We start from the raw sequence: 230,686 nt of genomic DNA on the forward strand, positions 1-230,686 counted from the left end.
TAGACATAGCCACAAAATACGCTATTTCTTAAATTTTAAATTTCGTCACTTTGCCGATACTGATTTATGATACCTCTGAACAGTAACGGTGCCGCCTTATTTTCATCCTGATTCATTATATATCATCAGGACGGCGATTCATCCCCTCCGTATTTTATGGCATTCAGGAACGCATCCAGTGTATACTCCTTATCGAATTCATCCACGATGCTGTATTGCTGCTGATTCATCTTACTGTTGAAAAAATCCACCAGACTGGCCTCATCCCGGATAATGTGTTCTTCGACATAGGACCCCTCCCACTGGAACAGGTTCCGCTTGCCATTCCAGTGGGACACGCCGATTACCGTTTCATAGCTCTCGGATTTACCCGGCGCGCCTGAAATCCCGGATATACTCTCTCTTACTATTTCATTTCCAAACTCCGCGTTGACATAGGTTCCATTGACTTCACTGCAGTAATTCTCTATCTGCTGTTTTAATCCGGGGATGAATGTTTCTTCCCAGAACCTGTTAAATGCCTGGATTTCTTCCCTTTTTTTCCGGTTGAATAGATAATAACATGTAGACAATCGCTCTACCTCCATTGTGTCTCCAAACTCATATTGTCTTGTATATAATAAACTGTTTGCAAAAACTTTCTATATTATACCAAAATTCAGCCTGCAATGCCACTATAGATTTCATTGCCCATATGGTCCCTGTTTTATGCAATACAATCCTCTCTGTCCTAAACCTGCTTTCTGTTTTGCGCTGTCATGTTGGAACACCTTATGAATATACTGTTATAACCACTTTATCCGGGTAACAATGTGCAGACAATCACCGAACTGACTTTACATGATACTATGCTTTACGGGGACATACCGGTATTTACTTATCACATCAGGTTTCCATCCTTCTCAACCACCTGTGATTTGGCTGCCGCCCAAACAATAAACGCTTATTACAGGCATCTTGCAGGAAATATGGAACAGTATTGCCGTACCGTCCTCTATCCTCAGGCAGTTGAAAGCGCCGGGTATATCCCTGTCAACCGTCCTCCGTTTAACCCTTATACCCTGGATACGCATTATCAGATAACCTATAATTCCGGTTGTATTACCAGTCTTTATATGGATACCAGCACTTACATGGGCGGAGCCCACCAGGAGCTTAACCGGACATCGGACACATGGGATTTTAATACCGGCAGGCAACTGCAGCCGGATGATATCTTCCCTCCTGCTCCCGGCACTCAGGACCTGCTTCAGGACACAATAGAGAGGCAAATCACAGAACGGTTAAAAATAACTACAAGGAGGTAACCTGTCTTGCAATCCTGCGAATTCGCTCTTTCCGTATCCACCCTGGCCTGCTGCATCGCAGAAGGAAAGAGCCCGGAAGAAATCGCCCTTATCAGCTCCATTTTTATGCAATTGGGCGACACCCTGGCAACCATTGCCGCACATCAGGCACTGTGCTGTCCTCCAAAGGACACAGACAATCAGTCATCATCAACCGATGCCCATCGTCAAAAAAAGGACGGATGAGCCTTGCTCTCCCGTCCTTTTCCTGAATTATATGTCCGCTTTTATACTTTTACGTTCCAGGTGGGCCACAATATAGGTTCCTACCAAATCACCCAGACAGTTCATCATGGTATACACCATATCAATCAAAGCAAATATGCCGGAAATGATGCCTACCACCTCAAGAGGAAGGCCAAATGCATCTATAACAATTGCTATTGTCACAATTCCGCCACCCGGCACTCCGCCGGCTCCGGTGGTGAGGATGAGGGATATCAGTATTGCCTTAATCAGCATGTCCATGGTCACAGGCGCGCCAATGGCCTGCGCTGCAAACAGGAATGTAATTGCCAGCATCATGCCGTTTCCATCCTTATTTACCTGGGAACCAAGAGGGATGGTAAAACCGGATATGGATTTAGGTATATTCATATTGTCCGCACATTCAATTCCAACCGGCACACACGCAAGGCTGGAACTGGTTCCAAGAGCTGTCACCATTAAAGGAGACGCCTTCTTGAGAAACCAAAGCGGGTTGCATTTTCCAAAAATAGTAAGCAGGACGCCATATACTATGATTTGAATCAGCACACATACATAGGATGCTCCCAGATATTTTGCAAGAAATCCGCCCAGCTGTGCCCCATAGGTACCAACGGTACAGGCCATCAAAGCACAGATACCGATGGGAGCATAACCCATAATCATCCCAACCAGTTTATTAAACAGATTGGCAAGGCTGTCCACACCGCTCTTGAGAACCGCCCTGTCCTCTTTTTTCACAAACAGCATGGCCACTCCTACAAAGGCACTGAACACAACAATCTGGTCAAACTTGCCATTGGTAAGGGACGCAAAAATATTAGATGGAATCAGGCCTATTATGGTATCGCCAAAGGACGGTATGGTTTCAATAGCCTGGTCATATGTTCCCTGCAGCACAAATCCCCTGCCCGGCTGGAGAACGGTTCCCAGCATCAACCCTAAAACAATGGCAATAACCGTGGTAACGCAGTAATAAATCATTATTTTAATCCCTACCCTGCCGAAAATCTTCGGGTCGTCCAGGGATGAAATACCAGAAATAAGGTTCACTACAATCAGGGGCAGGGCCGCCATCTTTAAAAGATTTAAGAATACAGTGCCAAAGGGTTTAATGACATTAATGCGCTCTCCAAAAACAGCCCCCAGTATAATTCCTATCACCATAGCAACTAACAGTTTTGTCAATAACGGAATCTTCCTATACCTCTCCATCATACTCATACAGATACCCTCCTATCTGTTGATTCTGTTAACCTCATGCAACGCTGCTGATACTTTATCCATCTGTTCCTGTGTGTTGTAAAAGTCTATTCCTAACCGAATGTATCCCCCTCTCATGGTGCAGTGAATCTTATGCCTCTTTAATATGGCAATCACTTCCTCATCTGCGTGGGACGGATAGTAGACGCATACCACCCCTCCCCAATTCTTCTTGTCTGCTGCCTGGACAACGTGAAGGTCCAAATCTTCCAGCTGCCTCCGCAAATACGCCTCCAGCTGTCTGACATATTCGTCAATGTTCCCTATTCCCAGCTCCAGTATCAGTTCAATCCCCTTGTTAATTGCATTAATACAGTTGTAACTCAGGTTCCCGGATTCAAAACGTCTGGCGTTGGGGTGCCATTCCAGAAAGTCAAAATTGGTTGTTATGGCAGGCGGTGCCACATGGCTTACAACGCTTTGGTATGATGCATAGGGAGGAATGATATCCTTCACAATCCGGTGGGTGCAATACACGATTCCTGCGCCCAGTGTTCCCAGAAGACCTTTGTTGGTGCCCGCCACCATCCAGTCAATGTTCATGGCCTGAACATCTATATCCAGTCTCCCCAATGCCTGAATGCCGTCCACCATGAAAATCACGTTCTTCTCCCTGCAGGCCGCGCCCAGCTTGTGTAAATCGGCAAAAAAGCCTGTGCTGAACTGTACCGCGGATACCGTCAGTACCTTTGTATTTTCATCAATTGCTGCAATCATATCGTCTGCATTGATTTCGCCGTTCCTGCTCTTCACCACGTGCAGGTCCACCTTCTTACGCTGGTGCAGGTTTATCCACGGGAACAGATTGGCCTGATGTTCCTGGTCCGCAACTACTACATTGTCCCCTTCCTTAAAGGGGTAGCCATCTGCCAGTATGGATACGCCCTCACAGGTGTTCTTAACAAAAGCAATCTCCAGAGGGTCTGCCGCGTGAATTAACTGCGCCGCCTTTTCGCGCGTGTCCGCCACCATATCCCATGCTTTCGGTACAATGTCATCCCCATAATTGGCTATATAATCCTGCATAAAAGATTCATACGCTTTCTGAACCCTTAAGGGCGGCATCACAACCGAAGAAACATTCAAAAAAATATCCTCACCCAGAAAAGAAAACTCGCTCTCTATCAGCTCCCTGTTCAGCATCTGCCTTCCTCCTCCATCATTCGCTGGTATCATTCTGGTTTTGCCCGTCATTGATATAGTTGTAAATTGTATACCTTGATACATCATAGTATTTGGATACAATGGTGCTGGCATTTTTTATTTTAAATGCCCCCTTGTTATTTAAATACCGGATGCCCTCAATCTTCTGCTCCCGGTTCATCACTGCAACCGGTGTTCCTACATAATGAATGGATTCATTTATCAACGATACCAGCAAATCATCCACATTATTGTAAACAGTAGTCTCCACCTTTTCATCCTCTCCGGAGCCTACATAATTATTAAGAAATTTTCTGGCTATCATGGCGTCTGTTATGTCGCAGTTGACGCAGAGCGAACCTAATATTTTGCCCTGCTCGTCTTTCACATAGATGGTGCTGGATTTTAGATACCGCCCGTCCTTTGTCTGGGAAATATACCCAAACTTGCCGTCATCCGCCTCCTCCCCATGCATGATTTTTAATCCAATGGAGGTCCCGCTGTCGCCCACCTCTCTTTTTGTAACATTGCCATTGGAAATGGCCACAATGGTGTGGGAAAAATCTTTTTTATAATCATGCACAACGAACTCCACTGATTCCCCAAAATGCTTTCCTAATCCCTGGATTAAAACATCCAGTGCCGGTAATAATTCACTGATTTCCTTCAAAATTTCATCCTGCTTTCAATTTTCTATCTTTTTATTGCAATCACATCAATCTCCACCAATATGCCTCTGAGCTGGACACCAAATGTGCTTCTGGCCGGAAACGGTTCCGGTATCATGGCCCCATACACCTCATTCATATCATTAAAATAGGATATGTCTGATAAATATACGGTTGACCTGACTATGTCGGCCAAGGTGCACCCTGCTTCCCTGAGAACACTTTCTATGTTCCTGATGACCTGTTCTGTCTGGGCCTTAATCCCATCTTTCATTTCCCCGGTAATTGGGTCAACCGGCCTTTGCCCTGATACAAAGACAAATTGTCCGGTTTCAATGCCCTGGGAATACGGTCCGGCCGGCGGCGGCGCCTTCTTTGTCTGCAGTTGCGTTTTCTGTTCCATGGTAAACCCCCTTTTACATGAAAACATTGTACGTTTTGTTTCTGTTCCTATTATACACTAACTTTCAGATAATTACAATATTATTTTAAGTGTTCAACAAATATTTTATGTTTCTTTAAAATAAATGTTTAATCACAAAAAATCTGGCAGAGGACCAGCAATCCTCTGCCATAAATATGGTTATTATTTATTCATTTCCCTGCGCATCACAGCATCACCTTATACTTACAGCATCACTCTTAAAGCATAATTGTCTGCGACATCTTCTCCAGCAAAGCCAACACACTCCAGGCAGCCAGAGTTGAGGATTTGGCATTCCCCTCGCTTGGTTTTACAGCCACCTTAATCTCAATCTCCCCAAAATCCCCTTTCAGTCTGATATCATGGATATTGGTTTTAAGCCCCGGACAGCTGTTGATTTTGACTTTAGTCTCATCCACTCCAAGGGTCGCTACTGCCATTGAAACCGCAACATTTACATTCTTAGGGAATCCTTCAATGGCCTCCCTTGAACTGCCCTTAAAGACCAATTGCTCCTGATGTTCCGGCAAATCCGTTCCCCCAAGATAGGGAGCGCCATTGAGAGAATGGGGATTCTTTGTGGTTTGTATTTCAGCTTCATCCAATCCCCCGAAACGTACGGCCCTCATAAGGTCAAAACCGCCTATAGCTCCGCTTGCAACATGGAGCTTTGCCCCGGATTCAGAACCTGCCTGCTTTATATTTTCCATCAGGCCACTGTCGGCCAGCGCTCCCACAGAAAGAATAATCATATCAATGCCTGCTTTAAGAATATCACAGGCCATGCTTTCCACCACTTCTTTTGACGCCGCCTCAACCACATAGGCTGGTTTATATGCAATGATTTCTTCAGGAGACAGCGCCACACCAACCCCCAGCCGTTCTGCCAGCTTCTCCGCCCGGGACTGCTGCCCGTCAAAGACCGCAGCTATCTCATAGAATTTCCCCAGTTTATCCTTTATACCATCTGCGATAATTGACCCCAATACACCGCAGCCTATTATTACCACACTTTTTTTATCGGAACCCATAGCAACGTTTTTCCTCCCCTTCTAAGAATATTTCTTTAATCATACCGCAAATATTCGGAAAAGAAAAGTTGCTTTGTCTAAATCTGCTAAATCATACAATACACATTAAGCAGTACGGATATCACTGCGAACACACTCAATACGGAATAAAAAATCTTCATCCCCTTACTCTTCGTATTCCTGACAGAATATACCAAAAAGACAAACCATGCAGTATAGGCACAGATGGTAAACAAGGGATTTCGGATTAGGTACAATAGAATGAACAGGATATTGACTATTTTCATCCCGTCTTCTGAAAACAACTTCTTTTTTAATTTTTCCAGCATAGCTTCCTCCTTTCGGATTCCTGCCAGACAGCCGGTTCTGCTCCCTGTTTCTTTTTAATCACAATTTACCATCTGCAATATAGAGAGCCACATCATAAAATGATTTCACACTGTCTTCCGGTCCGTTCAGCAGACGTTTGTAAACCTTTGTAATGGGGGACATCTGGTTTTTGCCATCCTTCTTAAGAACTGGTATGCTGTCTTCTCCTGCCGCCCAGAAATACCCCCTAAGGGTCAAATATGTATCTAAAAGCGTCTGTCCGAGATAGACCCCGAAAATCACGGACAGATTCCACAGCTGACTGTCCGATGCCCTGTTTTCCCTGTACTCTTCATGGTAATACTGCAATATCTCCTCTAATGCCGCAATACTGTCTGCTGAAAAATCAAATGCTTTGTGAAAGGCTGCGCCATATTTAACCGCTGTATCACAAAACTTTTTATAGTCTGCTGCCGGTTTGCCGCAGTCCTCCATCGGTCATCCTCCTATCTTATTGCATAAATGTCCGAATCACCTGTATGCCTCCGGTTATATGCTGATTATATTCCTCAATCGTTTCCGCAGGTACCTATTATTCCTGGTGATAATGCATTCCTGTGTCTGGATTCTTCATTAAACTGGATTGTTTTCGTCATTCAGCCGTTTTAAAGCGCGCCTGGCAGTTCTCCGGTTCCAGCGCTTGCACTTCCTCCATCCGTTATGATTGACAGCCCAGCAGGCATATTTTCTGTCAAATTTATCTTCATATGACAATCGCTTCCAGAATCCCTTTCTCATAACATCTCCTTAATCAAATGGCTGTCCTTACAGCGCGCCGGCACAAGGAGAAAGAAGGGCTCATCATTCCCCCTTCTCCTTCAACATTTTTATAAACAATTCATCCCTGTTACTGCAAATCAATGTTCTGTTACAATCAACCAGATATACCCCTCCATTTTGAAATTCAGGATGGACTTTAATGGGGTCCGTCACGCACATCTGAAAAATGCCATTGGTTCCAAACGGCTCAATGGACTGCAGATATATCATATTATAGAGAGCTTCATCGCCATACTTCCCACCAACATAATATAAAATGGAATTCAAACCACTCCCGGCCGTGCCGTAACTGTCCACTTCCTTTTGAGTGATTTTTATCTCATGATAGTCTCCTCCATCATACCATCCTACAAACCATATATGACCATCCATATCCGCCACCTCACCCCATAATAATTATATCAGCGGATACATGGACTGTAAACAATCAATCATTATTTTATACCAGCCGCTTTCCGGGAAACGCATGAAAAAACAGCAGACATAGTCTTTCCTTTTGTTCAGCAAATCCCATCCTGCTTTTTCTTTAACTCACCATAGGCCTTTACCATGGAATTTGAATTCGATTGCAGGTCCTTAAAATACAATTGATTTAAGTTTCCCATGCCGTCATCATATGTAATCACGAATCGGACACCATCGTCTTCTTTCTTTTTGCCGGATGCGTAAATAATCCCTCCGAAGAGCGACAAAATCCCCCAAAGAAACATTTCGCCCAACGCCGACCGCTTGTACCTTAATCCTTTTACCTGGGCCTCCATGTTCCGAATCCGCTTGATGAAAAAGGTGAAGTGTACATTATATGTACCGTCAAAATTATCCTCCAGTATGTATAGATAGCGCACCGTCAATATAAGTTTACAGAAACAGTCCGGATACTGCGCGCTGGGCGGAACCAAACGCGCTGTAAGAACGGCAGCAACCTTCTCTCCCCTGTACTCTTTTATATGACCCATAGTCTCCTCTCTTTCCGTCAGCTGGTGTCCGGCATCCATAAATGCATCCGATAGAATCAGTCCCCCAGGTTAAATTCCTTCCATCTGATGTGCAAACCCATTCTTAGTAAATACTCCATTTATCTTCCCTTTAATTGCCACTATATTATACTGGTTTCCTCCAATCAGGCATATGCAAATCCGCCGTTATGGCTCTCCTTTGCCTCGTACAGGGCCTCATCGGCACATTTGACAAGAGCGGCGTAATTATCTCCGTTTTTAGCGATAACAGCTCCGGCTGATAAAGTGATGGGGGGCATGTTCCGGCGTTTGGCTTCTGTGGCAATGGTGTGGTTAATGTCATCTATGATTCTGCGGGCAACTGAATAGTCATCTGTCCTGGTGACAAATATGGCAAATTCATCCCCGTGAAGCCGTGAGGCCAGGTCAACGGTCCGGATACGTCCGACAATCATCTGCGCGCAGAGTTTGATAACCTCATCTCCTATCACATGTCCGTAATTATCATTGATTGACTTAAAATGGTCCCCGTCCAGCATGATAAGAATCCCTCGTTCATCCGAATCCATGATATCCAGATAGTCTGCAACATTCTGACGGAAGGATTTGAAATTCATCATACCGGTCAGGTCATCAATGGCAGCAGCCTTCTGGGCAGCAGCCAGGGCCAGCTCCAGACGTTTCTGGGTCTGTCCCAGTTCAACATAGGCTGCTTTCAGTTCACGGTTCTTAAGTTCCCTGGAAATACGGCTCAGAACATAGATAAGGAGCAGCTCCAGTACCAGTAACGGCAGAAGCCATACCTGAACCGTGGCTTTCAGCATGGAGAGAACCGGTACCAGCACAAGACAGTTATATTCACCGCCAGGCTGCAGATAGCCGTAGCAGGCCTTATTCCCCATGTGGACTGTGAGCACGGTTTGTTCCTGCTGCAGCAGCCGGTAAAGGCCGGCGCCCAATTGCCGGCGGAAGGAAAGAAAAGCAGACGCTGACTGTACCTGTTCTTCCAGCTTCTCACGCTCTGTATCCGTCACAGGTCCCGCATCCTGAAGGGCGGCCCGGGCCTCTTCCAAAAGGGCGCCGGCCTCTTCCAGGGAAACATAAAGGCTTCCTCCCAGATAATCCGGGTCAGCGCTTCCGATGATGGTGCCGTTGCTGTCAAAAATCATCATCTGCTCGCCGTCATAGGATGTCATGGAGGTTACCAGGCTCTGGATATCCCCCATTTTGATGTCATAGGCAAACACGGTTTCCCCGTCCGGCTGAAGCTGGGAAATCGTGGAGAGAATATAATGGTTGGCATAACTCATATAAGGCGGCGTGAAGACGATTTCTCCCCTGCCCGCCGCCGCGTCCTTATACCATGGACGTTCTGTGGCCACATAGCCGGTGTCCTCATAACTGGAATAGGGCGTGTCCCAGCTGTACAGGTAACGGCCCTGATAATACATATAAAGGCCGTCAAAGGTAGCGCCCTCAATCTCCAGCATTTTGGAATCAATGTCTTTCAGGTAGTCCCATATATCATCCGGCTCAGGATGGTCCTGGATTTCCTGAGACAGCATATGGGTGAACAGCTGAAAAGAATGAAGATAGCGGTCCATGACCTGGTCCAGCCGTTCCATGGTCTCCTGCCCGTGGGAGGCAAAGCATTCACTGATATGAAGAGTCTCCTTTCTGGCCAGCAGCAGGAGGGCTGCAAAATTGATAATCAAAAAAACCGCAGCATACCTGAATGCTTTATTCCACCTTTTAATCCCCGTTCCTGTCCCCTTCATCAACCTGTCCCCCTAATGTAAAATGACAATTTTCTGCCCTTAACACTATATTAGCACAAAAATGTGACCGTGTATATTGGCGAATCAAAGGTTTGCATATTTTTACAAATATCAGGAAAAACACTTTTTTTGAAAAAACAGTTGACACTTTCTTAAACCTGTGGTATCCTAATTGAGGTTCGGAAATGTTCCAAATCAAAGGGGAATAGTTCAATGGTAGAGCAGCGGTCTCCAAAACCGTAGATGGGGGTTCGAGCCCCTCTTCCCCTGCTGACTATTTTAACGAATAGCCCAACCCGAAGAGAGTCGAGAAATTCTTATTTTATAAGATTTCTGGGCTTTTTCTTTTTGTGTTTTTGCCGCCCTTTATACCAATCCCAATTTGAAAAAACGGGTGGCCGAGCACAGGACTCTACCACCCTTACCGTATCTTATCGCTTTATTGTACCCAGGCACCAGACCCATCAACATACCGGCCGTCCGGTGTCCATGTATCGGCATACATTGCGCCGTCTGTCCCTAAATAATACCATTTTCCATTGATGGCCTGCCAGCCGGTCAGCATGGCCCCGCTGCCATTCAGGTAATACCATACGCCGTCGAGCTTGAGCCACCCTGTCTGCATATACCCTGAACTATTAAAATGGTACCATATGCCATTAATTTGTTTCCAGCAGGATGATGGATATCCGCCAATATCGTAAGAATACCACCAACCGGTTCCATCCTGAATCCATCTTCCGCTTCCGCCGTAGTTGCCGATTTCGTCCTCGTCTATATAGAGTGAATCAGAATCGTTGGACCATTCTCCTGTTTTATTATTATAGTTCGCAATTGCACGGACACGGAACGTATAATCCCCTTCTTTGTTAATATATCCAGCAAAATTATAGGAAGTTCCGGTTGTACTGACCGTTGTCACGGTTTTCTCATCACGCAGTAACTTTACATCATAACTTTTGGCCCCTTCTATTTCATCCCATACCGCAGTAGTATCTTCCCATGTAACATTTGAGGCTCCCTCTAGCTTGCCGCCGATTCTCTTTAGTTCTGCATAGACTTCTATATAATCTCCGTTATCATAAATCTTGGCCTTTTTAAACTCCGCATTACATCCGCTCAACGAAAAATGGCTCTTAGATGTATAGGAAAACCGGTAGCCTGATTTGGCATACAATTCAATCTTTACTTCCGGCACATCGCCAACCGTCCAGGTATCCTGGTCTTCGGAATTCGTATATTCTGCAGATTCCACATAATATTCATTGCCCTCTGCGTGTACGGATATATCACCTATATCTTCACCGCTTTTTGGGGCTTCTCCATATGAAAAGGTTAGTTTTACCCTATCAATTTTTGTATCAGCCGCATAAGCTGTCATCCCCATCCCAACTGTCATAGCCGCAGCCACAATGAAACAAATAATCTTTTGTTTTTGCATTATTCTCCCCCTTATTGAACTATCTTCCATCGACTTGTTGATTTAATTATAATATGACAGTTTATATTATACTATTTAATATTTATTACAAGATTATTACAAAAAAATTGATAATACATGTGTCTCAATCCTATTGAATCCTTGTATAATACTCATACATAAATCCTGATACAATTCCGCCTTCTGTATATGAAATCATTTCATCCCCGGCCGCGTAATAATATGTGGCCTCCAAAATATTTCCATCGTAGGCAATTTGCAGGTCTTTGCCTGAAATCGGTTTTATATAATACGTTCCGTCTTCAGCCGGATACAGGTCGAATTCATATTGCAAAAACCTTTGATTTTTTTCAATCATCCACCATTCAATTTTCAAATTACCGTTTCCTTTTTTAGAAATAACTACTTCGCGTTCCGGGCTAGACCAAACACCACCCGCGGAATTGCCGTAATACTCTCTATTCCACCGGCCGATATATGTATTTTCATCCGTTTTGATTGACTCATTTCTTTTATTTCCCTGTGTTTGCACGTTCCCGTCTATAACCCATGCGCCATCCTGATTTACAGTATAACCGTCAGGTGTTATGGTATCCGTACAAAGATATCCCCTTTCATCAAAATAATATGACTCGGATACCCCATCCCCGTTGCCATCAATCCATTGCCAGCCATTTGAAGGAAAAGAACCATCATCGTTTTGGTACCACCATCCGGAAGTTTCTTGTATCCATTGTCCGGCAAAGGATGTGACGGCACTTCCGTATGTAATGGCAAATACAGTCATAAATACACAAAATATTTTTCTCATTTTTCTTCCCCCTGTGCGTTTGATAAATAAAGTATACCATTGTTTACAATCATTCACAATAAACATATATTTATAAAATGCTCCCGTTTTTATATTGTAACCTTTTTTATCGGGCTTCCCGCCTTAACAGCCTCTGGCATAGATTATAATTTAATTCTGCCCGCCTGTCTTATATAGGACTGACAGTATTCGTTTCAGGTATTTATTTTTATTATTGCTGAACCATATCATGGTAATTCCCTGCTTGTAATGATAACTGTCCGGCAGCTTATAGCTCATAATATTTTTATTATTTGCCAGATTAACATATGGACGAAGTAATGTTATATAGAGTCCTGTGGCCAGATAAATCGGTATGTCATCATAGGATTTTACGATTTCAATGCCCTTTGGGGTAAATGGCAGCAGATTAATCATTCTGTAGTCATTTTTTTCAATCAGGTATTTTGTGGTGACGATTGGATAATTTGCAAAATCCTCTATTGTCAGGCCGCTCTTATTTAGCGGACTGCTGACCGAGAAGAAAATCTGCGGTTCCGTTGAAGCGATTGTGTGAAGCTTAATATTGGGATTCGATATATTGGTATCGGATAAAATGAATCCAAGGTCAATGGAGCCGTCCAGGACTCCGTTCACAACCTCTGCGTTTTCACAGCATTGTAATTTCATGACCGCGGTGGGGATGTAATTCTCCCTTCTGAATAAGCGGAAGAATTCAGGTATAGACGAAGAAAAATCAATGCTCTGGCAAAATCCGATGCTGACCCGCTCCTGCTTGGACCGGCGGGAATCATTCAGCAGCAGCTCTATCTTGTCGTACAGTTCTGTCAGCTCCAGGTTAAGTAAGATGGCTCTCTGGGTTGGCATAATCCCCTTCTTTTGCCGCGAAAATAGTGGTTCCCCTATGATTTTCTCTAAGGCCGCTATATTTTTGCTGATGGTTGACTGGGTTGTGTAAGCCAGCTTTGCCGCCTGGGAAAAACTGGAACATTTCATGGCGATTTTAAAATACAGTATCTGCTGCAGACTAATGTTGTTCATGACTGCCGCTCCCCCTCCCTGCACCGTGATATTCGGCTGCGGTTTCCCGTATTTAACCGCAGTAATGGGTGCTGTACAATAAATCCATTCTATCAAAAACCATGTGTGCTGGCTATCGGAAAAGCATATAAAAAGCAAATAAAAATCATGTGAAAAATGAATGGTATGTATTCCGCTTTGGAATAAATAAAACCTGCATCCTGTATTATAATGTATGTAAATCAGGCCTGATTTATATAAAAATAAAAGACAAAATTACATCCGTTTTATTTGGAGATGCCTTTTTATGTATTCCAATAAAACAGAATTACAGGAGGTTATGCTGCGTATGAAAATAGTGAGTGTGGATGTATTTCTTTTGGACGGCGGTTCACCCGGGTGGAGGCCCATTGTCTGCCGTGTGAATACGGACCAGGGGGTGTCCGGTTACGGCGAGGCTTCTGTTGGTTTTGATACCGGGGCCTCAGCCTCATACAATATGATGAAAGAGGTTGCTCCGCTGGTCATAGGAATGGACCCCATGGCCACGGAGGCTGTCTGGAATAAGATGTATACACAGACCTTTTGGGCACAGGGCGGCGGCACCATTATGTTTTCTGCCATAAGCGCCATTGATATGGCATGCTGGGATATTAAAGCAAAGGCAGTGGATCTTCCGCTCTACAAGCTGCTGGGCGGCAAATGCCGTGAGAAATTACGCTCATATGCCAGCCAGCTGCAGTTTGGCTGGGGGAAAGGAATGGTGTTTGACCGGGGTTATAAAACAGAGGACTTAGTCGAACATTCCCTGAAAGCGGTTGATGAAGGCTTTGACGCCATTAAAATTAATTTTATTACATATGACGAAAAGGGAGGCCGCCTTGGATTTTTAAAGGGACCCATTATGCCCAGGACAAGGGCATTAATAGAGGAACGCGTGAAAGCGGTCCGGGATGCAGTAGGGGATTATGTGGATATCATTGTCGAAAACCATGCCAGGACCGATGGGGTGTCGGCTGTTGAAATGAGCGAAATCATTAAGCCCTACGGCATCATGTTTATGGAAGAGACCTGCACCCCCATGAATCTGCAGGTGCTTGAGACAGTCCGCAGCCGCTCTGCTGTATTGCAGGCAGGAGGCGAGCGGGTCTATGGAAAGTTTCATTATGCCAATCTGATAAAAAAAGATATATTTCAGATATACCAGCCTGATTTGGGGACATGCGGCGGTATAACGGAGGCAATGAAAATAGCAGCCATGGCAGATGCCGTTGATGCCGGTATACAGATTCATGTATGCGGAAGTCCAATTGCAATTGCAGCGTCTCTGCATGTGGAGACATCGCTTTCCAATTTTGTCATACATGAACATCATGTCACAAACAGAAGTGAAAACAATATACGCTTGGGTATTTACGATTACCAGCCGGATGACCGGGGTTTCTGCCATGTGCCTGAACTGCCCGGAATCGGCCAGGAATTATCAGGGTGGGCCATGGACCATGCATTACAAAAGGAGACAGTGAAAGGGGAATAAAGAACATGGGTGAAAGTGAAAACGGACTTAAAAGACAAATCGGTTTGTTTGGTGCAGTTGCTATCTTAGTGGGTGCTGTAATTGGTTCAGGTATCTTCATGACACCGGGAACCGTGGCTGCATCTGCAAAATCATTCGGACCATTTATGATTGCATGGATACTGGCAGGCGCCAGCGGTATTCTCTGCTCCCTGGTATATGCGGAATTGTCCCCTGCCATGCCGAAGGCAGGAGGACCCTATGTTTATATAACAGAGGCCTTTGGAAAGGGGTTTGGCTTTGTTTACGGGTGGTCCATGACCATCGGAAATTATATTCCTCTGGTTGCCATGCTGGCCACTGGCTTTGCAAGCAACCTTGCAAAATTAATACCCGGAATCACGCCCGTGGGCATTAAAATGGTTGCGTCAGCTGTTATTATTGCACTTATGATACTCAATATACGCGGGACAAAATTGGGTTCAGCCATTGCAAATATTTTTACGGTTGGAAAGCTTCTGGCCCTGCTTCTTGTAATCATAGGAGGTTTTTTCATTATATCACCAGAAAATTTCACCTCTGTGACAACAAGCTCCCAGACAGCGGAATGGAATGGGGTTCTGAGCGCTGCCTTTCCGGCCTTCCTGGCCTTTGGCGGTTATTATCAGCTGGCATATATGAGCGGGGACATTAAAGACCCCAAAAAGACACTTCCCAAAGCAATGATTATCGGCATGGTAATTGTAATTGCCATCAATATCCTGATTTCCGTTGTCTGCGTGGGAACCGTTGGTTTTGCAGAGCTGGCCGGAAGCGAGACGCCGGTTATAGATGCCGGCACCGCAATCTTCGGACCAGTGGGAACCATTATTGTTGCCATTGGCGCCAGTGTTTCGATTTTTGGGGCGCTGAACGGCGGTATTATGAGCTATCCGCGGGTATCGTATTCCATGAGCCAGAATGGGCTGATGTTTAAATCATTTGGCAAACTCCATGACAAATATAATACACCCTACATTCCTACCCTGTTTATCTGTCTGATTGCGCTGGTATTTGTCTGGACCGGTTCATTCGGCACCCTGTTGGGCATTAATGTATTTGCAGGCAGGATTCTGGAATGCATTGTCTGTTTGTCGCTTCTGGTTTTGAGAAAGAAAAAGCCGGACATGTCCCGCCCTCTTAAAATGCCGGGATATCCTGTTACTACCATCCTTGCCATTGTGATTACATTTATTATCTGTATGACATGCTCCGGGCTTCAGATGGTTAAGAGCATCGGGCTGATGGCAACCTCTGTTCCGGCTTATTTCATATTCCGGGCCTTGGATAAAAAGAAGGCTTAAAGACTCATTTACATGATTCCAATGGCCTCCCGCACATTGGACACACCAATCAGACGTATGCCCTCCGCGGGCTTGATTTTATCCGCGCATACCTTTGGCAGCACACAGGTGGTAAAGCCCAGCTTGGCAGCCTCATTTACACGCTGCCCGGCCTGGGACACGGCCCTGACCTCGCCGGACAGGCCCACCTCGCCGAATATAAGCATCTTTGAATCCACGGGCCGGTCCTTGTAGCTGGACATAAGGGCCATGATAATGGCCAGGTCCAGGGCCGGCTCGTTCATCTTCATGCCGCCTGCAATGTTCACATAGGCATCCAGCCGCGACATCTCGTAGCGGCAGCGCTTCTCCAGCACTGCCATCAGCAGGTTCACACGGTTGTAATCCGTACCGGCCGCCGTGCGCCTGGGCATACCGAAATTAGTTTCCGTCACCAGGGCCTGTACCTCTAAAAGGATGGGCCTGGTGCCCTCAAAGGAACAGGATACCACTGCGCCCGAGGCTTCCTCAGGACGGCCGTCCAGCATGTATTCGGACGGATTCTCCACCTCCGCCAGCCCCTGCTCCTGCATCTCAAACACACCTATCTCATTGGTAGAGCCGAACCGGTTCTTCACACTCCGCAGAATCCGGTAGGACGCATTCCTGTCTCCCTCAAAATAGAGCACCGTATCCACCATATGCTCCAATACCCTTGGGCCTGCCACCACGCCCTCCTTGGTCACATGTCCCACCACAAAAATGGCGATTTGGCGGCTCTTTGCAATCTGCATCAGGATTCCCGTGGACTCCCTTACCTGGCTGACGCTTCCGGGAGCCGAGGATATCTCCTCCCTGTACATGGTCTGGATGGAATCAATGACCACAATCCGGGGACTCTCAGTCTCAATCGCCCTCTCAATATGCTCCAGGCTTGTCTCGCACAGGAATTTCAGTTCCCCGGTCACGGGACCGATGCGGTTGGCCCTCATCTTAATCTGTTTCAGGGATTCCTCCCCTGAGATGTACAGGACCCGCTGTCCTGCTCCTGCCAGATGCCTGCACACCTGGAGCAGAAGGGTGGATTTTCCGATGCCGGGGTCTCCGCCCACCAACACCAGGGAACCTGCCACGATTCCGTCCCCCAGCACCCGGTCCAGTTCCCCAAAGCCGGTGGATACACGGTCCTGTTCCTCTATGTCAATCTCCGACAGCAGGGACGGCCTGGCTGCGGGAATCGCGGATTTCTGGCTTCCTGAGGCCAGGCGGCCTAACCCGCCCTGGCTGCCCGCAGACTTTGAAACCGGTTCCTCCACCATGGAATTCCATGCCTTGCAGGCAGGACACTGCCCCATCCATTTGGATGATTCATATCCGCATTCTTTACAGAAAAATGCAGTGGTTCTTGCTTTTGCCATGATAGCCTCCTAGTATTCATGTAGTTAAACATCGGAAAAAACTGACAGAAAAAGGCTGGAATCGCTTCCAGCCTGTATGATACTTTTGTTTTATGCTCTCTTTACAGCCTTAACCTGAACCGATACCCCTTCTTCCAGTTCCACGCTCACGCTGAGCTTGCCGCTCATGTTGGTCTTCATGCTGCCCACGGCCACACCGTCAACGTAAACCTCGTAATCCGTATCGTTCTCAAGCTGTATGGTAATCTGTGCATCCCTGCTGCCTTCCACCGCGAATTCCACGTCCTCATCCGTAACCTTAAAATGCTCTGCAGCTGTTCCGGGTACAGATTCATAAACAAACATGTCATTGCGCTCCAGTTTGGTAATCTCGTTGTAGGTCTTGACCTTGTACATGTCTCCCTGATATTCGAAATCGGACTTCTTAGCCTTCTGTCCTAACTTGTAATTGCCAAAACTAATGGTGCCATCCTGCTCTGTGCAGATTAACTCTTCAATGACCGGCATCTTCTTATCCTCCTGCTAATTGTGCTTAAGTATAACCTCTTCATAAAAATTATACAACAATTACCGAGAAATAACTAGTGAAAATATTCTTAATTTGTATAAACTGCCGGAGAAGCCCTTAAGCCTTGGGCGCCGCAGTATCCTTCTTCCTGCCGGAAGCGCGGCCGGCGCCGCCCTTGCCCCTGACGGCCTTGCTTTTATCCTCAGAGCCGTCCTTAGCTGCCGCGGGCTTTAAGGCCGCCTTTGCCCTGGTCCTGGCTGCCTTTTCCTTCACGGTGAAGGTAAGCTTTTCCCCGTCAAATCCCACTTCCACCTGGGAGCCGGCTTTGATGCGGCCATCCAGCATCTCCTCCGCCATCCGGTCCTCCACCAGGTTCTGTATGGTCCGTCTCAGAGGTCTTGCCCCGTATTTCTCATCATATCCCTTATCAATCAGGTGCTCCCTGGCGCTGTCCGCAACCTCCAGTCCAATGCCCAGCTGTTCCTTGCAGCGCTTGCCGATGGTGCCCAGCATAATGTCTGCGATTCCCTTGATATGTTCCCTTGTAAGCTGGTGGAACACGATGATTTCGTCAATACGGTTTAAAAACTCCGGCTTGAAGAGCCGTTTCACCTCATCCATGACACGGTCCTTCATAAAGGTATAATCCGCCTTGGCATCGCTCACCATGCCGAATCCCAGACGCTTGGGGGAAATGATGTTCTCCGCCCCTGCATTGGAGGTCATGATGATGATGGTATTCTTAAAGTCAATCTTGCGCCCCTGGGCATCTGTGATATGACCGTCGTCCAGTACCTGCAGCAGGATGTTGAACACATCCGGATGCGCCTTTTCTATCTCATCGAACAGGATGACGCAGTAGGGATTGCGGCGGACCTTTTCACTGAGCTGCCCTCCCTCATCATATCCCACATATCCTGGCGGCGACCCTATCATTTTGGACACGCTGTGCTTTTCCATGTATTCGGACATATCCACGCGAATCAGGGCGTTCTCCGTACCGAACATGGCCTCTGACAATGCCTTGGACAGCTCTGTCTTTCCCACGCCCGTGGGTCCCAGGAACAGGAAGGAGCCGATGGGGCGCTTGGGGTCCTTAAGGCCCACCCTGCCTCTGCGGATGGCCTTGGAAATGGCGGTAACCGCCTCCTCCTGGCCCACCACCCTCTGGTGCAGGATGCCTTCCAGGTTCCTAAGACGCTCTGATTCCTCCTCAGCCAGCTTCCTGACCGGGATTCTGGTCCAGCCGGATACCACGTCCGCAATCTCGTTGTCACTGACAACCAGCTTTCTGGTTTCCTTGTCCTTCTGCCATTTTTCCATGGTCTGGGTTATCTTCTCCCGTATTTTCTCCTGCTTCTTCTTTATCTCTCCCGCCTTCTCGTAGGCCTCCTTCTTGATGGCCTCCTCCTTGGCTTCCTCCAGGCCGTCAATCTCAGCCTCGTATTCCTTAATTCTGGCCGGCTTTGTGTAGTTTTGAAGGCGTACCTTGGAAGCGGCCTCGTCGATAAGGTCAATGGCCTTATCCGGCAGGAACCTGTCGTTGATATAACGGCTGGACAGCTTTACTGCCGCCTCCAGGGCGCCGTCCGTAATTTCCACCTTGTGATGCTCCTCATAGCGGCTCCTCAGCCCCTTAAGGATGGCCACGGACTCTTCCTCTGTGGGTTCATCCACGGTCACCGGCTGGAAACGGCGTTCCAGGGCAGAATCCTTTTCAATATATTTGCGGTATTCATTGATGGTGGTGGCTCCAATCAGCTGTATCTCACCTCTGGCCAGGGATGGCTTTAATATATTGGACGCATCCAGGGCGCCCTCCGCACCGCCTGCACCGATGATGGTGTGTATCTCGTCAATAAACAGCAGCACATCGCCGGATTCCACCACCTCGGCAATCACCTTCTTGATGCGCTCCTCAAACTCACCCCTGTATTTGGAGCCTGCCACCATGCCGGACAAATCCAGGGTCACCACTCTTTTATCCGCAATGGTTTCAGGCACATTGCCGGATGCAATCATCTGGGCCAGCCCCTCTACCACCGCTGTTTTGCCCACGCCGGGTTCACCAATCAGACATGGGTTATTCTTGGTGCGCCGGCTCAGAATCTGTATCACACGCTGAATCTCCTGCTCCCTTCCTATGACAGGGTCCAGTTTCCCCGCGGATGCCAGCTGGGTCAGGTTCCTGCTGTAGCTGTCCAGGGTAGGTGTTGCATTGCCCCGTTTCCCTGCCCTGGCTCCCTGCAGGTCATCCTTTGCAGCAGGGGCGTCCTCACCCATGGCTGCCAGTAGGTCGATGTATAGCTTCTGTATATTGACTCCAATGGTGTTGAGAAGACGGCTGGCCACACAATCCCCTTCCCTCAGCATGGCAATCAGGATGTGCTCTGTTCCTATCTGGGCAGCCTTAAAACGTACCGCCTCCCTGTAGCTGTTCTCTATGACCCTGCGGGCCCTGGGGGTATATGCTGTCCTGTCTGCGGTCTGTACCGTTGGATTGGGTGCAATGAGCTGGCTGACCAGTTCAATGACGCGGTCCTCCTCCACCCCGTTTTCCTCCAGTACCTTGGCCGCCACTCCGGTCCCTTCCTGCAGCAGGCCGATGAGCAGATGCTCCGTGCCCACGTATCCATGGTTCAGAGTCTCCGCCACGCCCACTGCCAGCCCAAGCGCTTCCTGGGCCTGTGGTGTATATCGTTCCATCATAATGTCATGTCCTCCTTGCAAGTGTGTTAAATCCGGCCCTGCCCGCGGCAGGGCTAGATTATCTCAGGCAGGTTCTGCCTTATATAAGCTGCCCTCACAGCGTCCATCTCATCCTTATCCAGCGGCCGTTTGGACCACAGATTTAAGTTGGCCGGCTTAATTCCTATAATCAGGCTGTAAAGGGAGTATTCTTCCTTAAACTTTAACAGGCCGTCCTCTTCCCCTGCCATGAGCTGGGAAATGAATATCCTGGCATCCTTCTCCGATATCTTCCTGGCATACTTAAGAACGCCGTAGGACTTATAAGCCTCGTCCTCCCGCTCCAGACGCTGGGTATTAAGGGTCGCGCTCCTGACCCGCATTTCCTGGTTGTTGAGCTGGGCCGCTGCCTTTGTCACCAATTCCACGATTTCCTTCTCGGACTGTCCCAGGGTACGCTGGTTGGACACCTCGTAGAGGCTTCCGTAGTTGTCGCTTCCCTCTCCGTACAGGCCGCGGATTGCAGTGCCGAACCGGCTCATATCGGCCACAATGCTCTGGAACTTGCGCACCTGGGACAAGGTGGGCAGGTGAAGCACCGCGCAGGCCCGCAGGCCCGTTCCCACATTGGTGGGGAAGGAGGTCAGGTAACCGTACTTTTCGTCAAATGCATATGAAAACCTCTCATTGACATAATCATCCAGCACATCCGCCTTCTGCCACAGTTCATCCAGCTTAAGGCCGGGGGCCAGCATCTGCATACGGATGTGGTCATCCCCGCCCAGTACAACACTTCCCGACTCATCGGCCGACAGCAGCAGGCCCGACGGCTCCTTCCGGCTGACGCAGGCCATGTTGAGAATCCGGCGCTCCCTGAGGGCCATCTTCTCCAGCTCCTGCATCTGGTCCAGCTGGCTGTAGCTCAGCTCCCGGCCATCCGGGTCCTTAAGCTCCTTAAGTCCCTCCCTGAGACGTTCCACCATCTCGCCGCACTGGGCCGAGGTCATTCTGGATGGGAACACATATTCATCCCAGTTGCGCGCCAGGCGGATGCGGCTGTATATCACATTGGAATTCCTGCTGTCTATTTCCTCAAACCATTTACTCATGGATTCCAGCCTCCTTTTTCAGTTCCTTAATCTGGTCCCGGTAACTGGCCGCCAGTTCATATTCCTCCTGACGCACTGCTTCCTTTAACTTGGTATCCAGTTCCTTAATCTGTTTTCTCGCCACGGCGGTCTGTGAATCCTGGGAACCGTCTTCTTCCGGGCTGACTGCATTCTCCTCTGCGCCTGTTCCTGCTCCTGCGGCTGCCTCCGGATGTTCTTTTTCAAATGTGCTTCTGTACTTGGGATGCTTGCCCTTATGGCTTTCGCTTCCCTGAAGCTGCTTCATCTTATCATTGATAAACAAATCAAACACGCCGTAACAGTCAGCGCATCCAAACCGGCTGTTCTCCACAAAGTCGTCGAAGCTGGTGCCGCAGGTAGGGCAGACCACACTTCCCCTCACATCGGTTTCCTCCTCGTCGTCCTCCAGACCCAGAAGGCCGGAGAGAAGCTTTCCCAATGGGAACTCCCCATCCAGGAGAGCGGAGTACTGGCCGAAATCCATCTCCTTCGCACAGTGGGAGCAAAGGTTATGTTCCGTCTTCACGCCATTGATTATCTCAGTGTATTTTATCGTGGCTTCCCGGATTTTACATCTTTCACATAACATACGAATCCTCCATTATTATACAAAACCGCACCCGGACATTGCGGACAGCGGTTCTCTGTTTTCAGGCACTTCCTAACCTTCCCCAGTCTCCTGGCCGTCTTCCGTCCCCATACACCCGCGGGTGTATTTATCATAAATCTCATCCACCAGATGATGGATTTCGTCCCGGCTGATATCCTTGCAGATGCCCCAGGCCAACACCACATCCAGGTTCCCCCGCATATCGTCAATGGCCTGAATCTTATCCACATCCAGGCTGACCACAGCGCCCTTGCGCCGGTCCAGCTTCACAAAGCCTTCCTGGCGCAGCACAGAGTATGCCTTATTAACTGTATGCATGTTAATGCCGATATAATCAGCCATTTGACGGACAGAGGGCAATGTATCCCCCTCCCGTATCATATCCGTGGCAATCCCCATGATTATCTGGTTGCGCAGCTGTATATAGATTGCTTCATCACTGTTGAAATCAATCTTCAAGAACATAAAACCACCATCTTTCGTTTTGTGTAACAAGGAAAGTTATATTTGTTCTACAAGCAATATAACACTTGTTATTATTATCATAGCAAGGGAATAGGATTTCGTCAAGCGGAAATAACCGCCTAAAAGAGCGATACGGCTGACATCACCGTATCGCTCTTCTGGTTATCTTATGAATTGTCTCTTCTGCCTCAAAAAGGCCATCTTTGAAAAAGCACTGGAAAAATATCAGAAAAACTCCTGTCCTGAAACCGCTGAAGAAACCGCCTTCAGCGCCCTGTCAACATAATTCCTGCGCATCTTAAGCTGCTCTTCCATAGGCAGGTCAATGTCGCTGCACGGGTTGTTAATGGCTATTCCCGGAATGACCCTCGGGCTTCCTATGCTCTTTGCCACAGCCGTCATATTGGTGATAAGGGCAGTGGGGATACCGGCCTTCTCAATTTCATTTACCATGGTTGCACCGCAACGCGTACAGCTGCCTCATGTGGCCACCAGGATTGCGGCCTGGATGCCGTCCATCTTAAGCTGCTCCACGATTTCACGCCCCATCTTCCTGGCTTCCTTCAAAATCGTGAGGTTTCCGGTTGTCACATAGTAATAATCATCCAGTTTACCGATTTTCCCTTCCTTTTCCGCTGCCTTTAAGGCTGCAAGGGGAACCAGCACCTCCGGGTCTTCGTTTACATTATTTGTGCTGAATCCGCCGTGGACGCTGTAAAACTCATTTTTCTTAAACGCATCCAGCCCTGTTATATCATACCGTTTCCAGACAGATGCCGAACCGGAGGGAATCCTGTCAGGATTGCCTATAGGCACAAGGCTTCCCGTGGTAATAACTGCAATTTTTGCCTTCCCCGCGTCCACGGGAGCCGCCGGAACCACCGCATCCTCCTGCTCGATGGGAAACTCTGTCTTATAAGGCTGTCCCTTTAATTTGGACAGCATCATCCTTACCGCCCTGTCGGCAGGCGCCTCCTCACATTTGACGCTGACCCTTACGCCGCGGGGATAATAACCTTCGGCGTCAGCCCAGAGGATTTCTTCCCCGGCCAGGACCTTGGCCGCCAGGCCTGCCATGGCCGATGCATCCTGTCTCATTTTTACTGCGCTTTTGCTGCCGCGCATGATATAGACATCCGGCGTTTTTGCATAGGCGGCCACGCCCGGATTTTCCTCATTCATACTGGTAATTGCGGTCACATGGTACTTTTCCGTGACGTACCTGCAGATTTCGCCGCAGCTCATGCCATAGCGCCCTGACTGGAACGCCGGACCGGCCAGGAACAGGTCAAATTCAACTCCCTCCAGAAGCTTATCAATGATTCCGATTGCCTCATCCCTGCGGCTGGTCATGAAGTTATCGCCGCATATAATGGTATGGGTTATTTCTGCATCCTTTAAACCTGCCAGAATCACGCTGCCCGGTCCCACCGGTCCCTCCTGGATGGAGGGCGCATAGTCAGCCTTGTCTTCGCCTCCTATGCCGCCGAAAAACTGGTTTATATACATGACAATTCGTTTCACAGTCCATTCCTCCTATTAATATTCTTTTACGGCCCGCTTCAGCCACGCTGCCGGATTGCCGCCGCATGCCAGCGCATATGTATTGATGATGACGGAATGGTCCGGTCTCAGGCTGGGCCCCAGGGTGGTATGGGTAGACCAGGCGCCATAGTAATAATCCCTGACCAGGGATTCATCATCGCCTATGACCTTATCCATGGGCGGAAGCTCAATGATGGTAGAGGTTTCCCCCACAGACACGATTGCATCGGCTTTTGAATCCGTATATACCTTCCCGATATGCTCATCCATAATGCCCACTGTTTTAATTCCCTTGTCTTCCAGACGGCTTAACAGGTAAAAGGTGTCCACATCTACATTGCTTCCTCCTCCCCACTCATGCACAAAGGCGCCATCCAGTTTCAGAAGCTCTGCTATCTCAGCCGTACTGATGGAATTGCGGAGCTTCATGCTGTCCGACACATCGGCAGGGGACAGAATGACTCCCGCAAAATCAATGGTCTTTCCATGTTCCTGGTAGAGCCGTTTAATCATGGGCAGATTCTGGCAGTCATATGTGGTAAGCGCCTGCCCTGCCAGTCCCATGCCTCCCAGCAGGAATCCGTCCAGAATCTCCTGGGGATGGACCAGTAGGGGCATCATGTTATTGCAGTCCTGGCCAAGGAACAAATCATTGATTCCTTTTGCCAGCTGGCTGATTACGGTCATCACATACCCCACCCTGGGAAGCTGTCTTTCTCCGGCCTGCCGTTCTCCTTCCTCCCAGTCATAACACTCCCACTGTTCCGGCTCCCTGCCGGCCAGTGTCTTCCCCAGATATTCCGCCATATAATGGGCGGATATGCGGAATTCATCCTCCTCCCTCAGGGTATAATCCAGGTCCTTTTCATTGGTCCTTTCCGCACAAATCACAAGGTTGGTGGTGGTGGAATGATAGCTGTATTCCGCCCCTGGTCCGCTCATGTCCAGAATGCCGTCTCCCATGCTGCTGTAATGACCGCTGACCAGCACGGCGATTCCCTTCATGGCATAAAGCTGCCCTTCCCCACAGCGCGTGACAGGTCCTGTATACCCCGGAAACAGAGTCCTGCCATCCGGCCTGAACCTTGGCTCCACCGCTGCCTTGACCGGGCAGATTCTCACACTGTCTCCGGGATGGACGATATGCAGTTCAATGTTCTTAAGCTTTCCCTGGGGATTGATAACCTCCTTTGCCTCATCCCGGTTCACAGTCAGGACCCCGTCTTCAAAGGCTGTTTTACCGCCGAAGACAATATCCCTGATATGAAAATTTCCGATTTCCAGTTTTTTCACAATTTTACACCTCTCTTATCTCAGCTTCATTGATTATTTGTTGCCGGCGGCAATGGCCGCCTGTATTTTATCCTTACTGCACCCCGGTTCAAAGAACACGTCCAGATGTTCCTTCTCCATTTCCGGCGTACAAAAGGACACCATAACCATCAGCAGGAAGGATACTGCGGTGCCCGGAACAAAGGAATGCACCACACTGGTAAGACCTGCAAAATACCAGATGATGGAGATGGCTGACCCCCCGATAATACCTGCCATGCATCCCTGCCTTGTGGCCCTCTTCCAGTAAAGCCCCAGGACCAGCGGAGCTGTAAAGGCCGCTCCCATGACGCCTGCTGACATGGTTGACAATGACCAGATAAAATCCGGCGGATAAATGGCTCCGATTACCACCACCACAAGAATAATGCCTGTGGCAGCCCTGGATATCCTGACCGATTTCCCGGAATCCTGTTTTGCATGGCTCCTGATGCAGTAGTAATCTTCGTATATGTCCTTTGTCACTGCGCCGGAGGATGTCAGTACCAGGGCAACCGTGGTGGAAAGTCCGGCTGCCAGTATCCCGCAGAGGAATATTCCGGATACAACCGCATTGGTATGCTCCGCCACCAGGGTGGGTACAATGGCGTCCACATTGTCAAAGGGCACTGCCCCAAAAAGCTTGAACGCCGCTGCGCCAATCATGGCAATGGAAACCATGAACACGATTTCCCATATAACTGCAACCCTCATTACAGTTCCAACGGTTCTGGAATCCTTAAGTCCCATGAACTTTGTCACAAGCTGGGGCTGTCCAAAGGCAATCAGCGCCCATACCCCTGCCCAGCTGAACAGCTGTGCAAATGTCAGGCCGGAAGACGGGCGGATGTGGGAGGGCGACACGGAACCCATGTATGTGACTGCCTCCGTCACCCCGCCGCTTTTTGTGATAACAATGACTGCAACCAGCAGACAGGATACTGCAATCGTGATTCCCTGGATGATATCCGTGGTGGAAACACCCCAGTAACCGGCAGTTACCAGGTAGCAGAATGACACCAGGGCGATAACCACCACGCCCATGACGTACGGAATCCCTACAATGGCATGCATGGCATCGGCAATGCCTTTCATGGCCGAGATTGCATAGGGAACCATCATGACCGATACAAGGGTTCCGCACAACAGCCTGAAACCATTGGACTTGTACCGGATAGCCAGAAAACCGGAGAGCGATACAACATTCAACCGTTCTGAAAGCGCCCGCATCTTTGGGGCAAATACAATGAAAATAAGAATGCAGCAGAAAAAAACGCTGACCATAATTTCAAATGCTGCATATCCAAGTCCGTAATTGTAATACATGGGCGGGTCCCCGATGATGGCAACCGTACTGACATAGGCCGCCCCATAGGAAAGCGCGGTTGCCACAGGCCCCACCTGTCTTCCCCCAATCCAGAAATCATCTGATGATTTTACTTTCCGGCTCATATAAAGACCAACGCAAATCAATATCCCCATATACACGACGGCCATAATAATCTGAACCCAACCTATTTGCATGAAATCCTCCTCTCAACCAAAACAATATCCTGTGCCTTTTTCTGTCATTCCTCCTCGTCATCTGTCTGATTAAATGACCAGTAGTAATCCGACTTCTTCTTCCACCATTTAGAGTGGAGAATCAATTCCGTTATGAGCGGGCATCCGATTACAGCTGATGCAAACATCAGAAATGTCCCCCAAGGCAGTCCCAACGGTCCCATAGTCTTCCTCCTTTCCATGTAAATAAAAAATATCTATAGACAAATTGTGTTATCGAATTTATCTATAGATATTTTACAATGATTATTATTTTATATATATGGAAAAAAACACATTAAAACAGCGCCAAAAAAGGCTTTTTTACATTCGCTTTCACATCCACTTCAGGAAGTCATTTGAATTATATATGGGCATCTGTTCTAGGATAACCAACGACACGTATAGCTTGACATAGGCATACAAATCATTGACGTCCACATGGAAAAATTCCTTTAATTTTTCAATCTTCTGGTAGACCGTATTCTTATGCATGTAAAGCGCCTCTGCTGTTCTCTTCACACTTCCGCCGGAATAGATATAAATACGCAGAAAATTCATGTAATCGCTTCCATACTTCTTATCATACTCAAAAATCTTATAAACGCTGGGATGGCACAGGCTTTCCATGGTAAATTCCCCGCAGTTCACGCTGGTGTTCACAAGATAAGTCACAATACTGTCTGCAAATGCATAATAGTGTATTCCGTTCAGGGTGTTGAGCAATACCTTGACTGCCTCCGCCGCCTGCTTATATCCAATGGAAAGATTCACGATATTAAAAAAGCCGTAACTCAGCCCCGCATAAAAATTGCGTTCTGCCAGAAACTCCTCGATTCCCAGATGGGTCCTGGAATCATACTCCTCTGCGCAGGTTCCTGTCAAAAGGCATACATAATAATTATCATGGCTGAACACCCTGGCATTTAGCTTCTGGGACAATTCCTCTGCATCATCGGCCTTCGTCTTTCCCAGGCTCACATCAATCAGCAGCACATAATATTTTTCTTTCTCCACCCATCCCGCCTTTAGCAGCTCATTCTGCATCAGTTCCGGCTGGGAGGGAATCTCATGGACCATACTCTCCAACAGCTCGTCCAGCCGTGAAATTGGCTGTACAATGCCGTTGTTGGTAAATGTATAGCACTGGAGGATATTGCAGATTTTCTTCAGAAAAACCGGGTCCGCCACACGGTCGAACCTGGTATCCCTCCCCGCCAGCACGCAATACCGCTTTTTCCCTCTTGGATTGGTATATTGTACAATCATCAGCGGATAAGGAATTTCTTCGGTAATCTCCTGATAACATATATTCAGGTTCTGCCCTTTTTTAGCCACGGTCTTAAAGTCAATCCTGGAAACCCACCAAAACTCCTCTTCCCTCTCAAATCCATTCCAGACAAGGGGCTTATAATCCTCCCGCAGCAGGATGCACGGATTATCCATGACTCCTGAAATCATATCTGTTTCCGATGAGCGGAATGCATTTAACTTATCCTGCATCCTGATGAGCAGGGACTCCTTGCGGTTATAATCCAGCAGTATCTTCTGCAAAGTCTCATACAGCTCATTTCCCCCTGCAATGACGCACATATTATTAGGCGGGTGAGGATGTGTCAGGGACGGCTGGACATACAGCATCCCCTCCATATATGGATAGGAACCATTCTGAACCTGTACCCCGTATACCTGCCCCTCTGCCGGTCCGGCATATTTGTACTGATTTTTGCCGGCATCCAGCACTTCCAATAGAATTCTGATATCCATTAGCACCTCTCCTGTCCGTGACCCGCGTGTTCTTTTATAGTAATGTTATACAATATGGAACGCCGTGTCAAGCCAGGGGCCGTGAATCCGGAGGCCGTACCCAGCGGATATAAAACCATAAAATCATTGGCAGAAACCAATATCCAGCACATCGTCAAAACTGATTTTGGTATTTACCACCTGGAGGACCCGGCTGCTGATATTGAACCGGGCAACCATCCCGGTAACCTTCAGGTATTCATCCTTGTGAAAATACACCACACTGATTATCATTCCGGGCTTAATCTGCTGCATCTTCCGGTTCAGCTCTTCAGCCATATCCTCTGTCAGTATGATTTTCGGCACCACTACCCGCTCTTTTACCGCCAGGGCCTCCGGCAGCCCCTTCAGGGCTGCAAATGGAAGGAATTGCTTTGCCCGGTCCTGGGCGGACATCTTTGCCCTTGGCTTACCTGCCATCTCTGTTTCCTCCGGTTCTGTTTTCTCTGCCTTTATACTCCCTGCCCCCGCCGTTCTTGTCTCCGCTGTTCTTGTCTTCGCTGCTCCTGTCTCCGCCGTTCTTGTCTCCGCTGTTCTTGTCTCCGCCGTTTTTGTCCCTGCCGCTATTGTAAATACCGCTTTTATGCCCGCCAATCTGCTGGTTCCGTTCCTGCATGGTGGAGGCGTCCTGCAGGTTCATCCCTTTAAGGATAGCATTTTTCCCAAACTTTTTCTTTATATCCAGCATAGCTGACTGCAGTTTACGGTTTCGTTCCAGTTCCCAGGCATCGGTAAACATGCTGTACTGCCTGTACTCCTCCTCAATCACGTGGTTTACTGAAATGTTAATGCGGTGTATGGGCAGGCCGGGATTGGCAATGTGTTCAAACAGGGCAGACACTGCCGGAACCAGGATGATATCCGCATTTGTCTCTGCATCCAGAGAAGCTGTCCCTCTGGACGGCTCGGCTGCCGTTTTCCCGGAATACCCCACCTGTAAGGTCACGGAATTGGAGACAAGGTTCTTTTCCACCATCTCCAGACACAGTAAATCCATCATTTCCTTCACAATCAGCTTCGCATCCTCAAAGCTGTAATCGCATCCCAGCACCTGCCCGCTGGTAAGGCAATTTGTTTTGGCCTTATATGACTTAATGGCAGCAATGGTGGCAGTCTCCCTTCCCCATGCATGGTCAATCAGAAGTTCTGCATCTACCCCAAACAGCTTGTACAAAAAGTCTTCATCCATTTCTGCAATGTCTCCCATGGTGTGAATCCCATACTTCTCCAGTCTGGCCGCAGTTCCTTTCCCAATACGCCAGAAATCCGTCAGCGGCTTATGGTTCCAGAGTGTCCTCCGGAAGGTTTCCTCGTCCAGCTCCCCGATAAAGTCCGGCGAATGCTTTGCCGTGATGTCCAGGGCAATTTTGGCCAGATAGAGATTGGTGCCAATACCGCAGGTAGCCCGGATTCCATATTCCCGCAGAATATCAGCCATCATAATCTGGCCCAGTTCCCTGGCCGTCTTATGGTAAAGGGGCAGATAATTGGTCACATCCATGAAACACTCGTCAATGGAATAGACATGGATATCTTCCTTGGAAATATATTTCAGATAAATACCGTAAATCCCAGCCGCATAATCAATATACAGCTGCATGCGGGGCGGGGCCATGATGTAATCCACACTCTTCGGAATCTCAAAGACACGGCAGCGGTTGCGGATTCCCAGCTCCTTCATGGCCGGGGAGATGGACAGGCAGATGGTCTTCTCCGTCCGTTCCGGGTCCGCCACCACCAGCCTGGCTGTCATGGAATCCAGCCCCCGTTTTGCACACTCCACAGATGCATAAAAGGATTTTAAATCTATCACAATGTAGGTCCGCTGCTCCACTGTCATGCCTCCCTTCCTGCCGGATAACCCTGCTTGCCTTTCTTCTCCACTTTCTTATTAGTATCTGTCATTGTATGCTATTCCCATTTATGAATCTATTATACTGCAGCTGTTTACAAACCGCAATATGCAAACCGAACATTTGTTCTGATTTCCGCCGGTTATATCCTGCTCACCAGCAGCAGCGTTTTTTGGCCGGTCCCATAATAATTAAGTAAAATTAAAAACAGGCTTCCGCTCTCTATGGCAGAAGCCCTGAAACATTGGAAAAAATATGGATTATCTGGTATATGCCCATGTTAAAAAACCTTTCATGGTATCTGCTGAGAGGTGATAGCACTCCCGGGTAATCCTCGTATGGTTATCATTATCCCATACATAGGGGTCGGTCCATATAACTGCCACTTCATCCTCCATAAAACAGGATACATACAAATCACTGAGGTCCTGGGCCGGAATGCCAAACACAAAATCCGCATCTCCTGCAGGCGGTTCCCGGTCGGGAAGATACAGCCAGTTGTCACCGCTTAAATCCGTAAATAATCCGGCTGCCACCACATCCGAAGTAAGGAAAGAGCGTTCGTTTCCCTTTATATCAGCCCAGGTTTCAAGACAGCTGTTCCCCCGCTCCTTCAGCCTGCTTATGCCCTCGGTGTTCATCCAGTTTTTCCGGACCACAAGCTTCATGCAATCCAGGGAATTCATATTCCCCGCCACATTCCATTCATCTGTCCAGAAACTGTCATCATGAAAGATAGTAATCGGGTTCTCCGGAGTGCTGTAGGACAAATTACCATTGTCTGTACTCACCAAAAGAAGGGCGCCTTCTATATAGTGCTGTACCTGCTCCAAAAATGAGACAAATGCCCCTGCATCCCCGTAAAAGCCCGTATAAAAGCCATCCTCCCGGTTCTCATGTAAGGCAAAGCCAGCCTCATATTCATGGAGATACAGAGGATTGCCGTCACTGTCCAAGGAAAACAGATGTAAAAAGTAGGAGGCGTACCCCTGGTACATCCCCGGATAATATTCCATCAGATAATCTTGTCCCGCCTCCCTGTAAAGGTACAGCATGGTCTGTCCCGCGTGAGGCGCAGCATATTCCCTTTCCCAAATGACAGGCGAATCTGCTCCATTATCCAGCCGAACCTTCAGAACGCTTCCTGCACCTCCCCGGTCTTTATATTCGTTCATGTTAAGTTCAATGCGCTCACCTTCACCGTCATGGTCCACATCTGCGAAAAAGATTATATCCCCTTTTTCATCGTATTCCATAGGGAAGTCAGCGGTTGAGGGAAACATAAGTTCCGGCAGGGCGGTGATTTCCGGCAGGGCGGTGATTTCCGGTGGAGCAGTGATTTCAGGCGGAACAGCAGATACACCCGTACCCTGGCTTTCCGTTTCCTGCACTGCTGGCTGCGGGACTTCTCCTGATGATGCATTACACCCGGTTACAGTCAGGGCAGCTGTAACAGCAGATACCATAAGGGAAGTTAAAATTGCTTTTTTTGCTCTTCTATTCATACTTTTCCCATCCCCTTTACCTTTTGCATACCAGATAAACACATCCTATCTGCTTTTTAAATATTTGATGCAGCATGCTATAATAAGTATCAGGGCAATAAACCTTAAAATCTGAAATGTGCTGGCAAAAAAAGTGATTAAATACATTTTATACATATATCCTCCTGACTGATTGCTATGGTGCTGCCGCCTTTCTTTACATTATAGCATGCTAAATCCCAATTGTAATAAAAAGGTTAAAAAAGCTTTTTTATCCCTGTCCCGGATATCTTCATATGGTAAAAACTCTGGGAAACCCACTGAATTGTCTTGAGAGGACCAGGCTGATATGATACTATAAATAAAAATGCTGCGCGTCTGCATATATTTGGATTCATTCACAAAAGGAGGCTGTCATGATTCATTATATCAACGATGATAAAAACCTGCAGCCAGACATATTTATTGGGATGGCAAGTCAGGTCTGGCCCGGTTCCTATGATACGGAATTGATGCGAAAGGCCATAAGTAAAACAATCAACATCACTGCCTGGGATAATGATAAATTGGTTGGCTGTATCCGCATCTTAAGCGACGGCTATCTGTTTGGCACCATATCAGAAATACTTGTGCTGAAGGAATACCAAAAACAGGGTATCGGCAGGGAGCTGATGAGGCGGGCCATTGATATTTCCCCCACCTCCCTGTTTTTTGGAGCCCAGCCTGAGGCAGAGGGTTTTTATGAAAAACTGAACATAGAGAAATCACTGCAGTCATTTTATATCAGTAAGACAAGGCAGGATAACGGTCCGCTGTAAGGGAGAAAAAATGACATATTTCGGCCAGGGGCAAAAAGGATGTGGCGGGTATTCTGCTTATAGCTCCTGCCCTCCGTCTCCCCGGCTGTACCTGTCCATGTACTCAATCACGATTTCCAGGATAAGGTCCTTCCGGCCGGCTGTGAGCACGGGACATTTTATATTCCGCCGGTTGTCTCCGGCACAGCTGTTTTCCCGGCTCCAGCCCTCCTCCCCGCTCCATACATAGGCCAGCACTGTCTCCGGCCTGCACACCGGAATCTCAGAAATTTCCTTTCTCAGCACCTCCAGTTTGGGATAGTCCGAATATTTCTGCCCTTCCAGGAAAATGATGTCCGCCTCCGGAAAAAAACAAAAAAAATCCTCTGCTTTCATGAAGGGCTGCTCCTTAATCACGGAAAATTTGGAGCCGGAGTACACTACGGTGCCGTATGCCCCTGCATCCTTGATTCTGCGGCTGTCGGTTCCCGGCACATCGGCCTCAAACTCATGGCCGTCGTGCTTGATGACCGCAGACCGGATTCCGGACCGGGCCAGCTCCCGGACCAGCATTTCCAGAAGGGCTGTCTTGCCTGTGTCCTTTCTGCCGCTTACGGCCAGGACAGGCGTCCGCAGCTTGTACAGACTCCTGTAAGCGGACAGTGAATTCACATTGGCAAACCAGATATCCGGTATATGGGCCTCAGCGGTGTCCACCACAACACAGCGGATAGCGTCCAGGAACTTCATCAGACGGTAATTCCCCCGGCGGATTGTATCCTCCAGCGCCTCCAGGCAGGTATCTGCATAAAAGCCGCACATGGGCTGTATCCGGCCGTTCCTGGTCCTCCACAGCACCGCATCCGTGCCCGGTTCCCAGCGCTCCATGAGAATCCGCGCCATCTCTGTTCTGAATAACGGCATATCGCAGGATATAAAGAACAGCCCCTCATGGCCTGTTCTCTGAAAGCAGGACCAGATGCCTCCCATAGGGCCAATCCACTCACCCTCAGCCCCCTTTACCGTGTCTTCAATGACCTCCAGTCCGTCCTCCCTGTCCCCGTTCCCCCCATAGCAGGCCCGGGACAGATAGCATGGGATATCCAGGGCCTGCAGCTGTCTCTGTATATGCCCCCGGAAGGATTCCCCCTTATAGTCCAGCCCTCCCTTGTCAATGCCGCCCATGCGGCGTCCCTGTCCTCCTGACAGAATCACGCTTCCCCATCCATGCCTCATGTCCTTCCTCCTGCCGTCATGATATTGTCCTGTCCTGTTTTCCTTCTTCTGCCGCTCCGCTCTTCTTCTGGTTCCTGGACTGCTCCTTGGCCTGATACATGGCCCCGTCCGCGGCCTTAAACAGCGTCCCGTAGTCTGTTCCGTCCTCCGGGCACAGGGCAGTGCCGATGCTGGCCCTGATTCCCCTGATTCCCCAGGTGGATATACGGACTGCCAGAAGGCTTTCCTGTATCTCCCCTGCCTTGCGTTCTCCTGTCTGCCGGTTAAATGCCCCCGGAAGGAACATGACAAATTCATCCCCGCCAATGCGGGCCACGATATCATTCTCCCTGCATGTCCTTTTCAGGACCTTTCCCACCTCGGTGAGTATGGCGTCCCCTGCCGCATGGCCCATGGTATCGTTGATGTTCTTAAAATGATTTAAATCCAGCATCAGGAACAGGCCCTGGCCCTTTTCCTTCAGCATCCTGTCTATCAGTCTTTCACCGGCCTTGTTGTAGATTCCCGTGAGCACGTCCCGCATGGCCTGCTCCCGGAGTGCCTGCTCCCGGCTTCTCTGCCGTGAAATATCCGCCAGCTTTCCCACCACCTTTACCACTGCACCTGTGTCCGATGGTATAGCCTTATAATGGCAGCCAAACCAGTGATATTCACCGGAGATGCTCTTAAGACGCAGTTCTGTATACTGGACCCTGTCTTCCCCTCTGCCGGGCCTGCCTCTCAGCATATCCTCCATCACCTTCCTGTCCTCCTGAAGAAACAGGTCGGTCCGGACCTTCTTTCCCGTGACATGGCTGATTACCAGCTCCTCCAGCTTCAGGATGCGTCTGGCATTGTTGGTAAATTCCAGGGTATCCTTTCTCCTGTCATATTCAAACAGGGCTGTGTCGGAAAACTCCGCCAGCAGTCCGTACTTCTTAACCTCCAAATCCATACTGCTCCTGTAACGCAGGAACAGTACAACGATCGCACCGCCCAGCACAGCCGTAAGGCCAATCAGGAGCAGACTGGCATAGATAAGCTCTTTCAGAATATTGTCGTAATGAATGGCCACATCCGGAGAGCGTACAAAGTTCACAATGTACCACTCATTGTACCCCAGGGAATCCCAGGAAAAATAGTAGGAATCCCCCTTCCCCTCAAACATGAAGCTGTCGGACCCATCCCTGTAAAAACGTTCTTCCATCTGTCCCGCTACCTTATCCGTAATACCGGCTGCCCTTACAGAGGTAAACAGGTTCCCTGTGGATATATCGCCCCGGTTATGGTTCTCACTGGCAAGGATGGTCCCGTCCCTTCTCACAATAAGGGTGCTGCTGCGCTTAAATGCGCTGGCCTCCGGCACCTGTTCCGTGATGGCCAGGGGCTCCAGCCTGGTCTGCAGCACCCCACCCACGCGCCCCCTTATCCGGACCGGCTCCGCAACCGTGAAAACAGACCGGCTTCCCTCCTTCTGCCAGTCCCAAATATCGGATACAACGCCCTTCCCCTGTTCAATCTCATGGAACAGATTCCAGTCACGCTCCGATACCTGCTGGTCCCTCAGCCTTTTCTCCAGCTCTTCCAGGGACAGGTATTCTATCATGTAATCCCTGTTCTGCAGATTAAGCTGTTCCAGATACCCGTTCAGGGTATCCTCCGTAGACTCCGGGACAATCTGTTCAGCCAGTCCTGATATCCCTTTCAGGGTATTCCAGGCATCTGTAATGGAACTGTTCAGGTAACGTTTCTGGGCCTGGGTATAAGAGGTCAGGTTAGCTGCCACCATATCCCCGAATTCTCCGGCCAGTTTCCCGCGCTGGTTATAAAAAACGCCGCCGGCCGTCAGTGCAAACACAAAGCAGACCGCTAAAAAAACAGCGACATGCCATTTTCCGATAAACCTATGCTTCATAGCTTCCTCTTGTCATAACTAAATGCCTTTGTATCTTTTATAAAGACACTTTCACATGATATCAATTTATATGATATCATTTATGACAGTCCTTGTAAACACAAGGCAGGCCGCCAATTAGGCCCACCCCCCTGCCATCTGTTTCCAGTCCTTACCATCCTTAAAAAGGCTCCGCAGCAGCGGAGCCTTCCATCCTTATAGTATGGTTACTGTTTCTAGGTTATGGATGCATCGTAAATCTCCTGAATGGACTGGGCCAGCATCCGGTCAAACTCACCCTGGGTCTGTTTAGCATTCAGGCCTTCTGACAATGCCCTGGAAAAGCTGGCAATCAGTCCCGGGCTGCGGCTCAAGCGCTCATTGGCCTCCTGGCGGGAATAGCCGCCGGACAAAGCCACCACGCGCACCACATGGGAATCCTCCATAAGGTCGCTGTAAAATCCATGCTTATCCGGAATGGACAATTTAAACATCAGCTTTGTATCCCCTGGAAGCTCCGCCAGGTGCTTCTTGATTTCATCCTTCATAATCTGCTCGGACTCAGCCTTATCCGGGCTGTAAATATCAATCTCAGGCTCCAGAATAGGAACCAGTCCTGCGGCTGCAATGCGAAGCCCGATTTCAAACTGCTGGTCCACTATCTGCTTGATTCCCGCTGGATTTGCCTGCTTAATCACGGAACGCATCTTGGTGCCGAAAATATGGCGCTCCACTGCGCGGGCAAGGAGCTCATCCAGTCCCGGTATGGGCTTCATCAGCCTGACTCCGTCCGCTTCCTCTGCCAGACCCTTATCCACCTTCAGAATGGGGATGATACCCTTCTCCTCCCACAGATAATCCGCAGTCAGCTTATCCCCTATCTTCCGCTCCATCGTATTCTCAAAGAGAATGGCTGCCAGGATATGGTCTGAGGTAAAGGAGGGACTGGTTATGATTCTGGTACGCATCTCATGGACCAGCTGAAACATCTCCTCGTCATTGCTGTACTGGTCCTCCTCAATTCCGTAATTCTTCAACGCCTTCGGTGTACTGCCGCCGCTCTGGTCTAACGCTGCAATAAACCCTTTTTTCCCGCTCATGATTCTTAGCTGTTCCTGGTTCATAAAACTACCTCTCTTTCTTGATGGAATATATGGTAAAGACCGGAAGCACCCCAGGGAAAGGGGATACCTCCATACTATAAGTTCTGCTGAAACTGGACGCGGGGACAGAAATCAAAGACTTGAAACATGTTATTAAACTTACTTCTATTATAGTAAAATCAGTTCCCCATTGTCAATAGAGGGTTCTCCGGATTTACAAATTGTGGGACCGTCACCGGAACAGGGGGTCGGAATCCTGCATGAAAACAGGCTTCCGGCCCCCTGAATATGTCTTAAATCTTAAGCAGGCTGCATGCCAGCTGAAAATAAATTATCAGACTCACAGCGTCCACAATGGTAGTGATTAGGGGCGCAGCCATAATGGCAGGGTCCAGATGAAGGACCTGTGCCACGATAGGCAGGACACAGCCAATGGTCTTGGCCAGCATAACCGTGGCCAAAAGGCTCAGTACGACTGTAAGGCAGAGCATTTCCTGGCCCGGAAAGCGGATTAACAGCTGTATATAGTTCACCAGTCCCAGCAGTACGCCCACAATCACTCCAACCCGGAGTTCCTTCCAGATAACCCTCAGTATATCCCCTGCTTCAATCTCTCCCACCGCCATGCCGCGGATAATCATGGTGCTGCTCTGGCTGCCTGCGTTTCCGCCGGTATCCGTCAGCATGGGAATGAAGGTCACCAGCAGCGGTATAACCGCAAAGGCCGCCTCGTACTTTGCCAGAATGCTTCCGGTAATCATGCTGCTGACCATGAGAATCAGAAGCCAGGCCAAACGGTTCTTGGCCAGGGCAAAGACCCCTGTCTTAAGATAGGGCTTCTCGCTGGGAAGCATGGCTGCCATCTTCTCAAAATCCTCGGTGGCCTCCTGTTCCATCACATCCACCACGTCGTCCACGGTGACTATGCCCACCAGACGGTTTTCATGGTCCACCACAGGAAGACTCAGAAGGTCGTACTTGCGGAAGCTCTCAGCCACCTCCTCCTGGTCGTCTGTGGTCACGGCCTTGATTACATGGGTATCCATGATATTGCCGATGACTTCCTCATAGGGATGCATCAGCAGGTCCTTGACCGTCACCACACCCTCCAGGGCCCTCTTGGCATCCATGACGTAACAGGTGTAAATGGTTTCCTTGTCCACGCCGTGCCTGCGGATATAGGCAAATGCCTCCTCCACGGTCATGCGTTTCTTAAGTCCCACATACTCGGCGGTCATAATGCTTCCTGCGCTGCCCTCCGGGTACTTTAAAAACTGGTTAATCAGCTTCCTGGTGTCTGGCGTGGAGTTTTTCAGCACGCGCTTGACCACATTGGCCGGCAGTTCTTCCAGCATATCCACGGCGTCGTCCACGAACAAATCATTTACAATGGTGCTGAGCTCGTAATCCGTAATGCTGTTAATGATGTGCTCCTGCTTCTCCACCGGCAGGCAGGCAAACACATCGCTGGCCAGCTCCTTTGGGAGCATACGGTAGACCACCACGGTCTTTTCCGAATCCAGCTCCTCGATGAACGCGGCAATATCCACCTCATTCATCTCAATCAGCTTTTCCTTCAATAATCTGAGCTGCATGGTGTCCAGCAGCTCCAACAGCTCTTTTAAATCAAAATTCTCCTGCATCTTATTCCTTCCATGAATGGTGACATCATGAAAGCAGCGCGCAAAATGCCGCAGCCCTGCCGCGAACAGCCGGACTGCAACTACAAAATAGCCATAATTACAGACTCCTCCTGTAATCCATGGCTATCATCATAAACGTATCTGTATCCTATCATCAACGGCAGTGAAAGCAAAGCGGAATCAAAGCCCCTGGCCCAGCTCCCACTACCACACGCTTATGATAATTGTCTGCTTCCAACGTATGACTTCGACCTTCCACTCCGGTTCACTTCCTTTCATTTTTAAATTTAAGTCCTTATCTAGCATACCAGCACCCGGCTATAAAATCAACCCCCAATTTCCTGCTTTCCTTTTCACGGCAGAGAGCATTTCCCCATATCATAGATTATATTCCATAAATACAGGAGTGACTTATCATGATAGAATCCGCAGTAGTGCTGACTCCGCTCCACTACGCTTATCTCATAGGCGTTATCGTTATCCTGGCAGTGATGGTCCTCAAGAAGGATACCCCTGCTGTCTGCATTGCCTTCCTGTTCATCCTGGGCCTCATCGGCCTTAAATCCCTTACAGGAGGCATTATCACCGTATTCTCCGCCGTCCTCTACGCGGGCAGGGAATTCATGGAAGTGCTGGCCACCATTGCCCTGGTCACCTCCCTGTCCAAATGCCTGAAGGACCTGGGAAGCGACTATCTGATGATGGTTCCCATGGCCCGAATCATGAAGACCCCGTCCCTGACCTGGTGGATTCTTGGACTCACCATGTTCCTGTTTTCCCTGTTCCTGTGGCCCAGTCCCTCAGTGGCACTGGTGGGTGCCATCATGCTTCCCTTTGCAGTGAAGGCAGGCCTGAATCCCCTGGCCGCGGCCATGGCCATGAACCTGTTCGGACATGGCTTTGCGCTGAGCTACGATGTGGTGATTCAGGGAGCCCCTGCCATCTCAGCAGGCGCGGCAGGCCTTGACACCCCGGACATTCTCCGGCAGGCATGGCCTTTATTCTGGATGATGGGCATTGTCACTGTCCTCAGCGCATATGTGTTAAACAGGAGCCGGCTGGATGCCAGAGGCCCCAGGCTCTCCATCCAGGCAGAACCCTCCAGGCCCCAGGGACACAGGAAGGCAGCCCTGTTCCTGGCGGTATTTACACCTCTGGCCTTTGCAGGGGATGTTGTGCTCATGCTGCTGTGCGGCCTTAAAGGAGGGGATGCCACCAGCATGGTTTCCGGCACCGCCCTCCTTCTCACCTGCCTGGGCGCCCTGGCGGGATTTGGAAAACAGTCCCTGGAAAAGGTCACCGGCTATGTCACCGAAGGGTTTCTCTTTGCCATCCGCATCTTTGCTCCGGTTATTATAATCGGCGCCTTTTTCTTTTTGGGCGGGGACGGAATCACCTCCATCATGGGAGAACGTTTCACCCACGGCATCATGAACGACTGGGCCCTGTGGCTGGCGCAGAATGCCCCTCTGAACAAATATATGGCTGCCTTCATCCAAATGGTGGTGGGCGGGCTGACCGGGCTGGACGGTTCCGGTTTTTCGGGCCTTCCCCTTACCGGAGCTCTGGCCAGGACCTTCGCAACTGCCACCGGTTCCTCTGTTCCGGTTATGGCTGCCCTGGGCCAGATTACAGCAATCTTCGTGGGCGGCGGCACCATCGTGCCATGGGGACTTATCCCCGTTGCTGCCATCTGCAATGTAAGCCCGCTGGAGCTGGCCAGGAAGAACCTGATACCGGTTTGTCTTGGCTTTGCCTGCACCTTTGCCCTGGCATGCTTCATGCTTTAATACCAATCACCTTTCCACATCATGACAGGAGGAATGAATTATGTGCGGAATTGCCGGTTTTTATAACCCTCATGACCATTACCTGAAAGAAAAAGAACACTATGAATCGGTGCTGGAAGCCATGGCAGAGCAGCTGCGGCACCGGGGGCCTGACGACGCCGGAACATGGCTGTGGGAACACGGCGGACTGTCCCATGCCCGCCTGTCCATCATCGACCTGTCCGGAGGCCACCAGCCCATGGTAAAATCCGGCTCCGGACAGACCTTTGCCATTGTCTACAACGGAGAACTGTACAACACCGATGAACTGCGCCAGGAGCTTATGGCCGCCGGCTGCACCTTCCAGACCTCCAGCGACACGGAGGTCATACTGGCAGGCTACATGGAATACGGCCCTGACTTTGTAAAGCGCCTGAACGGCATTTTTGCCTTTGCCATCATGGACACAGCCCATAACAGGCTGTGTCTGTTCCGGGACCGGGCCGGTGTAAAACCGCTGTTCTATACCATCAGGGACGAAGAACTAATTTTCTCCTCTGAGCTCAAAGGAATCCTGGCCTGCCCTGGCGTCAAGGCCCGGCTGGACCGGAAGGGGCTCAATGAGGTGTTCTCCATCGGGCCTGCCAGGACCTGTGGCTGCGGCGTCCTCAAGGACATGGAAGAGCTGCTTCCGGGGCATTACCTCATATGCAGCCCCGGGGGCATCCGCCAGCAAAGCTATTGGAAGCTGGTCAGCCGTCCCCATGAGGACAGCTATGAAAGAACCATTGAGAAAACGTCCTTTCTGGTGGAGGACTCCATACGCCGGCAGATGGTGTCCGATGTGCCTATCTGCACCTTTCTCTCCGGCGGCGTGGATTCCAGCCTTGTATCCGCTGTCTGCGCAAAGGAGCTGAAAAAACAAGGAAAGCGGCTCACCACCTTCTCCTTTGACTTTGTGGACAACGATAAATTCTTCCGGGCCAACTCCTTCCAGCCCTCCCAGGACCGCCCCTATGTGGACCAGATGGTAAAATTCCTGGATTCCGACCACCACTACCTGGAATGCAGCAACCTGACCCAGGCCGACCGCCTGCTGGATTCCGTCCTGGCCCATGACCTGCCTGCCATGGGAGATATTGATTCCTCCATGCTCCAGTTCTGTTCTATGGTCAAGGAGCACAATAAGGTGGCCCTGACCGGCGAATGCGCCGACGAGATATTCGGCGGTTATCCCTGGTTCCATAAAAAGGAGTGCTTCGAAGCCCGCACCTTCCCATGGACCATGGACCTGGCTCCCAGAAAGGTTCTGCTGGACGACAGCTTCTTAGAATATCTGGACATGGACCAATACGTACAGGACACCTATGAGCGCTCCGTGGCGGAGACACCTGCACTGGCTGAGGATTCCCCGGAGGAAGCCAGACGCCGTGAAATTGCCTGGCTGAACCTGCGCTGGTTCATGCAGACCCTTCTCAACCGTATGGACCGCACTAGCATGTACTCAGGTCTGGAGGCAAGGGTACCCTTTGCCGACCATCGGATTATAGAATATGTCTGGAACGTGCCCTGGGATATAAAGACCCGGGACGGACTGGTAAAGAACCTGCTCCGCCAGTCAGGAAAGGGACTTCTTCCGGATGAAATACTGTTCCGCAGAAAGTCCCCTTATCCTAAAACCTATGACACTGCCTATGAAAAGCTGCTTGTGGGCCGTGTAAAAAAAATGATGGACGACAGCCACTCCCCGGTCATGGATTTCCTGGACCGTAAAAAGCTGGAACGTTTCCTCACCAGCCCCTCTGATTATGGAAAGCCCTGGTACGGACAGCTCATGGCCGGCCCCCAGATGCTGGCCTACATCCTGCAGGTCAACTTCTGGCTGAAAACCTATCACATTGAGGTGGTGGATTAGAACCCATTTACCCTTATCAGGGCGCGGAATGGGGTTTCATCCCGGGCTGGTAAAATGCAAACTGGTTCTTGCCCCGGCGCTTGGCCTCATAGACAGCCATATCCGCTTTCATGAGAAGTGAATCGTAATCCCTTCCGTCCCTTGGACACACGGCCCCTCCAATGCTGCAGGACAGCCCGCGGTCTTTCAGTTTCAAACCCGGTATACGGCTTACGGCCTGGCACAGGCGTCCTGCGCACTCGCCAGCCTCCTCTTCGGAAGCCACACCCGGAAGGAAGGCCACAAACTCATCCCCTCCCACCCTTCCTATTATATCGGAGGTGCGGAGGACCTGGCGGAAGCAGTCCGCCACGGAGCACAGCACCTTGTCCCCGTACCGGTGACCAAGGGTATCATTTACTGTCTTAAAATTATCCAAGTCAATAAAGAGCAGGACCGAAGCAGGCATCACAGCCCAATCCCCCAGGATTCCATTGATTTTGGCGTTCACGGCCTGGCGGTTGTAAAGCCCTGTAAGCGAATCAATCCTTGCATGAAGAAGCGCATCGTTTAGGCGCTTCTTCTGCCTGCTCTGCTCCAGGTACTCCGCCGTGATATCCTGGCGCATAAGGAGGACCTTGCGTTCCTGCCTGTCAAAATATACATAGCGCAGCAATTTGCGGACATACTGACCGTCCTGACCCGTTTCCCCGTAGGATACCATCAGCTCGCCTTCCCGTTCCAGGACATCCAGCACATTGCCCATGGATGCTTTCTCCAGAAGCATGTCCCGGTCCTCCGGCGCCACGTACTTCCTGATACAGGCTTCCAGCTCCTGTTTATAATTTCCGGAAGAAGGCATCTGTCCCTGAATCCGGCTGTCATTCTTCTTAAGAATTTCATAGTAGCCCGTGTCTCCGTCCAGGCACAGGAAGAAATCACATTTCCTGTACACGTACCGGTCAATAATCTGTTCCTGCATGTACCGTTCCTGCTCCTCCTTTCCAAGGTCACGGACATAGCACAAAATGGTATTACTCCCGCTGCCGGCCGGTATGGCCACTGCCTGCACCCACACATACCCTCCCTCTGCAGTCCTTTGCCTGAATACAAGCTTATCAGGGGTTTTGCTTCCGGACAGTTCTCCCATGTGGGCGGAGCTGAAAAACGCCCGGAACTGCCTGCACTCCCGGGGATGTACATGGTTCCAGGCAAATGCCTGCAATTCCTGCGCTGTCCGGTTTTCCCGCAGCCGTTCCCTGCCCTCTGTGTAAAATATCGTGCGGATGTTCCCTGATGCCAGGTCCCAGGCCACCAGTTCGTCAAATAATGTCAGAAGCGGCTGTGCATATTCCTGTTCATGCACCGGTTCCAGCACCACACGTTTCATGCACGCCTGCATTCTGTCTTCTGTCCGTTCACCCATGCAAAAATCCTTTCCCCCTCCCGGCAATCCATCCAGGAGTTTGGTGTATTTCAATTCATTGTTTATATGTATTGCATAGTAATTCATAATATAAGAAGTGTAGTGTACACTAGTATTGAGGTGAATCGCAATGCATGATTACGTTAAAACTTTAGGTACGGTCATCCGAAAAGCCCGCGAAGAACAGGGGTTGTCCCAGGCTTCCCTGGCGGAGAAGCTGGGCATAGATGTCCGTACCATTATCAATATAGAAAATTTCCGTGGGAACCCCAAATTTGAGGTGCTCTATCCCTTGGTGACCACTTTGAGAATCCCCGCCGACCGTATTTTTTACCCAGGAACCGAATCCATGGAGGACGGCAAACAGCAGCTGTTCTGGGAACTACACAGCCTCAGCGAGAAGGAAGCCCTGGAGCTGCTTCCCGTCATACGCTGCCTGGCTGAAATGGTCCGGAAACATGGGTCTGAGTCCCCATAATCAGATATTATTTTACTACAGGGATTCTAAAAATACAATATAATATTCATTGCATTACAGAAATTTTACGTATTGCAGTACATGTTTCAGACAAAAACACAGAGCTGTCTGCCAGGAACCGGATTCCAACAACCCTTCCAAAGCAGGCAGCCCTGTCCCATGTCCGGAACAAACACGCCTCTACTGATGCCGCCTACGCCGGTACATTGATGATAAGGGCAATTATTTCCATGGTTTCATCCCCGTAACAGGCAATGCCGTGGCTGTCCCCGTCCTTGCACATGTGGTAGTCTCCCGGATTCAGCACGGATTCCACGCCGTTATCCGTAACCAGGGCCCGGCCCTTCAGCACATAATATCCTTCAAACTCTCCATGATGCTCATGTATCCCAATGGATGTACCCGGTTCAAACACAACCCTGGCAAAGGTCCTTCCTGAGCCGTAAGCCTCCTCCTTTGTCATAAAGGTATGGAAGGTCACATCCCCCATCCCCTTCTGCACCTCATGCTTGACCGAGGCTTCCATTTCGTCTTTTCTTCTAATCATGATTCCTGTCCTCCTGTGATTCCATATGGCTATTCATCATTGTACCATCCTGCTCAGGGTCCGTCAACGTCCGGAGGCTGCATTTGAGGATGGCATTACGGGTAATGGCCTTTAAGGATGGCCCATGCGGAAGAATTTTGCACATACCTTCATGAATAATACAGCTCCCGCTTCCTGCCAATAACCGGGCTGGTGCAGTCCGGGGCCAGGGAGACGCTTAACATCTCCTGGTCCAGCTCCACATGGGGCTTCACGCTGCCCTTGGCCTTTAGGAGCTGGCACAGGCTCTTGGCCCGCTTCATGCTGTCGGTTGCCTCCAACATCAGATGTTCCAGCTCCTGCTCCACATAGCAGTCCTTTGCATATTCCCTGCAGATAATATCGTAATTGCGACGGCAGCCCGTGTCCCTCCTGCATATGTCCTCCAGAAAGCTTCCTGCCACCTCTCCGGACGGAAACTGTTCGCTTAAATGGAGCATCATGAGACGGGCGTATGCCTCCAGAAACGGTCCCTCTCCTGCCCTTGCCTGCCGCCTGTCCATACGGCAGAACTGGCTCATGTCAAATACCAGGGCCGGAACGCGCAGGCTGCTGCCGGCCCCTGTCATATAGCATACATACGCCTGCTCCCGTATCTCTCCTTCGTCAAATTCCTCCCGCCCATACGTTGCCGCGCCTTCCTGTATTCTGTATATCAGATTGTGAGCAATATACCGGTTCACCCGCAGGTTCACTTCCTGTTCCAGGGCAGCCATATCGTAGGAATGTTCAGCGGACATGGGAAATAATGTCTCCAGCAGCCCCCCGGTAAAATCCAGAAACCGGTTGGTCCTGCTGTCGAAAAATAAAAAGGGGCCATTATCCGGCCCGGTTCGGTCAGGAACTGCCTCCGGCCTGCGTCTGACGCGGATTCCCCAAAAACCGTCCGGACAGGCAGGACTGTATTTCCCGGCAGCAAATAAATATTCATGCCTGCCGGAAAACACGCTGACTGTCTTCTGCGCCCTTATCCCCTCAATCAGTCTCATAATTCCCATGTTATCATATCCTCTCACATCATTTGTATTTTCCTCCGCCTCCCAATTTTCAGCACCTGAAATATGGGAACGCATTTTCTATACTACTAAATTTCACAAAATAATGCAACATTTCCGACCAAAAATACACAAAAAGTACAAAAAACGCAATAAAATACCGGACAACTCCCAACAAGCTGTCCGGCAAATCATGATTAAATACGGTTGTACCTGATTCAGTACCGCTGTTACATTGAGTCCACAATGGCATCCGCCATGGCGTCCAGTTCTTCCATCTGTGATTCCTTCAGGGATGATTTTACAGTCACCATCTGTTCCAGAATAGTCATATTCTTCATGGAGCCAATGATTTCCTTCATCTGCTTGCCTGACAGCACACCCCAGGAACCATTTTCCATCAGGGCCACAGTCCTGTTCTGCAGGTTATGGGCCTTCAGGTCCATAAGCACATGCTCCATGCTGCTGAAAATGCCTCCGTTATAGGTGGCTGACGCAAATACCAGATGGCTGCAGCGGAATGCCTCCGAGATAATGGTGGACGGATGGGTGGAGGAGGCATCGTACATGGCGATGTTCCTGAGCCCTCTCTCCGCCAGCTTGCAGGCCAGGATATTGGCTGCGTTCTCCGTGTTGCCATAGATGGAACCATAGGCAATCATCACAGCCTTTTCCTCCGGCTCATAGCTGCTCCAGGTCAGATACTTGTCCACATACCAGCTTATATCCCTGCGCCATACCGGTCCGTGAAGAGGACACAGGGTACGGATGTCCAGGCCCGACGCCTTCTTTAACAGGGTCTGGACGGAAGGACCGTACTTGCCCACAATATTGGTATAATAGCGTCTGGCATCATCCAGCCAGTCTCTCTCAAAGTTGACCTCATCTGCAAACAAATTGCCGTTCATGGCCCCGAAGGTGCCGAAGGCATCTGCGGAGAAAAGGGTCTTGTCTGTTGTATCGTAGGTCACCATGACCTCAGGCCAGTGCACCATGGGCGCCATGAGGAAGGTAAATGTATGACGTCCCGTGCAGAAGGTGTCATTTTCCTTGACCACAATGGCCCTGGAGTCAATGTCAAAATTATAGAACTGTTTGATGATTGGAATGGTCTTGGGATTGCACACCACCTGTACCCCCGGATAGCGCAGCACTATCTCTCCAAGGGTGGCGCAGTGGTCCGGCTCCATGTGGTTCACCACCACATAATCTAAGGCGCGTCCCTTTAACAGTGCGTCTATATTTTCAAAAAACTGCTCCGTGATTGCCCTGTCCACCGTGTCAAACAGAACCGTCTTCTCATCCAGCATCAGATATGCATTATAGGATACGCCACGCGGAATAGGATACGCGTTCTCAAATAAGGCCAGCCTCCGGTCTGTACCGCCAACCCAGAACAAATCATCATTGATGCGCTTTACACAGTACATATTCATTCTTCCTTTCGTCCATAATATGTTAAATATCCGTCAATTTATTTCGCTTAGAAGTATACTACATTTTCCCCAAAATGTCACTGTATAAATTAGTGTACACTAATAATTCCCTATTATCCGCATTGCCTTTCCCGCTGTCTGTATTGCCTTCTCCGCCATCCCTATTTTCGTTCCCGCTGTCTGTACTTATCATATATAGTATCCCTGTCTGTCCGCAAAATATCACGCTGACCGTATCCTTTGGCAAAAAGGTAAAAAAATGCAGAAAAACAGCAGGGTATGCCCCGGCATCCCCGCTGTTTGTAATCTTTTGCTGCTGTCTGATTATATTCCAGGATTCCTACTTTTTTGCCGGCTCCTGAGGACCTGCGTGCTTATGCTCGGACAGGGGCATCACATGCATGTTTCCTCTCTGCTCATTCTCAGCCCAGAAAATGTCATCCGCCATCTTTGCCTCAGGATTGAACTCCACGCCCTCAAAGATATGCTTTACGAATTCCTTGTAGCCCACACGGTCAATGAGGTGGCCGCCGTGGAGATACTCCGGCTTGTAATCCAGGGCCCAGGCGGAAAACTTCTGCCAGTTGGCAAACATGCCCAGAATCACATCCTCTGTAACCCAGTTAAGGAACAGCTTGCCTGCCCTTGGGTTCTGCTTGCCCGTACGTCCTCCCAGGGTTACACGGTACAGTTTTTTATCTCCTCTGGTCCAGGCGCCGGTAGGACAAATCAGGGAACATTCGCCGCAGCCCACACAGCAGCAGGTATCCTTGTCAATCTTTCCGTTCTGATTCAGGCTCAGCACGCCTGTGGCATGGTGCTTGCAGGCATCCACGCAGGAACCGCAGCCAATGCACCGGTCAATGTCATAGACCTGCTTGTTGATGCCCATGATGCCGAAATCATTAAAGTTGGCCTTGACACAGTCATTGGGACATCCTGCCACTGCCACCTTGATGTGGTAATGGGAAGGGAATACCAGACGCTCAATCTTCCTGGCCAGCTCGTATGTATTTGCATTGCCCTTGATGCAGTGGGCGTTTCCGATACAGGACATAACATTCCTGGCCCCGATGGTGGGATAACCGTAATCCGTCACATCCATGTCCACGCCGCACATTTCCACATCCACATCATGGATATATCCCTTAATGTATTTATTTACTTCCTCAATGTTTTCATATTTCACGCCCGGTATGTCAAATGTCTGTCTGGTACCCAGGTGGAAGGTGCCGTTTCCAAAGCGCTCGCACAGGTCCTGCACCAGCTTTAAGTGCTTTGCCTCTATCATGGCTCCCGGCACACGCATCTGCAGCATGAACTCTCCTGCCACCTTGGACTGTCTGAAACAGTTGATTCTTACCTTTTTTATATCAATATCATGATTCATTCCTTCGCCACCCCTCTCTTAGTCAACCAGATACTTGGCCTGGGTATAATTGAACACAGGTCCGTCCAGACAGACATACACCTCATCAATGCGGCAGTGTCCGCATTTGCCCACGGCGCATGACATCTTGCGCTCAAAGGACATCCATATCTTTTCCTCCGGAACGCCCTGTTTAAGCACTTCCAGGCCGGTAAACTTCATCATGGGCGGCGGTCCTACCACCACAACGCTGTAGTCCTCTCCAAAATCCCGGAAGGGAATCCCTGACACAAACTCTGTGACAAAACCTGTCTCCCATCCATCCTTGTGGTCTGTATCCAGAGCATAGGTGGTGGTGAACTTCTCTTTCCAGCGGTCCAAATCATTCTTGAAAATGATTCCGTCCTCGTTCTTGAATCCGCTGATAAGGTGCACGCTCTTCACAAAATCCTCCTGGTCCCAGAACATGTTTAACATGCTCTTTACAGGCGCCAGTCCGGTGCCGCCGGTAATGACAACCATATGCTTGCCCTGGAACTGTTCCACCGGCCATCCCTTGCCGTAGGCTCCTCTTAAGAAAAGAATGTCTCCCGGCTGCTTCTCAAATATCTCGTCCGTCACCTTACCCACGGAACGGATGGTAAAATCCATCCAGCCGTCTCCAAAGGAGCTGACGGATATGGGCGCTTCCCCTACCTTTGGAATGGAAAGCTGCAGGAACTGTCCATGGGAAGGCCGGATATCCGTTTCCACCCTGAATGTATATTCATGAAGGCTCTCCCGCCTTACCTCGCGTATCTTACATGCCACTGGCTTCACTATATTATTCATGACTGCATCCCCTCTCCTATGCCTGCTTTCCAGCTTTTATTTCCTCAATGGCATCCGCCATCTTGTTCACTGTGGCCACGATGGATATGTACTCCGGACACCGGTCCATACACCGTCCGCATCCCACGCACATATGGTAGTCCTTGAACCTGGCCTTGTAATCGTGGAATTTGTGGAGCACCTTATAGCGCATCCTGTCCCCGGCCCTGTTCCTGAAGCTCATGCCGCCGGCCATGTCGGTAAAATCCTTTACCTGGCAGGAGGCGGAAGTTCTCTTGCGCTCCCCTACATTGTGGTTCTCATTGTATATGATATCCGTTGTGGTGAAACAGGTGCAGGTACTGCAGGCAACGGTGCAGGCGCCGCAGGAGATGCAGCGGCCGTCAAACTGCCTCCACATGGAATGTTCCTTAAGCTTTGTCAATACCTCCTTATCCGGAATCTCCGGCACGGTAAGGGTCAGCTCATTTTTTTCCACAAACCGGGGTTCATAAGGACATTCTTCCATGCCCTCAAAATAAGAGGCAAATGCATCATCCTTTACCTGGAATTCCAGTCCGTCTTCCCCAAAGCGGACTGCCATGGAATAATCATCGGTCCTGTTGGTTCCCATGCTGACGCAGAAACAGGTATCCCAGCCTTCGCCGCACTCCATCATCACAATCTTGACCTTTTCGTTCATACGCTTATAATATATATCCTCGTAACCGCCGTTGGTCAGATAAATCTTCTCCTGATGGTGCTGTGCATGGATGTCGCAGGGCCGCATAAAAATAAGCAGCTTCTTGGAAGTCGCCTTGCTTTCAATGAATTCATCCTCTGTGAAATAGAACAGGGACTGGGTAATGGGGCTTAAAACCTCCTTGGCCGGAAAATCCGATTTTTCCCTGTACTCAATTTCCTCTGCCCGGTCCACCCTGGCGTACTTAATCAGGTCTGTGTCGGAATACCTGCCCTTACCCACAAAACGTTTTGGCGCCCATATCTCATACTCTTCCTGAAGCTTTGCAAACATCCTGTCGGCATCCTTCAAATCCATTCTGTATCCCATGAAATGCCTCCTCCTTTATTCTTTTATCCCTTATATATACTCTATATTAAAAGGCTTATGTTATTATTATAACAACCCCCAAAAATAAAGTATAATTATATATTGTGATGGTCTAATAATAAAATTTTATCATTAAGGCATATTCCTGCCATTGGGTGTACAGGCAAACAGCAGCCATGGGAATCATCCCCGATGGCTGCTGCCTTTACGTTCTGTCAGTCTGTTCTCTTATCGCATATTACAAGTCAAAAATCTCAAAATCATCATCCTGTCCTTCCGGTTCTGCAGACTGCTGCTCTGCTTCCCTTCTGACAGCCGGCCGTTCCTGCTTCACAGGGGGCTTCTGCCTGGATGCCGGCGCCTGGGACGGCGTATGAGCCGGCGCCTGGGCTGGTGTCTGGACCGGTGCAAAGGCTGCCTGTGCCGGCCTTACCGGCTTCACAGACTTCTTCACCGGAATCTCCAGCTGAGGCTCTTCTTCAGGCTCGTATGCATCTTCATCCTCATCATAGATGTCCTGGTCCCCGTCCTCAGGCAGGTAATCGTCCTCAGGAAGGTCCCTGTAATCCTCATCGTCATCGTAGACAGAATCATCCTCATATTCCCGGGATTCATCGTACTCGCCAGAGTCCTGGTATTCCTCCCCGGCATAATCCTCATATGCCTCTGAATCCCCCGGAAGTTCAGGCTCCTCCGCATGTTCCTTCCTGCTGTTTCTGCCCCGGCTGCCCCGCGGTCCGTCCTTCTTGCCGCCAGTCTCTTCCCGGCTGCCGCCCTTTTTGCCGGAACCCTTGGTAAATACAACCACCAGAAGGATGACCAGCAGAATGACAGCAATGACAATGGTCACAATCAGCAGTATCTTAAGGAGACTGTAATCATCATAAATCTTGTCGTATGTAAGGGCCAGCTCATCATACACTTCCTTGGTCACGGAACCGCTGATGGCCGGGTCCTCAAAGTAACGCTGGATGGTCCTCTCATCATCCTTCATGTCATAACGGTAGAAGCCCTTTTCTCCGGCCTCGTTCATGCCGTACACAACACAGTACTGGTGCTCTGCCTCAGAACCCCATACCCAGCCCTGAACCTTGTGGCCGTCGATGTTGATGGTGCTCTCCTTGAAGCCTTCCGGAACCTTCACCTCCGGGTCGGGAGGAAGAATGGTGATGACGCGTTCAGCAATCCGCATCCGTACCTGGGAAGAAGCATCGCCGTCCGCTGCACTGGCGCCGCCCTCTGCCTTGGTCACCACAATGACGTATTCCTTGATGGTCTCCCCATCCTGGGCCGTCACACGGCAGGTCACGCGGTTCTCGCCCATCTGCAGGCCTTCGTTTCCGCTGACCACCTTGGTAGCGTTGTCGTCGGTACAGTCCGCGCTGACAATAACCTTATCCACATCCGTGCCAACGGTCACCGCATAGGTGTCCACATCCGGCGAAAATGCCGGTGTCAGGCTTCCGGGTGAAATCTGGAGGGATTTAAGGGTTGCATCCTTGGAAGCTGACTGGAGGGCGCTGATTGTCACAGTGGAGCTCCCCTGCTGGTTTACCGTCACTATCTGCGAGCTGGTATCATAAATCTCCTGGCTGGTAACCTCAATCTTGCTGGTCCCGGCTGCTATGGCATTGAAATTAAGGGTAAATGCAAGGGTACCCGTATTGGGCGTACCTGCATCACCGTGAACCCGGACAGCTCCCGCGCCTCCGTCCGCATTGGTGCCGTCCACAAATTCCAGTATGTTGGAATCATAGGAAAGCATCACATCCGCATTGGCCAGGTTATCGCTGCTGGTTATCTTCATATTCACCTTTACCTTGCCCCCAACTGTTGCCGAGGGGTCGGAAAAGGCGATTCTCGCATTTGCTGCAAAGGCCGTCATCATCTGTGCCGGCATCATGACTGTCATCAAGCACGCCATTGCCAGAACAGCAGCCGCATGTCTCATCCGTCTAATCATTATTATTTCCCACTTTCTGATTATAATGTCTTCCCTTTATCAGGACTGCACTTCTACAATGGTAACATTGCTTCCGCCTGGTCCGCTGCCGCTTCTGGAAGAACTGCCCGGTCCGCCCGAACCGCCTGGTCCGCCTCCGCTGCCGGAACTGCCGCTGCCTGAGCTGCCGTCCGGACTGACCGTACCGCCGGAACTGCCGCCGCCATATACGGGCGAGCCTGCGCTTCCCTGGGTGGGTCCGCCGTCCTGCTTCACCACATGGATGGTATAGGTCCTTACGCTTCCGTTCTGGGCCGTCACAGCAATGGAAATGTCATTTCCGCCATTCTGCAGGGAGACATTGCCTGCGCCGTCCACACGTGCATTGGAATCCGATGCATATGCGCTGACTGTAATATTGGACACAGAAGAATCCACAATCAGATTATATTCCTGGGTATCCCTGTTAAAGCTTGGCGTCAGATTGAAGCCGTCCACTCCAAGTCCGGACAGCTTGTTGTTGGGGCTGCCGTCTCCGGTTGGCGCCACACAGGGCTGCTCAGGCATGTTGTTGAATACAGGTATATGGAACTCCAGAGCCGTCTTTTTCAAATCAGACGTATAAGCCTGGGACAGCTTGGCCGCCTCCGAGGCAGCTCCCTGGATATTGCTCATATACTGGTGCTTATAAAGGTTTGACCCCTGGACATTGAATTTCTTCAGATAAAATGTATTCTGCCCAGCTTTCACATAATTATCCCCATAGTTCTGGGCGCCGCCCCGGATGGCCTTTTCCACCGTGTTCCAGGGCCGTCCGTAGGAACCGGACTGGGACGCAAACCTGAGTCCCATCTCAATGGCGGACACTGCGCCGGACTGGTATGCCTCCACATTAAAGAAGTTATAGTATCCCTCATAACCGGAATAGGAACCGGAGATAAGAGGGCTTGTACCATTATTGCCCTGCTCCTGAAGAATCATGGCCGCCAGCACATAAGGGCTTACCCCTGACTGACCGGCCGCCCCCATGATGATGTCTGCATAGGGAGCTGCCGCACCTGTGGAGCCGCCTCCCGGCGATGTGCCGGTCTGGTCCACCACATTATCGGACCCCGGCGAAGCCACAGGGCCGCTGGAAGAGCTGCCGCCGCTCTGTCCGGAGGGCGAGGGACCATTGGTGCTGCCGGAGCTGTCCTGTCCCGGAGCCACCAGGCTTACGCTGGTAGCCACCACATTGCGCTCCCTGCGCTCAATGGATGCGTGAGGCGGCTCCAGGCTCACTTCACCGCCGCTCCCCGAAGGACTGCTTCCCCCGGAGGAACTGCTTTCGGAGGAACCGCTTCCTCCCGGAGAGACGGCTGCCGCCCCTGAGCCGCCGGAGGAACCGGAGACTCCCGGTCCATGCTGTGTATCCTCATAGGTACTGCTGCGGCCAGGCCCTTTGGAAGAACCTGAGGAGCCGCCCGATGAACCGGAACTGCCTGACCCGGGTCCTTCCGAGGAAGCCCCTGGTCCGCTGGAAAAATCACTTCCCCCTGTTCCCGTGGAATTCGTTGTCCCTGACAGGAAGGAGCCGGATATAAGACTGTTCAGTCCTTCCTTTGTCTGGGTATTTGCATCATATTCATGGTTGAGGAACTGGAACACATAGGTCTCATCCAGAAAGTTCCTGGGGTCCATGTAATACCTTATAATATCCTCGGAAGCAGCCACCCAGTTGCTGCCGTCAAATCCTGTCCAGGTGCTGTTGTCCCAGTTATAGGCTCCGTTGGCAACCGATTTCCAGGAAGAAACACTGCCTGTGGCCACAAGGTTGCGCCCCAGCACAGACTCATTTTCAATGACCGTGTTCCAGTCCAGGCCTGTGTTCTTGGCCTTGAATACCCAATTAGGGTACTGGGCGTGAAGCTGCCTGAGCCCGTTCTTATAACTCTCCGGAAATCCCTGTGAGGTGAGATATGCTTCAAAATTAGAATCCGTGGTATAGGCCACCGGAAGCCTGATGTAAAGTGACGAGACATAGCCGGTGTTCACGGCACCGCCTGTGCCTGTGTATTGAATCTGATACCATGTATTGCCGTCTGTTCCGCGCTGCTCTCCGATAACGGTAACCGCTGCTCCCGCCGCAAGCCTGCCCACCGAGGAATAACCGGTGCCGGCCCCGCTGCGTACATTCAAAGAGGTGGCCTTAACCGTGGCCGCCCCTGTATATGCATAGGAATCAAACATTTTAAAAGGCGCTGCCACAGATGCCGGAAGCTCAACTGCCAGCATCAGTCCCAGCACAATCGCCAGGCCCCTTTTTAACTTTTTTCCCTTCATTATGTAAAAATCTCCTGTATCTTCATTCATATCCAGAATTCGTATGAATTTCTATTTTATGACATTAACCCTATTATAATGACAAAAGCGTTCATATGTCAACAAGAACGGCGGAAACTTCACATAATACAAAAATTTGTAAGAAAAGATTAAATAATGTGGCAAATCCTGGCATATTCTGCCCAAAGCCCCTTAAAACACCCTTCCCATCCCCTTATCCAAAGGTCTGTTTCCCCTTTCTGCCGTACCAGGGGCTGTTTGAAAATTCATTCCCGTCATCTGCATAGAAACAAATCCAGCACGCGGTCCGCGGCACGCCTCAGATTCAGCTTCTCCACGCCCTGCAATGCATAGACAGGGTACTTTCTTACCAGCACATCTCCCAGGTAATAATCCACGCTGCCCACCTGCTGCCCCTCCCTGACCGGAGCCATTAATATAGAAGGAACCTTCTTTTTTACCTGAACCTGTTCCCCCTCTCCCATCAGCAGTGTCAGATGCATATCATCCGGCTTAAGCACCATGGAAAGCTCCACCTGGTCCGTGGCGCCTTCTCCTTCCTTCCAGCACAGTCCTCCTGCCACTGGAACTCCTGCAAAGGTTTCCTCCCGGAACACATCCTTCATCTTAAAATGCTCCAATCCGTAATTATAGAGCTTTCTTGCATCCGACCATTTGTATGTCTTATGAGGCGGCCAACCGCAGCCCAGAAGAGCAATGACATAAGTCCTTCCCTGATTTTCCATGGCCCCCACATAGGAATAACCGGCGCCTCCGGTAAATCCAGTCTTTCCTGACAGCACTCCCTCCATCATAGTCAAAAACGCATTATGATTATTGCAGTTAAAGGAGCGCTTCCCCGCTGCATCCGTAAAATAGTGGTTCTGCGTCTGTGTTATCTTTAAAAATTCATCCTTGGCAGGCGACTCCGTCACACAATACCGCATAATCCTCGCCAAATCAGAGGCAGTGGTCGAATGGATGTGCTCCTTCCCCTGCTCATCCGTCTTCACCCCGTCCAGCCCGTTGGGCGTAATAAAATACGTATCCCGGCATTCCAGCCCGGCCGCCTTCTCATTCATCATGGAAGCAAATCCCTCCACGCTGCCCCCTATGTGCTCCGCTATCATCACAGCCGCATCATTGTAGGATTCCAGCATCAGGGCATACAAAAGGTCCTCCAGCCTGTACTCCTCCCCTTCCCGCACCCCCAGATGCACCTTGGGCTGGGAAGCCGCATTGGAAGACGCCTTCACCGTCTCCTCCCCCTTCCCTGCCTCCAGCGCCAGGATGCAGGTCATAATTTTCGTGGTGCTGGCCATGGGCCGGATGATATCCTGTCCCTTCCCATACAGTATCCTGCCGGTATCTCCATCCATAAGCACAGCCGACTGGGCATACAGCTTCAGGAAATCCCCTTCCCCCGCCGTCTCCCCGGCCCCTGCGGCGCCCGCTGTTCCCTTCACCGCCGCAGCCTCCTTCAGTCCGTCCCCCTGCACCCGGACCTCCCGCACCTGGGCTCCCAGCGTCTGCACCTGCTGTTCCCGGGCCTCCCATTCCTGACCCTCCTGCACTTCTTCCCGCACAGGTACCGCTGCCCAACTGTCTGCCGCCGCATATATCTGCGTACAGGCCAGTGAAATAATCAAAATTACCGAAAAAATCCAATGCTTCATAAGCGACGCCGCCTAGTTGGCTTTATTTTAATAGTATTCCTGATGGAAAATGAATATTACTGAGAAAATGGATTGAAAGGGTATGGTTGTGGGGTGCAACCAAACGCCAATCCTCCTCCCATCCCCATCCCCGTCCCCTCTCCCGCCCCATATCCCTCTTGCCCCCGAACACATATTCTGCTATGATATCTATAAACAAACTAAAACCTGAAAGGCCGGTGTTTTATGATGGGACAGGGAGAGCGTCTTATTTTTCATATTGATGTGAATTCAGCATTTTTGAGCTGGGAATGTGTGTACCGGCTATCCCAGGACCCGGAGGCCCTGGATTTGAGGACCATTGCTTCTGCGGTTGGCGGGGATGCCAAGTCGCGTCATGGAATTGTTCTGGCCAAGTCTCCTTTGGCCAGGAAGTATGGGGTCACCACCGGGGAACCCCTGGTCCAGGCCATGCGCAAGTGCCCGGAACTGGTGGTTGTTCCCTCCCGGTTTGATTTTTATATTAAGTGCTCCCGGCGCATGATGGAGCTTCTGGAACAATACACACCGGACCATGAAAGGTTCAGCATTGACGAGATTTTCCTGGATATGACCGGCACCATCCATCTCTTTGGCAGCCCCCTGAAGGTGGCCAATGAAATTCGGGAACGCATCAAAAAGGAACTGGGATTCACGGTAAATATCGGAATCTCCACCAACAAGCTTCTGGCCAAGATGGCCTCCGACTTTGAGAAACCGGATAAATGCCATACCCTGTTTCCCCAGGAGGTGCCTGATAAGATGTGGCCCCAGCCTATACGGGAATTGTTTTTTGTGGGAGGCGCTGCCCAGCGGAAGATGGAAAACCTGGGATTACATACCATCGGGCAGCTGGCCGGCTGCAACCTGGAGGTGCTTAAGTCCCATTTGGGAGAAAAATATGCAGTCCTCATCCACCAGTATGCCAATGGAATTGACCGGGACCCTGTGGCTGAAAAAGAGCCGGTAAATAAAGCATATGGAAACAGCATCACCCTTTCCAGGGATATATCCGACTATGAAAGCGCCTGCCAGGTCCTGCTCTCCCTCTGTGAGACTGTGGGCGCCAGGCTGAGGGCGGACCATGTGCTGTGCAATAATGTCTGCGTGGAGCTGCGGGACTGGGAGTTCAGGAATCAGTCCCACCAGATGGCCATACCGGAACCAACGGACTCCACCTCTGTTATTTATGAGTATTCCTGCCGCCTGCTTAAAGAATCCTGGAACATGACGCCTCTGCGGCTTATGGGGGTGCGTGCCGGCAAGATTTCCGATGACGGGTTCTCACAGATGAGCCTCTTTGACGACCCAAGTCTCCAGAAGAAAAAGGATTTTGAAAAAGCTGTGGATGCCATACGCAGCAAATATGGAATTGACAGCGTAAAGCGGGCCAGCTTCCTGCGAAAGGATGCTATTGTGGACCATGCTGCCAGCAAGAAGAAGCATTTGAATTAATATCCTGCGCAAAAGGTGATGGGAGTATATCAGAAAAACAGAGTTGAGGAATGGACATGAGACGGAGAGTTATATGTTATACCATTGGAGAAGGGCAGAATGGAGTTGATATCGGACGGTTTTTAAGGGCAAGAGGATTTTCCCACCGGCTGTTGGTGCGCATTAAGGCAGGTCGGGGGCTTTACGTGGAGGGAACCCCGGTGTACGCAGGTTACCGGCTTAAGACCGGGGAGACATTGGAGGTGACGCTGCCTGAAGAGGAGGATTCGGAGAACATTGTGCCGGTAAAGCTTCCTCTCTCCATTGTGTATGAGGATGAGGACATACTGGTCATCAATAAGGATGCGGGCGTGCCCATCCATCCTTCCCAGGGCCACCACGACAATACCCTGGCCAATGCTGTTTCCTGGTATTTCCATGAAAGAGGGGAGCCATTTACTTACAGGGTCATCAACCGCCTGGACAGGGATACCACCGGCCTGCTGGTCCTGGCCAGACACATGCTCAGTGCCTGCATCTTATCAGAACAGATGATTGGAAGGCGAATCAGACGTGAGTACAGGGCCATTGTCCTTGGTCATGCCCCGGAGGAAGGTACCATTGACAGCCCCATCGCCAGGGTGGAGGGTTCTACCATTGAACGCAGGGTGGACCCGGAGACAGGAGAAAGGGCTGTCACCCATTACCGTACCCTTCTTTATAACAAAGAAAGGGACCTGTCCCTGGTGAGTCTCAGCCTGGAAACAGGCAGGACACACCAGATACGGGTCCATATGAGGTCCATTGGACATCCCCTTCCCGGAGACTTCCTATATTGTCCGGATTACCGCTATATCAGCCGGCAGCCACTCCACTCTTATCGTCTGATGTTTGAACATCCCATTACAGGAGAATCCATGGATTTTACGGCCGGGCTGCCTGAGGATATGGAATGTCTCCTGCCGCCCGGCATGTGTCCGTAATATGTGATGCGGTTCTTAATTCCACCGGAGCCCCTTGGGATAGTGGTTTTTCATCATTCCGCCTGCACTCTTGGCCCAGCCCAGGCTGAAACCGCCGGTACAGACCAGCGTCCAGCCTTTCAGGCAACCCTCCGGCGCTCCTGCGTCCTCACTGAGGGTTTCGCCTTTCAGATACCGGATTACACTGTCTCCGCAGGGGGGCAGCTCCCAGGAGGATAGTACCTCCTCTTTTCTCAGCGCCAGTGCCAGTGCATGGGAGGGCTCAAAGCGGTTCTTTTTAAGTGTGCCCAGATGAAGGCCCGGGCGGAGAATCTTAAGCCCTTTTATATCCGGCATGTCGGCCGGCAGAAGATACAGCTGCTCACCGAACAGAACGTATTCTTTTCTTTCCAGGAACATTTCCGGCTCTGTCAGTGTGCTTCGTATGAATGGCCCATAATCCCTGAATACCTCCTTTCTCTTTCTGCTGTCCAGATACATCCTGTCCCGGTTTCCTGCTATTGCTCCATGGTCCGCCTCCCCATCCTTTTTTAAGACAGCCATAAAATGGCCCTCTCCCTCCAGAATGTGGGGCATAATGCGCATGGTCTTCTCCAGCCCCCAGCCATCTGCCTCCGGTCCTGCCCACCAGGGCTTTCCCCCGGTAAAGCCGGGATAAGCAGACACCTGTTCCACGCGGAATTCGGGGTGGCGTTTCAGGAAGGCCAGAACCGTTCCCTCATTCTCCTCCGGGGCAAAGGTACAGGTGGAATACACCATCCTGCCTCCAAAAGCCAGCATGGATGCCCCGTGGTCCAGTATTTCCCCCTGGCGGGCAGCGCACATCTTTACATGCTCCTCACTCCACTGGGCTCTGGCCTCTTCATCCTTGCGGAACATTCCTTCCCCTGAACAGGGGGCATCCACCACAATTTTATGGAAATAATGGTTAAATACCCTGGCCAGGCCGGATGCATCCTCATTGGACACCACCGCATTGCGCACTCCCATCCGTTCCATGTTCTGGGAGAGTATCCTGGCCCTGGCCGGGTGAATCTCATTGGACAGCAGGAATCCCCTGCCTCTCAGTCTGGAGGCAATGTGGCTGGACTTTCCTCCCGGCGCCGCGCACAAATCCAGTACGCGTTCTCCCGGTCTGGGGTCCAATAGCTCCACCACGGCCATGGCGCTGGGCTCCTGGATATAGTAGAGCCCCGCCTCATGGTAAGGATGCTTTCCGGGCCTGTTGTCCCCGGAATAATAATATCCTTCCTTCACCCATGGAATCCGCTGAAGGGTGAACCCTGTTTCCTGACTGACCCGCTGTGCCAATTCAGCTGCTCCGGCCTCTTCCCAGTTTTCCCCTGCGCCCTGAATCCCATCCGGAAACTTAAGACGGTTGAACCGCAGTCCCTGGACCCGCTCCTTGTCATAGCTGGCCGCAAAGGCAGGGTATTCATCTCCTAATAATTCTCTCATCCGTTCTTCAAACCGTATCGGTAAATCTGCCATACTTTCCTGTTTCCTATTCTTTATCAATATTATGCCTGCCCACGGCACATAAAATAAATGAGCTGCTGCATCCATGATACAGCAACCCACTTCATCCTTCAATCCTTTATTCTGAATTACAGTATTATCTTGTAATCGTCTCCGCCCTCACCGTTCACCACATAGTAGGCTGCGCCCTCATTTGCAACAATGTACAAATCAATGGTCTTAATCTCAACACCCCTGTGTGATTTCTTAAATGCCTTCACAGCCTGGTCCAGCACATCCTTTGCCACAAGGTCCTTGCCGTCAAACTGGAAATGTACGGCTGCCTTTGGCTCTGCTGCCTTTTTAGCGGATGTCTTTTTTACAGTCTCTTTTTTAGCTGCTGCTTTGGGAGCTGTCTCTTTCTTGGCCGTCTCCTTGGGAGCAGCCGCCTTCTTGACTGCTGTCTTAGCGGTTGTTGTCTTCTTAGCTGCTGTCTTTTTAGCCGGAGCTTTTACTTCCTTCTCAACAGGAGCTGCTTCTGCCTTCACCGGAACTGCTGCCTCTGCCTTTGCTTCTACTTTCTCCGGAACTGCTGGTTTTGCTTCTGTCTTGGCCTCTGCCGGCTTAACCGCCTCCGCTGCCGCCTTTACAGTTGCCTTAACATCTTTCTTTTCTACCATAGTCCATATCCTCCCTAATTTTGAATAATGGCTGTACGAGTAATCCCTAGATGCATTAAGGGCATTATAAAATGGTTTTTTCCATTTGTCAATAAATTCACTTGAAAAATCGACTGTCTCCTGCAAAAAACCTCACAGCTTGACCCATTCTTAATGCGTTCCGTCAGCTGACGCCCGGCCCGGCTGATGAGCCGGACTGTGGTGTCTGAAAGGCCGGTCCGTACCCTTCTGTGGTTCCGGGTGACGGCTGCGGCTCTGCCGGCGCTGCGGTTGTCTGGTCCGCAGGCTGTATGATAACCTGAGGCTGTGATGGCTGCGGCGCTGTCTCCGGCGGTACTGCCTGGGATGGCAGTGTCCCCTCCGGAATATCCGGATTTTGGACCGGCGGTGCCTGGGTGGGCGCCGGCGCTGTCTGTGCCGGTACCGGCTGCGCAGCCGCAGTCTCCTGAGGCGCCCTGCCTGAAGACTGGCTGGATTTCCTGCTCTCTGTACCCGGAAGGTCATAGCAGATAACGGGCATCCCCGCATACACATTATCAAAAAGCTCTTTGGCCTTGTCGTAGGGCATGTTCACACAGCCATGGGACCCGCCGCTCTTATAAATGGAACCGCCAAAGCTGGACCTCCAGCTGGCGTCATGGAAACCAATACCTCCGTTAAAGGGCATCCAGAATTTAACCGGGCTGGCATATCCCTCCCCTTTCAGCACAGCGTCCCTTTGTTTGTATGTAATGGAGAAAATTCCCGGAGGCGTGGTATGTCCTCTGGAAACATTGCCGGAGACAAAATCTGACTCCAGCACCTTCTCACCATCCTTGTAAAAAATCAGATGCTGGGCCGTCAGGTTCACCTCCGCATAGGTGCCGCCATAATCCGGCCCGTCGTGGCTTGCGGCTGTCTGCAAATAGACCGGCTCCCTGGTAACATTTTCCCCTGTTTCCAGAATCCCAAGCAACTCCTTTGTCTCCTGGGACTGGTTGATTCTCCACCCGTAAAAACCGGACACCTCCACGCTCTGTCCGTAGCTGGTGGCAAAGGAGCGCTTTGTGTATGCTGTGTTATACCTGGTGCCCAGGCTCTTTACATAGGCTGCCGCCTGGTCCGGGTCAATGGATACCTGTTCCCCGTCAGCCACCAGCCATTGATGTATCTCATCCCCGTCCAGCACTTCTGTCTTGCTGCCGAAGGTATAGGTCACAGTCATATTTACATAGCGGTTCCTGGCATCTCTGGCAGCTGCCAGGGAGGAATTATCACTGCGGATGGACGGGGCCTTGTAACACCCCAGGGCATCCAGGTCCAATTCCGGGGCAAGACTGGATATGGCCTGCTCCGCCTGTTCCCTGACTTTCCCCATATCCAGGGTGGTTCCCTCTGTCTCCGGCACAATGGAATACCCCTGTCCCCTGACATAGTCGGACAGGTAAGCGTCCGAGGGCGGGACAGCCCGGCTGCTGTCAAAACAGGACAGTCCCTCCAGTGTCTGCCCCAGTGCATCGTCATCGTAGGCAATCATGGTCCGTATATCATAGGATGGTCCCTTAAGCAGGTATCTGGGCCAGCGGAAGGGATTCTGCTGGCGTATGATTTCCTCCAGGCTTCCGTCAAACACAGTATGAAGGCCGATTTCATCCCCGGTTATAATCTCATGTTCCTCCCCCCGGAGCCTGAGCACAAGCCCGTACCCGTTTACACCGGAGGCCATAAGTCCCTTCACATCCTCCACGGTCTTCCCTGATACGTCCATTCCGTTGATGACTGTATGGGGAAAGTATGTATTCCGGTATCCCAGGGCTTTGTATACATAGACTCCCATCAGCACAATACCGGCCATTAACAGAACCATGGCCCCTGCCTTCCAGCTCAGGATTTTAGGAAGGGGGCTGTTCCCCTGTACATCCGGGTTTCTTGTTTCCCGGTCCCCGGCTTCCCATCCTTCCTGTGCCTTGTTATCCTTCTCCTGGTCCGTCTGTGCCTTGTTATCCTTCTCCCGGTCTGCCTGGGCCTTACCCTCCTGCTGCCTGCGTTCCTGTGCCCTGCTCTCTGCCAGCTCCTTCTGGCGCTGCCTGAAAGCCTCCCTGCTGCGGCTGCGGCGGGGACGGCTTTCCCCGCTGCGGGCAGGTATGGATTCCACCTTGTTTTTATCTTCCCTCATGCACCTTTACCTTTCTATGTCTTCTAACAGTCTCATCACCTGGCTCTCCCCATATACTTCAATCCCATGTTCCTTCAGACATGCGGCGCAGACACCGTCTCCGCCCTTAAGCGTGCCGGTAAATGTGCCGTCATAAACCTGCCCGCTTCCGCAGGAAGGACTTCTCTCCTTTAAAATGGCTGCCTGACAGCCGTACAGCCGGGCCAGCTTAAGTACTTCCCCGGCGCCTTTTTCATACGCTGCCGTGACATCCGCTCCATCCCTTGTGATGACTCCGTCTCCCACCCGCTCCGCCGGTGTCCTGGGCGTGGCCAGACCGCCCATGATTTCCGGACAGACTGGTATCAGATGGTGTCTGCTTAACAGCTCCTCTGCCTGGGAAATCAGTACGCCGCGGCCGTCATATCTGCATTCCACTCCCAGCAAACAGGCGCTTACCAGTATATTCATATTCTTCATCCTTCCATTTATGTATGTTTCTGTCTGACAGCCCGCAAACCGTCCTGTTAAAACAGTCTCCGGTTGTCCTTCAGCACCTTCCCGCTCAGCAGGATAAATGTTGTGGATGCGGCTGCACAGGCCATGATGTCCGATATGGGCTCAGCATAGAACACAGCCTCCACACCAAAATAACGGGGCAGCAAAAGCATGCCCAGGAAATAGACCGACTTTCTGAACATGGACAGGCTGATGGCCACCTTTGCGATTCCCATGCCTGTAAAACCGTCCACCACCGTATATTCCACTGCCAGCGGAATGATACACAGGGTAAAAATCCGGATTGCCCATTCCGTAACCTGGACATAGGACATTTCCCTTGTAAATATCCTGACAAAATACCCGGGGCCTGCCTGGGCAATGATGAACATGACCGTTGTAAATGCAATGGACAATAGCAGCACATGCTTCTCTGCCTTCCGTATACGGTCAGGGCGGCCTGCACCATAATTATAACCCATGACCGTCTGTGTTCCACCGGTAATTCCTCCCAGCGGCATAGTAATAATCAGCATGAAGCTCTGCACAATGGTATTGCAGGTGAGAAGCATGTCGCTTCTCTCAGGTCCCCCATAGCTGCTTATTATCATGTTCATGACAATGATGAGCAGGCTGTCCGAGGCAATAATCAGGAATGGGGACAGGCCAACTAACAGCACCTGCTTCATGGTCTTCCACCGGTATCCCCCAAAGGTAATCCGCACCAAAGGCCGCTTACCAAACAGGAACAGCAGCACATAAATGCAGGACGCCATCTGTGACAGCACGGTTGCAATGGCTGCTCCCCGGACCCCCATATTCATCACAAAGATAAACACCGGGTCCAGAACAATATTGCTGACAGCTCCCAGCACCACGGATTTCATACCCACCGTAGCAAATCCCTGGCATATGATAAACTGGTTCATGCCCGCGGAAATGAGGGCAAATGCAGTGCCTGTCAGATACCAGCTCATATACTGGTTTGCATAGGGAAATATGGCAGGACCTGCGCCGAAAAACACCAGAAGCTGGTCCTTGAACAAATAGGACACTGTCATGATGATAAGGGCCATGCCTGTCAAAAGGGCAAAGCAGTTGGCCACCATCTGGGTGGCAGCCCTCTCATTCTTCTGTCCCAGACGAATACTCATGAGAGGCGCTCCTCCCACTCCAATCCAGCTGGCAAAGGATGATATAAGGGTGACCACAGGACCGCATATTCCCACGCCGGCCAGGGCCAGGGCGCCCACCTCCGGAATATTTCCAATGTACATACGGTCCACAATGCTGTACATCACATTCACAAATTGAGCCAGCATGGAAGGAAATGCCAGCCTCCACACCAGCCCTCTGACTTTATCTGTATCCAGATTATTCTCCACTTTCAACTCCGTCTTCTCCTGATTACATTTTATTCCTTATTTACCTCAACAGCCGGCTGTCATACCTCTTTATGCCGGAATCGTTCGATATCCTTGACAAGGATACACACGCTGTCCGTGATACCCTTAAATGCACCGTAATGGTACAGGTTCACAAACAGCAGGCCTATGGGCACGGCCAGAATCATTCCCGCGATTCCGTCCGCCTTAAATCCCAGATACAGCAAAAACAGCGTGATAAGGGGGGGCAGGCCCATACTGTCTCCCACCAGCTTCGGCTGTACAATCTGTCTGGTTACCTGGGTTAATACGTATATAAGCAGCAGCCCTGCCGCAAAGGCGTACTCGCCTCCCAGAAGCTTGATAAGCCCCCACGGAAGAAGGGCTGTTCCTGTTCCAAACACAGGCAGGAAATCCAGGAAAGCAATGAGAAAAGCCCACAAGGGACCGTATCCCACTCCCAGAACTAAAAACCCAACCGTGAGAATCAGCCACACCACTGCCATGATTTTAAACTGGGCCATAAAATAGCTCCCTATAAGATGGCGCACCTCACCCTTCAGATACAGCCCGTAGTGGCCTGCCCATTGGGGCGTATGGGCTTTTATGACTGCCAGGATGCGGTCCCTGTCCACGATAAAGAAGTACGCAGACAGGATGGTGACCACGGTATAGACCAGGATAGCCGGAAGGCTTTTCGCCACAGTCCCGGCCGCCTCCACGGTGGGGGATGCAATCTTCTCCACAACCGTTCCCATATAGCTTCCCAGATTATTACCGAACTGGGCCCAGCTCTGCTGTATGCTGTCAGGCATAAAATCAAACAGGTGCTCCAGCTGTTCCATGCTGCGGGCCACATCCCCTTCAATACCGGCATAGAGCCCGGGAAGGTCCATTATGAACTGGCGCAGCAGGACAAAGGTTCTTGACACCAGAAGATATAAAAGTCCGATGACAAGGGCCAGGGCCGCCGCCACAATGACAATGGAGCTGTGCCTGCGCACCAGCCTCATCCGGCGCTCCAGGAAACGAACCAGGGGATTGGCTATCATTGCTATCACCCAGCCTATGACAAATGGCATGAAAAACTTCAAAAGCCTTGGTCCCAGCAGGCAGATTAAAAGCCAGCCCGTCAACGGGATTACTATATTAAGTATAAGACGAAGATAATGCTTCCAGCCTGTTTCTTCCATCATATCCATCTCTCCTGCCTGCACACAGCCTTTATTCAGAATCCTCTGTTTCCTTCCACTCCCTCAGATACTGCTCCAGGAACCGGAACAGGGCGTCCATCTCCTGGTCCGTGCCAATGCTGACGCGCAGGCTGTTGTCCAGCCTGGGCGCATTGAAATAGCGCACGTAAATCCGCTCCCTTTTCAGCGCGTCGAACATGGCCCTGGCCGGAACACGCGCATGGGTAACCAGGATGAAATTCGTCATGGAATCCGGGAAGGTGAATCCAAGCTCTGCAAACCGTTTCTTGGAGCGCTCCCTGGTAGCTATGATTTTTGCCTTTGCCGCCTCAAAATATGCCCTGTCTTTTACGGCCTGGACACCTGCAATCTGGGACGGCAGGTTCATGGTATAGGAGTTATAGGAATATTTTACATCATTCAGCGCTTTAATCAATACAGGGCTTCCCAGGGCAAAGCCGATGCGCACCCCTGCCATGGAACGGGACTTGCTGAAGGTCTGGACCACCAGCAGGTTATCATACCTGGGCAGAAGCTCTCTGGCGGAGGGGCCTGCAAAGTCGATGTATGCCTCATCCACCATAACAATCACATCCTGGTTGGCCTTTAGGATTTCCTCCACCTGGTCCAGGGGCATGTAGATGCCGGTAGGCGCATTGGGGTTTGGGAATATGATTCCCCCATTTTCCCCTTTATAATCCTCAGGAAGGATGGCCAGGTTCCCGTCTAACGCCGGTGTCTCATAAGGAATCCGGTACAGGTCAGCCCATACCTTGTAAAAGGAGTAGGTGATATCCGGAAACAGCACCGGCTTTTTGGAGTTAAAAAAGGTCAGGAAGGACATGGCTATGACATCGTCAGAGCCAACCCCCACAAACACCTGGTCCTGCCCCACTCCGTAAAATTCCGCCAGGGCTTTCACAAGCTCTGCCGAGGACGGGTCGGGATATTTGCGCAGCCGGTCCGCATCCATCTCCTTTAAAGCCTTTTCCACGCCCGGTGCAGGCGGGTATGGATTTTCATTGGTATTCAGTTTTATCAGTTTATCGCCTGCCGGCTGGTCCCCGGGTACATAGGGAACCACCTGGCGTATGTTCATTTCCCATGGTTTCATGTCTGCTTTCCTCCTGAATTCTGACTCACTGCCGCTTCACGGCCCAGGTCCCTATGCCTGCTTCCCGAGTCCGTAATCTGCGGCCACCTTTGCAAAGGCGGGAAGGGAACGCTCAATCTGCTCATAGGACACGCAGTAGGAAATGCGCACATAGCCGGGGCATGCAAAGGAGGTGCCCGGAACAACCAGTACATTGTACTTCTTACAGTTCTCACAGAATTTCTTTTCATCGGCCTCCGGAGACTTGACAAAAAGGTAAAAAGCGCCCTGGGGCTTGATGCACTGGAATCCCAGGTCCTTAAGCCCGTTGTAGAGCAGGTTCCTGTTCCTGTCATATGCCTCCAGGTTTACCTGGGCGTCCAGGCAGCGCATGACAACCCTCTGCATCAGGGACGGGGCGTTGACGCAGCCCAGCACCCGGTTTGCAATGGTGGCTGCATTGAACACTTCCTCACTGTCCTTTAAGGCATTGGGAATCACCAGATAACCGATACGCTCTCCCGGCAGGGACAGGGACTTGCTGTAGGAGTAGCAGATAACGGTGTTGTCATAGACATTGGTCACGTAGGGCACTTCCACGCCGTCGTAGGCCAGTTCCCTGTAGGGCTCGTCGGACAGCAGCACGATGTCTGTGCCAAATTCCTTTTCCTTGGCCCGCATGATATCGGCCATCTTTGTAAGGGTTTCCAGGGAATACACCACGCCGGTAGGGTTGTTGGGGGTATTGATGATGACAGCCTTGGTCCTTGCGTTTATCTTCTGCTCAAATTCTGCCAGATTAGGCTCAAAATCCCTTGTATCCGGTGAAATGACCACCAGGTTTCCATCGTAATTGCGGACATAATTTCCATACTCCACAAAATAAGGTGCAAAGGCAATGACTTCATCCCCCGGATTCAGCAATGTCTTCAAAATCACATTCAGGCCGCTGGCAGCCCCCACGGTCATCAGGATGTTATTCCGGCAAAAGCTGGTGCCGAAACGTTTATTCAGTGATTCGGCCACGGCCTGTCTCACGTCCTCGTAGCCGGCATTGCTCATATAACCATGGACAAAGGTGGACTCTTCTTCCTTCAGGATATCACAGATTGCCTGGTTCACCTCTGCCGGGGCCGGCACATTGGGGTTGCCCAGACTGAAATCGTACACATTCTCCGCTCCGTGGATGGCAGCCAGACGCTTGCCCTCCTCAAACATGGCGCGGATGGCGGAATTGTTGTTGACTAATGGTTTCATTTTCTCTGATATCATACTTATGTCCTCTCTTTCTCCCTGATGGCGGACCTCACATTATTTTACATATACTGGCTGGTCCATCTGTTGATATGATTGTAGCTTTACGGCAAAGGATTGTCAATAAAAAGAAGAGGCAGAATTATCTTCTGCCCCTTTGGGAGTAGCTGTCCGGCCGGTTTGGGACGGCCTGCCGTCCCAACGGTTACCGCTGAAACTCCTCCCGTGAAAAATATTCCTTTGTAGCCTTCCTGACCTGGGGTGCCAGCGCTACCATGGCAATCAGGTTGGGGATGGTGAGAAGCCCCAGAGCCACATCCTGGATGACCCAGACCAGCTCAATCTCCGCCAATGCGCCGATAATGCAAAAGCAGGGGAATACGTATTTAAATTTGTCGGCCACCTTTGTCCCGAATATGTAGTTCAGACCCACGAAACCGAAATACCACTGGCTCATCAGGGTTGTGGAGGAAAACAGCAGGAGACAGACAGCCACCACATAGCGCAGGGGTTCCCACACGCTGGCAAATGCATTGATGGCCAGCACATTTCCCGGCGCTCCCGAATCCAGCACGCCGGTAACTCCCAGCACCAGTCCGGTAATGGTACAGATGACAAAGGTGTCTAAGAAAACCTCCGCCACGCCTGTAATGCCCTGCTGCACCGGGTGGTCTACCTGGGCGGCGGAATGGATAACCGGCGCCGAACCCTCGCCGGCTTCATTGGAATACAGGCCCCTGGCAACACCCTTTTGCATGGCAATCAGCATGGAGCCCATGGCGCCGCCCGCCATGGCCCTGAGGCCGAAGGCTCCGGCAAAGATGTCTGCGAATACGCCCGGCACCCTGGTTATATTGGCAGCAATGATGAGAAGCCCGCCCACCACATAGATGAGCGCCATAGTAGGAACCAGCTTCTGGGCCACATGGGCCAGACGTTTAAGTCCGCCCAGTGTAATAACAAAAATAATGAATACAAGGGCAACTCCCGTGGTCAGATAGGGAACGCCGAAATTCTCCTTCATGACACCGCTTATGGTGTTGGACTGGATAAAGTTGCCTCCGATAATCTGGGTCACCATAAAGAAGGCGCACAGTACAGCCAGCCAGGGCGCGTGCAGTCCCTTTTTGATATAGTACATGGGACCGCCCACATAATTTCCCTCTTCATTCTTCTCGCGGTACAGCATACCAAGAATGATTTCACCGTACTTGGTAGCCATTCCCACAAAGGCAGCCACCCACATCCAAAAGATGGCTCCCATGCCGCCTGCCAGCACGGCCGTGGACACGCCCACAATGTTGCCGCTTCCCACGCAGGACGCCACTGCCGTACACAAGGCCTGGAAGGAAGATATGGTTCCTGCTTCTTTGGACTCCTTGTTCTTTGAGAGAATGGGCTCCCAGATTGTCTTTTTTATGATGTATCCAAAACGCCGTATCTGTATGCCTCCTGTTATGATTGTATATAAAAGCCCCACTCCAAGAAGCACAAACAACAGCCAGTTGCCCCACAGCCAGTCGTCAAAAGCCGTAAGAATCTGCTGAAGCTCTTTCATTCTTCCTTTCCTCCTTTAGTACCTGATTACCATTCCAGATAGATGGGATTCGTCCACGCGGTGCGGCCGTATTTGTCCACTGCCTCCACCCGTATATAGGTCTCATGGCCCTTTAAGGCGTATTCCGCATGGTTCAGGGTATCCTTAAACCTCTCCCCCAGAACCGTGGTCCCGTCATTGATGATATTTCCGCATACAAAGTTTACATGATTCACATTGGATGTGTCAATCCATACCTTGCCGTCCCGCACACCCCAGTCATATATCTCAGGGCCGGATGAGGAATAATAATTGCCGTCCATAAAGTTCTGCACAATGCCGTCATGGCTTAAGTCAGGGGACTGGACGCAAATCCAGCCGCCGCAGGAATCCTCAAACAGCCCCTCGTTGTGATTGTCATCACTGGCAAATGCATTGATTTTCTTTCCCATGCGCAGCATCCTGTCCCAGTACGTCACATCGTAACCCGTATTGGACTCCTGCACCGTATTGAAGTTAAAAATCTCCAGGGAGCTGATTCCCTCTGTGTAGATAAACTCATCCTCTGTCACCCGGCTCCAGATGGGGTGATTGTAGGTGGTGACGCAGCCATGGTCCCTCAGCATGTCGGCCACCTCCTGGGCAGCCTTTGGACCGGTCCACTCACCGAAAAATTTCATAGGGGGGATGTACTGCATGTGCCCGTAGGTCCCCAGGGGAGCTGCGTCCTGCATGGCCTGCGTACCCAGGATACCGTGGAGGTGATGTATCTTATAGCGCTCCCCTGTGCCCTTTGCCCGGTACAGCACCACACTGCTCTCCACCGCCGGCACTATGATGAACTGTTCCGTGTTGAACTGCTCCCGGTAGTCTGTAAATATGTCATGCTCGGAAAAGCACATAAAATGGTATCCGTTGTCCCTGTAAAGCTTCACGGACTGCTCCGGGGTGAGCATGCCGTCCGACACCGTGGTATGGCTGTGGATATTGCCTTTATACCAGTTTCCGCAATTTTTAAAACCATGATATTCCTTCATATATTCATACCGCCCTTCTTTCAAAATCAATGTGCCGGCTTACTCTGCCTTGGATGCTGCCTGGCACTTCTTGATACGGTGAATCAGGAATGTGGACACTCCCACACCAATGACCGCCCATCCAATCATGACGCTGAATACAATCCGGAAGCCAGCCATACCCGGATACCTGTCAAGGAAATTGCCGTACATTACATATGCAAATGCATTGGGAAGGTAGATAACCAGGGAGGCAAGGCTCATGGCTGCTCCTGTAATCTCCTTTGGAACCTTTACTTCATCCATAGGTGCAAAGAACACAGCCCTCATGGTGAATACGATGGCTCCGAAAGCCAGTGTGCATGCTGCTCCAATTACCCAGTTCCCGCCCTGTCCAAGCGTCTCATGAGGCACCATCAGGAACAGCGCCATGGCAATGATGCATACCACGAAGCCAGCGCGGATATGCTTTGCAGAGGATTTGTGCACCTTATCGGACATGAAACCTCCGATGGGTCCGCCTACCATCTTAAGGCCGTACTGGTTGATGATTCCGTACATACCCACGGCTGTTGCCGGAAGGAAATAAATCTGGTTCAGGAAAGGAATAAAATATGTAAGTCCGCAATAAATACAGTATACCGTAAAACCGTTCAAAGAAACAGCCCAAATGTCAATACTCCTGACCGCCTGCATCATACCGCCGAAAGCAGCCTGCGCCTTATTGACTTCCTTACCCGTTTCATCCACGCGTTTTTCGTCATTGGGAACAAAAATCAGGCAGAGTACGCCGGCTGCAGCCGTGACTGCTGATAAGAACAAGAGGCCGCCCCTCAGTGCTGCCGCACCCTCTCCCATGGCCTTGAAGATAGCCAGGGCAGTGGATGCAATGATGACGTCCACAATACCGCGCCCCATTTCCAGAAAACCGAACATACGTCCCTGTGTCTTCTCATCGCCTAAAAGCCTGATGGCCTTTAACAGTACGGGCCAGTATGTAACCTCTCCCAAGATAGCCATTACGCCGAAGGCAGCCAGAAAGCCCCAGTACCCGGGGAAGGTGGAAAGATATACGCCTACGATTCCAAGGCCAATCAGGGAACCGCCAATCATATATTTCTTGCTGAACATATCGCAGATGTAAATACCTGCTATCAGACCAATGGTCTGCACAATGCCGTAAGCACTTAAGGCGCCGCCGATTTGGGTATTGGTCAGGCCCATAAACTGCTGCATGGGTACATAGAACATGTCCTTCATGGACGAAAGCTTGAATGCAATACCTCCTGATAATGTGAGGATACAGAACACCAGCCAGCGGTTGGGTGCTGCTTTTACGATTTTCGCTCTTGTTTCATTACTCATATCTATTAAATCTCCTTTCGTTGTGTGTATCCGGTACCCACTCCCTAAACGGTACCTGTCATTCCCTGCAGGACCGCTTCGCCCTGCTACAGACATAGTATATCTGTTTTTAATTGGGTTTTCAAGTTAATTCGCAATAATATCAAATTTTTTCGCAATTATACTAAATTTTTTGTTGGCTTTTTGTGCATTTCGCATCTATAAAATTGCGAATATGTTGGTTATAATGAAATCGGTCCTTTTAAACACAAGTTTTTCCCAATGTTTTTTTGCAGGGGCAAAGAGGCGATTTTGGGATTAACTTGGGAATCATTGCATTTTTTACTTTTCCATTTTGGGATTTTGGGATATAATAAGTTATGATTGACTAATTAAGAAAAGCATCAGAAGGGAGGGCTAAAACATATGCTGGCAAAACAGCGATACACTAAGATTCTGGAGCTTTTAGATAAAGACGGAATCGTACATACAGCCGAACTGGTAAAGCTGATGGGCGTTTCCTCGGAAACCATCCGCAAGGACCTGGAGTATCTGGACAGCCAGGGACGCCTGTCCAGGGTACACGGAGGCGCTGTCCCTATGGATACAGGAAAATCAGCAGATATTCCGGGGGGATACATTTCCCTGCAAATCCGTAATTCCCAGAACCTGGAGCAAAAGGCAGCCATCACCTCAAAGGCAGCGGGCATGGTAAATGAAGGCCAGGTCATTGCCCTGGATTACGGAAGCACCAGCCAGATGATGGCGCTTGTATTAAAGGAACGGTTCCGCAGCCTGACCGTTGTGACAAACTCCATTCAGAACGCTCTGATGCTGGCTGAAAATCCGGGAATTACCATCATCCTCACAGGCGGTATTCTGAACCGGGATGAGTATACCCTGGTCAATGAATTCTCCTCTACCCTGGAAAGCATCCACATCGACATCATGTTCATGACCGTAACAGGCATTGACCCTGTTATCGGATGCACGGACCAGAGGCTGAGCGAGATACGGATTCAGAACCAGATGCACCGTTCTGCCAGCCGTACCATTGTGCTGTCTGACTCCACTAAGTTCGGAAAAGCCAGCCTGCTTAAAATTTGTCCCTTTGACGAGGTGGATACCATTGTGACAGACTCAGGCATCTCGCCGCAGATGGAAAGCAGGATTCGCGGGACCGGGGTCAAGCTAATCATTGCATGACAGTGGGTATACCGGGACAGAACAGCACAAGCAGTATGGATGAACAGCACAAAAATGTACAAACAAACCAATGACAGAAAGGCGGAACATCATGAATGTATTTGATATCCTGGGGCCGGTGATGATTGGCCCTTCCAGTTCCCACACGGCCGGAGCTGCCAGAATCGGCAGGATAACCCTGGCCCTGCTGGGCGCACCTGCCGTAAAGGCGGACATTTTCCTCCACGGCTCCTTTGCAAAGACATATAAGGGCCATGGCACGGACAAGGCATTGATTGCAGGCATCATGGGAATGGCCACGGACGACAGCCGCATACGCAGGGCGCCGGAGCTGGCTAAGGAACAGGGCCTGGAGGTCAATATTGCCACAGGCGATATTGACGGAGCCCATCCCAATACGGCCAGGGTTACCCTGACCGATGGCGCGGGCAACACAGTCTCCCTTTTGGGAAGCAGTATCGGCGGCGGCAACATACTGGTAACGGAAGTAAACGGCATGGAGGTGTCCATCACAGGACAGCACACAACCCTGATTGTGCTCCACCGAGATGCACCCGGCACCATTGCGTCTGTCACCGAAGTCATGGCCGACGCAGGGGTGAATATCTGCAACTTCCGGCTGTCCAGACAGAGCCGGGGCGGCGAGGCCGTGATGACCATTGAGATTGACGGCAGTTTCGGACCGGAGCTGAACGAGAAAATCAAAGTGCTTCCCAATATTTTCTCCAGCACCATGCTTCAGCCCATATAGCTGATAAAAAACCACAATAACAGGAGGATTTATATTTATGGAACCTGAATTCAATTACTCCTCTGTGGCATCCATTGTGGCTGCCGCCGAAAAAAGCGGCCTTCCCATCTCTGCCATTGTACTGAAGCAGCAGGCAGAGCAGATGGAGCAGACAGAGGAATCCATATATGAACATATGCGGAACAATTACCAGGTCATGGCCCAGTGCATTGAACCCGGCTGCAATAAGGACCTTCGCAGCACCAGCGGTCTGACCGGAGGCAGCGCTTATAAGATGCGCAGGATATCCGAAAGCGGGAAAAGCCTGACCGGCTCCTTTCTCTCCGGCGCCCTGTACCGCGCCCTGGCTGTCTCGGAACTCAATGCTGCCATGGGTCGGATTGTGGCCGCACCCACAGCAGGCAGCTGCGGCATCCTGCCTGCTGCCCTTTTGACCATGCAGGAAGAAAAACAGATTCCGGAAAGAGACTGCGTCATGTCCCTGTTCACTGCATCTGCCGTAGGCATGGTTATTGCCAACAATGCCTCCCTGGCAGGCGCCCAGGGCGGATGCCAGGCCGAGTGCGGTTCTGCGGCAGCCATGGCTGCTGCTGCCATCGTGGAACTGGCAGGCGGTACCCCGAAGATGGTGGAGCAGGCCATTGCCATTGCCATCAAAAACATACTGGGACTTGTATGCGACCCCGTAGCGGGTCTGGTTGAGATTCCCTGTATCAAGCGCAATGCCTCCGGCGTGGCAGGCGCCTTTGTGGCAGCCGAACTGGCCCTGGCCGGTATTGAGAGCGCCATTCCTGCCGACGAAGTCATCTGGACCATGAAAAAGGTAGGCGATGCCATGTCCTCCTCCTTAAAGGAAACAGCGGAAGGCGGCCTGGCTGCCACCCCTACGGGAAGGCGGCTTCATGAACAGGTCTTCGGCACTGCCCGCGAGGCCGGAAGCGGATGCAGCGGATGCGGAGGATGTTCCTCCTGAAGCGGATGATTTCTGCTGCAAAAACAGGGAACAGACCAATGAAATGATTGGGGTCTGTTCCCTGCTTTTTTTATCCTTCTTTTATTTCCGGCTCAGCTTCTGTTTCCAGCCCTGTCCGCCCTATTTCCCGCTGTTTACAGGAATTCCGTTAAAGAGCTCTGCTATCTCAGGCGTGACCCTGTTCTTAATAAGCAATCCGCCCACTCCCACTTGGTTCTCTGTCCTTATGGTACAATAGGGGCCTCCCTCAACTGTCTCGCAAAGATAATTCATGCGGCAGCTGTCATCCTCTGCAATGGCTCCCATCAGCAGGCGGATGGATTGGGAGTCCTCAAATACAAGGGTACCGTCTTCCCGGTAGTTAGGGTTGATTTTCTGAAGTTCCTCCAACTCCTCTCCCTCCGGCAGTTCTCCCTTCCGGTCATAGAAATAATTCTGCACCTCAAATGCAATCCGCTCCACCTTTTCAGGCGCCAGGTAAGAGCCAGGCTCCATGCCCTGTTCCTTCAGAAGTCCAATGGTCCGCTTAAAGGATGGGTATACCGGCCAGTACTGGCATACATCTTCCACCTGATACTGTGCTATATTGCCAAATGCCGACCTGGCTTTCTGGCGCTGCTGCAGGAGATAGCTGTTTTCCTGGTCCGTCATAAATGCAAGGCTGCCCACAGGCATCTCCACCAGCCGTTCCTCCACGGTCAGCTCCCTCATGTCCTCCTGGTAAGCCGCAAGCACAGCCTCCTGTACCCGGCTGTCCTGGCTCACCTCCGTGACACAGTCAGCCTCCCTGTACATAACCTGGCTTACATGTCCGGGCTCCTGGTTTAAAATCCTGTACACGCCCTCCTTGTAGGCGTCCTGTCTGTACAGGGCCGCATAGGCATCCAGCACAGCTGACAAGGGCAGGGAGTAGGAGCGTCTCACCTCACGGCCGTTTGCCAGGCGGTAGCACACCGTCATACTGGTGTCGAATTTTTCCTGCTCTGAATCATCTCCTTTGCCGTTCTTCATGGCCACAAAGATGGAGGTGGGACCGTCCGCCCCGCCGATATAGCTGACGGAGCCGGCTGCACCGGGATAATAGCCGCCGGCCCCCACCGCTGCCCTGCGTATGCCCAGCCGCTCATCTCTTTGCTCCAGGGCGCGTTTCCTGCCCTCTCCCACCATGGATAACACAGCCTCTTTGTCGGTAAGCACCATGGTTTCTTCTATATATTCATAGGGGTCCGCATATCTTATCTGCAGCTTTCCCTCACTGTCTGTTTCAAAGGTCTTATCTGAGAGCCAGTTGGTGTCCACGCCGATGTCCAGGCTGGCGGACAGGATTTTTTCTCCGGACGGTATATAGGAATCGTAGCCATACCAGTCATACCGGAAGCTCAGGAATACCAGAACTCCCGCAGCCAGGCACAGCCCCAGCTGCATTTTATGGCAGAACATCTTCTTAAAATCAAAGTGATAGATGATTTCCACAATACAGTGGGTCAGCACCACCGACACCATGGTTCCGAATAATCCCCAGCGCAGCCTGCTCTGCAGCGACCAGAAGAACATGCCTCCGGCCAATCCGATTCCCAGTACCAGCAGTATACGGATGGGCGGCATGGACTTCTTAAATGCCATTGCTTTGCCTGCAGCCTCTGACGGACGTTTACGGTACAGCCCCAAATCCAGTGTGGTGACAGCCAGAAATGCCAGGACCGTACAGATGAGCTCCGGAACATGTTTTGTCAGTTCGTTCATCTTCCAGCCAAAGGAATTGATATACACGCTGAACGGGGACAGATACTTGACACCCCACATAAAGGGCGACTGTTCTGAACTCCACAGGTATCTGGCCGTGGTGACGAAAAATGTTCCGCAGTACCAGCACAGGAGCAGCATGACTCCCGGCAGCAGGAAATAGAATACGCCTGTTCCCAAAACGCCTACCACTATATTTCCGGTCATCATCATGGCTGCCACGGCTGTGGCGTACATCAGGGCGTAATACAGCATATTAAGTGCCCATCCACCGGCCATGGCTCCCAGTATCCCGCCCGCAGGCACGCCGTAGGATAAGGCCACGCCCAGGAGCAGCAGCAGATTAAGCCCATAGGCAGCGCCCACAATGAATATGCCTCCTGAAAACTGAGCCCCGAACAGGGCCTCACGTCTCACCGGGATGCTGTGGTAAAAGTCCACTTTTTTCTTGTTATGCAGATAGGCAAAGCCGGACACGCCCATAACCACTGCCGCGGTTATCATCAAAAAGGCAATCATCCCGTTTCCATACTCCACACCGCTTAACACAACCTCTGTCTTCAGTTCCAGAAGCCTTTCCTTGTACTGAAGGTCAGACATGGTGCCGTCCTGGACAAATGGCATGTAATCATTGTACCTGTAGTAATTGGTATTGGCTGCGTTCTCCATGTTCAGGGCCAGCCCAATGGGAAGGGTGAAGAAAAATGCCAGAAACACCAGCGCAATGGCCCACAGCCTTCTTCTGAAATCCTCCTTTAGCAGCTTAAAGTATAAGCTTCCTGATGTCATAACCAGCCACCTCCGTTTCACTGATGAATATTTCTTCCAGGGACAGTGGGATGCACTCAAAAAATACCGGCTCATAGGAAGCCATGACAGCCTCCACCTCGCCCCTGCTCCCCCGCACCGTGATGGTGCAGAGACTTCCTCTCTGTTCCACATTTACCATATCAAGGGCCGTCAGGTCCTCTGGCTTCATATCCGGTTTAAGGACGCACTGGACCTTGTGGATGTTAAGCTTCATGTCATCCAAATCCTTTGACAGAAGGATGCCTCCCTTGTGGAGCAGACCCACATGGTCGCAAATGTCCTCCAGCTCCCTCAGGTTATGGGATGCAATGATGGGGGTCAGGTTCCTGTCCTCCATATCCGCTGCAAAAATGCTCTTCACCGCCTGGCGCATTACCGGGTCCAGCCCGTCAAAGGTTTCATCGCAGAACAGGTAATCCGTGCCGGCGCACACGCCGCAGATGACAGAAACCTGCTTTTTCATGCCCTTGGAAAATGTGTGAATCTTCCGCTTTTCATCCAGGCCGAAATTTCCCATCAGCTTGTGGAAACGGGCCTCGTCAAATCCCTGGTACACCTTCTGGTAATAGCGCATCATCTCCGCAGGAGTGGTATTATTAAAGAAATACTGCTCATCCGATATATAGAAAAAACGCTTCTTTGCCGGGATATTCTCAAATACCTCATGCCCGTCAATGGTTATGCATCCCTCGTCTGGCTTTAACACGCCGCTGGCCAGCCTCAAAAAGGTGGACTTTCCGGCCCCGTTGGTACCGATGAGCCCGAACACGCTGCCATCCCGTATGGTGGCACTTATGTGGTCCACTGCCACGATATCGTCAAACCGCTTTGTCAGGTTCACTGCTTCAATCATTACTCTCTCCCCTTTCCATGGCATGATTCCGGCAGGCCGTATCAATCATTTCCTTCATCTCTCCTGCTGTGACGCCTACCTTTATGCCTTCCTCCACAGCGGAGTTAAAATGTCCCTTCCATTCCCTCAGGATTCCAGCCTTCATCCGGCTGTTATCCGCCACAAAGCTGCCCTTGCCTTTGATGGAATAAATATATCCCTGGCGCTCCAGCTCCGTATACGCTCTCTGGATGGTATTGGGATTGATGGACAGCTCTGTGGCCAGGCTGCGCACAGATGGAAGCTGTGCATCCTGCGGCAGGGCGCCCTTAAACATCAGTTCCCGGAGCCGCTCCGCCACCTGCTCATACAGCGGCCTGCTGTCCCTGTAATCCAGTACAATCATCCCGTCCTTCCCCCTCTCCCTTTTTGATGCCGGGATTCCCGCCCGCAGCCTGTATGGCTCTTGCGTCAGGCCGCGGGCCGGGTTTCCTGTTTTTCCTGGTGTTCTATCTGTATTAAGTATATTAATACAGTTATCTTCCCCATTAGATTACCATAGTCTTCCAAGATTTACAATTAAAGATTTTCTTAAGATTCATTTTTTGGTATACTGGTGTAAGAACGACTCAAGGAGGTCAGCCATGTCCAACACCATGTTTTTCAACCTGCTTTTAAACATAGGTCTTCTGGTACTCATAGCCACCATGCTCACCAAGCTTCCCATGGTGCGCTCCATGCTCCTGGAGGACAGCCACGCCATGGGCAGCAGAGCAGCCCTGGCAGTCATCTTCGGTCTGGTCAGCATTTTTTCCACCTACACCGGAGTACGCGCCCAGGGCGCCATTGTCAACACCAGAGTCATCGGCGTGCTGGCGGCAGGGCTTTTAGGCGGTCCCTATGTGGGAATCGGAGCCGCCGTCATAGGAGGGCTTCACCGGTACCTTTTCGACATCGGAGGTTTTACCGCGGTGAGCTGTGCTGTCTCCACCTTTGTGGAGGGCCTTATCGGTTCCGCCTTTTCCAGGCGTTTTAAGGCCGGCAAGATTGACGGGGCCGGGGTATTCCTTATTACGGCCCTGGCGGAGATTGGCCAGATGGTTATCATCCTTCTCATCTCCCGCCCCTTCCCGGCTGCCCTGGACCTGGTGCGCCTCATAGCCTTTCCCATGATTATCATGAACGCCCTGGGCATGGTTGTGTTTCTTGGCACCTTTAATATGGTATTCATGGAGGAGGACAGCCAGTTTGCAGAAAAGATACGGCTGGCCATGGGCATTGTGGACCAGAGCCTGCCCCACCTGAGAAAGGGCCTCTACAGCACCGCTGATATGGATGCCACTGCGGACATCATATACCGGTCCACTGCCTGTGCAGCCGTGATGATTACAGATACCCAGAAAATTCTGGCCATGAAGGGGGAAGCATGGTACGATGTCCTCCGGGATGAGGCTGTGCTGGCGCCTATTCTAAGCTCCATCCATGACAGAAAGCCCACCACCTTCTCCTATGCGGAAAAGTCAGACCCTCTGTACCATATTCTGAAAAACCATATCATTGTTGCCGCCCCTCTCATTGAGATGGACAAACCAGTGGGAAGCCTGACCATGATGGTGAAGAAGCATTGGCACACCTCCCAGTCCAACCTGGATTTTGCCTCGGAACTGGCCCGCCTGTTTTCCACCCAGCTGGAGCTGTCAGACCTGGATTATCAGAAGCAGCTTCGCCGCAAAGCGGAGTTTAAGGCGCTCCAGTCCCAGGTAAATCCCCACTTCCTCTATAATGCGCTGAACACCATTTCATGTGTATGCCGGGAAAATCCGGACCGGGCCAGGGAGCTGATTCTCACCCTTTCCTCCTACTACCGCCAGGCCCTGGAAAATGACCAGTACATGCTCAGTCTCCACACGGAGCTGTACCATGTGGCCAGCTATCTGGAACTGGAACAGGCGCGGTTTGAAGAAAAGCTGGCTGTGGAGCTGGATGTGGAGGACGACCTTAACTGCAAGGTCCCTTCCTTCATCCTGCAGCCCCTGGTGGAAAATGCAGTGCGCCACGGCGGGGACAGGACCGGCGCCCGCCATGTCTCCATCAGCGCCCACAGTGTGGACGGCATGGCAGAAATTGCTGTGTCCGACCACGGACAGGGCATCCCCCGGGAAGTGGTCTTAAGTCTTTACACGGGCCTTGGAAAGGGCGTGGGCCTGTCCAATGTACATAAGCGCCTGAAAAGCATATACGGAGAAGATAACGGCCTGAAGATAGAGACTTCGGAGTCCGGTTCCAGGGTCTGGTTCAGGATACCTCTGGAACCGGAGGAAAGCCCTGACCCATCCAGGAAAATCAAACAGGAGGTTTCATGCAATGAAGATAGCTGTGATTGATGACGAACGTCCCGCACGAAAGGAACTGGTCCATCAGATTCTGGACGCCATGCCGGACAGCCAGATTGAGGAAGCCGACAGCGGCGCCTCTGCCATTGAACTCATCAGCCGGCAGACATTTGACCTGCTGTTCGTGGATATCAATCTGGGGGACATGGAAGGCACCACTCTGGCGGCAGCTGCCAGACGCATTCTTCCCGACGCCCAGATTGTGTTTGCCACCGCTTACTCCCAGTATGGAGTCAGGGCCTTTGAGCTGGGCGTGAACAACTATATCCTAAAGCCCTTTGACCCGGACCGTGTGCGCCGCGTTTTGGAAAAATGCCAAAAGGACCTTCGGAAAAACCAGACCCTTACTGCTTCTGATATCCAGTCCTGCATCGAACCGTACAGGCAGACCTCATATGCTGTCTCACAGGAAACAGGAGAACCCGCTGCAGCTGCCTTTCCCTCCGGCCGCATGGCCATTAACATAAACAGGACCATTATACTGGTGGATATACAGCAGATTGTATACATAGAAACCGCGGGAAGGAGCTGCATCATCCACACCACTGAACGGGACTACACGGAAAATCTGCTTTTGGGAGAATATGAGAGGCGTCTGGCCTCCCATGGTTTCTGCCGTATACACAAGAGCTATCTGGTAAACCTTAACTATATCACCGAACTGTTCCCCTGGGCCAACAACAGCCTGGCCGTGAAGATGCAGGGGTATGAGAAGAACATTCTTCCTGTGAGCAGGGAAAAATCAAAAATGCTGCGCCAGCTCATTGGATTCTGATTCCTCTACACGCAATCCCGGGCAAACCGCCATCCGTTTATGAACCTTTTTCTACTGTTTGCGCACCCCTCCACACAGTTGGTACAAAAAATATTCACTTTTCCTCCTATTATTGTATAATTATGACAAATACAAGAAATACATAGGAGGTAGGTATATGATTAGTTTTTTTGTATGTCTGGCAATTTTAATTATCGGATTCATGTTCTACAGCAAGGTGGCTGAAAAGGTATTTGGCCCGGATGACAGAAAGCCGCCGGCATTGTCCATGACAGACGGAAGTGACTATGTGCCCATGGGAACCCCCCGTATATTCCTGATTCAGCTGCTGAACATTGCTGGTCTGGGGCCCATCTTCGGAGCACTGGCCGGCGCCTGCTGGGGCCCCAGCGTATTTCTGTGGATTACCTTCGGTACACTATTAGGCGGAGGCGTCCATGACTATATGGTAGGCATGATGTCCATGCGCCACAAGGGAGCCAGCGTGTCTGAGCTGACAGGTACATATCTGGGCAACGCCATGAAACAGGTTATGCGTGTATTTTCCGTGGTCCTTCTGGTACTGGTAGGCGTAAGCTTTTCCACCGGCCCCGCCAACCTGCTTGCCATGCTGACCCCCAATGTGCTGGATGCCAAATTCTGGCTGGCAGTGGTATTGATTTATTACTTCATAGCAACCTTTGTTCCCATTGATAAGGTTATCGGAAAGATTTATCCTGTGTTTGGAGTCTGCCTTATTGTCATGGCGCTGGGCGTGGGAGGAGCCATCATACTCGGCGGCTATCACATTCCTGAGATTACCCTGTCCAACCTGCATCCTGCAGGCACCCCTATATGGCCCACCATGTTCATCTCTGTTGCCTGCGGCGCCATCTCCGGTTTCCATGCAACCCAGTCCCCACTGATGGCGCGGTGTCTTACCAATGAAAAGGACGGCCGCAAGGTGTTCTACGGAGCCATGGTAGCGGAAGGTGTCATCGCCCTTATCTGGGCCGCTGCAGGAGTTGCATTCTATAACGGCACCGGCGGTCTGTTAGAGGCACTTGGCAACGGACAGTCCAGCGTTGTATATGAAATCTGCTTCAAGCTCCTGGGACCTGTAGGCGCTGTCATCGCCATGATTGGCGTTATCGCCTGCCCTATCTCTTCAGCAGATACTGCTTACCGCAGTGCAAGGCTGACCCTGGCGGACTGGTTTAAGATTGACCAGAAGCCCATTAAGAACCGTCTCGCCTTAACCGTTCCGCTGCTGGCCGTTGGCGCTGTCCTGACCCAGGTGGATGTACAGGTGGTGTGGAGATATTTCTCCTGGAGCAACCAGACACTGGCCATGATTGCCCTGTGGGCTGCCAGCGTGTATCTGTTCCGCAGAAAACGTTTTTACTGGCTCACCGCCCTTCCGGCCACCTTCATGTCGGCTGTTTCCTGCACCTATATCCTCATGGCAAAGGAAGGCTTCCAGCTCTCTACCGCCATTGCCTATCCAGCCGGCATCCTCTTTGCCGCCGTATGCCTGGGAACCTTTGTGTACACCTGCGTGATGAAAAAAGGAAAGAACGCAGACAGCCCTGCTGTTGAAGAGCCCTATGCAGTTTAAGAGAACCAGTATACCTTGATTCATATAAAAGAAGCGCTGTCCACGGCCGGTTCTGTCCGGCCATGGGCGGCGCCCTTTTTCTGTTATATTCTTCCCTGCTTTCTATTTATCTCCGGGCCTCTTCCGGCTGTCAAAATACACAAACCGGTCAATGGCATCCAGAATATCCTTAAAATCCTCCCTGGGAGCCAGGTCAATGTAGGCCCTCAGTATCTCCTTCTCCCGTTCCTTAAAGGGACCGTAAAATATATCATAGAGATTATGGCCCCTGAGATAGGTGCGCACCTCTTCCATGTGGTCCTTCATATCCTCCGGGGATGAGAAATCCCGTCCCAGCACTTCCATCAGCTGCTGCCCGCTGCGAATGCGGTACAGATATTCCCGCCATTTGCCGTAGAGTGTCCCATAAAAGGCATCCTCGCTTTCCACGATTCCCAGACGGACCATAACAGCCGGATTAAAGAAATAATTCTCAAAGGAATAATACTTTAAAATCAGCACATTCCTCCGGGTCACCTTGGGCAGGCGGTCCACATCCTCCCTATTGCGCTCGTCATAATACCTGCACAGCTGCGATGCCAGCTCCTCCGGGTCCCTGCCGTCCCCATCCCGTATCATCAGAAACTGGTCGCGCAGGTAGACCTGGTTCATATACTTTAAATTGGCATAGGTCTTTATGTTGGTGCAGCTGTTCGTAGTGATGATGGAAATACGGTACAGATTCCCCTCCTCATTGTATATCTCGGAATAATACTTCTCCAGAAGCAGCGGCAGGCGGCTCTTATCCTGTTTTCCCTCCACGATAAACACAAAACTGACATTTAAAAGGTCATTGGCCCCGTATCCCAGGTCGTCCAGTATCCCGCTCATATTAGTCTTGGGGCGTACCACTGAATACCGCTCCTCATCCAGCACCACCTGCCGTATCTGGCGTATACTGAAATTAAACAGCAGGTCCGGGCTGTGGGTCTTAAAAATCACCTGGTTTTTCTTGGACAGACGGTACAGAATCTCACTGCAGGTCTTCTGAAGCTGGGGATGGAGGAAAATCTCCGGGTCCTCCACCACAATAATGCTTGGAATCCTGCCCGGTTCACTGATATAGGTTTCCAGCAGGGACAGCATATAAATGCTGCGCATACCCTTTCCCATCAGCTCCACCGGCTTTACGCTGCCCCTCTGGCGGTTGTGTGCCGTTACCTCCACGGTGAAAAGCTGGTCCGCATCACAATTCAGGGTATACTGTATCTCCTCATATCCGCCGTTTTTAAAGAAATTCTCATTGACCTTCCTGGAAAACCCGCTCAGGTTCAGCTGATATATCTTAAACTCCAGCAGGCGGGCCGTCTCAAAGGCAGTAAGCTCTTCCGGCTTTTTCTGATTAACCAGGCCAATGCATTGGAAACAATGGTTGCATTTCTTTGCCCGCTCAAACATGCAGCTGCCGGAGCGCAGTCTCCGCAGTTCCTCGTCCTCCTGGAACATCAGCAGGTCGTTCTGCAGCTGGTTCAGCTCCCGCTCCGCATTGATACGGTAGATGCGCGGCATTACCATATGGATGTAGGGGTTATTCTTCCGGTACAAATCCTCGTAACGCACCCTGCCGTCCTGGTTCACGTGGAAGGTAAAGGACAATTCCCCATTCTGAAAGGAGGGCAGCCGCTCAGAAAACACCCTGCGCCACACATCATAGCGCCTGTACTGGCTGACAACACCCATATGGTGAAACAGATGCAGGTCCTCCTCCTCTATGGAAAAACAGGCGTCAATCCGTATAGCCTGGCGGTTCTCGTTAAAATCCCTGTCCTGAATCTCATAGCAGCCGCACACTGCGCAGACTGCATCCAGCACCGAGGTCTTTCCTGTATTATTTTTTCCAACGAAAATCAGCGCCCTGTCAATATCACGGATTTCCATGCTTCGGATGGATTTAAAATTATGTATATGCAGATAGGTGAGCTGCATGGGAGCCTCCTTTCTCCGGGTGTGTATTGTTACTATGAGTATACGTCATTAAAAGGCAGGGCACAAGCCCGTTTTTACCGGGTGCGCCCTGCCTTTTATTTTGTTTTCTGGCCTTTTTGTTTACATGCTACTTCTCCGCCTGTTCTTTCTCTGTCCCTTCTTTCTCTGTCCGTTCTTCCCCAGCCTGCTTTTCCCTGCTGTCTTTTTCTTTTTTCTTCCCTGTATTATCACCGCGGAAAATAAAGACACTGCTTCCCGGACGGTTCCTGCCTCCGCTCCTACGGCCCGCCCTTTTGGCGATGAGAACAGCCGCCGCAATTATGACAGCCAGCACCAGCAGGACGGGACTGTTGGAAGCCAGCCACACAATCAGGTCAACCGCGGCCTCCGTCAGGTTGTTCAGACTCCGGTTAAAGCCTTTCTGAATCCTGGTTCCAATGCTGTCAGGCGCAGTGGGGGTAAGGTCCTTTACCTCCATCATATAGATGGACACCGTACTGTAGTCCACCTGGTTGTCATAGAGACGCAGCTGTGATGTGTAGGACTCCAGCTCATAGCGTATTTCCGACAGCCGTGCTTCCAGCGCCACCACGGCATCCAGCGTGTCCGCCTTCTCCAGCAGGGCCCAAAGCCGTTCCTGTTCAATCTCCAGTGACTTCTTGCGGCTCTGTACATCTGAATACTGAAGGGTCACATCCGTCACCTGTTCCTGCTTGCTGGTCACATTTCCGGCGCCCTCCACAATCTCCACAAAGCGGTCCAGTTTGTCAGCCGGAATCCTGGCCTTGATGTCTGCATAACGCTGCTGGCTGCCGCCGTAAGAGCTGACGCTGATTCCCGACACATCAGATGATTCCACGTAACCGCCCAGCTCCCTTACTTTGCCGGTAATCTGTGAGAGGACACCGTCAAAATCCCTGGCCTCCACGTTCATGCTCACATCCCGTATCAGCTTCCTGCCTGCGTCCGCCAGACTGCCCATATCCGCTGTGGACGAAATCCCGCTTCCGCTCTCCTGCATTTCTGTGCCGGCGTCTTCTTCCGGCAGAGCCTCCATGTACTGCCCTGCCCCCGCAGTCTCCACATATCTTGCAGCCGCCGCAGTCTCCGCCCTGGCAGATGTGTTGGCCGACTTGCTTGCACAGCCTGACAGTGAAAGCAGTGAGATGACCGCCATCAGGACAACGGCCGCCCCCAGTCTTCCTGAATGTCCCATGTTCCATTTTTTCATAACCCATCCTCCTTTATGGCTTCATGTTACCATGAAAAAATCAGCCTTTCAATGGACGTAAATGAGACTTAAGAAACAGTAGGAAATATTAAGAAATACCGGCCCGCGGGCTTCCAGAACCATCTTCGCCACGCAAAAGGAACCGGGCAGCCGACCTTTGGGGTCAGCTGTCCGGTTCCCATTCTATGGCGCTATCCCTCCGCCCCAGGGCAGAGTGACGGTTTAATTGGAATTATAACTGGGGACCAGCAACAACCAGTGCCTTTCCTGCTTCATTGCCCTCATATTTTGCAAAGTTCTTTACAAAACGCTGTGCCAGGTCTTTTGCTTTTTCCTCCCACTGGGAAACCTCTGCGTATGTATCACGCGGGTCAAGAATCTTCGGGTCTACCCCTGGAAGCTCGGTAGGAATCTCAAAGTTAAAGAATGGAAGCTGCTTGGTTGGAGCCTTTGCAATGGAGCCGTCAAGAATCGCATCAATGATGCCGCGGGTGTCGCGAATGGAGATACGCTTGCCTGTTCCATTCCAGCCGGTGTTAACAAGGTATGCCTTTGCACCGCTCTTCTCCATTCTCTTAACAAGCTCCTCTGCATACTTGGTTGGATGCAGTTCCAGGAAAGCCTGTCCGAAGCATGCTGAGAATGTAGGTGTTGGCTCTGTAATTCCACGCTCTGTACCGGCAAGCTTTGCTGTAAATCCGGACAGGAAATAATACTGTGTCTGCTCAGGAGTCAGAATGGATACGGGAGGCAGTACGCCGAACGCATCTGCTGACAGGAAGATAACATCCTTTGCAGCCGGAGCAGCTGATACCGGACGAACAATCTTCTCAATATGGTCAATCGGATAGGATACACGTGTATTCTCAGTCACGCTCTTGTCATCAAAGTCAATCTTGCCGTCAGCGTCAAGTGTAACATTTTCCAAAAGGGCATCACGCTTGATTGCATTATAGATGTCAGGCTCGGAATCCTTATCCAGGTTGATTACCTTTGCATAGCATCCGCCCTCGAAGTTAAATACGCCGTTGTCATCCCAGCCATGCTCGTCATCACCGATAAGAAGACGCTTGGGGTCTGTTGAAAGAGTGGTCTTGCCTGTTCCGGAAAGTCCGAAGAAGATAGCGGTATTCTCACCGTTCATATCTGTGTTGGCAGAACAGTGCATGGAAGCAATGCCCTTCAGAGGCAGATAGTAGTTCATCATTGAGAACATACCCTTCTTCATCTCTCCGCCGTACCATGTGTTCACAATAACCTGCTCGCGGCTGGTGATGTTGAACATTGCAGCTGTCTCGGAATTCAGGCCCAACTCCTTGTAATTCTCTACTTTTGCTTTGGAAGCATTATATACAACGAAATCAGGCGTGAAGTTTTCCAGTTCCTCTGCGCTTGGCTGGATAAACATGTTTTTTACGAAATGAGCCTGCCATGCAACCTCAACAATGAAGCGGATTGCCATGCGGGTGTCTTTGTTTGCTCCACAGAATGCATCTACGACAAACAGTCTCTTATTGGAAAGTTCTTCCAGGGCAATCTTCTTTACCGTATCCCATGCTTCCTGGCTGGCTGGATGGTTATCATTCTTGTACTCATCCGTTGTCCACCATACAGTGTCCTTTGAGTTCTCATCCATAACAATGAACTTGTCCTTAGGGGAACGACCTGTGTAAATGCCAGTCATGACGTTCACTGCGCCAAGCTCGCTTACCTGGCCTTTTTCATAACCCTCCAGAGTTGGCTTTGTCTCTTCTTCGAATAACATCTCATAGGAAGGATTATAAACAATTTCTGTGGTTCCGGTAATACCATACTGACTCAAATCTACATTTGCCATCATTCATTTACCTCTCTTTCATTTTATCGAAATCTTTTTCATTATCTCATTTTGTGAATTAAAAGTCAATATTTCAATTAACAAAATATTAGCAAACATGAAAGGGGCACAAGCAGGCATAAAAAAGCGCCGGTCTGCTGATTCCAGATACAGCAGGCCGGCCTTTGTGGTGATGCCTTTAATTATCTTTTTATAATACGTCTTATGATGCGCTTTAGTCCTCTTTGATTTTTACAATCACCTTTTTAATAGGCGCAGGCTCTCCGTTGGCAGCCTTTGGCTTATGGGCATCCCATGGATTGAAAATCAGATACTGTCCGGCTCCGGTCACAACCTGAAGTCCGGGGGTGGTGTTTTCAAAGAATACCACATCCTTATCCGGATTATAGGGAACCTTAACCGTCATCTCATGTACCGGCGCATAGCTCATGATTTCGCTTCCCTCAATCACATACTGGATATCGGTATAGTGCTCATGGGCTTCATATTTGGCCTCGTCCCACGGAATGGTGGTATAGGCCGTGACATTGGCGTATACGTTCTTGCCGTCAATCTCATACTTTCCCGGCTCCAATGCCTCAAGGTCCGTATTCTTAAGGAAATCCACGGCCTTGGCATATCTGCCTTCAATCCCTAAATTTCTGTAAAAATCCAAGTTCTTCTTCTCATCAAAAATCATATTCCATTCTCCTTTGTGGCGTTTCGATTTTCAAGCATACCCTAGTATACACCTAAAGCCACAGGAAACTCAATCCTTTTTTTCATAATGCCATGTCCCGCAGATTGTTTCCGGGTAATTATCTGAAGAACTCATGGCCGTCATGGGCAAAAAGGTAGGTCAGGCGCCTGTCAAACCAGGAAGCCGCGCTGCCCGATGCCCTTCTGTTCATGAAATACAGGGCTCCATTGGAATAATCCTCGCCGGACAGGGCCCGGTCCACACATTCAATGGTTTCTGCAGTGACCTTTACCGTGTTGATGGTGCCGTTGGATACAGGCTGAAACTGGGATGGCTGGTATACAACTGCCTTTACACTGTCCGGGAATTTCCCTGACAGCACACGGTTTATGATTACATCCGCGACCAGAATCTTTCCCTTGGGGTCGCAGATGCCTGCTTCTGCCTGGACAATGCGCAGGAGCACCTGGTAGTCTTCGTCCGTATATTTAATCCGTCTGGCTGCCCGGCGTTCTTCCTCCGCCTTTTTCCTGGCTTCCTCTTCCTGTTTTTCTTTTAATATCTGTTTCTGAAGTGTCTCAATCTGGGTCTGTGCCGCTGCCTGCTTTCTCTGTTTCTCTCGGACATCCGCTTCCAGCAGCGCACCGGCCAGATGCTGGCCTTCACTGTCTGTATTTAAAAGTCCGGATTGTATTTTTGCTTCAGTAACCAGACCGCTTCCTTCTTCTTCCTCTGCCTCCGTGTCCACGGCTTCACTTTCATTTACCATGGGCGCTGCAAGGGCGTTCCTACCCCCTCCGCCAAACCCATTGGCTGAAAATGCAATAACAGCCACTACCATCATACCAGCCATTACCACGGATGAGGAACGGTACATCTGCTTTGTTACTTTCACAGTCAGTGACTTAACAAAGAGCAGTACCGAACGAAGGAATGAATGTAATGTAAGCATACATACTCCTCTTTCCTGGTTCCGCGCAGTTCTGCACGGATACCATTCTCAAAATTTTATGCAGTGGGTATCTCCCACTTTGTGCATGTTTTTCCGGGATGTATGGCTAATTATATGGGATTTGACTTTTCGCGTCAATGGAGATTTAACAATTTTGTTACATTTTTTCTCACTTTTGAAACATTTGTAATATTTTTTATATATTTACTACAGTTTTCTAGTAAATAAGCTTTATAAATTGTACATCTTGCCAGCTTTACTTTTACATTTATATTACATTATTATTAACTTTTAAACATGTTATCTGATTTCCTATTTTTGTAATTTTAATTATGTTAATCATTTTATACCATAATAATTCATTTTTTACATTTTATATCCATCTCTGGATTTTACATTTTATGTCGAAAATTGACACTCATCCCCCACTTTACCGAAAAAATGGCATTTAGCTCCCCCATTCCTTCCATATGTTTCCGTCAAAATAGCCAAAGTAAGGAAAAACAAGAAATTCCCTTTGACATTCCCCCTTTACTTTGATACATTAAAGTTCAGAAGTTTTAATTATTAAAGTGTATGCGGAGGTTATTCAAATGACTGTAAAACTGCTGATGTTGATTATCTTTTTTGCCATCATGCTGGGCGTGGGATTCTATTCCCGGCGCCATGCCACCAATGTCAACGACTTTGTACTGGGAGGAAGGGGCGTGGGTCCCTGGCTCACCGCCTTTGCTTACGGCACCTCCTACTTTTCCGCGGTTGTGTTCATTGGCTACGCCGGCCAGTTCGGATGGAAATACGGCCTGGCATCCACCTGGATTGGAATTGGAAATGCCCTGATTGGAAGCCTGCTGGCCTGGGTCATCCTGGGAAGGCGCACCAGGGTCATGAGCAAGCATCTCTCCTCGGCTACCATGCCTGAATTCTTCGGCAGCCGGTTTCACAGCCAGGGCATGAAGATTGTTGCCTCCCTGATTATATTTGTCTTCCTCATCCCCTACACAGCCTCTGTCTACAACGGACTGTCCCGGTTATTCGGCATGGCCTTTGACATTCCCTACAGTGTCTGCGTCATGGGCATGGCCATCCTGACAGCCGTATATGTGATTCTGGGCGGTTATATGGCCACAGCCATCAATGATTTTATTCAGGGTATTATCATGCTGGCCGGAATTGTTGCTGTCATCTTAAGCGTTCTGAACGGCCAGGGAGGCTTTACAGCTGCTGTCGGCAGACTTGCCCTGATTCCCAGTGAAGTTCCGGTAACCCTGGGACAGCCCGGCGCCTATACCTCCTTCTTTGGACCGGACCCCCTGAATCTTCTGGGAGTGGTGATTCTCACCTCCCTCGGAACCTGGGGCCTGCCGCAGATGATTCACAAATTTTATACCATCCGCAGCGAAAAAGCCATTGCCACAGGCACGGTGATATCCACCCTGTTCGCCATTGTTATCTCCGGGGGAAGCTATTTCCTGGGCGGCTTCGGCCGGCTCTTTGACAGCCCTGCCATTTATAATGGAAATGGGGCCGTGGCTTACGACACCATCATCCCTGCCATGCTGTCCGGCCTTCCCGACCTGCTGATTGGAATTGTGGTCATGCTGGTTCTGTCCGCGTCCATGTCCACCCTTTCCTCCCTGGTGCTGACCTCCAGCTCCACCCTGACCCTGGATTTTATCAAAGGCAGTCTGGTGAAAAATATGAAGGACAGGACTCAGCTGATACTGATGCAGTGCCTGATTGTGGTATTCATTGTCATCAGCGTTGTCCTTGCCCTGGACCCTCCGGACTTCATTGCCCAGCTCATGGGCATCTCCTGGGGCGCCCTGGCCGGAGCCTTCCTGGCCCCCTTCCTCTACGGCCTGTACTGGAAGAGGACCACACCGGCTGCTGTGTGGGCCAGCTTTGCAACAGGCATCGGCATCACTGTCTCAAATATGTTCCTGCATTATATTGCTTCTCCCATCAATGCAGGAGCTGTGTCCATGATTGTGGGGCTTATCATCGTGCCTCTGGTATCCTTCCTGACACCCAGGATGGACAGCCAGGATATAAATTCAATCTTCTCCTGTTATGATAATCTGGTGGAGGCAACCACCAGAAAGGTGCTGCCTGACGACCAGTCCTTTGACTCTCCGGCATTTAAAAAGAGGAAGAAAAAGTAGCATATGAAAACAGCGAAAAGCTGTCCTTTCCCATGGTATACGGGAAAGGACAGCTTTTTATTTCATGAAAATGCATTTATTCTATGCAGACATTTTCATCTTATCTAAAGTATAACCTTCACAGGACACTTCTCTGCGCACTTGCCGCAGTTGGTGCATTTCTCATAATCAATGACAGCCAGGTTATTCTCCATATGGATGGCATCAAACTCGCACTGCTTTGTACACAGGGTACATCCGATACATCCGGCTGCACAGACAGCCTTTACATCCTTGCCCTTGTCATGGGAACTGCACTGCACCAGATGCTCTGCCTTGTAGGGAACCAGCTCAATCAGATGGTTGGGACAGGAGGCCACGCACATGCCGCAGGCCACGCATTTTTCCTTATCCACCACTGCCACGCCGTCCACCACATGGATGGCGTCAAAGGCGCAGGCCTTCACACAGGAGCCGTAGCCCATACATCCGTAGGCACAGGCCTTTTCTCCTGCACCGGGAACCACCGACACCTTTTTGCAGTCGTCCACGCCGTAATAGTTGTACTGCACCTTTGTCTTATCACAGGTTCCCGTACACTTGACGAAAGCCACCTTCTTTTCAGCAGCTCCGCCGGCCACGCCCATGATTTCACCGATTTTCTCAGCCACAGGAGCACCGCCCACAGGGCAGGCCCCCACATCTGCCTGACCGGCCGCAATGGCCTTTGCCAGTGCGTCACAGCCCGCATAACCGCAGCCGCCGCAGTTGTTGCCGGGAAGCTCATTGCGGACCAGAATCTCTTTTTCATCTACCTGTACTTTAAACTTCTCGCTGGCAACGCCAAGGAAGATTCCTATAAGAATACCAAGGATACCTACAACTGCTGCCGCTAATATAATACCTGTAACCATTTTCCTTCTCCTCCTTCTAAATTAATCCGGAAAATCCGAAAAATGCGATTGCCATGAGACCTGAGGTAATTAAAACAATAGGTGACCCCTGGAATGAATACGGTACATCATTGTGCTCAATCTTCTCACGGATACCGGCCAGCATGATGATGGCGATGGTAAAACCTACGGAAATACCAATGCCGTTCACAACGCTCTGGATAAAGCTGTATGACTTCTGTACATTGGTAAGGGCAACACCCAGCACCGCACAGTTGGTGGTAATCAGGGGCAGGTACACGCCCAGTGCCTCATACAGTGAGGGCATGGATTTCTTGAGGAACATTTCCACGAACTGAACCAGGGCTGCGATGACCAGAATGAACACAATGGTCTGCAGGTATTCCAGGTGCATGTTCACAAGGATTCCGGTGTAAACCAGGCTGGTCACTGCCGATGCTATGGTTATAACGAAGATAACGGCCGCACCCATGCCGGCTGAGGTCTCAACCTTCTTTGAAACACCGAGGAATGGACAGAGTCCTAAGAACTGGCTTAAAACAACGTTATTAACCAGAGCGGAACCAATGGCAATTAACAATAACTCTTTCATCTATCCACCCTCCTAATTTTCTTTTTTGGAAGTAGCTGATTTAAGCTCTGCTTCCTTCTTTGCTACAGCTGCCTTCTTTGCCGCCAGCGCCTTTTCCTCAGCCTGACGCATCCTTGTCTCCAGCACCTCATGGTTCGCCATGCAGGCTGAACCGGTACAGGACATACAGTTGCCGCCGCAGGCCAGCCTGGACTGCGCAGCTGAACCATTGGTTGCGGAAGGAGCCTTGAACTTGTTCTGAAGGGCTGTCAGGATAGCCAGCACGAAGAATGCGCCCGGAGCCAGCACGAAGATGGCAACATGGTAATCCTCCGGAATCAGCACTTTCCCGAATACGGCGCCGGAACCAAGAATCTCACGGACCAGACCGATACAGGTCAGGGCCAGTGTAAAGCCAAGGCCCATGCCCAGGCCGTCAAAGGTGGATGCCAGGGGACCATTCTTGGATGCATAGGACTCTGCGCGTCCAAGGATGATACAGTTAACCACAATCAGCGGGATATAGATGCCCAGAGCTGAATACAGGCTGTCAACATATGCCTGGAGCAGCAGCTGCACCATGGTAACCAGGGATGCCACGATAACGATGTATGCCGGGATACGCACCCTGTCAGGTATAATCTTGCGCAGGGCAGAAATAATCATATTGGAAAACAGTAAAACCACGGTTGTGGAAAGTCCCATACCCAGACCGTTGATGGCGGATGTGGTGACAGCCAGTGTCGGACACATACCAAGCATCAGGACGAAGGTAGGGTTTTCTTTCACAATACCGTTATATAAACGTTCTGTACATTTATTCATGTTCCCACCTCCTATTTATTGGATGCAGTTATGCAGATAGTATAAAGCTGCATTGACTGCATTGGTTGTTGCATTTGAAGTGATGGTAGCGCCGCTGATGGCATTAATCTGGGTATCGTCTGCGCTGCCTGATTTGGTGACGGAAAGCTCAGGTGCGTTCTTTCCCACATACTGGTCCTTGAACGCCGGTTCCTTTGCCTTTAATCCCAGACCGGGAGTATCACTGATTTCCAGGAACTCAATGCCTGTGATGGTTCCGTCATCCTTCAGTCCCACCGACAGCTTTACCACGCCGCCGTAGCTGTCGTTGGACAGGGAGGTGATGACATAGCCTAACTGGTTTCCGCCTGCATCCACTGCCTTCAGTACATTCTCCACTTCCACGCCGCCAAAGTCCATACCGGACAGGGCCTCGTTGCAGGCCGGGATGGCAGCTGTGAGGGCTTCGTCGGAATCAAAGGTTTCCGCCTCTGCAAATACTGCCTTATACGCCTTGTTGTTGGCAGCTATGGTTGCCAGCTCAATTGGCTTCTTGGTCAGCTGGTATACACCGCCTAAAAGGCATCCGGACACCAGGGTGATTACAAAGAGAATCACTGCGTCTTTCATAAATCCTGATTTGCTCATGTTTACTTGCCCTCCTTTCCAAATGCTTTGGGAAGGGTTACTTTCTCAATCAGCGGAACAAGGATATTGCTGATGATGATTGCGTAGGACACGCCCTCTGCGGAGCCGCCGAAAATACGGAACAGTCCTGTAAGCACGCCTAACAGGATGCCGAACATAATCTGGCCCTTTGGCGTAATGGGGCTTGTCACATAGTCGGTTGCCATGAAGAAGGCTCCGAAAATCAGGCCGCCGCCGCACAGATGGGCTGCTATATAGTTCAAATCAAATCCATGGCCCCCGAACAGGACGGCAAATACCACAACCGTCAGTATGTAAGTGCCTGGAATCCGGATGGAGATTACCTTCTTCGCCAGAAGATAGGCAGCGCCCACTAAAAGCGCAATCACGGAAACCTCTCCGATGGTGCCTGGAATGTTTCCCACAAACATGGCCGGAACATCCACTGCGCCGCCGCTCTTAAGCACTGCCAGAGGAGTTGCGCCGGACACGCCGTCGAATCCGCTGTAGCTGAAATTGGTCATTTTTCCCGCAAAGGAAATCAGCAGAAAGCATCTGGCTGCCAGGGCCGGGTTCATAAAATTCTGTCCCAGACCGCCGTAGAGTTGCTTCACCACGATGATGGCAAAGATTCCTCCCAGAGCCGGTATCCACACCGGAATCTCCGGAGGCATGTTTAACGCCAGTATCATGCCTGTGACCAGGGCGCTGCAGTCGCTGATGGTACTTGGCTTCTTCATCAGCTTCTCATATACATACTCACTTAAAACACAGGCTGCAACCGTAACTATAAGCACCAGCAGCGCATGCATGCCGAAATGATACACACCGAAAGCAGTTGCAGGCAACATGGCAATGGCCACATCCAGCATGATGCTGTGGGTGGTCTCATGGCTTCTCACATGCGGGGATGATGATACGTTTAATAATTTACTCATGACTTATGTCCCCTCCTACCCTTTTTTCCTGCGGTTAGCCGCAACTGTCTTGCGCATTTCCTTAAATGCCTGAGTCAGAGGCCTCTTGGCCGGACATACATAGGTACAGCTTCCGCACTCCATGCATTCCATACCGTTCAGCTTCTCAAATGTCTCGCAGTCGTCCCTGAGGGCGGCCTGCATCATCATCACAGGGATGATGTGGCTTGGACATACGCTGACGCACTTTCCGCACCGTATGCATGCGGAAGGCTCCATCTCTGCCACCTGGTCCTTTGTGAAGCAGGTCAGGGCGGATGAAGTCTTGCTTACCGGAATATTCAGGTCAAATATGGCCTGGCCCATCATGGGGCCGCCTGACAGGATTTTCTCGGGCTCAGTCTTAAAACCGCCTGCTGCATCCAGCAGTTCCTGGTAATTGGTTCCAAGCTTTACGCTGAAATTCCTGGGGTCTGCCACCGCGTCTCCGGTGACCGTAATGATTTTCCTCATCAGGGGCGTGCTCTTGCACACGGCCATGTAGATGGAAATCACAGTGTCAACATTGTCCACAATACATCCTGCATCCGCTGGAAGCATGGATGAGTTGACCTTCCTGCCTGTGACGGCATAAATCAGGGAACGCTCACCTCCCTGAGGATATTTTGTCATAAGCGGGCAAACCGTGATGCGGGGCTCGTCCTTCACCATCTCGGTCAGCTTTTTGATTGCCTCAGGCTTATTGTTCTCAATGCCTATAACGCCCTTTGCATTGTCAAAAAGCTGCAGGATGACCTTTAAACCGCCTACGATTTTCTCCGGCTCCTCCAGCATCATGCGGTAGTCGCTGGTAAGATACGGCTCACACTCTGCGCCGTTGACCAATATGTACTCGATGGCATTTTCATCCTTCGGAGTCAGCTTTACATGAGTGGGGAATCCCGCCCCTCCAAGGCCGACGATACCGGCTTCCTTCACAATGTTTCGGATTTCCTCTTTTGACAGGCCGGATGGGTCCCTGTCCTCTCCCACGCCCTCAACTGTCTTATATTCTCCATCATTTTCAACGATAATGGAGGGCACCATTGCTCCGTTGGCCATACGCCTTGGTTCAATGGCCTTCACCGTACCTGACACAGAAGCAATTACATTGGCAGAGATGAAACCGCCTGCTTCTCCAATCTTCTGGCCTGCCAGTACATGGTCACCCTTGGCTACCAGCGGCTTCGCAGGTGCCCCAATGTGCTGTGACATCGGATACACCAGGTCGCCTTTTGGCATCAGGACCTGTACCGGTTTGTTCTCTGACAGCTCTTTCCCCTCATATGGATGGATGCCGCCTATAAAAGTCGCCAAACCCATGGATTCTCTCCCTCTTTTCTTTCTTTTTATTCCTTTGTGCAGCCGGACCAGTACTGGCGTCCGGTATGACCGGCGGGGCTGCCTGCCCCCACCGGAATACACCAACATAGTATAGCATAAATAAAGATTGTATACAATACAGATTTTATACGTTATTTTTTTAATTATATGTTAAATAACTGTTAATTTATTGGCAATCAATCCAGTTCTTTCATGCCTGTATACAGTTCGTAGTACCGTCCTTTCAGCTCCAAAAGCTCCTCATGGGTCCCCCGTTCAATGATTTCCCCGTGCTCCAGGACCATGATTGCATTGGCGTTTCGCACCGTGGACAGCCTGTGGGCAATGATGAAGGTGGTGCGGTCCGCCATCAGCCGGTCCATGCCGTGCTCAATGTGTTTCTCCGTCCTGGTGTCCACAGAGCTGGTGGCCTCGTCCAGAATCAGCACAGGGGCCTTGGATATGGCGGCCCTGGCAATATTGAGCAGCTGCCTCTGTCCCTGGCTCAGATTGGCTCCGTCCCCCTCCAGCATGGTATCGTATCCATGGGGAAGGCGCATGATAAAGGAATGGGCTGAGGCTGTCTTTGCAGCCTGTATGACCTCGTCGTCCGTGGCGTCCAGCCTGCCGTAGCGGATATTCTCCCGCACCGTGCCTGTAAACAGGTGGGTGTCCTGAAGGACCATGGCGATGTTGCGGCGCAGGGCGTCCCTTGAAATACGGCGTATATCCGCACCGTCAATGGTGATGGAGCCTGACTGGATGTCGTAAAACCGGTTCAGCAGGTTTGTTATGGTGGTCTTTCCCGCTCCGGTGGAGCCTACAAACGCAATCTTCTGTCCCGGCTTGGCATAGAGGCTTATGTCCTTAAGAATGGTTTTATCCGGGTCATAGCCAAAGGTGACATGGTGCAGTACCACATGGCCAATCATGGGATTGGGCGCCGCGCAGTCCTCCGTGTCAGCCGGCTCCGGCTCCTCATCCATCACCGCGAATACACGTTCAGCCCCGGCCAGGGCTGAAAATACATTGCTGACCTGCATGGATATCTCGTTGATGGGACGGCTGAACTGTCTGGAAAAATTCAAAAATACGGTCAGTCCCCCCACGTCAAAGCCCCTTAACACACAGAGCAGGCCGCCCACACAGGCGGTAAGGGAATAGTTTATCTGGCTCAGGCTGTTCATAACAGGCCCCATGATTCCGCCGAAGAACTGGGCCCGAATCTGGTTGTATCTCAGGTCCTGGTTCAGTATGCCGAATTCCTCCCTGGCCATGTCCTCATGGCAGAATACCTTTACCACCTTCTGTCCGGTGATGGTCTCCTCTATATAACCGTTTACCGCTCCCAGGGATGTCTGCTGTGCGGTGAAATATTTCTGGCTCCACCCTGCCACAGCTCCTCCCGCCTTCATCATCAGAGGAATCATCACCAGAGTGACAAGGGTCAGTATCAGGTTGGTGTACACCATGAGGAACAGGGTGCCGATAATGCTCAGTGCACCGGAAAACAGCTGCACCAGCGTGGAGCTGAGCATCTGTCCGATGGTATCCACATCATTGGTAAAACGGCTCATCAAATCACCGTTGGAATTGGTGTCATAAAACCGCACCGGCAGTTTCTGCATTCTGCCAAACAGGTCATTGCGGATTTTCTGCAGAGCGTTCTGGGCCACGGTCAGCATGACCTTTGCCTGGGCATAATTGGCAAACACTCCCACTGCGAACACAGCCGCCAGCACAGCCAGGGACCTTGCCAGTCCCGCCGGGTCCCCGGGTCCGCCTGTAAGCGGGGCAATAAAGGTATTAATGATAGGCCGCAGCATATAGGAACCTGCCAGGGTTGCCCCGGTGTTGAGGATGACGCAGAAAAATGCCAGCATCATCTTTGGCTTATCCTCATTTAAATAATGCAGGAGACGCCTGATGGTGGTGCCTGCGTTCCTGGGCAGCCGCCCCGGCCCCATGCCCATATTCCGCCCCGGCCCATGCCTTCTGCCTCCCATGGGACCTCCGGGCACAGGAGCTCCATGTCTTCCATAACGCCGTTTCAGGCTTTCCGCTTTCTGTTGTCTCGTCATGATGCAGCCGTCTCCTTTCGGTCCCTCTGGGAATAATAAATCTCCTGGTATGCCTGACATTCTTTCATGAGCTGCTCATGGGTCCCCTGGCCAATGAGTCTGCCCTCGTCCAGCACCAGAATCCGGTCAGCCTCCTCCACAGAGCCGATGCGCTGTGCTATGATGATTTTGGTGGTATCCTTAAGGCTGGTCCTGAAGCACTGCCGTATCCTGGCCTCCGTAGCCGTATCCACAGCGCTGGTGCTGTCATCCAGTATGAGGATTCTGGGCCTTTTGAGCAGGGCCCTGGCAATACACAGCCTCTGCTTCTGGCCGCCTGATACATTGACGCCTCCCTGTCCCATGTCCGTTTCATAGCCATTGGTAAAAGAAGTTACAAAGCTGTCTGCCTGGGCGCTCTGTGCCATTTCCCTGATTTCATCCAGGGAGGCGTCCTCCTTGCCCCAGCGCAGGTTCTCCTCAATGGTGCCGGAAAACAGCACATTTTTCTGGAGCACCATGCCCACGCCCTCCCGCAGGTTTTTCAGGGAATAATCCCTGACATCCACCCCGTCCACCAGCACCTGGCCTTTTGTGGCATCGTAAAGCCGCGGTATCATCTGCACCAGGGTGGTTTTGCCGCTGCCGGTGGAGCCGATGATGCCGATTATCTGCCCCGGCTCAGCCGTAAAGCTTATATCCTCCAGCACCATCTCATCCTCTTTGTCCGTGTAGCTGAAACTCACATGTTTAAACTCCACCCTGCCGTTCAATACAGCCAGGTCTTTTCTGGATGCGTCCCGGTCTGTCAGGTCAATCTCCGTATCCATTACTTCGTTGACCCTGCGGATGGATGCCACTGCCCTGGAAAGCTGCAGAAAAACCATGGAAAGCATCATAAGCGACATGAGTATCTGTACGATATAGGTGGTAAATGCAGTCAGGTCCCCCACCGGCATATCCCCTGCTATGATAATATTCCCTCCGTACCACACCACGGCCAGAGTGGTTATATTCATGGCAAGGGTCATCACAGGCATGGTCACAATGACGATTTTCATGGCATCCAGACTGCTGTTCTTTAAATCCTGGTTCAGGTCCTTAAATTTATCTTCCTCAAATTCCTCCCGCACAAAGGACTTGATGACCCGCACATTGGTCAGCACCTCCTGGATGCCGGAATTCAGCTGGTCCAGCTTTTTCTGCATGGCGGTAAACCTTGGAAATGCCGTCTTAAGTATGACTGCAATGGCTGCCGTCAGCAGAGGGATGACCACCAGTATAACCACGGCCAGCCTGGCATTCATCATAAAAGCCATAATCAGGGCCCCTATGAACATTCCGGGGGAACGCATGGCCATCCGCAGTCCCATCATAAGCACGTTCTGGACCTGCTGGATGTCATTGGTCAGACGGGTAACCAGGGACCCGGTACTGTAGGTGTCGATGTTCTTAAAGGAAAATTCCTGCACCTTTGAAAAAAGGTCGTCCCTCAAATCGCTGGTAAAGCTGACTGCCGCCTTCACCGAGAAATAGGCTCCTCCGATTCCTCCAATGGCCATAACCAGGGTGGCCAGAATCATCAGACCTCCCACTGACAGGATATACTGCACATTTCTCTGAGCCACGCCGTTGTTGATAATCATGGACATCAGCTTGGGCAGCATGATTTCTCCCGCCACCTCGGTCAGCATCAGAAGGGGCCCCAGGATAAAGGCGCTGAGATATGGTTTTATATATGCTCCGTATCGTTTCACTTATGATTCCTCTCTTTCTGCCCTGTCTGCAAACTCCCGGTTCAGGTTTCCGTAAATCCGGTCCAGAAGTCCTCCCAGCACCTTCATATCATTCTCGGAAAATCCCTCAAACATACAGCTCTCTATGTGCCTGAAAATCTTTACGCTTTCCTCCACCACTTTCCTGCCCTTGTCTGTAATGCATATCTGGTTGCACCGGTTGTCTTCCTGGTCTACCAGACGTCTTATATAGCCCCCCTTTTCCAGTTTTTTAAGGGAAACAGCTATGGTGGCCCCGGACACCCCATACATCCTTGCCAGCTCTTTCTGGGACACATTGGGGTTATCCGACACAAACATCAGAATCTGATGCTGGCTGCGGTACACTCCTGTGCCGTCCAGGCGGTGCTCCATCATACTGCGGTGCAGCCTGGCTACACGGATGTACTTCTCTATAAGAAGATGTTCCGGAGATTGAAAGGAACAACAGCACGAAGCATTATCCATGTAAATCGCCTCCTTTCTGGATATTTAACTGATAAACCATTAGCCTGTTTATTATTAGCTAGTTAACCATATCAGAGTATAACAGAATAAGTGACTGGTGGCAAGAATTATTTTTCATGGAAAACAGCGGTGGAATCCAGTGAAAATTATGGATGAAAATAATACCTTAAAATGTAAATACCATCCTAGATTTGCATGCTCCGATGTGCTATACTAAGTACACCCTGTTTCCAGGCTGAACATAAACCATTATCTGACACACTGACACAGCACACTGTTTTAGGAGGTGATAGCTTGACAGATTCTGAAAAACTCGACTTTTTGATAACTGAAATTGTTGGTATGAAGACTGATATCCAAGGTATGAAGTCCGAAATCCAGGGTATGAAGGCTGATATCCAGGGTATAAAGGCTGAAATCCAGGGTATGCAGTCCGAAATCCAGGGTATACAGTCCGAAATCCAGGGTATGCAGTCCGAAATAAAATCCATGAACACCCATATGGACAATCATGAATCCCAGCTCAAATCCACCGAGCGCATCTTAAGAAACCAAATCATGAAATCGGAATCCCTGATTCTCGGCGAAGTGGAGCGGGTCCATTTAATCCTGGACCAGCACCTGCACAATCAGGCCATGCATACCGTATTGGCATAGCTGGTACATACAGACATTTTAAAAACCCGGCACATCACTGTGCCGGGCCCTGCAATACAGTCAGGATATCTTACGTTTATGCATCGGCTTTATGTATTGATTCCGCGTATTATTTCTGCGTACCAATTCCGCGTATTATTTCCACGCCTTAATCAGCCATTTTCCTACCGTATAAAATTCGTCCTCTTTTTTTCCTCTGTCTCAGGAAGCGTGATTCCGGCTGCTTTTCCGGCCTCAATGGATTTGAGCATCCAGGCCATGTTCCTGCCCAGGACACGCATAATCTGCATGCCTTCCTCATCCTTCATCACATCCTCGGGACATTGTCCGTGAACCATATTCCAGTACTGGGAGGACACCACCGGCATCTGCGTAATCATAAAATATTTGTTCAGCTGGTCCAGGGTCGCAGTTGTGCCGGCCCTTCTGGCGGAAGCAATGGCTGCTCCCGGCTTATGGGCAGCAGCGCTGCTTCCGGAATAGAAGAAACGGTCCAGAAAGGAGGTGACGGCGCCGCTGGCAGAAGCGTAATGCACAGGCGAACCTATAATCAGTCCATGGCTCTGTCTCATCTTTTCCACTGCCTCATTGACCTTATCATCACCATAGATACATTTTCCAAGCTTACCGCATGCACCGCAGCCCATGCAGCCCCGGACAGCCCCGCCGCCCACATGCATGATTTCGGTTTCAATACCAGCCTTATTAAGCTCTCCCGCCACCTCTGCAAGGGCGGTGTAGGTACATCCCTTCTCATGAGGGCTCCCGTTTAACATCAATACTTTCATTTTTTATTCCTCCTTTATGATATTCAGTATATCATCTCTTGTCAGGCTTCCAAATGATACTGTGCCCTCAGGCACCACTGCATCCGCCAGATGGCTCTTGGCTTCCTGAAGCTTTAAGATGTTCTCTTCTATGGTATTTCTGGTTATCAGTTTATAGACCGTGACCTGCTTATCCTGGCCAATCCGGTGGGTCCTGTCCGTGGCCTGGTTCTGGGCGGCCACGTTCCACCAAGGGTCGTAATGTATGACAATGTCCGCTGCTGTCAGGTTAAGGCCGGTTCCCCCTGCTTTCAGGCTAATCAGGAATACCGGCACCTCGTCCTTCCCAAAATCCCCCACCAGCCGGATTCGTTCTTCCTTGGAAGTGGCTCCCGTAAGCACATGGCACCTGATTCCCTCCTTCTCGAACCTCTTATGGATAATGTCCAGCATAGAGGTAAACTGGGAAAACAGCAATATCTTGTGTCCTCCCGCCACGCCTCTGCGAACCAGGTCCATACAGGTCTCCAGCTTGGCGGAACTGCCCCTGTAATTGTCATAACACAGCCGCGGGTCACAGCATATCTGTCTCAGGCGCATGAGCTCCGCCAGAATCTGGAGCTTTCCTTCCCCCGCCTGGCCAAAGCCGCCTGCACTGAGTTTCTCCTTAAAGGCGGCGGCATTGGCTGTATACAATTTTTTCTGTTCCGGCTCAAAGCTGGAATATACAACCTCCTCCATTTTGTCCGGAAGCTCCTTTAACACATCCTTTTTTATACGCCTCAGCACAAAGGGACCTATCATCCGTTTCAGCCGTTTTAGGGCTGCTGCGTCACCATCCCTTACAATAGGGATTTCATATTCCTTTTTGAAAAACTGGCTGCCAAAGAGAAAGCCCGGCATGAGATAATCAAAAATACTCCACAGTTCCCCCAGACGGTTCTCAACAGGCGTTCCTGTCAGGGCAAATCTGGTCTGCACATCCAGGGATTTCACTGCCCTGGCACTCTGTGTGGATGCATTTTTGATATACTGGGCCTCGTCTATGACCTGGTACCGGAAATGAATGCCTTCATAGAATCCAATGTCCCTTCTCAGCAAGTCATAGGAGGTCACAATGGCCTGGTAATCCCGTGGGGTACTTCCCACCTTTTTTAACAGGGCCTCGCGCTCTGAACTGCTTCCCACAACCGACAGGACCTTAAGGTCCGGCGCAAAACGAACAATCTCATGCTCCCAGTTGTACACAAGGGAAGCAGGGCATATAATCAGAGACGGGGACGGTTCCCCTGAACCATAGGCATTCTCCAAAAGCGCAATAATCTGTATGGTCTTTCCCAGTCCCATGTCATCGGCCAGGATTCCCCCGAATCCGTAGCTGTCCAGGGTCCGCAGCCAGACATACCCGACTCTCTGATACTCCCTCAGTACGCCCCGCAGCCTCTCAGGCACCGTGAAATCGCTGTCTTCCACGGACTTGACCGACCTCACCATGGCCTTCAGCATCTGGTCCCTGTAATAGGTTACACCGGTACTCTCCTTGAGCAGATAATCCAGATAAAAGGCGCGGTAAGCCGGCAGGCGGACCCTGCCGCTCTGAAGCTCCTTTCTGGTCACTCCCATTTCCGATGCCATGCGGCTGATGACCGTGAGGCCGCCTTCATCCAGCCCAAGGAACTGTCCGTTTTTCAGCCTGTAGTACTTCTTTTTCTGGCTGTAGGCTGCCAGTATCCGGTTCAGCTCCTGGCTGTTCATATCTCCCATGTCCACGTCCAGCTCCAGCCAGCCGCTGACAGCAGAGGCCCCCACCGTAACCCGCGGCGGCGCCAGCACCTTCCACTGACGCAGGTTCTCCGACACATATACATCTCCCATGGAGCGGAATTCGTCCATTCCCTCCGTCATAAGACGGTATATCTCATCCTCATCATTCCTTATAACCAGCTTCCTGCCCTCAGGGTCCTTGTACTTAAAATATTTATGAATCAGCTGGCTAACCCTGAACTCGCCCGGCACATCGCGGCAGATAGTCCTGGGAAGATTCTCATCCTCCAGGGGATGGAATTCATAACTGCCGTAAGCAAGGGATGGTTCCATCACAAGTGCGCCATCCTCCCCTGTGCCGAACCGGAAGGACGCCTTTAATGGCTCCGGCTCGTAATCCTTAAAATCCACTTCCTCCAGCATAAGACGGCAGTATGGAAGAATATGCTTGACCACCCGCTCATAAAACAGGGGAATATCCCTCTGCCCCACCATCACGCTTCCATCCCGTTCCATGCACATCTGTTCCATGAACAGACCCATGACCTGGGTGCATGACTCGCTGCACCGGTACAGCCTCTGGCCTGATGCCACGTAAAGAAACCGTTCCCCACGGAAACAGGCAGCCACCCGCCTTGGGTCCTCGCTTCCTTTCATGGGCGCCACGCCCATAAGGCTGGCTTTCAGTCCGTCCCTTCCCGTCTTTTCCACCTTAAGTAAAGCCACCGGGTCCGAATCCTCCATTTCCATCATGACCCGGTTTCCTCCGGGAAGCTGGACCTCTATGGTACGGCCGGCCACCATTTCAAAAAAACGGTCCCGGTTCATGCGGTTTAAGGTCAGGCTGCGGATTGCTTTCTGGTTTTCCGCGGCTCCCATAAGCAGGGCCAGCAGTTCCCTGCTGCTGTCAGTAAAAGCTGATTTGTGATGATGAAAGGACAGGTCCTTTCCATAGGCCACATGGGCGCTGTTTTCAACGGCCTCCTTAAATGCCCCCAAATCGCGCACAGCATAAAAACGGGTAATTCCCACCTTAAACTCCAGATGAGTGTCCTTTCCGTCCAGAATCAGCACTGGTTCCAGCTTAACCTGGGCATCCACATCCTCCGCCAGAATCCTGGCCACCTCCCGGTTCGTGTACTCCCGTATCATGGTGTGGACCTGGGAGGACGTGTGAACCATTGGTTTGGACGCCTCCTCCCTCCGCTGTTTATAATACGCAAAAAGGGCCTCCCCATGGGCGCACATTCCCCTGTAAGAATTCCCTTTGCTGCAGGAACAGGAATAATCCCTTACCTTTCCGTTTCCCAGATATAAATTTACCTCAAATGTTTCCCCCTGGTCTTCAACCAGGCCTTTCACACCAGCCTCTCCTTTCCAGAAGCTGCTGGTGTCCATCCTGACAATCTTCATCTGCTTCATGCATCCTTTCAGCGGGATATCTCTGCTCCCCCTGCACCAAGGCAGGGGGCCGCAGAATATCCCGGGACATCCCCGCGGTTACATGCGCTCCGGAGCCTCGATTCCCAATAGTCCGATACAGGTTTCCAGCACCCGCCTGGTAAGGGAAATTAAACCGATATAGCTCTCCTTCCTGGCTTCATCCTCCTCTGCCAGAATCTTGGTGTCATGATAAAAGCTGTTGAAGGCATTGGCCAGCTCATAGATATACTGGCATATCTTATGAGGCGCTGTCTCAGCAAAACTGTTTTCCAGGACCTCGTTATATCTGGCCAGCATAAGCATCAGCGCCTTCTCGGAGCTGCCTGTGCAGGCAAGAATCTTCTTTTCAGAGCCATCCGGGCTGACCTGGCCCCCGTTCTCCCTGTATTTGGCAAGAATGGATTTTATCCGCACAATGGTATAGAGGATGTACGGACCTGTATTTCCCTCAAAGGATGTAAAGCGCTCAATATCAAAGACATAATCCTTGGCTGCCTGGTTGGACAAATCGCCGTACTTAAGGGCCGCCAGCCCTACTACGGCCGCCGTGCTCCTGGCCTCGTCCTCTGATACGGTCCTGTTCTCCATGATTCTCTGATATACAGCTTCATTGATTTCCTCAATAAGCGTTTCCAGACGCATGACTCCGCCCTCACGGGTCTTGAAGGGCTTTCCGTCCTTGCCGTTCATGGTGCCGAAGCCCAGGAAAATCATGGGGGTATCTTCTTTCACAATACCAGCCTTCTTAGCCGCCCTGAACACCTGCTCAAAATGCATACCCTGGCGCTTGTCCACCACATATATATACCGGTCCGGTTTAAAATCCTGCTCCCGTTCCACAATGGTTGCCAAATCAGATGTGGCATAGAGGGAAGCTCCGTCGGATTTGCGAATCAGGCAGGGGGGAATCTCCTTGGTATCCGTATCCTGTGCCACATCCACCACCAGCGCGCCCTGGCTCTCATGGGCCAGCCCCTTATCCACCAGCATCTGAATCATATCCGCAATGTATGGCTCTGCATCGCTTTCGCCCTTCCACAAATCGAATTCCACGTTCAGGTTTGCATAATTTTTCTTAAGGTCGGCCACAGAGACAGACATGATATGCTGCCAGATTGCCCGGTATGGGGCGTATCCTCGCTGAAGTTTCAGGGTTGCCTGATGGGCCCTCTCCTTAAACACCTCGTCAGCCTTGGACTTGGCGCTGGCCGCAGGATATATCTCCTCCAGCTCACTGATGGTAAAGGGCGCCTCCTGCGGAAAGGGTCCCTCAAAGGATTCGTCAAAATACACCAGCTCCGGCTTCCTGTCCCTGAGTTCCTCGATGATAAGTCCCATCTGCAGTCCCCAGTCTCCCAAGTGCACATCGCCAATCATATGGTGGCCCAGGAACCGGCCCATGCGCTTTATGCTCTCCCCGATAATGGCCGCCCGCAGGTGGCCCACATGAAGCGGTTTTGCCACATTGGCCCCGCCGTAATCCACTATAACTGTCTCAGGCTTATGAGGCGTTTCCAGTCCCAGCTTGTCTGCCTGGGCCATGGAACCTGCATACTCTGCCAGGAACTCCTCTGACAGTTTCAGGTTAATGAATCCCGGCATCACGGCAACTGCCTCTGAAAAAACAGGGTGGGCGCCGCCGGAAACCAGATGTTCCACCACCTGGCTGGCTATATCAATAGGCTTCTTCCTGTATGCTTTGGCAGCAGCCATGGCGCCGTTGCACTGATATTCACACAGGTCGGGACGGTTGGATAAAACCACCTTTGCAAAGGAATCCTCATATCCGCTGGCTGTAAACGCCTGCTTTATTTCCTGCTCCATCATATCCAGAATCTTATTCACAATGTATACTCTCCTTTACTGTGACAATAGGTCTTTCCTTTTCCCGGAAAGTTAAAAACTGCCCCGGCATCTGCCGGAGCAATTCTTACAAACCGCTTCCCAGAGCGTGTCTGACAAGTTATATTATACACGTGACAGATATTCGCCGGTCCTGGTATCAATCTTAATCTTATCGCCGATTTCTACGAATAACGGTACGTATACGGTTGCACCGGTTTCCACGGTAGCCGGCTTGTTGGCACCGGTTGCGGTATCGCCCTTGAAACCTGGCTCTGTCTCTGTAATCTCCAGCTCAACAAACAGCGGAGGCTCTACAGAGAATACGCTGCCATTGTAAGAGCAGACCTTACATACCTCATTCTCTTTCACGAACTTCAGGGCATCGCCGATGATATCCTGGTTCAGGGCTACCTGGTCATAAGTCTCCTGGTTCATAAAGTTATATAATTCTCCGTCGGCATACAGATACTGCATGTCCACTCTGTCAATCCTTGCCTGAGGGAACTTCTCTGTAGGACGGAAGGTGCGCTCTACCACGCCGCCGTTGATTACATTTTTTAATTTTGTACGCACGAATGCTGCGCCCTTGCCTGGCTTAACATGCTGGAATTCCATAATCTGGACAACCTGTCCGTCAATTTCCAGTGTAATGCCATTTCTAAAATCGCCTGCTGATATCATAAAGATATTCCTCCTTGAGTTCGTTCATGACGCTTGCCTAAGCGCCCCATAAGTCTTTAATCTTTTATATTCTATACTATGTAGGGAGCATTTTCAAGTTCTTTTTTATTGGCAGTATAAATTTCTCCCTTTTTAGCGGTTTTTATCCACTGCCCTGCGGTATATCTCTTCCACGATATCATCCACATCCCGTCCGTTCACATCCACTGTCATGTGGGAGGCTTCCAGATAGCGGGGTTTTCTTGAATCCAAAAGACTGATAATGCGTCCCATCACATCACTGCCGTGGAGCATGGGGCGGTCCGACACATCGGCTCCGATTCGTTCCATCACAGTCTCCGGCAGGACATCCAGATATACCACGGTGCCCAGCTGCTTCAGAAGCGCCCTGTTTTCCGCCCTGAGAGGCAGTCCGCCTCCCACGGAAATCACAGACCTGCCTCCCTGTTTCAGCAGTTTCTCCAGAACCCCTGTCTCCAGGCGCCGGAAGGCTTCCTCTCCCTGGTTGGCAAATATGTCGGATATAGCCATACCGGCCGCTGCCTCAATCTCCTTATCCGTATCAATCAGAGGCATGTGGTAGCGGGCTGCAAAATGCTCTCCCACGCTGGTCTTTCCCGCCCCCATGAAGCCGATGAGAATCAGGTTCTCTCCCCGGTCCTCCCCGGCCTGCTTTTTTACCAGGAAGTCTTCTATCATCTGCTTTGCCATCCTTATGGTTTCGCTGTCCACCTTTACCTGGGGATTCCACAGTTCAAAAGCGATAACGCCTTGATACAAAAGCATGTCCAGGCCGTTCACAGCCCTTCCTCCTGCCTCCTGTACCATCTTCATGAACCTTGTCCTGGCGGGGGTATAGACAATGTCCACACCGGTATGAATCATTCCGTAAAACTGCGGGTCATGGATGACAACATCCTCAACATGGGGATACATGCCCACGCTCGTGGACTGCAGAGCCAGATATCCGCCCTCCCTGGCAGGAAGATTCCTGTAGCCGTCAAGGGGCAGGGCCTCTGCCAGGCTGCGGCCAATCAGTGTGTTGATACAGCCGGCCAGCTCCCTGGCCCGTTGTTCATTCCGGTTGAGGATACAGATTCGCCGGGCCCCGCCCTTTGCCAGCACATAAGCTGCTGCCTTGGCGGCTCCTCCGGCGCCAACCAGAATGCAGTGTTCGCCTTCTGTCCTGATGCCGGATTCCGCAAGAGCACGGCTCAGGCCTGCGCCATCCGTATTATACCCCTTATACCCAGCATCTGTCCTGACCAGCGTATTAACCGCCCCAATGGCCCTGGCGTCCTCATCCAGCTCATCCAGGAATTCCATGACGCGCTGCTTATGGGGAACCGTCACATTCATCCCCTGTATATTCAGGGCATAAGCCCCCTTTACCGCATCCCCCACCCGGCTTTCCTCAACCTTAAAAGGGACATAGGTCAGGTTCATCCCTGTTCTCTGTGCAAAAAAATTATGCATCATGGGCGACATGGAATGTTCCACCGGATTTGCAATCAGTCCGCATACTCTTGTCTTTCCGTCCATTGTCTCACGTTACTCCCTGTCTTGTTTTATGTCTCTGGCATGTTTCCTGTAAAAATACAGCACCGGCTTTTCCAGGTAACGCTTCAGCACTATCTGTATTTCTTCCCTGGGGTTCATGGGCCTTACCAGAATACTGTAAATACCGGCCCGGTTGGCCCCGTACACATCCGTAAACAGCTGGTCTCCCACAAACAGGGTATGGTCCCTGTCGGTCCCCATAAGCTCCATGGCCTTCTCATATCCCCTGACTCCCGGCTTGCCTGCCTTGTGGATATAGCCGGAACCCACCAAATCCGCAAACGGCTTTACCCTGGGTTCCTTATTGTTGGATAAAAGGCAGGTCTTCATTCCCATGGCCCGGAGCCGCCCGAAGAGTTCCACTGCCTGTCCGTCTGCCGGCGCGTCGTGGGGCACCAGGGTATTATCTATATCAAAAATCACGCCCTGCATTCCCTGTGCATGATAATGGTCAAAGGGTATCACATAGGCGGAGACCTCGTAACGGCGGGGATAAAACATTTCCAGCATACTTATAAGTATTCCTTCCAATCTATTTTTTCAGCAATTTGCCAATCTCGTCTATGAATGTGTTCACATCCTTGAATTCACGGTATACAGAGGCAAAACGAACATATGCCACCTCGTCCAGGTCCTTAAGCTTTCCCATCACCAGCTCTCCGATGGCGGAGGTCGGCACTTCCTTTTCCTCCATATTGAAAATCTGGTTCTCTATCTCATCAATCATGGAATTAATCTGCTGGGGGGATACCGGCCGTTTGTGGCAGGAGTGAATGATTCCTGCTTCAATCTTGGAGCGGTCATATGTCTCCCTGGAATTATCCTTCTTTATTACCATTAACGGCATGGTCTCCAGCTTTTCGTAGGTGGTAAAGCGCTTACCGCAGCGCTCACACTGGCGGCGCCTGCGTATGGAGCTGTTGTCGTCTGCCGGGCGGGAATCTATGACCTTGGTGTCTGCTTCATTACAATAGGGGCATTTCATCTGGGTTACCCTTCCTTTCTTTTTCACGTATCGTCTTAAACGCTTCATATATTTTAACCGAAGAAAGTACGAATCGCAAGGACTTTGTTCTTTTTTCATTCCGGTATGGACGAATTCCCCTCCCTCCTTTATAATGAATCCATACAGAACCAAAAAGATTACAGGAAAGGTGCCCTTTATCATGAAAAATGTTATTATAAAACAAACTGTACTTGGTCAGGGAATGCCGAAACTATGCGCTCCTTTGGTGGAAAGGGACTATGACTCCCTGATTCGTCAGGCAGCCTCCTTCACGGAGCTGCCTGTGGATGTGGCTGAATGGCGGGCGGACTGGTTTGAGTCCATTATGGAACCAGGTACCCTGGACCAGGTTCTTCCCGGCCTGGAAGCTGCTCTGGATAACATTCCGCTTCTCTTTACCTTCCGCACACATAAGGAGGGCGGCCATCTGCCCGCCTCCCTCCCGGCTTACCGCTCCCTGGCGGAACGCGCCATCTGTTCCGGGCATATCCAGCTGGTGGATATAGAGCTCTTTTCCGGCGACGATATGGTAAGTGAGATGGCGGACCTGGCCCACAGACACCATGTAAGCGTCATCCTGTCCAATCACGATTTTACGGCTACACCGGATGAAAGCGAGATGCTCCGCCGCCTGCAGCACATGGAGGAACTGGGGGCAGACATAGCCAAAATTGCGGTCATGCCGCAGTCAGCCGGCGATGTCCTTACTCTTCTTTCAGCCACCCATAAGGCCAGCCAGTCCCTGTCCTGCCCTGTCATTACCATGTCCATGAAAGGCACCGGACTGATAAGCCGCCTGTCAGGGGAAGTGTTCGGCTCCTGCATGACCTTTGGCTCTGTAGGGGAAGCCTCTGCTCCGGGTCAGATTGAAGCAGGCAGGCTGAAAGACATCCTGGCCATCATCCACGAAAACCTGTGACTGCTGCGGCCATTTTCCGGTTCCCTTCACAGTTTTTTCACATTTCCACCATAAAACCTTCACATTTCATCTGTATAGTTAGTTTTGTAAAAAGCAAATGCTTTTCATACAACTTTTTCTCACAAACCGGCCGGCAGGGGAGACCCTGGCGGCCACTCCTCTGTCCCCGCATACACGGATAAAGCGCGAATCCCACTGGAATCCGCGCTGCCATGTTTCCTTTCAGCATTTAATGCTTTCCGTCACATCTTTTTCTTTTATGTCCACCAGTATAATATCGTTTCCCACCTGACAGATGTCGCAGAATGGAATGATATACTCCTTCTCCCGCCCCAAAAAACCGCATATGCACCCCGGACCAGGCACAATCAGGGCCAGCAGACAGCCCGTCTCCATATCAAAATCCACATCTCCCACAAATCCAAGACGCTTGCAGGTCTTTACATTAATCACTTCTTTTTGTTTAAGGTCGTAAATCCTCACGGTCCACAGCCTCCCGGCCTCTCTTGCTACCTACTATATGCCGGATACCGTCCCATTAAAACCTGATTTCCGCCTCTTATAATTATCTCTTATAATAATTCCCCATCAATCCAGCCCCGGTATCACGTAAAGCACTTCAACCGCCACAAAAAGGATAACTATGAGCACAGTGACAGCGATGCCAATAATAGAGAGTATGAGTCCTGCCTTTGCCTGGCCGTCCATCTTGCCGTCCATCCTGCCTTCCTTCTTTGACATGATGGCAAATATGATGCCAAGGGCGCCGAAAACAATACCAAACAGCAGGCAGCAGCAGATACTGCACACAGAAAGAATTCCCATGACCAGAGATGCGGTTGCCATGTTATTCTTTTCCTGGTAAACAGGCCGGCCGGACTGGTACTGGGTCTGGTATTGGGTCTGATATTGGCTCTGATACCGGCTGTTTCCCCTTCCGTCGCTTCCGTCCCTCTGAACAGAACCACTGCCCATTCCGGCACTGCCGCCCTGGGCTGGACCCGGCTGGCCCTGACCTGGCTGACCCTGTCCGGCCCCTGGCTGCCTCTGGCCATAAGAAGCCGGCGCCGGCTGATATATTGGCTGGCTGTCGTTTCCGCTGGCGCCGTTCTCTTTTCCCGGTCCATATGCTGTCCCGTATGGGGACGGCTCCCAGGGACTTCCCAGATAAGGCTTATCCCCATCGCTCCATCTGTCCTCTCTTAGGGGCGTATCTATGGGACTGCTCCATCCATCGGAACCACCCTGGCCTGGGCTTTCCCGGACCGTTCTTTCCTGGTCCGGGCATTCCCGGCCCGGCGTCCCCTTTGCCGCAGCATTCTGACCTCCAGCTTCCTGACCACCGGCTTCCCGTCCGCCGTTTTCCCGTCCGAAGGTCCCGTCCTTCACCTCCCTGGCAGGCTGTTCCGCCACTATCACCGGTTCCCTGTTATCTGTATGATAATCCGGACCCTTGCCATCTCCGGTTCCGCATCCGTTATCGTATTCATGTTCCATGGATTTTATCTCCTCTCTCAAGCCCATAGGGCTGCACCGGTATGTCCATAAAAAACAGGACGCACTTTTGGAGAAGTATAACATATTTTGTAAAATAAAACAATCCGCCGGGGTATATCCCCGGCGGACAGCCTCTTACAATTTTATGAATATGAATGCACTTTTCCCGAAGCCTGTTTGAACCTTCCTTCCCGTCATCAGCGCACCCTAGAACAACGGAACAACAGCGCCTTCGTATGTTTCCTCCATGAACTGCTTTACCTCAGGGCTGGTCAATGCTTCCACCAGCGCCTTGGTGGCATCGCTGGACTCTTCTCCCTCTCTCACTGCCACCACATTGCCGTAGGTGGTAGCTGCCAGGGACTGGGAATCCTCTGTAGCCAGGGCGTCGCTGACCTTCAGTCCTGCTTCGATTGCATAGTTGCCGTTAATGACTGCAATGTCGCCGTCAGAAATGGAACGCGGAAGCTGTGCTGCCTCTAACTCTACGATATCCAGGTTCTTGGTGTTCTCCACGATATCATTCTTGGTTGCCTCCAGGCCCACGCCGTCTTTCAGCTTTATCAGTCCCTGTGCCTCCAGTAACAGAAGGGCTCTTGCCTCATTGCTCACATCATTTGGCACCAGTACGGTTGCCTTGTCAGGAAGCTCCTCCAGGGATGTTGTCTTGCCTGCATAAATACCAAAGGGTTCATAGTGGATAGCGCCTGCACTGGCCAGCTTTGTTCCGTTCTGGGCATTAAAGGAATCCAGGTATGGCTTGTGCTGGAAATAATTGGCATCCAGGTCGCCGGAATCCAGTGCATTGTTGGGCTGTACATAATCTGTATATTCCACAATTTTCAACTCATAGCCCTTGGATGCCAGAACCTCCTTGGCTGCATTCAGAATTTCAGCATGGGGTGCAGGGCTTGCGCCTACCACGATTTCCTTAAGCTCTCCGCCGGCCTGGGTGGTTTCCTCCTCCGCGGACGTGGTATCTTCTGCCTTGGAATCAGCGGCCTGTGTCCCGGCAGCTGCCGCAGTTGTATCTGCTGCCGTGGTTTCCTTTGGACTGCCGGAGCAAGCGCTAAGCGCTCCTGATGCCAGCACGGCAGCCAGTACGGCTGCACCTAACATGTTTTTCTTCATAATTGTGTCCTCCTCGCTTTGGGGCAATGCCCCTGTTATTTTGCGCCATGAATGATACGGCATTTATCATCAGCCAAGGCCAGGCGCCGTTTTCTCTTACGCCGGTCATATACGTTTTCCGGACATTGCGGGGAAACCGGGCTGCCTCAGCAGACTCTCCTGCACGACTTTGTCAGATGATTCTTTTACATGATTTCTTTTACATGATTCCTCTTACATGATTTTCCAATGTAATTCTCTTGCCTGTTTTACCTACCGAATCCTCTTATCACTCTTCCTGGACATGCGCATGGCAACTTCCTGTATCAGCTGTACAATGATGACCAGAAGCACCACGGTCACCATCATCATGTCGGTCTGGTAACGGTGGTATCCGTAGCGGATGGCGATATCGCCCAGTCCCCCGCCGCCGGTAAAGCCTGCCATGGCAGAATATCCAAGAATTGTGGTCACGGATATGGCGGCCCCCACCAGCAGGGAAGGCTTTGCCTCCGGCAGAAGCACCTTGACAATAATCTGCCAGGTGGATGCACCCATGGATTTGGCTGCTTCAATGACGCCTGCGTCCACTTCCTTCAGGGAAGACTCCACCATACGCCCTATGTAGGGGGCTGCGGCAATAATCAGAGGCACCACCGTTGCATTGGATCCAATGGTCTTTCCCACAATGAACTTGGTAACGGGCAGCACCATGATTAACAGGATGATGAATGGCACGGAACGCAGCAGGTTGATGATAAGTCCCAGGGCCTTGTTAAACAGCGGCACCGGGCTGATGCCTTCCTTGTCCGTCACCACCAGGGCGATTCCCAGCGGAATACCGATGACATAGGATAAGGCTGAGGACAGGAATACCATGTAGATGGTCTCCCATATTCCCTTCACCAGCATATTTATGGTCGTAGAATCAAATTGCATCTCACCGCACCTCCTCGAACTTTACATTGGCTGTCTTCAGGTAGTTACAAATCCTACCGGCGTCCGTGTCATCCTCCGGAAGCTGGATAATCATCTGACCCATGGCCTTGCCTTCAATATCCCTGGTATCCGCATGCATGATATTCACCGGCACCTTGCAGGCCAGCACCATATTGGCAATGACAGGCTCAGAAGATTCCCTTCCGTCAAAAATAATACGAATCTGCCGGGAGCTGCCGAAACTCAGATTTTGTTCAGCCACATCCCCCAGAATCAGCTGGCGTCCGATATCGGATTTGGGGCCGGAGAAGATATCGGATACATTTCCCACTTCCGCAATATGGCTGTGGTCTATGATGGCCACCCTATCGCATATGGCCTCGATAACTGCCATCTCATGGGTGATAACAATGACCGTGATTCCCATTTCCCTGTTTATCTTCTTAAGCAGCTCCAGAATGGATTTGGTGGTATTGGGGTCCAGCGCGCTGGTGGCCTCGTCGCACAGAAGGACCTTTGGATTGGTTGCCATGGCCCTGGCAATGGCAACCCTCTGTTTCTGGCCGCCTGAGAGCTGTGCCGGGTAAGCCTTCATCCTGTCTTCCAGCCCCACCAGCGTCAGCAGCTCCTCGGCCCGCTTTTTGGCCTCTGCCCTGGACACCCCTGCTATCTCCAGGGGGAAGCAGACATTCTGAAGCACGTTTCTCTGGGACAGCAGATTGAACTGCTGGAAAATCATGCCCATGGACTGTCTGGCCAGACGTTTCTCCCTGTCCTTCATCACGGACAGGTTCTTTCCCTCAAATATGACCTTTCCTGAGGTCGGCACTTCCAGGTAATTAATGCACCGTACCAGGGTGCTCTTACCTGCGCCGGAGAGGCCGATGATGCCGAACACCTCTCCGTACCGGATTTCCAGATTGATATCTTCCAGGGCAGTAACCGGACCGTTCATGGTCTGGAACTGTTTCCCCAGCCCCACCAGCTGGATGATGGGATTCTCTTTATTTGCTTCCATAGGTCTAATTCCTTTCTTTTGTTCCTGCAGCACATAGTTGGCATCTCTCGCCTATTCACGCCTGGCTGCGGCATCCATGGCAGAATCACGGCAAAAAGGCCGCATGTCCTGCACGGACTTGCGGCCCTGAATCTTCCCCTGCTACCGGGATGTCTCCTGATTAATCACAATCCATACAGATGAAACTTACATTCAGTTTTTTGCCCATGCGGATACACAGCACATCATCATGTACATGCTGTTCATCATATCCATATTCATCTGCATGGCTCTTAACTGATTCATAAGTTCCTCCTATACCGATTCCTATCAAATCGCTGGGATTTATCTTAGTTAAGAAAATACATCACATGAACCTATTTGTCAAGCATTTTTTGCCGGAAGAGACATTTATGCGGCATTTTTTGCGGCAGTCCGGACAGTCCCCCAGGTAATATCCTTTATAATACTCTCTGTAACCAGCGCTGTGATATCCTATCCCCGCTGTTTTACAGGGCATCACCTGAGACAACTACATCGGCTGCCGTAAACCCGGCCTCTGACGCTCCGGCCACCCCTGCATCTCCCGAGGGCATGGCCTCAAAGAGGCCTGCCATGATTGCTTCCGGCGTTTGATACTCCCTCTTGTCCCCAGGGCCGGAAAACCGCCTGTATGCCTGAATATAGTACTCGTCTCCATGACCTTCCTTCACAAGACCGGCATCTGCCCCCAGTCTGGCTGAACGCATACGTTTCTGCTCCTGCTTAAGCCGGAAGGCCCTTCGGTCCCGGTGTTCCCTTTCCGCCTTTTTCTGCGCCCGCTGCTTAAGCTTTTCCTGCTCCAGCCTGCGCATCTTCCTGCCTCCCCGGCCCAGCAGCTTTTGCAGGGAACGAAGGGCCCTGGAGGCCTTTACCCGCTGCTGGTCATCACCATAGGCCGCTGCCGTCTTCAGGTTGGATATGGACCTGTATATGTCCCACATGGCTTCCTGTACCTGCCCCTTTGTGCGCGCCCTGGCCACACGGGAAAAATGGCTGGAAACATTGAGGGAAAGGGATACGTGCATCCCTGTACCGCTGCTGCTGGATGGTTTTTTCTCCCCGCCGGGAACCGGGACCGCAGCCGAGGCCGCCTTATCCGTCCTATCCGGCACAGACCAGTACGAAATCCCATTCTCCCCCAAAAAAGCCCCGGAAGCCATGGTCTGTCCCTTTTCCGCCCAGAGGGTTCCGGCAGCGGATAACAGCGCAGAATAGCAGCTGCCAAATTCCTCCCTGCTGCTGCCCATGCGGCGGACAAACTCCCGGGACAGATACAGATGCATACCTGTTCCTGCCCGGACAGCCAGCGCAGCCAAATCCTTTGCTTCCTCCCCGTCCGCCAGGTGAAGCTCTATGCCCGGATACTGCTTTTTCAGCTGTTCCAGCAGACGGACCGCCTGCTCCCACCAGTCCTCCCCGTCCTCCGCCGTTGTCCACACGGTCCGGTCCCGGCGGTAGCAGCCGTTGTTTCTGACAGCTGTTTCTGATAAATCATTCTTACCTGCAATTGTTGTTTTTTCCGGCCGGTCCGGTACTGCAGACCGGGCTTGCCGGATATTCTCCGCATAAGCAGCTGGCCCGCCTTGTTCCGGCCCGCCTTCCAATCCCACCATTCCATCATCCCCTCATTCACAATCAGGTCACAGAAAAACAGGGTATATTTTCACTATCAGCCGCACAGTTCAACAATAACCTGCGCAAATATCTTGGCACTTAAAACAAGCTCATCCACCACTGCAAACTCGTCTGCCCCGTGCATGCGGTTATCGGTTCCCGGCAGGGCTGCACCGTAGGCAACGCCGTTCTTAAGGGTATGGACATAGGTGCCGCCGCCTGTCGCCTGGCAGCTTCCCTCAAGGCCCGTGTAGTCCTCATATACGGACAGCAGTGTCTTTACAAAATGGGAATCTCCGTCCACATGGTGAGGCGGTATCATGGTGTCATTCTCCAACGTAAGTCCTAAGTCAGCCATGGCACTCTTTACCACTCCCAGCACAGTGTCCTCAGTTGCGCAGATTGGGCAGCGGCTGTCAAATACGCCTTCCAGGCCGTCAGCCCCAACCGTCAGCATGCTGAATGCAAGGGTCAGGGCGCCGGACAGCTCATCTTCCATACTGATGCCGGCGGCTCTTCCGCAGGTGTCGCCGTGAGGGAAAAGCTTTAACAGGTTCTTCAGCATATCCATCTGGGGGCACTCTGCCAGAGGCAGACGTGTCAGGTACACCAGCAGGCCGGTAAGGGCATTCTTTCCCTCCTGAGGCGTGGATGCATGGGCGCCTTCTCCCTGGGCGGTAACTGTGATGGCCGGTAAATCCCCCTCCAGTACAAAGGAGATTCCTGTCTCTTTCTCCACTTCCTCTGCCGCTGCCTCCAGCGTCTTAAGGTCAACGCCCTCCACTACGGCCCTGGCCTTGCCCGGAACCACATTGGCCTTTATGCCGGCTTCCACCTTCACCAGCCTCGGCATTGCCTCAGAAGCCTGGAAGGATGCGTGGAAATGACCTTCCAGGCGTCCTTTTTCAATATTGATAACCGGAAATTCCGCATCCGGCGAAAAGGTCATGGGGGCTTCCTCCTCCTTGTCGTAATAATTTACGATATCAGAGCTTCCGCACTCCTCATCCGTGCCCAGAATCAGCCTGACGTTATTATTAAGCGGGATTCCCAGCTCCTTCACCGCCCTCATTGCATAGAGCGCAGCCACAGCCGGACCCTTGTCGTCAGCCGTACCGCGGCCAAACAGCTTTCCGTCCTTTACCACCGGCTCAAAGGGCTTTGTCTCCGTCCACCCCTCGCCTGCGGGAACCACATCCAGATGGGCCAGAATGTCCAGCTGCCTCTCCTTGTCATTGAGGTCGGCTGTCCCCACATAGTTGTCGTAGTTGCGGATGGAAAATCCATACCCCTCCGCCATGCTGAGAGCTGCCTGAAGAGCCTGGAACGGGCCTTCCCCGTAAGGCTTGCCCTCCACATAAGGCATCTTCTCACTGTTAATCCTGCACAGCGTGCAGATATCCTCTATCATCTCTTCCCTGTGGGCGTCAATAAAACCTTCAATCTCTTTCCTATACATTGTTACCGTCTCCTTTTCCTGCAAAGCTTAAGCCCCGCATCCTTATATTGTCCTGCTCCAACCGGCCCGCTCTCAAAACCCAAAAACTGTCTTTACCGGAACATGGAAGCCAGGGTTTCATTGACCACCTTGCCGTCGGCCTTTCCCCTGACCCTGGGCATCAGAACCTTCATGATGGCGCCCTTATCCTTAGCCGTGGGATTCTCTATCCCCAGTTCAGACAGGACAGCGCCTATGACAGCCTGAATCTGCTCCACACTCATGTCTTCGGGTGCGAATTCCTTATATACAGCCATCCTGGCCGCTGCCTCTGACCGGATATCCTCACGGTCTGCCGGCGCCATCTCATACGTTTCCTGGGTCTGTTTGATTTCTTTCTTAACGACCGCGTTCTCCTCTTCCTCCGTCAAAGGCTCTCTCTTGTTGATTTCCGCATTCTTGAGAGCGGACAGCAGCATGGAAAGGGAATCCTTCCTGGCCTTGTCCTTAGCCTTCATGGCCTCCACCATGGCAGCCCTTACAGCATCAATCTTACTCATGACTTTACCTCCTTCTGTTGGCAGCTGATTGCATTCATTCTCGCTGAAAAAAACGTCTGCCGCCCGGCTCTGTTCTAAGCTCTTCCGAATTCCGACAGCTTCAGCGCCGGATTGCGGTCCAATACCATGCCCACGCTCCAGCTGTTGATGAACAGCAGCAGCGGATTATCCTTTAAGTCCTTAATGCGTTTCATATCAGATGTACCCTGAATCCTGGCCACATCCACCTCGCCCGGATTTTCCACCCAGCGGATGTGTTCAAAGGGCAGCTTCTCCAGGATGACCTCCACGTTATATTCATTCCGCAGACGGTAGGTCAGCACTTCAAACTGCAGTACGCCCACCACGCCCACGATAATTTCCTCCATACCGGAATTAAACTCCTGGAATATCTGGATTGCACCCTCCTGGGCTATCTGGTTTACTCCCTTTATGAACTGCTTGCGCTTCATGGTATCCACCTGGCGCACCCTGGCAAAATGCTCCGGCGCAAAGGTAGGTATGCCCTCAAACTGAAACTTCTCATTGGAAGCGCACAGGGTATCTCCGATGGCAAAAATCCCCGGGTCAAAGACGCCGATGATGTCGCCGGCATAGGCCTCCTCCACAATCTTACGGTCCTGGGCCATAAGCTGCTGGGGCTGGGTCAGGCGGATTTTCTTTCCTCCCTGCACATGGTTTACCTCCATGCCTGCCTCAAACTTGCCGGAACAGATGCGCATAAAAGCAATCCTGTCCCTGTGGGCCTTATTCATGTTGGCCTGGATTTTAAACACAAAGGCGGAAAAATCAGGGCGGAACGGGTCAATCACCCCGTCCAGGGTCTTCCTGGAAAGAGGCGGCGTTGTCATCTTAAGGAAATGCTCCAGAAAGGTCTCAACACCGAAATTGGTCAGAGCCGAGCCGAAGAATACCGGCGACAAATCCCCAATCCTGACACGCTCCATATCCAGCTCGTCGCTGGCCCCGTCAAGAAGCTCAATATCATCCCTGAGCTGCTGGTGATAGTCCTGTCCGATTATGGAATCCACATCCGCGCTGTCCACTGCAAACTCCTGGCTGTCCACTTCCCTGGCGCCGCCCATGGCAGCCGTAAAGGTGGTTATCTTCTTTGAGAACCGGTCGTATACGCCCTTAAAGCTCTTGCCGCATCCAATGGGCCAGTTCACCGGGCAGGTGCGGATTCCCAGCACCTCCTCAATCTCGTCCAGAAGCTCGTAAGGGTCCCTGGCCTCCCGGTCAAACTTATTGATAAAGGTAAAGATGGGGATATGGCGCATGACACATACCTTAAACAACTTGATGGTCTGCGCCTCCACGCCCTTTGAACCGTCGATGACCATGACCGCGGAATCCGCCGCCATCAGGGTACGGTAGGTATCCTCTGAGAAATCCTGGTGGCCCGGCGTATCCAGGATATTGATACAGAATCCGTCGTAATTAAACTGCATGGCGGAAGAAGTCACCGAGATACCCCTCTCCTTCTCAATCTCCATCCAGTCGGACACAGCATGCTTGGCAGCCTTGCGCCCCTTGACGGTTCCGGCCAGGTTGATGGCGCCGCCGTACAGCAGGAACTTTTCTGTCAGCGTGGTCTTACCTGCATCGGGGTGGGATATGATTGCAAATGTCCTCCGCTTTTTTATCTCTTCTGTCATCTGGTTATCTATCTGTGACAAGTTATTCGTCCTCCGTTTTCCATTGAGTAAAAGATGGACGTACTTTGGAAGTACGCCCAAAATCATCCAATTTTTATTCTATTATGATTGGAATCATAAGTCAAGGCCTTTGGCTTTTGAATTTACCGGCCGTTTTTCCATATGCAGCCCTGCCTGCCGTACATATCTCTCTCTCATGTATTCACAGGTATGAAATACAGGCGCCGGGTGCTAAGGACACCCCATTCTATGGAAATCTCTGTAAATTACAGGTTGCTGTGCGGAATGGTTATATAGTATACTGTATAGATACGGTCCATGCCTGTCCGTAACCAGCTGACAGGCCTGAAAGGACCACAAAGAGAGGATAAAACCATGAAATGTACAACCCCCAAAAAACTGGCCCTGACCTTCTGTCTCACAGCAGCCCTGGCATCCGCAGCGCTGCAGGGCTGCAAGGCCAAAACCCCGGAGGATATGCTGGCCCAGATGCAGGAATTCTCCACCCCGGATGACACTGCGTCCATTTATCTGGACAAGTCCTGGAAAACAGAGGAGGCGCCCATGGACGGATGGCTGATTGCTTCCAGCGCCAAGGAGGACAACGCAGTGTTCCTGCTTCAGTTTCCTAAAAGCGGTCCGGCCAGACAGGCCTCCAGTCTGGAGGACGTGCAGGACATTATAAAAACCAGCTACAATATATCCGGCGAGGCCGAAGCCCAGGCGCCGGAGGTGCCGGGCATGACCAGCCTGACCGCCATAACCGGAAAGATGTCGGTGGACGGCTCCAAGGTGGATGCCTATGTTGTCTACGGGGAAACAGATTATGCTTACTACTCCATGGCTTATGTGGCCAATAAGATGAGCGACCGCAAGATAGCCTCCTTCAAGGCATCATGTTCCAAATTCCAGGAAAATGCCCCTGAGGAGGAAGACAGGACCACCGCGGAGCTGACGGATACGGTCCGCTGGTTCAACGCCTCCTACGCGGTCCTCACCGACCTGAACGGCTGGGATTACAACCGGTTTGCCGGCCTGGCGGCCAACGATGAGGTGATGGCCATGGAGCAGAAATCACTGGAAGAATGGTGGAGCGTCACGGACCGCGAGACAGCGGACAGCACCCTGGACTGGATTCTGACAGAAGGACACCGGGCCACCTTTGCCGAGGACATGGCATACCTGGATGAATCCGGTATCAGGGACATTGCCCCGGACGAGCGAAGCGCATTCCTGCTGGACCAGTTTGAGATGACCGTGGATGAGGCCCGGAATTACGCGGATATGTTCGGCTTCTATGAGCAGTACGGCCCTGACGCCATTGCAGGCTGGGACTACTGCCGCGCCATGAACCTGATGAGCTTTTACTACCTGGCTGGCTACTATACCGAGCAGGAGGCCCTGGATAAATCCCTGGAAATCGCCACGGCCATGCAGCCTTTGTTTGAATCCTGGGATGATTTGATGGACAGCTATATGCGGGGCTATGAATACTGGGCCGAAGAAAGCGCCGACGAGCGCAGGGCTGTCTATGAGGATTTAAAGACTAGGGACGACAGCCCTTACACGGTGGACTTTAAGACAGAGCTGGTAAAGACATGGTAATATAACCGGCAGCAATGGACCCGCCATCCGGAAGTTCCGGTCTGGCGGGTCCATCTCATTTCTGCTATTTAATCAGCTCCACTTCCACCGGAATGGATTTATCCACAGTCTCACCAGCCATGATACTGACGGCTGCCTCAATGGCTGTCTCACCCATTTTATCCGGTTTCTGGGCAACCGTGGCCGCCATCTTGCCGTCTTTTACCGCCTTCTGGGCATCGTCCGTTGCATCGAATCCAACAATCTTTATGTCCTTGCCGGAAGCAGCAACTGCCTCCACTGCCCCAAGGGCCATCTCGTCATTGTGGGCAAACACACCTTTAATGGTGCCGTCGGACTGAAGGATGTTCTCCATAACCGTCATACCCTCCGCACGGTTGAAATTAGCGGTCTGGCTGGCAGCCACCTGAAGGGATTTATCCGCCACCTGGTGGAAGCCCTCTCCTCTGTCAATGGTGGCTGAGGCTCCTGGCACGCCCTGTAATTCAGCCACCTTGGCGCCCTCTCCCACAAGCTCCATCAGATACTCGGTTGCCATCCTGGCTCCCGCCACATTGTCAGATGCAATCTGGCAGTCCACATCCACTCCGTTGACTCCCCGGTCCACTGCAATCACCTTGATTCCCTGGGACATGGCGCTCTTTACTGCCGGGGCAACTGCGTCCGAATCCACCGGATTGACAATCAGCACGCCCACGTTTCTGGACACCAAATCCTCGATGTCGCTGGTCTGCTTGGCAGCGTCATCCCCTGCGTCCACGACCACCAGCTCCACCCCTTTCTCTGACGCGGCACTCCTGGCCCCTTCTGTCAGCGTTACGAAAAATGGATTGTTCAGGGTGGAGACAGAAAAACCAATCACGTTTCCGCTGCTTCCCTCCTTAACGTTTTCCTCCCCGTCAATGGTGATGGCGTTGCAGCCTCCCACTGCCGTAAGCATTGTAAATGCTGCCGCAAGGGCCAGTATTTTCTTAATCTTCACGGTCTTTTCCTCCCGAAATTTATTTTTATATTCATATCAGATACATGTACGCGGTTTTACGGTTTCCTATCTCTTACGGTCTGAGAGCACTGCAATCAGGATGACCAGGCCCTTGATGACGTCCTGATAGTAGGATGATACGCCCAGGATATTAAGGCCGTTGTTCAGCACTGCAATAATCAGCACGCCTATCAGGGTTCCGTAGATTTTTCCCCTGCCGCCGCTCATGCTGGTGCCGCCCAGGGCTACTGCCGCAATGGCGTCCAGCTCATAGCCGCTTCCCAGGGTGGGCTGCGCGGAACCCAGTCTGGAGAGCAGAATCAGGCCGGATAAGGCTGCCATGGTGCCGGATATGGCATAGGCAAGGATTTTTGTCCTGTGTATGTTCACACCTGCCAGCTTGGCAGATTTCCAGTTGCTTCCGGTTGCGTAAATTCTGCGCCCGAAGGTGGTCTTATTTAACAGGAAGTAAAAAAGCAGGAACAACAGTATCAGAAGAATGACCGGAATCGGAATACCGTAGAACTTTCCCTTTCCAACCACCTTCAGGATAAAGCTGTCGCCCAGGTTGGAGATTGGCTTACCGTTGGTGTATATCATGGTCAGGCCGCGGTACACCGTCATGGTAATCAGGGTTGCGATAAAAGGCTGGAGACGTCCCTTTGTTACCATGATGCCGCTGACAACACCCATGCCGCATCCCAGAACCAGTGCCAGAATCATGGCCAGACCAGCCGGAACCCCGGCTGTAATCATGCCTGCGCAAAGGGCTGTGCTGAGGGCCAGCACCGAACCAACGGATAAGTCAATGGCGTCCGTCAGAATGACGAAGGTCATGCCGAAGGCTATGAGCCCGTTGATGGAAGACTGACGCAGCAGGGACAGGAAATTGGCCCCGGTGCGGAAACTTGGGCTGGCAATGCTGATGCCCGCCACCAGCAGGATAAGGGCAATGAGTGCCCCGAAATCCTGGGCGTAATTGATGACTTTATTTTTATTTTCATTCATTATAAGGTACCTCCCGTAGCCAATGTCATTATCTTCTCCTGGTCAGCCTCACCCTGGTTGATGATTCCCCTGACCATGCCTTCGCGCACCACCATAATCCGGTCGCTCATTCCCAATACCTCCGGCAGTTCAGAGGACACCATGATGATGGCAACGCCCTTTTCAGCCAGCTGGTTTATAATGCTGTATATCTCTTTCTTGGCGCCGATGTCAACGCCTCTTGTGGGTTCATCCAGAATCAGGATTCTGGGTTCCGTGTAAATCCATTTTGCGAATACCACCTTCTGCTGGTTTCCGCCGCTTAGGTTTACACACTCATGTCCTGGTCCGAAACACCGGATATGAAGCTCCTCTATGGCCTTGGTGACCAGCCCTTTTTCCTTCTCCCTGCTGATTACCACCCTGCCCCTGCCTGAGATGCGCCCCAGGTTTGTCAGGGATACATTTTTCTCAATGCTCTCCTCCAGAAGAAGGCCCTCTGTTTTGCGGTCCTCTGTTATGAATCCGATTCCCTGCTCTATGGCCTGCATCGGATTCTTAATCACTGCCTGTTTTCCGTCAATAAAAATGCTGCCGCTTTCATAAGAAAGATTACCGAAAATAGCCTGCATGATTTCCGTACGCCCTGCCCCCATCAGTCCGGATACCCCCAGGACCTCTCCTGCCTTTACGGAGAAATTCACATCGTGGAACACGCCCTCCTTAGTCAGGCCCTCCACCCGGAACACTTCGTTTCCAATGGCGCAGTCACGTTTTGGATACCGTTCGCCGATTTCCCGGCCAATCATCATTTTGACGATTTCGTTCATATTGGTTTCCGGAATCTTCTTCGTGCCTATGTAGGTACCGTCCCTCAGCACGGAAATGCGGTCGCAGAGCTCAAAAATCTCCTCCATACGGTGGGATATATAGACAATGGACACTCCCTTTTTCCGCAGGGACTGCATCACCTCGAAGAGCACCTCTGTCTCGCTCTGGGTAAGGGCTGCCGTGGGCTCATCCATGATAATGACCTTTGCGTCCACCATCAGCGCCTTGCATATTTCTATCATCTGCTGCTGTCCCACGGAAAGCTCAGACATCACCTTGTCTGTGGGGATGCTGACTCCCAGACGGTTTAAGGTCTCCTCTGCCTTTGCCCTCATGGCCTTCCGGTCGCATATTCCAAAGCCCTTCTTTATTTCTTTGCCCAGGAAGAGGTTTTCCTCCACCGTCAGGTCGAACAGTACATTCAGCTCCTGCTGGATAAATACGATTCCGGCCTTTTCCGCTTCCTGCGGGCTTTTGTAGGTCACTTCTTTTCCGTCCACAATGACCGTACCCCCATCCCGGGTATAAACGCCGGTAAGGATTTTCATCAGGGTGGACTTGCCTGCGCCGTTTTCTCCCATCAGGGCGTGTACTTCCCCGTCGTCCAGCGCAAAGCCCGCATCCTTAAGGACCTGGTTCTGGCCAAAGGACTTGTTGATTCCTTTCATTTCAATTTTCATGTTGTTTCCCTCCAGATAGTTTCTGCTTTAAAAGATACAGCCGGACTGCAGGATAATGTTGGCATAGGGCGTTGTCTCGCCGGTCCGTATAACGGCCCTGCATTCCTTTGTCATCTCCTTAAAGCGGGTATGCGGGACAAATTCTACTTTTTCTATTTTGAAACCGGTTTCAAGGCTGGCAAAAAGCTCCTGGATTTCCTCCAGGATTTGTGGATTCTGTTCTTTGATTTCCTCAGCCAGAACCACTGCCTCTATTTTCATATCGTTTGAAACCGCTTTCAAGACGTCCATAAACCGGGGATTTCCAAATGTTACCGCCAAATCAATGCGCTCTGTTCCCTGCGGTACAGGCAGACCGCAGTCAGCAATTGCAAGCCGGTCCGTATGCCCCATGGATGAAAGTACCCTGGAAATATTGCTGTTAAGTATGCCGTGTCTCTTCATGTTTTCTTCCTCCATCCAACATTACGCCTGCTTCATGGCGTCCAGCACCTGGCCGCAGTCAGGCATTCCGCCCTGGGCACCGAACCGCTCCGTGGACAGGCTGGCTGCCGTATTGGCAAACCGGAGCGCTTCCTCCATGGTGCTGCCTCCTGCAATCTGCACGGTAAATGCCCCGTTCAATGTGTCTCCGGCCCCCGTGGTGTCCACTACATTGGCTTTCCTGGCCGGCACAGTAAGAATCTCTCCTGTGGGAAGGCATGTGGATACGCCTCTGGAGCCCTGGGTAATCACCAGCTTGCCTGGATGCGCCTTCAGCATCTCCTCCACCGTCATATCCCCGAACAGGATGGCTGCCTCATGTTCATTCGGCGTAAGGTAGTCCACCTTGGCCAGAACCTCCGGCTTCACCGGTCTGGCCGGACCCGGATTCAGTACCACCTTCACTCCATTTTCATGGCAGATGTCAATCACATACTCAACCGTGTCCTGGGGAATCTCATGCTGCAGCAATACGATGTCGCACGCAAACAGTGCTTCTTTTATGCTGTCCACATAGTCCCGGTCCACCCTGTCATTGGCTCCTGCCACCACCACGATGGTGTTGTCATGGTCCCCCACAGTGATGACCGCCAGTCCTGTGTTTACTCCGGGAGCAACCTTGATGTGGGAGGTTCCCACTCCCATGTCCTCCATGTTCTTAATAAGGCTTTTTCCCGCCTCATCATCGCCCACGCAGCCAAACATCTCCACATCGGCTCCCAGCTTTGCCATGGCTACTGCCTGGTTTGCGCCCTTTCCTCCCGGTATGTAGCGGATGTCCTCTCCTTTCAGCGTCTCTCCCTTTAAGGGAATACGCTCGGCTGTCACTGTCATGTCCATGTTGATGCTGCCTACCACTGCTGTCTTCATAATTCCTCCTTTTCTCCTTTACATTTTATTTTATCCCTTTGATGTCCGGGCCTGCCCGGCCAATACGCCGCCAGGCATTCCCTAAAGAGTTGTGTCCCTTTTTATCAGCTTGACATCGAATACCTTATTCCGGTTAATCTGCGCCCCGGCAACGTATTCCGTCAGCATCCGCACCGCCTCCTGCCCCATCTTCTTTATGGGCTGGGCAATGGTGGTAATCTCCGGCGTAAACAGGCTGCTGAGGGAAATGTTGTCAAACCCAATCAGCTGTATATCCTCTGGAACCCGTATGCCTCTCCTGTGAAGCTCCTTATACACCGATATGGCCACCATGTCGTTGGCTGCTATGATTCCGTCCGTATCCGGATGAAGTTCCAAAAGCCGCGCCGCCATCTCGGTTCCTGATTCAAAACTGTAATCCCCTTCTATCCAGGCAGGCGCAATTCCCCGTTCCCTGCACACATCCAGATATCCCTGGTGGCGCTTTCTGGCGCTGGACAGATGAAGCGGGCCGCTTATCTGCACAATATGCCTGCAGCCGCATTCCAGGAGATGCTCCATGGACATCCTTCCGCCCTGGTAATGGTTGGACTGGATGCAGGCAATCTCTTTTCCGCCCTCAATCTGCCGGTCAATCATAACCACCGGAATCCGGCAGTTCCCGATTTCCTTATGTATCTCATCCATGTTGGTCATCAGGATGGCCCCGTCTGCATTCATGCGCTCCAGCAGGTTCAGGTTCCGTTTCTCCTTTTCCAAATCATCGTTGGAATTGCAGAGCGTCAGGCGGTATCCCCTGCGGTCGCATTCCTCCTCCACGGCTCCTGCCAGCTCATTAAAAAACGGGTTGATGATGTTGGGCACCAGTATGCCGATGATTTTGGATGAGCGCTTATAAAGGGACCTGGCCACCTCATTTGGCTTGAAACCGGTTTCTGATATGGCCCGTTCCACCTTCTGTCTCTTCTCGTCATCCACCCTGGCCGTACCGTTCATTACCCTGGATACGGTAGAGGGGGATACGCCTGCCAGTTTTGCCACGTCCCGTATGCTCGTCATAAGCCCACCATCCTGCCCGTCTGCGGATTATGCACCTTCCGGCGCCTCCGCCCTTTGTATGTTTTATTCTTGAAACCCGTTTCAAGTATGATTTAATTATATATTCTGACAGTTTTAAAGTCAATATTCAATTTTTTCTTTCGCCATTTTAGTCTAAATCTACAATATGAAGCAGGGTTTTCCTGTGAAATACTTTGCTTTTTTAGATATATTTCACAACGACTTTGTTAAGATAATATCAACCTGTCGTTTTATAGAGTAGGGGGGATGATAATTACAACCCCCGGCCTACCCCTCTATTCTGTTCAAAATTTCAGTCAGCAGGCAGTCCGCCACCTCTTCCTTGGACATAATGGGAAGCTCCTTCTCACTGTCCCTGGTAATAAGCGTCACCACATTGGTATCCGTACCAAATCCCGCGCCTTCCACCTTCAGGTTATTGGCCACAATCATGTCAATATGCTTCTTTGCCAGCTTAGCTCTGGAATTCTCCAGCATATTCTGGGTTTCCATGGAAAATCCGCAGAGGAACTGGCCGTCACGCCGGTGCTGTCCCAGCCATCCCAGTATGTCGTCTGTACGCTCCAGGGCAATGGACAGGTCGCCGTCCGATTTCTTCATCTTTTCCGTTCCCACCACGGCCGGACGGTAGTCAGCCACTGCCGCTGCCTTGACTATGATATCCTGCTCCCCGCTCCTGGCGGTCACTGCCTCAAACATCTCCCTGGCGCTCTCCACCAAAACCGTGTCCGCAAACAGGGGAGGGGCAAGGTCCACGGGGCCGCTTACCAGGGTAACTGCAGCTCCCCTGCAGGCCGCCACCCTGGCAATGGCATACCCCATTTTGCCTGTGGAATGGTTCGTGATGTAGCGCACCGGGTCAATGGCTTCCCTGGTTGGCCCGGCTGTCACAAGTATCCGTCTGCCGGCCAAATCCCGGGGATAACCAGCTTCCCGCAGTATATACTGGTACAGCACCTCCGGTTCCGGCATCTTTCCGGCCCCGGTATCCCCGCAGGCCAGATAGCCCCAGGCCGGCGTTATGACTTCCATGCCGTATTTCCTGCAGATTTCAAGGTTGTCCTGCAGAACCGGATTTTCGTACATATTGGTATTCATGGCCGGGGCCAGTATCTTTTTGCACCTGCAGGCCATCACCGTGGTGGTCAGCATATCATCTGCAATGCCATGGGCTATCTTCCCGATGACATTTGCCGATGCAGGGGCAACCATCACCACATCCGCCTGTTTTGCCAGCGCCACATGCTCCACGCTGAATTCGAAATTCCGGTCAAAGGTATCCACCAGACATTTATTGCCTGTCAGGCTCTCAAAGGTTATGGGATTTATGAAGCGGGTGGCGTTCTCCGTCATCAGTACATGGACCTTCACGCCCTTTTTGACCAGCATGCTGGCCAGGCTGGCTATCTTATATGCTGCAATGCTTCCTGTCACTCCAAGAAGGACTGTCTTTCCTTTTAACATATGATTCCTCCGGTTGTCTTTCCTCTTTTTCTATGTTACAATCCATGTTAAAGTATAACATACATCCTATTTGATTGAAAGGAGTTCCCCCAATGATTTTAGCAATCGACATGGGCAATACCAATACCGTTATCGGCGGCATCGACGAGACGAAAACATATTTTATAGAGCGGGTCACCACGGACCAGGGCCGCACGGACACAGAGTACGCGGTGAGCTTTAAGAACATCCTGGAAATGCATCAGATTGACATTTCAAGCATAGAAGGAGCCATCCTCTCCTCCGTGGTTCCCCCTGTTAACTCCACCATTCTGAACGCAGTGGAAAAGGTAACGGGAATCCGGCCTCTCCTGGTGGGCTCCGGCATGAAGACCGGTATGAATATCATTATGGACAACCCCAAAGCAGTTGGAAGCGACCAGATTGTGGACGCGGTGGCTGCCAGCCACGAACACCCCCTTCCCCTGGTAGTCATAGATATGGGCACGGCCACCACACTGTGTACGGTTGATAAAAAGGGAAATTATATCGGCGGCGTCATCCTTCCCGGCCTCAAGGTTTCCCTTAACTCACTGAGCAGCAAAACAGCCCAGCTGCCCTACATCAGCCTGGAGGTTCCCAGCCATGTAATTGGAAAGAATACCATTGACTGTATGCGCTCAGGCATTATTTACGGCAACGTGGACATGATAGACGGGATTCTGGACCGCATGGAAAAGGAACTGGGAGAGTCTCCCACTATCATAGCCACCGGCGGACTGGCTAAGTTCATCACGCCATTGTGCCGTCATAAGATAATTGTGGACGATGCGCTGCTCCTTAAGGGACTGCTGATATTATACCGGAAGAATACGGAAGCCCATTAGAGCAGGGTACGGCATCTGCCGCGGCCCCAAATACAACACCGCCCGGATTTACTCCGGGCGGCGGCGTATGAATCATTCCTTTTTCCTGAATACTGCTGACTATCCGTATATCCTTACATCTCCTGGTGTCATTCAACATTCACATACTCATAATCACAATATCCCTCAGACTCCCTGTTTTCCCGCGAGCAGGACCAGAGGCAGAGTTTTGCTCCGGTCCATGTGGCGCGTTTCAGCGGAAATGAATGCTCTATCCGGGTAAAGGTCCTGCCGTCAGCGGAATAAGAAAAGCCATAGGTCTTATCTTCCCCCAGCGTCAGCCTGAACCATGCCCGGCCTTCCTCTGTTTCCTGTGAAAATACCAGTTTCTCACTGGCCTCTCCCTCAAACATGGGTTCCGTGACCGTTCCACGGTAACACCTTATCTGGACAGCCCTTCCCGTACAGTACAGGCCGGCATATCCGTAATCATGGCCCACCATTCCGATACCCCCGAAATCCCCTTCCTGTCTGCCGGATAGGGACAGCTTCACGGTCATGGTCAGCTTTGGTTTCTGCGGAATCTGGGTCAGCACATTGGGCGCATACCAGAGCAGGTTTTCCCTGGACGGATTCCTGTAGCAATACAGCCGCAGATATCCCGGATTTTTCTCCAGAGAATAAAAGCCTGCATCCGGATTGGCCTGCCACTGCCACTGAAGCCCCAGCGTCTTCCCCGTAAAATCATCCGACTGGGAAATGGCGTATTCCGGCATTCCTTCCGACGGCATGGCCCATTCTTCCACCGGCTCGCCAATGCCGTCCCCATTCTGGTCCTGGCCAATGAAGGGCCAGTTGTCCAGAAAGCACATGGGCTGCAGATGCACGATTCTTCCAAGCTCCGCCACATCCTGAAAATGGACAAACCAGTCCCTTCCGTCAGGCGACGATACCCAGCCCCCCTGGTGCGGACCGTTAACCGGCGAATTACCCTGGTGCATCACCACCTTATATTCATAAGGACCATAGACAGACCGGGACCTGAGGCAGGACTGCCAGCCCGTCTCCACGCCTCCTGACGGCATCAGAATATAATAGTATCCGTTCTTTTGATACATTTTGGGGCCTTCCGATGTAGGAGCAACCTGTTCTCCGTCAAATATAAGCCTTGGTGTATCCAGAAGGGACTGGCACTGCGGGTCTATTTCCACCAGCGACAGCCTGTGTTTTATCCCGGTGCGGCTCTTGGCATAGGCAAAGACCATGTAGGCCTTCCCGTCATGGTCCCAGAAAGGACAGGGGTCAATCCAGCCCTTTGACCGGCACAGCATATTCCACTCAAATTCCCCGTATGGGTCCCTGGTCCTGGCAACCAGGATTCCCTCATCCACCAAAGGAATGAACACAAAAAATGTTCCCTCATGATAACGGATGGATGGCGCCCATGTGCCGGAACCGTGGCAGGGAAGGGCGTATTTCTCAAAAGGCAGTTCCTTTACACAGTGATTAATCAGCTCCCAGTGAACCAGGTCCCTGGAATGCAGCAGCGGAACCCCCGGAATATAAGTAAAGGACGAAGATACCATATAATAATCCCCGCCCACCCGGACCACATCCGGGTCGGAATAATCCGCATACAGAATCGGATTTTTATAAGTTCCCAGACTGTCCATCTCCCTGCGCAACTTCATTTCACATAAGCAGATTGGATATCTGGACGTAATCCTGACCAATACCATCCTGTCCAACTTTAATTCTCTGACCAACAATGCCCCTTATATTGCCTCTGTGTACTATTACCTGGACGGCTATGATTCCATCCTTACCTCTGACACAGGCGGAGCCACGCGGCTGTCCCAGTTTTCAGACCTGAGCTGGAAGGATTCCTATGACCATTCCGGACAGGACGAATGGCTGGAACACAGGGAAATGCACCAGTACTCCTACACCCAGCCCGTTCCTGTCCTCACCTATTTTAAGAAACTGAGCATGTTTAAGGGCGTGGTCATGGTCAACATATATGAGGAACAGTTAAAACAGCTCATCAATACCAGTTCCCAGCTGGACCGGTTCTTTATCCTGGACGAGGACGGCAATTTCCTGCTCCAGGGAGGCGCGGAAACTGCCCGGCTGTCCCTGGAGGACAAAGATTTGCTGGTCAGCCGCCTGGAACAGTCCCAGGACAATGCCTACCGCGGATGGGTGGACTTAAGCCGCGGAAAATACTACGTGCGAATCATTCCTGCGGACTGCGGAACTTATATCGCTGCCTGTATCAGCCACTCCAACTACTATCAGGCTCTTTATACCCTGCTCCTGCAGTTTCTCATGGTCCTGGCAGCCGTGCTTTCCACCTCCCTGTGGATTGCCTATGCCATCACCAAAAAGAATTTCCAGCAGATTGACTACTTTGTGGAGGTGTTCTCGGATGCGGAGCGGGGCGTATTTAACCCTGAAAAGCCTGCCTTCATCAAGGATGAATACGACATTATCCTCAATAATATTGTCCAGCTCTTTCTGAACCAGACCTTTCTACGCAGCCAGCTTGCCCTGAAGGAGCAGGAACAGAAACTGGCGGAGATGACAGCCCTGCAGCTGCAGATTAATCCCCATTTTCTGTTCAATACCCTGCAGACCCTGGATTTCAAGGCCATGGAATATACCCGTAAGCCCACTGCGGTAAACCAGATGATTGAGGCATTGTCTGATATCCTGAAATATTCCCTTCAGAACCCTCATTCCATGGTGACCTTAAGGGATGAAATTGATTATCTGAAAAAGTATGACAGCATTCAGCGGTACCGTTATGAAGATAAATACATTCTTTATTATGAATATGAAAAAGAGCTGGAAAGCATCCCCATCATGCGCCTGATTCTCCAGCCCCTGATTGAAAACAGCCTGTACCACGGCATAAAACCATTGGACGGCTCAGGCTTCATCAAGCTGCGCATTGTGAGGAGGAAGGGACAGCTGATTTTTTCAGTCATTGACTCAGGAGTGGGAATGAAAAAGCAGATATCAGAGAATTATATGAAAAGATAGCCAATCCAGGCAGTGAGAATATCGGCCTTACCAATGTAAACAGCCGCTTAATCATGCGCTACGGGGCAGAGGCAGGCCTGAAAATACTCAGCAAAAAGGGAATGGGAACCTGCATCTCATTTTGCATACCAGGCTAGGCAGGCAGAACGGGGCCGGGAAAACACTGTACTAATTACCAGTCATATTTATGGACATGCTGAATAAAATATACTATCACCCCTGAAAGGAGCATTTACATATATGACTATCTATCCAATCTGTGCAACCATGATGAAATACAGGCTCTTCCAGACCCTGGCGGAAACTTATTACAGATACCGTGTGAAAAAACCATGCTTTGTCATGCTGCAGAATGACCGGTGGACACTTGTTACCATGGATAGATGACAAAATAAGGGCGCTGCCCTATGATGTAAGCGCAGGCATCCAACATGCTCCTGCAAGCTCCATCATAGGGCAGCGCCCTTGTGGTACATTTACCTCTATAGCCTATAATTCCTTCTTTTTCTTTCCCAGAACCATATACACTGCCATCAGCATCCCCGAAAGGATGAATGACAGTTCGTGCACACCGTTCCCCCTGTCGCCTGTCTTTGGTATGGATGCCAGAGGAATTTCCCCGTCATCTATCATGGCCATTGACTGGCTGGCTGCTGCCGATGCATCCACCGGAAGAGATGCAAGGGGCACCTCCTGCGGTTCAATCACATTTCCCCGGACGCCAGGTCCGCTCTGGTCATCAGAACCCTGGTATCTGCCTGTACTGCCGCCTGTTGTGACGGTGGTGCCTCCGCCTCCGCCGGAACTGCCGGAAGAAGAGTCATTCCTGTTTCCTGCTGATGTGTCTGCGGTATCTGCGGTGTCTGTATTATCTGTGTTATTCCCAGGTGCATTGCCGGAATCCGTTCCGGTTTCACCGCCCGGATTGTTTTCAGGTGTTTCGGATGATTCCGGCGTTTCTGGTGTTTCAGGTATTTCTGTTGTGTCGTCGTTTGATGCTCCATCAGTTTTGTATTGGTTTCTAAATAAAAGCTCAATCTGATAAGCAAATCCAATATTAGTAAAGGAGCCTTCTATCTCCGGCTGCTTTATTGGTTCTTCCGGCTGTTCAAACTCAGCTGCCATCAAAGGAATCCATTTATCCGGCTGGGCGTCTATCACATCCTGGGCTGATTTTGTGTGAAGGTCAAAACTGGCTGCTGATTTAGATAAAAACTGATACCAGCCAGCTCCTTTACTGTTATATGCTACATACGCAGTCCAGTTCGGTATGTGGTCTATGTTGTTATCGTCGGTCCGGTTCATGGACAGATATGGCACAATTTCCATTTTTCCGGGGCTGTTAAGCTCGCCGCCATTGGTACCCTCTTTCATGATGCGGAAGTAGATGTTTAAACGGCTGCTGCTTAAGTCCGCATTTATCTCTAAATCATCCAATTTACCCTGGGCCATGTCTATCACATCCTGGAATCCTTCATCTGCTGCCAAAGGCCACTCATCCAGTCCATGGTCTTCTAACAGCCGCTTTCTTAACTGGTCATTCCATGACCCCAGTCTTCCATAGCCAAGAAAGTCTCTCCGCTCATTTTGCGTCCTGCATCTGGAAAATGCGGTTAATAATGCAGTTGCCCGTTCTGTCAGAGAGCCATATGCATCCTTTTCATGATGGTACTCAAAGGAATCCTCTTCCTCCGGATGTTCTTCACTGCTTCCCTCATTGCCGTTGGTCCACCCTATTTTGGTCCGGGACTCATACACTCCCATGAAGGCATTATGGGAATCTGATATCTCCTGAACCGCCTTGTATTCAGCCAGCGGTCCCACATTCCCAATCTTCATTTTTCCGCCGGGCATCAGGTTAAACGTATAGGTATTGGTATTGCCCTCGCTGGTTTTATCAGCTTTCGTATACTCCTCTGCCCCATCCTGGCCTGTCAGAAGATAGAGCTTCTCATTTTTATTTGTCCGGCTGTCCGTGATGCTGACTTTATAGGTGTATTCAATATTCTCAGCCTCCGTACTGCCTTCCGCCAGTTCATTGGCAATAATCAGATAGGGGGAGGTTTTAAAAACTGCAGTAAACGCCGAGAAATGGTCTGTCTGAAAATCAATCTGTCCGACGGCATTTCCGCTTACGTCCAGTTCCTGACGGCCTTCGCTGTCCACAGCAATGTTGCCGGCAGAAATATTATCCAGCACAGGTACCTCGGCTATGGCGTCCGTCTCTTTGCTTCCCTCCAGCTCTGCCTTTGCAGACACCGCCTGGACCTCCTGGGTAGGTGTCTCCAGATGAAGGATTTCAATCTGATCCGCGTCCATGCTGGCCTTCTCAATTCGCTCACCGCTGAATGATACCGTCACATAATGATTTCCATCCTCAGCCCAGCTGTTATCTAATTTCACGCCGTCATACATCAGATTGATGTCATAAGCTATGATGGTGCTGACCGTTGTTCCATCATCTGATTCAGCAGCCACCATCTCTGTCAGCGCTGATTCCACCTGTTCTGTTATCTCTTCAGCCTGTATCTGTGTATCGGCCGGCAGTACTCCTTCGGATGCAGTCACCCGGATTGTGACCCCATTGACCTCCACTGATTTGTCAAAAGCAGGATGCTCCATTGTCTCCAGAGTATATACCTGTATGTCCTGTTCCTCATACACCTGGGATATGGTAAACCACGCTGTCTGTGAACCGTCTGAATTATCTGTAACGGAATCCGCTTCCATCTCCTCATCATTGGCTGTCACATTATCAATCGTGTATCCCAGCTGGGTCCTGACGCCAAAGGTCAGGCTATCGCCCTCCTTAACACCTCTGGGGCCTTCCAGAATCCGGGCACTGGCCTCAGGGAAGCTGGCGTATGTCACCTTATACCCGTCGAAATCCTCCAATGCCTTTAACTGATTCAGGCTTGTGGTATAAACCTTTGCAGTGGAACAATAACCCATTCCAACCAAATCAGAGGTGCCGGCCTTCCTGGTATCATCCTCCGGCACAGGCACTTCTGCAGTCCCCTGCACTGACTCAGCCGGAAGGGAGGCATCGGCTGACGGCGCCGCAGAGGCGTCCGATGCGTCCGAAGGCGCATCACTGCTTTCACCCGTGCTGTCCGCTGTTTCCATACTTTCAGGGATGCTTCCCTGGTCCGCAGTGTCCGTGGTCTGCCTTTCATCTGTATTTGTCACATCCGCTTCTGCTGTGGATGCACCGGACTGTCCTGCGTCAGCCTCTGAGGACGGTTCTGCATCAGCCTCTGAGGACGGTTCTGTACCGGCCTCTGCGGACGGTTCTGCACCGGACCCTCCGGACGGTTCTCCATCCTTCTCAGCTGCCGGCTCTGATGTTTCCTCTTTTTTTCCGTCTTTTGCACCGTCGTCCGCTGCCTCTGTGGTTTCCTTTTCTTCGCGGGCCTTTTCCTTCTTTGCGCCCTCTTCCTTTACATCCGGGGCCGCCTCCTGGTTGCCGTCCTCTTTCTCAGACACAACCGGCGCATCATGACGGGAGATAGCAGCTACCGGTACAGCACTGTCCTCCTGCTTATCCTTACCCTGATTTGATGCTTCTTCCTTCTCACCCTGTTCTTTTGAATCTCTGTCATCTGCTGCGTTGCCATTATCCTCTGCAGACTTTTTATATGAATCAGCCCCACTGTCTCCTTCCGGTATGTCTGCCTTTTCATCCGCAGCAGTGCCCTTTTCTTCAGCGGCTCCCAGGGTCTCATCCGGCGGCAGTGCTCCTGTGTCAGACAGGCTGCTGTCCGTGCTGCTGTCTGTAACGTGGTCCGCGCTGCCTTCAGTTTTACTGTCCGCGCTGCCTTCAGTTTTACCCTCTGTACCATTGTCCGCACTGTCAGACGTTCCATCCTCCGGCAGGGATGTCCCTTCCTGACCCGCGCTGCTGCTGCCCTCTGCGCTGCTGTCCGGCAGGGCGGTTTCCCCTGTGCTGTTTCCGGCTGAAGTCTCAGGCTCAGACACTCCGTTCTCCTCCTGGGCCGGTTTCGATATAAGGTCTATCTCTTCATCGCCAAACGCATCCTCATAGCTCCTTATGGTGACACGTTTTGTTTTCTTGACTTTTTCCGCTCCGTCATCCATCCGGGTGATTTCCGTGGTACAGCTTATGGTATCCTCTCCGTTATTCACGTAGAGCAAGATGATTTCCTCATCCCCGGTTACCATATACATGTCGTCTGCATCCTCAGGAAGGCGTACAAATACACGCAGCTCAGCTTCCATGCTGCTTCCCTCCATCTCCGGATACACTTCATACACAGCACCTTCCGCACCGAAAAATACCTTTTCAAATTCAGCCATCCTGCCGTTGGTAAAGCCCAAATCATCTGATGTTATCCCGTGACCGCCTGCTATGGCCTCCTCCACGGCTGCTACCAAATCCGACCCTTTCATCTGAAACGTAATCTGGTCCGCCGTACCGGCATAGGATACATTCAGACTTGTGCCCATATTTGTGAAAACCATGGCCGCTGTCAGTAAGAATGCCAGAATCCGCTTCTGTCTGTAATACATGGATTTCGCTATTGTACCGGAACATCTCCGTCTTTCCATAATAGTTCTCCTTTTCATAAGCTCCACCGACAATCAGGTGCAGATATATCTCACTTAAACTTATCCATATCATATCATAAACCGATACAGTTTGGTTACATTTTCCTGTTTTTTATAAAATTATTACTGTAATTTAAATTGTAACCAGAACAGCCTTTTCCTGATATGGTTACATAATAGCAGATAAAGCGTTACGTAAAGCGTTATTTTCCGCCTCATTTGGTCACTTTTTTTATTTTTATGATATTTTATTCATTTTATTATAATTTGTGAACCCGCATTTCCCCTGCATTCCCCGCAAACCAGAAAAAAATGGAAATCTTTTTCTCCCCCCAAACCGTATAAAACGCCTGGAATCCGTACATCATTTCGTTATAGCAGATTCATCCAGTACAGCCCTGCTTTTTCCATGTCAGGGCGTATGGCATTATTAACGGAGGTAAGGATTATGTCGGGCTACAAAGTTGAGATATGCGGAGTCAATACCGCCAAACTGCCTTTACTGAGCAATGAAGAGAAAGAGGAACTGTTTCAAAGAATCCTGGATGGGGATATGGAAGCCAGGGAGCAGTACATCAAAGGAAACCTGCGCCTGGTCCTCAGCGTAATCCAACGTTTTTCAAACAGCCAGGAAAACATCGACGACCTGTTCCAGATTGGATGCATCGGCCTAATCAAGGCCATCGACAATTTTGACATCACTCAGAATGTCAAATTTTCCACTTATGCAGTGCCTATGATACTGGGAGAAGTGCGCAGATACCTGCGGGACAATAATTCCATCCGTGTCAGCCGTTCCCTGAGGGATACCGCTTACAAAGCCCTTTATGCCAGGGAGCAGCTTACCAGAACCAATTCAAAGGAACCCACCCTCATGGAAATCGCACAGGAAATAGGTGTTTCAAAGGAAGATATCACCTATGCACTGGACGCCATACAGACGCCTGTAAGCCTGTATGAGCCGGTTTATACGGACGGCGGGGACCCTCTTTTTGTGATGGACCAAATTAGTGACAAAAAGAACCTGGAGGAAAACTGGGTGGAGGACCTTTCTCTGGTGGAAGCCATGAAACGGCTGCCGGAACGGGAGCGCCATATTATTGACATGCGCTTCTTTGAAGGAAAAACCCAGACCGAGGTTGCCCAGGAAATCCATATCAGCCAGGCCCAGGTAAGCCGCCTTGAAAAAAATGCGCTGAAAAGTATGAAATCCTATTTAAGCTGACCCTTGAAGCCTTTTTACAGATGTGTTAAACTATTCATGTTAGTGCTTGTTTGAAACATATGCCAACAGAAAGTGAACATATCTATGGAACAAAATGAACGCAGATTTGCAGTATTGATTGATGCAGACAATGTCTCCCCCAAGTATATCAAGTACATTTTGGATGAAGTGTCGGATGTGGGAATCGCCACCTACAAACGAATTTACGGCGACTGGACAGATAATGAAAAACGCAGCTGGAAAAATGTGCTTCTGGACTGGTCCGTAAATCCCATCCAGCAGTACAGCTACACCACCGGAAAGAATGCCACTGACTCAGCCATGATTATTGATGCCATGGACATCCTCTACTCCGGCAATGTGGATGGCTTCTGCTTGGTATCCAGCGACTCGGACTTCACCAAGCTGGCCCAGCGTCTGAGGGAGGCCGGGATGTTTGTCATGGGAATCGGGGAGCAGAAAACCCCAAAGCCCTTCCGTGCAGCCTGCGATACCTTTAAATTGCTGGAAATCATATCCTCTGACGATGCACCGGAATCATCGGTCATTGAAAACCAGAAAACCATTACAAACATCGATGAAATCCAGAAGGCCATCACCAAGCTCCTCATTGAGAATAACAGCCAGAACCAGCCCATTATCCTTGCAAAGGTGGGCAATTTCCTTACAAAACGTTTTTCAGACTTTGATGTCAGAAACTATGGCTATTCCAAACTCTCCACCTTCCTGGAGAGCCTGAACAACAACGACTTCCAGGTGGTCAAGCTCCATGGGGGTTATTTTGTCCAGGAAAAGAGCGCCAGCATTTCCAAGTCTGAGATTGAAAAGGAAATCATGCGCATTATTAAGGGGTACAATGGACATGTGGATAATCTGAGCATTATACACGATGAGCTGAAAAAGACATACCCTTCCTTTGATGTGAAACAATATGGCTTCAGCCGCATCTCCAGCTTTATACGCAGCTTTGGGACATTCCGAATTAAGGATAATATGGTTCAGCTCAAATAACATGATACGGCTCCGGCAGCATGGTTAAGTCACGGCAGTATGGTCCGGCTCCGGCAACACAAGCAACGCCCGAAGTGGGGCATCCGGCTTATGGATGCAGTCCCCTTCCGGGCGTTTTGATTTTTCTGGTTCATCCTATTTGTCTGTCCTTCATTACCTGTGATAAGGTTCCCACACGCCCTGGTTATTGACCCAGTACCCATCGGGGGTATAGCTGTCCTTCACCATGGCTCCGTCCGCTCCCAGATAATACCACCATTCTCCATCCTGGAGCCAGCGGTTTGCATACATGATGCCATCCTGACCCAGATAGTACCACTTCCCTCCGTCCGCCAGCCAGCCGTCCGACTTACAGGCGCCGTTTCCCATCCTGTATTTCCACTGGCCTTCTTCCTGGACCCAGCCGGAAGGCAGGCTCTCTGCCTCATCGGATGCAACCACGTAAAAATCACCCATGTTTACCGCTGCCCCGCTCTCCACCACCACAATGAGCTGCGCTGTGCCGGGCTCCTTTGCCGTGTATTCAATTACATTCAATCCATTATCTCCCGGAACCACCCTGGCTGTCAGGACGCTGAAATCCGTTGTCCTCAGGGAGCTCCCGGCAGCCCAGCTGCTCTCAAGCTTCGACAGAACCAGCTGTCCTGTGGTCCCTGCCTTTATTGTGGTTCCGTCAAACATAAAGGCGCCTGCTTCCTGGCAGCTTATTTCGTAGTATTCTCCCCTCATCTCAAAACCATAGGAGGAAAATGGCATCGCCCCCATAAGTGCCGCCAGCAGGACGGCTGCTGTTATCTTTCCCATTCCCCCTCTTATTCTCTTACCTGTTTTCATACCTGTATTCATCTTACGTCTCCCTTCTCCCGTTATCTCCGGATGATTTCAAAATTTTCCTTAAAATCCTTATAGTCCCTTATGCCGATAAATTCTTCCGGAACAGGCATCTTCGTCATATGGCTGACGATTTCACACCATTTGTCCATCTGAAATACCGCATCCGGGTCTGTCCATATTGCCTCTGCCTCTTCTTTGGTCAGGTCCATATATTGAAGCATGTCCTCAGGGAACTCCTGCTCCTTTCCGAAACATTGGAACTCTGATTCCAGGATTTCCTTATTAAAAGAAGCGGCCCGCCGGTACACATGCTGTTGATTTTTGTCGCTGTAGGCAACTGTCAGCAAATCCCCGTCATATTCGTCATAGAGAATAACATCCGACTTAAAAATCTTTGACACCTTTCTGGCGTTCTCACTGGTACAGTTCTCCTGAAGGCTCTGGCTGTCTATCCCCAGCCAGTGGCTGTCCTTTGAACGGGCCGCCAGCGCATCCCCGCTTTTTGCCCCCAAAAATCCTGTGTCTATCTTCTTCACCATCTCCAGACAGTCCCCGATTTCATCTGCACTTATGTCCTCTTCCAGAAGGACCAGACAATTAGTCATGACATAGTTCTTTCCATAATAACCGTGAAAAACCTCGTCCTCCATTCTCTTGCAGATTCCAGCAGAGGTATCCAGAATCCGGAAGGAATCAAGGGCTTGTCTGGCTTCTTTGATGGATTCCGGCGTTTCTTCCCTGGGGCGGACCATTACTGTGTAGAAATAATCCGGTCCCAGCACGCTGAGCTCCGCACTATACCTGTATGTCCCGGCCTCATATTCGCTGTCTCCGTAAACCTGCCCCATATTCCCATCTTCTTTATACCGTATCTCCTTTCGGACAACTTCATCTGCCTTCTCCTGTCTGTATGTATACTCCAATACCTCCGGCATGGAATCGTCCCCTGCCGGCTGCGCGCCCTGCATCCTGCGGATATACTCCTCCCTGTTCCTGGGAGTACCCCTTCCCGCCATCGCAAAAAGCCTTGTCTGCTCCCTGTATCCCCTGACCAGAATACACCCCCATGGGGAAACCAGGACATCCCCAAAATCACGGTTTCCCTGCTGGCTCCACTCTTCCTGAGGGAGCCGGATTTTATAATACAGGCCGGAGGATACAAAGGTCCCATCTGCGCCTGCCTGGTCGAAAACCGTATCATCAGGAACAGTAATCAAAAGGCCGGTTCCTTCTGTTTCTATCCCTGGGGCCTCAGTGCCAGGCGCCTCAGCCGCCGCCATTTCATTCCCCCCGCTGCCCGCTGCTGCCCCTATCCCCCACACTGCCAGTCCAAACACCATAGCAGCGCCTGCTATAGCCCATATCCTTCCGCCTCTTCTTCTGCCCTTTGGCTCTCCCGTTTCCCTGCCTCCGCCCCCGCTTTCATCTGAATTGTCTCCTTCCCCCCATGCTCTCTTTCCTGCCGGTATGCGTATCCTTTTCGGATTCAAAATCCGGGAATTTCCGGGGATTCTTTCATTGCACACCTCCAGAAGCCTCTCCATACCGCCCATTTGTTCCAGCGGTGCCATGGGTATAATGACTTCTCCGCCGCAGCCTTTTATCAGATAAACATTATCCGGCGTATAAACAGCCCGTTCAAAATCACCATAGGCATGTCTGGCCACGGACCGTTCACCGTATTCACAGATTCCATCCTCTTCCAATGCCAGCAGCTGTCCCCCAGCATAGCGGTAGGGAAACAGCGCCGCCCTCCGCAGCTTCTGCATTTTCCCACGGCCCATGCCCAGGGCCCTGCAGGCATCCGCAAACTGGTCCACTGTCCTGGTGTAACTGCAAAACAAAACCGTCCTCCTGCGGCAGCCCTCCTCCATAACTGCCAAGGGAATCCGCGCCTCCCTTCCCTCTCTGCATTTTGCCGTCAGGCAGCCGAACCACTGCTGCGCCTTCTGCTCTCCTCCCAGTACCCGTTCCGGCACGGCCCAGAACTCCTTCTGGGCGAAAAAGAAAATCAGCCCGTCCTTTCTGTGAATCTCTGTCAAAGCGGAATACAGAAGCCATAAATCCGTATTCCCCGTCCGTATGCGGATTACCTTATCATCCATGGAAATATGGCATTCTTCCTTTAAATTCGACATATCCGGCCAGACCTTTCCCCGGTCCTTTTCCTTTAAGAAGTCTTTTTTATACCATTTGAGAAATCCTTCATATTCCTGCTCACTGAGCCTGAAACAGACCTCTTCTTTTGCCTGTGCTTTGGTCACGCTGCTTCTACCCCCCTGGCCGTTTTCCCCATACGCCTCAGCGCAGGATTAACAGCCACGTTTTTTCTAATTATTCATCTGATAACAATGTATCGCATTTTTCGCTGTTAGGCAAGTATGCAGACAGCAAAAAAGCCAGCCTTTTACGCTGACTTTCCATGCTTACTCAAATCTGACGATTTCTTTTTTAAGCCGTTTCATAATTTTCTTCTCCAGCCTGGATATATAGGATTGTGAGATTCCCAACAGGTCTGCCACTTCCTTCTGGGTCATTTCCTCTCCATCCTCATTGGTAAGTCCGTATCTGAGCTCCACAATTTTCCGTTCCCTTGGATTCAGGCGGCTGATGGCGTTGTTGAGCAGGCTCTTCTCTATCTCATCCTCAATATCATGGTAAATCACATCCTCATCCGTTCCAAGAATATCTGACAGCAGAAGTTCATTTCCATCCCAATCCACATTCAGAGGTTCATCTATGGACACTTCCAGACGCGTCTTATTGTTTCGTCTGAGATACATGAGAATCTCATTCTCAATGCATCTGGACGCATAGGTGGCCAGCTTGATGTTCTTATCCGGTTTAAAGGTATTGATGGCTTTGATGAGTCCAATGGTGCCGATGGAAATCAAATCCTCCACCCCCACGCTGGTGTTGTCGAATTTCTTCGCTATGTAGACTACCAGCCTCAGGTTATGCTCAATCAGGGCTGCCCTGGCCTCCTTGTCATCCTCGCCTCCCAAAAGACTTATCATCCGGCTCTCCTCTTCCGATTCCAGAGGGGCAGGCAGGATATCAGCGCCTCCTATATAATGCACTTCCCCCTGCTTGGGCATCAGTACGGTCCTGAAGCTGGGGATGGTCTTTAACTGGAAACGGTTTGGTATGGATACTTTTATAATCATGGAAATGTCCTCCTGTACGTTGTGTGTTATTCAAGTTCCTTAGTCGCTTTTCTGTATCAGGATTTGATACTCCCCTGAGGGAGAAAGTTCCTGCTTCGTAATGGCTATCAAGGGTTTCTCCAGGCTGTACCTGCCGCCCTCCTGCTCTATCTCCATCCGGTCAATGAACACGGCCGGCAGGATTCCGCGGCTGGTTCCCACGGACTGGTACGGCACATAGACCACGCCCTTCACCGCCGGACACAGCTGCTTCATAAGACCGGCTGCCGCCACATGGACCGGCTGGTTGCTCACAGGCTCCCTCAGCCGGTTGCCCGTGTCAATAAGCCCTGTGACTGTCTCTTTCTTTTCACCGTAAATCATGGTAACCCTGCACAAATCCTTCCTGTGGGCCATGGAACGGATTAATTCCTTTATCCCCCCTGAAAATCCATAACAGGCGGCAGCCGCCCCTGCAACCATCAAAATCCAGACCAGGGCCGGAATCCTTTTTCCGTGTCCGGACTCCACCAGAAGCCATGCGTAATACCCTGCCCTGGTGTGTTCATAGAGTACCAGCATCACGCCGCCCAGAACCACAGATACAAGGTAAATGCCTGCAACGGATTTAATCACCTCTTTCGGGCTTTTCAGATGATAGGCGGCCACTGCCATCAGGCTGCTCACCGCCACATACGTTCCCAATATCTCCACTGCGGCCGGAAGACCGGGAACCAGGCTCACCACACAGGACCATATACCGCCAATGACAGCTCCGGCCAGAATACGCCGCTTTGTGGTCCTGTATGATAAAACCCTGTTTAAGATGGTCAGAACCATCATGTCCATAATGGTATTGACCGCGAATACCACATCTATGTATACTGTATAAACCACTCAGTCCGGCCTCACCTCCCTGGCAAACTTTCTGAAAGCCATTATAGCGGTTTCAAAGCGCGGATGTTGTCGAAATAACCGATAACAGGTACAATATTTATCGACAAAATTCGAGCCGCATACTAAATATGGCGTTTTTGTCCCCAAAAAGCCGGAAAGCCGCCGCCACACCATTCTCCGGTATGGCGGCAGCTTTCCGGCTGCCGGCAACACTTTTTCATGTCTTAACACTTTTTCATGTCTTATTTCATAATCCGTATACTGCCTGCTAGGTTTCCCCTGTTCCAGACATCTGCTGCGGCGTCTAAAAGAGATGCCGGGTCCTTTCAAGCAGTCTGCGGGTCCTGCTGTCCTGCTTACGCTTCATCACATCCCTGCACCGCTGTGCAATGGATTCAGGGCCATATCCGTATTTTTCCATCAGCTGTTCATAATCTCCGGACTCAGCAAAATCCACTGCGCCCATCCGTTCCATGGGAACCGGGCAATGCTCTGCCAGCACCTCTGCCACCGCGCTTCCCAGGCCGCCGTAAATACTGTGCTCCTCCACTGTCACAATGGCTCCTGTCTGTTTTGCGCATTCCTGAATCAGAGCCTGGTCAATGGGCTTTACCGTATGCATATCCACCACGGCTGCCCGGATTCCCTCTTCCTCCAAACGTGCGGCTGCCTGGATTGCGCGGTGGAGAACCGTTCCCGTGGTGATGATGGTCACATCGGAGCCATCCCTTACACGGATGCCCTTTCCAATCCGGAATTTCATATCATCCCCGTAAAAGTCCGGCGCACAAGCACGGCTCAGGCGCAGGTAGACCGGTCCCTGGTGCGCTGCAGCGGCAAACACAGCCATCCTTGTCTCCGCTGCATCTGCCGTGGAAATGACTGTCATGCCGGGTACGGACCTTACAAATGCCATATCCGTTATGGCCTGGTGGCTGGCTCCGTCGTAGGAGTCAGACAGGCCGCAGTAAGCGCCGCACAGCTTTACATTCAGATGGTCATAGGCTATCAGGCTCTGAATGGGGTCCGCCCCTCTGGTGGTCATAAACACGGCAAAGGTATTTACAAAAGGTATGAAGCCTGTCCTGGCAAGGCCGGCTGCCATGGATACCATGTTAAGCTCGCTGATTCCCACATTAAAATACCGCTCCGGAAATGCGTTTCCGAATATACCGCTTTTCGTGGATGAAGCCACGTCCGCCTCCAGTCCCACTATCCTGGAATCCTGTTCCCCTAATTCCTTAAACGCTGCTCCGTAGGCATCGCGGATTGCCGTCATCTCTCCCATTACCGGTCACCTCCCAGTTCTGCTTTTGCCTTTGCGTATTCCTGATCTCCAATGGCCTTTCCATGCCAGGTATTCCTGCCCTCCATGAAGGAGACTCCCTTTCCTTTTACTGTCTTTGCCAGTATCAGGGACGGCTTGTCCGCCGTCATCTTCGCTTCCTCCACTGCCCGGCAGATGTCCTCCACATCATGGCCGTCACAGGGAATCACATTCCATCCGAAGGCCTCCCACTTGGCCTTTATATCCCCCATGGGCATGATTTCATCCAGCGTACCGTCCAGCTGTACCCCGTTGTTATCCAGAATGCCTATCAGATGGTCTGCCCTGAATTTGGCCGCTGACATGGCTGCCTCCCATATGCACCCCTCCTGTATTTCCCCATCCCCCATAACTACGTACGTATAGGAATCATAGCCCTTAAGCCCGTCCCCCAGCGCCATTCCCAGCCCGGCGGATAATCCCAGGCCCAACGGGCCGGTGGAAAGCTCCACCCCGGGCGTCTTATGCACACAGGGATGGCCCTGGAGCATGCTTCCTGTCTGGCGCAGGTTCTTTAATTCCGCCAGAGGAAAGAAACCTTTGTGGGCCAGCACAATATAAAGCATGGGAGCGCCATGCCCCTTTGACAGAATCAGATGGTCCCTGTCCTCCTTTTCCGGGTTCATGGGGTCCACATCCATCAGTTCATAATACAGTGCTGTCAATATCTCCGTACAGGACAGGGAACCTCCCGGATGTCCTGTCTGGATGCTGTACAGCAGGTCAATCAGCTTATTGCGGAATGTCAGGCACAGCTTCTGCAGTGTCTCCTTTCGTTCCTCTCTCATACCGGCATCTCCTCCTTATGGCCTCCGCCCCAGACCCTGGCCTCTATGGCCACGTCGGGCACGGCTGCCTCATAACATACTTTCATTCCGTTCCTCCTGCTGTATCCTGGGTCTGCTGCCTTTTACTGCTGTCTGGTTCCTCCCGCCCCCATCGGTCCGTCCTTCCGGCAAATACAGGCTTCAATGCCTGGTACAGCTCCCGGTAAATCCGATACTGCCCATCATATACAGAAGCCCGGACAGCATCCGGCCAAAATACCTCACCGTCGGCTGCCAGCGCCTTGCCAAAGTCCGGCGGAATCTCAGGGATGCCTGCTGCCTGGGCAGCAATGATGATATCGCCCAGGGTCTCTGTCTCATTGGACCGGAGCCTGGCCACAGGTATCCCCAGCACATCGGCAAATATCTGGCACCACAGCGGGCTGTTGGCCGCTCCCCCTCCCAGAGGTATGATATCCGGGCCGTCTGACTGGTCCAGGACCACCTCCATGCAGTGGCGCTGGGAAAACGCCACGCCCTCCAGGACAGCCCTTACAAATGCCCGGTAATCACTTTCCAGTCCGGCTCCGTAGAACACGCCTCTGGCCCGGGTATCCCAGATAGGGCTCTGCTCTCCGGCCAGATAGGGCAGCCATATGAGTCCTCCGGCTCCTGCCGGGGCAGCGGCTGCCAGTCGGTCCAGATACGTATATATGCCGCATCCGGCTGCCAGGGCCTCTCTGGCCGCTTCCTTCCCAAATGTATCCCTGAACCAGCGCAGGGACACGCAGGCATTGTTGGTGGACTGGACAATCACATATTGCCCGTCATAGGCCCCGTATATGTTCAGCAGTCTTTGGTCCTTCATGGGCTGCGCCCCAATGCTGCACAGCCTTCCGCTGCTTCCTATGGTCAGCGCAAAATCACCTGCCTCCACAGCCCCTGCTCCTATGGTGGCTGCCACCGTGTCAATGGTGCCGCCTGTAACCGGCGTTCCCGCCGCCAGCCCTGTCACGGACGCCGCCCATTCCGTTACAGTGCCTGCGATTTCCGTGGAGCTGCAGGGCCTTGGCAGCAGTTCTGCCCTCAGACCAATCTGTTCCGCAATATCCGTATCCCACCGGCCTGTACGGATATCTGCCATAAGAGTCAGGCTCATACGGGACCGGTTCATGGTAAACTCCCCGGTGAGCTTATGTATCACATATCCGCAGGGCACCATCAGCTTATATGCCTCCCGTGTCAGCTCCGTCCGGTTTTCAGCCAGCCACCGGAGGGCCGGGAGACAGAAGGAGCCGTTGGCAATGCGGTTTGCAGCCAGACTGCGGATACGCTCCTCCCCAATATTCTCCTTCAGCCACTCCACCTGGGCACCGCTTCTCTGGTCATGGAGGCTGATGGCATTGCTTACAGGCTGTCCCTGCCGGTCCACCAGGACCACTGCGTTGGTGCTGCTGGTTCCCACTGCTGCAATCCTGTTTTTATCTATGCCCTGGCCTGTGAATATGGCCTGCAGGTTACGGCACACTGCATCCCACCACCTGGAAGGGTCCTGTTCCGTCCATCCGGGCCGGGGATGAATCATGGAATATTCCCTGTAGGCAGAAGCCACCCGTTTCCCATTCAAATCATATACGGAACATTTTGTTCCGGTAGTCCCTATATCAATTCCCAGCAGCAGGTCCTTATCCCTCATCCCTTCCCTCCGTCCCAATGAGCGCCTCTGTCTGTTCTGCATCCAGCGGAATCCCCTGGTCCCCCAGAAGCAGCGCAAGGCGGGCATTCTCCTCAATCTCCTCCGCCAGGGCCAGCGCTGCCTCCGGGCTTTGACCCGCCGCCACCATGCCGTGATTTGCCAGTAAAAGGCTGTCACGCCGCCCAATCACCTCAGAAACAGCCGCGGCCAGCTCCCTGCTGCCCGGACGGTAATAGGGAACCACGGGAATGATACCCACACGCATGGCATATCCCGGAGTGTAGGCAGGCATCCCCGCAGCCGTACGCTTATCCGTCTGCCTGCGGCAGGCAGCTGCAATGGAATAAGGGGAGTGCAGGTGAAACAGGCAGCGGATATCCGGCCGGCTCCTGTAACATGCCAGATGCATTCCGGCTTCTTTGGACGGCCGCCGGCTGCCTGCCGGGGATTCCCCATCCGCTCCCAGGGCAATCATGTCCTCAGTCCCCAAATCTCCCAGACAGATTCCGCCCGGTGATATGTATACCCTTCCCTGCACCCGTATGCTTACATTCCCTCCGCTTCCCGCGGCAAATCCTTTCATGTAAGCCCGCCGGGCTGCATGCACCAGCCGTTCCAGCATTTCCCTTGTATCTGCATCCATATGGTACTCCTTACTTTAAAATTGCCGGCAGGAACTCTGTGATTCCGGGCACCGCAAAGGTAAGCAGGGCACAGGCCGTCACGGTCAGAATAACCCACAGGGTATCCGGAAAAGCTTCGTCGTATTTTACATTCAGCACCCTGCAGGACGTAAACAGGTTCACGGACAGGGGCGGTGTCAGGGAGCCAACCATCAGGGCCATCAGCATGGCAACCCCGTAGTGGACCACTCCCATTCCCAGGGTCTGGGCAATGGGGAGAAGAATGGGCGTCACCAGAATAATAATGCACATTGTCTCCATAAAGGTACCCAGCAGCAAGAGAAGCAGGAATATGAATGCCATGATTAAAAATTTACTGGACGTGATGGACAGCAGCCAGCCGGCAAACAGCGTGGGAACATTCTGAATGGACATAATCCATCCAAAGGGCGTTGCAACCGAAATAATCAGCATGATGACGCCTGTGGTTACAACGCTTTCCGCCGCCACCTTATAGAATTCCCGCAGGGTCAGCTCCCGGTACACGAATACTGCCAGAATAAAGGAGTAGATAACAGCCACCACAGACGCCTCTGTTGCCGTACATATGCCTGAAAACACACCGCCCAGCACAAAAACCGGCATCAAAAGAGGAAGCAGGGCGTCACCTGTAATCTTTAGCCGCTCCTTTGCCGTATAATCCGCCTTTTCAACGCTCTCCTTGTTGCCCCTTTTGATAGCAAAAAAGGTATTGAGGCCTATAAGGGCCATGATACAGATAAATCCCGGTACAAAACCAGCCAGGAACATATCTCCCACCGATGCTCCGGAGGAGGATGCATAGACCACCATTACAATGCTTGGAGGAATAATGCAGGCCATGGTTCCTCCGGCCGCAATCAGACCCACGGTCAGTCCTCTCGGGTATTTCTGCTCCAGCATCTCAGGGCCTATAATTTTTCCGATGGCTGCAGCGCTTGCCACACCGGACCCTGATACTGCGCCGAAGAATCCGCAGGCTGCAAGGGCCGTGGCTCCCAGACCGCCCGGCATTTTCCGCAGCATCATATTGGCAAACCGCATGAGGCGGGGCGTGCTGCCGTATACCATCAGGGAACCGGCAAAGATGAACATGGGCATGGCCATCATATTAAACGATTTGGCGCCGCTGGCCATACGCTGGACAATAATATCCAAAGGGGGATAGCCATTGACGGTCAGCAGCGCCATACAGCTGATACCGATGGAAAAGGCCACCGGCAATCCAATCAGCAGACAGATTCCCAACACAACAAATAAAACAATCAATCCAGTATTCATTATCGATTCAGCTCCTCCTCCGCAAAATCCATATTTCTTCCCCTGAACTTCTCCACATCAATCCAGAGGCGCAGCAAATAAAAAACAATCATCAGCACACAGCCGCTCAGCACACCCGCATAGTTGACGGAAAGGGGTATCTTCATGGCCGCGGAAAGGGCATGGAGATTGGTGCCCACCAGCTTGGCTGCATAGCGGCAGATTACCAGAAGAAATGCAATGCAGATGCAGTCATCCAGAATCTCAAACCCGCGGTACACCGGTCCGGGAAGCTTGCGGATAAAAAAGTCAATCCGCGTGTTGCTGTTATTGATAGTGGCCATGGCTGCGCCGAAATAGGTAATGTAGACCATGGCCATACCTGCCAGTTCCTCCACCCACGTAAACGAAGTTCCAAACACATACCGGTTCACCACCTGTATTCCTATAATGATGGTCAGGGTACACACCGTGATGCAGCCCAGGATGCGCAGAAGGAATTTTACCTTGTCAATTAGTTTCAGGACCATTTCTTACCCTCCTCTTTTTCACACCATTCCGCGGCAGGACCAGGACATGGACGGAGCCATGCCCCGGTACCGCGGATACCTATTTATTAAAGGATACAGCCAAATCTATCCAGTACTGTCCGTCCTCATACTGGGAAGCAAACTCCTCCCAGATGCCTGACATGGCTTTCTGGAACGCTTCCTTATCCACCTCATTAATTTCCATGCCTGCCTCTTTTAATAATTCCAGGTATTTTGACTCATCATTTTCCTGCAGGTCCACTTCCCTTGCATTGTCAGCCTCCTCAAACAGTATGGTCTGGTACTCTTCCGGAAGGCTTTCAAACCATGCTGTATTGACTGCCAGCGGGGCAGCATCATACATGTGGCCGGTCAGGGACAAATAAGTCTGCACATCCTGGAGGGATGAGGTGTAGATGTTTGCCAAAGGGTTTTCCTGGCCGTCAATGGTCTTGTTCTGAAGGCCCGTATACACATCTGAAAAGGCCATGATGACAGCCGAGCCTCCAACCGCCTCATACATCTTGACCTTCATACTGTTCTCATTGGTGCGGAACTTGATGCCCCCAATATCCCCCGGAACCAGAATGGGCCTGGTGTTATTGGTCATGTGACGGTAGCCGGATTCCCATACAGACAGGATGGTCACTCCCGTAGGTTCCAGAAGTTTCCTGCAGAACTCCTGTCCGAACTCACCGGCCCAGGCATCTCTGGCATTGTCCAGGGATGTGAAGAGAAACGGCAGAAGGGCCACATTTACTTCTGAGTTATAGGGCTCCCAGTTGGCTGCGCCCATCTGCATCATCCCCTCAACCGTACCGGATGTGACCTGCTCCAAAAGGTCGGCCTCGCCTCCCAGGGCTGAATCCGTATATATGTTGACAGCCAGGTCGCCGCCGGTCCGCTCCTCCACTGCCTTCTTAAAGCTCTGCAGGGCAACGCTGGACGGGTTGGTGGAGCTCATGGCAGAACCAATATTCAGCGTATAGCCTGCCTTGCCGCCCTTTGCACCCTGGCTTTGTGTTTCCTGTCCCGCCGTGTCCTGAGTCCCGGCGCCTTCCGTTCCGGAATCCTCTTCCTTCTCCTGGGCTGCAGGAGCCTGGGTTGCCGGAGCAGAAGAACCGCCGGAGCAGGCTGTAAGCCCCCATGTCATGGTCAGCGCCAAAAACAGTGATACCAGTCTTTTTTTCATACGTTTATCTCTCCTTTTTCATTATATAGTTTTATGGTTCAGGCAGAATGCTCGTCCGGCGGCATACGCGGCTGGTCCGCAGCATTCTGCCGCATCATACAGTTTCGTGTAAACACCATTCCCCTGGCTAGTATCAGCAGCAGGTTCTGGCTTTCCACCGGAAGTTCTTTTGCGTTGTCAATGATTTCCTTTAATATCCGGTTCTGTCGTTCTTCTTCCTTTTGCATTGTCAATGTTATACCTCCTTTCTTTTTGCTCTATTAATGAATTATAACAGATAAGGAATTCACTGTCAATGAAACATGTTATATTTTTCCTCTGCCCATGCTGCCAAAAAATCATTGACAATGAATTTTGCTCATTGTATACTGATTGCGGGGGTGATGAAAATGAATACATTGGGAGAACGACTCAACTATGCACGGAAACAAAAGGGATATACCCAGGATTCCCTCGCCCGGACCATCGGCGTATCCAGAGGAGTCATTTTCAACCTGGAAAAGAACAAGACAGAACCGCAGGCCATTGTCATCAATACAATCTGTCAGGTACTGAAAATCAATAAAGAATGGCTCACTGACGGCACAGGAGGCATGGAACCTGACGGCCAGGCCCTTCAAAGTACGAAACTGCTGGCAGAACTCTATGACATTGCCAAGGAACTGTCAGAGGATGAGCAGCTATTTCTTCTGGACACGGTCAAAGCGCTGAAACTGCGCCTGGGCAAACGGCTGTAAGCTGCCACCCTGTGGCATATGGTTATACTATATTGGCGAATTGCCAATATATAATCATAATATCAGCGAAATGCCACTGTGTCAATGTCTTTCCTCAATAAATTAACGATACGCCAACCAAAGGCAGGCCCAAAAACGAGGTGTAATGATGGGATTTTCCGAACAACTGAAAAAAGCCAGGATTTCAATGGGATACACGCAGCAGCAGGTGGCAGATGCATTAGGCCTGACAGCCAGCACCTACTGCGGATATGAAACAGGCAAACGCCAGCCGGATGTGGCAAAGCTGAAGCAGCTGGCCTGGGTTCTGAATACCACCGGCAGCTTTCTTCTGGAGACAGAGCCCGTCCATAACGCAGACAGGCAGGGCCATGGGACTGCGGGTCAGGACTGCGGGACAGCCGGGACAAACCAGTCACCTGGTCATGAAATCATGGCGTCATACAGCAGACTCAGTGAACGGTCAAAAAAGGCAGTGGATGATTTGGTAGCCCTGCTGCTGGATTTGCAGGAAAAAAACGGAGAATAACAGAGAATTGAATTTATGATGAATGTTGGAACGTACTATATCAGCTACAGTCCCGGCATTCTTTTTTATTCCGGATTATTTTGGCAAATCCGGCAGACGCCTCATCTGTCTGTAAACGCAAAAATCCGGCTGTCTCGCAACAGCCGGAGCTAAAACACAATTATGGTTCCGTCTTACCTCTTATTCTTCAGGAAATCCGGAATATTAATCTGCATCTCCTTATTGGTAGCTGGCCTGAATGGCTGGCTTGGTGCAGGTGAAGGATTCGGATTGGAGTTCTGGCTGCTGCCAGCGGAGTATCCCTGGTTAGGATTATACTTAGGGGCGGTGTATCCCTGGCCGCCGCCAGCCGGGTTATAGCCATGGGTGGTATATCCCTGGGATGCAGGACGGTTGGCATAAGGCACGGATGCGGTTGCCGCTGCCTCAGGCGCCGCCGCATGTGTCTGCTGTCCGGCGGGTGCTCCCGCTGCCGGTACCTTTGTCTTAAAGCTGGTAAATCCGGTCATGGCCTTTGCCACGGAAGCATTGGCTCCATGCTCGTCCAGGCCGGTTGCAATAACAGTGATGGTAGCCTCATCCTGGGCATTCTCATCAAACATAGCGCCAAAGATAATGTTGGCCTCGTCGCCTGCCAGTTCCTGAACGTAGCTGGCAGCCTCGTTAGCCTCAATCAGGCTGATATCGCCGGAAATATTGATGATAACATGGCTTGCGCCCTCAATGGTAGTCTCTAACAGAGGACTGGATACTGCCTGCTTAACCGCCTCAATGGCCTTGTCATCGCCCTTGGCCTTGCCGATACCGATATGTGCAATACCCTTGTCAATCATGACAGTCTGTACATCCGCAAAATCCAGGTTAATCAGACCTGGAACATTAATCAAATCAGTAATACCCTGAACAGCCTGCTGAAGCACCTCATCCGCCTTCTTAAGGGCATCCGGCATGGTGGTACGCCTGTCCACAATCTCAAGAAGCCTGTCATTGGGAATCACAATTAAGGTATCGACACTGTTCTTCAGCTGCTCGATACCTGACAGGGCATTGCTCATACGTGTCTTGGCTTCAAAACGGAAGGGCTTTGTCACTACGCCAACAGTAAGAATCCCCATATCCTTTGCAATCTTAGCTACCACAGGAGCTGCACCGGTTCCGGTTCCGCCGCCCATACCGCAGGTGACAAACACCATGTCAGCACCCTTTAATGCCTGTGAAATCTCTTCTGAACTCTCCTCAGCAGCCTTCTCTCCTACCTCAGGCCTGGCTCCTGCTCCCAGTCCCTTGGTCAGCTTTTCTCCAATCTGCATGGCAGTGGGGGCTTTACAAAACTGAAGGGCCTGTTTATCAGTATTAATGCCAATAAACTCCACCCCTGCAATGTTTTCGTCAATCATGCGGTTAACTGCATTGTTTCCTGCGCCGCCCACACCTACGACTATAATCCTGGCGGCATTCTCTGACTCATTTATCTTAATCTCTAACAAGATTCATATCCTCCTTTTATTCCCTTACTACCATTTCAAGCCATGCTTTCATTCTATCATCAATATCAAATTCTCATCGATTTCTGGTCTAACTAATACTATATTTGATTTCACAAAAAATATCAACACCTTTTTTTACATTTCCTAATATTTTTAGAAACACTCATTGACATTGTACCAAATTCCAGCGTACTTTACAACACCTGTTTCATGCCACTATTTTCTATCACACAGATTCCCGCCTGAAAAAGGATTCCCTTCACCGTCAATGTCTTATTTTTTTTGACTTTCTTCCTTAATTAATGTCAGCCATTAGCCCTCCGGAACAAATCCAATGCCAAAAAAAGCAAATACAGGGAATGCCGGACCACAAACAGCAGTCTTCCATCCCCTGTATCACAAATCATTCTATATCATCCTGTCATTCCATCCCCTAAAAATCCTCATAATTCTTATCATGCTCCAGCTGGGCCAGCAGTTCCTTTGCCTGCTTTACCGTGCAGCCCTTATGAATCATATAACGCAATGCAACGACCAGGGCTGTCACATCTTCATACTCCCAGACAAACCTTCCCATTGTGACGCCGCCGACCCCGCAGTCCATTGCGTCCCTTGTCATGGTCAGGTAGTCCTCCAATGTCCTGCATTGATCGCCTCCCTGAATCACAATCCGGAAGGAGGACGGCACGCATGCCACTACCCTGGCCATGGAATCCGGGTCGCCTGTGTAGGTGGTTTTTACAATGTCCATTCCCAGCTCGCAGGCACTTCTCACGCAATAGGCAATATTTTCCCATGAAGTCTGCTTTTCCGCCGGAACCAATTCCCCTTTGGGGTACACATGCCCTATGAGAGGCATTCCCTTTGCCATACACTCCTCGGAAAATCTGCCGATGGCGGCAAACTGCTCCCCCTGGAAATCCCCCAGGGTCATGGCTCCCATGGAAACCGCATCCGCGCCCATGCGCACAGCCTCATCCACTGAACCGAATATGGTGTCCCTGGTTGGCGCTGCCGGAGAATAGTTTGAAACCTTCATCAGGAGGGATACCTGTCCGGCAAAGGGCCACATGCATTGTTCTGCTATCCCCTTTGTCATGGTCATTGCATCCGGCCTTCCCGCGATGATTTTCCGAATGGTTTCCTGAATGGGCTGTAAGCCCTTCAAAGGCGCTATGCCCCTTGAAATCGCATGGTCAACAGTAATGGCCATCATCTTTCCGCTTTCAGGATTAACCAGACGGCTCATCCTTACTGCCTTTCCTAACATTGCCATAATTCATATACTCCTCTCAATTCTCAAATTTTTACGCTGCTAAGATGTCACACCATCGGCAGTAAGGCTGCTCCTGCCAATGAAAGTATAAATGCCATGCCCGCAAGGGTTATGGTATTCCATGTATATGTCTTCAAACCGCCTGTCACACTGGCGCCTGAAAGGTTTGTAACCACCCAGAATCCGGAATCATTGACATGGCCGATGAAATTGCCTCCTGCCAGTGCGGCCAGGGCAATATACACCGGATGGCAGCCTGCGGACGGTGCCACGGACGCCATGATGGTCATTGCGGTTATGGATGCAACGGTTCCTGACCCCTGGGCCACCCGGAACAGGACTCCGATTCCAAAGGTCAGGCATAAAATAAGCATGGTGGAGGACTGGCCCTCTGTCAGCCCTGCTATGAGAACCTCGCCAATGTTGGTTGCCTGTATCACGGCGCCAAAAGCCCCGCCTGCACCTGTTATCAGCAGCACCACCCCTGCCTGTTTCAGGGACTTGCCCACTGACTCGTTAAGCCCGTTCCATCCCATCCGTTTGAGCAGTATTCCATAGGCAGCCAACAGACCCAGAAGGATTGCAATGGTTTTCTGGGAAATGAACTGTATGGCCACCGGAGCATCGCTGCCTGTCATGACCGGCCAGAAAGAGCCGACGAGAATCGTAAGTACAGGGAGACAGATAGGAATGATTGCCGCCCATGGAGAGGGCAGGTCCTCCCGGCTCACAACAGCCTCGTCCATATCCAAAAGGCCGTTCTCATCCTTTTCCGGATCCCAGAATCCCGGACGGTCCAGCATCCTGAACCATACAAACATGGAAAATACAGCTGCCGCCAGGCCCACAACCGTGCCTGCGATAATGATATAAGACAAATCAAAATTAAGTATGGTGGCCGCTGCAAGCGGATTGGGCGTGGGCGGCACAAAGGTCTGGGAGCTGACTCCTCCTATGGCGATAGCACCTGCAAAATATGCCAGCGGACGTTTTGTCTCCTTTGCCACTGCAATGCCAAGGGGAATCAATATAACAAACGTCACATCAAAAAAGACAGGAATGGATAACAGGAACGCGGTAAGTCCCAGCGCCCAGGGCGCCCTTTTTCCCGGAAAGGCCTTTAATATGGACTTTGCAAGGGATTCAGCTGCGCCGGAATCCTCCAGTATCTGGCCCATCATGATTCCAAATCCAATGGGGAAGCCGATACCTGTCATCAGATTTCCAAATCCGCTGTTGATGGATGTAATGGTGTCCATGAAGCCAAGACTGCAGGATATTCCCATGTACAGACTGGCCAGTATCATGGATATGACCGGGTTAATTTTAAACTTAAGGACTAAAAATAATATGATTGCAATTGATATGGCCAAATTCACTGCTAATGTAATCCCACTCATATGATAACCTCCTATTTTTGGCGTACTTTAATAAAAGTACCGCCTGTTTCAACTGATACCTTTCTTCTCACGTATTAAGCTGTACTCAGCGCTATGTCCGGAATACAAAAATGGAATTGACAAATCCAGGAAACAGAATTAGTATATAGATGTACGGCTGGATATCCTCTCATTGATATCCTTCAATCCCGGATATATGTTTTTGTACTCCTCAAATCTTGTTTCATACTCCTTTACCATGGCAGGATTGGGAATATATGTTTCTTTCGGGCGGACCATATGGCTGATGGCTTGTCCGAAGTCTTCAAAATATCCGGTTCCCACGGCGCCTGCGATGGCAGCTCCCAGGGATGCAGCTTCCTGGGTTTCCAGCACGGTAATGCTGCGGTTAAATATATCTGCCTTTATCTGTAACCATTTAGGTGTCTTGGCGCCGCCGCCTATCATGCGTATTTCTTCGATTGACTGTCCTGTGCTCTGCTCAATGGCCATGAGGTTTAATTTCATCTCATAGCCCAGGGAATCCAAAACAGCACGGGTTATATCTTTTTTTGTATGAGTGACTCTTAAGCCGATTATGGCTCCAAGAGATAGCGGATTGTTTACTGGTGTACCCGCGCCTTCCAAGTGAGGTAATACATATATGTCTGCAGGAGTGTTGGCGCACTCTTTAATAATATATGTATAAATATCACAGTTCTGTTCACCGCATAACTGTGATTCCTCATGGCAGAAGGTATTCTTGTACCATTTCAAAAATAATCCCCCGTTTGTATTGATTGCCATGGTAATATAATTGGTTCCGTCCGCATGTCTGTAGCAGGGCAGCTTATTTTCCAGCATGGCTCTGTCTATTATAAAACCAGGCAGAACCGAAACCATTGCGTCCACAGTGCCGCAGGCATCCATCACCATGCCCGGAGTAATCACACCGCTTCCAATTGCACCGCAGGCCTGGTCATGTCCTCCCAGGACCACACGGCAGGTCCGGCTCAGACCCAGTCCGGCCCTTATGTCCTCCCTTACCCTGCCTATAATCGCAGTGGATTTGACTGGTTCCGATAATTTGTTCTTTGATATTCCTGCCATATCCAGCACCCCGCTGTCCCATTCCGGACGTTTTGAGGACAGCATCATGGTTCTGCCGGCCATGGAATAGTCGATAAAAGGACCCTCCCCGGTCAGCTTAAATACCACATAATCCTGGACACAGCAAAACTTCCAAGCCTTTTCATAGATATCCGGCCTGTTTTCCTTAAACCACATAATCTTGTTTACAGTGTAAATGGATGCAAATCCATTGCCTGTGCGCTTATATATCTCCCACTCGTCATGGTGTTCCTTCCAAAACCGGTACTGCTGCAGCGTCCTGTTATCCATCGTAACAATGATGTTATACAGGGGATTTCCCTTATGGTCCACAGGCACCACGGCCTGCGCCTGGGAAGAAACCGCAATGGATACGATATTCCCGCGGCACTGCGCTGATACATCCGCCAATGTCTCGTACACCTTATTCAGGTAATTCTCCGGTTCCAGCTCCGCCAATCCTGTCTGTGGAAGTACCAAATCAATCTCTCTTCTGGAAAAGGCCAGCTGTCTGCCGTGTTCATCAAAGACAGATGCCTTTACACTGGAAGTCCCCAAATCGATTCCGCAAAACATTCCCTGCCCTCCTTGCTCCATTTTTTAAATGAATCGCATTGATGGATTCATCACCTCCTTTGTATGCTTTGATTTCATATCCTGTTTTATCCACCTCCTTCTTATATTTTTGTGGAATCCAATGCCTTTCTTGTCTTAAGTATATTGGCATAGGATTCATCGTATCTCTTATAAGACACCCCTATATACAGCATGTCGATGATTGTCAGCTCCGCTATTCTGGAGGACAATGCATCGCTGTTAAAAGCAGTTTCATTGGAAGACGTGTACAGGACAACGTCCGCCTTTTCCACAATGGGAGACTTTCCGTAGTTGGTAATGGCGATTGTCTTTGCTCCGGACTGCCTTGCAATCTCCATGGCCATGAGAATGTCCTTGGAAGCCCCGGAATGGGAAACAGCAACAATCACATCCTGGGATGTCAGTACGGAAGCAGCCATGGCCTGGAGATTGCTGTCCGTAAACGCCATGGCCATATAGCCTATTTTCAAAAATTTATGCTGTCCGTCCATGGCAACACAGCCGGAACCGCCTACCCCGAAAAACAGAAGGCGCCTGCATCCCAGAATCAGATTGACAGCCTCGTTTATATTTTCCCTGCTGAGCACATCGCTGGTATCCCTTAAGGACTGGATATTTGATTCGAATATCTTGTCCACAATCGTGGGGATGGTGTCTCCTTTTGCCAATTGGCTGTAAATCTGCTGCCCCGGCTCAATCACATCCTGGGCAATGCTTATTTTCATGGCCTGATAACCCTTATACCCCAGTTTCTGTGCATATCTGACAATGGCTGCCTCGCTGACCCCGCAGGCCTCTGCTGCGTCCGCCACAGACATATGTATGATTTCTTTCCTGTTTGTCTCAATGAATTCATAAATCTTCTTTTCATTCTTTTTGTTGATGGAAGGCAATATTGATTGCACTCTCAGCTGATAACTCGTATTTGGATTGTCCATTTTCTACCTCCTGGATATAATTATAGCGCATTTGAATTATAATTTCAATATATTATATTTATTTTTGAAACTTTATTTTATTTTCACCCCCCGCCACCCCTGTCCTTGCATCCCCCGCTTCCTTTGAATCCTCCGCCGCCCTTCACCCGTTACATTCCATGGCCTTTAAAAACCAATCTGAAAAAAGCACTATTCAGATTATGAATAATGCTTTGCTGTACATATATTCAGCCGGAAAAATAATCAGCCAAAGAAAATCATTTCTTTTTAAATGTAATTCCTGCCCCGCTGTTGGATTCCGAATACTTGTCCAGCTTCATGGTCCCGCTGATTTGCGTAAGCTGGGGCTGGGCCTTCAGGATATCGTTGAGGGTGGATATCTTTCCGTCAATATCCGTGTGGTCCCCCATGGTGACCTCCATTTTTCCGATGAACAGGGTAGCCTGCCCGTGGGAATCATACTGGATGCGGTCCACTGCAATATCATAGACCGACAGCTGCTGCGTCAGGTTCAGTATCTCCTCAAAAATATTCTTATCATCCACCGGAAGGGGACGGTGCAGCACTATCCTGCCGAATTCCATGCCTGTAATCCATGGGACGCCGGGCAGCCTGCTTCCTGAGCTCTCCACCACAATACCATCCTTGTCAAAATACATGAAGCTGCTCATGTAGGACACATATCCCACAATGCTCTTTTCATATATGATTACCTCCACGTCCAGCGGATTATGGAACACTATTTTATAATCCTCCACAAAGGGTATCTGGATGTGGGGGCGGAACCGGTCCGAAAAATAGGCGTGGGCTGAATTCTTCCCCCACCTTCCGGTGAACAGAAGGTCTTCCACCTGTTTGGCCGAATACCGGCCGCTTCCTGTCACCGTCACATTCTGAATCTGCACAGACAAAAGCAGGATTGCCAGAAGCAGTACCACTGCCACGGCAATACCTGCCCCTATATGATGTTTACTACCATAATTTCTCATACAGTACCTCACCTGGTAATATCATTCTCCCCTGCCATAAGTCCTTCCCCATCTGCGGGAATTACCTCCGGCCATCAGGAGTCCTTCCCCACCCAGCGGATATTGGCGCCCAATGCAGCCATATCCCTGCATATGTCCTCGTACCCCCGCTCAATGTGATGGCATTCCCCGATGAATGTGTCCCCCTCCGCTGCCAGGGCCGCCACCATCAAGGCTGCTCCGCCTCTTAAGTCGCAGGCATTGACGGCAGCGCCCTTCAGGGGATAATGCCCCTCAATCACAGCCCTCCGGTCCTCGGTCCGTATGACAGCCCCCATCTGTTCCAGGATTTTCGCCGTCGCAAACCTGCCCTCAAAGACCTGCTCCTCTATATAGCTGGTACCCCGGGCAGTTGCCAGGAATGCCAGGAAGGGCGACTGCAAATCCGTGGGAAAACCGGGATACGGCTCTGTCTTTATGAGAAGGGGAAGGGGACGGCTCCTCATGCCTATGCGAATCTGGCAGTTTTCTTCGTCCGCATCCACTGCAGCGCCTGTCTTTTCAAATTCCTCCAACGGCACCTTAAGCTCGGACGGACGTATGCCCCGCAAAAGGACCTCCCCGCCGGCGGCCACTGCCGCAGCCCCGTAGGTGCCTGCCACAATCCGGTCACCCTCCACCCGGAAGCTGCTGTCATGCAGCCCGGATACCCCCTGCACCATCAGATGGTCCGTTCCCATGCCGCAGATAACAGCCCCCATATTATTGAGGAAACGGCACAGCTGGCTGATTTCCGGTTCCCTGGCAGCCTGGTGGATAATGGTCACTCCGTCTGCCAGCACAGACGCCAGTATGGCCTGTTCCGTGGCCCCCACGCTGGGGTAGGACAGATGGATTTCTGTTCCCTTAAGGCCTCCGTTCTTTCTGCATCTGGCCTCTATGGTACCATCCCGTTCCCGGATATCGGCTCCCAGGGCCCTCAGTGCCATCAGATGCAGGTCAATGGGCCTGGCCCCTATGAGACATCCGCCCGGATAACAGCTGCTGCCCTCGCCCATGCGTCCTAACAGGGCGCTGAGCACCACGATAGAGGAACGCATGGCAGTGACATACGCTTCGGGAATGGATGTCCCCGTGACGCTGCGGGCATCCATCACAAGGCAGTCTCCCTTGTGGCAGCACCGGCAGCCCAGACTTTCCAGTATGTCCAGCATACAGGCCACATCCCGTATGACCGGGACATTGGTCAGCACTGTAATTCCTCTGTGAAGCAAAGCCGCAGCCATCATGGGCAGTACGGCGTTTTTAGAACCTTGTATGGATATCTCTCCCTGCAGGGGAGTAAGACCACAAACCTGAATGACAGACAATGGGGCACCTCCTGGTATCTATGCCTTCCGTAGAAAACACCTTCTACTTAAAGCATATGCCGGGACGTGCCCGCTTGTGCGGTATTCCTGCTGTTACTTTTCAAGTTTTATCTGATTGGACACGCTTAGGACAATTCCCATCTCCATCAGGAGGAACAGCACCGACGTTCCCCCGTAGCTGATGAAGGGAAGGGTGATTCCCGTGTTGGGAATGGTGTTGGTCACAACCGCGATATTCAGTATGACCTGGATGGCTATGTGTCCCATGACGCCCACCACCAGAAGGGCCCCGAACAAATCAGGGGCATTGTTGGCAATAATCATGAATCTGTATATCATGAACAGGAATATGAGGATGATGGATACGGCCCCGAACAGCCCCAGCTCCTCGCATATAATGGCAAATATCATATCGTTCTGGGACTCAGGCAGGAAGCCCAGCTTCTGTATGCTCTCTCCCAGCCCCTGGCCCACCAGTCCGCCGGAACCAATGGCATAGAGCCCCTGAAGGACCTGGAATCCCTTGTCCGTAGGGTCGGACTCCGGGTTCAGCCACGCCTCAATCCTGCGGTACTGATAAGGCTGAAGCAATCCCACTGTGGTCAGAAACTTGCCAATGGGCCCGGCAAAGGCCAGGGTTGTAAGACCCAGGGCCCCGATGGAGAAAAAGGGCCACTTCACCTTGCAGGACACAAAGAGCATGACAAAAGCGATTCCGCACACAATGATGCCGGAACTCAGGTTGTTCATGGCTACCAGACCCGCTATGGGCAGGGTCAGGGCCACCACGTAACCCATATTTTTCCATTTATTAATTTTCATACCCATGGTGGTAATCACCGCAGCCAGAAGCACTATCAGGGCTATTTTGACAAACTCCGTTGGCTGGAAGCTTAAAGGCCCCACTCCCAGCCAGCGCTTCTTGCCGTTTACCTCACGGCCAATCAGGCTGACTGCAATCATGAGTATGTATGACATAAGATAGGCAAACACGGAAAACCGGGCAAATATATGATAATCTATCTTGGATATGATGAGCATGGCCACCAGACCCACTGCCGCGATTCCCGCCTGCCTCTGCATGAAATATGCACCGTTTCCGTTATATGCCTTACTCAGCTGCGCTGAATAGGAACTGGCGCTGTAAATCATTACCAGCCCGAAAGCTGTCAGGAAAATGATGCAGAACAAAAGGCTGTAATCATAAAAACGCTTTGCCTTCTTTTTTTTCTTTGGCATCTGCTGTTCCATCCGCTCCCCGTTCCCGGCCGGCCGTCTCACCTGGCCGGAGGGTCCGGCTGCCGTCTGCACCTTTCCCGCCATACGCACTTACCTCCTACAAAGCCATGACGCACTCCTTAAAGACACGTCCCCGCTCTTCATAATTTTTAAACATGCCCCAGCTGGCACAGGCGGGGCTTAACAGTACATAGTCTCCGATGTCCGCATACACGGCGCATACCTGCACTGCCTCCTGCATATCTTCTGCATACATGATTTCCGTAAAACCATGCTTTTTTGCACACTCGGCAATCTTATCCCTGGTCTGTCCTATGAGCACCAGGTATCTGACCTTGCCCTCAAATTCAGCCACCCATTCATCGTACCCGCTGTTCTTGTCATAGCCTCCGGCAATGAGAAGAGTGGGACCCGGCATGGCTCTCAGGGCCTGGATAGCTGCATCCGGGTTGGTTCCCTTGGAGTCGTTGTAATACCTGACCCCGGTGCGCTCCCTGACGAACTCTATCCTGTGTTCCACGGGATGGAATGCCTCAATGACCCTTGTAATGTCCGCCATGGGAACGCCCATTTCCAGGGCAATGGCTGCGGCTGCCATGACATTCTCATAGTTATGGCGGCCCAGGAGCTGCATGTCATGGACATTGACCACAACGGTCTGGCGGCCGTTCTGGCAGTACACAATGTTATCCCCGTCCATGCAGAAACCATCCTTCAGCTTCTCCCTGCTGGAAAACCAGATGACCCTGGGCTTAAGCTCCGGATTCTGGCCGAACTCCCTGAGAACAGGGTCGCCGTAGTTGAGCACCACCGCATCCTCCTCTGTCTGGTTCAGGGTAATGCATTCCTTAATCCGGATGTAATTCTCCATGGTGCCGTGACGGTTCAGATGGTCCGGGGTGATGTTCAGGATTGCGCTGACATTGGGTCTGAAATCCATAATGGTTTCCAGCTGGAAGCTGGACACCTCTGCCACGGTCACGGAATCCTCCGTCATCTCCAGCACCTTGGCGGTATAGGGGTCGCCAATGTTTCCCACCACAAACGTCTCCTCATAGCGGGCCTTTAATATCTCTCCCGTTAGGGCTGTGGTTGTGGTCTTTCCGTTTGTTCCCGTAATAGCGGCCAGCTTTCCCAGGCCGCACTGGTAGGCCAGCTCAATCTCTCCCAGAATGGGAATCTTGGCATCGTCCACCACGGCCACAAAAGGGCTGTCTAAGGGTATGCCCGGACTGATGATGCACAGCTCCACGCCCAGCAGGTCGGAACGCTTGATATCCCCCAGCACAACAGTTATCTTTGCATCCTTGTCAAATTTTTCCTTGATATCCTCTTCCCTTAAGGCGGTATTTCCGTCATAAAGCACCACATCGCCGCCCCGTTCAAGAACCAGCTTCGCAGCAGCAATGCCGCTGATTCCCGTTCCAGCCACTAAAACTCTCTGACTTTGGTTCATTTGTCAACTAACCTCCTCGTTATGAGCACCCGGAGACCGTATTCCGGCCTCTTACGTGCGACAGATACATGTACACCAATATAATACCTACAGCCCCAGATAAGCCACCATGCAGAGGATGGCAGTCACAATGGCAAAGACAGCCACCACCCTAGTCTCCGACCACCCGCTCAGCTCAAAGTGATGGTGGATAGGCGCCATCTTAAAAATACGTTTGCCGCCGGTGCGCTTAAAATAGGTCACCTGGATGATGACGGACAGCACCTCCACCAAATAGATGAGTCCGATGATGGGAATAAACAAAGGCATGCGCATCATGTAGCAGGAAGCAGCCACAAAGCCGCCCAGGGCCAGGGAGCCTGTATCCCCCATAAACACCTTGGCCGGATATACATTGAACAGCAGGAATCCCAGAAGGCTTCCCACCACAGCTCCCGTCATGGGGCTGATGCCCATGTCCTCGCCGATTGCCACAATGGTAAGAAAGGTGGCGACCAGTATGGTAACACTTGTACAGAGGCCGTCTAAGCCGTCTGTAAAATTCACCCCGTTGTCCGTACCCAGCATGATGAAGAACAGCGCAGGTACAAAGAAGATTCCCAGGGACAGGAAGCTGCCCCCGTCAAAGCCGCCTGTAAAGGGAATCAGCATATCCGTCCCTACCTCCCCGCTGTTAAGCAGGTACCAGGCAAAGATGCCGGTGATGATGAACTGGCCCACTAACTTCTGCATGGGCTTCAGCCCCTCGGAGCGCTTCATCACAATCTTGATATAATCGTCCAGAAAACCGATGATTCCAAATCCCACCGTGACAAACAGCACGGGAATGATTTTGGGATAGCTGGGAATATAAAAGATAGATGTAATGATGATGCTGCAGAGTATAATCAGGCCGCCCATGGTAGGCGTTCCCTGCTTTTTCAGATGGCTCTGTGGTCCGTCGTCCCTGACCTGCTGCCCGAATTTAAGCTTGTGCAGGAAGGGGATGATAATGGGGCAAAGCAATGCGCTGATGGCAAATGCAATGATAATAGCTAGTATGGTTTCATGAATCATAAAGGCACCTCAATCTCATATGTATGTCTTATTTGGTAATTAGTATACGTCTTTTTCCGGGAATAATCAACTATGGATTAGAAAGGTGCACAGCAGTTTCTTCCTGCACTGCCTCAATTCCCAGATAAGGAAGTATATTCTTAAATAAATCTCCGATTACCGGGGCAGCTATGGTTCCGCCGTAATATATCCCCTCCGGCTCATCAATGGTAATGAGGGCCATGACCTGCGGATTGTCAGCCGGAGCAAAACCAATGAACGATGAAATATATTTTTTAAGGCTTCGCGGAAGCTTTTCCGACGTGGCGGTTTTGCCGCCGATGCGGTATCCCTCCAATTTGGCCTTTTTTCCGCTTCCCTCTGATACCACCTGCTCCAGCACATACCGCATGGTGGCGCTGGTTTCCTCTGACAGGATTCTTCCCCCGGAAGGATAATCCAGCTTGCGCACCGATGTTTTGTCTGCGCTCACAGTCTCCACACCGAAATGAGGGGTCACCCTGTTTCCGCCGTTTACAATGGAGGCAGCCGTGGTGATAAGCTGCACAGGCGTAATCTGGAAGGACTGCCCAAACGAAACAGTGGCCAGCTCCACCAGTCCCATGTCCTCTTTTTTGTGCATGATGGTGGCAGCCTCCCCAGGCAGGTCGATTCCCGTCTTTCCCTTCAGTCCGAACTGGGTAAAATACTTATAATAGCCGTCCACACCCAGGCGCTGTCCCACGTCGATGAATACCGGATTGCAGGAGTTCATGGCTCCCTGGAGAAATGTCTCCGCCCCGTGTCCCCCCACTTTATGGCACCTTATCTTCCGGTCCTCCACCACCCTGAAGCCGGGGCAGGAAAACTGGTCCGTCAGCTTCACAACCCCTGATTCCAGTCCGGCTGCCGCCGTGATGATTTTAAAGGTGGAACCCGGCTCATAGGTATCATTGATGCAGGTATTCCTCCACATCTGGTTCAGAAGCTCCTGTTTTTCCGCCCCCGTGGCCCCCTGGTTCCGGGCAGCCAGCTCCTGAAGGCTCTGGCTCCGAAGGTTCTGGTCCAGCGTGAAGGGGTCGTTTAGATTAAACTCCGGCACATTGACCATGGCCATCAGCTCTCCGTTCTGGGGATTCATGACAATGATGGACACCTTCTTGGCGTTTTTCTTTTCCAGCACCTGGTAGGCCAGCTGCTCCGCATATTTCTGTATGTTCACATCCATGCTGATATGAAGGTCATTTCCCGGTATGGGTTCAATCCTGTCCTCTGCGGCGTTCTCTATCTCCACACCCTTTGCATCGGACATGGTGAGAATCTTGCCGTTCATTCCTTTCAGATATTTTTCGTACTTTACCTCCAGGCCAATGATGCCCTGGTTGTCTCCCCCGGTAAATCCCAGAACCTTGGAGGCCAGGCTGTCATAGGGATAATACCGTTTATAGTCCTCATCCACCTTGACGCCTGCCAGCCGGTAGGAGCGTATCCGGTCCCCCAGCTCTTTGTCCACATTGGTCTTGATGATTTCCCTGGAACTGTGCTTCTCCACCCGTTTCCTCACCAGTTCCTCATCCAGGTCCAGCTCATCGCACAATACCCGTATAACCTGCTCCCGGTCCTTTACCTGATTGTATATGACGGAAATGGTACACACTGTCCTGTTATCCGCAATGACGACCCCATTGGCGTCAATGATACGCCCCCTGGCCGCCTTAATGGTACGCTCCCTCTGGTGAAGGTCCTCCGCCATGGCGCTGTAATGCTCGGAACAGAACAGCATAAGAAAGCCAAGCCGCCCTGACAGACTCACCATGACAATGGCTATGAGCAGTGCCAGGACGGCTATATTCTTTCTGTGTTTCGTTAAATTAGAATACATGAGCAGCTCCGGTGTCCATCATTGTTAATAATATATTGGAGCCCGTCACATTTTATGAATTTTTCTCCTGATTACTCAGAGGGCCTGGCGGTTTCCTCCCCGGAAGACGGCTCAGCTCCCTGGCTGCTTTCCTGGCCAGGACCTGCCTGTCCGCTGTTCTCACCGTTGGTTTTACGGGGCAGCGCCCACACCGGAGCAGACCCGGGACCCTTTCCGGTCCCGTCCCCCTCCTCAGCCGCAGTGGGAACCGCATCCGGCAGGCCGCTGCCCTCGCCGTCATCCCCGCCGGGCATATATTCATCTGTCTCGTACTGCCTTTGCGTCTCAGCCGGAGTCTCCTCTGTCCCCTCTGCGCCTTCCGCCTCGGTTTCAGGCTCATTTATGCCCTCGGAGGAAGGCAGGCTCTCCTGGATTGCCTCGTTTTCAGGAAGGTCCTTGGTGGGGAATATATTTAAATAAGGAAGAATTTCCGTCATAATCTTGGAGAAAACAGCGCTTGCGTAGGAACTGTGGGCCTGCTGTTCTCCCGGCGGATAATTGGGCGTGTCAATGACCACATACACAAATACCTGGGGGTCCTCAATGGGTGCAAACCCGGCAAAGGATACCAGATAATTCTTGGCGTTTCTGGGCTGCTTCTCCGCCGTACCTGTCTTGCCTCCCACATCGTAGCCAATGACCTGGGCCGCCTTTCCCGTACCGGTTTCAACGGTCTGGAACATGGCATTCTTCAGGAAATCAGAGGTGGACTGGGATACTGTCTCGCGCACCAGCACAGGCTCCTTTTTCTCCACCACAGACCCCTGTTCATTGAGAATCTGCTTTACCACATGGGGCTCATAGTAGGAACCGCCGTTTAAAACAGAGCAGAATGCAGCGGACAGCTGCACCATGGTACAGTTGTAGTTCTGGCCAAAGGCATTGGTAGCCAGGTCCGTCGGCCCGATGTTGTCCGCATTGTAAACCAGACCGTCCGCCTCACCGGGCAGGTCAATGCCTGTCTTGTCTCCAAATCCGAATATGCCCTGGTATTTTGTAAAGCGCTCCCTTCCTATCATGGCTCCAATGCGCATCATGGCCACATTACAGGACTGCATCAGGGATTCCTGAAGGTTCAGCCACCCATGGCCGCCCCTGCGCCAGGCCGTACATTTGATATCATAGTCTCCCACATGGAGGTAGCCGGTACACTCAAAGTTTTCATTTCCCTTAAGCACCCCTTCCTCCAGGCCTGTGGCAACAGTGAATATCTTGGAAGGCGAACCGGGCTCATAGGTATCGCTGACACAGAAATTCCTCCAAATCTGGTTCCAGGCCACCTGCTGTCCATAGGAAATCACATCCTCCCTGGAAAAATGCTCCAGCACCTGGTCCTCGGTAATGACTGCCCCGTCATTTTCCCGCCGGTACACAGCCGCCGCCTCCTTTTTTCCCAGGTCAAACAGGTCCTGCTCCGTATAGCCGGACACGTCCCTTGGATTATTCAGGTCGAATTTATTGCTGGTTCCCATGGCCAGAATTTCCCCGTTATTGGGATTCATGACAATGACAGCCGTTACCTTGCTGCCCACGTTGGTCTGCCACTCGTCAATGTATTTCTGTACAATGTTCTGGATATTCACATCAATGGTGGATACCACTGTGTTGCCGCCCACGGCCGGCTTTACCACGCCCTCCAGGTTGGAGTCCTGGTCCAGGTATCCGTATTCCCGCCCATTGACCCCAATCAGGCTGCTGTTGTAATACTGCTCAATGCCGCCCGTACCCACGCTTCCGTCGCTGCTGGTAAATCCAACCACATTGCAGGCCAGGGAATTATAAGGGTAAATGCGCTTATATTCATCCTCAAACCAGATGCCCTTAACCCGCTTCCTGGCCTCCGCGTCGTTATCGCTCTTGCGGTAAGCCTCATTTGTCTCCCTGGCCATCTGTTCAAAGGCCACTCTCTGGTCATAGGTGAGCTGGCGCCCCTTGTTATATCTGAGATACGCTGTCTCCCTGCGCTCCTCAATCAGGGTCCGCAGCTCTCCCGCGTCAAAGCCAAAGCTGGTGACCAGGGCCTGGATAGTAGGTTCCAGAAAGTTTTCCGGGTCCGACATAATCTGGCCCGGGTCAATAATCAGGTTATACACCTTCTCGCTGGTAGCCAGGTAAGTGCCGTTCCTGTCCACAATGTCGCCCCGCCTGTAGGGGATAATACGGCTGTCATACTCCTGCTGGCGCTGGGAGAGGACGATTTTATTATACTGCTCATTGTTGTCCTTGATGATTCGGTACAGAATCATAACCAAAGCAAATAAAGCCAGCGTAATCACCAGGACGGTGATTGCCAGCTTCTCTTGTATATACTTGGGATAATAATACTTCCCGCGTTGGTTATTCCGTTGTTCGTTTCTGTATTGCTCCTGTTCCCTGGGGCCGTTTCCGCTGTCCTTCCTGCTGCCGCTGCTGCCTTTCCCCATACGGCCCCCGGATTTAGTGTTCCGGGATGTCTTCATACTGTCTTACATACTCGCTTTCTGTCTTGTCATATAACAGCACCTGGTCCTTCTTGGCGTACACCATTCCCAGCTCCTTGGTGGCAATCTCATATATCTTGTTGAGGTCGATGCTGGTATTGATGCTGGTCTCAAGGGCGTCGTTCTCCGCCTTAAGCTGTTCCAGCTCCGCCTCCATCTGCTCAATATGATGCATCCTGGCCGTGATGGAGGACTGCACATGGAGGTAGTTAATACAGAGGTATAAGGTAAATACAGACGCAATCGTAAGCATGATGACATATGGAAGGTCCATATACATGGCCCGCTCCTGATTGCGGCGAATCCGGTGGTTACTCCGGACCGACTGGCTGCCTGATGGTTTCCCCGGCCTGGTCTCCTGCTTTGGAGCAGTCTGGGGCCTTAGCTTTGGTGCGGCAGAACCCTGCACATAATCATTGCCGTACATGGGTCTGGTGTTTCTGTGTGTATTCCTGCGTCCTGACGACGCCTGCGCCCTTGCAGCCATAACCTTATCCTCCCTTCTATCTGAATCTGGCGGCGGTTACCGGCTTTGGCCGGCCTTCCTGCCACCTGCTGTCTTTCGTATCCTTATAACCGGAAAAACACCTGTCTTATGACTATGCTTCTCTCCGTTCAAAGACGCGCAGCTTAGCGCTCTTAGAACGGCTGTTTTCTTCCAGCTCTTCTTCTGACGGCAATATGGGTTTTCTGGACACCACTTTCCCCTTGCTCTTCCGCCCGCACACGCAGACAGGAAACTCAGGAGGACAGATACAGGGATTTTCGTTTAACCGGAACCGGCTCTTCACAATCCTGTCCTCCAGCGAATGGAAGGTAATGATACTGAGACGGCCTCCCGGATTCAGAAGGTCTATCATGGTATCAATGGACTGCTCTAAAACCTCCAGTTCATGATTACACTCAATCCGGATGGCCTGGAAAGTCCGCTTGGCCGGATGGCCTCCCGTTGCCCTTACCCTGGCCGGAATGGCTCCCTTGATGATTTCCGCCAGTTCCCCGGTTGTCTCTATGGGGTGTTCCCCTCTTGCCCTTACAATGTGCTTTGCTATGTTCTTTGCAAAATTATCCTCTCCGTAATCCCGGATAATCCTGTACAGCTCCATCTCGCTGTAGGTATTAATAATATGGGCGGCTGTGATTTCGTTCCTCTGGTCCATCCTCATGTCAAGAGGCGCGTCCTCACGGTAGGTAAATCCCCTGGAAGCCGTGTCCAGCTGATAGGAGGACACTCCCAGGTCCAGGTAAATTCCGTCCACTCCCTGGATTTCCAGTTCCTTCAGTACTTCCTTAATATTGGCGTAATTGCTTCTGACAATGGTCACCTTGTCCTGAAATGGCAGAAGCCGTTTCCCGGCCGCCTCTATGGCGTCCGCATCCTGGTCTATTCCAACCAGCCTTCCGCTGCCCAAACGCTTACACACCTCATAGGCATGTCCGCCGCCGCCCAGGGTGCCGTCCACATACAAGCCTCCCGGCTTGATGTTCAGACTCCCCACTGTCTCATATAAAAGTACGGACTTATGTACAAATGTTGATTCCTCCATTAAATTCCCAAACCTTCCATATGTTCTGCAATCTCTTCCATATCATCAAAGGTGTTTGCATCCAGCCATTTATCCTTACTCCATATTTCAATGCGGCTGCCCACACCTACCAGTACTGCATCCTTCTCGATTCCGGCAAATTCCCGAAGAACGGCCGGAAGGAGAATCCTTCCCTGCTTGTCTACTTCACAGGTGGTAGCTCCTGCTAAGAGAAAACGTGAAAACTTACGTCCGGCGGCATTGGTAAGAGGCAGTGTGCGAAGCTTTTCTTCAAGGGCAGCCCATTCTGAATTCTCATACACAAAAAGGCAGTTATCAAGGCCCTTCGTAACAACGAATTCATCGCCTAACTGCTCTCTGAATTTGGAAGGTACGATAAGCCGTCCCTTCGCATCGACTGTATGATTGTACTCACCCATGAACATAACTTATCACCTGCCGTACACCGGAGCGGTAGTGGACAGCTGTGGGAGACATCCGATATCCCCCACTTCATCCACTTAACAACCATCTTCTACCACTTTGCACCACTTTCTACCACTTGTATGTCCATCATAGTACAGATTTTGGGAAATGGCAAGAAGTTTTTACGGAAATCTTATAAAAAAATTGCGAAAAAATAAGGCAGCTGCGGGCTTTTCCGCAACTGCCTCTATATGTGGGACGAGTCCCCCACCAGACACAAAATATTGATTTTTTCAGCCTTTGATGCCCCTGGTGGGGACCCATCCCATGTTTTTCGCCGCCACTTTCCTTCCGCTTTCCCAAAAGTGGGGAAGCGTACACGCCTTAGACGGTTTCCTCCACTTTGTCCCCCTTTTTCGGGTGACGGTGGCGGTAAAGAATCACGGCCGCCGACACGCCCACCAGCACAGCCGACAAAAGCTGTGACACGGCAAACCCTGTTCCCGGAATCTTCAGCTGGTCTGTCCTCAGTCCTTCAATCCACACCCTGCCCAGTCCGTATCCAAAGAAATACACCCACAGCATCTCACCTTCAAACTTCTTGCGTTTCCTGTACCACAGCATGAATAGCAGCACACCCAGGTTCCACAGGGATTCGTACAAAAAGGTGGGATGCACCTGAATATAGGAAATCCCATGCTCCACAATCTCATTGTCCACAAGCTGCTGGGATATCATGGCGGGGTTTACCAGACTCTTACGGATGCGCATGGCAAACAGGTTATCCGTATACCCGCCAAAGGCCTCGCAGTTGAAGAAATTCCCCCACCTGCCGATAATCTGTCCCGTAATCAGTCCCAGGACGCCGCTGTCAGCCATGGAAAAAAAGGACAGCTTCCTTACCCTGGTAAATACAATAAGGGTCAGGGCCGCCGCAATCACTCCCCCGTAGATAGCCAGTCCTCCTGCCCTGAGGTTAAATATCTGCAGCAAATCATCCTTATAATTAGCCCAGTCAAAAATAACATAATAGGCTCTGGCTCCCATAATGGAAAAGATGATGGCATAAAGTGCAAAATCCAGATAAATATCCGGATTCTGTCCCCTTCTCCTGGCATCCGAACACGCAATGGCCATGCCGGCCAGCATCCCCAGTCCTATGATGATACCGTAAAATGCAATCCTGAACCCAAACACTGTAATGCTGTTGGGCAGATGCTCTATGGTAATACCCAGATTCACAAAACTCAAATCTGCTCCCGTAACTGCTTCCATAAAGAAAATCTCCTTCCTATGTGATATACTTCCCCATTTTACCCCGAAGCAGTATAAAAAGCAAGAAGGTATTTACCAGCCAAAAACCTACCGGGCACCCAGGGCAGCCATGGTCACATAGTTATACGGCTTATTAAAATGGGGTAGGAAGAATAAGTCAAACAGCTTCAGCTTATCAATGGTCACCTGTTCCTCCACTGCCATGGAAAACATATGAATGCCCATGGAAACATCGTAATCCGAGCACATCTGGGCTCCCAGGATGATTCTGGATTTCCTGTCATACACAATGCGTATCTTCACCTTATGGTTCCCGTTCTCCATGAACTCCGCCTTCTGCCAGTCCTCATAATCCGCTGCCGCTGCATCGTATCCCATCCGTTCTGCCCTGGCCAGGCTAATTCCCGTGCTGAGCATATGGAGCCCCCATATACTGATGCCGTTGGACCCCTGCACCCCCACGGATTCCAGAACCTTGCCGCAGGCATTGTGGGCCGCGATAATGCCGGAGCGCACCGCATTGGTAGCCAGTGCAATATAATCCGCTGCCTGTATGGCATTATTATAAACCGTGGCGCAGTCCCCCACCGCATACACTCCCGGCACGCTGGTTTCCTGCCTGCGGTCCACCAGAAAAGCACCGTTGCCAAAGGTTCTGAGCTTTCCCTGCCCAAGGTCCGTGTTAGGCTTAAACCCAATGCCGAACACCACCATATCAGCCTCATGGCATCCCTGGTCCGTGACCACCCGTTCCACCCGTCTGCCTCCTTCCAGTCTGATCACCTTCTCCCCGAAAGCCAGTTTCACACCATGCTCCCTGAGATTGTGCGCCATCCTGTCAGAAAACTCCCGGTCATAATACCCGGACAGGCAGGTATCCGCCAGGTCAATCAAAACCACCTCCCTGCCGTTCCTCTTAAAAGCCTCAGCCAGTTCCACCCCAATATATCCCGCGCCCACCACAGCCACTTTCTGAATGGAGGTATCCTTAAGCTTTTCAATTACATCCCTGGCATTCTGATACAGCTTCACAAACTGCACATTATCCAGATCCATCCCCTCAATCTCAGGACGAAGCGGAACCGACCCCGTTGCCAGAATCAGCTTATCATAGGCCTGCACATAGTCCTCACCATCCTTTCCCCTGGCATACACAGTCTTACCGTCAAAATCAATTCTGGTAACCTCTGTCTCCATATGAATGACAGCGCCCTTTTCCTCAAAGGCCTCCTTACTGGAGTAAAACAACCCTTCAGGCCCCGAAATCTGCCCGCCAATCCAAAGGGCCATGCCGCACCCCAGAAAACTGATATTAGAGTTCCTGTCAAAAGCCACCACCCGTTTCCCCGGAAACTGGTCCAATATAGTATTCAAAACCGCCGTCCCCCCATGATTCGCCCCAACGACGACAATTGTTTCTTCCATAGATAATAACCTCCTGTAATCTTATCATTTACAATCCTTCATAATTACCAAAACAATATAATCCTCATCACTAAAATCCAGTCACAACTATTGTTGCCAAAAAGCGCCAATATTATAAATCCCAATAAAAATGTGTTAAATAAAAGGTGCTGTACAGAATATATCTAATTGAAGGTACTATATATAACGCACTATATATAATAAGAAGTAATCCTATATAAGGATGAGCTGACTGCAGCTAACCTTCCTGAGCCAATCTTATTTCGTGATAAAAAATCTCATCTATTAAAAACATACTTTCCTGCCATCAAAATCAGTTTCTTCTGCATCACCTTAAACCCTCTCCATTTGTTATGTGAGAATACTTCTCCTCGTTATCATTCATCTCCTTTTCATCAAACATAGAAATAATTCTTCGTGAGAAAATTCTTCACAATTATTCCATCTTCCCATATCAACCTTCTATCAGCACTCTCCCACAACATTCCCTCATAATATTTCCCCATAGCATTCACCCATAACATTATCCCCTGAGATTTTCCGCGCCCCATCTATACGAGAAAAAATCTCACATATTTCATTATACAAACCCCCGCCTCATTCCCTCCCTCTCACTCAGCGTACGCGTCCTCTCTCCTTGTGGTGGGATGAGTCAGCGGACGGTCAGCAGACCAGCCGGAAAATGAGCGGGCGGGGGCGGGGAGATTTGGCGATTTTTACCGAGGGCCGCTGTCTCTTAGGCTGAACCGGGGGCGAAGCAGGGGGCGGCTGAGGGCCTGCACGGCCCGAAGACGGCGGCACATGGAGGAGAAATCATCAAGATTTCTCCGTAATTTGCCGCTGTACCCCTGCTTTGTCCCCGGTTCAGCCTTAGAGACAGCCCCCGAGGGAACCATGAGTCAAATCTCCCCGTTCCCGCCCGCTCATTTTCCCGACCCTCTCCCCCGTCCGCGTCCCCCTCACACCACACATTTTCCCCTTTAATTTCCCCATCATTTATGATATGATAATAAAGCTGTAATAGAATCAGAACGCCCCGCCAGAAGCCCGGGCGTATTTGAACCATCATATATCACATACAGATAGGAAGGTAATCATATGAAATTAGGTATCGTAGGACTCCCCAACGTCGGCAAGAGTACCCTCTTCAATTCTCTGACAAAGGCAGGTGCGGAATCAGCCAATTATCCGTTCTGTACCATTGACCCCAACGTAGGCGTTGTTCCGGTTCCCGACGTGCGTCTGGACAAGCTCACCGCCATGTACAGCTCAGAGAAAACAACTCCTGCTGTCATCGAGTTCGTGGACATTGCCGGCCTGGTAAAGGGCGCTTCCAAAGGCGAAGGTCTGGGCAACCAGTTCCTTTCCAACATCCGTGAGGTGGACGCCATTGTGCATGTAGTGCGCTGTTTTGACGACCCCAATGTCATTCACGTGGACGGCTGCATTGACCCTCTCCGTGACATTGAAACCATTAATCTGGAGCTGATTTTCTCCGACATTGAGATTCTGGAGCGCCGCATTGCCAAGCAGTCCAAGGGCGCATTCAACAACAAGGAGCTGGCAAAGGAAGTTGAGCTGTTAAAGGCCATCAAGGCCCACCTGGAGGACGGAAAGCTGGCCCGCAGCTTTGAGCCCGAGGACGATGATGCCAGGGAGTTCATCAATACCCTGAACCTTCTTACATGGAAACCTGTCATCTTTGCCGCCAATGTAGCGGAGGATGACCTTGCAAACGACGGAACCGGCAACCAGTATGTTCAGGCTGTCCGCGGGTTTGCTGATGAGAACAACTGTGAAGTATTCGTTATCTGCGCTGAGATTGAGCAGGAAATAGCTGAGCTGGACGACGATGAGAAGAAAATGTTTTTAGATGACCTGGGCCTTACGGAATCCGGCCTGGAGAAGCTGATTGCAGCCAGCTACCGCATTCTGGGCCTTATGAGCTACCTGACAGCAGGTCCCCAGGAGAGCCGTGCATGGACCATCAAGGTAGGCACCAAGGCGCCTCAGGCAGCAGGTAAGATTCACAGTGATTTTGAGCGCGGCTTCATCCGCGCCGAGGTAGTCAATTACGATGACCTGATGGCATGCGGCAGCATGAACGCGGCCAAGGAAAAGGGTCTGGTACGTTCCGAGGGCAAGGAATACGTCATGAGGGACGGGGATGTGGTCCTCTTCCGTTTTAATGTATAATACAGCCTGCAAGGCTGGCTTTGAAAATACTCATAAGAGTTATGGGATTCTGATACGAATCCTTTCACGATTCATATGTCAGTGGAAAAACCGGCATCATCCGCCATCATAAACCATGGATGATGCCGGTTTTTCCTTCTCTTCCCCGACTCCACGGAGCGTTTGTTGTATTTATACGCCATATGGACTATGATAAACAAGGAGGTGAAAAACATGGATTGCAGCAAAGTAGGAAAATTAATTTATACGCTGAGAACGGAAAAAGGAATGACCCAGAAATCCCTGGCCCATGCAATGAACATCAGCGACAGGACCATTTCCAAATGGGAGCGGGGGGGTTCACTTAGATAAAGATACCACACCAATCCCACGCTGACTTTTGCTCAACCAATACAGCCGGAGGGCTGGATAACAAGAAAAGGCGGTATGCGCCCCGTGGAGGGGTAGCATATCGCCTTTTCTTGTGGGGGTTTCCAAAGGGGGCAACGCCCCCATTTGGCACACGACTTTGCGAAGCAAAGTGTAGTGTGTTATACGCTCTGTCGGCGTTGTCGTGAAAATGCCGTTGCCGCCGGGGAGGGCAAGGGCATTTGAAGCGGCAAGATTTGAAGCGGCAAGAAAACAGGGCTGTGCTTGCGTGGCGTGGAGCCGCAAGCGCAGGTCTGGTTTCATCAGCAGACAGGGCGTATATGAAAGCCCCCGTCCCTCGTCCTACGCTCCGACTTGTGGACAAAGTGTCCCGAAGTTGTGGCCACACTCCCGGAAAAGTAGCAGGACAGCGGGCAACCGTCAAGGCTGAAATGAACGGGGTTACACCCGGCCTTGACCGCCGCCCGCCGCCCCGCTGGATGGGTGGACAAGGCGGCCAATCCCTCAAAGTGCTTGGCCGCGCTCTTTCTGATTTTGAGGTATTCAGTTTTTCAAAATTGAATAATCAAAATAAATTTTTTCGATTGAAAAAATTTTATTTGTTATCATCTTCAATGCCATATTTTTTCTTTTGCCGAATCACATAATTACTGATTTTTTCATCATATAGTGGATACTGGTAATCCAACTGGCATGCCACTTCTGACGAAACCTCCCGGAACAATGCCATACATTGTTCAAAGGATTCCCACATATGGGGATAGGAATCCATATTATAAGTAGACATAAGTCGTTCCCACAATTCCTCTGGGACATATTGCTTCATAAATTTATAGTTTTTTCCCAAACTGAAATGAAATCCCTGTTTGATACCAATCAGCCAGGAAATCATGCGAAGCAATTCTTTTCGTACTATATCATTCATATGGTCAATAGCAAAAAGAATTTCTTTGCGGCATAAGCCCTTTACTACATATGTTGTAGTATTCCAAAATTCATTACAGCAATCGTCAAACATTCTTTGAGTAGGCTTCTGCAAGTGGTAGTCTATATCCGTTGGTATTGGCGGCTTTACGATACGGTTGTCTTTATCCAACAGTAACTTTACCAGTTTATCCCATGTAAAATACTCGTCTATCAGTTCCAGCGGCAGCAAAGTTAAATCTATCTTAACATCATCAGTAAACAGCATTAAATATGAAAATCCCTTTTCTACAGCTGGAAATAATTCCATATCTTCCGGCTTTTGCAGAATCAACCTTTCACCAAATATATCTAGCCATTTATCATCACTTGTGAAGCTGTCCATATCCGTAACAAAAAAAGTAATATCAAAATCCTGAAAATCATCAGGCGGAATATTTGTATTTGTTCTAGATCCTTCCAAAGTAACCATGCGAATGCGTTTGTCTGTTTTTGCAAAATTCAAAACAATATCATAAACTTCCTTTTCTGATCTCATTTTTATCTCCTCCAATTATTGAAATAGGTGTGAAGCCATTTTAGGGCTTTCCCGCCTTGATTACCCTTTAGCAAAGACGGGCGGGACTGTCAACGGCGGCGCATGAAATGCGCCGTTCATCTTGACCGTTGACTGGCTCGGCTGGCTTTGCTATTTTCTCGATGAAAAACAATTTATTCGTATTTATTTCCATCATTGTCATAGTAAGCCACATGAATGGAATACTCTTTTTCTGGGTTTTTAATTGAGATAATATCCATATCATCTGTGTTGTATCTCAATGTATCTTGCACTTGTCCATTTATTGTATAAGTGATTTCAGCATACTCTGTTTTAGCACCATTAAACCAAATTAAATCATACCATTCTCCGTTTATTGCAACGCCACCGACAATAATCTCATCACTATTTCGGTTTGTTGATGTACTAAATTTGTAGTCTCCATTTCCTGTTGGTTCAAAGATAGCAAGTGTAGATTTATTATCTGTACTGTATGCTCCACTCACGATATAACCGCCAAGTTCCAGTTCTTTTGCGATAGTCCATTCATTCCCTTTTGAAATTGCGGTGTTCAATATGCTTTCTCTGCTGGTAATGGTATCTCCTTTGGGAGTTAAACTAAAGAAATATAAAAAAGCGGCAGCAACGCAAATAACAGTCGCTGAAATTATCAGTAACCACTTTTTCATAACCAATACCTCCATATAATCTGATTTATTATTCTCTTACTTGCGTCCCCGCTGCGGCTTTGGATTTTTCAGCAAATCCGATTTCTGTGCAATCTTTTTCAACCACTTCTTTTCTTCCTCTGACAGTTTCCCATAGTTCAGCTTGAGCCGCTTACAGATAAATGCCATAGCCGCCTGCTCCGGGTCGCTGTCCTCTCTGGTGGTTTCCTCTGCGGTCTGCAAAAAATCTTCCAGAGGATTGTCCTCCGGGACGCTGAAAAAATCGTCCTTGTGGGCTTCCCGCAGGTCGAAGGCTATCTTGTTTATGTCCTGCTGTATCACATAGCGGCAAAAGCTGTCATCGTCAATATGGGCGGCGATAAGCTGTCGCAGCTGTGGGTCAGTCAAGCCGGGATTGTGTTGTTTCATAATCGTTGCACTCACAGCGTCCACAATGGCGTTTGCGCTCTGCACCTGCTTTCCCGCTACGCCGTTCACATAGATTTCAAGGTCGGCCATGAGCCGGGGAAAATCCGGGTGGGTCGCCAGTTCACACAAGAGGGAATTGTCCACCCGCCCGCTTTTCAATAGTTCAATCATATCGTCGCTCAAACGCAGGTCTGCAAGATCGGCGTTTGGGTGATTTTTTGTTTGGGAACGGCCCAGCAGATAATCAACAGTCACTTCGTAAAACTTTGCTAACTCAATAAGGGCATAGTGGCTGATGTCCTTATACTCGTCCGCTTCATAGCTGCCAAGCGCAGATTTGGAGAGGTGCGTCTGTTCCGCAAGCTGTTCCAGCGTCAAGCCACGCTCCACACGCAGGTCTTTTAGTCGTTCTTGAATAGTTAGGGCCATACTCTCCCCCCCTCTGTCCTCTGTTCTAAAATATCATCCAATCTTACCACGACTTTTTGATTTCTCTTAATAAAGCAACCGTAATATCTTTGGCAATACTTGATGCTTTTGCACAGTTTCCGTCAAAATTATCAACTCCGCTGTGTTTTTCAGTATCGGTCACACACCGAATGGCGATAAACGGTATGTCATTTGCATAGCAGACATGAGCGATACTGGCAGTTTCCATGTCAACCGTCAAGGGAGCAAATTCATCGTTTATTTTTTGCCGGCTCTCATCGGTTATAAACGATTCTCCCGTTACCATACGGCCCCAAACTACCTTTCCAGAAGTTGAAAGCTTGTCAACAGCAGACTTTGACATATCTATCAGCTTTGGGTCTGCCACAAAAAACACAGAATTCATCCACGGATGAAATTCCGTTAAAATGTCTGGCGCTACATCGTGGTAACAAACTTCTGTGGAGATAACTGTATCGAATATTTCAAGTTCTGGCTCCATACCGCCCGCTGTCCCTGAATTGATAATTATATCCACGCAAAATACATCTATCAAAAGCTGAGCGGCTATGGCGGCATTTACTTTGCACACGCCGGAAAACAGGGCGACAACTTCTACACTATCAATCTGTCCAGCATGGAATTTCAGCATAGCTTTTTCCGTTATCTTACAGTTGCTTATCAAGGGCAAAAATGGGGCGAGTTCTTCGTCACCCGCACATAAAATTCCGATTTTCATAGATTATTGTCCTCCTATGGCTTGAAAGCCAATTTTTATGTTTATTTTACCATAATTCCGAGAGCACGGAAATAGCCTGTTTTTTAAGCCGATTTCCTACCTTTCGGATATACGGGACGGGCGGTCATTTAGGTGTAGACTTAGGGTAGTTCATCGATGGACAGCACCTTGAAAACAGAATGACCGTCCAAAAAGGAATACCCCGGCTGGGGAAGCACTGCAAGGAGCCAGCTTCTGGACACTTTGTCCAGAGGTCACTTCGGGACAAGTTGTCCCGAAGTTGCGGGGAGCGTGCCTCGTCGCCGCAAGCTGCGTATCATTCGCTTCCGCCAGAGGGCGAAAGCTCACTCGCTCCGCTGCGGCTCCTCTCCCCACAAAGTCTGACGACTTTGCGGGGGCCCCTGTTGGGAACACGCCGCAGGCATGGGGCAAGAAACCTTTTCGGGGAGAACGGCAACGGAAAGCAAAATGGAGGGAACGCATGAGAGATAACCCCTATAAAGACTTGCCGCCGCTGGAACGCAGGCCGGACGGTTCCCTTTACCGCATGACACCGGCGCAAAGGAAACAGGCGGCCAGCCTGATACGCCAGGAGTGCTGTTGCTGTGAGGACGGCAACTGCATTGTCCTTGATGATGGGGACACCTGCACCTGCCCGCAGACAGTTTCTTTCTCGGTCTGCTGTAAGTGGTTCCGCTGGGCGGTCTTGCCGCTGGACGGGACGCTGGAAGCGGAGATTTTCCGGGATAAGGACTTGAAACGCTGTGTGGTCTGCGGCGGTGTGTTCGTCCCCAAATCCAACCGGGCAAAATACTGCCCCGGCTGTGCCGCCAGAGTTCACAGGCGGCAGAAAACAGAAAGTGAACGGAAAAGGAGGTCTGCTGTGGACAGTTAGGAGCGAAAAAAGCCTTGATTTATTAGGCTCCGCAAGCCCCAAACCGGGGCAGGTGGTATAAAGTATCGCCCGCCCCGGAAAACGGGCTTCTAACCGTCCACAAAACACGATATGACAAACACGATTTACATTCATCAGCCGGAAAAGGCGTTCAGCTTCACCCGGCTCCCGAATTTTCTCTTTGAAGCCCCCACATTCAAGCCCCTGTCTAACGAGGCAAAGGTTCTGTACACCTTTATCCTGCGCCGGACAGAGTTATCCCGCAAGAATGGGTGGGCGGATGACTGCGGACGGATTTTCCTGTATTACCCTATCTGCGAAGTGGTTGACCTGCTCCACTGTGGGCGGCAGAAAGCGGTGAACACCCTGCGGGAACTGCAATACGCCGGACTGGTGGAGATCCAGAAGCAGGGCTGTGGAAAACCCAACCGCATTTTTCCAAAATCCTATGAAGCGGTTCCAAACACCGACTTCAAGAAATCCCGTTCTGGTACGCCGGAGGACTGAAAACCGTACCCTTGAAGTACGGAAACCGCCCCCCTAAAGTACGAAAACCGGACGGTATATAGAAATACAAAGATTAAAATGATTTATTTATATCCATTCCATTCCTATCGTATCAGAGATAATTCTGGCAGGATTTTCCCTGTGGAAAACCCAGGATAGGAAAGGAATGGGGAAAGGAGCAGAATGGCACAACACGCAATTTTGCGGTTTGAGAAGCACAAGGGCAACCCGGCAAGGCCGCTGGAAGCCCATCACGAAAGGCAGAAAGAACAATACGCCAGTAACCCCGACATTGACACAAGCCGGAGCAAATACAATTTCCATATCGTCAAGCCGGAGGGACGCTATTACCACTTCATTCAGAGCCGTATCGAGCAGGCCGGATGCCGAACCCGCAAGGACAGCACACGGTTTGTCGATACGCTGATAACCGCCAGCCCGGAGTTTTTCAAGGGGAAATCTCCAAAGGAGATACAGGCGTTCTTCCAAAGGGCGGCAGATTTCCTCATTGGCCGGGTAGGACGGGAAAATATCGTGTCGGCGGTGGTACACATGGACGAGAAAACGCCCCACCTGCATTTGACCTTTGTTCCGCTGACAAAGGACAACCGCCTGTGTGCAAAGGAGATTATCGGCAACCGGGCAAACCTGACGAAGTGGCAGGACGATTTTCACGCCTATATGGTGGTGAAATATCCCGACTTGGAGCGTGGGGAGAGTGCCAGCAAGACAGGCCGGAAGCATATCCCCACCCGGCTTTTCAAACAGGCGGTTTCCCTCTCCAAACAGGCCAGAGCCATTGAAGCCGCCCTTGACGGCATTAACCCGCTGAACGCCGGAAAGAAAAAAGAGGAAGCCCTCTTCATGCTGAAAAAGTGGTTCCCGCAGATGGAGAACTTCTCCGGGCAGTTGAAAAAGTACAAGGTCACAATCAATGACCTGCTGGAAGAAAACAAAAAGCTGGAAGCAAGGGCAAAGGCCAGTGAGCAAGGCAAGATGAAAGACCGCATGGAACGGGCAACGCTGGAAAGCGAATTACACAATCTCCGCAATTTCGTTGACCGTATCCCGCCGGAAGTGCTGGCGCAGGTGAAACGGCAACAGCGGCACACAGTAAAGGAAAGGTGATAGATATAAGCAGAAATTTTCGCCGCCCCTGTGCGGCATTGTACCTTGAAAACTGAATATGGAGGACACTGGATGGCAAAAAGCGAAAGCGATATTTTTACGCCCCGGACAGGGCAGGTCATACAAGCAGAGAACGGCACGCAGTATTTTGTATGTGGGAACAACCGTATAAAAATCTCCGAACACTTCGCCGCAGGCGGGAAGCCCCTCGGTGATCTGATTGTAGATGTGGTGCGGCATACCGCAGAAAAAGCCGCTTCAACCTGATAGCCCATCATTGATAACACGCCCACGCTTATGATATAATTGCCATAGAGCAAAAGTATTGTAAGCGTGGGTTGTTTCTTTAAGAAGGAGGATTTTTAACGGTGAAACAACCTTACAATACTACGATTTACAACACGGCGCTTTATATGAGATTGAGCCGGGACGATGAAAACTATGGTGACAGCGTAAGCATTGAAACACAGCGGACAATCCTGCAACAGTACGCAAAGGAACAGGGACTTCATGTAGTCGGTGAGTATGTGGACGATGGCTGGTCGGGGACGAACTTTGAACGCCCGGATTTTCAGCGCATGATGGACGATGTGGAAGCCGGAAAAGTAAACTGCATTGTCACGAAAGACCTTTCCCGTTTCGGGCGGGAACATGTGATGATGGACTACTATCTGGAATTTCTGTTCCCGGAAAAACGGGTGCGCTACATCGCCGTTGCGGAGAATGAGGACACAGAGAAAGGGCTTTCCGATTTTGTCCCGTTCAAAAACCTGTTCAATGAATGGTTTGCGAAAGATACAAGCCGCAAGGTAAAGGCCGCTTTCAAAGCAAAGTTTGCCACAGGACAGCGTATCGGCGCTTATGCTCCCATCGGGTACAGGAAACACCCGGAAATCAAAAACAAGCTGATAATCGACGAGGAAACCCGCTGGATAGTGGAGAAGATTTTTGACCTCGCCATTCATGGCAGAGGGGCGGCCAGTATCACAAGAATACTGATTGCGGAAAAGGTTCCCACGCCGGGATTTATCAACTTCCAGCGTGACGGGACTTTCGCAAACATCTATGCGGGTGCGCCAGAGGAAAAAAGCTACGCATGGACGATAGCGCAGGTCAAGAGCATTATGAAAGACGAAACCTATATCGGCCATACCATCCACTACCGGGAAACAAACATTTCCTTTAAGAACAAGCGGAGGATACGCAAGCCCCAAAGTGAATGGGTGCGGGTGGAGAACACGCAGGAGCCGATTATCAGCGAACAGGTTTTCCGGCAGGTACAGGAGCAGATAGCAAACCGCCGCAGAAAATGCAAGGACGGTACAACACAGATTTTTTCCGGATTGGTAAAATGTTCGGATTGCGGCTGGTCGTTGTCCTATGGGGAGAACAGGCAGAACAGCAAGCCTTACGGCCATTATCATTGTAGCAAGTACGGACAGGGCACACGCCAATGCTCCATGCATTATATCCGCTATGATGTGCTTTACGCCTATGTCCTCTCCCGTCTGCAATACTGGTCGGGGCTGGTACAGCATGATGAAGAACGGCTCTTGAAGCGGCTGTTAAACGCCAATGACAAGGGACAGGCCGCCGCAAGAAAGAAGCAAGCCGCAGAGTTGAACAAAGCGGAGAAGCGGAAAGCCGAAGTCGATACCCTGTTTGCCCGGATGTATGAGGACTGGGCGGCGGGGCGTATCACAGAATACAACTTCTCTATGCTGTCCGGGAAGTACCAGAGCGAACAGGCTGAACTGGACACAAAGATTGAACAGCTTCAATCCGCTATCGCCACTGAAAGCCAGAACGCCGCAGACGCAGAAAAATGGATTGCCTTGATGAAAGAGTGCGTCAATCCAACAGAACTGACCGCCGAACTTTTGAATACGCTGATTGAAAAAATCGTTGTCCATGAAGCGGTCAAAGGTGAGGACGGAAGCCGGGAACAGGAGGTAGAAATCTTCTACCGCTTTATCGGCAAAATTGATTAAATGACACCAATATTTTTAACTATGTGATACCGGCATTGGATGTCCTGATGTCTCCCTGCTTCAGGAGCTTTCAGATGTCTTGGGGGTAAATATTGAAAAAATACTGTTGGGCGATTTGGAACCCAATGAAAAAGATGGAGGAAATATGAAACGAATTAAATTCTATATGTGCCCTGTCTGCGGCAATGTGATAACAGGCACGGGCATGGCGGAAATCTCCTGCTGCGGCAGGAAGCTGAATCCCCTGGAGGCCAGACCGGCAGACCTGTCCCACCGTGTGTCCGCGGAGGAGGTGGAAGGTGATTATTACATCACTCTGGAACATGGTATGGAAAAACAGCACTACATTACATTTATGGCATACGCTGCCTGGGACAGGGTGCTTTTAATTAAGCTGTACCCCGAACAGGCAGCCCAGGCACGCTTTCCCAGGACTCATCACGGAATGCTGTATATCTGCTGCAGCAGCCACGGGCTTTTCTCAACCAGTCTGTAGGCCCTTTTTCCAAAATCCCATTGACATTGCTCTCTGTATCCTGTATGATACTCAATAGACCGACGGTCGGTCTACAGAATAGGAGGGCAGAACATGGCACGCATTGTTAAAGAAGCGGATGGATGATTGAGGAATTCCATCTGCCGGTCAACGCGCAGATGCACGAAAAAAGCATTGTGCGCTCCATCCTGGCGCTCTCACCTATCCTGGGCCAGGTGGTGTCCCAGGGCGTGGAGCAGCATATATTCTCCACGGAATATCCCCTGGAAGCCATACAGATACTGCTGGCCTCCGGCCAGGTACTGTTTGATTCCTCCATGTTTGCATGGACGCCAGCGGAGATGGAGCAAAAGGTAAATGGATTCATAGCTGCCATGGAAGCTGTCCTGGGCGCTGAAGCCGGAACCTTTGAGCCCATGAAACAGATTCTGGCCGCAGGAAACACCATTGCGCCGGAGTCCCGCCAGAAACCGGAGTCCCACCAGAAACCGCAGCCCCGGTCAGGGAGGGACTTCCATTCTTCTTACAGCCGCTGTCATGATGCTGCTTTCCGTCATCAGCTCCATGTATGAACCAGCGGTAACAGCCAGCATTCCCCTACTGGTAAAGGAAGAACATCTGGAAGGCGCCAACGGTCTTGTAAACGGAGTCCAGGCCCTGTCCATCGGAGCCGTGGCTGGGAAGATGCGCATGGATAACCTTTACCGCCTGCTGGCAGCCATCACCCTGCTGATTCTTCCCATGGCCCTGTCTGTGACCCCTGCTCTGATTAGCTGCGGCTTTTATCCGTCCTACCTGTTATTCCTGGCATGCGCTGTGTCCATTGCCATGATTATGACCATCATCTCCATCTTCATTGTCACAAAGGTCCAGAAAGAAACCCCCAACGAAAATCCGGGAAAGGTGATGGCCATTATCACGGCGGCAGCACAGTGTGCGGCTCCCCTGGGGCAGCTGGTCTGCGGGTTTATCTTCCAGACCTTCTCGGCAAGGCTTTATCTTCCGGCCCTGTTTATATGCATTGCCATGGCATTGGTTTCCCTGGCTGCCAGACATCTGTGGGCGGAAATCACAGTCTCTTAATCCACGGGCCTTTTCTTCCTGGCAGCCATCATATAGCGGTGGATGGTCCCGTCAACAGAGCCGTGTGACTCCAGAAGGTCCTGGGCAGCAAACAGTCTGTCCAGGCAGCCATCCACGGAAAAGCCCGGAAATTCCCACTCAATGATTTTGGCAAACCAGACAAGGGCTCCCACGTCAAAAAAACGTATAGGGCGGAAGGCTTCGCCTTTTTCCATGATTTCAAAGCCTGCCCCGGTAAGGGTCCGTGACTGCAGCTTCAGGTTCATTCCTGGAAAGGGCTTGGGCGTGCCCGGCAAAAGCAGCCCTGCCAAATCCCTGTCATTCTCCTCCCCCACCTGCTGGGTTATGAATATACCTCCCGGCTTCAGGATGCGGTACACTTCCTCTGCAGCATAATTCCCATGACGGTTTATGACCATATCAAAACAGCTGTCCGGAAACGGCAGAGGAAGATTTCCCGACGCCTCCCTGAAATCAATTCCCAGAGGCGCCAGACGTTTCCGGCACAGCTCTGCATTGGGCGGATATGCCTCAGTGGCACTGGTCCTGCCGTATGGATGGCCCAGCGACAGGAGAAACTCGCCTCCCCCTGTGTCCATATCCAAAAGATAGTCCCTGTCTTTAAGATGGGACAGGATAATTGTCCTGTAATCCCAGGGCAGGCCGCCCTCCTCCCTGTACCTGTCTTCTATGTGCGAAAAATCCCACCCGTGAATGTGGGCCAAAGCCTCCTCGGCTTTCCATATCTTTTTTAATTCCTCAGTCTTCATAGCGCTGCTCCTTTCCCTATTCATCACCTGGTTCCATGGATAGGGCGCAGCCCCGGAAATGACAGCCTGATTCTTTCATCCCGACACAATGGCTGTCTGCCTTAAGGCTGCGCCGGGTAGTTATCTGACATGCTTTTTCTCATAATTCCTCCTTGCCGGCCACAAAACAGGCCTGTGTGTCTGCTGCTATCAGCACGTATCCCTGTCTGATTCTCCAATTGTCCTTACAGCTTCGGGATGTAATCATTATACTCCCTTATGCCCGAAGGGGTAAATACATAAGGCTTTTCCGGCTGTTTTCAGCATATTTTTTTGTATTATAAATAAAAACAATAAGATTTCGTGTTTTCACCCTATTTTTATATCTGAAACCGTATTTTCTTGCTTTTTCCATTTTTTTGTGGTAGATTAGTTGATATTATTCAGACCAAAGCCGTATCCCTCACACTACATTACGGCTGCGGGGAAATGAGGTATCATTATGGAACTGGTAAGCAGTATCGTAGAAGGCATCAATAACTGCCTCTGGGGCATTCCCATGATTGGCCTTCTCTTCGGAACCCATCTCTTCCTCACCTTCAAAACAGGATTCATCCAGCGCATGACCTTTACGGGTATCCGCCTGTCCGTCACCAGGGACCAGGATACCCACGGTGATATCAGCCAGTTTGCGGCCCTCACCACCGCCCTGGCCTCCACCATCGGCACAGGAAATATCATAGGCGTGGGTACGGCCATAGCCCTGGGAGGACCGGGCGCCGTGCTCTGGTGCTGGCTCACAGGCGTATTCGGCATCGCCACCAAGTACGGCGAATCCCTGATTGCAGTAAAGTACAGGGTGCGCACCAAGGACGGAACCATGCTGGGAGGCGCCATGTATGCTCTGGAACGCGGTCTTAACATGCGGTGGCTGGGCATTGCTTTCGCAGTCCTTGGAACCCTTACATCCTTCGGCATAGGATGCGGCGTGCAGGTCAATGCCATATCCAGCATTGTAAACAGCAATGTTGCCCCTGCCGTCATGGCCGGCTCCGGAAGCCTTAAGGATATTCTGGATACATACCCCTGGGCCATCAGCCTGGCAGTGGGTCTTGTCACGGCAGCTATCACCTGTCTGGTAATTTTCGGGGGCGTAAAATCCATTGCCAGGGTATGTGAAAAGCTGGTTCCCTTCATGGCCTTTTTCTACGTGGCGGGCTGCCTTGTGATTCTGTTCATCAACCGCGCCTTCCTGGGCCAGACCTTCTCCCTTATCATTAAGAGCGCCTTCACAGAGGTCCGTTCCATTGCCGGCGGCCTGGCCGGGACCGGCATCATGATGTCAGCCAGGTACGGAATTGCCAGAGGTCTCTTTTCCAATGAATCCGGCATGGGTTCCGCTCCCATTGTGGCCGCTGCCGCCCAGACCCGCAACCCGGTGCGCCAGGCTCTGGTATCTGCCACCGGCACCTTCTGGGATACGGTTGTGGTGTGTCTCATGACCGGACTGGTACTGGTCAGCAGCATCATTGGCCATGATGCCATAAATGTGGCCAACCTGTCCGGCGGCGGGCTGACCAACGCAGCCTTCAGCCTGATTCCATACATCGGGCAGCCCATACTCATCGTGGGCATCATTACCTTTGCCTATTCCACCATTCTGGGCTGGTCTTACTACGGCGAGCGCTGCCTGGAATATCTGATGGGCAAGCGGGGTGTAATCCCCTATCGTGTGGCATGGATTGCAGTGCTAGTGGCTGCCCCGGTCATTCAGCTGGAGCTGGTGTGGTCCATTGCCGACACCCTCAATGCGCTGATGGCTGTTCCCAACCTGATTGCAGTCCTGCTTCTGTCCGGTGTGATTGCCAGAGACACCAGATATTACCTGGCGCACCTGGATGAAAAGGATAAAACCCCGATTCCCCTGGTCAGCGACCAGGGAGTCCTTCCCTTTTTCAAACAATAAACAGAAACGGGAGCACGCTGATTGCCAGTGCTCCCGTTCCTGTTTATTCGCTGTCATCCTTATGGTCCTTGGTTATGCTGCCCAGCACCATCACCGCCGCCATGATGATGATAATGGCAGCAAAGATTCCGCCCATGCCTTTTCCCATGATTTCCAGGGCAATTCCCACATGTTCCATATTCATATGCTTCCTCCTTTGCCGCAATGCGCAGAGCCTGTCTGCACCTGCCTCCCTTGTCCTACAGATACTGGGATACAATGCTGATGACCAGTCCGCCTGCAATGACCGATGCCACCTGGCCCGATACATTGGTGCCCGCTGCCTGCATCAGTATGATGTTGCCCGGTTCCTCCCTGGCAGCCATCTTCTGCACCACCCTGGAAGACATGGGGAAGGCGGATATGCCGCAGCCCCCAATCATTGGATTCACCGGTTTCTTACCTGCCATTTTAAGGAATACATTTACCAGCTTTGCAAAGAGCACGCCGCCGATGGTATCGAATACAAAGGCCACCAGTCCCAGAATCATAATCATCAGAGTGGCCGGATTCACAAACTGCTCCGCCCTCATGCTGAATGAAATGGTAATGCCCAGAAGCAGGGTGATGATGTTGGCAAATTCATTCTGGGCTGTCTGGCTCAGACTGCCCAGGACGCCGCATTCCCGAAGTAAATTCCCAAACATGAGGAAACCTACCAGAGCCACGGACTGAGGCGATATAAGCCCCACTATCATGGTCACTGCAATGGGAAAAGCAATGCGCAGCTGCCGGTTCACGCTCTTGGGATTGTACTCCATATGGATGCAGCGCTCCTTCCTGGTGGTCACCAGGCGGATGGCAAAGGGCTGGATAATGGGAACCAGGGCCATATAGGAGTAGGCCGCCACCGCTATGGGGCCGATGTACCTGGACCCCAGGACCTGGGATACCAGGATGGAGGTGGGTCCGTCCGCCGCGCCGATGATGCCGATGGAGGCAGCGTCCCTCAGGTCAAAGCCCATAAGACATGCAATGAGGATGGCTGCAAAGATTCCAAACTGGGCCGCTGCCCCGAAAAGGAACAGTACTGGCTGGCTCAGCAGCGGTCCAAAATCAATCATTGCGCCAATTCCGATAAAAAGCAGGATTGGCATTGCCTCCGACGCCTCGATTCCGGTCTTGAACAGCCATTCTATGATTCCGGCCGCAGGAATCTTTCCCTGTACCATCTGGTCCACCACGCCGGAATAAGGCAGGTTCACCAGTATAGCGCCAAAGCCCAGGGGCAGAAGAAGCGAAGGTTCGTATTCCTTCTTAACCGCCAGCCAGATAAGGATGATTCCCACCACATACATGACGGCCTGCTGCCAGGTTACCGCCGTAATGCCCTCCAACAGAAAACTCATTTACTTTCCCTCCTTTGTATCATACCCTGTACATCACTCTTCCGGTTCCTTTTTCGTCTCCTTAAGGGTCAGCTTCACCCACTGGATAACCCTGTCTTCCATTTCCAATATCTCATAATCAGCTTCCGGTGTCATAACTGTCAGGGGAAGCTGTTCCCGGGACGGTATATATCCCAGCTGCTCCATTAAGTATCCGGACAGGGTATCGCAGGAACTGTCCATATGCAGATGCATTTCTTCTTTTAAATCAAACAGGGGAATGCCGCCTGACACCCGGTAAACCTTATGGGGTTCCAGCTCCGTAAGCTCCGGCTCCTCCTCCTCATAGTCGTCATGGATATCTCCCACGATTTCCTCAATCAGGTCCTCCAGGGTAACCATGCCGGACACGCCGCCGTATTCGTCAATCAGAATCGCCAGTTTTATTTTATTTGCCTGCATCTCCCGGAACAGGGCGTCTGTCCTGCGGTTCTCAGGCACAAAATAGGCCGGCTTTAAAAGGGAACGGACATCCAGTTTATCAAAGGAAGTCCTCCTGGCCTCTATGGTCAGTGTCTTGGTGGACAGGATGCCTATGATATTGTCAATCTCACCTTCGTACACAGGAATCTTGGAGTGCATGGATTCCAGAATCTCATCCAGGAACGCCTCCAGGGGCTCACCTATGTCCAGGGCCACCATGTCCTGTCTGGGCACCATCACTTCCTTGGCCCGCTTATCGTCAAAGGAAAATATGGATGTAATCATCTCCTTCTCAATGTCATTGAACACGCCTGCCTCGCTTCCGGTTTCCAGCATGGACTTAATTTCCTCCTCGGACACATCTGTCTCCAGGTTCTCATTGTGCATGCCAATCAGCTTCAGGAAGCCGCTGGTGGACAGGGAAAGCAGCTTTATAAAGGGATTCATAATACGCGATATATAGTAAATGGGACGTACGCAGAACAGGCTGAAGGCCTCTGCTTTCTGCAGGGCAATCCGTTTGGGCACCAGCTCGCCGAACACAAGGTTGAAATAGGCCAGGATAACGGTCACCACAACGCCTGCCAGGGTCTGGCTGTAGGGCACGTTCCGCTGGGCCATCCGCACCGCCAGCACCTGGGCGATACCGGTAGCCGCAGACGCACTGGAGAAAAAGCCTGCCAGGGTAATGGCTACCTGGATGGTGGAAAGAAATACCGTTGAGTCCTTCATCAGGCGCTCGATGAGCGCTGCGTTTTTGCTGCCCTGCTCGGACAGGCGGTGGATTTTGTTCTTATTGACAGATACCACTGCCATCTCGGAGCCTGCAAAGAATGCATTGATTAATGTCAGGATGACTAAGATTGTGATTTGGAATAAAATATTGGCCGCTTCAGGGTCAGATTCCATGGTGAATGATTCCTCCTTCATATTACATAGATTGATTTGTTTCAAGGACTATTATACATAAAGATTGGCAAAATGTCAGCTAAAGATTCCATTAAGATGAATGGCTGGGAGCAGGACAGCTCCCAGGGGAATCAATCCAGGGGCTGTATGTAGAAATTTCCCACCACGTCGCTGGAATTAATGACATTCACGAACGTATCCGGATACTGCTCCCGTATCCGTTTCTTCATCTTCCTCACGTCGCTGTCCGAAAGCACGGTATAAATCAGGTATTTCTTGTTGGCTGAATAGGAGCCAAAGCCCTTTAAAATCGTGCTGCTGTGATTGGTCAGCTCCAGCAGGTCAGCGGACACGGCCGCCGGGTTATCTGTTACAATGAGCAATGTTTTTTTCTTATATTTCTTGTAAAAGGTGTTGATGACCTGGGTGTTGCAGAACTGGAAAATAATGGAATACAATGCCTTATCCATTCCAAAAATTCTTCCCGATATCAGGATAATAACTGCGCTGAATAACAGCATGTAATTGAAGGTGGAAACCTTGTATTTTGCCGACAGCGACATGGCGATAAAATCCGTTCCGCCTCCGCAGGCCCTGCTGTTAAGGACCAGGCTCATGCCCAGGCCGTTCAGTATACCGCCGAATACAGATATCAGCAGGATGTCCCCTGTGATGGGAACCACCGGCAGCTCATCCACCAGCACCGACACGGTCAGCAGGCAGATGCAGGACAGAATTGTAAATTTCTTTCCCACCAAGCGGTAGGCGAACACGGCCGGCACCGCGTTAAAAAGGACGTTCAGAAGGGTAAATGATATCTGGACATCGTAAAAGGTAAGGCCGATTCTCTGAATCAGCTTGGCCAGGCCGGTAAATCCTCCCGGCACCAGCTCTCCCTGTTCCACAAAAGTATTCATATTGACAGCTACAATCAGGCTTCCCAACAGGATGCAGAGAAAGGCCGCCGCGTCCTTCCTCTTCCTGTTTTTGTTCTGCTGCTTCATATTCTCCTGATACAATTCAGACATCATCTGTCCGTCTCCCATATGTCCGCCCCCTTTTCCTGCGCCCTTTATCCTCTGACAAACTGGGCATTGTAAATATCCGCGTAAAAACCGTTCATTCCCAAAAGCTCCTCATGCCTGCCCTTTTCCACAATCCGGCCGTCCCGCATGACCAGAATCACATCCGCCTCCCGGATGGTGGACAGCCGGTGGGCCACAATAAAGCTGGTCCTGCCCTCCATCATCCGCGCAAAGGCTTTCTGGACTTTGATTTCAGTCCTGGTGTCAATGGAGGATGTGGCCTCATCCAGTATAAGCATGGGAGGAAGACACAGCATGACCCTGGCAATGCAGAGCAGCTGTTTCTGTCCCTGGGACAGGTTTCCTCCGTCCTCGCTGATGACGGTGCCGTATCCGTCCGGCATCCGCATGATGAATCCGTGGGCATGGGCCTGTCTGGCTGCCTGGATGATTTCCTCCTCAGAAGCCTCCGGATGTCCGTAGGCTATATTGTCCCGGATAGTGCCGGATTTCAGCCAGGTATCCTGAAGCACCATGCCGTAGCTGGTCCTCAGGCTCTCCCTTGTTACATTCCGTATGTCGGTCCCCTCCACCTCAATTGCGCCGGAGTCCACATCGTAAAAACGCATCAGCAGATTGATAATGGTGGTCTTGCCGCAGCCCGTAGGCCCTACGATGGCCACCCGCTGGCCGGGCTGTACCGACAGGTTGAAATCCTCAATCAGCTTTTTCTCAGGCGTATAGGAAAAGCACACCTGCTTAAGCTCCACGCCGCCCTTTACGTCACAGAGCACCTCTGCATCCTCCCTGTCCTCTATGATGGTCCTCTCATCAATCAGTTCAAACACGCGGGCAGCGGACGCAAGGGCATTCTGCAGCTCTGTCACCACCCCCGATATCTCATTAAAGGGCTTTGTGTACTGGTTTGCATAGCTTAAGAAGCTGGTCAGCTGTCCCACGGTGATAAATCCCCGGATGGCCCCGTAGGCGCCTGTAATCCCCACCGCAGCATAGACCAGGCTGTTTACAAACCGAGTGGCCGGGTTGGTGATGGATGAAAAAAAGGTGGCTCTCAGGCTGTATCCGGCCAGACGGTCATTGATTTCCTCAAACTCCTTCTGCGCCTCCTCCTGATGGCCAAAAGCCTGGACCACCTTCATATTGCCTAACATCTCATCGGTCAGGGAGGTCAGCTCTCCCCTTGTCTCAGACTGTTTCCGGAACATGACAAAGGTTTTTTTTGCGATGAAGCTGGCCACAAACAGGGAGATGGGAGTCAGCACCACAACCACTGCCGTGATGGCAGGCTGGATGGAAAGCATGAACAGCAGGGTGCCTGCTATGGTCAGCAAGCCTGTGAACAGCTGGGTAAAGCCCATGAGAAGTCCCTCTGAAAACTGGTCTATGTCCGCTATAATCCGGCTTATGATGTCACCTGAAGGATGGACATCGATATAGCTTAAGGGCATTACCTCCAGATGGTTGAAAGCCCTGGTACGGATATCCTTCACCACCCGGTAGGTGATGATGTTGTTGATATGGTTCATAAGCCACTGGGAGACAGAGGTAATGGCCACAGCTCCCAGTATTTTCATGAGAATGCCCTTTAAACCGGCGAAATCCACATGGCCGGACGAGACAATACGGTCCACGGCCTGGCCTGTCAGAATGGGCACGTAAAGGGTAAGGGCCACGGTGACGAGGGCCAGGAACAGGGAAAAGATAACGCTCCACCTGTACTGGCTGATATATTTCAGGATTCGCTTCAGGGTCTCCCTGCTCCTGTTTTTGTCCAATGCCTGTTTTTTACTGCTCATCCCGTTCCACCTCCTCCTTTGAAAGCTGGGAAAGACAAATTTCCCTGTATACCTGGCAGTCCTTAAGAAGCTCCTTATGGGTGCCCGCGCCTGCCAGATGTCCCTCATCCAGCACCAGGATGGTGTCCGCCCCCTTAATGGTAGTTGCCCGCTGGGATACAATGAATACCGTCATATCCCTGGTATTCTCCCGGATGGCCTTTCTCAGCCTGGCGTCCGTGGCAAAATCCAGGGCCGAGGCGCTGTCGTCCATAATCAGGATTTCCGGCTTTCTCACCAGGGCCCTGGCTATGGCCAGCCTCTGGCGCTGTCCGCCTGAGAGATTACGGCCTCCCTGGTCAATGTGAAGGTCCAGCCCCTCTCCCTTTGAATCCACAAATTCCCGGGCCTGGGCCGTATCCAGGGCCTGGTAGATTTCCTCATCCGATGCATCCTGTTTTCCCCAGCGCATGTTGTCGCGGAGGGTACCCTTAAACAGCACGGACTTCTGCGGGACCACTCCCGTCTTCTCTCTCAGCGTGTCCAGGGAATAATCCTTTACATCTGTTCCGTCCACCAGCACCTGCCCTAGGGCTGCATCGTAAAACCTGGGAATCAGGTTCACCAGGGTGGATTTGCCGGAGCCGGTTCCGCCTATGACGCCTATGGTCTGCCCGGCCATGGCCCGGAAGGAAATACCCTTTAAAGCCGGCTCCTTGGCGCCTGCATACACGAATTCCATATCTTTAAATTCCACCTTTGGAATCCGCGGCCCGCGCTCCCCATCTGCAGACATCCCGTCCTCACGGGACCCGGCGTTTACGGTTTCCGTTCCATCCATTTTCCCCTTATCCTCAATGCTGCTCTCCACCCGGAATATACTGTCCACCCGGTTCATGCAGGCAGTGGCCTTGGAAATAATGATAATCAGGTTCGCCATCTTTATAAGCTCCACCAGAATCTGGGACATGTAATTCACCAGGGCAATCACCTTGCCCTGGGTGATAATCCCTCTGTCCACCTGTTCCGCTCCCACCCAGATAACTGCCACCACAGCAATATTTATGATGACATAGGTCACCGGGTTTAACAGGGCTGATATCTTTCCCACAAACACCTGCATCCTGACCAGGTTTCCGTTTTCCCGGTCAAATTTCTCTGTCTCGCTTTTCTGCCTGTTAAAAGCGCGGATGACACGTACGCCCAGCAGGTTTTCCCTGGTGGTCAGCAGCACCTTGTCCAGCTGCCTCTGTACGGATTTATAGAGAGGCATGCTGACCGCCATAATACCGAACACCACCACGCAGAGCACCGGTATGGTGACCACAAAAACAAAGGCCGAGCGCACATCCACGGTAAAAGCCATGACCATGGCGCCGAACACCACAAAGGGCGAGCGCAGCAGCAGGCGCAGCGTCATGTTGATACCGCTCTGCACCTGGTTTATGTCGCTGGTCATCCTTGTGATAAGCGTGGCCGTGCCCACTGTGTCTATCTCTGTATAAGACAATCTTCCTATATGGGAAAACAGGTCATTGCGCAGGGAGGTGGCTGCTCCCGTAGCTGCCTTTGCAGCAAAATACTGGGCTGTCAGGGAACAGGTCAGTCCAATGAGGGCCAGCAGCACCAGCACGCCCCCCATTTTAAGAATGTATCCGGTGTCCCTGCCCCGGATGCCCACGTCCACCATGCGGGCCACCACCAGCGGCACGAACAGCTCAAAGCTGGCCTCCAGCATCTTAAACAGCGGGCCCAGTATGCTCTCTAACTTGTAGTCCTTCATATAGCTGAACAATCGTTTCATAATTGTCTTTCACTCCTCTGCCGGAATCCATTGTATTTTTTCACACTGCCTGGTATTATAACATAGAATCAACCATATATAAAATATTGTTTTTGTATATATAATATACGTTTAACGAATAGGAGGTACCGTCCGCAGGTTTTATCCAAAGGACAAAAACAGCCTGTCCCCTATCCAAAGGACAGGCACAGGCCAATCACTCCGCTGTTTCCCCGGGAAACAGCTCCTTCCAGAAATAATTGATTTCCGCCCCGAAAAACAGGATGCACATGCAGAAATAGAGCCACAGAAGCAGCAGCACAATGGCAGTCAGGCTTCCGTACATATAGGAGTAATTCTTTCCCCCGATATGGCTGAAGTACAGGGAAAAGGCAAAGGAAAAGGCCATCCATCCCACGGTGGAGAACACGGCTCCCGGAAGCTGGTCCCTGAGCTTCAGCCTCTTATCCGGCACAAAGGTATAAATTCCAAGGAAAAATATAATCAGTATCATCAGCGCCCATAAGGCCCTGAAATTAATAATGTGGGTGGTCACGTCCGCCAGGATGGGAAAACGGCTCACCATAAATGCCTGAATCATGTTGCCGAACACCAGCAGGCCCAGGGACAGGATGCATACCAGGATGAACACAATGGTGTAGCCCGAGCAAATCAGCCGGTTAATCACATACCAGCGTTTTTCCCCGTGTCCGTTTACCCGGTTAAGCCCTCTGGCCACGCTGAACATGCCGCGTCCCGCGGACCACAGGGCCGTGATGGCTGTGACGGAAATCATGGTTGCAGGGGATTTTAAGGACAGGTCATTTACCACCCGGAACGCCAGGGACTTGTAGTCCACCGGCACCAGACCCACAATCAGCTCCATAAACCTGGCATTGCTGATGCTTGGAATCATCTGGATTGCTGTCAGCAGCAGCATGATGAACGGTACAACGGAGAGTATGATAAAAAAGGAGACCTGGGCCGCATAGACCGTCATCTCATCCTCAGCAAATTTATCATATACCCTTTTTCCCGCCACGATTATTCCAAACATAAAACCTCCACTGCTGTTAATATAGTTCCCTGAAACTGCCCTCTTCAATCACCGGAATGTCTTCTGCTTCCATATGTTCAATGTGTATGAACCTTCCCTGCTCCAGATTCCTTAAGAATCTGCCCATTGCCAGCGGGTCTCCCTGGACCTCCATCTCCACATCGCCGTTCCAAAGATTCTTCACCCACCCGGTAAGTCCCAGCGGACGCGCCAGGTAGCAGGCGGTGTACCTGAAGCCCACCCCCTGCACCCTGCCGGAAAATATGATATGTTTTCTGACCTTTTTCATACATCTGTTACCCGATTACATTTCTGGGGGTTCCATCCAGATATTGTACCACATTGTCAAACACAATAACAGCACGTTTTACCAGGGCCTCCCTGGTGGCAAAGGCCACATGGGGCGTCACGATGGTATTGGGCGCCAAAAGCAGCGGATGGTCCTTCCTGACCGGCGGCTCGTTTTCAAACACGTCAATGCAGGCGCCTGCAATACGGCCTTCCTTCAACGCCTTGGCCAGGGCATCGCTGTCAACCACAGGCCCTCTGGCCGTGTTGATTAACACTGCGTTTTTCTTCATCCGTCCGATGCGCTCCTCATTTATCAGCGCCCTGGTCTCCTCAGTGAGAGGGGTGTGGATGGAAACCACGTCGCATTCAGACAATAATGTCTCCAAATCCACATAGCGGATTCCCGGCACGTCCTTGGCTGTCCTGCTGTAAGCCAGCACCTGGCATCCGAAGGCCTGGGCTATGGCTGCCACCCGAAGGCCGATGGCCCCGGTTCCAACCACGCCGAACTTCTTACCCTCCAGCTCAAATCCCACCAGACCGTCCTTGGTGCCTTCCTCACGGCATACCTTGTCGCAGGGTATCACATTCCTGTACAGGCTGATTAGCATGCCGAACACCAAATCCGCCACGGCGCAGGTGGAATAACCGGCGCAGTTGCAGACCGTGACACCGTTCTTCCTGCATACATCCATGGCAATGTGGTCCACGCCTGTAAACGCCACAGCCAGAAGCTTTAAGTTCCGGCACCCTTCTATGACCTGGGCATTCAGGGGCAGATTGGATACCACGATAATGTCAGCATCCTTTCCGCGCTCTATCAGCTCCGCTGTGTCCGTTGTCTTTGTGTTGTGGTACACAATCTCCACCCTGTCTCCCAGAGCTTCCCTTGCCATGGACAGCAGCTTTCCCTCTTCCACGCCCAGCGGCTCGATGATTACCATTTTCATTGTATTTTCCTCCGTATCCTGTTGTCAGCTCCCCGCAGGGGTGTCCTGACTTTTTATGCTATCCATTATATAGCAGGGAACGGGCTTTTACAATACATAAGATTTCCGCTGTTATTCCAATTCCACCAGAACCTCTATCTCACACGCGATTCCGCCCGGCAGCGCATTGGTTCCAATGGCGGAACGGGCGGGAAGTCCTGCTTCCTCACCGAACAGCTCTGCAATCAGGCCGGAGCCACCGTTCACCACCTGGGGCTGCATGCCGAAGTCATCCGCACTGTTTACAAAAGCCAGTACCTTCACGAATCGTTTAATCCGGTTCAAATCCCCGGTCTTTTCATGTAAGTTTGCCAGCAGGTTCAGCATACAGTTATAAGCTGCTTTCTGCCCGTCCTCAACCGCCAGGTCCTTTCCCAGCTTGCCCACTACCGTGTTTCCGTTTCCCAGGTCCGGACCGCAGCCTGAGCAGTAAAGAAATTTATCGCCCAGCTCCTGTACCGGTGTATAAACACCGCCCTTGGCCGGCGGCTGCGGTAAGGTGATTCCTTTTTCCTTTAAAACCTCATATACGTCTCTCATTTCCATCTCTCCTTAATTATATGTAATTTAATATAAAACCTTATTAATGATGCCCTTATACAGACTCACGGCATCCCTCACCTGCTTTTCCCAGGTAAATTCCCCCACCGTATGGGCCTGGGCAATATCCCCCGGACCGCAGATGACGGTCTTGATTCCCTGTTCCACCAGAAAGCACTGCTCGCAGGATGCGTCAAAGGGCCGGGGGAATGATTTGATTCCCAGAAGTTTTTCCCGTTCCTTAAGGCACAGCTTCACAAACCAGTCATCCGGACTGGTTTCACCTCCCGGCATATAGAAATGCGGCGTCCTTTGGCAGCAGTCAAGCCCGGCCCGTTTAAACCCATTGTCCAGGAACTGTCCCGCCTGTTCATAATCCATGCCCGGGTGAATCCTGAAATCCAGAAGCAGCCGGACATTTCCCGGCACCACATTGTCCTTTTCATACCCTTCCATCATAGTGACAGCAATTCCGGGGGGCGGAAGAACCGGATGGACAATCTGTTTTAATTCCTGATTCATATCCCGGACTGCCTGAACCGCCCTGCATGCCCTGGTCACAGCATCATCCTCCTGTTCCGGAAGGGCCGCGTGTCTGGGCGCTCCTTTCACATCAATGTAATCCCTGGACACACCTCTGTGGGCAACCGCCACCTCCAGATTCGTGGGCTCGCCTATGACGGCGTAGCTGCCTCCGGCATGGGTCCTGAGATAGCTTAAGGTACCCAGATTGGAACACTCCTCATCCGCCACAAACAGAAGCTTCAGACAGCCCTTCATGGGTTCTTTCCTGGCGGCGCAGTCCATGGCGGCTTCACACATGGCAGCGATACCGCCTTTCATGTCGCTGGTTCCCCTGCCATACAGCCTGCCTTCCTTTTCTACCATGGAAAAGGGACTGCCGTCCCACTCTCCCACGGCCGGCACCACGTCCAGATGTCCGTTGAACATAAGTTCCGGTCCTTCCCCATCCCCCAGGACAGCAATCAGGTTTGCCCTGCTGCCGCCTAAATCCTGTACTTCGCACCGGAAACCCAGAGGTTTAAGGATTCCGGCCAGGTACTGGGCCGCGGGTTTTTCATTTCCAGGAGGATTGACGGTGTCAAAGCCAATCAGCTCCCTTAAAAGTTCTATGCAATCCACAAAATGCCTCCTTGTCTTAATGCTTTCCCGGAAATACGCTGCACCGCACGAATCGCACGGCCTAATAGGTGATTCTGCGGTTCCTCGCCGTCACCTGCCATCTGTCAGCCACCTGCCCGTTCCTTGCCACCAGTATCTCCGGATACAGCGCCGTGGTGGGACATATATGGGTGGGAATCACATAGAGACAGGTTCCTATGGCCGGTATCCTGCCTTCGTCCTCCAGCCGGAACGCCCAGTGTTCCTCGCTGTGTATGATGGGTACCGCGTCCTCCAGTCCCACGATATATCCCCGCTGTCCCGCCGGGTCGGATGCAATTCCCTTATAGCCCAGGTCCGTGGTGAACACCCCCTTTGCAGGGCGGCTGATAACCCTGGTCATCACGGCTGCGCCGGGAATGAAATCCAAATCCGGAAGGTTCATGTAATACCCTGCATCCGTGATGAATGCAGTGCCCGGGGACAGATACCACCGGGTACAGCCTGCATGGCATGGAAATGAAGGGGTTCCTCCCGCCACTGCCATTTCACAGCAGATACCGTCCCTGACAAGGCGCTCCATGATATCCGCCACCTTTTTGTCCGTATCGTCCACCTGGGCCAGTCTCAGGGCCGCATCCCTGTTATTGTGGTTTCCATCATAACAGTGCATACCGCACAGGCGGAGCCCCGGAAGGGCGGACGCGAAGCGGTAAAGCTCCTCCAGCTGTTCAATGGGAACACCGGTACGGTTCATCCCCATGTTCACATCCACCAGCATTGGCAGCACAATCCCCTGTTCCACGCATACCCGGGAAAGGGCTTCAAACTGGTTCCGGTCATCCTCCACGCCGTAGAAAACCGTATCAGGATACGCCTTTGCCAGTTTCACCAAACGTTCCATATTAGGACCAATCAGCGGATAGGCCAGAATTACCTTTTCAGCCCCTGCCTCCGCAGCCATCTCAGCCTCCGCAACGGTAGCTGTCTTAAACTTTGTGATGCCGTACTCCATCTGCATCTTCACCATGTCCATGGATTTATGGCTCTTTACATGGGGCCAAAGCCGCTCCGGGCTTCCGGCTGTCCCAATTGCCTTTTTTATGTTGTCCCTGATGATTTCCTCATAATAAATGAGGCTGGGTGATATAATTGCTTCCGTTTCCCTGAGTTCGTACATATGTCCCATATTTATTCTCCCTGTTTCATTATTTTTCCCCTGCACACAACATGCCTCACATGCCGGAACGCTTCTATGTCCTCCAGGGGGCTCCGTTCCACTGCTATAAAATCCGCTTCATATCCTGGGGCCAGCATGCCCAGGAAGTCCCCCAACCCCAAAGCCCTGGCGCCCTCCAGCGTGGCCGCTTGAATCACTTCCTCCGGCGTAAGGCCGCACCTCCTGCATAAAAGCTCCATCTCCAGCCAGGTCTCATGGAAAAAGGTGAATCCGCAGCCTGCATCCGTTCCAATCACGGGACGCATTCCCAAATCAGACAGGCGGGCGAAAATCTCACATTCCCGCTTTTCCTGCTCCAGGAAAAAGGCTTCCCGCTCATCCGGTTTTTTCACGCCATCCCTGGCAGGGTCCAGCATATGGTAGTTGTTGGATATACCTGCCATGAAAAAACGGTTGTTCCCGCAAAACCGTTCCATCACATCCGGCTCATAACACCGTTCCAAAAGCCCCGTACGATGGTTCCGCCTGAAACAGGCGCAGTGTTCCAGGCTGTCCACCCCGGCCTCCAGGGCGTTCACACAGGAGCTGGTTGTCAGGCAGTGGGCTGCTGTGGGAAGTCCCAGTTCATGAGCCGTCTCCACTGCCGCCCGGATTTCCTCCCTGCTGTAGGTGTCGCGCTCCGGTATGGAGCCGGGGGTAAGCTGGCCTCCGCTGACAATCAGCTTGATGCAGCCGCAGCCCGCTGATTTGCGTTCTTTCACGGCCTGTATCAATCCCTGCGCACCGTTGGAGGTCTTTCCTAAGAATGCCAGATGTCCTCCATCCGGGGTCAGAGGCATGCCCGCTGCCTGAATCCTTGGCAGGTCCGCCCCTGTCTCCGCCACGGCTTTCTTCCGGTCCGGACCTGTTTCCAGGTCCATGGGATTATCTGAGCCTAAGGCCCTCACCAGGTCCATGGAGCTTCCCGCGTCCCGGACCGTTGTCACGCCTGAGCGCAAAAGCATCCTGGCGTGTTCCATGGCCCCGGCCAGACGGGTCCCTCTGTCCTCCCTGATGTAGGCTCCATAAGTATCCCCGGAGGGCGTAAACTCCAGATGCACATGGGTATTAATCAGACCAGGCAGGATATAGCTGTCCGAACAATCCATAATCCTTGCGCCGGGATGCGCCTGGGCCAGTTCCTCAAAGCGCCCCATCTCCTTAATCCGGCTTTTCTCCAGAACCATCCCTGTATATTTCATTTTCCTTGAAAGAGAATCATAAATTCCCTTCCCATGGACCAGCACCGGTATCTCCATGAATTCCTCCTCTGCTGCGCGCTTTTCCGGCCTGGGTTCCTACCCCTTTACCGCTCCGGCCGTCATGCCCTGAACAATGTATTTCTGCAGTATCATGGTCAGGATGATGGTTGGCACAATAACCACAATGGTGGCTGCCAGCATACGGCCCCAGCGTATGTCTGCGCCCGACACAAAATACTGCAGGGAGACAGGAAGGGTTCTTGTCTTCTCACCGCTGAGGATAAGGGCAAACTGGAAGTTGTTCCAGGAGCCCAGGAACGAAAGGGTGGAGCAGGTCACTAATCCGGGCGCGCTGATGGGCAGAAGGACGTCCTTAAAACACTTCTGCCTGGTACAGCCGTCCACAATGGCTGCCTCCTCCAGTTCCAATGGCAAATCACTGAAAAATCCCACCATAATCCACACAATCAGCGGAAGGGACAATACCATGTGGCTGAGAATCAGCACGCCGTAGGTATCAATCATGCGCAGCTTGGAAAATATGAAATAATAGGGCAGCAGAATGGATATGTTGGGCAGAAGGCGGGCCGTAAGGATGGCTGTGTTGGCCTTTCCCATTTTATATCTGGCAATTGCATAGGCTGCCGGTACTCCCAGGAGCAGGGACAGCGCTGTGGACGCCACTGCTACAATGGTGGAATTCAGCATATAGGTGCCGTAGTGCTGGGTCTTAAATATGTAAATGTAGTTATCCAGTATGGGTTTGAATCCAAACAGCTTGGGAGGCATGATATACACCTGGGCCATATTTTTAAAGGAAGAAATGAGCACAAAATACAGCGGGAACAGAATCGGTATCACGATAATCAGGACCAGGATGCCAAATAATAATTTTGAGATAATCTTCTTTGTCCTGAACTTATTAACCCCCATAATACGCCACCAACTTTCTCTGTATCTTCATGACTAAAACGCTGAGCAGCAGCACAATCACAAACAATATTATGAGCATTGTAGATGAAAGGCCGAATTTGTAATAGGAAAATGCCGTCTCATAGGCAAACAGGTTAAGTGTCCTGGATGCATTGGCCGGTCCACCCTTTGTCATGGCGTAAATCAGGTCAAAGGACTTGAACACGTCTATGAACCGCAGCAGGCCGATGGAAAACAGGGTCTGGGTGAGAAGAGGCAGGGTCACCTGGAAAAATGTCTGTATGGGCGTTGCCCCGTCCACCCTGGCAGCCTCCATTGGGTCTGTTGGAAGCGACGAAAGTCCTGCCAGACATACAATCACCACCATGGGAGTCATCTGCCATGTCTCCACCGCTGCAATGGCGGGAATGACCGTCTGCTTTGCCGACACAAAGGCTGACCTGGGAAGGCCCACGGTTGTAAAGATATAATTCAGCAGGCCCGAGGACGGCTCATAGAACAGCATCCACATCAGGCCCACTGCCACAGGCGCCATCATGTATGGCAGCAGCACCACTGCCTTCACCCCGTTCTTGCCCCTGAAATCCTTATTCAGTACAAGGGCAATGGCAAGACCCAGCAGCATCTCAGCCACCGTTGCAATGGCTGTGTAGTAAAATGTAATTCCCAGAGACTGCCAGAATTCCCTGCTGGCCAGCACATCCAGATAATTCTTTCCCCAGTTAAAGCGCATGCCGTTCCCCATCAGCAGGTTCCAGTCATTCAGGCTGAATATGAAAGTCATTGCAATGGGAACCGCAATCATGGCCATCATAAAAATAAGGGCAGGCAGGGAAAAGACCCACTTAATATGTTTGTTGACAAAATTGTTCATATACACATCCCTCTCTGTTGTCAGAAAGGAGCCTGGTAATCATTGCAGGCTCCTTTCCATTGTCTCCAAAGCACGTCCGGCTGAATCAGCCTTCGGGACACGCTTTAATCCTCATAGGGATAATCCGCGCCGTACTCACCTGCATCCTTAAGGAGCTGGTCCACCTTTTCCGCCGCTGCATTCATCTTGCTCTCCAAATCCGGTCCCTCTCCCTTTGTCTCAATGGAGTACACAATGGCCTCGCCCATGGCGTCCCTGGCCTCTGATACGGCGGTCATCCTGGGAAGTCCGTACTGGTTGGTGGTATCAGCCTGAATCTCTTCATTGTATGCCTGGATGTAGTCTTCCGGCATGGCGGCTGTGACGCGCTCATCGTCCCATACGGAAGCCCTGAAGGTGGGCATTCCCTTTGGAGTGATGTCGGCCGCAATATCCTTGCCTGCCGCATATTTGAGGAATTCCCATGCAGCCTCCTTGTTCTTAGAGCCTGAGTAAATGGATGCGCCCCACACCACCTGCTTATAGGACTGGCGTCCTGCAGGACCTTCCGGAATGGGAGCAACCCCTACCTTGTCGTAGAAGGAAGACTCATTGGGGTCTATCAAAGTCTGATACAGGGCAATGGCATCCACGCACATGCCTACCTGTCCGGCGTTGAACAGCTGGGTCATCTGGGAATATCCTGCGGTCAGTATGCCCTCCGGAGCATAGTCCCCCAGCAGCTTTCCATAGAATTTAGCTGCTTCCAGGTTCTCGGGCGTGTTAAAGGCGCATGTGCCGTCCTTGAAATAAGCGCCGCCAAATCCGTAAAGGAAGGGTGAAAACTGGGAGGTCAGGGCTATCTTCTCGCCGCGGCAGGCAATGGCATAAAAATTGCCTGCAGGGTCATTGATTTTCCCGCATACATCCAGCAGCTCATCGTAATTTGTGGGAACCTTCACTCCCTTTTCCTCAAATACATCCTTCCGGTAGAACATCAGCTGTACGGAAGAATACAGGGGAAGGGCTCCGATGGCCCCGTCAGACTTAATCTTTATCTGTTCCATGGGTGCCGACGAGAAGTCTTCCCAGTCAAATTCCGGGTCCTCTAAATATTCATCCAGCGGTTCAATCCATCCGTTATTGCTGTAAGCCGCCATGTCCTGCAGCGGGCTCATGAGGAACGCGTCAATGGTGGAGGAGCCTGCCAGAAATTCCGTGGTTATCTTCTCGCGAAGCTGGGCTTCCCCGTACAGCTCCAGATTCACCTTGATTCCTGTCTCCTCCTCAAAATCATCCAGATACGCTTCAATCGCATCTGAAATCTGTCCTGTCATACTGAGGACACGGATTGTTGTGCCGGCATAGGGCTTTTCCCCTGCCTCCCCTGCGGCGGTTTCCCCGGATGTCCCCTCTGCTTCCTTGCCGGCCGGAGCCTCCGAAGCCTTGGACGTATCACCCGGCAGTCCGCTGGTCCCCCCGGAACAGCCTGCAAGTGACCCCGCCAGCATTACTGCGCTTAAAGCCATACAAATTTTACGTTTCATAAATACCCTCCTTCTATTCACGTTTTCTTAAACTGTAAGCATAGTATAAATGTTCATTCCCTGATTTGGAATTTAAAAAAATAGGGATTATTGGTATTATTGTCCACCAAAAATAATCCCTATTTTTTATTTGAATTATTGTATGATTCTTTTTAAATATTGTATGATTTTCACAATTTCCGCACGTCACTGGGACTCATATTGTAATATTTTTTGAACAGGCGGCTGAAATAGGAGATGTCATGTATGCCTATCCGGCTGGCCGCCTCCTGGACCTGGATATTGGAGCTGCCAAGAAGGGTAAACGCCTTTTTCATCTTCAGCCGGTTGAAATAATTCACAAAGGTGTCCCCGGCAGCCTTCTTAAACAGGATGCAGAACTGGCTTTTTCCCAGGGCGCACCATCCGGCTGCTTCCTCCAGGCTTATATTCTCATCCACATGGTCCTCCAGGTACTGAAGAAACCTGGTAATCTCCGGATTCGCGCTCTTATTGGCCAGTAAATAATCCACCACGGACTGCACCGCTGCCTTAAAACAGCCCTTTAACTCCGTCAGTGTCTCGGCTCCCCAGAAATCCCCGGTGGAGTATATCTCATCGTATTCAGGCACATCCGTTCCCTCGGGAATGGAATATCCTGATATGAACACCCATGTCTCCACCACGCCGCGTCGTATGGCCTGTATCTGGTCAAAGGACCGGAATCCCGCCATCTCCTCAAACCAGCTGTCAATCAGCCGGAATGCCTCATCTGCATCCTGCCTGAATATGGCCTCCTGCATGTTCCGCTGCACACTCCTTTTTGTGATGAAGGGACGGCCTGTTTCCTCCTTCTTGCTGTGAAAGGCGGCCGGACCGTCAAAGAAGCGCAGGGCCGCCAGCCTCCTGGCCTGGGCGAAACCGGCCGGAATGTCCATGCGGCTTAAGCACTCCTGGCCCAGTCCCATGGAAAGGGTCAGGTTCAGGTGGGTCTTTAAAGCATGATTGAGCAAATCCAGGGTGTCCGGAAAAAAACAGTCCGCACGGTCCCCTCCCACGCTTCTGAACAGGACCACAATTTCATTCTCGCCGGTAAAAGCCAGGTCTGATTTCGGCAGCTCTTCAAAGTACTCCCGGATTATGTTCAAAAGGCCGTACCTTCTGATATGGGCGTCCGTGCTGCTGCCCGGACGGTTCATCCGTTCACTGTCCACCAGAAAACAGCCTGCCCGGTAAGTTTCAAAGGGATTATAGGTATATCCCAGCCGGTCCAGCAGCATTTCATTGTCCCCAGGCCCGTGATTTCCCAGCAGCAGGGTCTTTAAGTCCTCCTCCCGGTTAAAGGACTGCACCTTCATGTCCAGGCTGCCCCGGCCCGCCTTCTTCTGTTCCTCCTCTATCATGGCCTTTAACCTTGTGATAAGCTCCACCAAAGTATCCTGGGTAAAGGACAGCTTAAGTATATAGTCCTCCGCCCCCAGCTTGATGGCCTTCTTCACATAGTCAATCTCATCCACGCAGCTCAAAACCACAACCTTTGTATCCGGGTGGTTCTCCCTTATATACTTCACCAGCTGGATTCCGTCCATGCCGGGCATCATAATGTCCGTAAACACGATATCAGGCACATCCCGGTTCATGCACTCCACTGCGTCCTTTCCGGATTCACAGGTGGATACCACCCTGCATCCGTAGGCTTCCCAGTTAATGCATGACTGGAATCCCACCCTAACTATGATTTCATCATCCACAATCATTACCTTCAGCATGACCCGTTTCCTCCCCCATATGGAAATACTGCAAAAACCTTTGTTCCGTATCCTACCCTGGATTCAATATAGAGCCCGTAATCCGCTCCGTACCTGGCTTTCATCAGCTCATGGATGCTGGTGAGCCCGATTCCGGTCACATGGCGTTTCTTGCTGTTTTCATCCAGCTCCTTCAGCACCTCATCCAGTTTTCCCTGCTCCATGCCCGCACCGTTATCCTGCACCGTGACGCAGACCCGCTCCCCATACTGTTCAGCCGTAATCCATATGGTGCCGTGTAGCACCTCTCCCATGCCGTGGAGCACCGCATTCTCCACTAGCGGCTGGAGGAAGAACTTAATGACCCTGAACTCCTCCAGCTCCTGTGGGATGTCCGTCACCAGCTCAATCCGGTTCTTAAGTCCCCAGTTTTTGATTTCCACCCATGCCCTGACAACACGCATTTCCTCCTTCAGAGGCACTTCCTCCTCCCTCCGGTTCATGGTGTTCTCCAGAAGGATTCCAAGGGAGGTAATCATGTCCGCTATGTTGCCTGCCCCGGATATCATGGCGGACCACTTGATTACATTTAACGTGTTGAAAAGGAAATGGGGGTTAATCTGGGCCCGGAGCATCTCATAGCGGAGATTCTGCTCTATTTCCTTCTGCTTGATGGTCTGGGCCGAGAGTTTCTCTATGTAATCCACCATCCTGCTGATTTCCCGCTCCGCCTCCACGATTCCGAACACAGGCATCTGCCTGCCCTTTGCGTCCTCCATGTCGGCGATTTTTGTACCGCCTATGTTCACCCCGCTCACCTTATGAATCAGCCGGTTAAGAGGCGCATTGACATAGAAATACATGGCAAGGCAGACCGCGCAGGCCCCCAGGGCCATGAGCATGGTCAGGGAATTCACCGTACTGTGGAGCTTGTCCACTGCCTGGGTAATGTGGGCAAGGGGCACCAGGTTCACCATGCGCCAGCCTGTGCCGGCCATGGTCACATGGTTCACCAGATACTCCTCCCCGCCCTTTGTATAATGAAAATAATCCTGGTCCTCCCGGAAATCCCCGTTCAGCCTGCCCGCTGATATATCATCCAGAATATCACTGTGCTCCGTGGCATAAATCAGATGGTTTCCCTGGTCAAAGAGGGCCAGCACCGCGCCGTCATAGGGAATCAGCACCTGGGAAAGATTTTCCGTGGGAAAGGACACAAAGGACACCCCAAGGAATTTCAGGGAATTATAATCCTTAATCCGGCGGATAAACAGGATAAAATCCTCGTCCTTTCCTGATTCAATCCGGTCCTTGAACACACCCTTGTCATTGTAAATACAGGGCGCAATCCACCCGGACACTTCCTTGCCCTCCAGGAATTCCCGGTACCACGGCTGCTGTTTGACGCTCTGGGCAAACTTCTCCCCAAAATAACTGCTGTTGTCAATCCCGTCCGCCACGCTGTACACTGTTGCATCGGCTCCCAGGATGATGTAATGGAGCCTGTAATCAAAGAATATATTCCTGTAAAAGGTCAGGGTTTCCTCCACAGCCCGGATGCGGCTGACATTCTCCGAGGAATATACCTTTCCGTCATAGGACTGGTTTAAGTAGGAGGCCACCTGCTTGTTGGTGCTGGATGCAGCCGACAGCTTGCGTATGGAATCCGTCACATCGGTCAGCGCCAGCTCGTTGCGGTTCATGTACTGGGATATGATGCCTGCCTCCTGGGTGATGAGCAGATTCCTGCTGCGGTTAAAGGAGTAGTGCATGATGAGGAACACGCTGATAAAGACAGCGATAATACATGTATATATGATTTTAATCCTCAGGTTTACCTTCATCCTCTTCATCAAACCGTCCCCCCTGGACGGCCAGACGGCCGTCCAACTCATTATAACATTCTTTTATTTCCCGGACAATCCTGGGTCCTGTACATCGCGGGCACCTGCCTCTCAAATGCCTCCTGTATCTCCCTCTGGAGCCGGCTGCTGCTGAGTATATCAAACCCTGTCATGGCCAGGGCCTTTGCCCCCAGGATACACGCCCTGTCCCCTTTCTCCGATGCAGCAGCCGCCGCAAACTCCGGTGAATGGCCGTTGACCTCCCCTGGCGCAATGGATATATATTCATGAATCACCGGCATGTGAAGCGAGAGATTGCTTACATCCGATGAGCCGTAAAAGCCCATGGGGTCGGGGTAGGAAACAGGCTCCCCCAGTGATTCCAGGTTCTCCTTAAAGGCCTGGCCCATGGGGATATTGGGATAACGTTCGGAAAACAGGGGGTCCACATGTATGTCCGCCCTGGCCCCTGTGAGCATGGCTGCAGTTTCCGCACAGTGCTTCACGATTCCCACCAGACGCTCCAAATCCCCCAGGGTCCTGGAGCGCAGGCAGAATTCACAGGATGCCTCCCCCGGAATCACATTGTTGGCCTGGCCTCCCTGGCGGATGACGCCGTTGACCGTATCCTGAAAACGGAAGCAGGGATGCATCAGGTCAATATTGGAAAAGGCAGCCCTGACCGCTGTGAGGGCATTGATTCCCGATGCAGGGTTGGAGGAATGGGCTGATTTTCCGGTAAAGCCCGCATAAACAGTGGTGCATCCCCTGGCGCTGCGCTGCACCATGGAGGGGCCGGAGGTGGGATGGCACATCAGCACATAATCCACATCCGCAAAGGCGCCCTGTGCCTGCATAAGGATTTTTCCGCCCTTTGTCTCCTCCCCCGGAGTCCCTATGACGTATACGGTTCCGCCCAGGCGGTCCAGTACAGAGGAAAGGGCTATGCCTGCCCCGGCTGCCATGGCTGCAATCATGTTGTGCCCGCACCCGTGGCCCAGTCCCTCCAGCGCATCGTACTCGGCCAGAAAGGCAATCTTTGGCCCATTCTGGCATCCGCTGGACACGCCGCTTTTTTTCACCGCTGTAAACGCGGTTGCCAGACCCCCGGTTCCTGTATCCACCCGGAAACCATGTGAACGCAGCAATCCTGCAATCCTGTCACAGGCGTAATATTCCTCAAACCCGCACTCCGGGTGGCTGTGTATATCATGGGACAGCTGTATCAGCTCCTCCCTGATTGCCTCCGCCTGTCCTGCCACATATTCTTTCGTCCCTTCCATTCTCTACCGCCTTTCTCTCTAATACAAAACCGGGAGGAAAAGGTTCCTCCCGGTCATGCAACGGCCTTCAGGCCCTGTTACTCTTCTGTTACCACCGCATTCTGGTACTCATGTGCGCCAATCTGGCTCAGCATCAGTCCCTGAAGCTTTCCGGTGGCTGCAATCACCTTTGTCTCGCTGTAAAGGCCGATGATTGGGGTGTCTGTAACCATGTCATCGTAAAGCTGCTTCAAAAGCGCTTCCCTCTCCTCGCCCTCGCCGGTGGATGCATACTTCACATATGTCTCATCGAATTCCGGGTTATAATACCGGGAGAAGTTATTGACAGAGGTGGACAGCAGCATTCCGTTAAACACATAGTCCGCATGTCCTGTATTGGTCTGCCAGAAATCCAGCATCAGGTCAAAGTCCTCGCCGGCCTCAATCAGGGAGAAGGATGTATTGTCATCCTGGGTCACAATGTTGAGGGTGATTCCCACCTCGGCCAGCTGGCTCTGAAGCACCTGGGCAATCTCCGTGTTGGTCTGGTTGGAGTTGGTCCACAGGGTCAGTGTAATGCCGCTGCCGTAGCCTGCCTGGTCCAGAAGGGATTTTGCCTTCTCCGGGTCATATCCGTTTGTCTCGTATTCCCGGTAATCCTGGGCGGACTGAGGTATGATGTTGTCGGATACGGTTCCGAATCCATAGAGCAGGGAATCCACAATGGTCTGCTTGTTGATGGCGCACTCCACTGCCTTGCGGACATCCGGGCTGCCCACAGGGCCGTCGGAACTGCAGTTCAGCTCCATAAGGATGATTTTCATGGACGGGCTGGTGAGAATCTGAAGGTCCTTATTCTCCTGGATACGGGAGATATCATTGTTGGGAACCTCATAAGCCACATCCACCTCGCCTGTTTCCAGCATCATGGTGCGCTGGGAAGCCTCAGGCACGATTTTCATGGTCAGGAGCCTTGTCTTTGCCGGGCCGCCCCAGTAATCATCAAAGCGCTCAAGGGTATAATAATCGCCTTCCACTGCCTCCTTTAATTTATAAGGGCCTGTACCGATTGGATTGGAGCCAAAGGTTGCCTCATCATATTCCGCAGGCACCACGGAAGCCTGGGGCAGGGTCAGTATGCTTAAGAAAGCCGGGTTGGGAGCTTTGAGCTTAACCGTTACATGGTAGTCATCATCAATGGTGCAGCCGTCGTAATTGCCCACAAACAGCGCTCCCCTCTGGTCGATGAGGTCCAGGGTGAACTTCACGTCCTCTGCATTCATATCAGAGCCGTCATGGAACTTTACGCCCTCCCTGAGGGTCAGCTTCAGGGTGGTGTCGTCCGCCCACTGGTACTCGGTTGCAAGGCACGGCTGCATCTTCATGCCGGAATCATAGGTGAGCAGCGGGTCAAACATGTTGTTGGAGATGGAGTAGGCCCTCTCCTGCTGTCCGATGGTTGCATCCAGCGTGGTCAGGTCATTGCCCTGGCAGAATATGATTTCATCCTTAATCTTCACATTCTGTCCGTCGCTTCCAGCCACTGTTTCCTGGGGTGTTTCTGCTCCGCCCTTACTGCCGCCGCAGCCTGTCATCACCATACAGGCGATAAGACACACGGCAATTGCTTTTTTCATACATATATCCTCCTGAAATTATTCATTATATTCAACTCCCTGCCTATTTACCGCTGCAGAGAAGATGACACGATACAAAATGCCCCGGTGAAGCCTCAATCTCATGTATGGGCCGCCCGCATTCCGGGGTTGCCCTGGGACACCGCTTTGCAAACCTGCATCCCTCTCCCATGTTGATGGGAGAGCTCAGCTCCCCGTTCAATATCTCCCGTTCCATCTTAATGGTGGGGTCCGGGATAGGGATGGCTGACAATAATGCCTGGGTGTAAGGATGCATGGGATGTTCAAAGAGCTCATCCGGCTTGGCCCTCTCCACCAGCTGTCCCAGGTACATAACCACAATGTCGTCGGAAAGATGCTTCACCACCGATAAATCATGGGTGATGAACAGATAGGTAAGTCCCATCTGCTCCTGAAGGTCCTGCATCAGGTTCAGCACCTGAGCCTGAATGGACACGTCCAGGGCCGACACCGGCTCATCGCAGACAACGAATTCCGGGTTCAGCGCCAGAGCCCTGGCAATACCGATTCTCTGCCTGCGGCCTCCGTCCAGCTCATGGGGATAGGAATTGGCAAACCGGTATGCCAGCCCCACCAGGTCCATCATCTCCCTGACCTTTTTCTGAAGGCCTTCCCTGTCGTTCTTCTTATAGATGCCCTGGAGCACCAACGGCGCCTCAATGGCCTGGCTCACCGTCATACGCGGATTCAGGGAAGAGTAGGGGTCCTGGAAAATAATCTGCATCCTGGACCGCAGGGCCTTCACCTGCTTCTTGTCGTACTTCACAATATCCTGTCCGCCAAACCAGATTTCCCCGGACGTGGGTTCCTGAAGCCTCAATATGGTGCGGCCCAGAGTGGATTTGCCGCAGCCCGACTCCCCTACCACGCCCAGTGTCTTTCCCTTTTCAATGGAAAAGGATATGTTATCCACGGCCTGAAGGGGTCCGCGGGGCGTATCAAAATATTTCTTCAGATTTCTTACTTCTAACAGTCCCTGGTGTTCCATCACTCCCCTGCCCCTTTCCTCAACTCATTCTCCACCTTGAAACAGCGCACCTTGTGGCCGTTTCCGGCATCCATGAACCGGGGATGCTCCGTGCTGCACCGTTCAAAGGCATATTTGCATCTGTCCGCAAAGGGACATCCTGTCCTCTGCACCGTTGGGTCCGGCATCAGCCCGTCAATGGGATTCAGCCTGTGTACGTGCAGGTGCACCTGGGGAATGGCTCCCAGCAGTCCCTCGGTGTAGGGATGCAGGGTATGCTTATAGATATCCAGGACCGTTCCGCTCTCCACAACCTCCCCTGCGTATATGATGGCCACCTTCTCACACATCTGGGCAACCACGCCTAAATCATGGGTAATCAGAAGTGTGGCCGTATGGTATTTATCCTTAAGGCGCCGCATCATCTCCAGCACCTGGGCCTGGATGGTCACATCCAGCGCTGTTGTGGGCTCGTCCGCTATAAGCACCTTGGGGTTGCAGGCCAGGGCAATGGCGATAACCACCCTCTGCTTCATGCCCCCTGAGAACTGGTGCGGGAAATCCCCTGCCCTCTCCGCCGGAATACCCACTGTCTCCAGCATTTCCATGGCCTTTTCCTCGGCTTCCTTCTTGGTGCATTTTTCATGGACCCGGATTACCTCCGCAATCTGCTCCCCTACCCTGACAACGGGATTTAAGGATGACATGGGGTCCTGGAAAATCATGGATATCTGGTTGCCTCTGACGGCGCGCATTTCCGCACCGCTGGCCGTTAAGAGGTCCCTGCCCTCAAATTCAATGACGCCGCCCTCTATCCTGCCGGGAGGATTGGGAATCAGACGCATAATGCTCTTGGCAAGCGTGGTCTTTCCCGCGCCTGTCTCGCCTACCAGTCCCAGTGTCTCCCCGTCGTCCAGTTCCAGGTCCACATGATTCAGCGCATATACGGTTCCGTCCTCTGTATGGTATTGTACCTGTAAATCTTTGATTTCTAATATATGACTCAACGTTTTGCTCCCCCTTATCGTTTCAGCTTTGGGTCAAGGGCATCCCGAAGGCCGTCCCCAAACAGGTTAAATGCAATGACTGCCACGATTAAGAACAGACCCGGGAACACGGAAATATGCCATGCGTCCCTCATATAGGTCCTTGCCGTGGTAAGGATTGCGCCCCACTCCGGCTGGGGCGGCTGTACGCCCAGTCCCAGATAGGACAGACCTGCCACTGCCAGGATGGAATCGCCGATTCCCAGGGATACCTGCACCAGGATTGGAGCCAATGCATTGGGCAGTATGTACTGGAACAGAATGGTGCCGTCCGATGCGCCTACGGCCCTGGCCGCCTCCACAAATTCGCTGTCCTTTACCGTGAGCACCGCTGCCCTGGCAATTCTGGCGTATTTGGCAATACCCGACACGGCCAGCGCCAGTAACAGGTTGAAGGTGCTGGTTCCCAATGCAGCAACAATGGCCATGGCCAGCAGCATATAGGGTACTGCCAGCAGCACGTCCATGACACGCATGATAGCGTTATCGGTCTTGCCGCCGTAAAATGCAGCTATCATGCCAAAGGGCGCTCCCATGAGCACGGACAGCGCAATGGCCACCACGCCGATGGCAAACGAAAGCTTGGTTCCCCACAGGATGCGCAAAAGCAGGTCGCGGCCAAACTCATCGCATCCAAAGGGATGGGCCAGGCTGGGCTTTGCCAGACGCAGTGAAAGGTCCTGCTTTATGATATATTCGTTGTAAAAAGAATAGTTCGTAATCTGGTCAATGGCCAGTGTTGTAAGGATTGTAACTATGAACAGGACAATGATAACCAGACCCACCACGGCCAGCCGGTTGTGCCTGAACTGAATCACCGACTGCTTCCACAGGGAACGCACCTTTTCATCCTGTCCCAAATTGTTCTCTGTTTTCTTTAATGTGCTCATTTTTTCTTTGCCCTCTTCCATGATGATTGATATTCAGATTTAATCCTGGGGTCCAAAAATGCATACAGAAGGTCAACAATCAGGTTCACGATTGTAAACAGGATTGCCAGTGTCACCACGCTTCCCAGCACAGCAGGCGTATCCTTGTAGGAAATGGAATCCACCACAAAACGGCCTACTCCGGGCCAGGAGAAAATGGATTCCGTCAGCACGGAACCTCCCAGCAGGGTTCCGAAGTTAAGTCCCACCACAGTGACAATGGGAATCAGGGCATTTTTTAACATGTGCTTCCAGATGACCGCGCTTTCCGTAAGGCCCTTTGCCCTGGCCATGTCAATGTAATCCTGGCGCACTACCTCCAGTACGGAGGAGCGGGTGGTGCGGGCAATCAGCGCGGCATAGCCGCACCCCAGCGTCAGGGTGGGCAGAATCAGGCTTATCAGATTATCCGGAAATCCGTGCTGCATGCCCGAAGACGGCAGCCAGCCCAGATTCAGCGAAAAGATAATGACAAGAATCAACGCAAACCAAAAGGTTGGCACTGCCATCAGGAACAGGGTGATAAACATGGTGATATTGTCCAGGGTGGAATACTGCTTGATGGCAGATATGATTCCCACCGGAATGCCGATGATGACAGAAAATATGATTCCTGAGGTTGCCAGCACCACGGTGTTGCCCAGACGTCCCATAATCAGGGAAAACACGGCCTGGCCGTTGCGGTAGGATGTGCCTAAATCCCCATGGAGAAGTCCAAGTATGAACCGCCCGTACCGCACCAGGAACGGGTCGTTCAGCCCCATGGAATCCCTCAGCGAGGCAAGAGCTGCCTCCGTGGCATTGCTGCCCAGAATGATACGCGCCGGGTCGCCAGGAGCAAGGTCCATAATGGTAAACACCAGGAAGGTTGCTCCGATTAACACCGGTATTGCAAATATAATACGTTTGATGATGTATCGTAACATGATACGCGTCCTTTCTCAGTGATTATTGTACCTGCCAGCGGTACATCTGCAATTCAATGGCCTCACAGACCTCATGAAGCTGTCCCGTCATCCTGTTTCTCTGGCGGATAAAATCCGTCTGGGACATCAGGTAGCGGTCCTCAGGCGTATTGTCCCTGTGCACCCCCAGCAGGGAAGAAAACACTGCGTAAGGTTCATGCTCCACTGCATAGTCATGTCCGTAGGGACTGGAATATGTATATTTTAAGCGCACCAGCTCTCCCGCTGTCCGGATGAGTATGGCGTCCGCATCCTGCTGCGGATATGCCCGGACTGCATCAGACAATTTCTTTACAGCTTCCTGTGTTCTGGCAATGGCAGCCTGCACCGGCGCCACGTCGAAATCCGGATCCAGTTCTCTGCCGAATGCATCAAAATAAGCCTGCATTTCATCCATAAAACCTTCCATGTCTATGGGAAGGGGCGTTTCCATGGCATAGCGGAGCACCAGCTTTGCCGCTATCTCACAGTCCCGCGCCAGCACATCATCCCCAATCTTGTCCAGGGTATCCTCCTTTGTGTGCCACCAGTAAAATGGGCCGCCCACCCCAAAGGCAGCCGGCATGGCAGCCGGCCTTAAGATATCGCCGGTCTTTCCAGGCTGCGGCGTGGTCCCGTCATCCATGTAGAACTGGGGCGCAATGGAAACCGGGGTCATGGTTCCCCAGAAGGTCTGGTCGCTGGAACGGTCCAGGGCCCTGTAGGGAAGAGGCTTGCGGCTGTTGTAAGGCGCAAGGAATTCATCATTAAACGCCTCTCCCTCCATTCCGGTCATATCAAAACGGACTGCATTGCTTCCCATACAGCCGCAGATGTCCATGTTGATGTGGGCCACACAGTGCTTCCTCAAATATTCATAGTGATGGTCGCAGAACCAGGTGGAGCCGGAGTAGCGTCCGTCCGAATGGCCGGACCACCAGGCAACCACCACGGTACGGTTCAGCTTTTCCTGGAACTTCTTAAGTGCCCTGGCTGTCTCCAGCATCAGAACATTGGCCGCGCCATTGTCCGTCATGCCCTCATACCAGGAATCGTAATGTCCGCTGAGAAGCACGAAGCTTTCACTCTTACCGGGAATCGTTGCCACCGGCATGCTGGACCTTACGATGCGGTTGTCCATGGCCACGTCCATCTGCACGGTCACAGCTGTATTTCCAGCCGTATTTTCATCTGTACTTCCAGCTGTATTTCCTGTCATCCCAATCAGCTTCAGGCCGTCCTGTCCCAATATCTGCACATAGGGAAGATAGGGATACAAATCCCTGTCGCGGCTTCCAGGCATTCCCCACACACCACCCATGGTGTCGTGATGGTGGATGTCCTTGGGCCATATGGCGATGATGCCCAGGGCTCCTGCCCTTGCAGCTTCATAATAAAAGGGAAAGCTGATATCATAGGTCAGGACAATCTTTCCCTTAAACGCACTGAACCGTTTTTCCTGTTCCACGCCGGTCAGCGGGCCTTTGTCGCACATCCAATCCCAGACCAGCTCACCCTCAAGCCCATGGGCTTCGCCGCTGTACACAGCCGCAATGGCCTCCACGGTGAAATCAAGCTCTCCCGGTTTCTTTACACGAACAGAAGCCTGTACAGGCAGGCTTCTCATAAGCTCATAATAATGCCTTTCATACCCGATTCCCGCTGCTTTAAGCTCCTGAACCAGGTAATCCACGGCTGCTTCCCCGGCCTCTGAACCGGAGTATCTCTCCAATCTGCTGAAAACCTCAGCATCCTCCTTCATCCTGCCAAGATTCAGTTCCCGCAGGATTTCTTCTTCCATTTCTGCCCAGCTGTCCATATTCATTCCTTAACTTTCCATGATTATAAAATTTTTGTAAAAACCACATTTTTTAATTATAAATAGGCCCATTTACATAGTCAACCTATTTCGACAATTTTCCCCTGAATTTAGCGTTTTCTTTTGTGCAATTTTACCCCCACCTGTATGGATATTACCAGGGAAACAGGGGAAACAAAAAAGCCTGATGCCATTGCTGGCAGCAAGCCCTGAAATCAGATTCATATTCCAGCCCTTTTCTATCTGACGGCAATGTACAGATAACAATGGGCCTTTCCATCTTTTGTATATTCTGCGGGAACCGCGCTCTCATAATCCGCGGTAAAGCACCGGTCTATGGTCCCCTCCTTTTGCTGGGCCCACACTGATTCCCACGCCCTCCTGGTACATCTGCCGATGTCGCCGTTTTCATCCGCCTCATCATATTTACGGTACTGTCCCATTTTCACCTTTTCTTCCATTTCCCCAAAAAACTCACTTGTGACAGCCATGACAGTCAGGTCATAGCTGCCTGTCTCATCACCGGCATAACCGCTGTACCTGGAAACAGGGGAAATGCCTGTCCGGAACTGATGCCCACTGTCAAACAGGATTGGCAGACGGCCATCCATGATATGGCTCCAGAGCTCATCAATGCACTCCATTCCCTCCTTCGAATTATCCGTCCGTATTGTTACTTCCTTTAAACTGTATGCCATGGCGCCCATTCCTTTCCCATCTCCGCTGATATCCTTCTGCCGCGGTTTATATTTCTGTTATGTTACCACACCAAACACGACAACAGTATGTCATATAAACTTCACCTTAGCTTATAAATGAATGGCTCATAATATAAAATTCTTCCTGGCTCGGCAGGTGCTTTTTCTCCATTTTTTCCAGGGTGTCATCGTACTGCCGGGCTTCTTCCTCAGAGATTGCCATGACAGGACTGTCATGATACACCCAACGCCTGCCGTCCAGTACATCCGGCACCAGTTCCTTAACCATCATTGCCGCCGGATAGGTTCCGTTCTCCAGGCAGACATTAAACTTTTTACAGCTTTTGAACCCGCGGCTCACATAATTCATCGGACTTCCAAATATGACAATCACATCATACCCAAGGGATACCGCCTGTTTAAATGAATGTTCCATAAGCATCTTCCCGTACCCCATTCTCTGGTATTCAGGTGCAACAGAAACAGGTCCGAAGGTTAGAATCTCTTTTTCCTCCCCGGCCTCATCCACCAGCCTGGCCTTTGTATACATGATATTTCCAATTACCCGGTCATCCAGCTCAAGCACAAAATCCAGCTCCGGTATAAAATCCTCATGCCCGCGCATGATATGAACCAGATAATGTTCACTGCATCCGGGTACATACATATTGTAAAATGCTTTCCTGGTAATATCCTCAACCGCTTTATAGTCTGATTCCATTTCATTCCGTATCTTAATCATGATAAATTACCTCGTTCAATTTCCAGCCGGTCCTGTCCCTCTTCGACGGGGCCTTACCTGGCAACACTATATCCGTGACGCTCCAGAAGTTCCAGCGCCTGTTCAAAATCATCCGCCTTCGTCATAACATAATCTGTATTATAGGTGGATACCACAAAAATCCCAATCTTATGTTCAGCCAAAATAGAGGATATCCCGGCCAGGATACCAATCAGGGAAAAATCCAGTTCTCCCTGAATCCGGAAAACCCGCCATCCGTCTTCCCTTGAAACCGTGTCCCCGGGAATACTCTCAGTCCTGCATACCAGGGATATCTCCTCATCTGTCCTGCCCAGGAAATACAGGTCGTCCTCCATCCTGGCCTGTCCTATATTACTAAGCTTGCAGACTGAAAATGCTCCCTCTATCACCTTTATTTCCATGTTTCCGAATCTCCTTTTCCCTTTATATCCCTGTCAGGCATTTTTCCCGGCCCTCTTTCGCACGTATGGAAAATGGCTTAATATGAGCGGGAAGGGCCTGTTCATTTCTTTGTTCCATACTTTCCGGCCAGACGCTCCAGGGGTCTGACCGCCAGATGATCCACCAGCATGGAACATGCCAGGGACAAGAAAAAGGTCACAGCCGTGGAGGCCAAGGTTCCCACTATATAATGGCGGGCCAGCATATTCTTTAACAATACCGGATTCACATAGTAGCTGAGGATAAGGAAATGAATCAGGTAAATGGAAAAACTGTATCTGCTGATGAAGCTTCCCAGCTTTCCTGCCCATGCAGGTATCTTCCCGCCATAAAATTCAAACAGCAGGAATACGCCGGAACAGATGAATACCATGGCCGGTGATTTGTGCGGACTCTGGGGAACCCACCACGAAAGACCTATATCCGCAGCCACATCCATAGCCAATCCAAAGACTGCCAGAACCGCGAATACCGGAAACTGTTCCTTCCTGCATAAACGCTTAAGTCCGTATCCCAAAAGGAAATAGTAGACCCACCCTGTATACAGCACAAACTGCGCCCATGGCTTCACATCCACCCCAAGAATTTCTCCTGCAACCTCCGCCGCGTGGATTCCCAGCATCAGAAACAGGAATATCTTCATTTCCCGGTCTGTCATGTTCTTAACCATCCTGGCCAGGAACGGTGCACATATATAAAAGGATACGATGGCATACATGAACCACATATGGCCTGCCCTGGGAATCCCGGCTGTCAGCACCTGTCCCAGATATCGCCCTGCATGTTTCCAAAGTGGCAGGACCACCCTGTCCGCATGAACATTGTAACAATAGTAAATCAGGCCATAGACCAGAAACGGAATTCCCACTGTAATAAGACGCTTTCTGTAAAATTCCCCTATCCGCCCGGTTCCTCGTTCCAGCAAAAACATGCCGCTGAGCATAAAATAAATTCCCACAAAGGATAGCAGGAAGGGAGTCATGACACTGTTAAACCACCATTGTCGGGGGCTGGCCGTCTCCACCGGCATGGCATGTACCATGATGATTGCCATGACTGAAACGGCCCGCAGGCAGTCATATCTTGGGTCCCTTGTTCTTAGGTCCCTTGTATTTGAATTGCAGCTCCCCGGATTCTCAGGAGCCTTTTCTGTCTGTCTCATATGTAAAACCTTCTCTTCTGCCTTTTTCGTTTTCCCTTTTCTGCTGTGATACCTATGATTCGGTACAAATCTGTCCGTCCAGGCAAAGCTCCATGCCTACCCCCACTTCCCCTATGTCCAAGGCATCCTTCATAGTCTCTATCATTCTTGCCTTTGCCTTCAGGGAAACACAGTGACAGGGGTAGATTCGTTTGACGCCGCAGCATTTCAGATAATCAATTGTGCGCTCCAGCCGCTCATCTGCATCAAAGAGGTGAAATCCTCCTATGATGCCGAGAATCCGCTGCCGGCCGCATACCTCCCTGGCATACCGGACTATGTTGCAGATACCGCTGTGGGAGCATCCTGTTATAATAAAAATGCCCTCCGTCCCTCTGTAAACCAGGGCGGAATCATCTCTCACATAGTCATCCTGCCATATCCCCTTTATCTTTGTACTTCCAATAGCCCGCCTCTTTTCAAAGTCCACTGTGTCCGGTATCTCCCCCAGGAACACAAGCCTGTCCGAGATGGCAAACGGTCTGTCACACGGCCTGTATCTGCAGATGGCAGCCATGTCTGCAGCAGAGTATGGCGCGCCGATGGATTCCCCGTCAAACACTTTTTCATCAAAACAGGCCGGGTGGGCAACGACCTCCATTCCCGACATATCCATCTGTTTGTTCAGGTACTTAAGCCCTCTTGTGTGGTCATTGTGGCCATGGGAAAACACCATATGGGTTACACGGCCAAGGTCAATTCCCAGGGCCTCTGCATTTTTAAGAAATACATCCGAATACCCGGCATCAAACAGCAGGCGGATGCCGTCACATTCAATATAATAACTGACTGCCGGCTCTCCCAGATAATACCGGTCTATGTATGTATTATTATCAGCCAATACCCTTAATCTCATTGCAGCACCATCCTTCCAAAGGTAGTCTGATACTCTATTCTACCATAATCCCGTCCTGCCGTCCATGTTTCCATTCAGGTCCACGTTTCCGTTTGTGTCCGTATTTCCTTCTTACACTTCCTTTCCTTCTTCCCCCATCACTCCCCATTTACCTGATTCCTTCTGTAAATATCCTGCCTATCACACTCGGACAACAGCCTTTCGACCAAAAAGGAAATCGCAAATACCACTGTCAGGTTGAGAACAAACCGGCAGGACGCAAACCTGATTCCCAGGGCCGACATCTCAAAAAACAGCAGCGGAATCCGGATGCTCACGCTGGAGCACAGGAAAATCAATACATTGGAAATACGCCCTCCTTTTTTTAACAGAAGGCCGGCAATGGGAAGCAGTGCATAAACAGGTACTGCTGTCAGCATTCCCAGCAATAGCGATATTCCCATCCCGGAGGGACCTGATTTCTCACCCATGATTTTTATCATTCTATCCTTTTCAATCCAGACATCCATCAGTCCCACACACAGAAATACCGGAACCAGATTCCAGATAAATTGTCCAAGGCCGGCACCGGTATAGGCCATTATCTCCCCGGACCGTTCCGGTATCAGAATGAACACTGCCAGACAGACCGCTGCCATCACCTTCCAGGCTCCCTGTGTACCCGCTTTCTTCATCCGGTTCCTCATACTATCACCCCCAGCAGAAAAGATGTGGCAAATGCAAACAAAAAGAAGAACAGATTTCTCAGTATTGCTGCTTTGGCTCCCATATATTTCACCTCCAGCGGAATGGTGATTATTCCTACTGTTGTCAATGTGGAAATGAATACTGCCATCTGTGCTGTACCCGCCCCATTTTTAAGCAGCTCCGATACCACCGGAAAAACAGCCAGAACCGGCACAAGGGCCGCTGCACCTGCAGCTGAGGCCAGAAGCATTCCCCGGATTCCCGACTCCGCTCCCACAAGAGTCTGAACCGCATCAGGCGGCAGAACCAGAAACCCGGTGCCTGTAATCAGCAGAATAGCCAAAAAATAGGGAAGTACCCCCATCATCATGAGTAACGCCTTTCTGACCGCCTTTTTTGTTTTTCCCCTGTCCCTCCTGAGAGAAACAACCATCAAACCTGCGGAAAGGCCGTAAAAAAATATGGTAAAACCTGTGTTCATCCCTGATTCCTCCTTTATATGCCTTTTTGATTGCATGTATCTGTCGATTATAATACAATACAATCAGGAGGTAAGTTGCGCAGGCAACCAAATAACAATGGAACAATACATTCAAACAATCAAAACAGCCAAACTTTTTGACGGTCTTTCCCAAAAGGATACATACCGTCTTCTGGCCTGCCTGAAAGCACAGCCGGTTGAATATGCCAGGGATACAGTTGTTGTGGAGGAAGGCTGTCCCGTAAAAAAGTTCGGCATTCTGCTGAGAGGCAGGGGAAGGTCATACAAAACAGATTCCCAGGGACACACCCTCACAGTCACGCTTTTAAAAGAGGGAAGTGAAATCGGCGTCATCCTGGCCGCCAGCCCAGGCCGCAAAAGCCCGGTGTCTGTTACCGTGAAGCAGAACAGCCTGGTCCTGTTCATACCCTATGACCGTCTCATAAACAATTGCACCAGAAACTGTATCTGCCACAGACAGCTTCTTAAAAACTTCATGGGAATTGTGGCTGAAAAAGGACTGGTGCTTCATGAACGGCTGGACTGCCTGCTCCGCCCCACTGCCCGGGATAAGATTCTGACCTATCTTAAGAAATTCTCTGATTCACAGACCGGTGTTCCGTTTACCATTCCTCTGGACCGAAACGCCATGGCTGAATATCTGAACATGGACCGCAGCGCCCTTTCCAGGGAGCTGTCCTGTATGAAAACAGACGGAATCATTGATTTTTACAAATCCACGTTCCGTCTGCTTAACCGATGCTAATTTAACTGACACACATCCGGATAATTGGCAGCAACCTGCACTGCCGCAATAAGGCCGGTATCATGACTACATATCCATGCCTGTCATGTACAGGGGAATCACATTGATAACCGGCTCTTCGTACGGATGGATGTTCTTTATGGCAGCCAGAGTTTCCTTTAGCCGCTCAGCCTTGCAGGTCACCTCTGCTTTCAGCTCCGGCTCCGTACTGATGCTGCCGCAGTTTCCAATATACGGTCTGCTTCCCTCTAACGGCCTCCAGCAGCCTGTCACCGGACTGTATGACATGCAGCTGTCATAATTTCCTATGTGGCCGGCATCCACATCCTGAAGCGCCTTTTGCAGTACCCCCAGATGTGTCTCCGGTATGAATATTTCCAATTTACAACAGGTAAATGACTCCATGACATCCCGCCTTTCTCTGTCCTGATTTCCAGTTTGTTCTCATTGGCATTCTGTGAGCTGACTGGATATGGGGGTGGTTTGAATGTAAGTATACAGGAACCGGGTTGGATTTACAAGGTTCATCTGCCAGCTGCCCTCCTATTACTTCTCCAGCAATACCGCAATCGTATCCCCCGTCCCATCATAAATCCTTCCCGCAGCATCCCCGTAAATTCCGCTCACACGAAATCCGCACAGAGCCGCCTCTCTCACCAATGACTCAACTGTAAAGTATTGATTCCAGATATAATAGACCGCCGCGTCATGTTCTGAAATCACTGCAGACTGTTCTAAGGTGACGTTCTCCGTAAATTTGCAAAATCTGTTTAACACCATATACCCCTGTTCCCGCCAGAAGCCTCCGCCAGGATTCATCTCCCAGGTATCACCTTCCTGAAATGCCCTGTACTTTTCCATGGAGAAAACATCCAGCAGCACCTTGCCTCCCGGCTTCAGATGCCGATACATGGTCTGCATGACAGTATGCCGGTTGCGTTCCGATAAAGCTCCATAATCACAATAAATCATGGTAATAAAATCAAAACAGCAATTCAACTCCAAACTCAGGTAATCATGATATAAATAACAGATATCAAGCCCCTTTCTCTTTGCCGAATCCCTTGCATAAACAATGGAACGTTCTGAAAAATCCACTCCAGTCACCTGAAATCCGGCCCGGGCAAACCGTTCCCCGTACAATCCCGGACCGCATCCAAGGTCTAACAGTGCAGGATAGTCCGCAGGCGGTACTGCCTCTGTTATCCAGGCCGCAGATGATTCAATAAAATGAAGTTTTCTGCTGGCCCCGTTAAAATCAGGGTCCAAATGAGCCTCAAGGATTTGTTTTGAAATGTATTCGTCATTCCAAAAGGGAACCTCTGTCTCCTGGAAAAGCGAGGGACATTCTAACATTTTTCTGATACGTTTATACATTCTCATTTCCTCCTTTAATTCTGAAAAAGCCAAAAACAAGAGCCGCAGATTTTACTCCGCGGCTCAGCCTTGTGGGATGAAAAGCCTCAGGAGTAAAATAAAATCAAATATCAGGTACACAAACCAAGCCGATGTCTCGGCCATTTGCCACTTGATACAATTGATTTTATCTACTCCTTTCCAGTCATATCCATGCCACTGATTATGTGGCATCTGATATGCCGGACTATCATCACCTTTTTCGTTTTATATTTTATGTTATCATCTTATAATAAGTCATAATGTTTGTCAATATTGCATTTACATTCCAAAAGCAGCTGCGGTGAAATGAATTCCGTCCTTTTCCCGCTGTACGTAAGGGTCAGCCTGTGCATGGCCCGCGTACAGGCAATATAGAGCAGGCTGCGGTCAAAATCAGAGGCATACGTGCTGCAATCCGCTTGTGGAATCAGGACCTCATCAAACTCCAGCCCCTTGGACATGCGGATTGATGTGATAGAAATTCCATTTTGAAAGCTGGCGCTCTCCTGCGTAATCAGGTTCATATCATATTGGGACCCTCTGCCTTCTCCTGCTTCATCTCCCCCTGCTTCGTCTCCTCCCCTCTGACTCCCACCGCAGCATCCTGCCAGCGCTTCATACATCCCTTTAGCCGCCTCATCTGTTTTTAAGATAATTCCCAGCGAAACATTTTCCCCTTCCCTGAAACCTTGGATTACTTCCATTATTCTCCTTATTTCATCTGCTGTGTCCAGGCATGGAATCAGCACCGGAGGATTCCCATGGCGTTTTACGGGCTCCAGGGCGGATACATAACGGATATTTTTTGCAAATGACATGATTTCATAAGTGGAACGGTAGCTCTTATTCAGTTCCACAAACCAGGCATTCGCATAGATGGAACGCAAATCCTCCAGGCTGTGCATGTGGTTGGGGTTGACGAGCTGTCCGTAATCCCCCAGAATCGTTTTCTGGCATGGAAACATTCGGTTTAAGGCAGTAAACTGGATGGGCGTATAATCCTGCATCTCGTCAATCACCA

Annotated in this window: 202 protein-coding genes, 1 tRNA gene and 1 pseudogene (1 of these 204 cut by a window edge); 40 read left to right on the top strand and 164 right to left on the bottom strand. The window is 51.2% G+C overall.

The features are described 5' to 3' along the window. Window positions 1-125 precede the first annotated feature (125 nt). Window positions 126-572, bottom strand: a complete 447-nt coding sequence (locus tag FGS84_RS12085; protein ID WP_138308553.1) for a hypothetical protein — start codon at window positions 570-572, stop codon at window positions 126-128. A gap of 276 nt (window positions 573-848) precedes the next feature. On the opposite strand from FGS84_RS12085, the gene FGS84_RS12090 reads away from it, so the two are divergent. Continuing rightward, window positions 849-1,307, top strand: a complete 459-nt coding sequence (locus FGS84_RS12090) for a DUF4163 domain-containing protein (protein WP_207739908.1) — start codon at window positions 849-851, stop codon at window positions 1,305-1,307. Between the two features lie 6 nt (window positions 1,308-1,313). Next, entirely contained in the window at window positions 1,314-1,532 is a 219-nt protein-coding gene (locus tag FGS84_RS12095) for a DUF6774 domain-containing protein (RefSeq protein WP_138308557.1), read from the top strand. A gap of 27 nt (window positions 1,533-1,559) precedes the next feature. On the opposite strand, the gene FGS84_RS12100 is transcribed toward FGS84_RS12095, so the two are convergent. The 10 genes from FGS84_RS12100 to FGS84_RS12145 form a co-directional block, all read right to left on the bottom strand. Beyond that, complete coding sequence (locus FGS84_RS12100; RefSeq protein WP_138308559.1) at window positions 1,560-2,777, bottom strand: dicarboxylate/amino acid:cation symporter; 1,218 nt, start codon at window positions 2,775-2,777, stop codon at window positions 1,560-1,562. A 12-nt stretch (window positions 2,778-2,789) separates the two neighbouring features. Beyond that, window positions 2,790-3,959, bottom strand: a complete 1,170-nt coding sequence (locus FGS84_RS12105; protein WP_138308561.1) for an aminotransferase class V-fold PLP-dependent enzyme — start codon at window positions 3,957-3,959, stop codon at window positions 2,790-2,792. Between the two features lie 16 nt (window positions 3,960-3,975). Next, window positions 3,976-4,629 carry a PAS domain-containing protein gene (locus FGS84_RS12110; protein ID WP_138308562.1) on the bottom strand — a complete coding sequence of 218 codons (654 nt, stop codon included), beginning with the start codon at window positions 4,627-4,629 and terminating at the stop codon, window positions 3,976-3,978. Between the two features lie 23 nt (window positions 4,630-4,652). Next, a complete protein-coding gene (locus FGS84_RS12115) occupies window positions 4,653-5,030 on the bottom strand; it encodes a Rid family detoxifying hydrolase (protein ID WP_138308564.1) in 378 nt (125 codons plus the stop codon). A 239-nt stretch (window positions 5,031-5,269) separates the two neighbouring features. Further along, window positions 5,270-6,082, bottom strand: a complete 813-nt coding sequence (locus tag FGS84_RS12120; protein WP_138308566.1) for an aspartate dehydrogenase — start codon at window positions 6,080-6,082, stop codon at window positions 5,270-5,272. An 86-nt stretch (window positions 6,083-6,168) separates the two neighbouring features. Beyond that, window positions 6,169-6,411 (bottom strand): hypothetical protein, encoded by a 243-nt coding sequence (locus tag FGS84_RS12125; protein ID WP_138308569.1) that lies wholly within the window; start codon window positions 6,409-6,411, stop codon window positions 6,169-6,171. A gap of 58 nt (window positions 6,412-6,469) precedes the next feature. After that, window positions 6,470-6,886 (bottom strand): hypothetical protein, encoded by a 417-nt coding sequence (locus FGS84_RS12130; RefSeq protein ID WP_138308571.1) that lies wholly within the window; start codon window positions 6,884-6,886, stop codon window positions 6,470-6,472. A gap of 366 nt (window positions 6,887-7,252) precedes the next feature. After that, window positions 7,253-7,603: a hypothetical protein gene (locus FGS84_RS12135; protein WP_138308573.1), complete on the bottom strand. Its 351-nt coding sequence runs from the start codon at window positions 7,601-7,603 to the stop codon at window positions 7,253-7,255. A 128-nt stretch (window positions 7,604-7,731) separates the two neighbouring features. Then, window positions 7,732-8,187: a hypothetical protein gene (locus tag FGS84_RS12140; RefSeq protein WP_138308575.1), complete on the bottom strand. Its 456-nt coding sequence runs from the start codon at window positions 8,185-8,187 to the stop codon at window positions 7,732-7,734. A 164-nt stretch (window positions 8,188-8,351) separates the two neighbouring features. Further along, window positions 8,352-9,965, bottom strand: a complete 1,614-nt coding sequence (locus FGS84_RS12145) for a sensor domain-containing diguanylate cyclase (protein ID WP_138308577.1) — start codon at window positions 9,963-9,965, stop codon at window positions 8,352-8,354. A gap of 199 nt (window positions 9,966-10,164) precedes the next feature. Between FGS84_RS12145 and FGS84_RS12150 the strand changes: the two genes are divergently transcribed. Then, window positions 10,165-10,235: transfer RNA gene (locus FGS84_RS12150), tRNA-Trp, on the top strand. Window positions 10,236-10,404: 169 nt separating this feature from the next. Here the strand turns inward: FGS84_RS12150 and FGS84_RS12155 are convergent. The 3 genes from FGS84_RS12155 to FGS84_RS12165 form a co-directional block, all read right to left on the bottom strand. Beyond that, entirely contained in the window at window positions 10,405-11,406 is a 1,002-nt protein-coding gene (locus tag FGS84_RS12155) for an N-acetylmuramoyl-L-alanine amidase family protein (protein WP_138308579.1), read from the bottom strand. 130 nt (window positions 11,407-11,536) lie between these two features. Next, the gene (locus FGS84_RS12160) at window positions 11,537-12,274 is read right to left on the bottom strand and encodes a hypothetical protein (protein ID WP_207671119.1); all 738 of its coding nucleotides are present in this window, start codon (window positions 12,272-12,274) and stop codon (window positions 11,537-11,539) included. Window positions 12,275-12,367: 93 nt separating this feature from the next. After that, the gene (locus FGS84_RS12165) at window positions 12,368-13,258 is read right to left on the bottom strand and encodes a LysR family transcriptional regulator (protein ID WP_138308583.1); all 891 of its coding nucleotides are present in this window, start codon (window positions 13,256-13,258) and stop codon (window positions 12,368-12,370) included. 328 nt (window positions 13,259-13,586) lie between these two features. Here FGS84_RS12165 and FGS84_RS12170 point away from each other — a divergent pair, with 328 nt between their 5' ends. Together FGS84_RS12170 and FGS84_RS12175 are read left to right on the top strand one after the other, a co-directional pair. Next, window positions 13,587-14,774: a mandelate racemase/muconate lactonizing enzyme family protein gene (locus tag FGS84_RS12170; RefSeq protein ID WP_138308586.1), complete on the top strand. Its 1,188-nt coding sequence runs from the start codon at window positions 13,587-13,589 to the stop codon at window positions 14,772-14,774. Window positions 14,775-14,779: 5 nt separating this feature from the next. Further along, window positions 14,780-16,096: an amino acid permease gene (locus FGS84_RS12175; RefSeq protein ID WP_138308589.1), complete on the top strand. Its 1,317-nt coding sequence runs from the start codon at window positions 14,780-14,782 to the stop codon at window positions 16,094-16,096. Between the two features lie 8 nt (window positions 16,097-16,104). On the opposite strand, the gene radA is transcribed toward FGS84_RS12175, so the two are convergent. The 14 genes from radA to FGS84_RS12240 form a co-directional block, all read right to left on the bottom strand. After that, window positions 16,105-17,493 carry a DNA repair protein RadA gene (radA, locus tag FGS84_RS12180; RefSeq protein ID WP_138308591.1) on the bottom strand — a complete coding sequence of 463 codons (1,389 nt, stop codon included), beginning with the start codon at window positions 17,491-17,493 and terminating at the stop codon, window positions 16,105-16,107. 90 nt (window positions 17,494-17,583) lie between these two features. Next, window positions 17,584-18,000 (bottom strand): endosialidase, encoded by a 417-nt coding sequence (locus FGS84_RS12185; protein WP_138308594.1) that lies wholly within the window; start codon window positions 17,998-18,000, stop codon window positions 17,584-17,586. A 118-nt stretch (window positions 18,001-18,118) separates the two neighbouring features. Further along, window positions 18,119-20,710, bottom strand: a complete 2,592-nt coding sequence (locus FGS84_RS12190; protein WP_138308597.1) for an ATP-dependent Clp protease ATP-binding subunit — start codon at window positions 20,708-20,710, stop codon at window positions 18,119-18,121. A 53-nt stretch (window positions 20,711-20,763) separates the two neighbouring features. Further along, window positions 20,764-21,798, bottom strand: a complete 1,035-nt coding sequence (locus tag FGS84_RS12195; RefSeq protein WP_138308600.1) for an ATP--guanido phosphotransferase — start codon at window positions 21,796-21,798, stop codon at window positions 20,764-20,766. Beyond that, the gene (locus FGS84_RS12200; RefSeq protein ID WP_138308602.1) at window positions 21,791-22,408 is read right to left on the bottom strand and encodes a UvrB/UvrC motif-containing protein; all 618 of its coding nucleotides are present in this window, start codon (window positions 22,406-22,408) and stop codon (window positions 21,791-21,793) included. Before FGS84_RS12200 ends, FGS84_RS12195 begins: the two co-directional genes overlap by 8 nt. Before the next feature lie 72 nt (window positions 22,409-22,480). Beyond that, window positions 22,481-22,894 (bottom strand): GntR family transcriptional regulator, encoded by a 414-nt coding sequence (locus FGS84_RS12205; protein WP_138308605.1) that lies wholly within the window; start codon window positions 22,892-22,894, stop codon window positions 22,481-22,483. Between the two features lie 225 nt (window positions 22,895-23,119). Further along, window positions 23,120-24,403: a glycine/betaine/sarcosine/D-proline family reductase selenoprotein B gene (locus FGS84_RS12210; protein WP_207739909.1), complete on the bottom strand. Its 1,284-nt coding sequence runs from the start codon at window positions 24,401-24,403 to the stop codon at window positions 23,120-23,122. 30 nt (window positions 24,404-24,433) lie between these two features. Continuing rightward, on the bottom strand, window positions 24,434-25,732 hold the full coding sequence (locus tag FGS84_RS12215; protein WP_138308608.1) for a glycine/sarcosine/betaine reductase component B subunit: 1,299 nt from the start codon (window positions 25,730-25,732) through the stop codon (window positions 24,434-24,436). 33 nt (window positions 25,733-25,765) lie between these two features. Further along, complete coding sequence (locus tag FGS84_RS12220; protein WP_240305432.1) at window positions 25,766-27,202, bottom strand: sodium/proline symporter; 1,437 nt, start codon at window positions 27,200-27,202, stop codon at window positions 25,766-25,768. A 116-nt stretch (window positions 27,203-27,318) separates the two neighbouring features. Further along, window positions 27,319-27,477: a hypothetical protein gene (locus FGS84_RS30870; protein ID WP_171042617.1), complete on the bottom strand. Its 159-nt coding sequence runs from the start codon at window positions 27,475-27,477 to the stop codon at window positions 27,319-27,321. A 151-nt stretch (window positions 27,478-27,628) separates the two neighbouring features. Continuing rightward, window positions 27,629-29,059, bottom strand: coding sequence for a PucR family transcriptional regulator (locus tag FGS84_RS12225; protein WP_138308613.1), 1,431 nt, complete (start codon window positions 29,057-29,059; stop codon window positions 27,629-27,631). Between the two features lie 123 nt (window positions 29,060-29,182). Next, window positions 29,183-29,518: a YolD-like family protein gene (locus FGS84_RS12230; RefSeq protein WP_138308615.1), complete on the bottom strand. Its 336-nt coding sequence runs from the start codon at window positions 29,516-29,518 to the stop codon at window positions 29,183-29,185. Next, entirely contained in the window at window positions 29,508-30,938 is a 1,431-nt protein-coding gene (locus FGS84_RS12235; protein WP_138308617.1) for a DNA repair protein, read from the bottom strand. The genes FGS84_RS12230 and FGS84_RS12235 overlap by 11 nt, the downstream gene beginning before the upstream one ends. A gap of 273 nt (window positions 30,939-31,211) precedes the next feature. After that, the gene (locus tag FGS84_RS12240; RefSeq protein ID WP_138308619.1) at window positions 31,212-32,456 is read right to left on the bottom strand and encodes a hypothetical protein; all 1,245 of its coding nucleotides are present in this window, start codon (window positions 32,454-32,456) and stop codon (window positions 31,212-31,214) included. Between the two features lie 395 nt (window positions 32,457-32,851). On the opposite strand from FGS84_RS12240, the gene FGS84_RS12245 reads away from it, so the two are divergent. Further along, window positions 32,852-33,253, top strand: a complete 402-nt coding sequence (locus FGS84_RS12245) for a GNAT family N-acetyltransferase (RefSeq protein WP_171042618.1) — start codon at window positions 32,852-32,854, stop codon at window positions 33,251-33,253. Between the two features lie 57 nt (window positions 33,254-33,310). Here the strand turns inward: FGS84_RS12245 and mobB are convergent, their stop codons facing one another. The 4 genes from mobB to mgtE all read right to left on the bottom strand — a co-directional run bounded on the left by mobB (window position 33,311) and on the right by mgtE (window position 39,087). After that, window positions 33,311-34,468: a molybdopterin-guanine dinucleotide biosynthesis protein B gene (gene mobB / locus FGS84_RS12250; protein ID WP_138308621.1), complete on the bottom strand. Its 1,158-nt coding sequence runs from the start codon at window positions 34,466-34,468 to the stop codon at window positions 33,311-33,313. Window positions 34,469-34,484: 16 nt separating this feature from the next. Beyond that, the gene (locus tag FGS84_RS12255; RefSeq protein ID WP_138308623.1) at window positions 34,485-36,362 is read right to left on the bottom strand and encodes a sensor domain-containing diguanylate cyclase; all 1,878 of its coding nucleotides are present in this window, start codon (window positions 36,360-36,362) and stop codon (window positions 34,485-34,487) included. A 215-nt stretch (window positions 36,363-36,577) separates the two neighbouring features. Beyond that, on the bottom strand, window positions 36,578-37,465 hold the full coding sequence (locus tag FGS84_RS12260; protein WP_138308625.1) for a fructose bisphosphate aldolase: 888 nt from the start codon (window positions 37,463-37,465) through the stop codon (window positions 36,578-36,580). Between the two features lie 272 nt (window positions 37,466-37,737). After that, window positions 37,738-39,087 carry a magnesium transporter gene (mgtE, locus tag FGS84_RS12265; protein ID WP_138308627.1) on the bottom strand — a complete coding sequence of 450 codons (1,350 nt, stop codon included), beginning with the start codon at window positions 39,085-39,087 and terminating at the stop codon, window positions 37,738-37,740. Window positions 39,088-39,503: 416 nt separating this feature from the next. Here mgtE and FGS84_RS12270 point away from each other — a divergent pair, with 416 nt between their 5' ends. Both FGS84_RS12270 and asnB read left to right on the top strand, forming a co-directional pair. Continuing rightward, complete coding sequence (locus FGS84_RS12270; protein WP_138308629.1) at window positions 39,504-40,877, top strand: citrate transporter; 1,374 nt, start codon at window positions 39,504-39,506, stop codon at window positions 40,875-40,877. A 40-nt stretch (window positions 40,878-40,917) separates the two neighbouring features. Further along, window positions 40,918-42,771 (top strand): asparagine synthase (glutamine-hydrolyzing), encoded by a 1,854-nt coding sequence (gene asnB, locus FGS84_RS12275; protein WP_138308631.1) that lies wholly within the window; start codon window positions 40,918-40,920, stop codon window positions 42,769-42,771. A 16-nt stretch (window positions 42,772-42,787) separates the two neighbouring features. Here asnB and FGS84_RS12280 read toward each other — a convergent pair whose 3' ends face one another. Beyond that, entirely contained in the window at window positions 42,788-44,176 is a 1,389-nt protein-coding gene (locus FGS84_RS12280) for a sensor domain-containing diguanylate cyclase (RefSeq protein ID WP_138308633.1), read from the bottom strand. A 130-nt stretch (window positions 44,177-44,306) separates the two neighbouring features. On the opposite strand from FGS84_RS12280, the gene FGS84_RS12285 reads away from it, so the two are divergent. Continuing rightward, on the top strand, window positions 44,307-44,654 hold the full coding sequence (locus FGS84_RS12285; RefSeq protein WP_138308636.1) for a helix-turn-helix transcriptional regulator: 348 nt from the start codon (window positions 44,307-44,309) through the stop codon (window positions 44,652-44,654). Window positions 44,655-44,847: 193 nt separating this feature from the next. On the opposite strand, the gene FGS84_RS12290 is transcribed toward FGS84_RS12285, so the two are convergent. The 9 genes from FGS84_RS12290 to FGS84_RS12335 form a co-directional block, all read right to left on the bottom strand. Continuing rightward, window positions 44,848-45,201 carry a cupin domain-containing protein gene (locus tag FGS84_RS12290; protein ID WP_138308638.1) on the bottom strand — a complete coding sequence of 118 codons (354 nt, stop codon included), beginning with the start codon at window positions 45,199-45,201 and terminating at the stop codon, window positions 44,848-44,850. A gap of 149 nt (window positions 45,202-45,350) precedes the next feature. Then, entirely contained in the window at window positions 45,351-46,238 is an 888-nt protein-coding gene (locus FGS84_RS12295; RefSeq protein ID WP_138308640.1) for a hypothetical protein, read from the bottom strand. 227 nt (window positions 46,239-46,465) lie between these two features. Beyond that, window positions 46,466-47,665: an FprA family A-type flavoprotein gene (locus FGS84_RS12300; protein ID WP_138308643.1), complete on the bottom strand. Its 1,200-nt coding sequence runs from the start codon at window positions 47,663-47,665 to the stop codon at window positions 46,466-46,468. 346 nt (window positions 47,666-48,011) lie between these two features. After that, window positions 48,012-49,061, bottom strand: coding sequence for a sulfite reductase subunit C (gene asrC / locus FGS84_RS12310; RefSeq protein ID WP_138308646.1), 1,050 nt, complete (start codon window positions 49,059-49,061; stop codon window positions 48,012-48,014). An 18-nt stretch (window positions 49,062-49,079) separates the two neighbouring features. Beyond that, window positions 49,080-49,871 carry an anaerobic sulfite reductase subunit AsrB gene (gene asrB, locus FGS84_RS12315; RefSeq protein WP_138308649.1) on the bottom strand — a complete coding sequence of 264 codons (792 nt, stop codon included), beginning with the start codon at window positions 49,869-49,871 and terminating at the stop codon, window positions 49,080-49,082. A gap of 16 nt (window positions 49,872-49,887) precedes the next feature. After that, window positions 49,888-50,922, bottom strand: a complete 1,035-nt coding sequence (asrA, locus tag FGS84_RS12320) for an anaerobic sulfite reductase subunit AsrA (RefSeq protein ID WP_138308651.1) — start codon at window positions 50,920-50,922, stop codon at window positions 49,888-49,890. 238 nt (window positions 50,923-51,160) lie between these two features. Then, window positions 51,161-52,885, bottom strand: a complete 1,725-nt coding sequence (locus FGS84_RS12325) for a cadherin-like beta sandwich domain-containing protein (RefSeq protein ID WP_138308652.1) — start codon at window positions 52,883-52,885, stop codon at window positions 51,161-51,163. A 39-nt stretch (window positions 52,886-52,924) separates the two neighbouring features. Then, window positions 52,925-55,186, bottom strand: a complete 2,262-nt coding sequence (locus tag FGS84_RS12330) for an SH3 domain-containing protein (protein WP_138308654.1) — start codon at window positions 55,184-55,186, stop codon at window positions 52,925-52,927. Window positions 55,187-55,461: 275 nt separating this feature from the next. Next, window positions 55,462-56,862: a D-alanyl-D-alanine carboxypeptidase family protein gene (locus tag FGS84_RS12335; RefSeq protein WP_243129956.1), complete on the bottom strand. Its 1,401-nt coding sequence runs from the start codon at window positions 56,860-56,862 to the stop codon at window positions 55,462-55,464. 228 nt (window positions 56,863-57,090) lie between these two features. On the opposite strand from FGS84_RS12335, the gene FGS84_RS12340 reads away from it, so the two are divergent. Together FGS84_RS12340 and FGS84_RS12345 are read left to right on the top strand one after the other, a co-directional pair. Further along, window positions 57,091-58,335, top strand: coding sequence for a DNA polymerase IV (locus FGS84_RS12340; RefSeq protein ID WP_347563832.1), 1,245 nt, complete (start codon window positions 57,091-57,093; stop codon window positions 58,333-58,335). A gap of 56 nt (window positions 58,336-58,391) precedes the next feature. Beyond that, complete coding sequence (locus FGS84_RS12345) at window positions 58,392-59,297, top strand: RluA family pseudouridine synthase (protein WP_138308659.1); 906 nt, start codon at window positions 58,392-58,394, stop codon at window positions 59,295-59,297. A gap of 15 nt (window positions 59,298-59,312) precedes the next feature. Here the strand turns inward: FGS84_RS12345 and FGS84_RS12350 are convergent, their stop codons facing one another. The 11 genes from FGS84_RS12350 to FGS84_RS12400 all read right to left on the bottom strand — a co-directional run bounded on the left by FGS84_RS12350 (window position 59,313) and on the right by FGS84_RS12400 (window position 72,910). Next, window positions 59,313-60,788, bottom strand: coding sequence for an RsmF rRNA methyltransferase first C-terminal domain-containing protein (locus FGS84_RS12350; protein WP_138308662.1), 1,476 nt, complete (start codon window positions 60,786-60,788; stop codon window positions 59,313-59,315). 116 nt (window positions 60,789-60,904) lie between these two features. After that, window positions 60,905-61,435, bottom strand: a complete 531-nt coding sequence (locus FGS84_RS12355) for a DUF6465 family protein (protein ID WP_138308664.1) — start codon at window positions 61,433-61,435, stop codon at window positions 60,905-60,907. A 163-nt stretch (window positions 61,436-61,598) separates the two neighbouring features. Continuing rightward, window positions 61,599-63,590, bottom strand: coding sequence for a L,D-transpeptidase family protein (locus FGS84_RS12360; RefSeq protein ID WP_138308666.1), 1,992 nt, complete (start codon window positions 63,588-63,590; stop codon window positions 61,599-61,601). 6 nt (window positions 63,591-63,596) lie between these two features. Continuing rightward, entirely contained in the window at window positions 63,597-64,040 is a 444-nt protein-coding gene (locus FGS84_RS12365) for a DUF523 domain-containing protein (protein ID WP_138308668.1), read from the bottom strand. 56 nt (window positions 64,041-64,096) lie between these two features. Further along, entirely contained in the window at window positions 64,097-65,452 is a 1,356-nt protein-coding gene (locus tag FGS84_RS12370; RefSeq protein WP_330641153.1) for an MATE family efflux transporter, read from the bottom strand. A 59-nt stretch (window positions 65,453-65,511) separates the two neighbouring features. Then, window positions 65,512-66,648 carry a sporulation integral membrane protein YtvI gene (gene ytvI, locus FGS84_RS12375; protein WP_138308671.1) on the bottom strand — a complete coding sequence of 379 codons (1,137 nt, stop codon included), beginning with the start codon at window positions 66,646-66,648 and terminating at the stop codon, window positions 65,512-65,514. 28 nt (window positions 66,649-66,676) lie between these two features. Continuing rightward, a complete protein-coding gene (hisC, locus tag FGS84_RS12380; RefSeq protein WP_138308674.1) occupies window positions 66,677-67,759 on the bottom strand; it encodes a histidinol-phosphate transaminase in 1,083 nt (360 codons plus the stop codon). Window positions 67,760-67,810: 51 nt separating this feature from the next. Beyond that, a complete protein-coding gene (locus FGS84_RS12385) occupies window positions 67,811-69,010 on the bottom strand; it encodes a pyridoxal phosphate-dependent aminotransferase (RefSeq protein ID WP_138308677.1) in 1,200 nt (399 codons plus the stop codon). Between the two features lie 187 nt (window positions 69,011-69,197). After that, window positions 69,198-70,550 (bottom strand): alanine/glycine:cation symporter family protein, encoded by a 1,353-nt coding sequence (locus tag FGS84_RS12390; protein WP_138308679.1) that lies wholly within the window; start codon window positions 70,548-70,550, stop codon window positions 69,198-69,200. A gap of 26 nt (window positions 70,551-70,576) precedes the next feature. Then, window positions 70,577-71,566, bottom strand: a complete 990-nt coding sequence (locus FGS84_RS12395) for a CehA/McbA family metallohydrolase (RefSeq protein ID WP_138308681.1) — start codon at window positions 71,564-71,566, stop codon at window positions 70,577-70,579. Window positions 71,567-71,605: 39 nt separating this feature from the next. Further along, a complete protein-coding gene (locus FGS84_RS12400) occupies window positions 71,606-72,910 on the bottom strand; it encodes an MFS transporter (RefSeq protein ID WP_138308683.1) in 1,305 nt (434 codons plus the stop codon). A gap of 405 nt (window positions 72,911-73,315) precedes the next feature. Between FGS84_RS12400 and FGS84_RS12405 the strand changes: the two genes are divergently transcribed. The 3 genes from FGS84_RS12405 (at window position 73,316) to sdaAA (ending at window position 75,819) form a co-directional block, all read left to right on the top strand. After that, entirely contained in the window at window positions 73,316-74,095 is a 780-nt protein-coding gene (locus tag FGS84_RS12405; protein ID WP_138308685.1) for a DeoR/GlpR family DNA-binding transcription regulator, read from the top strand. A gap of 91 nt (window positions 74,096-74,186) precedes the next feature. Beyond that, window positions 74,187-74,846, top strand: a complete 660-nt coding sequence (gene sdaAB / locus FGS84_RS12410) for an L-serine ammonia-lyase, iron-sulfur-dependent subunit beta (RefSeq protein ID WP_138308687.1) — start codon at window positions 74,187-74,189, stop codon at window positions 74,844-74,846. Window positions 74,847-74,883: 37 nt separating this feature from the next. Then, window positions 74,884-75,819: an L-serine ammonia-lyase, iron-sulfur-dependent, subunit alpha gene (sdaAA, locus tag FGS84_RS12415; protein WP_138308688.1), complete on the top strand. Its 936-nt coding sequence runs from the start codon at window positions 74,884-74,886 to the stop codon at window positions 75,817-75,819. 120 nt (window positions 75,820-75,939) lie between these two features. Here sdaAA and FGS84_RS12420 read toward each other — a convergent pair whose 3' ends face one another. The 3 genes from FGS84_RS12420 to FGS84_RS12430 are packed head-to-tail and all read right to left on the bottom strand — an operon-like array spanning window position 75,940 to window position 79,610. Then, complete coding sequence (locus FGS84_RS12420; protein ID WP_138308691.1) at window positions 75,940-78,351, bottom strand: DUF6449 domain-containing protein; 2,412 nt, start codon at window positions 78,349-78,351, stop codon at window positions 75,940-75,942. After that, window positions 78,326-79,225 carry an ABC transporter ATP-binding protein gene (locus FGS84_RS12425; protein WP_138308693.1) on the bottom strand — a complete coding sequence of 300 codons (900 nt, stop codon included), beginning with the start codon at window positions 79,223-79,225 and terminating at the stop codon, window positions 78,326-78,328. Before FGS84_RS12425 ends, FGS84_RS12420 begins: the two co-directional genes overlap by 26 nt. Further along, on the bottom strand, window positions 79,218-79,610 hold the full coding sequence (locus FGS84_RS12430; RefSeq protein ID WP_138308696.1) for a GntR family transcriptional regulator: 393 nt from the start codon (window positions 79,608-79,610) through the stop codon (window positions 79,218-79,220). Before FGS84_RS12430 ends, FGS84_RS12425 begins: the two co-directional genes overlap by 8 nt. A 238-nt stretch (window positions 79,611-79,848) precedes the next feature. Here FGS84_RS12430 and FGS84_RS12435 point away from each other — a divergent pair, with 238 nt between their 5' ends. The 3 genes from FGS84_RS12435 (at window position 79,849) to FGS84_RS12445 (ending at window position 83,969) form a co-directional block, all read left to right on the top strand. Next, window positions 79,849-81,588, top strand: coding sequence for a LytS/YhcK type 5TM receptor domain-containing protein (locus FGS84_RS12435; protein WP_138308698.1), 1,740 nt, complete (start codon window positions 79,849-79,851; stop codon window positions 81,586-81,588). Continuing rightward, complete coding sequence (locus FGS84_RS12440; RefSeq protein WP_138308700.1) at window positions 81,569-82,372, top strand: LytTR family DNA-binding domain-containing protein; 804 nt, start codon at window positions 81,569-81,571, stop codon at window positions 82,370-82,372. Before FGS84_RS12435 ends, FGS84_RS12440 begins: the two co-directional genes overlap by 20 nt. Window positions 82,373-82,529: 157 nt before the next feature. Next, a complete protein-coding gene (locus tag FGS84_RS12445) occupies window positions 82,530-83,969 on the top strand; it encodes a carbon starvation CstA family protein (protein WP_138308702.1) in 1,440 nt (479 codons plus the stop codon). Between the two features lie 102 nt (window positions 83,970-84,071). On the opposite strand, the gene FGS84_RS12450 is transcribed toward FGS84_RS12445, so the two are convergent. The 5 genes from FGS84_RS12450 to FGS84_RS12470 all read right to left on the bottom strand — a co-directional run bounded on the left by FGS84_RS12450 (window position 84,072) and on the right by FGS84_RS12470 (window position 90,633). Further along, window positions 84,072-85,934 (bottom strand): AAA family ATPase, encoded by a 1,863-nt coding sequence (locus tag FGS84_RS12450; protein ID WP_138308704.1) that lies wholly within the window; start codon window positions 85,932-85,934, stop codon window positions 84,072-84,074. 127 nt (window positions 85,935-86,061) lie between these two features. After that, complete coding sequence (locus FGS84_RS12455) at window positions 86,062-87,165, bottom strand: DUF4349 domain-containing protein (protein WP_138308706.1); 1,104 nt, start codon at window positions 87,163-87,165, stop codon at window positions 86,062-86,064. Window positions 87,166-87,397: 232 nt separating this feature from the next. After that, window positions 87,398-89,002 (bottom strand): phosphoenolpyruvate carboxykinase (ATP), encoded by a 1,605-nt coding sequence (gene pckA / locus FGS84_RS12460; protein ID WP_138309025.1) that lies wholly within the window; start codon window positions 89,000-89,002, stop codon window positions 87,398-87,400. 214 nt (window positions 89,003-89,216) lie between these two features. Next, window positions 89,217-89,681 carry a YhcH/YjgK/YiaL family protein gene (locus FGS84_RS12465; RefSeq protein WP_138308708.1) on the bottom strand — a complete coding sequence of 155 codons (465 nt, stop codon included), beginning with the start codon at window positions 89,679-89,681 and terminating at the stop codon, window positions 89,217-89,219. A gap of 118 nt (window positions 89,682-89,799) precedes the next feature. Then, window positions 89,800-90,633 carry a cell wall hydrolase gene (locus FGS84_RS12470; protein ID WP_138308711.1) on the bottom strand — a complete coding sequence of 278 codons (834 nt, stop codon included), beginning with the start codon at window positions 90,631-90,633 and terminating at the stop codon, window positions 89,800-89,802. A gap of 593 nt (window positions 90,634-91,226) precedes the next feature. Between FGS84_RS12470 and FGS84_RS12475 the strand changes: the two genes are divergently transcribed. After that, window positions 91,227-92,798 (top strand): sodium:solute symporter, encoded by a 1,572-nt coding sequence (locus FGS84_RS12475; protein WP_138308713.1) that lies wholly within the window; start codon window positions 91,227-91,229, stop codon window positions 92,796-92,798. Between the two features lie 104 nt (window positions 92,799-92,902). Here the strand turns inward: FGS84_RS12475 and FGS84_RS12480 are convergent, their stop codons facing one another. From FGS84_RS12480 to FGS84_RS12520, 9 genes are all read right to left on the bottom strand, one after another. Next, complete coding sequence (locus FGS84_RS12480; RefSeq protein WP_138308715.1) at window positions 92,903-93,691, bottom strand: RnfABCDGE type electron transport complex subunit B; 789 nt, start codon at window positions 93,689-93,691, stop codon at window positions 92,903-92,905. Between the two features lie 16 nt (window positions 93,692-93,707). Beyond that, the gene (gene rsxA / locus FGS84_RS12485) at window positions 93,708-94,283 is read right to left on the bottom strand and encodes an electron transport complex subunit RsxA (protein ID WP_138308717.1); all 576 of its coding nucleotides are present in this window, start codon (window positions 94,281-94,283) and stop codon (window positions 93,708-93,710) included. 12 nt (window positions 94,284-94,295) lie between these two features. Further along, window positions 94,296-95,087, bottom strand: a complete 792-nt coding sequence (locus tag FGS84_RS12490; protein WP_138308719.1) for an electron transport complex subunit E — start codon at window positions 95,085-95,087, stop codon at window positions 94,296-94,298. 15 nt (window positions 95,088-95,102) lie between these two features. Then, window positions 95,103-95,714: an RnfABCDGE type electron transport complex subunit G gene (locus FGS84_RS12495; protein WP_138308722.1), complete on the bottom strand. Its 612-nt coding sequence runs from the start codon at window positions 95,712-95,714 to the stop codon at window positions 95,103-95,105. 2 nt (window positions 95,715-95,716) lie between these two features. Next, window positions 95,717-96,652: an RnfABCDGE type electron transport complex subunit D gene (locus tag FGS84_RS12500; RefSeq protein ID WP_138308725.1), complete on the bottom strand. Its 936-nt coding sequence runs from the start codon at window positions 96,650-96,652 to the stop codon at window positions 95,717-95,719. 15 nt (window positions 96,653-96,667) lie between these two features. Beyond that, window positions 96,668-97,993, bottom strand: coding sequence for an electron transport complex subunit RsxC (gene rsxC / locus FGS84_RS12505; RefSeq protein WP_138308727.1), 1,326 nt, complete (start codon window positions 97,991-97,993; stop codon window positions 96,668-96,670). A gap of 197 nt (window positions 97,994-98,190) precedes the next feature. After that, entirely contained in the window at window positions 98,191-100,074 is a 1,884-nt protein-coding gene (locus tag FGS84_RS12510; RefSeq protein WP_138308729.1) for an ABC transporter ATP-binding protein, read from the bottom strand. Further along, on the bottom strand, window positions 100,071-101,810 hold the full coding sequence (locus FGS84_RS12515) for an ABC transporter ATP-binding protein (protein ID WP_138308731.1): 1,740 nt from the start codon (window positions 101,808-101,810) through the stop codon (window positions 100,071-100,073). The genes FGS84_RS12510 and FGS84_RS12515 overlap by 4 nt, the downstream gene beginning before the upstream one ends. Further along, the gene (locus FGS84_RS12520) at window positions 101,811-102,296 is read right to left on the bottom strand and encodes a MarR family transcriptional regulator (RefSeq protein ID WP_138308734.1); all 486 of its coding nucleotides are present in this window, start codon (window positions 102,294-102,296) and stop codon (window positions 101,811-101,813) included. A 342-nt stretch (window positions 102,297-102,638) separates the two neighbouring features. On the opposite strand from FGS84_RS12520, the gene FGS84_RS12525 reads away from it, so the two are divergent. Then, entirely contained in the window at window positions 102,639-102,953 is a 315-nt protein-coding gene (locus FGS84_RS12525; RefSeq protein ID WP_243129957.1) for a hypothetical protein, read from the top strand. Window positions 102,954-103,117: 164 nt separating this feature from the next. On the opposite strand, the gene FGS84_RS12530 is transcribed toward FGS84_RS12525, so the two are convergent. From FGS84_RS12530 to nrdR, 7 genes are all read right to left on the bottom strand, one after another. Next, on the bottom strand, window positions 103,118-103,741 hold the full coding sequence (locus tag FGS84_RS12530; RefSeq protein ID WP_138308738.1) for a flavodoxin family protein: 624 nt from the start codon (window positions 103,739-103,741) through the stop codon (window positions 103,118-103,120). Window positions 103,742-103,744: 3 nt separating this feature from the next. Then, complete coding sequence (locus FGS84_RS12535; RefSeq protein ID WP_330640874.1) at window positions 103,745-106,906, bottom strand: DEAD/DEAH box helicase; 3,162 nt, start codon at window positions 106,904-106,906, stop codon at window positions 103,745-103,747. Window positions 106,907-106,984: 78 nt separating this feature from the next. Continuing rightward, window positions 106,985-108,772, bottom strand: a complete 1,788-nt coding sequence (gene argS / locus FGS84_RS12540) for an arginine--tRNA ligase (RefSeq protein WP_138308742.1) — start codon at window positions 108,770-108,772, stop codon at window positions 106,985-106,987. 123 nt (window positions 108,773-108,895) lie between these two features. Beyond that, window positions 108,896-109,453 carry an elongation factor P gene (gene efp / locus FGS84_RS12545; protein ID WP_002583865.1) on the bottom strand — a complete coding sequence of 186 codons (558 nt, stop codon included), beginning with the start codon at window positions 109,451-109,453 and terminating at the stop codon, window positions 108,896-108,898. A 132-nt stretch (window positions 109,454-109,585) separates the two neighbouring features. After that, the gene (aroE, locus tag FGS84_RS12550) at window positions 109,586-110,995 is read right to left on the bottom strand and encodes a shikimate dehydrogenase (protein ID WP_138308744.1); all 1,410 of its coding nucleotides are present in this window, start codon (window positions 110,993-110,995) and stop codon (window positions 109,586-109,588) included. Window positions 110,996-111,004: 9 nt separating this feature from the next. Further along, window positions 111,005-111,523, bottom strand: coding sequence for a YqeG family HAD IIIA-type phosphatase (locus tag FGS84_RS12555; protein WP_138308746.1), 519 nt, complete (start codon window positions 111,521-111,523; stop codon window positions 111,005-111,007). A 22-nt stretch (window positions 111,524-111,545) separates the two neighbouring features. Then, window positions 111,546-111,998, bottom strand: a complete 453-nt coding sequence (nrdR, locus tag FGS84_RS12560) for a transcriptional regulator NrdR (RefSeq protein ID WP_002574232.1) — start codon at window positions 111,996-111,998, stop codon at window positions 111,546-111,548. Window positions 111,999-112,179: 181 nt separating this feature from the next. Between nrdR and aroD the strand changes: the two genes are divergently transcribed. Then, window positions 112,180-112,938, top strand: a complete 759-nt coding sequence (gene aroD / locus FGS84_RS12565) for a type I 3-dehydroquinate dehydratase (RefSeq protein ID WP_138308748.1) — start codon at window positions 112,180-112,182, stop codon at window positions 112,936-112,938. Window positions 112,939-113,160: 222 nt separating this feature from the next. On the opposite strand, the gene FGS84_RS12570 is transcribed toward aroD, so the two are convergent. From FGS84_RS12570 to FGS84_RS12610, 9 genes are all read right to left on the bottom strand, one after another. Continuing rightward, on the bottom strand, window positions 113,161-113,421 hold the full coding sequence (locus tag FGS84_RS12570) for a YlmC/YmxH family sporulation protein (protein WP_138308750.1): 261 nt from the start codon (window positions 113,419-113,421) through the stop codon (window positions 113,161-113,163). 105 nt (window positions 113,422-113,526) lie between these two features. Continuing rightward, window positions 113,527-114,435 carry a DUF4190 domain-containing protein gene (locus FGS84_RS12575; RefSeq protein ID WP_138308752.1) on the bottom strand — a complete coding sequence of 303 codons (909 nt, stop codon included), beginning with the start codon at window positions 114,433-114,435 and terminating at the stop codon, window positions 113,527-113,529. A 207-nt stretch (window positions 114,436-114,642) separates the two neighbouring features. Beyond that, complete coding sequence (locus tag FGS84_RS12580) at window positions 114,643-115,566, bottom strand: MetQ/NlpA family ABC transporter substrate-binding protein (RefSeq protein WP_138308754.1); 924 nt, start codon at window positions 115,564-115,566, stop codon at window positions 114,643-114,645. Between the two features lie 252 nt (window positions 115,567-115,818). Beyond that, window positions 115,819-116,484: a methionine ABC transporter permease gene (locus tag FGS84_RS12585; protein WP_138308756.1), complete on the bottom strand. Its 666-nt coding sequence runs from the start codon at window positions 116,482-116,484 to the stop codon at window positions 115,819-115,821. A gap of 1 nt (window position 116,485) precedes the next feature. Continuing rightward, window positions 116,486-117,502, bottom strand: a complete 1,017-nt coding sequence (locus FGS84_RS12590; RefSeq protein WP_138308758.1) for an ATP-binding cassette domain-containing protein — start codon at window positions 117,500-117,502, stop codon at window positions 116,486-116,488. Window positions 117,503-117,990: 488 nt separating this feature from the next. Continuing rightward, a complete protein-coding gene (locus FGS84_RS12595; protein WP_138308759.1) occupies window positions 117,991-119,136 on the bottom strand; it encodes a hypothetical protein in 1,146 nt (381 codons plus the stop codon). 56 nt (window positions 119,137-119,192) lie between these two features. Further along, window positions 119,193-120,596 (bottom strand): Sapep family Mn(2+)-dependent dipeptidase, encoded by a 1,404-nt coding sequence (locus tag FGS84_RS12600; protein ID WP_138308761.1) that lies wholly within the window; start codon window positions 120,594-120,596, stop codon window positions 119,193-119,195. Window positions 120,597-120,688: 92 nt separating this feature from the next. Continuing rightward, window positions 120,689-121,135 carry a GatB/YqeY domain-containing protein gene (locus FGS84_RS12605; RefSeq protein WP_138308763.1) on the bottom strand — a complete coding sequence of 149 codons (447 nt, stop codon included), beginning with the start codon at window positions 121,133-121,135 and terminating at the stop codon, window positions 120,689-120,691. A 74-nt stretch (window positions 121,136-121,209) separates the two neighbouring features. Further along, a complete protein-coding gene (locus FGS84_RS12610) occupies window positions 121,210-122,814 on the bottom strand; it encodes a peptide chain release factor 3 (RefSeq protein ID WP_002567108.1) in 1,605 nt (534 codons plus the stop codon). Window positions 122,815-123,168: 354 nt separating this feature from the next. On the opposite strand from FGS84_RS12610, the gene FGS84_RS12615 reads away from it, so the two are divergent. After that, the gene (locus FGS84_RS12615) at window positions 123,169-124,398 is read left to right on the top strand and encodes a DUF1266 domain-containing protein (protein WP_138308765.1); all 1,230 of its coding nucleotides are present in this window, start codon (window positions 123,169-123,171) and stop codon (window positions 124,396-124,398) included. Between the two features lie 64 nt (window positions 124,399-124,462). Here FGS84_RS12615 and FGS84_RS12620 read toward each other — a convergent pair whose 3' ends face one another. The 7 genes from FGS84_RS12620 to coaBC all read right to left on the bottom strand — a co-directional run bounded on the left by FGS84_RS12620 (window position 124,463) and on the right by coaBC (window position 131,775). Continuing rightward, window positions 124,463-125,380 (bottom strand): D-ribose ABC transporter substrate-binding protein, encoded by a 918-nt coding sequence (locus FGS84_RS12620; protein WP_138308766.1) that lies wholly within the window; start codon window positions 125,378-125,380, stop codon window positions 124,463-124,465. Window positions 125,381-125,446: 66 nt separating this feature from the next. Continuing rightward, the gene (gene rbsC, locus FGS84_RS12625; protein ID WP_138308768.1) at window positions 125,447-126,388 is read right to left on the bottom strand and encodes a ribose ABC transporter permease; all 942 of its coding nucleotides are present in this window, start codon (window positions 126,386-126,388) and stop codon (window positions 125,447-125,449) included. Continuing rightward, the gene (locus tag FGS84_RS12630) at window positions 126,388-127,878 is read right to left on the bottom strand and encodes a sugar ABC transporter ATP-binding protein (protein WP_138308771.1); all 1,491 of its coding nucleotides are present in this window, start codon (window positions 127,876-127,878) and stop codon (window positions 126,388-126,390) included. Before FGS84_RS12630 ends, rbsC begins: the two co-directional genes overlap by 1 nt. A 27-nt stretch (window positions 127,879-127,905) precedes the next feature. Beyond that, window positions 127,906-128,322: a D-ribose pyranase gene (rbsD, locus tag FGS84_RS12635; RefSeq protein ID WP_138308772.1), complete on the bottom strand. Its 417-nt coding sequence runs from the start codon at window positions 128,320-128,322 to the stop codon at window positions 127,906-127,908. 21 nt (window positions 128,323-128,343) lie between these two features. After that, on the bottom strand, window positions 128,344-129,231 hold the full coding sequence (gene rbsK / locus FGS84_RS12640; protein ID WP_138308773.1) for a ribokinase: 888 nt from the start codon (window positions 129,229-129,231) through the stop codon (window positions 128,344-128,346). 81 nt (window positions 129,232-129,312) lie between these two features. Beyond that, on the bottom strand, window positions 129,313-130,290 hold the full coding sequence (locus FGS84_RS12645; RefSeq protein ID WP_138308775.1) for a LacI family DNA-binding transcriptional regulator: 978 nt from the start codon (window positions 130,288-130,290) through the stop codon (window positions 129,313-129,315). A 288-nt stretch (window positions 130,291-130,578) separates the two neighbouring features. Beyond that, window positions 130,579-131,775, bottom strand: coding sequence for a bifunctional phosphopantothenoylcysteine decarboxylase/phosphopantothenate--cysteine ligase CoaBC (gene coaBC, locus FGS84_RS12650; protein ID WP_138308776.1), 1,197 nt, complete (start codon window positions 131,773-131,775; stop codon window positions 130,579-130,581). A gap of 92 nt (window positions 131,776-131,867) precedes the next feature. On the opposite strand from coaBC, the gene FGS84_RS12655 reads away from it, so the two are divergent. Continuing rightward, window positions 131,868-132,641: a type III pantothenate kinase gene (locus FGS84_RS12655; protein WP_138308778.1), complete on the top strand. Its 774-nt coding sequence runs from the start codon at window positions 131,868-131,870 to the stop codon at window positions 132,639-132,641. A 128-nt stretch (window positions 132,642-132,769) separates the two neighbouring features. Here FGS84_RS12655 and FGS84_RS12660 read toward each other — a convergent pair whose 3' ends face one another. Next, on the bottom strand, window positions 132,770-134,311 hold the full coding sequence (locus FGS84_RS12660) for a glycoside hydrolase 43 family protein (RefSeq protein WP_347563831.1): 1,542 nt from the start codon (window positions 134,309-134,311) through the stop codon (window positions 132,770-132,772). Window positions 134,312-134,408: 97 nt separating this feature from the next. Here FGS84_RS12660 and FGS84_RS12665 point away from each other — a divergent pair, with 97 nt between their 5' ends. Together FGS84_RS12665 and FGS84_RS30875 are read left to right on the top strand one after the other, a co-directional pair. Beyond that, a complete protein-coding gene (locus tag FGS84_RS12665; RefSeq protein WP_243129958.1) occupies window positions 134,409-135,665 on the top strand; it encodes a histidine kinase in 1,257 nt (418 codons plus the stop codon). Between the two features lie 240 nt (window positions 135,666-135,905). Further along, window positions 135,906-136,052, top strand: coding sequence for a hypothetical protein (locus FGS84_RS30875; RefSeq protein WP_171042619.1), 147 nt, complete (start codon window positions 135,906-135,908; stop codon window positions 136,050-136,052). 102 nt (window positions 136,053-136,154) lie between these two features. Here the strand turns inward: FGS84_RS30875 and FGS84_RS12670 are convergent, their stop codons facing one another. Beyond that, a complete protein-coding gene (locus tag FGS84_RS12670) occupies window positions 136,155-140,234 on the bottom strand; it encodes a doubled motif LPXTG anchor domain-containing protein (RefSeq protein WP_138308781.1) in 4,080 nt (1,359 codons plus the stop codon). A gap of 448 nt (window positions 140,235-140,682) precedes the next feature. Between FGS84_RS12670 and sigG the strand changes: the two genes are divergently transcribed. Together sigG and FGS84_RS12680 are read left to right on the top strand one after the other, a co-directional pair. Beyond that, window positions 140,683-141,459: an RNA polymerase sporulation sigma factor SigG gene (gene sigG / locus FGS84_RS12675; RefSeq protein WP_002574207.1), complete on the top strand. Its 777-nt coding sequence runs from the start codon at window positions 140,683-140,685 to the stop codon at window positions 141,457-141,459. Between the two features lie 84 nt (window positions 141,460-141,543). Further along, window positions 141,544-142,470 carry an NYN domain-containing protein gene (locus tag FGS84_RS12680; RefSeq protein WP_138308782.1) on the top strand — a complete coding sequence of 309 codons (927 nt, stop codon included), beginning with the start codon at window positions 141,544-141,546 and terminating at the stop codon, window positions 142,468-142,470. A 153-nt stretch (window positions 142,471-142,623) separates the two neighbouring features. Here the strand turns inward: FGS84_RS12680 and FGS84_RS12685 are convergent, their stop codons facing one another. The 12 genes from FGS84_RS12685 to FGS84_RS12740 all read right to left on the bottom strand — a co-directional run bounded on the left by FGS84_RS12685 (window position 142,624) and on the right by FGS84_RS12740 (window position 155,014). Beyond that, window positions 142,624-143,316 (bottom strand): hypothetical protein, encoded by a 693-nt coding sequence (locus FGS84_RS12685; RefSeq protein WP_243129959.1) that lies wholly within the window; start codon window positions 143,314-143,316, stop codon window positions 142,624-142,626. A 20-nt stretch (window positions 143,317-143,336) separates the two neighbouring features. Continuing rightward, a complete protein-coding gene (locus FGS84_RS12690) occupies window positions 143,337-145,568 on the bottom strand; it encodes a YcxB family protein (protein WP_138308784.1) in 2,232 nt (743 codons plus the stop codon). A 162-nt stretch (window positions 145,569-145,730) separates the two neighbouring features. Further along, complete coding sequence (sigE, locus tag FGS84_RS12695; RefSeq protein WP_138308785.1) at window positions 145,731-146,471, bottom strand: RNA polymerase sporulation sigma factor SigE; 741 nt, start codon at window positions 146,469-146,471, stop codon at window positions 145,731-145,733. Between the two features lie 39 nt (window positions 146,472-146,510). Next, window positions 146,511-147,347 (bottom strand): sigma-E processing peptidase SpoIIGA, encoded by an 837-nt coding sequence (locus FGS84_RS12700; RefSeq protein ID WP_138308787.1) that lies wholly within the window; start codon window positions 147,345-147,347, stop codon window positions 146,511-146,513. Between the two features lie 304 nt (window positions 147,348-147,651). Next, complete coding sequence (locus tag FGS84_RS12705; RefSeq protein WP_138308789.1) at window positions 147,652-148,635, bottom strand: transketolase C-terminal domain-containing protein; 984 nt, start codon at window positions 148,633-148,635, stop codon at window positions 147,652-147,654. Continuing rightward, on the bottom strand, window positions 148,635-149,462 hold the full coding sequence (locus FGS84_RS12710) for a transketolase (protein WP_138308791.1): 828 nt from the start codon (window positions 149,460-149,462) through the stop codon (window positions 148,635-148,637). The genes FGS84_RS12705 and FGS84_RS12710 overlap by 1 nt, the downstream gene beginning before the upstream one ends. Window positions 149,463-149,544: 82 nt before the next feature. Continuing rightward, on the bottom strand, window positions 149,545-151,137 hold the full coding sequence (locus tag FGS84_RS12715; protein ID WP_138308793.1) for an FGGY family carbohydrate kinase: 1,593 nt from the start codon (window positions 151,135-151,137) through the stop codon (window positions 149,545-149,547). After that, on the bottom strand, window positions 151,127-151,780 hold the full coding sequence (locus tag FGS84_RS12720; protein ID WP_138308795.1) for a class II aldolase/adducin family protein: 654 nt from the start codon (window positions 151,778-151,780) through the stop codon (window positions 151,127-151,129). The genes FGS84_RS12715 and FGS84_RS12720 overlap by 11 nt, the downstream gene beginning before the upstream one ends. Window positions 151,781-151,790: 10 nt before the next feature. After that, window positions 151,791-153,080, bottom strand: coding sequence for a TRAP transporter large permease (locus tag FGS84_RS12725; protein ID WP_138308797.1), 1,290 nt, complete (start codon window positions 153,078-153,080; stop codon window positions 151,791-151,793). Beyond that, complete coding sequence (locus FGS84_RS12730) at window positions 153,080-153,589, bottom strand: TRAP transporter small permease (protein WP_138308799.1); 510 nt, start codon at window positions 153,587-153,589, stop codon at window positions 153,080-153,082. The genes FGS84_RS12725 and FGS84_RS12730 overlap by 1 nt, the downstream gene beginning before the upstream one ends. Before the next feature lie 79 nt (window positions 153,590-153,668). After that, a complete protein-coding gene (locus FGS84_RS12735; RefSeq protein WP_138308801.1) occupies window positions 153,669-154,781 on the bottom strand; it encodes a DctP family TRAP transporter solute-binding subunit in 1,113 nt (370 codons plus the stop codon). 38 nt (window positions 154,782-154,819) lie between these two features. Then, window positions 154,820-155,014 carry a hypothetical protein gene (locus FGS84_RS12740; protein ID WP_138308803.1) on the bottom strand — a complete coding sequence of 65 codons (195 nt, stop codon included), beginning with the start codon at window positions 155,012-155,014 and terminating at the stop codon, window positions 154,820-154,822. A gap of 156 nt (window positions 155,015-155,170) precedes the next feature. On the opposite strand from FGS84_RS12740, the gene FGS84_RS12745 reads away from it, so the two are divergent. After that, window positions 155,171-155,518 (top strand): helix-turn-helix transcriptional regulator, encoded by a 348-nt coding sequence (locus FGS84_RS12745; protein ID WP_138308805.1) that lies wholly within the window; start codon window positions 155,171-155,173, stop codon window positions 155,516-155,518. Window positions 155,519-155,663: 145 nt separating this feature from the next. Continuing rightward, the gene (locus FGS84_RS12750; protein ID WP_227147501.1) at window positions 155,664-156,047 is read left to right on the top strand and encodes a helix-turn-helix transcriptional regulator; all 384 of its coding nucleotides are present in this window, start codon (window positions 155,664-155,666) and stop codon (window positions 156,045-156,047) included. Window positions 156,048-156,220: 173 nt separating this feature from the next. Here FGS84_RS12750 and ftsZ read toward each other — a convergent pair whose 3' ends face one another. The 17 genes from ftsZ to FGS84_RS12835 all read right to left on the bottom strand — a co-directional run bounded on the left by ftsZ (window position 156,221) and on the right by FGS84_RS12835 (window position 177,955). Further along, a complete protein-coding gene (gene ftsZ, locus FGS84_RS12755; protein WP_138308806.1) occupies window positions 156,221-157,534 on the bottom strand; it encodes a cell division protein FtsZ in 1,314 nt (437 codons plus the stop codon). A 433-nt stretch (window positions 157,535-157,967) separates the two neighbouring features. Continuing rightward, window positions 157,968-158,810, bottom strand: a complete 843-nt coding sequence (locus FGS84_RS12760) for a fructose-bisphosphate aldolase (RefSeq protein WP_138308808.1) — start codon at window positions 158,808-158,810, stop codon at window positions 157,968-157,970. Window positions 158,811-158,857: 47 nt separating this feature from the next. After that, entirely contained in the window at window positions 158,858-160,210 is a 1,353-nt protein-coding gene (locus FGS84_RS12765) for a GntP family permease (protein ID WP_138308809.1), read from the bottom strand. Window positions 160,211-160,348: 138 nt separating this feature from the next. Then, window positions 160,349-161,875: an FGGY-family carbohydrate kinase gene (locus FGS84_RS12770; protein ID WP_138308811.1), complete on the bottom strand. Its 1,527-nt coding sequence runs from the start codon at window positions 161,873-161,875 to the stop codon at window positions 160,349-160,351. A gap of 101 nt (window positions 161,876-161,976) precedes the next feature. Then, window positions 161,977-162,834, bottom strand: a complete 858-nt coding sequence (locus tag FGS84_RS12775) for a MurR/RpiR family transcriptional regulator (RefSeq protein ID WP_138308813.1) — start codon at window positions 162,832-162,834, stop codon at window positions 161,977-161,979. Between the two features lie 257 nt (window positions 162,835-163,091). Further along, window positions 163,092-163,823 (bottom strand): cell division protein FtsQ, encoded by a 732-nt coding sequence (locus FGS84_RS12780; RefSeq protein ID WP_138308814.1) that lies wholly within the window; start codon window positions 163,821-163,823, stop codon window positions 163,092-163,094. A 74-nt stretch (window positions 163,824-163,897) separates the two neighbouring features. Further along, complete coding sequence (gene murA, locus FGS84_RS12785) at window positions 163,898-165,172, bottom strand: UDP-N-acetylglucosamine 1-carboxyvinyltransferase (RefSeq protein WP_138308816.1); 1,275 nt, start codon at window positions 165,170-165,172, stop codon at window positions 163,898-163,900. Between the two features lie 93 nt (window positions 165,173-165,265). After that, window positions 165,266-166,423 (bottom strand): FtsW/RodA/SpoVE family cell cycle protein, encoded by a 1,158-nt coding sequence (locus tag FGS84_RS12790; RefSeq protein WP_347563833.1) that lies wholly within the window; start codon window positions 166,421-166,423, stop codon window positions 165,266-165,268. A gap of 85 nt (window positions 166,424-166,508) precedes the next feature. After that, window positions 166,509-167,867: a UDP-N-acetylmuramoyl-L-alanine--D-glutamate ligase gene (murD, locus tag FGS84_RS12795; RefSeq protein WP_138308820.1), complete on the bottom strand. Its 1,359-nt coding sequence runs from the start codon at window positions 167,865-167,867 to the stop codon at window positions 166,509-166,511. An 87-nt stretch (window positions 167,868-167,954) separates the two neighbouring features. Next, window positions 167,955-168,923, bottom strand: a complete 969-nt coding sequence (gene mraY / locus FGS84_RS12800) for a phospho-N-acetylmuramoyl-pentapeptide-transferase (protein WP_138308822.1) — start codon at window positions 168,921-168,923, stop codon at window positions 167,955-167,957. A 70-nt stretch (window positions 168,924-168,993) separates the two neighbouring features. Further along, the gene (locus FGS84_RS12805) at window positions 168,994-170,784 is read right to left on the bottom strand and encodes a penicillin-binding transpeptidase domain-containing protein (RefSeq protein WP_138308825.1); all 1,791 of its coding nucleotides are present in this window, start codon (window positions 170,782-170,784) and stop codon (window positions 168,994-168,996) included. A gap of 71 nt (window positions 170,785-170,855) precedes the next feature. Then, window positions 170,856-173,246, bottom strand: a complete 2,391-nt coding sequence (locus tag FGS84_RS12810) for a penicillin-binding transpeptidase domain-containing protein (protein ID WP_138308827.1) — start codon at window positions 173,244-173,246, stop codon at window positions 170,856-170,858. A gap of 13 nt (window positions 173,247-173,259) precedes the next feature. Continuing rightward, the gene (locus FGS84_RS12815) at window positions 173,260-173,790 is read right to left on the bottom strand and encodes a septum formation initiator family protein (RefSeq protein ID WP_138308829.1); all 531 of its coding nucleotides are present in this window, start codon (window positions 173,788-173,790) and stop codon (window positions 173,260-173,262) included. A gap of 112 nt (window positions 173,791-173,902) precedes the next feature. After that, the gene (rsmH, locus tag FGS84_RS12820; protein ID WP_138308831.1) at window positions 173,903-174,850 is read right to left on the bottom strand and encodes a 16S rRNA (cytosine(1402)-N(4))-methyltransferase RsmH; all 948 of its coding nucleotides are present in this window, start codon (window positions 174,848-174,850) and stop codon (window positions 173,903-173,905) included. Further along, entirely contained in the window at window positions 174,850-175,275 is a 426-nt protein-coding gene (mraZ, locus tag FGS84_RS12825; RefSeq protein WP_002567056.1) for a division/cell wall cluster transcriptional repressor MraZ, read from the bottom strand. The genes rsmH and mraZ overlap by 1 nt, the downstream gene beginning before the upstream one ends. A 364-nt stretch (window positions 175,276-175,639) precedes the next feature. Continuing rightward, window positions 175,640-176,530 carry a prolipoprotein diacylglyceryl transferase gene (lgt, locus tag FGS84_RS12830; RefSeq protein ID WP_138308833.1) on the bottom strand — a complete coding sequence of 297 codons (891 nt, stop codon included), beginning with the start codon at window positions 176,528-176,530 and terminating at the stop codon, window positions 175,640-175,642. A gap of 87 nt (window positions 176,531-176,617) precedes the next feature. Continuing rightward, complete coding sequence (locus FGS84_RS12835; RefSeq protein ID WP_138308835.1) at window positions 176,618-177,955, bottom strand: FAD-dependent oxidoreductase; 1,338 nt, start codon at window positions 177,953-177,955, stop codon at window positions 176,618-176,620. Window positions 177,956-179,053: 1,098 nt separating this feature from the next. Here FGS84_RS12835 and ychF point away from each other — a divergent pair. Together ychF and FGS84_RS12845 are read left to right on the top strand one after the other, a co-directional pair. Further along, window positions 179,054-180,151, top strand: coding sequence for a redox-regulated ATPase YchF (gene ychF / locus FGS84_RS12840; protein WP_138308837.1), 1,098 nt, complete (start codon window positions 179,054-179,056; stop codon window positions 180,149-180,151). Between the two features lie 213 nt (window positions 180,152-180,364). Further along, window positions 180,365-180,487, top strand: a pseudogene (locus FGS84_RS12845) (helix-turn-helix transcriptional regulator); the annotation flags it as partial. A gap of 628 nt (window positions 180,488-181,115) precedes the next feature. Here FGS84_RS12845 and FGS84_RS12860 read toward each other — a convergent pair. The 4 genes from FGS84_RS12860 to mtnN all read right to left on the bottom strand — a co-directional run bounded on the left by FGS84_RS12860 (window position 181,116) and on the right by mtnN (window position 184,247). Further along, window positions 181,116-181,982 (bottom strand): aminoglycoside 6-adenylyltransferase AadE, encoded by an 867-nt coding sequence (locus FGS84_RS12860; protein WP_001255868.1) that lies wholly within the window; start codon window positions 181,980-181,982, stop codon window positions 181,116-181,118. Between the two features lie 173 nt (window positions 181,983-182,155). Then, window positions 182,156-182,671 carry a hypothetical protein gene (locus FGS84_RS12865; RefSeq protein WP_015573183.1) on the bottom strand — a complete coding sequence of 172 codons (516 nt, stop codon included), beginning with the start codon at window positions 182,669-182,671 and terminating at the stop codon, window positions 182,156-182,158. 36 nt (window positions 182,672-182,707) lie between these two features. Continuing rightward, complete coding sequence (locus tag FGS84_RS12870) at window positions 182,708-183,508, bottom strand: helix-turn-helix transcriptional regulator (RefSeq protein WP_008395979.1); 801 nt, start codon at window positions 183,506-183,508, stop codon at window positions 182,708-182,710. A gap of 43 nt (window positions 183,509-183,551) precedes the next feature. Beyond that, window positions 183,552-184,247, bottom strand: a complete 696-nt coding sequence (mtnN, locus tag FGS84_RS12875) for a 5'-methylthioadenosine/S-adenosylhomocysteine nucleosidase (protein WP_008395978.1) — start codon at window positions 184,245-184,247, stop codon at window positions 183,552-183,554. Between the two features lie 481 nt (window positions 184,248-184,728). Between mtnN and FGS84_RS12880 the strand changes: the two genes are divergently transcribed. The 8 genes from FGS84_RS12880 to FGS84_RS12915 all read left to right on the top strand — a co-directional run bounded on the left by FGS84_RS12880 (window position 184,729) and on the right by FGS84_RS12915 (window position 190,347). Further along, window positions 184,729-185,142, top strand: coding sequence for a cysteine-rich VLP domain-containing protein (locus tag FGS84_RS12880; RefSeq protein WP_044930679.1), 414 nt, complete (start codon window positions 184,729-184,731; stop codon window positions 185,140-185,142). 111 nt (window positions 185,143-185,253) lie between these two features. Beyond that, the gene (locus FGS84_RS12885) at window positions 185,254-185,649 is read left to right on the top strand and encodes a replication initiator protein A (RefSeq protein WP_008395976.1); all 396 of its coding nucleotides are present in this window, start codon (window positions 185,254-185,256) and stop codon (window positions 185,647-185,649) included. A 183-nt stretch (window positions 185,650-185,832) separates the two neighbouring features. Then, complete coding sequence (gene mobV / locus FGS84_RS12890; protein ID WP_008395975.1) at window positions 185,833-186,777, top strand: MobV family relaxase; 945 nt, start codon at window positions 185,833-185,835, stop codon at window positions 186,775-186,777. Between the two features lie 72 nt (window positions 186,778-186,849). Then, window positions 186,850-187,044, top strand: coding sequence for a hypothetical protein (locus FGS84_RS12895; RefSeq protein ID WP_002334813.1), 195 nt, complete (start codon window positions 186,850-186,852; stop codon window positions 187,042-187,044). Between the two features lie 146 nt (window positions 187,045-187,190). Further along, window positions 187,191-188,768: a recombinase family protein gene (locus FGS84_RS12900; RefSeq protein WP_079700475.1), complete on the top strand. Its 1,578-nt coding sequence runs from the start codon at window positions 187,191-187,193 to the stop codon at window positions 188,766-188,768. Window positions 188,769-188,913: 145 nt separating this feature from the next. Next, complete coding sequence (locus tag FGS84_RS12905; RefSeq protein WP_243129960.1) at window positions 188,914-189,264, top strand: XRE family transcriptional regulator; 351 nt, start codon at window positions 188,914-188,916, stop codon at window positions 189,262-189,264. Window positions 189,265-189,386: 122 nt separating this feature from the next. Beyond that, window positions 189,387-189,836 carry a hypothetical protein gene (locus tag FGS84_RS12910; protein WP_243129961.1) on the top strand — a complete coding sequence of 150 codons (450 nt, stop codon included), beginning with the start codon at window positions 189,387-189,389 and terminating at the stop codon, window positions 189,834-189,836. Then, window positions 189,802-190,347, top strand: a complete 546-nt coding sequence (locus tag FGS84_RS12915) for a hypothetical protein (protein WP_243129962.1) — start codon at window positions 189,802-189,804, stop codon at window positions 190,345-190,347. Before FGS84_RS12910 ends, FGS84_RS12915 begins: the two co-directional genes overlap by 35 nt. Here FGS84_RS12915 and FGS84_RS12920 read toward each other — a convergent pair. Then, on the bottom strand, window positions 190,344-191,117 hold the full coding sequence (locus FGS84_RS12920; protein ID WP_138308839.1) for a class I SAM-dependent methyltransferase: 774 nt from the start codon (window positions 191,115-191,117) through the stop codon (window positions 190,344-190,346). The two genes, FGS84_RS12915 and FGS84_RS12920, sit on opposite strands and share 4 nt — an antisense overlap. Window positions 191,118-191,598: 481 nt before the next feature. Between FGS84_RS12920 and FGS84_RS12925 the strand changes: the two genes are divergently transcribed. Beyond that, complete coding sequence (locus tag FGS84_RS12925) at window positions 191,599-193,062, top strand: alanine/glycine:cation symporter family protein (RefSeq protein WP_138308842.1); 1,464 nt, start codon at window positions 191,599-191,601, stop codon at window positions 193,060-193,062. A gap of 43 nt (window positions 193,063-193,105) precedes the next feature. Here the strand turns inward: FGS84_RS12925 and FGS84_RS30880 are convergent, their stop codons facing one another. The 32 genes from FGS84_RS30880 to FGS84_RS13080 form a co-directional block, all read right to left on the bottom strand. Next, a complete protein-coding gene (locus FGS84_RS30880; protein ID WP_171042620.1) occupies window positions 193,106-193,246 on the bottom strand; it encodes a hypothetical protein in 141 nt (46 codons plus the stop codon). Between the two features lie 55 nt (window positions 193,247-193,301). Further along, window positions 193,302-194,450, bottom strand: coding sequence for a sodium ion-translocating decarboxylase subunit beta (locus tag FGS84_RS12930; protein ID WP_138308844.1), 1,149 nt, complete (start codon window positions 194,448-194,450; stop codon window positions 193,302-193,304). 33 nt (window positions 194,451-194,483) lie between these two features. Continuing rightward, window positions 194,484-195,821, bottom strand: a complete 1,338-nt coding sequence (locus tag FGS84_RS12935) for a hemolysin family protein (protein ID WP_138308846.1) — start codon at window positions 195,819-195,821, stop codon at window positions 194,484-194,486. A 131-nt stretch (window positions 195,822-195,952) separates the two neighbouring features. Next, window positions 195,953-196,867: a YitT family protein gene (locus tag FGS84_RS12940; RefSeq protein WP_138308849.1), complete on the bottom strand. Its 915-nt coding sequence runs from the start codon at window positions 196,865-196,867 to the stop codon at window positions 195,953-195,955. Between the two features lie 26 nt (window positions 196,868-196,893). Continuing rightward, window positions 196,894-198,663, bottom strand: coding sequence for an ABC transporter ATP-binding protein (locus FGS84_RS12945; protein ID WP_138308851.1), 1,770 nt, complete (start codon window positions 198,661-198,663; stop codon window positions 196,894-196,896). Further along, the gene (locus FGS84_RS12950) at window positions 198,653-200,446 is read right to left on the bottom strand and encodes an ABC transporter ATP-binding protein (protein WP_138308853.1); all 1,794 of its coding nucleotides are present in this window, start codon (window positions 200,444-200,446) and stop codon (window positions 198,653-198,655) included. Before FGS84_RS12950 ends, FGS84_RS12945 begins: the two co-directional genes overlap by 11 nt. Before the next feature lie 196 nt (window positions 200,447-200,642). After that, window positions 200,643-201,482 (bottom strand): YihY/virulence factor BrkB family protein, encoded by an 840-nt coding sequence (locus tag FGS84_RS12955; RefSeq protein ID WP_138308856.1) that lies wholly within the window; start codon window positions 201,480-201,482, stop codon window positions 200,643-200,645. A gap of 16 nt (window positions 201,483-201,498) precedes the next feature. Further along, on the bottom strand, window positions 201,499-201,771 hold the full coding sequence (locus FGS84_RS12960) for an acylphosphatase (RefSeq protein ID WP_138308858.1): 273 nt from the start codon (window positions 201,769-201,771) through the stop codon (window positions 201,499-201,501). A gap of 7 nt (window positions 201,772-201,778) precedes the next feature. After that, window positions 201,779-202,723 carry a 2-hydroxyacid dehydrogenase gene (locus FGS84_RS12965; protein WP_138308861.1) on the bottom strand — a complete coding sequence of 315 codons (945 nt, stop codon included), beginning with the start codon at window positions 202,721-202,723 and terminating at the stop codon, window positions 201,779-201,781. A gap of 111 nt (window positions 202,724-202,834) precedes the next feature. Beyond that, on the bottom strand, window positions 202,835-203,302 hold the full coding sequence (locus tag FGS84_RS12970) for a RidA family protein (RefSeq protein WP_330640857.1): 468 nt from the start codon (window positions 203,300-203,302) through the stop codon (window positions 202,835-202,837). Between the two features lie 27 nt (window positions 203,303-203,329). Beyond that, window positions 203,330-204,445, bottom strand: coding sequence for a M20 family metallopeptidase (locus FGS84_RS12975; protein WP_138308868.1), 1,116 nt, complete (start codon window positions 204,443-204,445; stop codon window positions 203,330-203,332). A 61-nt stretch (window positions 204,446-204,506) separates the two neighbouring features. Next, on the bottom strand, window positions 204,507-205,613 hold the full coding sequence (locus tag FGS84_RS12980) for a D-TA family PLP-dependent enzyme (RefSeq protein ID WP_138308871.1): 1,107 nt from the start codon (window positions 205,611-205,613) through the stop codon (window positions 204,507-204,509). A gap of 2 nt (window positions 205,614-205,615) precedes the next feature. After that, entirely contained in the window at window positions 205,616-206,902 is a 1,287-nt protein-coding gene (locus FGS84_RS12985) for an amidohydrolase family protein (RefSeq protein WP_138308873.1), read from the bottom strand. 39 nt (window positions 206,903-206,941) lie between these two features. Then, window positions 206,942-207,778 carry a carbohydrate ABC transporter permease gene (locus tag FGS84_RS12990; RefSeq protein ID WP_138308875.1) on the bottom strand — a complete coding sequence of 279 codons (837 nt, stop codon included), beginning with the start codon at window positions 207,776-207,778 and terminating at the stop codon, window positions 206,942-206,944. Continuing rightward, complete coding sequence (locus tag FGS84_RS12995) at window positions 207,768-208,652, bottom strand: sugar ABC transporter permease (RefSeq protein ID WP_138308878.1); 885 nt, start codon at window positions 208,650-208,652, stop codon at window positions 207,768-207,770. The genes FGS84_RS12990 and FGS84_RS12995 overlap by 11 nt, the downstream gene beginning before the upstream one ends. A 104-nt stretch (window positions 208,653-208,756) precedes the next feature. Further along, window positions 208,757-210,178: a sugar ABC transporter substrate-binding protein gene (locus FGS84_RS13000; RefSeq protein WP_138308880.1), complete on the bottom strand. Its 1,422-nt coding sequence runs from the start codon at window positions 210,176-210,178 to the stop codon at window positions 208,757-208,759. A gap of 170 nt (window positions 210,179-210,348) precedes the next feature. Then, window positions 210,349-211,926, bottom strand: coding sequence for a response regulator (locus FGS84_RS13005; protein WP_138308882.1), 1,578 nt, complete (start codon window positions 211,924-211,926; stop codon window positions 210,349-210,351). Next, on the bottom strand, window positions 211,920-213,758 hold the full coding sequence (locus FGS84_RS13010; RefSeq protein WP_138308884.1) for a histidine kinase: 1,839 nt from the start codon (window positions 213,756-213,758) through the stop codon (window positions 211,920-211,922). The genes FGS84_RS13005 and FGS84_RS13010 overlap by 7 nt, the downstream gene beginning before the upstream one ends. A 41-nt stretch (window positions 213,759-213,799) precedes the next feature. After that, on the bottom strand, window positions 213,800-215,032 hold the full coding sequence (locus tag FGS84_RS13015) for a M20 family metallopeptidase (RefSeq protein WP_138308886.1): 1,233 nt from the start codon (window positions 215,030-215,032) through the stop codon (window positions 213,800-213,802). A 77-nt stretch (window positions 215,033-215,109) separates the two neighbouring features. Continuing rightward, window positions 215,110-216,648, bottom strand: a complete 1,539-nt coding sequence (locus FGS84_RS13020; RefSeq protein WP_138308888.1) for an ABC transporter substrate-binding protein — start codon at window positions 216,646-216,648, stop codon at window positions 215,110-215,112. 43 nt (window positions 216,649-216,691) lie between these two features. Next, a complete protein-coding gene (locus FGS84_RS13025) occupies window positions 216,692-217,657 on the bottom strand; it encodes an oligopeptide/dipeptide ABC transporter ATP-binding protein (RefSeq protein ID WP_138308890.1) in 966 nt (321 codons plus the stop codon). Continuing rightward, window positions 217,657-218,643, bottom strand: a complete 987-nt coding sequence (locus FGS84_RS13030) for an ABC transporter ATP-binding protein (protein WP_138308893.1) — start codon at window positions 218,641-218,643, stop codon at window positions 217,657-217,659. Before FGS84_RS13030 ends, FGS84_RS13025 begins: the two co-directional genes overlap by 1 nt. A gap of 14 nt (window positions 218,644-218,657) precedes the next feature. Beyond that, window positions 218,658-219,572 carry an ABC transporter permease gene (locus FGS84_RS13035; RefSeq protein ID WP_138308895.1) on the bottom strand — a complete coding sequence of 305 codons (915 nt, stop codon included), beginning with the start codon at window positions 219,570-219,572 and terminating at the stop codon, window positions 218,658-218,660. Continuing rightward, window positions 219,569-220,537 carry an ABC transporter permease gene (locus FGS84_RS13040; RefSeq protein ID WP_138308897.1) on the bottom strand — a complete coding sequence of 323 codons (969 nt, stop codon included), beginning with the start codon at window positions 220,535-220,537 and terminating at the stop codon, window positions 219,569-219,571. Before FGS84_RS13040 ends, FGS84_RS13035 begins: the two co-directional genes overlap by 4 nt. 22 nt (window positions 220,538-220,559) lie before the next feature. Further along, window positions 220,560-222,380 carry a M28 family peptidase gene (locus FGS84_RS13045; RefSeq protein WP_243129963.1) on the bottom strand — a complete coding sequence of 607 codons (1,821 nt, stop codon included), beginning with the start codon at window positions 222,378-222,380 and terminating at the stop codon, window positions 220,560-220,562. 233 nt (window positions 222,381-222,613) lie between these two features. Continuing rightward, window positions 222,614-223,072 (bottom strand): AraC family transcriptional regulator, encoded by a 459-nt coding sequence (locus FGS84_RS13050; RefSeq protein ID WP_138308902.1) that lies wholly within the window; start codon window positions 223,070-223,072, stop codon window positions 222,614-222,616. A 106-nt stretch (window positions 223,073-223,178) separates the two neighbouring features. Then, window positions 223,179-223,814 carry an N-acetyltransferase gene (locus tag FGS84_RS13055; protein WP_138308905.1) on the bottom strand — a complete coding sequence of 212 codons (636 nt, stop codon included), beginning with the start codon at window positions 223,812-223,814 and terminating at the stop codon, window positions 223,179-223,181. A gap of 53 nt (window positions 223,815-223,867) precedes the next feature. Continuing rightward, complete coding sequence (locus FGS84_RS13060) at window positions 223,868-224,236, bottom strand: ACT domain-containing protein (RefSeq protein ID WP_138308908.1); 369 nt, start codon at window positions 224,234-224,236, stop codon at window positions 223,868-223,870. Between the two features lie 101 nt (window positions 224,237-224,337). Continuing rightward, on the bottom strand, window positions 224,338-225,438 hold the full coding sequence (locus FGS84_RS13065) for an acyltransferase (RefSeq protein WP_138308910.1): 1,101 nt from the start codon (window positions 225,436-225,438) through the stop codon (window positions 224,338-224,340). Window positions 225,439-225,490: 52 nt separating this feature from the next. Beyond that, window positions 225,491-226,333 carry an MBL fold metallo-hydrolase gene (locus tag FGS84_RS13070; protein ID WP_138308912.1) on the bottom strand — a complete coding sequence of 281 codons (843 nt, stop codon included), beginning with the start codon at window positions 226,331-226,333 and terminating at the stop codon, window positions 225,491-225,493. Between the two features lie 137 nt (window positions 226,334-226,470). Next, a complete protein-coding gene (locus FGS84_RS13075; protein WP_227147492.1) occupies window positions 226,471-227,007 on the bottom strand; it encodes a permease in 537 nt (178 codons plus the stop codon). A gap of 8 nt (window positions 227,008-227,015) precedes the next feature. Further along, on the bottom strand, window positions 227,016-227,501 hold the full coding sequence (locus tag FGS84_RS13080; protein ID WP_138308917.1) for a hypothetical protein: 486 nt from the start codon (window positions 227,499-227,501) through the stop codon (window positions 227,016-227,018). A gap of 97 nt (window positions 227,502-227,598) precedes the next feature. Between FGS84_RS13080 and FGS84_RS13085 the strand changes: the two genes are divergently transcribed. Then, window positions 227,599-228,267 (top strand): Crp/Fnr family transcriptional regulator, encoded by a 669-nt coding sequence (locus FGS84_RS13085; RefSeq protein WP_227147489.1) that lies wholly within the window; start codon window positions 227,599-227,601, stop codon window positions 228,265-228,267. Between the two features lie 66 nt (window positions 228,268-228,333). Here the strand turns inward: FGS84_RS13085 and FGS84_RS13090 are convergent, their stop codons facing one another. The 3 genes from FGS84_RS13090 to FGS84_RS13100 all read right to left on the bottom strand — a co-directional run. Next, window positions 228,334-228,672, bottom strand: a complete 339-nt coding sequence (locus FGS84_RS13090) for a cytochrome C biogenesis protein (protein WP_138308919.1) — start codon at window positions 228,670-228,672, stop codon at window positions 228,334-228,336. Window positions 228,673-228,813: 141 nt separating this feature from the next. Next, a complete protein-coding gene (locus tag FGS84_RS13095; protein WP_138308921.1) occupies window positions 228,814-229,644 on the bottom strand; it encodes a class I SAM-dependent methyltransferase in 831 nt (276 codons plus the stop codon). 266 nt (window positions 229,645-229,910) lie between these two features. After that, window positions 229,911-230,686 carry the end of a 3'-5' exonuclease gene (locus FGS84_RS13100; RefSeq protein WP_138308924.1) on the bottom strand. It continues 1,390 nt past the right edge of the window, so 776 of the gene's 2,166 nt are visible here — the last part of the coding sequence; the start codon falls outside the window, past its right edge; the stop codon is at window positions 229,911-229,913.

The organism is Clostridium sp. 1001271st1 H5, assembly GCF_005845215.1.
Lineage (GTDB): Bacteria > Bacillota > Clostridia > Lachnospirales > Lachnospiraceae > Enterocloster.

Bases quoted from the DNA above. Each gene is read 5' to 3' on its own strand.
- FGS84_RS12325 (WP_138308652.1), bottom strand. From the start codon at position 52,885: ATGATTAGACGGATGAGACATGCGGCTGCTGTTCTGGCAATGGCGTGC.
- aroE (WP_138308744.1), bottom strand. From the start codon at position 110,995: ATGGACGGAAAGACAAGAGTATGCGGACTGATTGCAAATCCGGTGGAA.
- FGS84_RS12580 (WP_138308754.1), bottom strand. From the start codon at position 115,566: ATGAAGAAAAACATGTTAGGTGCAGCCGTACTGGCTGCCGTGCTGGCA.
- FGS84_RS12240 (WP_138308619.1), bottom strand. From the start codon at position 32,456: ATGAATAGAAGAGCAAAAAAAGCAATTTTAACTTCCCTTATGGTATCT.
- ychF (WP_138308837.1), top strand. From the start codon at position 179,054: ATGAAATTAGGTATCGTAGGACTCCCCAACGTCGGCAAGAGTACCCTC.
- FGS84_RS12120 (WP_138308566.1), bottom strand. From the start codon at position 6,082: ATGGGTTCCGATAAAAAAAGTGTGGTAATAATAGGCTGCGGTGTATTG.
- FGS84_RS12170 (WP_138308586.1), top strand. From the start codon at position 13,587: ATGAAAATAGTGAGTGTGGATGTATTTCTTTTGGACGGCGGTTCACCC.
- mraY (WP_138308822.1), bottom strand. From the start codon at position 168,923: ATGATTCATGAAACCATACTAGCTATTATCATTGCATTTGCCATCAGC.
- FGS84_RS12205 (WP_138308605.1), bottom strand. From the start codon at position 22,894: ATGTTCTTGAAGATTGATTTCAACAGTGATGAAGCAATCTATATACAG.
- ytvI (WP_138308671.1), bottom strand. From the start codon at position 66,648: ATGATGGAAGAAACAGGCTGGAAGCATTATCTTCGTCTTATACTTAAT.
- FGS84_RS12670 (WP_138308781.1), bottom strand. From the start codon at position 140,234: ATGGAAAGACGGAGATGTTCCGGTACAATAGCGAAATCCATGTATTAC.
- sdaAA (WP_138308688.1), top strand. From the start codon at position 74,884: ATGGAACCTGAATTCAATTACTCCTCTGTGGCATCCATTGTGGCTGCC.
- FGS84_RS12115 (WP_138308564.1), bottom strand. From the start codon at position 5,030: ATGGAACAGAAAACGCAACTGCAGACAAAGAAGGCGCCGCCGCCGGCC.
- FGS84_RS12365 (WP_138308668.1), bottom strand. From the start codon at position 64,040: ATGAATATACTGGTAAGCGCCTGTTTGCTGGGAGTGGAATGCAGATAT.
- asnB (WP_138308631.1), top strand. From the start codon at position 40,918: ATGTGCGGAATTGCCGGTTTTTATAACCCTCATGACCATTACCTGAAA.
- FGS84_RS12925 (WP_138308842.1), top strand. From the start codon at position 191,599: ATGGAACTGGTAAGCAGTATCGTAGAAGGCATCAATAACTGCCTCTGG.
- FGS84_RS12705 (WP_138308789.1), bottom strand. From the start codon at position 148,635: ATGGGAGAGATGACGGCAATCCGCGATGCCTACGGAGCAGCGTTTAAG.
- FGS84_RS12940 (WP_138308849.1), bottom strand. From the start codon at position 196,867: ATGGGAGACGGACAGATGATGTCTGAATTGTATCAGGAGAATATGAAG.
- rbsK (WP_138308773.1), bottom strand. From the start codon at position 129,231: ATGAAGACAGCAGTGGTAGGCAGCATCAACATGGACATGACAGTGACA.
- FGS84_RS13065 (WP_138308910.1), bottom strand. From the start codon at position 225,438: ATGAGACAGACAGAAAAGGCTCCTGAGAATCCGGGGAGCTGCAATTCA.
- FGS84_RS12885 (WP_008395976.1), top strand. From the start codon at position 185,254: ATGACAAACACGATTTACATTCATCAGCCGGAAAAGGCGTTCAGCTTC.
- FGS84_RS12720 (WP_138308795.1), bottom strand. From the start codon at position 151,780: ATGGATGCAGATACAAGGGAAATGCTGGAACGGCTGGTGCATGCAGCC.
- FGS84_RS12495 (WP_138308722.1), bottom strand. From the start codon at position 95,714: ATGAGCAAATCAGGATTTATGAAAGACGCAGTGATTCTCTTTGTAATC.
- FGS84_RS12525 (WP_243129957.1), top strand. From the start codon at position 102,639: ATGAAGACTGATATCCAAGGTATGAAGTCCGAAATCCAGGGTATGAAG.
- FGS84_RS12440 (WP_138308700.1), top strand. From the start codon at position 81,569: ATGAAGATAGCTGTGATTGATGACGAACGTCCCGCACGAAAGGAACTG.
- FGS84_RS12735 (WP_138308801.1), bottom strand. From the start codon at position 154,781: ATGAAAAAAAGACTGGTATCACTGTTTTTGGCGCTGACCATGACATGG.
- FGS84_RS12930 (WP_138308844.1), bottom strand. From the start codon at position 194,450: ATGAGTTTTCTGTTGGAGGGCATTACGGCGGTAACCTGGCAGCAGGCC.
- nrdR (WP_002574232.1), bottom strand. From the start codon at position 111,998: ATGAAATGCCCCTATTGTAATGAAGCAGACACCAAGGTCATAGATTCC.
- asrC (WP_138308646.1), bottom strand. From the start codon at position 49,061: ATGAATCATGATATTGATATAAAAAAGGTAAGAATCAACTGTTTCAGA.
- FGS84_RS13015 (WP_138308886.1), bottom strand. From the start codon at position 215,032: ATGGAAGGGACGAAAGAATATGTGGCAGGACAGGCGGAGGCAATCAGG.
- FGS84_RS12870 (WP_008395979.1), bottom strand. From the start codon at position 183,508: ATGGCCCTAACTATTCAAGAACGACTAAAAGACCTGCGTGTGGAGCGT.
- FGS84_RS12520 (WP_138308734.1), bottom strand. From the start codon at position 102,296: ATGGATAATGCTTCGTGCTGTTGTTCCTTTCAATCTCCGGAACATCTT.
- FGS84_RS13040 (WP_138308897.1), bottom strand. From the start codon at position 220,537: ATGTTACGATACATCATCAAACGTATTATATTTGCAATACCGGTGTTA.
- FGS84_RS12230 (WP_138308615.1), bottom strand. From the start codon at position 29,518: ATGGCAGGTAAGCCAAGGGCAAAGATGTCCGCCCAGGACCGGGCAAAG.
- FGS84_RS12935 (WP_138308846.1), bottom strand. From the start codon at position 195,821: ATGGAATCTGACCCTGAAGCGGCCAATATTTTATTCCAAATCACAATC.
- FGS84_RS12965 (WP_138308861.1), bottom strand. From the start codon at position 202,723: ATGAAAATGGTAATCATCGAGCCGCTGGGCGTGGAAGAGGGAAAGCTG.
- FGS84_RS12255 (WP_138308623.1), bottom strand. From the start codon at position 36,362: ATGAAGCATAGGTTTATCGGAAAATGGCATGTCGCTGTTTTTTTAGCG.
- FGS84_RS12730 (WP_138308799.1), bottom strand. From the start codon at position 153,589: ATGGTCCTGAAACTAATTGACAAGGTAAAATTCCTTCTGCGCATCCTG.
- FGS84_RS12985 (WP_138308873.1), bottom strand. From the start codon at position 206,902: ATGGAGATACCGGTGCTGGTCCATGGGAAGGGAATTTATGATTCTCTT.
- FGS84_RS13005 (WP_138308882.1), bottom strand. From the start codon at position 211,926: ATGCTGAAGGTAATGATTGTGGATGATGAAATCATAGTTAGGGTGGGA.
- FGS84_RS12920 (WP_138308839.1), bottom strand. From the start codon at position 191,117: ATGAAGACTGAGGAATTAAAAAAGATATGGAAAGCCGAGGAGGCTTTG.
- FGS84_RS12575 (WP_138308752.1), bottom strand. From the start codon at position 114,435: ATGGAACATGAATACGATAACGGATGCGGAACCGGAGATGGCAAGGGT.
- mobV (WP_008395975.1), top strand. From the start codon at position 185,833: ATGGCACAACACGCAATTTTGCGGTTTGAGAAGCACAAGGGCAACCCG.
- efp (WP_002583865.1), bottom strand. From the start codon at position 109,453: ATGATATCAGCAGGCGATTTTAGAAATGGCATTACACTGGAAATTGAC.
- FGS84_RS13000 (WP_138308880.1), bottom strand. From the start codon at position 210,178: ATGAAACGTAAAATTTGTATGGCTTTAAGCGCAGTAATGCTGGCGGGG.
- FGS84_RS12190 (WP_138308597.1), bottom strand. From the start codon at position 20,710: ATGATGGAACGATATACACCACAGGCCCAGGAAGCGCTTGGGCTGGCA.
- FGS84_RS12960 (WP_138308858.1), bottom strand. From the start codon at position 201,771: ATGAAAAAGGTCAGAAAACATATCATATTTTCCGGCAGGGTGCAGGGG.
- FGS84_RS12835 (WP_138308835.1), bottom strand. From the start codon at position 177,955: ATGGAAGAAACAATTGTCGTCGTTGGGGCGAATCATGGGGGGACGGCG.
- FGS84_RS13075 (WP_227147492.1), bottom strand. From the start codon at position 227,007: ATGAAGAAAGCGGGTACACAGGGAGCCTGGAAGGTGATGGCAGCGGTC.
- FGS84_RS13080 (WP_138308917.1), bottom strand. From the start codon at position 227,501: ATGAACACAGGTTTTACCATATTTTTTTACGGCCTTTCCGCAGGTTTG.
- FGS84_RS12475 (WP_138308713.1), top strand. From the start codon at position 91,227: ATGACTGTAAAACTGCTGATGTTGATTATCTTTTTTGCCATCATGCTG.
- FGS84_RS13045 (WP_243129963.1), bottom strand. From the start codon at position 222,380: ATGAATATGGACAGCTGGGCAGAAATGGAAGAAGAAATCCTGCGGGAA.
- FGS84_RS12345 (WP_138308659.1), top strand. From the start codon at position 58,392: ATGAGACGGAGAGTTATATGTTATACCATTGGAGAAGGGCAGAATGGA.
- FGS84_RS12395 (WP_138308681.1), bottom strand. From the start codon at position 71,566: ATGAAGGAATATCATGGTTTTAAAAATTGCGGAAACTGGTATAAAGGC.
- FGS84_RS12135 (WP_138308573.1), bottom strand. From the start codon at position 7,603: ATGGATGGTCATATATGGTTTGTAGGATGGTATGATGGAGGAGACTAT.
- FGS84_RS12645 (WP_138308775.1), bottom strand. From the start codon at position 130,290: ATGACGAGCATACGGGACGTGGCAAAACTGGCAGGCGTATCCCCCTCT.
- FGS84_RS12535 (WP_330640874.1), bottom strand. From the start codon at position 106,906: ATGAAGCAGATGAAGATTGTCAGGATGGACACCAGCAGCTTCTGGAAA.
- FGS84_RS13035 (WP_138308895.1), bottom strand. From the start codon at position 219,572: ATGAGCACATTAAAGAAAACAGAGAACAATTTGGGACAGGATGAAAAG.
- FGS84_RS12995 (WP_138308878.1), bottom strand. From the start codon at position 208,652: ATGAACAATTTTGTCAACAAACATATTAAGTGGGTCTTTTCCCTGCCT.
- FGS84_RS12980 (WP_138308871.1), bottom strand. From the start codon at position 205,613: ATGGGACATATGTACGAACTCAGGGAAACGGAAGCAATTATATCACCC.
- FGS84_RS12425 (WP_138308693.1), bottom strand. From the start codon at position 79,225: ATGATTGAAGCAGTGAACCTGACAAAGCGGTTTGACGATATCGTGGCA.
- rsxC (WP_138308727.1), bottom strand. From the start codon at position 97,993: ATGGGTTTGGCGACTTTTATAGGCGGCATCCATCCATATGAGGGGAAA.
- asrB (WP_138308649.1), bottom strand. From the start codon at position 49,871: ATGAATAATATAGTGAAGCCAGTGGCATGTAAGATACGCGAGGTAAGG.
- FGS84_RS12430 (WP_138308696.1), bottom strand. From the start codon at position 79,610: ATGATTGTACTGGATTACAGGGACAGCAGGCCGCTGTATGAGCAGGTG.
- FGS84_RS12330 (WP_138308654.1), bottom strand. From the start codon at position 55,186: ATGAAGGGAAAAAAGTTAAAAAGGGGCCTGGCGATTGTGCTGGGACTG.
- FGS84_RS12915 (WP_243129962.1), top strand. From the start codon at position 189,802: ATGATGCTGCTTTCCGTCATCAGCTCCATGTATGAACCAGCGGTAACA.
- FGS84_RS12105 (WP_138308561.1), bottom strand. From the start codon at position 3,959: ATGCTGAACAGGGAGCTGATAGAGAGCGAGTTTTCTTTTCTGGGTGAG.
- FGS84_RS12715 (WP_138308793.1), bottom strand. From the start codon at position 151,137: ATGAGGGATAAGGACCTGCTGCTGGGAATTGATATAGGGACTACCGGA.
- rbsC (WP_138308768.1), bottom strand. From the start codon at position 126,388: ATGAATGAAAATAAAAATAAAGTCATCAATTACGCCCAGGATTTCGGG.
- FGS84_RS12895 (WP_002334813.1), top strand. From the start codon at position 186,850: ATGGCAAAAAGCGAAAGCGATATTTTTACGCCCCGGACAGGGCAGGTC.
- FGS84_RS13055 (WP_138308905.1), bottom strand. From the start codon at position 223,814: ATGATTAAGATACGGAATGAAATGGAATCAGACTATAAAGCGGTTGAG.
- FGS84_RS12910 (WP_243129961.1), top strand. From the start codon at position 189,387: ATGATTGAGGAATTCCATCTGCCGGTCAACGCGCAGATGCACGAAAAA.
- FGS84_RS12295 (WP_138308640.1), bottom strand. From the start codon at position 46,238: ATGGGAATTATGAGACTGATTGAGGGGATAAGGGCGCAGAAGACAGTC.
- hisC (WP_138308674.1), bottom strand. From the start codon at position 67,759: ATGAAACCATGGGAAATGAACATACGCCAGGTGGTTCCCTATGTACCC.
- FGS84_RS12385 (WP_138308677.1), bottom strand. From the start codon at position 69,010: ATGATATCAGAGAAAATGAAACCATTAGTCAACAACAATTCCGCCATC.
- FGS84_RS12400 (WP_138308683.1), bottom strand. From the start codon at position 72,910: ATGAGTAATGAAACAAGAGCGAAAATCGTAAAAGCAGCACCCAACCGC.
- FGS84_RS12195 (WP_138308600.1), bottom strand. From the start codon at position 21,798: ATGAGTAAATGGTTTGAGGAAATAGACAGCAGGAATTCCAATGTGATA.
- FGS84_RS12285 (WP_138308636.1), top strand. From the start codon at position 44,307: ATGCATGATTACGTTAAAACTTTAGGTACGGTCATCCGAAAAGCCCGC.
- lgt (WP_138308833.1), bottom strand. From the start codon at position 176,530: ATGGAAGCAGTTACGGGAGCAGATTTGAGTTTTGTGAATCTGGGTATT.
- FGS84_RS12780 (WP_138308814.1), bottom strand. From the start codon at position 163,823: ATGAGAAATTATGGTAGTAAACATCATATAGGGGCAGGTATTGCCGTG.
- mgtE (WP_138308627.1), bottom strand. From the start codon at position 39,087: ATGCAGGAGAATTTTGATTTAAAAGAGCTGTTGGAGCTGCTGGACACC.
- FGS84_RS12140 (WP_138308575.1), bottom strand. From the start codon at position 8,187: ATGGGTCATATAAAAGAGTACAGGGGAGAGAAGGTTGCTGCCGTTCTT.
- murD (WP_138308820.1), bottom strand. From the start codon at position 167,867: ATGAACCAAAGTCAGAGAGTTTTAGTGGCTGGAACGGGAATCAGCGGC.
- FGS84_RS12225 (WP_138308613.1), bottom strand. From the start codon at position 29,059: ATGGATATCAGAATTCTATTGGAAGTGCTGGATGCCGGCAAAAATCAG.
- FGS84_RS12860 (WP_001255868.1), bottom strand. From the start codon at position 181,982: ATGAGATCAGAAAAGGAAGTTTATGATATTGTTTTGAATTTTGCAAAA.
- FGS84_RS12805 (WP_138308825.1), bottom strand. From the start codon at position 170,784: ATGTATTCTAATTTAACGAAACACAGAAAGAATATAGCCGTCCTGGCA.
- FGS84_RS12350 (WP_138308662.1), bottom strand. From the start codon at position 60,788: ATGGCAGATTTACCGATACGGTTTGAAGAACGGATGAGAGAATTATTA.
- FGS84_RS12955 (WP_138308856.1), bottom strand. From the start codon at position 201,482: ATGTTTGGAATAATCGTGGCGGGAAAAAGGGTATATGATAAATTTGCT.
- FGS84_RS12630 (WP_138308771.1), bottom strand. From the start codon at position 127,878: ATGAAAATTGAAATGAAAGGAATCAACAAGTCCTTTGGCCAGAACCAG.
- FGS84_RS13060 (WP_138308908.1), bottom strand. From the start codon at position 224,236: ATGGAAATAAAGGTGATAGAGGGAGCATTTTCAGTCTGCAAGCTTAGT.
- pckA (WP_138309025.1), bottom strand. From the start codon at position 89,002: ATGGCAAATGTAGATTTGAGTCAGTATGGTATTACCGGAACCACAGAA.
- FGS84_RS12465 (WP_138308708.1), bottom strand. From the start codon at position 89,681: ATGATTTTTGATGAGAAGAAGAACTTGGATTTTTACAGAAATTTAGGG.
- FGS84_RS12600 (WP_138308761.1), bottom strand. From the start codon at position 120,596: ATGTATAGGAAAGAGATTGAAGGTTTTATTGACGCCCACAGGGAAGAG.
- FGS84_RS12435 (WP_138308698.1), top strand. From the start codon at position 79,849: ATGTCCAACACCATGTTTTTCAACCTGCTTTTAAACATAGGTCTTCTG.
- FGS84_RS12270 (WP_138308629.1), top strand. From the start codon at position 39,504: ATGATAGAATCCGCAGTAGTGCTGACTCCGCTCCACTACGCTTATCTC.
- FGS84_RS13070 (WP_138308912.1), bottom strand. From the start codon at position 226,333: ATGAGATTAAGGGTATTGGCTGATAATAATACATACATAGACCGGTAT.
- FGS84_RS12655 (WP_138308778.1), top strand. From the start codon at position 131,868: ATGATTTTAGCAATCGACATGGGCAATACCAATACCGTTATCGGCGGC.
- mraZ (WP_002567056.1), bottom strand. From the start codon at position 175,275: ATGTTCATGGGTGAGTACAATCATACAGTCGATGCGAAGGGACGGCTT.
- FGS84_RS12155 (WP_138308579.1), bottom strand. From the start codon at position 11,406: ATGCAAAAACAAAAGATTATTTGTTTCATTGTGGCTGCGGCTATGACA.
- FGS84_RS30875 (WP_171042619.1), top strand. From the start codon at position 135,906: ATGACTATCTATCCAATCTGTGCAACCATGATGAAATACAGGCTCTTC.
- FGS84_RS13020 (WP_138308888.1), bottom strand. From the start codon at position 216,648: ATGAAAAAAGCAATTGCCGTGTGTCTTATCGCCTGTATGGTGATGACA.
- FGS84_RS12335 (WP_243129956.1), bottom strand. From the start codon at position 56,862: ATGAAGCATTGGATTTTTTCGGTAATTTTGATTATTTCACTGGCCTGT.
- FGS84_RS12585 (WP_138308756.1), bottom strand. From the start codon at position 116,484: ATGCAATTTGATTCTACGACCATAAATATGCTGGTGAAGGGAATATGG.
- mtnN (WP_008395978.1), bottom strand. From the start codon at position 184,247: ATGAAAATCGGAATTTTATGTGCGGGTGACGAAGAACTCGCCCCATTT.
- FGS84_RS12185 (WP_138308594.1), bottom strand. From the start codon at position 18,000: ATGCCGGTCATTGAAGAGTTAATCTGCACAGAGCAGGATGGCACCATT.
- rsmH (WP_138308831.1), bottom strand. From the start codon at position 174,850: ATGGAGGAATCAACATTTGTACATAAGTCCGTACTTTTATATGAGACA.
- FGS84_RS12775 (WP_138308813.1), bottom strand. From the start codon at position 162,834: ATGGACAATCCAAATACGAGTTATCAGCTGAGAGTGCAATCAATATTG.
- FGS84_RS12130 (WP_138308571.1), bottom strand. From the start codon at position 6,886: ATGGAGGACTGCGGCAAACCGGCAGCAGACTATAAAAAGTTTTGTGAT.
- FGS84_RS12510 (WP_138308729.1), bottom strand. From the start codon at position 100,074: ATGACGAGACAACAGAAAGCGGAAAGCCTGAAACGGCGTTATGGAAGA.
- FGS84_RS12445 (WP_138308702.1), top strand. From the start codon at position 82,530: ATGATTAGTTTTTTTGTATGTCTGGCAATTTTAATTATCGGATTCATG.
- FGS84_RS12880 (WP_044930679.1), top strand. From the start codon at position 184,729: ATGAGAGATAACCCCTATAAAGACTTGCCGCCGCTGGAACGCAGGCCG.
- asrA (WP_138308651.1), bottom strand. From the start codon at position 50,922: ATGGGATACAGAATGGATTTGAAGGATGCCGACAGGATGTTTGCAAAG.
- FGS84_RS30880 (WP_171042620.1), bottom strand. From the start codon at position 193,246: ATGAATATGGAACATGTGGGAATTGCCCTGGAAATCATGGGAAAAGGC.
- FGS84_RS12280 (WP_138308633.1), bottom strand. From the start codon at position 44,176: ATGGGTGAACGGACAGAAGACAGAATGCAGGCGTGCATGAAACGTGTG.
- FGS84_RS13050 (WP_138308902.1), bottom strand. From the start codon at position 223,072: ATGGCATACAGTTTAAAGGAAGTAACAATACGGACGGATAATTCGAAG.
- FGS84_RS12760 (WP_138308808.1), bottom strand. From the start codon at position 158,810: ATGGCAATGTTAGGAAAGGCAGTAAGGATGAGCCGTCTGGTTAATCCT.
- FGS84_RS12990 (WP_138308875.1), bottom strand. From the start codon at position 207,778: ATGGGGGTTAATAAGTTCAGGACAAAGAAGATTATCTCAAAATTATTA.
- FGS84_RS12555 (WP_138308746.1), bottom strand. From the start codon at position 111,523: ATGCTGGAAATGTTTTATCCCCGCCGTTACGAGGTCTCCGCCTATGTG.
- FGS84_RS12950 (WP_138308853.1), bottom strand. From the start codon at position 200,446: ATGAAACGATTGTTCAGCTATATGAAGGACTACAAGTTAGAGAGCATA.
- coaBC (WP_138308776.1), bottom strand. From the start codon at position 131,775: ATGTTAAAAGGAAAGACAGTCCTTCTTGGAGTGACAGGAAGCATTGCA.
- sdaAB (WP_138308687.1), top strand. From the start codon at position 74,187: ATGAATGTATTTGATATCCTGGGGCCGGTGATGATTGGCCCTTCCAGT.
- FGS84_RS12175 (WP_138308589.1), top strand. From the start codon at position 14,780: ATGGGTGAAAGTGAAAACGGACTTAAAAGACAAATCGGTTTGTTTGGT.
- FGS84_RS13010 (WP_138308884.1), bottom strand. From the start codon at position 213,758: ATGAAGAGGATGAAGGTAAACCTGAGGATTAAAATCATATATACATGT.
- radA (WP_138308591.1), bottom strand. From the start codon at position 17,493: ATGGCAAAAGCAAGAACCACTGCATTTTTCTGTAAAGAATGCGGATAT.
- FGS84_RS12470 (WP_138308711.1), bottom strand. From the start codon at position 90,633: ATGCTTACATTACATTCATTCCTTCGTTCGGTACTGCTCTTTGTTAAG.
- FGS84_RS12245 (WP_171042618.1), top strand. From the start codon at position 32,852: ATGATTCATTATATCAACGATGATAAAAACCTGCAGCCAGACATATTT.
- FGS84_RS12905 (WP_243129960.1), top strand. From the start codon at position 188,914: ATGAAACGAATTAAATTCTATATGTGCCCTGTCTGCGGCAATGTGATA.
- FGS84_RS12790 (WP_347563833.1), bottom strand. From the start codon at position 166,423: ATGGAACAGCAGATGCCAAAGAAAAAAAAGAAGGCAAAGCGTTTTTAT.
- FGS84_RS12355 (WP_138308664.1), bottom strand. From the start codon at position 61,435: ATGGTAGAAAAGAAAGATGTTAAGGCAACTGTAAAGGCGGCAGCGGAG.
- rsxA (WP_138308717.1), bottom strand. From the start codon at position 94,283: ATGAAAGAGTTATTGTTAATTGCCATTGGTTCCGCTCTGGTTAATAAC.
- aroD (WP_138308748.1), top strand. From the start codon at position 112,180: ATGAAAAATGTTATTATAAAACAAACTGTACTTGGTCAGGGAATGCCG.
- FGS84_RS12770 (WP_138308811.1), bottom strand. From the start codon at position 161,875: ATGTTTTGCGGAATCGATTTGGGGACTTCCAGTGTAAAGGCATCTGTC.
- FGS84_RS12290 (WP_138308638.1), bottom strand. From the start codon at position 45,201: ATGATTAGAAGAAAAGACGAAATGGAAGCCTCGGTCAAGCATGAGGTG.
- FGS84_RS12750 (WP_227147501.1), top strand. From the start codon at position 155,664: ATGATGGGATTTTCCGAACAACTGAAAAAAGCCAGGATTTCAATGGGA.
- FGS84_RS12340 (WP_347563832.1), top strand. From the start codon at position 57,091: ATGGGACAGGGAGAGCGTCTTATTTTTCATATTGATGTGAATTCAGCA.
- mobB (WP_138308621.1), bottom strand. From the start codon at position 34,468: ATGAGGCATGGATGGGGAAGCGTGATTCTGTCAGGAGGACAGGGACGC.
- FGS84_RS12165 (WP_138308583.1), bottom strand. From the start codon at position 13,258: ATGAACAACATTAGTCTGCAGCAGATACTGTATTTTAAAATCGCCATG.
- FGS84_RS12710 (WP_138308791.1), bottom strand. From the start codon at position 149,462: ATGAGAGAGGAACGAAAGGAGACACTGCAGAAGCTGTGCCTGACATTC.
- FGS84_RS12605 (WP_138308763.1), bottom strand. From the start codon at position 121,135: ATGAGTAAGATTGATGCTGTAAGGGCTGCCATGGTGGAGGCCATGAAG.
- FGS84_RS12815 (WP_138308829.1), bottom strand. From the start codon at position 173,790: ATGGCTGCAAGGGCGCAGGCGTCGTCAGGACGCAGGAATACACACAGA.
- FGS84_RS12970 (WP_330640857.1), bottom strand. From the start codon at position 203,302: ATGAGAGACGTATATGAGGTTTTAAAGGAAAAAGGAATCACCTTACCG.
- FGS84_RS12145 (WP_138308577.1), bottom strand. From the start codon at position 9,965: ATGAAGGGGACAGGAACGGGGATTAAAAGGTGGAATAAAGCATTCAGG.
- FGS84_RS12235 (WP_138308617.1), bottom strand. From the start codon at position 30,938: ATGACAGTGGAGCAGCGGACCTACATTGTGATAGATTTAAAATCCTTT.
- FGS84_RS12680 (WP_138308782.1), top strand. From the start codon at position 141,544: ATGGAACAAAATGAACGCAGATTTGCAGTATTGATTGATGCAGACAAT.
- FGS84_RS13090 (WP_138308919.1), bottom strand. From the start codon at position 228,672: ATGGAGTCATTTACCTGTTGTAAATTGGAAATATTCATACCGGAGACA.
- FGS84_RS12590 (WP_138308758.1), bottom strand. From the start codon at position 117,502: ATGGAAGCAAATAAAGAGAATCCCATCATCCAGCTGGTGGGGCTGGGG.
- FGS84_RS12360 (WP_138308666.1), bottom strand. From the start codon at position 63,590: ATGAGGGAAGATAAAAACAAGGTGGAATCCATACCTGCCCGCAGCGGG.
- FGS84_RS12810 (WP_138308827.1), bottom strand. From the start codon at position 173,246: ATGGGGAAAGGCAGCAGCGGCAGCAGGAAGGACAGCGGAAACGGCCCC.
- FGS84_RS12685 (WP_243129959.1), bottom strand. From the start codon at position 143,316: ATGAATACAGGTATGAAAACAGGTAAGAGAATAAGAGGGGGAATGGGA.
- FGS84_RS12300 (WP_138308643.1), bottom strand. From the start codon at position 47,665: ATGTACTGTGTAAAGCGCATCAATGATGATTTGTTCTGGGTTGGCGGT.
- FGS84_RS12420 (WP_138308691.1), bottom strand. From the start codon at position 78,351: ATGACATCAGGAAGCTTATACTTTAAGCTGCTAAAGGAGGATTTCAGA.
- FGS84_RS12745 (WP_138308805.1), top strand. From the start codon at position 155,171: ATGAATACATTGGGAGAACGACTCAACTATGCACGGAAACAAAAGGGA.
- FGS84_RS12260 (WP_138308625.1), bottom strand. From the start codon at position 37,465: ATGAACCAGGAACAGCTAAGAATCATGAGCGGGAAAAAAGGGTTTATT.
- FGS84_RS12220 (WP_240305432.1), bottom strand. From the start codon at position 27,202: ATGAGCCGGAAAGTAAAATCATCAGATGATTTCTGGATTGGGGGAAGA.
- FGS84_RS12200 (WP_138308602.1), bottom strand. From the start codon at position 22,408: ATGTTATGTGAAAGATGTAAAATCCGGGAAGCCACGATAAAATACACT.
- FGS84_RS12725 (WP_138308797.1), bottom strand. From the start codon at position 153,080: ATGAATACTGGATTGATTGTTTTATTTGTTGTGTTGGGAATCTGTCTG.
- FGS84_RS12405 (WP_138308685.1), top strand. From the start codon at position 73,316: ATGCTGGCAAAACAGCGATACACTAAGATTCTGGAGCTTTTAGATAAA.
- FGS84_RS12390 (WP_138308679.1), bottom strand. From the start codon at position 70,550: ATGAAAGAGCTTCAGCAGATTCTTACGGCTTTTGACGACTGGCTGTGG.
- FGS84_RS12615 (WP_138308765.1), top strand. From the start codon at position 123,169: ATGAAATGTACAACCCCCAAAAAACTGGCCCTGACCTTCTGTCTCACA.
- FGS84_RS12490 (WP_138308719.1), bottom strand. From the start codon at position 95,087: ATGAATAAATGTACAGAACGTTTATATAACGGTATTGTGAAAGAAAAC.
- FGS84_RS12090 (WP_207739908.1), top strand. From the start codon at position 849: ATGCTTTACGGGGACATACCGGTATTTACTTATCACATCAGGTTTCCA.
- FGS84_RS12660 (WP_347563831.1), bottom strand. From the start codon at position 134,311: ATGAAGTTGCGCAGGGAGATGGACAGTCTGGGAACTTATAAAAATCCG.
- rbsD (WP_138308772.1), bottom strand. From the start codon at position 128,322: ATGAAGAGACACGGCATACTTAACAGCAATATTTCCAGGGTACTTTCA.
- FGS84_RS13095 (WP_138308921.1), bottom strand. From the start codon at position 229,644: ATGTATAAACGTATCAGAAAAATGTTAGAATGTCCCTCGCTTTTCCAG.
- FGS84_RS12500 (WP_138308725.1), bottom strand. From the start codon at position 96,652: ATGAGTAAATTATTAAACGTATCATCATCCCCGCATGTGAGAAGCCAT.
- FGS84_RS12900 (WP_079700475.1), top strand. From the start codon at position 187,191: ATGAGATTGAGCCGGGACGATGAAAACTATGGTGACAGCGTAAGCATT.
- FGS84_RS12865 (WP_015573183.1), bottom strand. From the start codon at position 182,671: ATGAAAAAGTGGTTACTGATAATTTCAGCGACTGTTATTTGCGTTGCT.
- FGS84_RS12455 (WP_138308706.1), bottom strand. From the start codon at position 87,165: ATGAAAAAATGGAACATGGGACATTCAGGAAGACTGGGGGCGGCCGTT.
- sigE (WP_138308785.1), bottom strand. From the start codon at position 146,471: ATGATTATAAAAGTATCCATACCAAACCGTTTCCAGTTAAAGACCATC.
- FGS84_RS13085 (WP_227147489.1), top strand. From the start codon at position 227,599: ATGGAACAATACATTCAAACAATCAAAACAGCCAAACTTTTTGACGGT.
- FGS84_RS12100 (WP_138308559.1), bottom strand. From the start codon at position 2,777: ATGAGTATGATGGAGAGGTATAGGAAGATTCCGTTATTGACAAAACTG.
- FGS84_RS12945 (WP_138308851.1), bottom strand. From the start codon at position 198,663: ATGAGCAGTAAAAAACAGGCATTGGACAAAAACAGGAGCAGGGAGACC.
- FGS84_RS12530 (WP_138308738.1), bottom strand. From the start codon at position 103,741: ATGAAAGTATTGATGTTAAACGGGAGCCCTCATGAGAAGGGATGTACC.
- FGS84_RS12125 (WP_138308569.1), bottom strand. From the start codon at position 6,411: ATGCTGGAAAAATTAAAAAAGAAGTTGTTTTCAGAAGACGGGATGAAA.
- FGS84_RS30870 (WP_171042617.1), bottom strand. From the start codon at position 27,477: ATGGGACCGTTGGGACTGCCTTGGGGGACATTTCTGATGTTTGCATCA.
- FGS84_RS12480 (WP_138308715.1), bottom strand. From the start codon at position 93,691: ATGGTTACAGGTATTATATTAGCGGCAGCAGTTGTAGGTATCCTTGGT.
- sigG (WP_002574207.1), top strand. From the start codon at position 140,683: ATGTCGGGCTACAAAGTTGAGATATGCGGAGTCAATACCGCCAAACTG.
- FGS84_RS13025 (WP_138308890.1), bottom strand. From the start codon at position 217,657: ATGGAACACCAGGGACTGTTAGAAGTAAGAAATCTGAAGAAATATTTT.
- FGS84_RS12450 (WP_138308704.1), bottom strand. From the start codon at position 85,934: ATGCAGCTCACCTATCTGCATATACATAATTTTAAATCCATCCGAAGC.
- FGS84_RS12765 (WP_138308809.1), bottom strand. From the start codon at position 160,210: ATGAGTGGGATTACATTAGCAGTGAATTTGGCCATATCAATTGCAATC.
- FGS84_RS12595 (WP_138308759.1), bottom strand. From the start codon at position 119,136: ATGGTGGGATTGGAAGGCGGGCCGGAACAAGGCGGGCCAGCTGCTTAT.